The organism is Paraburkholderia sp. GW821-FHT02A12, from assembly GCF_059422005.1.
Genome location: NZ_JBWKWA010000001.1, coordinates 1 through 230,686 on the forward strand (window position 1 = coordinate 1; position 230,686 = coordinate 230,686).

213 protein-coding genes, 3 tRNA genes and 3 pseudogenes (1 of these 219 cut by a window edge) are annotated in these 230,686 nt (G+C 60.9%); 121 read left to right on the plus strand and 98 right to left on the minus strand.

Annotated features, from left to right (window positions below; genetic code table 11):
- From dnaA to AC07WT_RS00030, 6 genes are all read left to right on the plus strand, one after another.
- Positions 1–1,230 (plus strand): chromosomal replication initiator protein DnaA (dnaA, locus tag AC07WT_RS00005; protein ID WP_494945589.1); only part of this gene is annotated, 1,230 nt, incomplete at its 5' end.
- A 219-nt stretch (positions 1,231–1,449) separates the two neighbouring features.
- The gene (gene dnaN / locus AC07WT_RS00010) at positions 1,450–2,553 is read left to right on the plus strand and encodes a DNA polymerase III subunit beta (RefSeq protein ID WP_028197661.1); all 1,104 of its coding nucleotides are present in this window, start codon (positions 1,450–1,452) and stop codon (positions 2,551–2,553) included.
- A 114-nt stretch (positions 2,554–2,667) separates the two neighbouring features.
- Complete coding sequence (gyrB, locus tag AC07WT_RS00015; protein WP_494945590.1) at positions 2,668–5,139, plus strand: DNA topoisomerase (ATP-hydrolyzing) subunit B; 2,472 nt, start codon at positions 2,668–2,670, stop codon at positions 5,137–5,139.
- 1,423 nt (positions 5,140–6,562) lie between these two features.
- Positions 6,563–7,762 (plus strand): PfkB family carbohydrate kinase, encoded by a 1,200-nt coding sequence (locus AC07WT_RS00020; protein WP_494945591.1) that lies wholly within the window; start codon positions 6,563–6,565, stop codon positions 7,760–7,762.
- Entirely contained in the window at positions 7,759–8,355 is a 597-nt protein-coding gene (locus AC07WT_RS00025) for a 7-cyano-7-deazaguanine synthase (protein ID WP_494945592.1), read from the plus strand. Before AC07WT_RS00020 ends, AC07WT_RS00025 begins: the two co-directional genes overlap by 4 nt.
- Positions 8,342–8,998 (plus strand): nitroreductase family protein, encoded by a 657-nt coding sequence (locus AC07WT_RS00030; protein WP_494945593.1) that lies wholly within the window; start codon positions 8,342–8,344, stop codon positions 8,996–8,998. Before AC07WT_RS00025 ends, AC07WT_RS00030 begins: the two co-directional genes overlap by 14 nt.
- Before the next feature lie 24 nt (positions 8,999–9,022).
- Here AC07WT_RS00030 and AC07WT_RS00035 read toward each other — a convergent pair whose 3' ends face one another.
- Positions 9,023–9,805: an 8-oxoguanine DNA glycosylase gene (locus tag AC07WT_RS00035; RefSeq protein WP_494945594.1), complete on the minus strand. Its 783-nt coding sequence runs from the start codon at positions 9,803–9,805 to the stop codon at positions 9,023–9,025.
- A gap of 287 nt (positions 9,806–10,092) precedes the next feature.
- On the opposite strand from AC07WT_RS00035, the gene AC07WT_RS00040 reads away from it, so the two are divergent.
- Positions 10,093–10,989, plus strand: a complete 897-nt coding sequence (locus AC07WT_RS00040; RefSeq protein ID WP_494945595.1) for a DUF2971 domain-containing protein — start codon at positions 10,093–10,095, stop codon at positions 10,987–10,989.
- A gap of 534 nt (positions 10,990–11,523) precedes the next feature.
- Here AC07WT_RS00040 and AC07WT_RS00045 read toward each other — a convergent pair.
- On the minus strand, positions 11,524–12,081 hold the full coding sequence (locus tag AC07WT_RS00045) for a hypothetical protein (protein WP_494945596.1): 558 nt from the start codon (positions 12,079–12,081) through the stop codon (positions 11,524–11,526).
- Between the two features lie 104 nt (positions 12,082–12,185).
- Between AC07WT_RS00045 and AC07WT_RS00050 the strand changes: the two genes are divergently transcribed.
- Both AC07WT_RS00050 and AC07WT_RS00055 read left to right on the plus strand, forming a co-directional pair.
- The gene (locus tag AC07WT_RS00050; RefSeq protein ID WP_492596519.1) at positions 12,186–13,280 is read left to right on the plus strand and encodes an IS630 family transposase; all 1,095 of its coding nucleotides are present in this window, start codon (positions 12,186–12,188) and stop codon (positions 13,278–13,280) included.
- Positions 13,277–13,519 carry a DUF6429 family protein gene (locus tag AC07WT_RS00055; protein WP_429259590.1) on the plus strand — a complete coding sequence of 81 codons (243 nt, stop codon included), beginning with the start codon at positions 13,277–13,279 and terminating at the stop codon, positions 13,517–13,519. The genes AC07WT_RS00050 and AC07WT_RS00055 overlap by 4 nt, the downstream gene beginning before the upstream one ends.
- A 17-nt stretch (positions 13,520–13,536) precedes the next feature.
- On the opposite strand, the gene AC07WT_RS00060 is transcribed toward AC07WT_RS00055, so the two are convergent.
- From AC07WT_RS00060 to AC07WT_RS00080, 5 genes are all read right to left on the minus strand, one after another.
- Positions 13,537–16,110 (minus strand): DEAD/DEAH box helicase, encoded by a 2,574-nt coding sequence (locus AC07WT_RS00060; protein ID WP_494945597.1) that lies wholly within the window; start codon positions 16,108–16,110, stop codon positions 13,537–13,539.
- A gap of 16 nt (positions 16,111–16,126) precedes the next feature.
- Positions 16,127–16,918 carry a Hachiman antiphage defense system protein HamA gene (locus AC07WT_RS00065; protein ID WP_494945598.1) on the minus strand — a complete coding sequence of 264 codons (792 nt, stop codon included), beginning with the start codon at positions 16,916–16,918 and terminating at the stop codon, positions 16,127–16,129.
- Positions 16,919–17,143: 225 nt separating this feature from the next.
- Positions 17,144–19,204, minus strand: coding sequence for a hypothetical protein (locus tag AC07WT_RS00070; RefSeq protein ID WP_494945599.1), 2,061 nt, complete (start codon positions 19,202–19,204; stop codon positions 17,144–17,146).
- A gap of 1 nt (position 19,205) precedes the next feature.
- Positions 19,206–19,646, minus strand: coding sequence for a hypothetical protein (locus AC07WT_RS00075; RefSeq protein ID WP_494945600.1), 441 nt, complete (start codon positions 19,644–19,646; stop codon positions 19,206–19,208).
- Positions 19,643–20,578, minus strand: coding sequence for a hypothetical protein (locus AC07WT_RS00080; protein ID WP_494945601.1), 936 nt, complete (start codon positions 20,576–20,578; stop codon positions 19,643–19,645). Before AC07WT_RS00080 ends, AC07WT_RS00075 begins: the two co-directional genes overlap by 4 nt.
- 684 nt (positions 20,579–21,262) lie before the next feature.
- Here AC07WT_RS00080 and AC07WT_RS00085 point away from each other — a divergent pair.
- The gene (locus AC07WT_RS00085; protein WP_494945602.1) at positions 21,263–22,240 is read left to right on the plus strand and encodes a hypothetical protein; all 978 of its coding nucleotides are present in this window, start codon (positions 21,263–21,265) and stop codon (positions 22,238–22,240) included.
- Positions 22,241–22,409: 169 nt separating this feature from the next.
- Here the strand turns inward: AC07WT_RS00085 and AC07WT_RS00090 are convergent, their stop codons facing one another.
- From AC07WT_RS00090 to AC07WT_RS00110, 5 genes are all read right to left on the minus strand, one after another.
- The gene (locus AC07WT_RS00090) at positions 22,410–23,312 is read right to left on the minus strand and encodes an H-NS family nucleoid-associated regulatory protein (protein WP_494945603.1); all 903 of its coding nucleotides are present in this window, start codon (positions 23,310–23,312) and stop codon (positions 22,410–22,412) included.
- Between the two features lie 1,005 nt (positions 23,313–24,317).
- Complete coding sequence (locus AC07WT_RS00095; RefSeq protein WP_494945604.1) at positions 24,318–24,680, minus strand: hypothetical protein; 363 nt, start codon at positions 24,678–24,680, stop codon at positions 24,318–24,320.
- A 79-nt stretch (positions 24,681–24,759) separates the two neighbouring features.
- Positions 24,760–25,317, minus strand: a complete 558-nt coding sequence (locus tag AC07WT_RS00100) for an NMCC_0638 family (lipo)protein (RefSeq protein WP_494945605.1) — start codon at positions 25,315–25,317, stop codon at positions 24,760–24,762.
- 123 nt (positions 25,318–25,440) lie between these two features.
- Positions 25,441–25,905, minus strand: coding sequence for a hypothetical protein (locus tag AC07WT_RS00105; RefSeq protein ID WP_494945606.1), 465 nt, complete (start codon positions 25,903–25,905; stop codon positions 25,441–25,443).
- A 188-nt stretch (positions 25,906–26,093) separates the two neighbouring features.
- Entirely contained in the window at positions 26,094–26,729 is a 636-nt protein-coding gene (locus AC07WT_RS00110; protein WP_494945607.1) for a hypothetical protein, read from the minus strand.
- Between the two features lie 200 nt (positions 26,730–26,929).
- Between AC07WT_RS00110 and AC07WT_RS00115 the strand changes: the two genes are divergently transcribed.
- Positions 26,930–27,487 (plus strand): hypothetical protein, encoded by a 558-nt coding sequence (locus tag AC07WT_RS00115; protein WP_494945608.1) that lies wholly within the window; start codon positions 26,930–26,932, stop codon positions 27,485–27,487.
- A gap of 346 nt (positions 27,488–27,833) precedes the next feature.
- On the opposite strand, the gene AC07WT_RS00120 is transcribed toward AC07WT_RS00115, so the two are convergent.
- Both AC07WT_RS00120 and AC07WT_RS00125 read right to left on the minus strand, forming a co-directional pair.
- Positions 27,834–28,106, minus strand: coding sequence for a hypothetical protein (locus tag AC07WT_RS00120; RefSeq protein WP_494945609.1), 273 nt, complete (start codon positions 28,104–28,106; stop codon positions 27,834–27,836).
- Between the two features lie 335 nt (positions 28,107–28,441).
- Positions 28,442–29,200: an IclR family transcriptional regulator gene (locus AC07WT_RS00125; protein ID WP_494945610.1), complete on the minus strand. Its 759-nt coding sequence runs from the start codon at positions 29,198–29,200 to the stop codon at positions 28,442–28,444.
- Between the two features lie 145 nt (positions 29,201–29,345).
- Here AC07WT_RS00125 and AC07WT_RS00130 point away from each other — a divergent pair, with 145 nt between their 5' ends.
- The 5 genes from AC07WT_RS00130 (at position 29,346) to AC07WT_RS00150 (ending at position 34,960) form a co-directional block, all read left to right on the plus strand.
- The gene (locus tag AC07WT_RS00130; protein ID WP_494945611.1) at positions 29,346–30,617 is read left to right on the plus strand and encodes a Rieske 2Fe-2S domain-containing protein; all 1,272 of its coding nucleotides are present in this window, start codon (positions 29,346–29,348) and stop codon (positions 30,615–30,617) included.
- A 60-nt stretch (positions 30,618–30,677) separates the two neighbouring features.
- Complete coding sequence (locus AC07WT_RS00135; RefSeq protein WP_494945612.1) at positions 30,678–31,457, plus strand: SDR family NAD(P)-dependent oxidoreductase; 780 nt, start codon at positions 30,678–30,680, stop codon at positions 31,455–31,457.
- 11 nt (positions 31,458–31,468) lie between these two features.
- The gene (locus tag AC07WT_RS00140; RefSeq protein WP_494945613.1) at positions 31,469–32,434 is read left to right on the plus strand and encodes a PDR/VanB family oxidoreductase; all 966 of its coding nucleotides are present in this window, start codon (positions 31,469–31,471) and stop codon (positions 32,432–32,434) included.
- A gap of 100 nt (positions 32,435–32,534) precedes the next feature.
- Positions 32,535–33,785 carry an MFS transporter gene (locus AC07WT_RS00145; protein ID WP_494945614.1) on the plus strand — a complete coding sequence of 417 codons (1,251 nt, stop codon included), beginning with the start codon at positions 32,535–32,537 and terminating at the stop codon, positions 33,783–33,785.
- Positions 33,786–33,874: 89 nt separating this feature from the next.
- Complete coding sequence (locus AC07WT_RS00150) at positions 33,875–34,960, plus strand: porin (RefSeq protein ID WP_494945615.1); 1,086 nt, start codon at positions 33,875–33,877, stop codon at positions 34,958–34,960.
- Positions 34,961–35,250: 290 nt separating this feature from the next.
- Here AC07WT_RS00150 and AC07WT_RS00155 read toward each other — a convergent pair whose 3' ends face one another.
- From AC07WT_RS00155 to imuA, 4 genes are all read right to left on the minus strand, one after another.
- Entirely contained in the window at positions 35,251–36,210 is a 960-nt protein-coding gene (locus AC07WT_RS00155; protein ID WP_494945616.1) for an SOS response-associated peptidase family protein, read from the minus strand.
- Between the two features lie 182 nt (positions 36,211–36,392).
- Entirely contained in the window at positions 36,393–39,542 is a 3,150-nt protein-coding gene (locus AC07WT_RS00160) for an error-prone DNA polymerase (protein ID WP_494945617.1), read from the minus strand.
- A gap of 6 nt (positions 39,543–39,548) precedes the next feature.
- Positions 39,549–41,018, minus strand: a complete 1,470-nt coding sequence (locus AC07WT_RS00165) for a Y-family DNA polymerase (RefSeq protein WP_494945618.1) — start codon at positions 41,016–41,018, stop codon at positions 39,549–39,551.
- Positions 40,948–41,655 carry a translesion DNA synthesis-associated protein ImuA gene (gene imuA, locus AC07WT_RS00170; protein ID WP_494945619.1) on the minus strand — a complete coding sequence of 236 codons (708 nt, stop codon included), beginning with the start codon at positions 41,653–41,655 and terminating at the stop codon, positions 40,948–40,950. Before imuA ends, AC07WT_RS00165 begins: the two co-directional genes overlap by 71 nt.
- 87 nt (positions 41,656–41,742) lie before the next feature.
- Between imuA and AC07WT_RS00175 the strand changes: the two genes are divergently transcribed.
- From AC07WT_RS00175 to AC07WT_RS00195, 5 genes are all read left to right on the plus strand, one after another.
- Entirely contained in the window at positions 41,743–42,057 is a 315-nt protein-coding gene (locus AC07WT_RS00175; protein WP_494945620.1) for a hypothetical protein, read from the plus strand.
- Positions 42,058–42,077: 20 nt separating this feature from the next.
- Positions 42,078–42,404 carry a hypothetical protein gene (locus AC07WT_RS00180; RefSeq protein ID WP_494948354.1) on the plus strand — a complete coding sequence of 109 codons (327 nt, stop codon included), beginning with the start codon at positions 42,078–42,080 and terminating at the stop codon, positions 42,402–42,404.
- Positions 42,404–42,622: a hypothetical protein gene (locus AC07WT_RS00185; protein WP_494945621.1), complete on the plus strand. Its 219-nt coding sequence runs from the start codon at positions 42,404–42,406 to the stop codon at positions 42,620–42,622. Before AC07WT_RS00180 ends, AC07WT_RS00185 begins: the two co-directional genes overlap by 1 nt.
- A gap of 158 nt (positions 42,623–42,780) precedes the next feature.
- Entirely contained in the window at positions 42,781–43,389 is a 609-nt protein-coding gene (locus AC07WT_RS00190; RefSeq protein ID WP_494945622.1) for a Mov34/MPN/PAD-1 family protein, read from the plus strand.
- A 133-nt stretch (positions 43,390–43,522) separates the two neighbouring features.
- Positions 43,523–44,341, plus strand: coding sequence for a hypothetical protein (locus AC07WT_RS00195; RefSeq protein ID WP_494945623.1), 819 nt, complete (start codon positions 43,523–43,525; stop codon positions 44,339–44,341).
- A 361-nt stretch (positions 44,342–44,702) separates the two neighbouring features.
- Here the strand turns inward: AC07WT_RS00195 and AC07WT_RS00200 are convergent, their stop codons facing one another.
- Together AC07WT_RS00200 and AC07WT_RS00205 are read right to left on the minus strand one after the other, a co-directional pair.
- Entirely contained in the window at positions 44,703–46,352 is a 1,650-nt protein-coding gene (locus AC07WT_RS00200) for an alpha/beta hydrolase (protein ID WP_494945624.1), read from the minus strand.
- A 328-nt stretch (positions 46,353–46,680) separates the two neighbouring features.
- Positions 46,681–47,145, minus strand: a complete 465-nt coding sequence (locus tag AC07WT_RS00205; RefSeq protein ID WP_494945625.1) for a hypothetical protein — start codon at positions 47,143–47,145, stop codon at positions 46,681–46,683.
- A 632-nt stretch (positions 47,146–47,777) separates the two neighbouring features.
- Between AC07WT_RS00205 and AC07WT_RS00210 the strand changes: the two genes are divergently transcribed.
- Positions 47,778–48,539: a hypothetical protein gene (locus AC07WT_RS00210; protein ID WP_494945626.1), complete on the plus strand. Its 762-nt coding sequence runs from the start codon at positions 47,778–47,780 to the stop codon at positions 48,537–48,539.
- A gap of 830 nt (positions 48,540–49,369) precedes the next feature.
- Here AC07WT_RS00210 and AC07WT_RS00215 read toward each other — a convergent pair.
- On the minus strand, positions 49,370–49,660 hold the full coding sequence (locus AC07WT_RS00215) for a DUF6471 domain-containing protein (RefSeq protein WP_494945627.1): 291 nt from the start codon (positions 49,658–49,660) through the stop codon (positions 49,370–49,372).
- A gap of 247 nt (positions 49,661–49,907) precedes the next feature.
- On the opposite strand from AC07WT_RS00215, the gene AC07WT_RS00220 reads away from it, so the two are divergent.
- The 7 genes from AC07WT_RS00220 to AC07WT_RS00250 all read left to right on the plus strand — a co-directional run bounded on the left by AC07WT_RS00220 (position 49,908) and on the right by AC07WT_RS00250 (position 57,202).
- Positions 49,908–50,678, plus strand: a complete 771-nt coding sequence (locus tag AC07WT_RS00220; RefSeq protein WP_494945628.1) for a hypothetical protein — start codon at positions 49,908–49,910, stop codon at positions 50,676–50,678.
- Positions 50,675–52,708: a TnsB C-terminal domain-containing protein gene (locus tag AC07WT_RS00225; protein ID WP_494945629.1), complete on the plus strand. Its 2,034-nt coding sequence runs from the start codon at positions 50,675–50,677 to the stop codon at positions 52,706–52,708. The genes AC07WT_RS00220 and AC07WT_RS00225 overlap by 4 nt, the downstream gene beginning before the upstream one ends.
- On the plus strand, positions 52,705–53,691 hold the full coding sequence (locus AC07WT_RS00230) for a TniB family NTP-binding protein (protein WP_494945630.1): 987 nt from the start codon (positions 52,705–52,707) through the stop codon (positions 53,689–53,691). The genes AC07WT_RS00225 and AC07WT_RS00230 overlap by 4 nt, the downstream gene beginning before the upstream one ends.
- Positions 53,688–55,535, plus strand: a complete 1,848-nt coding sequence (locus AC07WT_RS00235; protein ID WP_494945631.1) for a TniQ family protein — start codon at positions 53,688–53,690, stop codon at positions 55,533–55,535. The genes AC07WT_RS00230 and AC07WT_RS00235 overlap by 4 nt, the downstream gene beginning before the upstream one ends.
- Positions 55,536–55,676: 141 nt before the next feature.
- The gene (locus AC07WT_RS00240; protein ID WP_494945632.1) at positions 55,677–56,012 is read left to right on the plus strand and encodes a hypothetical protein; all 336 of its coding nucleotides are present in this window, start codon (positions 55,677–55,679) and stop codon (positions 56,010–56,012) included.
- A 40-nt stretch (positions 56,013–56,052) separates the two neighbouring features.
- Positions 56,053–56,310, plus strand: coding sequence for a hypothetical protein (locus AC07WT_RS00245; protein WP_494948355.1), 258 nt, complete (start codon positions 56,053–56,055; stop codon positions 56,308–56,310).
- A 739-nt stretch (positions 56,311–57,049) separates the two neighbouring features.
- Entirely contained in the window at positions 57,050–57,202 is a 153-nt protein-coding gene (locus tag AC07WT_RS00250; RefSeq protein WP_494945633.1) for a hypothetical protein, read from the plus strand.
- Between the two features lie 593 nt (positions 57,203–57,795).
- Here the strand turns inward: AC07WT_RS00250 and AC07WT_RS00255 are convergent.
- The 7 genes from AC07WT_RS00255 to AC07WT_RS00285 all read right to left on the minus strand — a co-directional run bounded on the left by AC07WT_RS00255 (position 57,796) and on the right by AC07WT_RS00285 (position 64,478).
- Positions 57,796–58,011: an AbrB/MazE/SpoVT family DNA-binding domain-containing protein gene (locus tag AC07WT_RS00255; protein WP_494945634.1), complete on the minus strand. Its 216-nt coding sequence runs from the start codon at positions 58,009–58,011 to the stop codon at positions 57,796–57,798.
- A gap of 119 nt (positions 58,012–58,130) precedes the next feature.
- Positions 58,131–59,114 carry a plasmid replication initiator TrfA gene (trfA, locus tag AC07WT_RS00260; protein ID WP_494945635.1) on the minus strand — a complete coding sequence of 328 codons (984 nt, stop codon included), beginning with the start codon at positions 59,112–59,114 and terminating at the stop codon, positions 58,131–58,133.
- A 1,572-nt stretch (positions 59,115–60,686) separates the two neighbouring features.
- Positions 60,687–61,202 (minus strand): hypothetical protein, encoded by a 516-nt coding sequence (locus AC07WT_RS00265; protein ID WP_494945636.1) that lies wholly within the window; start codon positions 61,200–61,202, stop codon positions 60,687–60,689.
- Positions 61,203–61,545: 343 nt separating this feature from the next.
- Entirely contained in the window at positions 61,546–62,601 is a 1,056-nt protein-coding gene (locus tag AC07WT_RS00270; protein WP_494945637.1) for a hypothetical protein, read from the minus strand.
- Between the two features lie 134 nt (positions 62,602–62,735).
- Positions 62,736–63,563: an SIR2 family NAD-dependent protein deacylase gene (locus AC07WT_RS00275; protein ID WP_494945638.1), complete on the minus strand. Its 828-nt coding sequence runs from the start codon at positions 63,561–63,563 to the stop codon at positions 62,736–62,738.
- A gap of 57 nt (positions 63,564–63,620) precedes the next feature.
- Entirely contained in the window at positions 63,621–63,758 is a 138-nt protein-coding gene (locus AC07WT_RS00280) for a WCX domain-containing protein (protein WP_494945639.1), read from the minus strand.
- 207 nt (positions 63,759–63,965) lie between these two features.
- Positions 63,966–64,478, minus strand: a complete 513-nt coding sequence (locus tag AC07WT_RS00285) for a hypothetical protein (RefSeq protein WP_494945640.1) — start codon at positions 64,476–64,478, stop codon at positions 63,966–63,968.
- A gap of 535 nt (positions 64,479–65,013) precedes the next feature.
- On the opposite strand from AC07WT_RS00285, the gene AC07WT_RS00290 reads away from it, so the two are divergent.
- From AC07WT_RS00290 to AC07WT_RS00340, 11 genes are all read left to right on the plus strand, one after another.
- On the plus strand, positions 65,014–67,557 hold the full coding sequence (locus tag AC07WT_RS00290) for a type VI secretion system Vgr family protein (RefSeq protein ID WP_494945641.1): 2,544 nt from the start codon (positions 65,014–65,016) through the stop codon (positions 67,555–67,557).
- A gap of 8 nt (positions 67,558–67,565) precedes the next feature.
- On the plus strand, positions 67,566–68,369 hold the full coding sequence (locus AC07WT_RS00295) for a DUF4123 domain-containing protein (RefSeq protein ID WP_494945642.1): 804 nt from the start codon (positions 67,566–67,568) through the stop codon (positions 68,367–68,369).
- Positions 68,370–68,405: 36 nt separating this feature from the next.
- Positions 68,406–70,967, plus strand: a complete 2,562-nt coding sequence (locus AC07WT_RS00300; protein ID WP_494945643.1) for a T6SS effector BTH_I2691 family protein — start codon at positions 68,406–68,408, stop codon at positions 70,965–70,967.
- A gap of 10 nt (positions 70,968–70,977) precedes the next feature.
- Positions 70,978–71,946 (plus strand): DUF6708 domain-containing protein, encoded by a 969-nt coding sequence (locus AC07WT_RS00305; protein ID WP_494945644.1) that lies wholly within the window; start codon positions 70,978–70,980, stop codon positions 71,944–71,946.
- A 188-nt stretch (positions 71,947–72,134) separates the two neighbouring features.
- Positions 72,135–72,653 carry a hypothetical protein gene (locus tag AC07WT_RS00310; protein ID WP_494945645.1) on the plus strand — a complete coding sequence of 173 codons (519 nt, stop codon included), beginning with the start codon at positions 72,135–72,137 and terminating at the stop codon, positions 72,651–72,653.
- A gap of 214 nt (positions 72,654–72,867) precedes the next feature.
- Complete coding sequence (locus tag AC07WT_RS00315) at positions 72,868–73,152, plus strand: PAAR domain-containing protein (protein WP_494945646.1); 285 nt, start codon at positions 72,868–72,870, stop codon at positions 73,150–73,152.
- A gap of 180 nt (positions 73,153–73,332) precedes the next feature.
- Positions 73,333–74,286 carry a DUF6708 domain-containing protein gene (locus AC07WT_RS00320; RefSeq protein ID WP_494945647.1) on the plus strand — a complete coding sequence of 318 codons (954 nt, stop codon included), beginning with the start codon at positions 73,333–73,335 and terminating at the stop codon, positions 74,284–74,286.
- Between the two features lie 103 nt (positions 74,287–74,389).
- Entirely contained in the window at positions 74,390–75,358 is a 969-nt protein-coding gene (locus AC07WT_RS00325; RefSeq protein ID WP_494945648.1) for a DUF6708 domain-containing protein, read from the plus strand.
- Between the two features lie 294 nt (positions 75,359–75,652).
- Positions 75,653–76,171 carry a hypothetical protein gene (locus AC07WT_RS00330; protein WP_494945649.1) on the plus strand — a complete coding sequence of 173 codons (519 nt, stop codon included), beginning with the start codon at positions 75,653–75,655 and terminating at the stop codon, positions 76,169–76,171.
- Between the two features lie 40 nt (positions 76,172–76,211).
- Positions 76,212–76,373, plus strand: a complete 162-nt coding sequence (locus AC07WT_RS00335; RefSeq protein ID WP_494945650.1) for a hypothetical protein — start codon at positions 76,212–76,214, stop codon at positions 76,371–76,373.
- A 2-nt stretch (positions 76,374–76,375) separates the two neighbouring features.
- Complete coding sequence (locus AC07WT_RS00340; protein WP_494945651.1) at positions 76,376–77,323, plus strand: DUF6708 domain-containing protein; 948 nt, start codon at positions 76,376–76,378, stop codon at positions 77,321–77,323.
- 362 nt (positions 77,324–77,685) lie between these two features.
- Here AC07WT_RS00340 and AC07WT_RS00345 read toward each other — a convergent pair whose 3' ends face one another.
- The 4 genes from AC07WT_RS00345 to AC07WT_RS00360 all read right to left on the minus strand — a co-directional run bounded on the left by AC07WT_RS00345 (position 77,686) and on the right by AC07WT_RS00360 (position 81,662).
- Positions 77,686–78,588 carry a plasmid partitioning protein RepB C-terminal domain-containing protein gene (locus AC07WT_RS00345; RefSeq protein WP_494945652.1) on the minus strand — a complete coding sequence of 301 codons (903 nt, stop codon included), beginning with the start codon at positions 78,586–78,588 and terminating at the stop codon, positions 77,686–77,688.
- Positions 78,585–79,487 (minus strand): ParB/RepB/Spo0J family partition protein, encoded by a 903-nt coding sequence (locus tag AC07WT_RS00350; RefSeq protein WP_494945653.1) that lies wholly within the window; start codon positions 79,485–79,487, stop codon positions 78,585–78,587. Before AC07WT_RS00350 ends, AC07WT_RS00345 begins: the two co-directional genes overlap by 4 nt.
- On the minus strand, positions 79,484–81,049 hold the full coding sequence (locus AC07WT_RS00355; protein WP_494945654.1) for a recombinase family protein: 1,566 nt from the start codon (positions 81,047–81,049) through the stop codon (positions 79,484–79,486). The genes AC07WT_RS00350 and AC07WT_RS00355 overlap by 4 nt, the downstream gene beginning before the upstream one ends.
- A 169-nt stretch (positions 81,050–81,218) precedes the next feature.
- Positions 81,219–81,662 (minus strand): hypothetical protein, encoded by a 444-nt coding sequence (locus AC07WT_RS00360; protein WP_494945655.1) that lies wholly within the window; start codon positions 81,660–81,662, stop codon positions 81,219–81,221.
- Positions 81,663–82,848: 1,186 nt separating this feature from the next.
- Here AC07WT_RS00360 and AC07WT_RS00365 point away from each other — a divergent pair.
- The gene (locus AC07WT_RS00365) at positions 82,849–83,964 is read left to right on the plus strand and encodes a Fic family protein (protein ID WP_494945656.1); all 1,116 of its coding nucleotides are present in this window, start codon (positions 82,849–82,851) and stop codon (positions 83,962–83,964) included.
- A gap of 335 nt (positions 83,965–84,299) precedes the next feature.
- On the opposite strand, the gene AC07WT_RS00370 is transcribed toward AC07WT_RS00365, so the two are convergent.
- Entirely contained in the window at positions 84,300–84,710 is a 411-nt protein-coding gene (locus AC07WT_RS00370) for an AraC family transcriptional regulator (RefSeq protein WP_494945657.1), read from the minus strand.
- 249 nt (positions 84,711–84,959) lie between these two features.
- Between AC07WT_RS00370 and eat the strand changes: the two genes are divergently transcribed.
- From eat to eutC, 3 genes are read left to right on the plus strand one after another with little or no spacing between them, the layout of a single operon-like run.
- Entirely contained in the window at positions 84,960–86,363 is a 1,404-nt protein-coding gene (gene eat, locus AC07WT_RS00375; RefSeq protein ID WP_494945658.1) for an ethanolamine permease, read from the plus strand.
- 43 nt (positions 86,364–86,406) lie between these two features.
- On the plus strand, positions 86,407–87,801 hold the full coding sequence (locus AC07WT_RS00380) for an ethanolamine ammonia-lyase subunit EutB (RefSeq protein ID WP_494945659.1): 1,395 nt from the start codon (positions 86,407–86,409) through the stop codon (positions 87,799–87,801).
- Entirely contained in the window at positions 87,798–88,595 is a 798-nt protein-coding gene (eutC, locus tag AC07WT_RS00385; protein WP_492590703.1) for an ethanolamine ammonia-lyase subunit EutC, read from the plus strand. The genes AC07WT_RS00380 and eutC overlap by 4 nt, the downstream gene beginning before the upstream one ends.
- A gap of 4 nt (positions 88,596–88,599) precedes the next feature.
- Here eutC and AC07WT_RS00390 read toward each other — a convergent pair whose 3' ends face one another.
- On the minus strand, positions 88,600–88,995 hold the full coding sequence (locus AC07WT_RS00390) for a DUF779 domain-containing protein (RefSeq protein WP_494945660.1): 396 nt from the start codon (positions 88,993–88,995) through the stop codon (positions 88,600–88,602).
- Between the two features lie 65 nt (positions 88,996–89,060).
- Positions 89,061–90,581, minus strand: a complete 1,521-nt coding sequence (gene adh, locus AC07WT_RS00395; RefSeq protein ID WP_494945661.1) for an aldehyde dehydrogenase — start codon at positions 90,579–90,581, stop codon at positions 89,061–89,063.
- A 335-nt stretch (positions 90,582–90,916) separates the two neighbouring features.
- On the opposite strand from adh, the gene AC07WT_RS00400 reads away from it, so the two are divergent.
- The 5 genes from AC07WT_RS00400 (at position 90,917) to AC07WT_RS00420 (ending at position 94,733) form a co-directional block, all read left to right on the plus strand.
- Entirely contained in the window at positions 90,917–91,960 is a 1,044-nt protein-coding gene (locus tag AC07WT_RS00400; protein ID WP_494945662.1) for a helix-turn-helix domain-containing protein, read from the plus strand.
- A 399-nt stretch (positions 91,961–92,359) separates the two neighbouring features.
- On the plus strand, positions 92,360–93,313 hold the full coding sequence (locus AC07WT_RS00405; RefSeq protein WP_494945663.1) for a CsgG/HfaB family protein: 954 nt from the start codon (positions 92,360–92,362) through the stop codon (positions 93,311–93,313).
- Between the two features lie 3 nt (positions 93,314–93,316).
- A complete protein-coding gene (locus AC07WT_RS00410; protein WP_494945664.1) occupies positions 93,317–93,676 on the plus strand; it encodes a hypothetical protein in 360 nt (119 codons plus the stop codon).
- Complete coding sequence (locus AC07WT_RS00415) at positions 93,673–94,053, plus strand: DUF4810 domain-containing protein (protein WP_492590697.1); 381 nt, start codon at positions 93,673–93,675, stop codon at positions 94,051–94,053. Before AC07WT_RS00410 ends, AC07WT_RS00415 begins: the two co-directional genes overlap by 4 nt.
- Positions 94,053–94,733, plus strand: coding sequence for a DUF799 domain-containing protein (locus AC07WT_RS00420; RefSeq protein WP_494945665.1), 681 nt, complete (start codon positions 94,053–94,055; stop codon positions 94,731–94,733). The genes AC07WT_RS00415 and AC07WT_RS00420 overlap by 1 nt, the downstream gene beginning before the upstream one ends.
- An 82-nt stretch (positions 94,734–94,815) precedes the next feature.
- On the opposite strand, the gene AC07WT_RS00425 is transcribed toward AC07WT_RS00420, so the two are convergent.
- On the minus strand, positions 94,816–96,912 hold the full coding sequence (locus AC07WT_RS00425; RefSeq protein ID WP_494948356.1) for a heavy metal translocating P-type ATPase: 2,097 nt from the start codon (positions 96,910–96,912) through the stop codon (positions 94,816–94,818).
- A 108-nt stretch (positions 96,913–97,020) separates the two neighbouring features.
- Here AC07WT_RS00425 and AC07WT_RS00430 point away from each other — a divergent pair, with 108 nt between their 5' ends.
- The 7 genes from AC07WT_RS00430 to AC07WT_RS00460 all read left to right on the plus strand — a co-directional run bounded on the left by AC07WT_RS00430 (position 97,021) and on the right by AC07WT_RS00460 (position 102,932).
- Entirely contained in the window at positions 97,021–97,230 is a 210-nt protein-coding gene (locus AC07WT_RS00430; RefSeq protein ID WP_494948457.1) for a hypothetical protein, read from the plus strand.
- A 49-nt stretch (positions 97,231–97,279) separates the two neighbouring features.
- Positions 97,280–97,711, plus strand: coding sequence for a Cd(II)/Pb(II)-responsive transcriptional regulator (cadR, locus tag AC07WT_RS00435; protein ID WP_494945666.1), 432 nt, complete (start codon positions 97,280–97,282; stop codon positions 97,709–97,711).
- Between the two features lie 160 nt (positions 97,712–97,871).
- Complete coding sequence (locus AC07WT_RS00440; RefSeq protein WP_492590692.1) at positions 97,872–98,072, plus strand: hypothetical protein; 201 nt, start codon at positions 97,872–97,874, stop codon at positions 98,070–98,072.
- 43 nt (positions 98,073–98,115) lie between these two features.
- The gene (gene dbpA / locus AC07WT_RS00445; protein ID WP_494945667.1) at positions 98,116–99,516 is read left to right on the plus strand and encodes an ATP-dependent RNA helicase DbpA; all 1,401 of its coding nucleotides are present in this window, start codon (positions 98,116–98,118) and stop codon (positions 99,514–99,516) included.
- A gap of 303 nt (positions 99,517–99,819) precedes the next feature.
- Positions 99,820–100,974: a pyridoxal phosphate-dependent aminotransferase gene (locus tag AC07WT_RS00450; RefSeq protein ID WP_494945668.1), complete on the plus strand. Its 1,155-nt coding sequence runs from the start codon at positions 99,820–99,822 to the stop codon at positions 100,972–100,974.
- Positions 100,975–101,087: 113 nt separating this feature from the next.
- A complete protein-coding gene (locus tag AC07WT_RS00455; RefSeq protein WP_494945669.1) occupies positions 101,088–101,882 on the plus strand; it encodes an ABC transporter substrate-binding protein in 795 nt (264 codons plus the stop codon).
- 204 nt (positions 101,883–102,086) lie between these two features.
- Positions 102,087–102,932 (plus strand): AraC family transcriptional regulator, encoded by an 846-nt coding sequence (locus tag AC07WT_RS00460; protein ID WP_494945670.1) that lies wholly within the window; start codon positions 102,087–102,089, stop codon positions 102,930–102,932.
- 46 nt (positions 102,933–102,978) lie between these two features.
- Here the strand turns inward: AC07WT_RS00460 and AC07WT_RS00465 are convergent, their stop codons facing one another.
- The 3 genes from AC07WT_RS00465 to AC07WT_RS00475 all read right to left on the minus strand — a co-directional run bounded on the left by AC07WT_RS00465 (position 102,979) and on the right by AC07WT_RS00475 (position 105,310).
- Positions 102,979–103,566, minus strand: coding sequence for a LysE family translocator (locus AC07WT_RS00465; RefSeq protein ID WP_492590687.1), 588 nt, complete (start codon positions 103,564–103,566; stop codon positions 102,979–102,981).
- Positions 103,567–103,746: 180 nt separating this feature from the next.
- A complete protein-coding gene (locus AC07WT_RS00470) occupies positions 103,747–104,016 on the minus strand; it encodes a SemiSWEET transporter (RefSeq protein ID WP_494945671.1) in 270 nt (89 codons plus the stop codon).
- A gap of 91 nt (positions 104,017–104,107) precedes the next feature.
- On the minus strand, positions 104,108–105,310 hold the full coding sequence (locus tag AC07WT_RS00475; RefSeq protein ID WP_494945672.1) for a porin: 1,203 nt from the start codon (positions 105,308–105,310) through the stop codon (positions 104,108–104,110).
- 670 nt (positions 105,311–105,980) lie between these two features.
- Between AC07WT_RS00475 and AC07WT_RS00480 the strand changes: the two genes are divergently transcribed.
- Genes AC07WT_RS00480 through AC07WT_RS00510 form a run of 7 tightly spaced genes read left to right on the plus strand, consistent with a single transcriptional unit; the run spans position 105,981 to position 113,819 of the window.
- Positions 105,981–107,339 carry an ABC transporter substrate-binding protein gene (locus AC07WT_RS00480; protein WP_492590684.1) on the plus strand — a complete coding sequence of 453 codons (1,359 nt, stop codon included), beginning with the start codon at positions 105,981–105,983 and terminating at the stop codon, positions 107,337–107,339.
- Entirely contained in the window at positions 107,339–108,658 is a 1,320-nt protein-coding gene (locus AC07WT_RS00485; protein WP_494945673.1) for a carbohydrate ABC transporter permease, read from the plus strand. The genes AC07WT_RS00480 and AC07WT_RS00485 overlap by 1 nt, the downstream gene beginning before the upstream one ends.
- Positions 108,659–108,667: 9 nt before the next feature.
- Positions 108,668–109,501, plus strand: a complete 834-nt coding sequence (locus tag AC07WT_RS00490; protein ID WP_494945674.1) for a carbohydrate ABC transporter permease — start codon at positions 108,668–108,670, stop codon at positions 109,499–109,501.
- A complete protein-coding gene (locus AC07WT_RS00495; RefSeq protein ID WP_492590681.1) occupies positions 109,498–110,556 on the plus strand; it encodes an ABC transporter ATP-binding protein in 1,059 nt (352 codons plus the stop codon). Before AC07WT_RS00490 ends, AC07WT_RS00495 begins: the two co-directional genes overlap by 4 nt.
- A complete protein-coding gene (locus tag AC07WT_RS00500; protein ID WP_494945675.1) occupies positions 110,546–112,066 on the plus strand; it encodes a glycerophosphodiester phosphodiesterase family protein in 1,521 nt (506 codons plus the stop codon). The genes AC07WT_RS00495 and AC07WT_RS00500 overlap by 11 nt, the downstream gene beginning before the upstream one ends.
- Positions 112,059–113,045: a LacI family DNA-binding transcriptional regulator gene (locus AC07WT_RS00505; RefSeq protein WP_494945676.1), complete on the plus strand. Its 987-nt coding sequence runs from the start codon at positions 112,059–112,061 to the stop codon at positions 113,043–113,045. The genes AC07WT_RS00500 and AC07WT_RS00505 overlap by 8 nt, the downstream gene beginning before the upstream one ends.
- A gap of 21 nt (positions 113,046–113,066) precedes the next feature.
- Positions 113,067–113,819 (plus strand): inositol monophosphatase family protein, encoded by a 753-nt coding sequence (locus tag AC07WT_RS00510; protein ID WP_494945677.1) that lies wholly within the window; start codon positions 113,067–113,069, stop codon positions 113,817–113,819.
- A 350-nt stretch (positions 113,820–114,169) separates the two neighbouring features.
- Here AC07WT_RS00510 and AC07WT_RS00515 read toward each other — a convergent pair.
- Positions 114,170–114,245 (minus strand) — tRNA-Lys (locus AC07WT_RS00515).
- A gap of 203 nt (positions 114,246–114,448) precedes the next feature.
- Here AC07WT_RS00515 and AC07WT_RS00520 point away from each other — a divergent pair.
- Both AC07WT_RS00520 and AC07WT_RS00525 read left to right on the plus strand, forming a co-directional pair.
- Positions 114,449–114,853 carry a PaaI family thioesterase gene (locus tag AC07WT_RS00520; RefSeq protein WP_492590677.1) on the plus strand — a complete coding sequence of 135 codons (405 nt, stop codon included), beginning with the start codon at positions 114,449–114,451 and terminating at the stop codon, positions 114,851–114,853.
- 60 nt (positions 114,854–114,913) lie between these two features.
- Entirely contained in the window at positions 114,914–115,789 is an 876-nt protein-coding gene (locus AC07WT_RS00525; RefSeq protein WP_492590676.1) for a patatin-like phospholipase family protein, read from the plus strand.
- 74 nt (positions 115,790–115,863) lie between these two features.
- On the opposite strand, the gene AC07WT_RS00530 is transcribed toward AC07WT_RS00525, so the two are convergent.
- A complete protein-coding gene (locus AC07WT_RS00530) occupies positions 115,864–116,877 on the minus strand; it encodes a D-2-hydroxyacid dehydrogenase family protein (protein ID WP_492590675.1) in 1,014 nt (337 codons plus the stop codon).
- A gap of 375 nt (positions 116,878–117,252) precedes the next feature.
- Between AC07WT_RS00530 and AC07WT_RS00535 the strand changes: the two genes are divergently transcribed.
- A complete protein-coding gene (locus AC07WT_RS00535; protein ID WP_494945678.1) occupies positions 117,253–119,109 on the plus strand; it encodes a phosphoenolpyruvate carboxykinase (GTP) in 1,857 nt (618 codons plus the stop codon).
- Between the two features lie 341 nt (positions 119,110–119,450).
- On the plus strand, positions 119,451–120,551 hold the full coding sequence (locus AC07WT_RS00540) for a LysR family transcriptional regulator (protein WP_492590673.1): 1,101 nt from the start codon (positions 119,451–119,453) through the stop codon (positions 120,549–120,551).
- Positions 120,552–120,724: 173 nt separating this feature from the next.
- Here the strand turns inward: AC07WT_RS00540 and AC07WT_RS00545 are convergent, their stop codons facing one another.
- From AC07WT_RS00545 to dprA, 3 genes are all read right to left on the minus strand, one after another.
- A complete protein-coding gene (locus AC07WT_RS00545) occupies positions 120,725–123,388 on the minus strand; it encodes a DNA topoisomerase III (protein ID WP_494945679.1) in 2,664 nt (887 codons plus the stop codon).
- A gap of 252 nt (positions 123,389–123,640) precedes the next feature.
- Entirely contained in the window at positions 123,641–124,018 is a 378-nt protein-coding gene (locus AC07WT_RS00550) for a thioredoxin family protein (protein WP_492590671.1), read from the minus strand.
- A gap of 90 nt (positions 124,019–124,108) precedes the next feature.
- On the minus strand, positions 124,109–125,290 hold the full coding sequence (dprA, locus tag AC07WT_RS00555) for a DNA-processing protein DprA (RefSeq protein ID WP_494945680.1): 1,182 nt from the start codon (positions 125,288–125,290) through the stop codon (positions 124,109–124,111).
- A gap of 242 nt (positions 125,291–125,532) precedes the next feature.
- On the opposite strand from dprA, the gene def reads away from it, so the two are divergent.
- From def to AC07WT_RS00625, 14 genes are all read left to right on the plus strand, one after another.
- The gene (def, locus tag AC07WT_RS00560) at positions 125,533–126,036 is read left to right on the plus strand and encodes a peptide deformylase (protein WP_494945681.1); all 504 of its coding nucleotides are present in this window, start codon (positions 125,533–125,535) and stop codon (positions 126,034–126,036) included.
- Positions 126,037–126,067: 31 nt separating this feature from the next.
- The gene (gene fmt, locus AC07WT_RS00565) at positions 126,068–127,057 is read left to right on the plus strand and encodes a methionyl-tRNA formyltransferase (RefSeq protein WP_494945682.1); all 990 of its coding nucleotides are present in this window, start codon (positions 126,068–126,070) and stop codon (positions 127,055–127,057) included.
- A gap of 113 nt (positions 127,058–127,170) precedes the next feature.
- Complete coding sequence (locus AC07WT_RS00570; RefSeq protein WP_494945683.1) at positions 127,171–127,812, plus strand: LysE family translocator; 642 nt, start codon at positions 127,171–127,173, stop codon at positions 127,810–127,812.
- A gap of 103 nt (positions 127,813–127,915) precedes the next feature.
- Positions 127,916–128,773: a zinc metalloprotease HtpX gene (gene htpX, locus AC07WT_RS00575; protein WP_492590666.1), complete on the plus strand. Its 858-nt coding sequence runs from the start codon at positions 127,916–127,918 to the stop codon at positions 128,771–128,773.
- 297 nt (positions 128,774–129,070) lie between these two features.
- Positions 129,071–130,510: a 16S rRNA (cytosine(967)-C(5))-methyltransferase RsmB gene (rsmB, locus tag AC07WT_RS00580; protein ID WP_494945684.1), complete on the plus strand. Its 1,440-nt coding sequence runs from the start codon at positions 129,071–129,073 to the stop codon at positions 130,508–130,510.
- Positions 130,507–131,106, plus strand: coding sequence for a DUF4390 domain-containing protein (locus tag AC07WT_RS00585; protein WP_492590664.1), 600 nt, complete (start codon positions 130,507–130,509; stop codon positions 131,104–131,106). The genes rsmB and AC07WT_RS00585 overlap by 4 nt, the downstream gene beginning before the upstream one ends.
- A complete protein-coding gene (locus tag AC07WT_RS00590; protein WP_494945685.1) occupies positions 131,096–133,510 on the plus strand; it encodes a sensor histidine kinase in 2,415 nt (804 codons plus the stop codon). The genes AC07WT_RS00585 and AC07WT_RS00590 overlap by 11 nt, the downstream gene beginning before the upstream one ends.
- Complete coding sequence (gene esaR / locus AC07WT_RS00595) at positions 133,511–134,200, plus strand: response regulator transcription factor EsaR (RefSeq protein ID WP_492590662.1); 690 nt, start codon at positions 133,511–133,513, stop codon at positions 134,198–134,200.
- Between the two features lie 96 nt (positions 134,201–134,296).
- Positions 134,297–134,372 (plus strand) — tRNA-Phe (locus AC07WT_RS00600).
- Between the two features lie 453 nt (positions 134,373–134,825).
- Positions 134,826–135,557 carry a 7-cyano-7-deazaguanine synthase QueC gene (gene queC / locus AC07WT_RS00605; RefSeq protein WP_494945686.1) on the plus strand — a complete coding sequence of 244 codons (732 nt, stop codon included), beginning with the start codon at positions 134,826–134,828 and terminating at the stop codon, positions 135,555–135,557.
- Positions 135,558–135,624: 67 nt separating this feature from the next.
- Positions 135,625–136,257: a 7-carboxy-7-deazaguanine synthase gene (queE, locus tag AC07WT_RS00610; protein WP_492590660.1), complete on the plus strand. Its 633-nt coding sequence runs from the start codon at positions 135,625–135,627 to the stop codon at positions 136,255–136,257.
- A gap of 9 nt (positions 136,258–136,266) precedes the next feature.
- Positions 136,267–136,710 (plus strand): 6-carboxytetrahydropterin synthase QueD, encoded by a 444-nt coding sequence (queD, locus tag AC07WT_RS00615; RefSeq protein WP_492590818.1) that lies wholly within the window; start codon positions 136,267–136,269, stop codon positions 136,708–136,710.
- A gap of 277 nt (positions 136,711–136,987) precedes the next feature.
- Entirely contained in the window at positions 136,988–137,770 is a 783-nt protein-coding gene (locus AC07WT_RS00620) for an HpcH/HpaI aldolase family protein (protein WP_494945687.1), read from the plus strand.
- Entirely contained in the window at positions 137,767–138,468 is a 702-nt protein-coding gene (locus AC07WT_RS00625; RefSeq protein WP_492590658.1) for a tetratricopeptide repeat protein, read from the plus strand. Before AC07WT_RS00620 ends, AC07WT_RS00625 begins: the two co-directional genes overlap by 4 nt.
- A 159-nt stretch (positions 138,469–138,627) precedes the next feature.
- On the opposite strand, the gene rodA is transcribed toward AC07WT_RS00625, so the two are convergent.
- The 5 genes from rodA to AC07WT_RS00650 form a co-directional block, all read right to left on the minus strand.
- Complete coding sequence (gene rodA / locus AC07WT_RS00630; RefSeq protein ID WP_494945688.1) at positions 138,628–139,776, minus strand: rod shape-determining protein RodA; 1,149 nt, start codon at positions 139,774–139,776, stop codon at positions 138,628–138,630.
- Between the two features lie 10 nt (positions 139,777–139,786).
- Positions 139,787–142,162 carry a penicillin-binding protein 2 gene (gene mrdA / locus AC07WT_RS00635; RefSeq protein ID WP_494945689.1) on the minus strand — a complete coding sequence of 792 codons (2,376 nt, stop codon included), beginning with the start codon at positions 142,160–142,162 and terminating at the stop codon, positions 139,787–139,789.
- A 141-nt stretch (positions 142,163–142,303) separates the two neighbouring features.
- The gene (gene mreD / locus AC07WT_RS00640; protein WP_494945690.1) at positions 142,304–142,816 is read right to left on the minus strand and encodes a rod shape-determining protein MreD; all 513 of its coding nucleotides are present in this window, start codon (positions 142,814–142,816) and stop codon (positions 142,304–142,306) included.
- A complete protein-coding gene (gene mreC / locus AC07WT_RS00645) occupies positions 142,813–143,886 on the minus strand; it encodes a rod shape-determining protein MreC (protein WP_494945691.1) in 1,074 nt (357 codons plus the stop codon). Before mreC ends, mreD begins: the two co-directional genes overlap by 4 nt.
- Positions 143,887–144,039: 153 nt before the next feature.
- Positions 144,040–145,083 (minus strand): rod shape-determining protein, encoded by a 1,044-nt coding sequence (locus tag AC07WT_RS00650; RefSeq protein ID WP_004189550.1) that lies wholly within the window; start codon positions 145,081–145,083, stop codon positions 144,040–144,042.
- 379 nt (positions 145,084–145,462) lie between these two features.
- Between AC07WT_RS00650 and gatC the strand changes: the two genes are divergently transcribed.
- The 5 genes from gatC to AC07WT_RS00675 all read left to right on the plus strand — a co-directional run bounded on the left by gatC (position 145,463) and on the right by AC07WT_RS00675 (position 150,770).
- Complete coding sequence (gene gatC / locus AC07WT_RS00655; RefSeq protein ID WP_494945692.1) at positions 145,463–145,762, plus strand: Asp-tRNA(Asn)/Glu-tRNA(Gln) amidotransferase subunit GatC; 300 nt, start codon at positions 145,463–145,465, stop codon at positions 145,760–145,762.
- Between the two features lie 213 nt (positions 145,763–145,975).
- Entirely contained in the window at positions 145,976–147,463 is a 1,488-nt protein-coding gene (gatA, locus tag AC07WT_RS00660; protein WP_494945693.1) for an Asp-tRNA(Asn)/Glu-tRNA(Gln) amidotransferase subunit GatA, read from the plus strand.
- 5 nt (positions 147,464–147,468) lie between these two features.
- Positions 147,469–148,944: an Asp-tRNA(Asn)/Glu-tRNA(Gln) amidotransferase subunit GatB gene (gene gatB, locus AC07WT_RS00665; RefSeq protein ID WP_494945694.1), complete on the plus strand. Its 1,476-nt coding sequence runs from the start codon at positions 147,469–147,471 to the stop codon at positions 148,942–148,944.
- Between the two features lie 144 nt (positions 148,945–149,088).
- Positions 149,089–149,928 (plus strand): PPK2 family polyphosphate kinase, encoded by an 840-nt coding sequence (locus AC07WT_RS00670; protein WP_494945695.1) that lies wholly within the window; start codon positions 149,089–149,091, stop codon positions 149,926–149,928.
- 62 nt (positions 149,929–149,990) lie between these two features.
- Positions 149,991–150,770 carry an exodeoxyribonuclease III gene (locus tag AC07WT_RS00675; protein ID WP_492590649.1) on the plus strand — a complete coding sequence of 260 codons (780 nt, stop codon included), beginning with the start codon at positions 149,991–149,993 and terminating at the stop codon, positions 150,768–150,770.
- Between the two features lie 121 nt (positions 150,771–150,891).
- On the opposite strand, the gene AC07WT_RS00680 is transcribed toward AC07WT_RS00675, so the two are convergent.
- The 7 genes from AC07WT_RS00680 to argB form a co-directional block, all read right to left on the minus strand.
- Positions 150,892–152,136, minus strand: a complete 1,245-nt coding sequence (locus AC07WT_RS00680; RefSeq protein ID WP_494948357.1) for a M48 family metallopeptidase — start codon at positions 152,134–152,136, stop codon at positions 150,892–150,894.
- 23 nt (positions 152,137–152,159) lie between these two features.
- Positions 152,160–153,554 carry an AmpG family muropeptide MFS transporter gene (locus tag AC07WT_RS00685; protein WP_492590646.1) on the minus strand — a complete coding sequence of 465 codons (1,395 nt, stop codon included), beginning with the start codon at positions 153,552–153,554 and terminating at the stop codon, positions 152,160–152,162.
- A gap of 14 nt (positions 153,555–153,568) precedes the next feature.
- Positions 153,569–154,177 (minus strand): methionine biosynthesis protein MetW, encoded by a 609-nt coding sequence (gene metW / locus AC07WT_RS00690; protein WP_492590645.1) that lies wholly within the window; start codon positions 154,175–154,177, stop codon positions 153,569–153,571.
- The gene (metX, locus tag AC07WT_RS00695) at positions 154,174–155,319 is read right to left on the minus strand and encodes a homoserine O-succinyltransferase MetX (protein ID WP_115099355.1); all 1,146 of its coding nucleotides are present in this window, start codon (positions 155,317–155,319) and stop codon (positions 154,174–154,176) included. The genes metW and metX overlap by 4 nt, the downstream gene beginning before the upstream one ends.
- 295 nt (positions 155,320–155,614) lie before the next feature.
- A complete protein-coding gene (gene slmA, locus AC07WT_RS00700; protein WP_494945696.1) occupies positions 155,615–156,307 on the minus strand; it encodes a nucleoid occlusion factor SlmA in 693 nt (230 codons plus the stop codon).
- A complete protein-coding gene (locus tag AC07WT_RS00705; protein WP_494945697.1) occupies positions 156,274–157,065 on the minus strand; it encodes a pyrimidine 5'-nucleotidase in 792 nt (263 codons plus the stop codon). Before AC07WT_RS00705 ends, slmA begins: the two co-directional genes overlap by 34 nt.
- 203 nt (positions 157,066–157,268) lie before the next feature.
- Positions 157,269–158,168 (minus strand): acetylglutamate kinase, encoded by a 900-nt coding sequence (gene argB, locus AC07WT_RS00710; RefSeq protein WP_007179687.1) that lies wholly within the window; start codon positions 158,166–158,168, stop codon positions 157,269–157,271.
- 265 nt (positions 158,169–158,433) lie between these two features.
- Between argB and AC07WT_RS00715 the strand changes: the two genes are divergently transcribed.
- Positions 158,434–158,658 carry a cysteine-rich CWC family protein gene (locus AC07WT_RS00715; protein WP_492590641.1) on the plus strand — a complete coding sequence of 75 codons (225 nt, stop codon included), beginning with the start codon at positions 158,434–158,436 and terminating at the stop codon, positions 158,656–158,658.
- Positions 158,659–158,678: 20 nt separating this feature from the next.
- Here the strand turns inward: AC07WT_RS00715 and AC07WT_RS00720 are convergent, their stop codons facing one another.
- Positions 158,679–160,319, minus strand: a complete 1,641-nt coding sequence (locus tag AC07WT_RS00720; RefSeq protein ID WP_494945698.1) for a tetratricopeptide repeat protein — start codon at positions 160,317–160,319, stop codon at positions 158,679–158,681.
- 128 nt (positions 160,320–160,447) lie between these two features.
- On the opposite strand from AC07WT_RS00720, the gene AC07WT_RS00725 reads away from it, so the two are divergent.
- Positions 160,448–161,758: an ATP-binding protein gene (locus AC07WT_RS00725; protein WP_494945699.1), complete on the plus strand. Its 1,311-nt coding sequence runs from the start codon at positions 160,448–160,450 to the stop codon at positions 161,756–161,758.
- The gene (locus tag AC07WT_RS00730; RefSeq protein WP_492595319.1) at positions 161,755–162,297 is read left to right on the plus strand and encodes a response regulator transcription factor; all 543 of its coding nucleotides are present in this window, start codon (positions 161,755–161,757) and stop codon (positions 162,295–162,297) included. Before AC07WT_RS00725 ends, AC07WT_RS00730 begins: the two co-directional genes overlap by 4 nt.
- Positions 162,298–162,419: 122 nt before the next feature.
- On the opposite strand, the gene hslU is transcribed toward AC07WT_RS00730, so the two are convergent.
- The 9 genes from hslU to AC07WT_RS00775 form a co-directional block, all read right to left on the minus strand.
- Positions 162,420–163,766 (minus strand): ATP-dependent protease ATPase subunit HslU, encoded by a 1,347-nt coding sequence (hslU, locus tag AC07WT_RS00735; protein ID WP_492595320.1) that lies wholly within the window; start codon positions 163,764–163,766, stop codon positions 162,420–162,422.
- A gap of 9 nt (positions 163,767–163,775) precedes the next feature.
- The gene (hslV, locus tag AC07WT_RS00740) at positions 163,776–164,312 is read right to left on the minus strand and encodes an ATP-dependent protease subunit HslV (protein ID WP_492595321.1); all 537 of its coding nucleotides are present in this window, start codon (positions 164,310–164,312) and stop codon (positions 163,776–163,778) included.
- Positions 164,313–164,704: 392 nt separating this feature from the next.
- Positions 164,705–165,124, minus strand: coding sequence for an RNA polymerase-binding protein DksA (gene dksA, locus AC07WT_RS00745; protein ID WP_006050516.1), 420 nt, complete (start codon positions 165,122–165,124; stop codon positions 164,705–164,707).
- A 649-nt stretch (positions 165,125–165,773) separates the two neighbouring features.
- Entirely contained in the window at positions 165,774–166,862 is a 1,089-nt protein-coding gene (locus AC07WT_RS00750) for a CobW family GTP-binding protein (protein ID WP_494945700.1), read from the minus strand.
- Between the two features lie 222 nt (positions 166,863–167,084).
- Positions 167,085–168,287: a class I SAM-dependent rRNA methyltransferase gene (locus AC07WT_RS00755; RefSeq protein WP_494945701.1), complete on the minus strand. Its 1,203-nt coding sequence runs from the start codon at positions 168,285–168,287 to the stop codon at positions 167,085–167,087.
- Between the two features lie 85 nt (positions 168,288–168,372).
- Positions 168,373–169,296, minus strand: a complete 924-nt coding sequence (gene xerC, locus AC07WT_RS00760; protein ID WP_494945702.1) for a tyrosine recombinase XerC — start codon at positions 169,294–169,296, stop codon at positions 168,373–168,375.
- Positions 169,297–169,350: 54 nt separating this feature from the next.
- Entirely contained in the window at positions 169,351–170,076 is a 726-nt protein-coding gene (locus AC07WT_RS00765; protein ID WP_494945703.1) for a DUF484 family protein, read from the minus strand.
- A gap of 84 nt (positions 170,077–170,160) precedes the next feature.
- Positions 170,161–171,024, minus strand: coding sequence for a diaminopimelate epimerase (dapF, locus tag AC07WT_RS00770; RefSeq protein WP_494945704.1), 864 nt, complete (start codon positions 171,022–171,024; stop codon positions 170,161–170,163).
- Between the two features lie 83 nt (positions 171,025–171,107).
- Positions 171,108–171,992, minus strand: a complete 885-nt coding sequence (locus tag AC07WT_RS00775) for a lipid A biosynthesis lauroyl acyltransferase (RefSeq protein ID WP_494945705.1) — start codon at positions 171,990–171,992, stop codon at positions 171,108–171,110.
- A gap of 279 nt (positions 171,993–172,271) precedes the next feature.
- Between AC07WT_RS00775 and metK the strand changes: the two genes are divergently transcribed.
- Positions 172,272–173,462, plus strand: a complete 1,191-nt coding sequence (metK, locus tag AC07WT_RS00780) for a methionine adenosyltransferase (protein WP_494945706.1) — start codon at positions 172,272–172,274, stop codon at positions 173,460–173,462.
- 208 nt (positions 173,463–173,670) lie between these two features.
- Here metK and AC07WT_RS00785 read toward each other — a convergent pair whose 3' ends face one another.
- Positions 173,671–174,042, minus strand: a complete 372-nt coding sequence (locus tag AC07WT_RS00785; protein WP_492595328.1) for a hypothetical protein — start codon at positions 174,040–174,042, stop codon at positions 173,671–173,673.
- 461 nt (positions 174,043–174,503) lie between these two features.
- On the opposite strand from AC07WT_RS00785, the gene AC07WT_RS00790 reads away from it, so the two are divergent.
- The gene (locus AC07WT_RS00790; RefSeq protein ID WP_492595366.1) at positions 174,504–175,265 is read left to right on the plus strand and encodes a phytanoyl-CoA dioxygenase family protein; all 762 of its coding nucleotides are present in this window, start codon (positions 174,504–174,506) and stop codon (positions 175,263–175,265) included.
- Positions 175,266–175,394: 129 nt separating this feature from the next.
- Here the strand turns inward: AC07WT_RS00790 and AC07WT_RS00795 are convergent, their stop codons facing one another.
- Positions 175,395–175,601, minus strand: coding sequence for a DUF3185 family protein (locus AC07WT_RS00795; protein ID WP_492595329.1), 207 nt, complete (start codon positions 175,599–175,601; stop codon positions 175,395–175,397).
- A 206-nt stretch (positions 175,602–175,807) separates the two neighbouring features.
- Here AC07WT_RS00795 and mgrA point away from each other — a divergent pair, with 206 nt between their 5' ends.
- Entirely contained in the window at positions 175,808–176,851 is a 1,044-nt protein-coding gene (gene mgrA, locus AC07WT_RS00800; protein WP_492595330.1) for an L-glyceraldehyde 3-phosphate reductase, read from the plus strand.
- A 185-nt stretch (positions 176,852–177,036) separates the two neighbouring features.
- Here mgrA and AC07WT_RS00805 read toward each other — a convergent pair whose 3' ends face one another.
- Positions 177,037–177,222: a hypothetical protein gene (locus AC07WT_RS00805; RefSeq protein ID WP_120297341.1), complete on the minus strand. Its 186-nt coding sequence runs from the start codon at positions 177,220–177,222 to the stop codon at positions 177,037–177,039.
- Positions 177,223–177,870: 648 nt separating this feature from the next.
- Between AC07WT_RS00805 and AC07WT_RS00810 the strand changes: the two genes are divergently transcribed.
- The 3 genes from AC07WT_RS00810 to AC07WT_RS00820 all read left to right on the plus strand — a co-directional run bounded on the left by AC07WT_RS00810 (position 177,871) and on the right by AC07WT_RS00820 (position 180,219).
- Positions 177,871–178,083: a hypothetical protein gene (locus AC07WT_RS00810; RefSeq protein WP_006050502.1), complete on the plus strand. Its 213-nt coding sequence runs from the start codon at positions 177,871–177,873 to the stop codon at positions 178,081–178,083.
- Between the two features lie 100 nt (positions 178,084–178,183).
- On the plus strand, positions 178,184–179,209 hold the full coding sequence (locus tag AC07WT_RS00815) for a serine/threonine protein kinase (RefSeq protein WP_492595331.1): 1,026 nt from the start codon (positions 178,184–178,186) through the stop codon (positions 179,207–179,209).
- A 266-nt stretch (positions 179,210–179,475) separates the two neighbouring features.
- Complete coding sequence (locus AC07WT_RS00820; protein WP_494945707.1) at positions 179,476–180,219, plus strand: PepSY-associated TM helix domain-containing protein; 744 nt, start codon at positions 179,476–179,478, stop codon at positions 180,217–180,219.
- Positions 180,220–180,292: 73 nt separating this feature from the next.
- On the opposite strand, the gene AC07WT_RS00825 is transcribed toward AC07WT_RS00820, so the two are convergent.
- The 13 genes from AC07WT_RS00825 to AC07WT_RS00885 form a co-directional block, all read right to left on the minus strand.
- On the minus strand, positions 180,293–181,315 hold the full coding sequence (locus AC07WT_RS00825) for an XdhC family protein (protein ID WP_494945708.1): 1,023 nt from the start codon (positions 181,313–181,315) through the stop codon (positions 180,293–180,295).
- Positions 181,288–181,893: an SRPBCC family protein gene (locus tag AC07WT_RS00830; RefSeq protein ID WP_494945709.1), complete on the minus strand. Its 606-nt coding sequence runs from the start codon at positions 181,891–181,893 to the stop codon at positions 181,288–181,290. The genes AC07WT_RS00825 and AC07WT_RS00830 overlap by 28 nt, the downstream gene beginning before the upstream one ends.
- The gene (locus AC07WT_RS00835; protein ID WP_494945710.1) at positions 181,884–183,215 is read right to left on the minus strand and encodes a vWA domain-containing protein; all 1,332 of its coding nucleotides are present in this window, start codon (positions 183,213–183,215) and stop codon (positions 181,884–181,886) included. Before AC07WT_RS00835 ends, AC07WT_RS00830 begins: the two co-directional genes overlap by 10 nt.
- Positions 183,216–183,220: 5 nt before the next feature.
- Positions 183,221–184,108: an AAA family ATPase gene (locus AC07WT_RS00840; RefSeq protein ID WP_494945711.1), complete on the minus strand. Its 888-nt coding sequence runs from the start codon at positions 184,106–184,108 to the stop codon at positions 183,221–183,223.
- 120 nt (positions 184,109–184,228) lie between these two features.
- A complete protein-coding gene (locus AC07WT_RS00845; RefSeq protein ID WP_494945712.1) occupies positions 184,229–185,026 on the minus strand; it encodes an FAD binding domain-containing protein in 798 nt (265 codons plus the stop codon).
- A gap of 23 nt (positions 185,027–185,049) precedes the next feature.
- On the minus strand, positions 185,050–187,434 hold the full coding sequence (locus AC07WT_RS00850; protein WP_494945713.1) for a xanthine dehydrogenase family protein molybdopterin-binding subunit: 2,385 nt from the start codon (positions 187,432–187,434) through the stop codon (positions 185,050–185,052).
- Between the two features lie 10 nt (positions 187,435–187,444).
- Positions 187,445–187,963 carry a (2Fe-2S)-binding protein gene (locus AC07WT_RS00855; RefSeq protein ID WP_492595339.1) on the minus strand — a complete coding sequence of 173 codons (519 nt, stop codon included), beginning with the start codon at positions 187,961–187,963 and terminating at the stop codon, positions 187,445–187,447.
- Positions 187,964–188,180: 217 nt separating this feature from the next.
- Positions 188,181–189,578, minus strand: a complete 1,398-nt coding sequence (gene bcaP, locus AC07WT_RS00860; RefSeq protein ID WP_494945714.1) for a branched-chain amino acid transporter BcaP — start codon at positions 189,576–189,578, stop codon at positions 188,181–188,183.
- A gap of 136 nt (positions 189,579–189,714) precedes the next feature.
- A complete protein-coding gene (rqpR, locus tag AC07WT_RS00865; protein ID WP_494945715.1) occupies positions 189,715–190,371 on the minus strand; it encodes a response regulator transcription factor RqpR in 657 nt (218 codons plus the stop codon).
- Between the two features lie 10 nt (positions 190,372–190,381).
- A complete protein-coding gene (locus tag AC07WT_RS00870; protein ID WP_492595342.1) occupies positions 190,382–191,335 on the minus strand; it encodes a sensor histidine kinase in 954 nt (317 codons plus the stop codon).
- A 599-nt stretch (positions 191,336–191,934) separates the two neighbouring features.
- Complete coding sequence (locus AC07WT_RS00875; protein ID WP_494945716.1) at positions 191,935–192,705, minus strand: ferredoxin--NADP reductase; 771 nt, start codon at positions 192,703–192,705, stop codon at positions 191,935–191,937.
- A 443-nt stretch (positions 192,706–193,148) separates the two neighbouring features.
- Positions 193,149–193,949 carry an endonuclease/exonuclease/phosphatase family protein gene (locus AC07WT_RS00880; RefSeq protein ID WP_492595344.1) on the minus strand — a complete coding sequence of 267 codons (801 nt, stop codon included), beginning with the start codon at positions 193,947–193,949 and terminating at the stop codon, positions 193,149–193,151.
- Between the two features lie 58 nt (positions 193,950–194,007).
- A complete protein-coding gene (locus AC07WT_RS00885; RefSeq protein ID WP_494945717.1) occupies positions 194,008–194,502 on the minus strand; it encodes a hypothetical protein in 495 nt (164 codons plus the stop codon).
- Between the two features lie 308 nt (positions 194,503–194,810).
- On the opposite strand from AC07WT_RS00885, the gene AC07WT_RS00890 reads away from it, so the two are divergent.
- The 5 genes from AC07WT_RS00890 (at position 194,811) to AC07WT_RS00910 (ending at position 199,512) form a co-directional block, all read left to right on the plus strand.
- Positions 194,811–195,788, plus strand: coding sequence for an AAA family ATPase (locus AC07WT_RS00890; protein ID WP_492595346.1), 978 nt, complete (start codon positions 194,811–194,813; stop codon positions 195,786–195,788).
- A gap of 104 nt (positions 195,789–195,892) precedes the next feature.
- Positions 195,893–196,063, plus strand: coding sequence for a hypothetical protein (locus AC07WT_RS00895; RefSeq protein WP_492595347.1), 171 nt, complete (start codon positions 195,893–195,895; stop codon positions 196,061–196,063).
- Positions 196,064–196,280: 217 nt separating this feature from the next.
- A complete protein-coding gene (locus tag AC07WT_RS00900) occupies positions 196,281–197,387 on the plus strand; it encodes an NAD(P)/FAD-dependent oxidoreductase (protein ID WP_494945718.1) in 1,107 nt (368 codons plus the stop codon).
- A gap of 264 nt (positions 197,388–197,651) precedes the next feature.
- Complete coding sequence (locus AC07WT_RS00905) at positions 197,652–197,963, plus strand: high-potential iron-sulfur protein (protein ID WP_494945719.1); 312 nt, start codon at positions 197,652–197,654, stop codon at positions 197,961–197,963.
- Positions 197,964–198,219: 256 nt separating this feature from the next.
- Positions 198,220–199,512, plus strand: coding sequence for an MFS transporter (locus AC07WT_RS00910; RefSeq protein ID WP_494945720.1), 1,293 nt, complete (start codon positions 198,220–198,222; stop codon positions 199,510–199,512).
- 38 nt (positions 199,513–199,550) lie between these two features.
- Here the strand turns inward: AC07WT_RS00910 and AC07WT_RS00915 are convergent, their stop codons facing one another.
- Together AC07WT_RS00915 and AC07WT_RS00920 are read right to left on the minus strand one after the other, a co-directional pair.
- Entirely contained in the window at positions 199,551–201,080 is a 1,530-nt protein-coding gene (locus AC07WT_RS00915) for an amidase (RefSeq protein WP_494945721.1), read from the minus strand.
- 198 nt (positions 201,081–201,278) lie between these two features.
- Entirely contained in the window at positions 201,279–201,977 is a 699-nt protein-coding gene (locus tag AC07WT_RS00920; RefSeq protein ID WP_492595352.1) for a dienelactone hydrolase family protein, read from the minus strand.
- A gap of 278 nt (positions 201,978–202,255) precedes the next feature.
- Here AC07WT_RS00920 and AC07WT_RS00925 point away from each other — a divergent pair, with 278 nt between their 5' ends.
- The 3 genes from AC07WT_RS00925 (at position 202,256) to AC07WT_RS00935 (ending at position 206,161) form a co-directional block, all read left to right on the plus strand.
- On the plus strand, positions 202,256–203,359 hold the full coding sequence (locus tag AC07WT_RS00925; protein WP_494945722.1) for an NAD(P)H-dependent flavin oxidoreductase: 1,104 nt from the start codon (positions 202,256–202,258) through the stop codon (positions 203,357–203,359).
- Positions 203,360–203,825: 466 nt separating this feature from the next.
- Complete coding sequence (locus AC07WT_RS00930) at positions 203,826–204,971, plus strand: branched-chain amino acid ABC transporter substrate-binding protein (RefSeq protein WP_492595354.1); 1,146 nt, start codon at positions 203,826–203,828, stop codon at positions 204,969–204,971.
- A gap of 143 nt (positions 204,972–205,114) precedes the next feature.
- A complete protein-coding gene (locus AC07WT_RS00935) occupies positions 205,115–206,161 on the plus strand; it encodes a cupin-like domain-containing protein (protein ID WP_494945723.1) in 1,047 nt (348 codons plus the stop codon).
- Positions 206,162–206,307: 146 nt separating this feature from the next.
- Here AC07WT_RS00935 and AC07WT_RS00940 read toward each other — a convergent pair whose 3' ends face one another.
- Positions 206,308–207,519, minus strand: a complete 1,212-nt coding sequence (locus tag AC07WT_RS00940; protein WP_494945724.1) for an MFS transporter — start codon at positions 207,517–207,519, stop codon at positions 206,308–206,310.
- 198 nt (positions 207,520–207,717) lie between these two features.
- Here AC07WT_RS00940 and AC07WT_RS00945 point away from each other — a divergent pair, with 198 nt between their 5' ends.
- The 3 genes from AC07WT_RS00945 (at position 207,718) to AC07WT_RS00955 (ending at position 210,584) form a co-directional block, all read left to right on the plus strand.
- Positions 207,718–208,386 (plus strand): HugZ family pyridoxamine 5'-phosphate oxidase, encoded by a 669-nt coding sequence (locus tag AC07WT_RS00945; protein WP_494945725.1) that lies wholly within the window; start codon positions 207,718–207,720, stop codon positions 208,384–208,386.
- Between the two features lie 397 nt (positions 208,387–208,783).
- Positions 208,784–209,089, plus strand: coding sequence for an H-NS histone family protein (locus tag AC07WT_RS00950; RefSeq protein ID WP_494945726.1), 306 nt, complete (start codon positions 208,784–208,786; stop codon positions 209,087–209,089).
- 250 nt (positions 209,090–209,339) lie between these two features.
- Positions 209,340–210,584, plus strand: coding sequence for a cation diffusion facilitator family transporter (locus AC07WT_RS00955; RefSeq protein ID WP_494948358.1), 1,245 nt, complete (start codon positions 209,340–209,342; stop codon positions 210,582–210,584).
- A gap of 56 nt (positions 210,585–210,640) precedes the next feature.
- Here the strand turns inward: AC07WT_RS00955 and AC07WT_RS00960 are convergent, their stop codons facing one another.
- The 3 genes from AC07WT_RS00960 to AC07WT_RS00970 all read right to left on the minus strand — a co-directional run bounded on the left by AC07WT_RS00960 (position 210,641) and on the right by AC07WT_RS00970 (position 212,457).
- On the minus strand, positions 210,641–211,099 hold the full coding sequence (locus AC07WT_RS00960) for an Lrp/AsnC family transcriptional regulator (protein ID WP_085228732.1): 459 nt from the start codon (positions 211,097–211,099) through the stop codon (positions 210,641–210,643).
- A 90-nt stretch (positions 211,100–211,189) separates the two neighbouring features.
- Positions 211,190–211,816, minus strand: coding sequence for a 3'-5' exonuclease family protein (locus tag AC07WT_RS00965; protein WP_494945727.1), 627 nt, complete (start codon positions 211,814–211,816; stop codon positions 211,190–211,192).
- On the minus strand, positions 211,813–212,457 hold the full coding sequence (locus AC07WT_RS00970; RefSeq protein WP_494945728.1) for an MBL fold metallo-hydrolase: 645 nt from the start codon (positions 212,455–212,457) through the stop codon (positions 211,813–211,815). The genes AC07WT_RS00965 and AC07WT_RS00970 overlap by 4 nt, the downstream gene beginning before the upstream one ends.
- 640 nt (positions 212,458–213,097) lie before the next feature.
- On the opposite strand from AC07WT_RS00970, the gene AC07WT_RS00975 reads away from it, so the two are divergent.
- On the plus strand, positions 213,098–213,700 hold the full coding sequence (locus tag AC07WT_RS00975; RefSeq protein ID WP_494945729.1) for a septal ring lytic transglycosylase RlpA family protein: 603 nt from the start codon (positions 213,098–213,100) through the stop codon (positions 213,698–213,700).
- A gap of 117 nt (positions 213,701–213,817) precedes the next feature.
- Here AC07WT_RS00975 and rsmI read toward each other — a convergent pair whose 3' ends face one another.
- A complete protein-coding gene (gene rsmI / locus AC07WT_RS00980) occupies positions 213,818–214,693 on the minus strand; it encodes a 16S rRNA (cytidine(1402)-2'-O)-methyltransferase (protein ID WP_494945730.1) in 876 nt (291 codons plus the stop codon).
- A gap of 334 nt (positions 214,694–215,027) precedes the next feature.
- On the opposite strand from rsmI, the gene AC07WT_RS00985 reads away from it, so the two are divergent.
- The 6 genes from AC07WT_RS00985 (at position 215,028) to AC07WT_RS01010 (ending at position 219,144) form a co-directional block, all read left to right on the plus strand.
- Positions 215,028–215,468: a YraN family protein gene (locus tag AC07WT_RS00985; RefSeq protein WP_494948359.1), complete on the plus strand. Its 441-nt coding sequence runs from the start codon at positions 215,028–215,030 to the stop codon at positions 215,466–215,468.
- 268 nt (positions 215,469–215,736) lie between these two features.
- Entirely contained in the window at positions 215,737–216,324 is a 588-nt protein-coding gene (locus AC07WT_RS00990) for a phosphoheptose isomerase (protein ID WP_494945731.1), read from the plus strand.
- Between the two features lie 26 nt (positions 216,325–216,350).
- Positions 216,351–217,142: a BON domain-containing protein gene (locus tag AC07WT_RS00995; RefSeq protein WP_492595364.1), complete on the plus strand. Its 792-nt coding sequence runs from the start codon at positions 216,351–216,353 to the stop codon at positions 217,140–217,142.
- Positions 217,139–217,489 (plus strand): c-type cytochrome, encoded by a 351-nt coding sequence (locus AC07WT_RS01000; protein ID WP_494945732.1) that lies wholly within the window; start codon positions 217,139–217,141, stop codon positions 217,487–217,489. Before AC07WT_RS00995 ends, AC07WT_RS01000 begins: the two co-directional genes overlap by 4 nt.
- A 64-nt stretch (positions 217,490–217,553) precedes the next feature.
- Positions 217,554–217,629 (plus strand) — tRNA-Ala (locus AC07WT_RS01005).
- Between the two features lie 738 nt (positions 217,630–218,367).
- Positions 218,368–219,144 (plus strand): plasmid-related transcriptional repressor protein, encoded by a 777-nt coding sequence (locus tag AC07WT_RS01010; RefSeq protein ID WP_494945733.1) that lies wholly within the window; start codon positions 218,368–218,370, stop codon positions 219,142–219,144.
- A gap of 210 nt (positions 219,145–219,354) precedes the next feature.
- Here AC07WT_RS01010 and AC07WT_RS01015 read toward each other — a convergent pair whose 3' ends face one another.
- Together AC07WT_RS01015 and AC07WT_RS01020 are read right to left on the minus strand one after the other, a co-directional pair.
- Positions 219,355–220,215, minus strand: coding sequence for a hypothetical protein (locus AC07WT_RS01015; RefSeq protein WP_494945734.1), 861 nt, complete (start codon positions 220,213–220,215; stop codon positions 219,355–219,357).
- Between the two features lie 81 nt (positions 220,216–220,296).
- On the minus strand, positions 220,297–220,428 hold the full coding sequence (locus tag AC07WT_RS01020; protein WP_494945735.1) for a hypothetical protein: 132 nt from the start codon (positions 220,426–220,428) through the stop codon (positions 220,297–220,299).
- Positions 220,429–220,740: 312 nt separating this feature from the next.
- Here AC07WT_RS01020 and AC07WT_RS01025 point away from each other — a divergent pair, with 312 nt between their 5' ends.
- The 5 genes from AC07WT_RS01025 to AC07WT_RS01045 all read left to right on the plus strand — a co-directional run bounded on the left by AC07WT_RS01025 (position 220,741) and on the right by AC07WT_RS01045 (position 222,526).
- Complete coding sequence (locus tag AC07WT_RS01025) at positions 220,741–221,034, plus strand: HigA family addiction module antitoxin (RefSeq protein ID WP_494945736.1); 294 nt, start codon at positions 220,741–220,743, stop codon at positions 221,032–221,034.
- Positions 221,027–221,329 carry a hypothetical protein gene (locus tag AC07WT_RS01030; protein WP_494945737.1) on the plus strand — a complete coding sequence of 101 codons (303 nt, stop codon included), beginning with the start codon at positions 221,027–221,029 and terminating at the stop codon, positions 221,327–221,329. The genes AC07WT_RS01025 and AC07WT_RS01030 overlap by 8 nt, the downstream gene beginning before the upstream one ends.
- A gap of 367 nt (positions 221,330–221,696) precedes the next feature.
- Positions 221,697–221,960, plus strand: coding sequence for a plasmid mobilization protein (locus AC07WT_RS01035; RefSeq protein WP_494945738.1), 264 nt, complete (start codon positions 221,697–221,699; stop codon positions 221,958–221,960).
- Between the two features lie 38 nt (positions 221,961–221,998).
- Positions 221,999–222,205 (plus strand): LPD7 domain-containing protein, encoded by a 207-nt coding sequence (locus AC07WT_RS01040; protein ID WP_494945739.1) that lies wholly within the window; start codon positions 221,999–222,001, stop codon positions 222,203–222,205.
- 54 nt (positions 222,206–222,259) lie between these two features.
- A complete protein-coding gene (locus tag AC07WT_RS01045) occupies positions 222,260–222,526 on the plus strand; it encodes a KfrB domain-containing protein (RefSeq protein ID WP_494945740.1) in 267 nt (88 codons plus the stop codon).
- A 219-nt stretch (positions 222,527–222,745) separates the two neighbouring features.
- Here the strand turns inward: AC07WT_RS01045 and AC07WT_RS01050 are convergent, their stop codons facing one another.
- The 3 genes from AC07WT_RS01050 to AC07WT_RS01060 all read right to left on the minus strand — a co-directional run bounded on the left by AC07WT_RS01050 (position 222,746) and on the right by AC07WT_RS01060 (position 225,264).
- Complete coding sequence (locus AC07WT_RS01050; RefSeq protein ID WP_494945741.1) at positions 222,746–223,240, minus strand: 3'-5' exonuclease family protein; 495 nt, start codon at positions 223,238–223,240, stop codon at positions 222,746–222,748.
- 54 nt (positions 223,241–223,294) lie between these two features.
- Positions 223,295–223,825, minus strand: a complete 531-nt coding sequence (locus AC07WT_RS01055) for a hypothetical protein (protein WP_494945742.1) — start codon at positions 223,823–223,825, stop codon at positions 223,295–223,297.
- A gap of 137 nt (positions 223,826–223,962) precedes the next feature.
- Positions 223,963–225,264: a hypothetical protein gene (locus AC07WT_RS01060; protein ID WP_494945743.1), complete on the minus strand. Its 1,302-nt coding sequence runs from the start codon at positions 225,262–225,264 to the stop codon at positions 223,963–223,965.
- A 175-nt stretch (positions 225,265–225,439) separates the two neighbouring features.
- On the opposite strand from AC07WT_RS01060, the gene AC07WT_RS01065 reads away from it, so the two are divergent.
- The gene (locus tag AC07WT_RS01065; RefSeq protein ID WP_494945744.1) at positions 225,440–226,156 is read left to right on the plus strand and encodes a TIGR02391 family protein; all 717 of its coding nucleotides are present in this window, start codon (positions 225,440–225,442) and stop codon (positions 226,154–226,156) included.
- Positions 226,153–227,109 (plus strand): tyrosine-type recombinase/integrase, encoded by a 957-nt coding sequence (locus tag AC07WT_RS01070; RefSeq protein WP_494945745.1) that lies wholly within the window; start codon positions 226,153–226,155, stop codon positions 227,107–227,109. Before AC07WT_RS01065 ends, AC07WT_RS01070 begins: the two co-directional genes overlap by 4 nt.
- Positions 227,110–227,154: 45 nt before the next feature.
- Here the strand turns inward: AC07WT_RS01070 and AC07WT_RS01075 are convergent, their stop codons facing one another.
- Positions 227,155–227,340: a hypothetical protein gene (locus tag AC07WT_RS01075; protein ID WP_494945746.1), complete on the minus strand. Its 186-nt coding sequence runs from the start codon at positions 227,338–227,340 to the stop codon at positions 227,155–227,157.
- 593 nt (positions 227,341–227,933) lie between these two features.
- On the opposite strand from AC07WT_RS01075, the pseudogene AC07WT_RS01080 reads away from it, so the two are divergent.
- Positions 227,934–228,158 (plus strand): annotated as a pseudogene (locus tag AC07WT_RS01080) (site-specific integrase); the annotation flags it as partial.
- A gap of 114 nt (positions 228,159–228,272) precedes the next feature.
- On the opposite strand, the pseudogene AC07WT_RS01085 reads toward AC07WT_RS01080, so the two are convergent.
- From AC07WT_RS01085 to AC07WT_RS01095, 3 genes and pseudogenes are all read right to left on the minus strand, one after another.
- Positions 228,273–228,497: pseudogene (locus AC07WT_RS01085) on the minus strand (tyrosine-type recombinase/integrase); the annotation flags it as partial.
- A gap of 12 nt (positions 228,498–228,509) precedes the next feature.
- Positions 228,510–228,704, minus strand: a pseudogene (locus AC07WT_RS01090) (IS66 family transposase); the annotation flags it as partial.
- A gap of 168 nt (positions 228,705–228,872) precedes the next feature.
- Positions 228,873–230,686 carry the 3' portion of a DUF6242 domain-containing protein gene (locus AC07WT_RS01095; RefSeq protein ID WP_494945747.1) on the minus strand. Its footprint extends 1,762 nt past the window's final position, so only the last 1,814 of its 3,576 coding nucleotides appear in the window; its start codon lies beyond the right edge, outside the window; its stop codon occupies positions 228,873–228,875.

The following is a 230,686-nucleotide window of genomic DNA, read 5'->3' on the forward strand; positions in this document are numbered from 1 at the left end:
GTGCAAGCGGCGCAGGCCGCGCGCGCCGGCGGCGTCAACGCGGCTGCGCAGCAGAATGCGAACGCCCGCGCATCGGCGGCTGCAGCCGAAGATTCCGCCGACCTCGACCTCCCCAGCCTCGACGCCAACGAAGCCGCTGCCGCCCGCCGCACGTGGCGTCCGGGCCAGAGCGTGAGCGCCAACAGCGGCGAAAACGACTCGATGTACGAGCGCTCGAAGCTGAACCCCGTGCTCACCTTCGACAACTTCGTGACCGGTAAGGCCAACCAGCTGGCGCGCGCCGCGGCGATCCAGGTCGCGGACAATCCGGGCATCTCGTACAACCCGCTGTTCCTGTACGGAGGCGTGGGTCTCGGCAAGACCCACCTGATCCACGCGATCGGCAACCAGCTCCTGATGGACAAGGCCGGCGCGCGGATTCGCTACATCCACGCGGAACAGTACGTGTCCGACGTGGTGAAGGCGTACCAGCGCAAGGCGTTCGACGACTTCAAGCGCTACTACCACTCGCTCGACCTGCTGCTGATCGACGATATTCAATTTTTCTCAGGCAAGTCGCGCACGCAGGAAGAATTCTTCTACGCGTTCGAGGCGCTGGTCGCGAACAAGGCGCAGGTGATCATCACCAGTGATACGTACCCGAAGGAAATTTCGGGCATCGACGACCGCCTGATCTCGCGCTTCGACTCCGGCCTGACGGTGGCGATCGAGCCGCCCGAGCTGGAAATGCGCGTCGCGATTCTGATGCGCAAGGCGCAATCGGAGTTCGTGAGCCTGAACGAAGACGTCGCGTTCTTCGTCGCGAAACATTTGCGCTCGAACGTGCGTGAGCTCGAAGGCGCGCTGCGCAAGATTCTCGCGTACTCGAAGTTCCACGGCCGCGAAATCACCATCGAACTGACGAAAGAAGCGCTGAAAGACCTGCTGACGGTGCAAAACCGGCAGATTTCCGTGGAAAACATCCAGAAGACGGTGGCCGACTTCTACAGCATCAAAGTGGCCGACATGTATTCGAAGAAGCGTCCGGCGAACATCGCGCGGCCGCGGCAGATCGCGATGTATCTGGCGAAGGAGCTGACGCAGAAAAGTTTGCCCGAAATCGGCGAATTGTTCGGTGGGCGCGACCACACCACGGTGCTGCACGCGGTGCGCAAGATTGCCGACGAGCGCAGCAAGGACGCGCAACTGAACCACGAACTGCACGTGCTGGAGCAGACCCTGAAGGGCTAAGCGGCCCGGACGGAAAAATCGACCTGTTTATTTCCAAACTCGCCCCCATTTTAGTGAGGCGGTTCCGTTTTCAGGCACAATACAGGTTTAACCGCCCGGCGGCCGCGGGCGGATTTCACGCCGTGACAGGCGCTGCGTGGCGCCGGCGGGGAGCCACGGCTGCGTGCTGGAAAGCTGCCTGGCAAGGCGCGCAGGCCGTCATATCAACGAAGGAACTCTATGCAACTGGTCAAGACCGAACGCGATAACCTCCTCAGGCCGCTGCAAACCGTGAGCGGCATCGTCGAACGCCGCCATACGTTGCCGATCCTCGCCAATTTGCTGATTACCAAGAACGGCCCGGACGTGTCGTTCCTGTCGACCGACCTCGAGTTGCAGATCACTACGCGCGCGGATTTCGGCGTGGGCGGCGATTCGGTCGCCACCACCGTGGCAGCGAGAAAGCTCCTCGACATTCTGCGCGCCATGCCCGACGGGCAGGTCACGCTCACGCTGAACGACAAGCGTTTGACCGTGCAATCCGGCAAGAGCCGCTTTGCGCTGCAAACCCTGGCGGCCGACGAGTTCCCGACCGTCGCTCAGGCTAAAGACTACGGCGCGAACCTCGTGGTTCCCCAAAAGACGTTCCGCCAGTTGCTCGGCATGGTCCACTTCTCGATGGCCCAGCAAGACATCCGCTACTACCTGAACGGCATGCTGCTGGTGGTGGACGGCGACCAGCTGATGGCGGTCGCGACCGACGGCCACCGTCTGGCGTTCTCGTCGATGAAGATCGAAGGCTCGTTCGCGCGCCAGGAAGTGATCATTCCGCGCAAGACGATTCTGGAACTGCAGCGCCTGCTGGAAGACATCGACGACACGCTGAAGATCGACATCGCGCCCACGCAGGTGAAGTTCACCTTCGGCCAGGTGGAACTGGTGTCGAAGCTGGTGGAAGGCAAATTCCCCGACTTCCAGCGCGTGATTCCGAAGTCGCACAAGAATCAGTTCGTGATCGGCCGTGAAGAACTGCAGCGTTCGCTGCAACGCGCCGCGATTCTGACCTCGGACAAATTCAAGGGCGTGCGCTGCATCATCGAGCCGGGCCAGTTGAAGATCATGTCGACCAACGCCGATCAGGAAGAGGCGCAGGAAGAACTGGAAATCGCATACGACGGCGACAGCGTCGATATCGGGTTCAACGTCACGTATCTGCTCGACGTGCTCGCGAACCTGAAGGTCGACATGTTGCAAGTGAGCCTGGGCGACGCCAGCTCCAGCGCGTTGATCACGATTCCCGAGAACGACGAATTCAAATACGTCGTGATGCCGATGCGCATCTAACGCGTCCAAAAACCAAGAACACACCAAGGGGCGCAGCGCCCCTTTGGCGTTTTTATGGTGTTTTGAAAAGTCCCGAGCAGCAACCTTGCAGTAACGCAGAACCGGAAAAAATCCATGACTGAACTGAACAATTCGCAACCCGATAACAGCTACGGCGCCTCGTCGATTCAGATCCTCGAGGGTCTGGAGGCGGTGCGCAAGCGTCCCGGGATGTACATCGGGGATACATCGGACGGCACCGGTCTGCATCACCTCGTATTCGAAGTGCTGGACAACTCGATCGACGAAGCGTTGGCCGGGCACTGCAACGATATCCAGGTGATCATCCACGCGGACAACTCGATTTCCATTACCGACAACGGCCGCGGTGTGCCGACCGGTCTCAAGATGGACGACAAGCACGATCCGAAGCGCAGCGCCGCTGAAATCGTGATGACCGAGCTGCACGCCGGCGGCAAGTTCGACCAGAACAGCTACAAGGTGTCCGGCGGCCTGCACGGCGTGGGCGTGTCGTGCGTGAACGCGCTCTCCGCGTGGCTGCGCCTCACGGTGCGCCGCGACGGCAAGAAGCACTTCATGGAATTCCACCGTGGCGTGCCGCAGAACCGCGTGATCGAAGAGATCGACGGCGTGGCTGTGTCGCCGATTCAGGTGATCGGCGACACCGAGAACCGCGGCACCGAAGTGCACTTCCTGGCTGACGACACGATCTTCGGCAATGTCGAATATCACTACGACATTCTGGCCAAGCGGATTCGCGAACTGTCGTTCCTGAATAACGGCGTGCGGATTCGCCTGACCGACCAACGCAGCGGCAAGGAAGAAGATTTCGCGTTTGTGGGCGGCGTGAAGGGTTTTGTTGAGTACATCAACAAGAACAAGAGCGTGCTGCACCCGACCATTTTCCACGTGAGCGGCGAGAAGGACGGCGTGGGCGTGGAAGTGGCGATGCAGTGGAACGACAGCTACAACGAAAACGTGCTGTGCTTCACGAACAACATTCCGCAGCGCGACGGCGGCACGCACCTGACCGGGTTGCGGGCGGCGATGACGCGCGTGTTGAACAAGTACATCAACGATCACGAAGTCGCGAAGAAAGCGAAGGTCGAGACGTCCGGCGACGATATGCGCGAAGGGCTCTCGTGCGTGCTGTCGGTGAAGGTGCCGGAGCCGAAGTTCAGCGCGCAGACCAAGGACAAGCTGGTGTCGTCGGAAGTGCGCGCGCCGGTGGAGGATGTGGTCGCGAAGGCGCTCGAAGAATTCCTGCTGGAAACGCCGAACGACGCGAAGATCATTTGCGGCAAGATTGTTGATGCCGCGCGGGCGCGGGATGCGGCGCGCAAGGCGCGTGAGATGACGCGGCGTAAGGGCGTTCTGGATGGCGTTGGTTTGCCTGGGAAGCTGGCGGATTGTCAGGAGAAGGACCCGGCGAAGTCAGAGATTTATATCGTCGAGGGTGATTCGGCAGGCGGGTCGGCGAAGCAGGGGCGCGATCGGAAGTTTCAGGCGATTTTGCCGCTGCGCGGCAAGGTGCTTAACGTTGAGAAGGCGCGGTATGACAAGCTGCTTTCTTCGGAGCAGATTGTGACTTTGATTACCGCGCTGGGTTGTGGGATTGGCAAGGAAGACTACAACCTGGACAAGCTGCGTTATCACCGCATCATCATCATGACCGATGCTGACGTGGACGGCGCGCACATCCGGACGCTGCTGCTGACGTTCTTCTATCGGCAGATGCCGGACATGATCGAGCGTGGGTATATCTATATTGCGCAGCCGCCGCTGTTCAAGATCAAGGCGGGTAAGGATGAGCGGTATTTGAAGGATGAGGCTGAGGTTAATGCTCACATCCTGAAGCTGGCGTTGCAGGGGTCGGAGCTTTTGGCTTCTGAAAACGCTACGCCGATTACGGGGGATGCATTGGGTGAGTTGGCTCGGGCTTATTTGCTTGCGCAAGCTGTCGTGAATCGTCTGAGCCGGTTGTATGACGCTGGGGCGCTCGAGGCTGTGATGGATGGGGTTGGGATTGACCTGTCTAGTGAGGAAGCGGCTGAGGGTTCGGCTAAGGCTTTGGAAGCGAAGCTGCGGGATGATGCGTTGAAGCCTGAGGTTAAGGTCACGACGATGTATGACCCGGTGCGGGAGTTGCGCTCGCTGCGCGTCGCTCGGACGCATCATGGGAATCAGAAGATTTCTGTGCTGGATCAGGATTTTCAGCTGACTGCGGATTACCAACAGCTGATCAATACCGCTAATACGTTTAAGGGGTTGATTGGCACGGGTGCGGTGATCAAGCGTGGTGAGCGGAGTATGGCTGTTACCGACTTCAAGAGCGCTATGAAGTGGTTGCTGGCTGATGCTGAACGGAATATTTCCAAGCAGCGCTATAAGGGCCTCGGTGAGATGAACCCTGGGCAGCTTTGGGAGACTACGATGGATCCGACGGTGCGTCGCTTGCTTCGTGTGCAGATTGAGGATGCTATCGCGGCCGATGGCATCTTTACGACGCTCATGGGGGATGATGTGGAGCCGCGGCGGGCTTTCATCGAGTCGAATGCGTTGAGGGCGGGGAATATTGATGTTTGAGGACTCTGTAGCGGGAGCCATAACCTGAGATTTTGGGAAGCATCCATTGAGACATTTATCGATGGATGCGCTCCGATAGCTCACATGACGGCACCCAACTGGCGTCACAGCCGAAGGAACGACGGTCACAGCGTTTGAGACGGCCGTCGTTTTCTCGGTCCGGGCAACAATCATAGGGGGGCTTTTCAGCCCGACTTCTGCTGCCTTCGCTGGTCGGCGCTTCTCGCCTGTGCTCCGGACCAAAGTAATGAAAGCGATTCCGCCTGCGACAGCATCGCCCAGCTCACGCACAGGCTTCGTTGGTCGCCAGAACATCGTAGTCGTGGTGACCCGGTTTGCTGCTCTAGCGAATGCGCTTGTTTGTAGATAGACGCACGGCGCCCATCGCCTCTGAAGGATTCCGGGCGGCGACGGCCGTTGATGCACTCCTATCTGACGCCGGCAAAAACGTGGAATCTGGCGAAGTCGGTGACGGTGGAGTGAGTGAGGCGATTGGGGGCGGCGTATTTGCGCAACATGCTGAGATGCATTAGTTTTGGTTACCAGACCTCGATTCAGTTTTGGTTACGGGGGCTCCTACCTGCCGCTGAGCCTTACCTGACAAGGCGTAACCAGAATTAATGTCAAAGGGGCGCTGGAGCATCTTCCAGCGCCCCTTTTTTGCGACTCCCTCCAGATTTCCTGGTTTCACGCAGGCTGTGTCGTCGCCGCGATGTCGCACCGCACAAAATAACAAACCGTCCTCGGGGCTTCTTCGAAAGACTCGGAGACTTCGAAGCCCGTTGCAAAGGCTGTTTGCCCGACCCATGTTTCAGGGAGAGAGGCGCTGCGTGTCGCGCCTGTCAGATAATTGGGCGACGCATCTTTGTCCTTCATCAGATTCACAGAAAAACTTTCATTTGACTACGTCGTATTAATAATTAGAATCACCGTCAAAGCTTTCACCTGACGAACACGAAACTAACGCCCTGATTCAAATGATTCAGCAAGGCGTGGAGTCGTTTTGTGCCTGCTGTTTAGTGGGCCGCTCTAAATAATCAAAAGGGGTCGTTATGTCTGGAGGTGGTGGTGGTGGCGGGAACTGGCGGCCTGAACCAAAGGCACCGGTAGCGCCGAATCCGGTCGGAGCCGGCGGCGGAGTTGGTGGGGTCGTCGACCCCTGCGTCATTGAAGAAGTCACGAGCCTCAATTCCGTAAACCCCGCCGCGCTTCGAAGCGCTCGTACGGGCTACCTCCTGACTGTTGCGTTCATTCCTGGACCACCTCCTCGCCTGGTTGCGCAGGACCTCGGCGGAAACACGGTCGGCTCCATCACGTCGCGCTCCATGCTGCAATTCATTCAGTGCATCCAGAGCGGTAGACAGTATGTTGCCGAGGTCTTGAGTGTTCAGGGCGGAACGTGCAGTGTCAAAGTGAGGTTGAAATGACGTCGAATGCGATAACCGTAGTCGGCGGCGTTTATCACGAACAGTGCCTCTGGCCGGCGTGGGACCAAATCTATGGCTCCGGTGGGCGAGCCGCGACGGCAATTGTCGGTCACGTCGGAAAGGTGACGTTACGCACGTATGCCTGCAAGGAACTAGAGGATGAGTTTCGTACGGCAGCGGAGGTCTTCAAGTTCGACCTAGTCACGACACCAGCAGAGACCGGGATTTCGTTCGAATATGTGCATTGCATGTCGACGCCGGTGCTGCGGCCAGCGCTGTCCTCCATCCCAAAGCACGCGCCAATCGAAGTGCAAGACGAAGCGGTGCTGCGGTTCGGCATGTTGGAGGGGGCGGCAAAAGTTGACGCCGCGTGGTGTGTGTACGACCCGCAATCGGCATTTGACCCAGAGTCATTCTGGGATAACGGCAGTAAAACCGAGCATCTCGCCATCGTGGGGAACCGCAGCGAAATCATTGCAATGGCGGGCGAGCCCGACCCAGTGAAAGCCGCTGCCAAGCTGATTCAGCTCGGCGCTGAGGTCGTGGTTGTCAAATCGGGCCCGGTAGGCGCATATGTCCATACTGCGGCTGCGAACCCAACGCTGATTCCGGCGTACCGCAGCGACCTCGTGTGGACCATCGGCTCCGGAGACGTCTTCGCAGCTGTGTTTGCAGCACGATGGGCCGTACACCGCGAAAGCCCCGAGGCTGCGGCAGAATTGGCTTCGCGCGCTGTTTCAGAGTATGCGGAGACAATGGCGTTGCCCTCCGCACCAGCTACTGAGCTTTCAAAGGCGCAGCGCGTGCCCGCGTCAACCGTACCGGGGAAGGTCTATCTCGCAAGCCCCTTCTTCAACCTGGGGCAGCGTTGGCTTGTCGACGAAGCACGACGCTACCTGACCGAGTTAGGGCTGACGGTGTTTTCTCCAGTGCACGACGTCGGTGCTGGCCCTGCAGAAGTAGTTGGACCTGCGGACCTGGCTGCGCTCGATACGTGTGACCGGGTCTTTGCGATATTGGATGGCCTCGATGCGGGCACTGTCTTCGAGGCTGGATATGCCAGAGCGAAGAATCTCCCCGTATACGTTCTTGCCCAGTCGGTAACCGAGGAAGACCTGAAGATGGTCACCGGCTCCATCTGCAAAGTCTTCTTCGACTTTGTCACCGCGTTGCATCACACGGCATGGAAAGCATGAGAACGGCCCTGCTGTTATCTGGTGGGATGGATTCGATAGCCATCGCGTATTGGAAGAAGCCCGAGGTCGCAATCACGGTCGCGTATGGTCAATGTGCCGCACAAGCCGAGCTGCGCGCAGCCGGCGCGGTATGCGAAGCGTTGGGTATTGAACACCATGTCATCGAAGCTGACCTTCGAGCACTCGGCAGTGGTGACATGGCCGGTCGAGCAGCGTCTGAGCTTGCGCCGGTTTCAGAATGGTGGCCGTTCCGTAATCAGATGTTAGTCACGTTGGCCGCAATGAAAGCGGTCGCGCTAAACGTGAACACTCTGTTAATCGGAACCCTTCGTACCGATGGAATGCATGCCGATGGCAAACCGGAATTCCTGGCGGCGATGAACGCTGTCCTCGCCTGCCAGGAGGGCTCTATAGCGCTCGCCGCACCGGCAATCGAGCTAAGTGGCGCAGAGCTTATCAAGGCTTCAGGCGTTCCCGCTGATGTTCTCGCGTGGGCACACTCTTGCCATGTTGCCAATGAGGCTTGCGGAATGTGTCGAGGGTGTGCGAAGCACTATGAGGTCCTGGAGGAACTCGGCGTTGACCCATACTGAAGACCCTCTGCCTCTGGGGGATGGTCCGTTTCAGGACTATCCCTGGCCGATTTTGCGGACTGTACCTTTTGGACAGCACCGCGCGCCGGCCGAGAGGTCTTTCCTGGATGTCTTCGAAAGTCGACGCTCGGCTCGAGAAATGACATCAGCACCGCTCGAAGAACTCGTCGATGTGCTGCGTCTCGCCCTGGTGCCGAGGTTTTGGAAGGACGGCGACCCGCTCCTGCGAAGTCGCCGCCCCGCGCTTTCCGCGGGGGCACTACATCCAATCTCAGTTTTGTTGATTGCGGGTGTCGCCGTCTATCGAGTGAACGCGGACGAGTCTGTTCTTGAAGAACTGCACATCCCGTCCGTGCTGCGCACAAGCTGGGTGAGCAAATGCCAACGCGTGCTTCCGGCAGCTGATGGAGCGTTCATTGTGCTCATCGCCGACATGGCGAGGCCAATGGTTGCATACGAGAACAGCGAATCGCTGGTGTGGCGTGATTCGGGAGCGTTGCTCCAGACACTCGCGCTCGCTTCCGAATCGTACGGGCTAGGATTCTGCCCGCTGGGAATTCTTGGCAGCGAGGTCGTTGGCGGTTTGCCCGGGGCCGACCAGCTACTTGCTGTCGGTGCGGCTGCTATCGGACGGTCGGCCTGACTTGCTTAGGCGCAGCAACGTCGGTCAGTGGGCGTTCCCGAACAGGTCGAGTTGCTCGGCAGCTTGTCCTTGTGCCTTCCTCATAATGACTGAGAGCTGGCGCATGTGGTCCCACATCAGTCCGTCAAGGGTCGCGGCCGAGACATCAATCGCGCGTGCAAAGGCAATGAAGCGTGCCTCCAGTTTCCGGTAGTGAGTCTCAGGTTGCCATTCTTCCGGGAAGAGACCGAGATGTTGGCCTACGCGCAGGATGTGAATATCCAGAATCGCGACTTCACTCTGCGGACGCAGATTGCGAACAATCCACGAAGCTGTTTTCAGCCCGATACCGGGAAGCTCATTCAACTGGTCCCGGAAGAGGATGTCGTCCTCGGGTGGAGTGAAAGAGTGCAACCGCTGAAGACAGCCGCTCAAATACTTGGCTTTCTGTCGTATGAATCGGTATTTACGGGCTCGACCATGGAAGGTGAACGGTTCGCTCAGAACCTCTTCAAGCTCTTGCGCCGTTGTGCCCGCGCGCAGCATGTCTTTCTCGCGAACGCGCGAGTAGGCGGCCAGCGCCAACTCTGCTGGCATGCCCCAGCCACCGAGCAGGCAGGCCGCAACCTCTTCCTGCAAGGTACGACCGAGGCGGAAATCGCAGAACATCCCAGACTCAGTGTGTTGCCACGCCTGACCGCGCCAATATGCTGGCGTCATCAGTTCGTCGAATGCCCCCCACGGAAGCCCGGGAAGCACCTCTTCGTGCACCGGCGGCAGTGTCAGCTCGCGGACTTCGCCCGCGATATGAGCGTACATGGTTTGCATGGGCCGAAGCTGATTAGGTAATATTTACGCGACGATAGGCGCGCGAAATTTGCGAAGCGCCGAATAATACAACAGTCCTACGGACACGATAGGCGACATGCTCAGTCGAGTATAGGAAGAGAAACTTCGATGTACCGCTTTTTTTCTCCGTGCGCGCCTGCTGATTTGCTTCGCTCTTGCGCAGCTGCGCGATTGCTTCGTTCGCGCAAACTGCGCATGACCTCGAACACAAGGACTATGGCCCGCAGATACTCAATGTACGTTCGACACTTAGATACGAGGTAGTGATGGTCAAGCATCGGCTGCACAAGTACGTCGGCATCGACACGTTAAAGAGGATACTCGGAGGGTCCATTCGCATGACCCAGCCGGGCGCGTTCAACGACCCATTCGAACTGTTGCCAGAGATAATCGTCCCGGCTGACCAGGCGGGAAAACCAATCAGCTTTTCATTCGACATCCACGCGCCCCGGCGCGAGACCCCGCTGGTCGCGGTCGTTCAGCTCACTGACCGACAGGTGGCCAGCGATATCACGTCACGACACATACTCGATGAACTCAATCATCAGATAGGCATTCTTTGTCTGTCGAAGGCTCCCAATTCAATCTTGATGTGGTCGCATTACGCTGACCAGTACCAAGGTGCGGTCATCGCCTTCGACGCCGACCATGAGTTCTTCGCCGGTCGAATCGAGGTCGAGTACGTTGAAGAGCGTCCGAAGAAACACATCGACTCGTATAAGTCCGAGCCTGTTCCTTTGGCCGAGCTTTGCGCGAAGTCTATCGAGTGGAAATACGAACAAGAAGTGCGGATTGTGCGCCCCCTTCGGGACTGCAAGAAGATGGAAAAGCCCGACATGAGAGGGTTCCCGGTCTTCACTGCGGATATTCCTCAAGAAGCCATCGTGTCGGTCGCGCTCGGCGAGCGGACACCTGTCCCGCAGCAGCAGGAGATTTACCAGCTCGTAAAAGACACAAAAATTGGGCTAACGCTGTCAGCTGTCGACAATGTGGGTTACGGGTTTCGCCAAGAGGTCATTCTTTATCCCGGCGACCTCCGGAATCCCACCATGTCGGCGCGGACCGCTCACATATTCCTCGGCACCAGCGGCTTCCATGCCGAATTGGCTCGCTCGATGATTGACCATCACCCCATGAGTCCAATCGTGAACAAGACAGCCTAGGTACGTTGACAGCAGTTTGCTGTACATGGCAACGCCGGGGACAACAATCACAGTATGCAAACCAGTCGACGCCGGAATCGAGAATCGCCTTGCTGGAACGCGCAGGATTTTGCATCCTGTCCTCTTCAGCTCTGGTGAGGTATGCGACATGGAACCAGCGATGGCTCCCGCATGGGCGCGATTGCTTCAGATGATGCCCCTGGGCCAATGCCCGCCCTGGCCATTCTCGCGCGTACGCTTGCGAGAATAGACGGACAAGTTCCCGCTGACGTTTGGGAGGATATCGCCACGGCCGGGGCGGCACTCTGGAGTTCGGCCATGGGCTCATACGATGCCGAGCGGGTCGCAACAGGCGCCATCCTGCCGAACAGCTAAGCAGCGTGCAACGAAGAGGTGAACACAGAGATGCGGAGCACACGGTGGGAGAGGACCTGAGACGACTAAACCCGTCGGCCAACTGGCAGTCAGCCGACGGGCAGCTGGGTGCAACACGAACGCGAGAAGCCGTGACGCTCGCGTCTATGTACACATTCGTCAAGCGCCGAGCTGAGCCGCAAACACGCCCTCGAAATAGGACGGAAATCGCGTTAGAATCCGCCGGATTGGCGCTTCGTTGTTGTGCATATATGCGGCAACAGCTGCTCTCGAAGGAAAGACGCCCTCCAGCTGCGGCCGAAGCGCTTGTGCGAGCATACGGTCTGAAAGCCCTGACTCCAGAATAGCGACCGAGAGTGCGTCAGGAAGGCCATACTTCAGCCCGCTCTGAAGCATCTTCAGCAAATCAATCGTCGCGGCTGCCTCACCTTCGTTGTTGTGTTCAAAATAGGTAATGAGAGCGGTCAGGTACAGAGAGAATTCATATCCAAAGCAATTATCACAAATGTCTACGACGTCCTCGGGCGTGAATCGACGCGCGCCTTCTCCATGGCGCTTTGCAATCCCTGCTTGTTGGATAAACTGACCAATCTCATAGTACGGTCGACCGGATAACCAGAGTTGCGCCACGTCTAACAACTGATTCTTCCCGATGCAACGAGCGAAGAGGTCGTCCTCTGCGACGACCTGCAAAATCGGCCAGATTGACGCCAGCAACTCGCTCTGATTGCGCGCAGCTAGTGTCCTGAGTTAGAAATTCATTGAAAGATGTCAATCCCGTACTAAAGTGTCTTGTGTGGCACTTGATACGGGAGGTAACGATGAGCGGACGGCCCAAAGGAGAACTCGTGCTGAGCGAATCGGAACGCGAACAACTGCAAGCGCTGACGATGCGACGCAAGACGGCACAGGCCCTGGCATTGCGGGCGCGCATCGTACTGGCTTGTGCCGATGGTATGGATAACAAGACAGTTGCGGCGAAACAGCGGGTCACTCAGCAAACGGTTTCGAAGTGGCGGGCGCGGTTCGTGATCCACCGTCTGGACGGACTGCTTGATGCGCCTCGGCCCGGCGCGCCGAGAACGATCGATGACGCGCGCGTCGATGCTGTCATTGCGAAGACGCTCGAGTCCGTTCCTGTCGGAGCTACTCACTGGAGCACGCGCACGATGGCTCATGAGATGAAATTGTCGCAGACCGCAGTCACGCGAATCTGGCGTGCTTTTGGTTTGCAACCGCATCGGCAGGAAACGTTCAAGCTCTCCAGCGATCCGATGTTCGTCGACAAGGTGCGAGATATCGTCGGGCTTTATCTGGATCCGCCGCTCAAGGCCATGGTGCTGTGCGTGGACGAGAAGAGCCAGATTCAGGCGCTGGACCGCACGCAACCCATATTGCCACTGGCACCCGGCATCGCTGAGCGACGCACGCATGATTACATGCGCCACGGCACGACCACGCTGTTCGCTGCGCTGGACATTGCTACTGGTGAAGTGATCGGGGAGGTACATCGGCGCCATCGCAGCAGCGAATTCCTGCGCTTTCTGCGTACCATCGAAGCCAGCGTGCCATCCGGTCTGGATGTGCATCTGGTGATGGACAACTATGGGACGCACAAAACACCCTCGATCAAAGCCTGGTTCGCTCGCCATCCTCGCTTCCATGTTCACTTCACGCCCACTTCGGCGTCCTGGCTTAATCAGGTCGAACGCTGGTTCGCCACGCTCACTGAAAAATACCTTCGACGCGGCACGCATCGATCGACACGTCAGCTCGAAGACGCGATTCGTCATTACCTGGACACCTATAACGCTAATCCCCAGCCGTTTGCCTGGAGCAAGTCGGCTGACGAGATCCTGGCCAGCCTCGAACGGTTTTGTGTGCGGGTTCGTAAGGCCGCGGGAGTAGCACCATGAAAATCAATACCGATGCAATTGATGAAGTCGCCCTGGCACTCCTCTACCTGACCCTGCATGATCGATACCGCGCATGGAAGGGTTTCGACTGGGATGTGCTAAATCGGCTCTACGAACGCGGCTTCATTGATGATCCGGTCAACAAGACGAAATCCGTGATCTTTACCGAAGAAGGGTTGCGCGAGTCCGAGCGGCTTTTTAATCAGCATTTCGTCATTTCGGATAGAGCGGAAGATTGATTCAACGAACTTCTAACTCAGGACACTAGCACTTCGTTGCCGTGGTCCTGACACCAGCGGTCAATCTTGTTCAGAGCATTCAAACCGAGCAGAGTCCGCGAATTGCGACTCTGCGCGTCCCTATCGGGGACACGCCGCTCAACAGCGCGGGCAATTTCTACAAAGCTATCAGTTAGTGTTTCCCTCTGTGCATCAGTAGCAAGCGAGTAAGCAAGAGTGCTAGCGGATAGGCGGCGGGCGACCTCAACATACTGCTCGAACTCCATATTGCCTCTGCTCGACTGCAGAAAGCTTGCAACGGCATTCACCAGCCGCGCTTTCTTCCGCACTTGCGTTGCGACTTCCTTCGGTGATGCGTCGATGGATTCCAGATAGTCCAAATCATCGCTCAGTTGTGCAAGCGCGTTGTCCTCATCTGCCACTAAAGCAACAATCGCATCAAAAGCGTTTTGCACCACCTGTGACTTATCGTCGTTCCATATCGGGTCAATCAGACTAAGCAACGAGCTTGTAATCGGTTCAACCCGTGCGGAGTCAAGCAATCCGTTGACATTGCGCCAACGCCAACGCTCACTGCGCATCAAACGACCGTCGTATACACGAGTGTCCGCAAAAATCACTGAACCTTCGATATGCATCCCCGCTCGCCCCGCTCGTCCCATGAGGTTCTGGAATGCCCTCGTGGTCAACGGCTCGTCCCCCTGAATCAGCGTCGAAACGATGAGGTATCGCAGCGGAAGGTTCACGCCTTGAGCGAGGGTCGACGTGCATATCACCAACGGCGCGAGCCCCTCTTTTACAGCGTGCTCAATTGACAACCGCAGCCCCTGTGGGGTGTTGCCATGGTGAGCGAGAAGACCAAGCCGTGCTCCTTTCGTCGCGGTCGCGTCCACCCCAAAGTGCAGTTCGTGGAGGTAGACGAGCTTTGATAACTCGACTCCGTCAGCCACATCTGCAGGCGGCAGATACGGAAGTCCTCGCTCGAAATAGCCGACAGCATCGCGAATCATCCCCGCCACACTCGCTTTCTGCCCACAAAATATCGCCGAGCTGCCTTGCGCTGCGAGCTTAAGACCCAAATACAGGGCAATTTCTGACGAGTCTTCGCGCTTGGGGAACGTTCTCACCGTCCGTTCTCTTCCGCGGAGAGAAAACTCGAACGACTCGATTACCCGTGGCACAAAGTAGGACTCTTCGCCGTCACCGACTGGCACGAACTCAAGCCTCCCGCTACCGCCGCGGTGTTGCCAACTGGCGAAGGCGACCGCGCGTTGCGTCGGCATTAAATCCTTGCCGTCGACGACCTTTGCGTGCTCGCCAATCAGCCACTTGCCGACCTGTTCGCCATTTGAAATAACCGCGGACACGAGCACAATCTGCGCCTGCCAAGACAGTAGCTCCTTCAATGTCGTCAAAAGCAGCTCATAAGTGACGCCGCGACTTCCCGTGTCAAACTGATGACCCTCGTCGTAGACGACCAAGCCGATTTCCGCTGCAATCCTCGGCTCCTGTCGAAGAACGTAGAGGAGCTTTTCTGGTGTCAATACGATAATCTGTGGGCGTTGCTGAATAACTTCCCCAAGGAGCTCGCGAAGCGACTCAAGGAAGTCCATTTGCAGAACGTCGGAGAGCTCATCGATAGATACGCGCTCTCCGGCAAATGCGTCACGAAGGGAATTTGATATCTCGCTCACGAGTGCCCGAAACGGCGCGACGATGACCGTTGTACGGGCACGATTGGCCAGAACAGAACTTCGAATCAGTAGCTCAACAGCGCGCGTTTTCCCGGCACTTGTCGGCATTTGAATCACAGCTGACGTGCCCGAAAAGAGACCTGCCTTCCCGAGAAGACGCTGCGCAGGCCACAGTTCAGTCACGAATCCCGGCTTCCCAAGCACCTCCGACCATGCCTCTTCGTCAAGGCGTGAGTATCGCGGCAAACTGAGACGGCTCGAGTTGGCGACCTTTCTCAGAATCACTGCAATACACAGGTCAACAAATGCAATTTCACGCGCCGTCCCCATCCGGTAGACTTGCGCTCGCAACTCGGCACAGCTTCTCAAGAGGATTCGCTGGTCCTGTCCTTCGATGGCCAATAGCTCCGCGCCAGAGCGGACCATCCGCTGAATCCATCGACCAAAGCGCCCCTCTTGAATCTCGTCAGCATCATGCCAGTCGTTCAGAAGAACATGGCGCAGCACGGTCACCAGCGAATCGTCTGGCGCCAAAGGGCGTTCAGCTAGGTACTTGCTTATGACCACGCTGCTTCCAGGTGTTTCGGCCAGATAAAACGTGGCGGCAGCGAGGGTCAGCAACTCTTCATCGAGGTCTGAATCGAGCTTAGACTCCACGTAAGCGTAGAAGAACGACGCACAGAATCTGAGGTTGGGACCGTCAGCCGCCACGAACTCCCCGAGCAGCGTACCGCGCTCGATGTATTCATCGCAGAGCTCGCCTGCTGCATCGCCGACAATGCCGATAGCCAAGGCAAACAGGTCTTCCGGATGAGTCGCTGCAGGGATGTCAATGTGGTCCACTTCGGGAACCGAATACTCATACATCCGGGCTTTGGCCTGGGTAATGCCATACAACCGTCTCGAATTGAACTCAGGCCTCATTTGCAGCCCTCTCATAGAGACTATGCGCCAACGTCATCATTTCCTGCCCCCGAATCACCAACAGTAGTAGCACCGCGTCATCGGGATGGTTCGCAGTTGATGTTGCGACTATTTGCGCCTCATCGTATGCGACATTGTTCAACACTGTGGCCGCCCCCGTTTGCTCAATGAAGGGCCGGTCTGGCTTACTCTGAAATCGCTCAACCAACTGCACCTTGTCAACATCGCCAAGGGCGTGCGCCTTCTTCTTCATTGCCAGCAACGTGTACGCCTGCCGAACCTTATCCTTCGCTGCATCGTCAACGGCGACTTGCAGTCGACTCGCTGGGCGGCTGGCGCTAAGCTGTGCCTTGACCTCGAACGTCGTCAACTTATCCTCGTTGGAATTCCCGTTGTCAGAGCGCTTCAGGCCAATGATGTCGGTCCCTTTCACAGACTCGTTCGGCGAATCCTTTCCCAGGAAGCGCCATCTTGGCACCCAGTGTCCCAAGCTATATTCGAGAAAGTCGGAGACCAAAATCTCGGCAAAATCGCCACTGCGCACAGAGGGCCCCGGTGGCACGTTAGTGCTAGGGAAAACCAACTGTCTCAGAAAGTCGGTTCGAGATAAATCGGTTCCTGACCGTAGTATGTCGATGTCGTCATCGAGACAATAGTGTTCGCGAAAGTGCTTCGCCCATACCGACAGCACGTTCGCGTCTGGTTGATGCACGAATTCAACGATAGTTACGACCTTACCTTCCTCAGTCGTGACGTCCGGATGAACGTGAAACCAATTCATGTGGTCAGGCGGCGGCAAGCTTTCCCCCGTCCAACTTTCTCTCAGATTTCATTTGAAGCTGATATTGCGTTTGATGCGAGGCGCATTTCGTCATACGGCGATTCGGCCACAATGAAGTCGTAGTGTATCGGCGACGCTAGTGCTAACAAGCGGTGGTTGCACAGCCTTCGTCCTCTCTCTTTTCAGATGCACTTTGACGAGGAATCAAGCACGAACCCCGACGAGCTACATTACTCCGTTGTGGTCGAGCGGACCGACGATTTTCTCGGGTAACTCGACGAGGTGGAACTTGCTGCCCTCAGTCACCTCTTCGAACAACTGCGCGCTCTCATCGAATGATGCTGCCAGAACACTTTGGAGTTGGCGTGAGCCGCTAAGCATGTTCACCAAGGCTTTCTGACTGTGCTCGCTCATGGAATGCTGTCCAGGCTCGTCAAAAAGAAGCACGCCGGGATGATTCCCCGGGAAGTCGCGCGACGACGATGTCTGATAGATTGCCAGCAAGAACGCCCAAATGAGTCGAACAAAGTCGCTCGCAGAAGATTCCGATTTGACGTTCTTCTGCAGAACCGCGCGCAAGGTGATGTCGCCCAAGGCTGGCAGGAGCGTGCCGGTGTTGATTCGGACTTCGTCAATCTCCGCGCTGGTATAGCCGAAGGACTGGGCGTTAGCGCGGAAGTTTTTCTCGAAGAGTGATATCTTGATGTGGTCGGCTTTGGTGTACAAGTCACTCGGAAACTTCTTCTGGGTGGCATGCGCGTCCGTGAGCTGCGTCAACAGCTCACCCGCTCGTTCCAAGAACTTGACGAGGCGAGACTGCGCGGCCTGAAGTACCCTAATATCGTTTTCCAGCGATATCTGCTTTCTGATGTCCGCCTCCAGAGTTGCGTCTGACTGCGAGACATTCTTTCGCAGATTAAGAACGTAGCTGCGCTGCTCGCTCGCCTCCTTGGCGAGCGTAAAGAGCGAACCGGCGCTCTCGCTCAGCGAGCTCTCCAGCCCCAATATTTGTCGCTTGAGCATCCGTATTTGGGCCTCCAGATAGTCGATGTTCGACTGAAGGTCCATCGGCGCGACGCCATCCGTGTGCGGCACAAGGGTATTTTCGACCTCGGAGCCGCACGTCGGACAGTGCCCCTCCGCAGTCGCGAGTTGCATGGACGCACCCAACTCCTGCAACTTACGAGTCGTTTTGTTCTTCCGTAAGTCAGACTCAGCTTCCAGCAGGAGCTCTCGAAACTCAGTCAAGCTACGGGTACGCAATCTGGACTCACTCGACAACGCTTCATACCTCGCCATGAGCGTGTCAAGCTTTGTTGTTTCGATATCAATGAGCTCGATGACGTCCGGAGAAGCGGAAACAGGCCCTTGCTTCCTGCGGTCCTCAATCACGTGCCACTGGGTGGTCTTGGTCGACACGGCGCTAGGCACCGGAACATCCTCGCCCTCGACCTTGACCCATAGCGACGCGTGTTGAGGTTCGAACGAAAGATGAAGTGCCTTCGGCACGCCACGCATCGTAGCGCCAGCCGTGCGAACAGTTGCATGAAGGTCAGCTACGTTGTCGGTCCAGCTGGTTTGAAGTCGGTTGATTAACTGCTCGTTGAGCGCCTTCTCCTCCTCGAGCTTAAAGTTGTCCAAGCCCAGCAGGTATTGAACCACTCGCGTTGGCGCGCCAAGAATCTGGTAAAACGGGATGTTCGCGATGTAGTCGGTCCATCCGCGCTTCTGTTCAATGAAGAGAGCTGCTGCGACGACTTGGGGATACAACCTTGTTAGACCACCCGTCGACGATTGAACGCGAGGAAGCTTCATCCCTAGAAACGTCTCGAAATATCGCAGAAACCCCTGTTCGTACAACGCGGAGCCGGCGTCATGGACGAAGAGCGGCTTTGCCTCGATTTCGGCCGCCGGCTGTTGCGTAATGAGGGGACACTCAAATGCCTCTACCAGCTTCGTCGCCTTGGCCGGATTGCGGATTGGACGCTTAAACGTCACGATTTGTCCGGCTGCGTTTTGCAGTTCGACCAACACAGCTGACTCGTCGATGCGTCGCGTAGTGCCGTCGTATTGAAAACTATCTCGGACGGCGGAGGTCAGGACGCGTTCACCCTTTGCGCCAACCAGTTCCTCCAGCCCCATTCCGTATAAAAGCGTATTGACCAGCGTGCTCTTTCCGGAGGAATTCCGTCCCTTGATGATGTTGAGTCCCCGCTCAAGCCGACACCTAAACCCGAACGATTCCCCGTTGCTATTAATTCGAATCTCAATTGCACGGATGAACATGTTAAGCCCACCTGTTCACGATAGCGTCCACCATCGTCTCTGTAATAGACGTCCCAAGATTACGCAGGTAGGCGGCGTCCTCTTCGTACAAATGCTCTTGCAGCACACGCTCGCAGAATTCCCGCCCCGACTTGGTGAGCTCGACCACCTTGGCAGTTGTCGCGACAAGAGCATCGGCTTTCGCTAATGCTAGAGCGGTATCCAGAGTCGGGTCGAGCCCCCATGCCGGAAACTCAATCTCTTTATTCACCGACGCCAGCGCCAGCTTGTTGCGCCGTGCCTCGTCTTTGAGTGCCCAGTTAAAGAGCTGTAGCCTGACGAAACTTGACTTCTTCCCGCGAGACGCCAGCAATAGAATCAGCAGGACCTGCGTGATTTTGTACAACGGTCGGTGGTCTGGAAGTACGGCGGACGGACGCACCTTGAATGCAAGGGAAGTCATGATTGATGGGACTCCGCGAAATCCAGTTGGCACACCGCGAGCCATCGCGATACGACGAGGTCGGAAATTTTTTTGGCGTCGCTGAACGTCACTCTGCCGACAAGCTCACTTTCAATGCGCTGGCAAAGCTGGGCCTTGACTTCATCAACGAGTTCGTTTGGCTCGCCCGCCCAGGTGTATTTCAGCTCCTCCAACTCATCAGCATAGTGGCCAATGATGCGGATGATTTGATAGTAGGCTTGCGGTGAAGCTCGCTCGATTGTGGCGAGATGATGGTCACACCGAAGAAACTTGTCTTCAGTAATTTGGTTCAGCTTGACGAGCGCTTGTTCGAACGCCGGGCTACCCTGCTTACTCTTAAGACGTACGCGATTCTTGCGGTCAATGAGCTGGTCATACGCTTCTGGTGCTTGCGTTAGCACTTCTGCAGGCGATAGTGCGGGCCCAAGTTGCAACGAAGCCCCCTCGTTGCGCTTGCATTGCTCGAACTCGGTCGCATAGAAGCCCGCGTCCTGAATGTAGATGCCGAAGTCATGCGTGAGGATGGATACCTCCCACGCCCGAGCCTCCTTTTCCTTCTTACGAGCATGCTTGTGAAGCTTGTTGTGCTCAACGATTGGCGTGACGAGAAGCCATTTCTGAATTTTTGTAGAGCCGATACGCTCCGCGATTTCAGTCTCATAGAGCTTAAGCTTCCCCACGTCTTCCGTGATTTTGTCGCGGATGGCTTCGTATAGCTCGTTCTGCGTATAGTGCTTTTCTGGACAGTAGCACTGAAACCCAAGTCCGTCGGTTGTCCAACCTTCAATGCCGAAGTCCCCTGGCGACGCCGGCATGTGCTGGTACGCCGTTCCGTACTTGAGCTTGAAAGCTAACTGGCACAGTTGCTCCCAGCTTGTGCCATCAAACGACCCGTAATCTGTCTGAATCACGATGCCCCCGTCTGCGCATCGACGACCGGAGACTGTTGTATCGGCTCTGGCGGCGATGCTCCGGTCCATCCAAAATAATCTCAGCTGACCGGGACGGTCAGCAGCGCTATTTTTTACATGTCTTGCAGGAGAAAACCGTCACAGGATGTAAGGTTTGCCGCGTCATTATCTACCGTGGGTCTTCAAAAGACCAGAAGACCAGCCCGCCAGCGTCGCGGGCCAGAAGCAAGGAGCGATGCGGAAGCAGATGGGGCGAATCTTGATTCGAAACGCATAACGCTTCGGTGTCGGGTGTAAAGAGTCACCCACGACACGCGGCTTCTGCGCTCTAGCTGCGTCCAGAACACAGGTGCCGGCCGCGCGATGCCTATGGCATAGCGCGGCATGCGCATATCCGGCTCGTCACAACCAATATTGACCGCCTAACCGCGAGCGCGGCGTAGCTGATAGACAGGTGCAGCAAGCGGAAGTAGAAAGCACCCGCAAAAATCGACGCATTCGCCGACGCAGCAATGAAACTTATAGGCTGCGCAATCCGGGTCTGTTTGCGGTCTGACGTAGTTAAGATGCCTCACGCGGAAGCTTGTTAGCATGTGAGACCTCCGCTGCTAATTCTCTCGGCCCAAGATGCGAAACAACGCGCTTTACTTTCCCTATATCTCGGTTCCCAACGAGCGCTGGACAATGAAGACCCTGCTCTATTGGGACAAGTTGTCGTCTATCGTACCAATGGAGTACATCGACCGCCCCGAGTCGCTCGACGACTTCATGCGCAGCTTAGTGCAGGCGGGGATGGTCGAGCAGCTATTTCCGGCACAGTATCTGCGATACATGGACGAGTTTGAGAAGCTGTTTGTGGAACTCGTGGACCGGCAGATGCGGGGAAAGCATGTGTTACCTAGGAAACACGACGTACGACGCATGCGCATACATGTCGAAAAGCTCGGAAATATTCCGGAGTATCTGGTCGACCGGGGTCTGGCCACGCGGGTGAACTATTCGTGGTACGACGTCGATGAACCGGTTGCCAATATTTTCATGGCATACCTCGCATCGTGTCTCGGCAGCATCCCGGAAATTGATGCTGCGCCCGTGACAAACAAATTGGCGTTTGCGAATTTGTTTGGCGTGCGCAATCACCCACGAACCGAGAAACGCATTCTGCACCGGCAGAAGGCTCGGGAGGTCGTACTGACTGCGCTCCTACCATTTCCCGATGAGCCAGTCACCTTGGACCAGTTGGTCGCGTTTAAGCAGCATTACGGTCACTTGCTCCCCACACTGCGCCAGCTCGTGGAGGCGCGGTGTGCATTCATTGCCGAATTGGACGATGTAGAGCATCGACTCATCGCGACTCAGCAGCTAATCGATGAGTCACGACACCAAGTAGACGAGCTAGTCGATGCCATGAGGCCGAACTGGACCAAGATAGCATTTGGGTCGCTAATGCCATTGCTTGCAACTGGTCTAGCAATAAAATCGGGAGATGTCGGGACCGCCTCAGTGGCCACTGCTGCTGGCCTGCAATATGCAGCGACGGCGTACCAGTCACTGACCGCCGTCCGCGGGTTGACCGGCAGCCAGCAACTACTGCCTTTGGCCTATATCGCACACGCTCGGGCGGAACTGCATCTACCATCGGGGCGACTGAGCACTAAGTAAGCTCGCTCGTTCCTGCCTCTTTCCGATAGCACCATCGCGAGGTGGGATGCGGCAACGCGAAATGCGCCGCCCGTCTCGACGCATTGCAGGTGCGCTCGAGGTAAGTCACGCCATTCGCGCGTGCTGGCGCAACGAAAAACGAGCTCTGTGAACCCGCTTACACGCTCAACTAAGCAGCCGCATCTTCCGGCGCGGCCGCGACATTCGTCGTCGCGCTGACCTTCTTAGCGACAACCGATTTCTGCGCCATGGCCTTCTTCGCTACCGCCGTGTTTGTCGCGGGCTTCTTCGCGACGGCTTTCGGCTTGCTCGCAACGCTAGAATCCGCAGGTCCGCTAACGGCATCAATCAAAAACTTCGTCCGGTCTTTCGCACCGGCTAGCCATGTCGGAGCTGGACCGCGTCCGCTCCAGGTCGCGCCGGACTTCGGGTCGCGATACTTAGGCGGCTGCGGACCTTTCGGCTGACCCTTGGAAGAAGTCGCGCCAACTGCCTTCGACGCCTTCTTCACCGCAGCCTTCGTCTTGCTCACAACAGCTGCGTTCGTCGCAACAGTTGCTTCAACACCACCTGCAATCAGGAACTTACTCCTGTCTTTGGCTTCGGCAATCCACGCCGGCGCGCGGCCGCGTCCACTCCACGTCGCGCCCGACTTTGGGTCCTGGTACATCGCCGGCTGCGGCCCACGGACATAGTTGCCAGCAGCCTTCGCTTTGCTAACGGAAGCCGGTTTCGTTGTCCCCGTACTTCCATCAACCAGGAATTTGTCTCGGTTCTTCGCGGCGGCAATCCAACTTGGTGCCCGGCCGTGTCCGGTCCAAGTTGCACCACTCTTCGGGTCGCGATACTTGACCGCAGCAACACTGCCATTGTTCATGGTCTTAACAACTGCCTTCGCGGCGCGCCGCTTGCGGTCAGAGTGCGCGTCAATGTCGGCAGTGGTCAGGCCGTGCTTCGCCATCAACTCGCGAATCTTTTCGATGACGCCCGACGATTGTTTTGCAATCAGCGCATCCGCTTGGGCCTGCAGTTTTTTAATCTTCGCCTGGATTGCTTCCAAAGCCGTTGCCATCAGGTGACCTCCTTATGAACGTGGCCGCAATATGCCATGGGCGCACAGGAAAATGCTAGTGCATGGACGGGAGCGGCGTATCACCGAAAATCACACGACTGCGTCGCCGCGCTCCGTGCACTTCAACGCGGTCCGCTCAAGGCTTGTCCTTGCCGCGAGCATTACTGGGTGGTTCCCCGGTACTTCCACCGCTCCTCCTGCGTCGGAAGAGAGCGCCGAATCCAACAGCGACAAGCAATGCCGCCATCAAGCCGGCGCTCATGCCGGTCGCGCTGCGGGATTCACTTGCGCTAGAAGGAGCAGAAGCGACCGTAGGTGAAGAGGCTTGAGTCTCCACGGGTTTCGGAAGCGCCACGCCGGCGGCACTCCCTTGACGAACGAGAGATGCTTCCGATGTCGGCAATGCTTGGGAAGTGGGGAGGACAATTGCTTCCGACGTAGGTCCGACAGGGGCCATGGCAGTAGCAGAGGCCATAACCGGAGCCACTGCAGCGCGGGAATTGGTTTCGACAGCCTTGGCCATCGCCGCCCACCGAGCAAATACCCTGTCGATGCAATGGACGTCAGTGCAAGCGTCGCGCGATTGCCTCCACTGGGCGAGTTGTTCGGGCGAGAGCTTCCCACTGGTCAGCAGAGCCCGCTGCTGCGCGAAGATACCGTCGTATTCATTGTTCAGGATGGCGTGGTCGCATATCACGCGCTCAGCCGGTTGCCGCGTGCTTGCACATTGAATATCGCTCGCCCATGCTCCGGTTGAACCCAAAGCTATCAGTGACAGCAGCAATGCCAAATGTCGTCTTAGATACACTGGTCCTCCGTTGAGCCCGATGGGCGTGCAGCGGTGGCACGACATCGCCACCCGCAGAGGGCGGCCAATGGGCCACGGCTCTTGGACCGTACGACCCCGACCAAGTTGCCACGACGACGATTCGACGTGCCCGCACGACGTCGTGTCACCTGCGACTCGCCAACGCGGCCGTTCACCCTGCAAGCGATGCCCCGCGGCTAATCTGCGGAAAAGACGACTGCCGCCATGTCGCCGACCTGCGTGAAGCTGCGGACAAAGCGATAGGCCTGACCACCGACATGCATCTGATTCGCGCCCGAAGAGGTCAATTCAAGCATTTCGTTTGCAAGCGAAGTTGCAATCGTGCCAATCTGCTTCAGGTTTTCACGCAGACCCGTAGGGTCGCCCAAATACACGATACAGACACCGCTGGTGGGGCGCATCATCACGATGCTCGCGGCGCTATCGAGAGCCCGCTCTAAATATTCGGCGAGCGTTCGCAGCGGTTCCGGTACGTGCTCGGGGCTGCCAGCTAACCCATTGTCATCAGTCACTTTGACCTCCTGTGGCAGATGGGCCATGTAACCGCCTTTTGAGTTTCCACTCTTGTCATCATGACACAGCGGCCCTGTTAGAGTCCGGGAACCCACCGATGCTACCTTACTCGGCTTTTGCTGGCATGAGCCTCAAGCGGACCTGCACCTCTGCAGTCGGTGACGCTGACGCTATAGCGCTCGCATACAGCCCGCTTTGCCGGCCGTCCTTTGACAAGAGGTAGGACAGATAGTGATAGGTGCCGCCCTGTCCTTCAATATCCCTGTCCTCAAGAACTTTCACCAGGAGCCCAGGTCGCTGCGTTCCGAGGACAATGCGTTTGAACTGGTCGATTGATACAGCCGCATCGGCTCTCCTCGCCCAAACGGAACATGAATTGTCAGGCTGCGAAATCACCACATATTGACCAACGGAACTCGAAGCAGACCATACTTCGCCGGGTTTCCCACGAAGCACCTTTTGCGAGAACGAAACGTCGGTATGGCGTAGATGGTAATGGTTTGCCAGCTCGCGGAGCTTTGCAGTGTCCCCAGCGGATGGAATGCACAGGTCCATGAACAACCGGGTAGCTGCATTCGCTTGCGCGATGGGACCAGACGGTGATTCCTGGGCGTGAGCGCAAAAGAAATTCATCAGAGCCACTGCCAGTAAAATTCTCTTCATGGCATTCCTTTCTCTAGGCTGCGGAGCACGTCAACGTGTTGCAAGATATTCCGGCACACCACCGGCACATCACTCGCCGACGGACGCGTTGCCGCACGGTGAGTGACAAACCCGTGGGGGGCGTCAGTTCGCTGCTGCTTTCGTTCGGACGGCCGATGGCTCGCCGGTTTGCTTGAACATCTCGTCCATCAGGTCCTGCACTACGCCGTCAGCATTGGGAAACTGGTGCAACACGGAATTTTTCCAATGTCCTGACGCGATAAGGCCGCCATTGGGTGCCTTGTAAAAGCGAATGTCCATCGAACGCAGGTACATGACGATGTCCCAAAACCAGCTGTCGGTGTAGGTGACATTCATGTCCGCCTTGTCGCATGCCGGCACAAGCGATACCGACACACCATGATTTTCCAGGTTGCGTTGGATTGCCGCGTCCATGTCAGCAGACTTGCCACCGTGCGCGGTAAAGCACGCTGTTGTCATCGGCGAGCCTTTCGCTTGCGGACCAGTGGTGACGTTTTGAGTCGTTGAACATCCAGAAAGAATAGCGAGCGCCAACACAGCGGCGATACCGGAGACCAGAGTGCGCATTTTATTTTTCCTATTTGAATGCAAAGACGGCACTCTGAATATCGGCAGCTACGTCGCGAACTTGAACGAGCGGTTGGCCTCACTTTGCCCTCGATGCCTGTTCGACCTCGCTACAAAGAAAGGCCCACCGAAGCAGCCGCGTCAAAAGCGCGGCCATCTATGGGACGCGAGTTGCCCGCTGCGCCAAGTCAACCGCCCTTGCTCTTGAACAAGCGCTCGTGCATCCACCCTTCATTGGTCGCAACCAAAACTGCCTTGTAGGGTGCCGGTTCGTCAAGGCCGGCTTTGGCATTCGGATACTGGGACTGAATGGCTGATTGCTTGAGCCAGTTCGGCGCGTCGTCCACGACGTAGGTGTAGTTCACCTGCGATATCTTGGTGCCAAACATATCTGCCGGCTGCGTGAAGTTCTCCACTTCCTTTACTTTGTATTTTCCGCCACAAAACGCGTCCCAGTTACCGAGATTGCCGGCAGCGCCTTTGACTAGATACTTCTTGCCTTCATCGGTCAGCGAATATTGGACGCCGGCAACCATTTGGTTGCCGAAGGCGGCTTTCACCTCAGTGTCTTTCGCTGAGAGCAAACCGGCGCGCACCAAGGCTGCAGCCTTCTCCGGTTCGTTAATGAAATTCATACCGCCAGTCTTCTGAAGGGTAAAAGGCACGTCCTTTGCCGGCAGCATAACGCAAACGCCCTTCGTGGTATCGAGGTAGTCCTGGATAGCGGATTGAAAGTTGCTTTTGTTCGCGTCTTGCTTGCTGCCACAGCCAGACAAGACGAACAGGCAAGAGGAAACAACGGCGACAACACTAAGTTTCAACATTCATGCACCCCTATGCATCTTGGATATTTATTTAGTCTCTTTTCGAACGAAACGATGAGGATTATCCCCGCCTTGCGCTCTTCTTCCAAGGTAATCCCTCGCCTCCATTTTCGATTGCAACACATTCATTGAAGAACCTAAAGATTCAGGTCGAGCTAGCCGATAACCAGAGGTCGAAACTCATAGAAAAGGACCAACGCGTGAAGTCGCATTTTGCTCTGGCCGCTGTTGCGGTCGCATGCGCAGGTTGCGCCGAGACGGGCGCAGCTCTGCAAAGTCTGAACAACGGACTCAGCCAAGTTAATCAGGCAATCGCTCCGAACGGTAACGGCACGCCTGCGATGTTCGGACCATCGCTGTCGGTCGAACAACAAGGACAGATGCGCGACGCCATTAGCGCATCGCTATCTTCAAGGGATGCTGGGCTGCGCAGCATGGTTGGTTCGGCGCAGCCTGTGCTAGTGGCTGTGATGTCGAAATCAGCCTGCTATCACGAGTGGAACGCTTCTCGGGTCCTTAGCATGTATACGTCTGCGCAACTTGGAAATGGCTATATCCCGGCGCCGTACAGCAGCATGAGGTATGCCCCAAAGAACCGCTGTTTGAGCGTATTGCGAACGGATTCGTGGACGCAGAAGTCCCTGAATGCATTCACGTTTAGGGCCGTCTACTACAGCCAAGAGAGCGGCGAGAGCCAAGGTCTCACATACGAATTCATCAAGTCAGATGGCTCTTGGCTTCTGAATGCCGTACTTTGAGCAATCGCCGAAGTCCCCGTGCGCCGTCATTGATAGCAAAGGCATTGTCGGCGCCGCCCGCAATCGGTAACTAGCTCCAATCTTTACCATTCGCAATCAAAGCCCGTACGCGGCCGGCCCGGGTACCGTACAAGTCAGCGCACTGCGCGCTGGGTTGAATCCAAAGGTCCATTCGTCAGTTGTCGGCAATTTCGAGCGACATGCGGCAAGTCGGTGCTCGTAGAAAGCATAGGTTTCAAAGCGAGGAATATCTGCGACGGGGCGTCGCAGGGTAGACCAGTTGAGTTAAGCGCACCATTAGTGCCCACGCCATCAAAAACGAACAACGAATCGATGTCTTTCGCGGTTAGTCCCCAAACGGGTTACCGGTGTCTTTCACTTCGGTATTGAGGTTGTATTCCGCACGCACGGCCTTGAGCACGCCCGCGATGTCGCGCTCGAAGCCGACCGCGTTGCCGAAGTGAGTCATGTTCCAGTTGCAGCCTGTCTTGTCAGGCTCTTGCAACTGCGGCCGCGGCACACGAATCTTCACGCCATCCTCGACGATTTCCTGCAGTCGATGGATTCGCCGGTTGACCTCCTGCTGTAGCTGCGAAGCATTGAGCGTCTTGCGTATCATCCAGGTCTCCTTCCGGTTGCTCAAGCCAGTCTAGCGCAAGTGAGGCGTTCCGCGACCTGGCGCTGAAATACAAAGTGCCTGAGCGAGCAGGCGCCTTGCTTCGTCGGGGTGCGTCAGTAAGTCAGTACGCGACAATCACGACGACGCTGCCGCCAATGCCACGACCACCGATGTGCGCACCGTCCCCGCCACCACCGATGTTCGCCCGGCCAATCACTATGCCGCGAGCCGATGCTCATAGTACGGCCGGACTCTGTCATCAAGTATCGCGTACATTGCCTTCAGGTTTGAACTGTGCAATGAGGCTGTCCATGTTGGGCCATGGTCCCAAATTCTCAGGACACTTGCTGGCCGAGAAGCCGAGATAGAGCGACGGTTGCACGCTTGAGCAACTCTGCGAACTGTTCGACCCGCTGCTCGGTGACCCGGACGCTCGGACCAAAGATGCATAGCGAGCCTGCGACTTGATTGGCCCCGTTGAAGAAAGGTGCCGCCACAGCGACGGCGCCATCAATCAATTCGTGGTGACTCGTACCAAACCCTTTTAAACGGATTTGTTCGATGTCTTGAATCAACCCCGACACATCCTGGGTAGGGTCGACGAGATAACGCGTTAGTTCGTCTGGTGTGAGTCGCATCTGCGCAAGAATGGTGCGGCCGCTGGCGCCGCGCACGAGCTTTTCGCGGTATCCGACACCGCGCCGAAAACTAAGCGGCTGATGACTCTCGAGTTCCGCCACGCAAAGTCGATACGTGTCGTCTGGAACAAACAGAGCCACGGTCTCGGATGTCGCTTCCCAGAGGTTGCGCAGCACCGGCTGCGCCAGCTCGGCGATTCTGTGTTCGCTTAGCCAGACGTGGGCTAATTGAGCCACCGAGCTTCCCAGGTGGAACCGCTGCGGTTCACCTGACGATGCAAGGAACCCGGCCTGCTCCAATGTGTTTAGCAGCCGATACAACGTCGGACGGCTAAGGTTCACTCGCCCGAGCAATTCAGCGACGGTTAGAGATTCATCTCCCGGCCTGAACGCCAAAAGTATTTCTAAAGCTCGCTCAACCGCACGAACGCTCTCGTGCCCCTTTTTTTCTTCCATGTTCCGCTGTCCCCTTGGGCAATGCCGTCTGCGCCATTGTAGAGAAACTACCTAGTCGGCGATGCTTGACTTCAAATCTCGTGTCCGTAGAATGAGAACACAATCTCATCAGACGGACAACCCACATACGATTTGGAGTTTGAGCATGGACAAGAACATGTCGGAAACGCTTGTGCGCACTGGTCCCGGCACAGCAATGGGTAACCTGATGCGGCGCTACTGGGTGCCGATTCTGCTGGTAAGCGAAATTGCGGAGCCAGACTGCCCGCCGGTGCGCGTGCAAATCCTTGGAGAAAAGTTGCTGGCGTTTCGGGATTCCGACGGCAATGCGGCGCTGATTGACGAGTTCTGTTCGCATCGCGGTGTGTCCCTCTATTTCGGGCGCAACGAGGAGAACGGCATCCGCTGCTCGTATCACGGCCTCAAATTCGACCGAAATGGAAACTGCGTCGAGGTGCCGTCCGCGCCGCAAGCGTGCAAGCACATGAGCATCACGGCATACCCGTGTATCGAGCGCGCCGGCATTGTCTGGGCTTACATGGGCCCTAAAGACAAGCAACCGGCACCGCCGGACCTCGAATGGTGCAACCTGCCGGCGGACCACGTATTCGTTTCCAAACGTCTGCAGGAGTCCAACTATCTGCAAGCTATGGAAGGCGGCATCGACACGAGCCACGTCTCGTACGTGCACCGCTACGAAGTCGACGAAGACCCGATGCACCAAGGCACCAAAGCGCTCGAGTACATCAAGGCGGATGGGAACGTCATCTTCGAAATCGAGAAACAGCCGTTCGGCCTCAGGCTCTTCGGGCGTCGCAATGGCGAGCCCGATTCTTACTACTGGCGAATCACGCAGTACCTCTTCCCGTGGTACACGCTCATTCCGCCGTTTGGCGACCACTCGCTAGCAGGTCACGTCTGGGTGCCGATTGACGACCACACCTGCTGGGCGTGGAGTATCAACTTCCGTCCGGACCGTCCGTTGTCCGAGGAAGAGATGAGCGACCTGAACGCAGGTAAGGGCATTCACTGCGAATACGAGCCGGGCACGTTCCGTCCGAGGGCGAACAAGAACAACGACTATCTGATTGACCGTCAGGCCCAAAAGGACAAGCGCGCATATTCAGGCGTCTTCGGCTTCGCGATGCAGGACGCGTCGCTGCAGGAAAGCATGGGCCCCATTCAGGACCACAGCAAGGAGAAGCTGTTGCCGACGGACCGCGCCATCGTAATGGCTCGACGCATGCTCTATGAAGCGGCTACCGCGTTGCAGGTTGACACCGACCCGCCCGCAATCGATGCAGACCAGCAGCGCGTGCGCGCGGCCGGCGCCTTGCTCCCGCGCGACCAGAAACCGCAAGAGTGGGCTGTCATCCATCTTTCGGATGGCAAGGGCCAGCCGATTTACTCCATCTAAGCGAGCTCATTGCTCATTATTCAACTCTGCATAAGGAGGCCGGCACCGCGCCGGCGTGAGATGCAAGGTTCAAGACTAAGAGACAGAGTCGCGCTGATTACGGGCGGCGGAGGCGGCATTGGTGCTTCCACCGCACGTGTGTTCTGTGACGAAGGCGCTGCGGTCGTCCTCATCGACGCAAATCCACAAGCGCTCGCGAACGTCGCAGACGACCTGCTCAGCCGGGACGCCGCAGCAAGGATTGAAACGTATGTCGCTGACGTGGCGAGCGCCGACCAGGCTGTTGCGGCCGTCGAGCTTGCCGAACGTGTATTCGGCCGGCTTGACGTGCTCGTCAACAATGCCGCGATGCGTAACTACAGCGCGCTCGCCGACGCGACGCCGGAGGAATGGCAAAGCATGGTGTCAGTGAATCTGGTGGGCACCTCGAACTACTGCAGGGCTGCTTTGCCGTTGATGCGTGCGGCGGGTTCGGCGAGCATTGTCAACGTATCGTCCTGTTACGCGGTCACCGGCCGCAAGGGCATGGGCCTCTACGATGCAACGAAGGCTGGCATGCTCGCCATGACTCGCACGCTTGCCTTCGAGGAGGCTGCACACGGTGTCCGTGCCAACGCAATATGCCCGGGCTCGACGCTAACTGATTTTCACGTCAATCGGGCGCAGGCTGCTGGAAAGAGTGTAGAGGTGCTCAAAACACAAAGGCAAGACACGTCGTTGTTGGGACGTTGGGCGTCTCCTGAGGAAGTCGCATGGCCGATTCTGTGGCTTGCGAGCGATGAGGCATCGTTTATCACCGGCACCACGCTGATGGTCGACGGCGGCTTGTCGATTATGTGACGGTGGTGGCCATGAAGAATTCCACAATAATGGTGCGAGTTGCGCGGCGCAATATCGAGGCTGACGGCATCGTCAGTTTTGAATTCGCAAGTTTGGACGGTCGCGATTTGCCGGCGTTCGATGCTGGCTCACACATCGATGTCCATTTGCCAACGGGGCATGTGCGGCAGTATTCGCTTTGCAGCGCGCCCCACGAACGCTCGCGTTATCTAATTGCCGTGTTACGCGAAGAGCAGTCGCGAGGTGGTTCGGCAGGTATGCACGACGCAGTTAGCGAAGGGGACGAACTGAGCGTCAGTATGCCTCGCAATCACTTCGCGCTCGCGTCCGTTCCTGCGGAGCACCTGATGCTGGCCGGGGGCATCGGGCTCACTCCGTTGCTTTGCATGGCACAGCACCTCGACCGTACCGGTAAAGATTTCGAACTGCACTACTGTGCACGCTCGCGCTCGCGTGCGGCTTTCCTCCAGCGGCTCGCGGACGCGTCCTGGGCTGAGCGCGTTCACTATCACTTCGACGACGAGGATGAGCACCAACGCCTTCGTCTTGATGCGCTACTCAAAGACGCAACCCCGGACACGCATCTCTATGTCTGCGGGCCGCAAGGCTTCATGAACGCGGTGCTTGATGCGGCGCGTGCGAGCGGGTGGCCAGAGAGTCGAATGCATTACGAGTTCTTCTCGGCTCCCACCGTCGACACGTCGGCCGATGGCAGCTTTGAAGTATGCCTTGCAAGCACTGGAAAGACGGTGACCATCCCCGCAGACCGCACGGTGACGCAGGCGCTCGCGGACGCTGGAGTTGACGTACCCGTTTCGTGCGAGCAGGGCATTTGTGGAACCTGCCTTACCCGCGTTCTCGACGGCGAGCCGGAACATCGAGACCTGTTTCTATCTCCGGAAGAGCAGTCGCGAAACGACCAGTTTCTACCGTGCTGCTCGCGCTCGAAGTCCAGGAGACTTGTGCTGGACCTGTAACGCTGCAACCCCGCAACACACGCCCGGCGCGCCTTAGTTGCCGGATGTCAAAACGGAATAAGAAAACGGGCGGCGTACGCACGCCGTGCATGGAGGAGTCGTGGGAAAAAACCTGACGTCATCGACTAACGCATCGGGCGCGGACTGGGCCGCGTCAAGCGTCCGTGAAACGGCGGCGAGCCCCTACCGCTGGGTTGCTCTGTTCATCGTGTGGGCAGCATTTCTTCTCAGCTACGTCGACCGCGTCGCATGGAGCACGGTCGCAGCGCCTGTTGGCGCATCGCTCGGTATCAAGGTGTCGCTACTTGGTGCCTTTGTTACGGCGTTCTATGCCGGATACGTGGTTGCAAACATCATCGGAGGCATGCTGACCGATTTTCTCGGCGGTCGGGCCATGATGACGCTCGCCTTGCTTCCGCTGGGTGTCTTCACGTTCTTCTTTGGCGAGACGACCTCGTTGACGGTGGGCATTCTGATTCAACTGGCAATGGGCTTTGCAGCCGGAGCTGACTATTCGGCCGGGATGAAGGTGATTCCTGCGTGGTTCACGCGAGACCGCGGTCGAGCAATGGGCATTTACACCACGGCAACATCGCTCGCCGTGGTCCTCGCCAATGCAATCGTGCCCACTATTTCCGCACAGTACGGCTGGGCCAGCGCGTTTCGCATGCTCGGCATTGCCACGTTCGCCTGGGGCATCGTCTCGCTTCTGTTTCTCAAGAATCGCCCGGTTGGCGAGCGAGCTCCGGCTCGCAACAGTCCGAAAGAGATGCTTGGCCTCTTGCGCAATCGCAATCTGATTTTTCTTTCCATTGCTGGTTGCGGCGGTCTCTGGGCGACTGTTGGCTTCGGCGCATGGGGAAATGCACTGATGACGCGGCAATACGGTATTTCTCCTGTCGTGGCTGGGTCGATTATCGCGTCTTTCGGCATCGGCGCGGTCATTGCGAAACCCACGCTCGGTTGGATTTCCGACCTGCCTGGAATCTCGCGTCGGCTCATGTCCATTCTGGTTCTGGTCGCGTTTGCCATCACTCTTGTGGTGTTCGGCATGTGCTCGACTGTCACGCAGTTTTATATCGTCGCTCCGGTTCTTGGCGCGTTTTCATATGGTTACCTACCGGTGCTCATGGCACAGGTGAGCGACGCATCCGGAAAACGTCTGGCTGGAGCGAGCGCTGGATGGACTAACGCCATTTGGCAAATGGGTAGCGCTGTGTCTCCTCTGGCTGTCGGACACGTCTATGGCGGCACACATTCAATTGTGCTTGCAGTTGTTACGCTCGCCATCGGGCCGGTCATCGGTCTTGTAGCGATGCTGTTCGTGAGCAAACGCATCGCACAGGTCTAATTCGGCCCGCGCGGTCGGATGCAAATAGCAAAATCGGCGTGTTGTCAGAATATTTCATTAGTACCACTACTTACAGTAAGGAGACTAGGTTGAAATCGAATCACGGTACGCGACTGTTGAGGACAGTTCTCGCTGCTACGATATGCTCGTCGGCAACTATTGCAGCTCACGCTCAGTCCTCGGTAACGCTCTACGGCATTCTTGACTCTGGCGTCGAGTACGTCACCCATGCAGCCAAGCAAGGCTCCGGTAATCTGTTTCGTGTTGACACCGGCAATCGCATGAATTCTCGTTGGGGTTTCACTGGCAAGGAAGACCTTGGGGCAGGTCTGCGCTCGATATTCACGCTCGAATCGGGCTTCGCAACGAATAACGGTACTTTGCAGCAGGGAGGACGGTTGTTCGGCCGCCAGGCGTTCGTTGGCCTGGAGAGCGATAAGTTCGGTGCGGTGATGGCTGGCCGGCAGATGACGCCTATGTACCGCTTCTTCCTGGCGCTCGACCCTCTCAACTACTCCAGCTATGGCTTATCGGCCCAGGATGCGCAGTTTGTTGGACGGGCCGATAACGCGCTCGAGTATCTGGGGCACGCCGGTCCGTTCGAGCTGAACGCGCTCTACAGTTTTGGCTACGATTCGACGATTGCGAATGGTGCCCAGGTGCCGGGAGAGTTCCGCGTTGGCAAGCAATTTGATATTGGTGGCCGGTATCGCCAGGGTCCATTTAACCTGACCTTCGTTTATGAGCAACGCCAAGGGACGAGTGTTGCCTCGTCCGGCGACAGCGAGCGGCGCTATCTCGCGGGCGGTTCGTGGACTATCGGCAATGCGACCCTGTACGCTGGTTACGAACTCCTTCTGAACGACATTGCCGCTACGTTCGCGGCGTCACCGCCGCAGACCATGGCATTTGGAGGCCTTCGCTATAAGATAACGCCGGCGTTTCAAGTTTCGGCGGGGTCGTACTATCATGCATTTCGGACGGTTTCGGCGCATGCCATCAGTTCAGGCGTCAACGCAGACTACCTGTTATCCAAGCGCACCACACTGTACGCGGATGCCACGTACGTCATCAACAGCGCGAAGTCTGCCTTGAGTGCGACAGGGTCGACCACCCCAGTCGCGACCGGCGCCAACCAACTCGCGGTGGTAGTCGGAATCGCGCATGCTTTCTGAGTTGTGTGGGGCCAGCAGGACTACGCGGGCTGCGCATGAGGGCCGGTGTCGCTGGCGCGTGTCCGCAGCCTACGGGCAAGGTGGCGCTCACGTAGCCTTGGTGGGCGGTGCGACCGCCGCGGCGCTCCGCGTGGTTGTCGGCACTGTTCGCATCGTCAAGACGCAAGGAGCGCATTAGACGCGTTGCTGCTGACAGCTCGTGATGGAACACCTTAAGGTGCGTCGCTGCAGGAAAGACGTTCGACGAAGATTCCCTGTCACTCAATAGGGCCCGGAGCCGCATCTTTGCGTTAAGCAGCCAGCCGGTGCTCGTAGTACGGCCGGTCCCTGTCGTCAAGTATCGCGTACAGTGCCGCCAAGTCCGACGCATCCGGACTCAGCCACGCATCGACGTTCTCTGGCTTTATTGGAATGATGCATCGGTTATGCCCCGCCGCCGCAACTTCCGGAGGCGGCTCATCTGTAATGGCAGCAAAGGACAACAAGTCAGGTTCACCCGGCGCGGACCAACGGGACCACAGGCATGCGATGAGCATGTCGTGCGCAGGAATAGGGTGAAACTCCAAAATGACATTTTCATCTTTCTCGCCTTCAGCAAGCTCACGCCCCTCCATCTTGGCGCGGCCGACGTTTTCATAAAAGGCGCTGGCTACAAGGATGCCGTGCGAGTAACCGAACAGAGGCTTCCAAAAACCTTCCAGGTTATCTATTCGGGCGTTATAGGTGCCGGGGAATTTGACGTCATACGACGCCGGTTTGCCAGCAATGCGGCATTGATAGCGCATCGGTTTGATGACGCGTTGGCCATCTTCCATCACCATGACGGGCGCATAGTGGCCGGGAAATATCCGCGAGTCACGGGCCTTTGGTTCGGTTCGTTGAATGTCATCAAGCTTACCGAGGGTCCACGCAATTTTGTCGGTGGCAATCCGCTCACTCTCGGCGGCTGCCTTGGTCACTTTTGTCCGGAGTGAACGTTCCGCGTCCGCTAGCCGCTTACGTTGCTTGAACAGGTCCTGTTCAAGTTTGGTCGCCTGCTCCGCATTAAACCGGTCGATAAGAGCCTTCACCTCGCGCTCGGCATCAGACTGAGGCTCCGAAAACGCGTCTTCCATAGCTTTCGGTATTTTCGCTTTGCTGCCCTCCGCTCGCTCGAAAAACAGGCGCGCGAATTCCTTGATGCTCATCGTCGCACCAAACATCCGCACGAACTTGCGGTAGTCAGCCAGAATCTGAGCCGAATAGCACATGTGAACCTCCGGTTTGCGTCTCCATGATAATCCCACCTCGCGGGCAGTCAGCTCAACAACGAGTGACTGCCATAGCGCGTCGTCTTTGAGTCGATGAACTAGGGATGTATTCGTGTGTTGAAACGAATCGATTGAAACAACAACGCGTGCCTGGCGGCAGTCTCATGCCCAGGATTGAGCAATCAATGGAAATTACGGCTCATGGATGGCAGTTCGCCGAGCAGATACGACATGTCGATGAGGCGTTGAGCCACGAGATGTCGTACCTCACCTTCGCACTGCCATACGCCAAGCACTCCGAGTAACGATGCGCCAAGGACTTCCTTGCGCTGCTTCTCAAGCACTTTGGGCCAGACGATGACATTGACGTTGCCCGTCTCGTCTTCAATGGTGATAAAAATAACGCCCTTTGCAGTCTCTGGCCGTTGACGCACGGTGACGATGCCGCAGCCGCGAGCGAGCCGGCCGTTCCGATAGGTCTGCAACGTTGAGGCTGGCATCAGTTTGTTGGCAAGCAACTGAGGCCGCAGTAGTGCAAGAGGATGTCGTCCCAGTGTTAGCCCCATCGACCGGTAGTCGCCGACGATATCTTCCGCTTCGGAGGGCGCACCCAGCTCTGGTGTTTCGTCTTCAACCTTCGCAACCGAGAGCATGTCTTTGTCAGGCACCGAGGCAACCGACTGCCACAGCGCTTCGCGCCGATTTCCGGCAAGAGATGACAGTGCGTTCGCCGCCGCAAGCACCTGCAGGTCGTGACGGTCCAGTTGCGCGCGGCGCGCGAGGTCGGACACGGTCGTAAACTGCCGCACGGCTCGCGCATTCTCTATCCGCTCCGCGGCACCGTCTTGCATGCCTCGGAGCAACGACAAGCCAAGCCTGACGGCTGGTTTCGCAGCTCCATCTACGTGCTCAAGCGACGAGCCCCAGCCACTTATCGTGACATCCACCGGCAGTACCTGGACTCCATGGCGCTTCGCATCCTGAACGAGTTGCGACGGCGAGTAAAAGCCCATTGGTTGGGAGTTCAGCATCGCTGCGAGGAACGCTTCCGGCTCGTGACGCTTTAGCCAGCTGCTCGCGTACACCAGCAGCGCGAAGCTGGCCGCATGGCTCTCCGGAAAACCGTACTCGCCGAAGCCGAGAATCTGCTGAAAGATGCCATCCGCGAAGGTCTTGTCGTACCCGCGCTCGAGCATGCCGTTGACGATGCGGTCGTAGTATTTATCCAGACCACCTTTGCGCTTCCAGGCGGCCATCGCCCTTCGCAACTGGTCTGCTTCTCCGGCAGTGAATCCGGCCGCCAGGATGGCCACTTGCATCACCTGTTCCTGAAAAATAGGAACGCCCAGCGTGCGGCCCAATGCAGTCTCAAGCGCCGCACTGGGATAAATCACCGGCTCGAATCCCTGGCGACGCTGCAGATACGGATGAACGGCGCCACCCTGAATCGGACCAGGGCGGACGATGGCAACCTCGATAACCAGGTCATAGAACGTACGTGGTTTCAATCGTGGCAGCATCGACATCTGCGCGCGCGACTCGATTTGAAATACGCCAACGGTGTCCGCGCGGGAAATCATCTCATAGGTCTGTGGGTCCTCTGCTGGAATATCCTGCATCTCAAAACGCTCGCCACGCTGCTCCGAGACAAGGTCAAGTGTGCGGCGGATAGCCGACAACATGCCGAGCGCCAGCACATCAATCTTGAGGAGGCCCAGTGACTCGAGGTCGTCCTTATCCCACTGGATAACACTGCGGTCGGCCATGGCAGCATTTTCTACGGGCACGAGGCGCGTGAGCTTTCCCCTACTGATGACAAAACCACCAGAGTGCTGCGACAGGTGCCGGGGGAAGCCATACAGTTGCGCCGCCAGTGATGCCCACGCCCGAATGATAGGCGTCTCCGGATTCAGCCCGAACTCTTCAAAGCGCTTGAGCAGGTCTGCACGGTTATCAAACCACTGATGCGACTTCGCCACCGCGTCCACTATCTGCATGTCGACACCGAGCGCCTTGCCTGTTTCCCGCAACACGCCGCGCGCACGGTATGTCGATACGGCCGCAGCAATTGCGGCACGGTCCCGACCGTACTTGCGATAGATGTACTGGATAACCTCCTCGCGCCTTTGATGTTCGAAGTCAACGTCGATATCTGGCGGCTCGCCGCGCTCCTTCGAAATGAAACGTTCGAAAAGCATATTGCCGCGCGCCGGGTCGACTTCGGTCACGCCCAGGCAGTAACAAACAGCCGAATTGGCGGCCGAGCCACGCCCCTGACACAGGATGTGCTGGCTGCGCGCGAACCGCACGATGTCATATACCGTGAGGAAATAAGGCTCATATTGCAGGTCCGAAATCAGCTCAAGTTCGTGTTCAATCTGTTCCTGAACGTTGTGAGGAATGCCTGAAGGGAAACGTCGCTGTGCGCCGACGTATGTCTCCTGGCGCAGATAGGCCGCAGGCGTAAATCCGGGTGGTACCAGTTCGTCGGGATACTCGTACCGAAGCTCGTCGAGCGAGAAACTGCAATGCGCGAGGATGTTGGTCGTCTCGCTGAGCGCGTACTCCGGATAGAGGTTTGCGAGTCGCAGCCGGGACCGCAGATGCTGCTCTGCGTTCGGAGCCAGGTCGTATCCACACTCGTGCACCGGTCTGCCGACACGGATGGCCGTCAACGTGTCCTGCAACGGTTTGCGCGAGCGCACGTGCATCACCACGTGGCCGAGCGCGACGACGGGTATGCCGTGCCTGTCGGCAACGTACTCAACGGCGCCGCGGTGAATGTCATCCATCGCGCGTTGATGCAGCACCAGCCCGCACCAGGCGCGCCCCGGAAACGTCTGGTCGAGCCACTCAAGCTGCGCATCGAGCACATCCTCTTTCGCGGGAAAGTTGGGAACCAGTATCACAAGGCAGTTGGGCATACCGCGCTGGTGGCTGTTTTCCCGGTCCGGTCGCGACAGGTCCTGTGGCGTCAGCCGATATTGGCCTTTGGGCGCACGCGTACGTGCGAGCGTAATCAGCTCGGACAGATTCCCGTATCCCTCACGATTCTGGGCGAGGAGGATGAGACCGAACGCCGGTGAGCCGTCGGCATTGACGAGCCGGAAGTACGAGCCGATGACGAGCGGAAGCTTCGCTTCCTTGGCCGCGACGTGCGCCCGCACGATACCCGCGAGCGAGCATTCGTCAGTTATCGCCAGACCCGAGTAGCCGAGTTGAGCCGCGCGCTCGGCCAGTTCTTCTGCGTGAGAAGCGCCGTGCAGGAACGTGAAATTTGAAAAGCAGAAAAGCTCGGCGTACGCCGGCAGAACGTTGAAGGTTGTGTCCATGGCGCGTCATCCAAACAGTCCATGGAGGAACCAGCGCTGCTCTTCTTCTGCGTCGCGGCTGCTTTTGCGCTCACGATATATCCAGAAACAGCTCTGGTCTTCGCCCTGAGCGACGAAATAATCACGCGTCATGAGTTCGCCGTCGAACCACCCGCTCTCGATGCGTTCTCCCGGTGACACAAGGCGCAGCGGTGAGCCATAGAAGGGCCGGTGCTTCCGCATCAGCAGGCGCACGGGTTTTTCCAGCAGCCAGGTTGGCCGTGGGAGCCCCTCTGGAAGCGCGGTGCTTTTCGACGCGCTGCCGACCGGCACCCATCGGTTCGCGATTTCCGGTCGGTAGTCTGCCGTTGGCGCTGGCCTGAGTACGTTGTCTTCGCCAAGCCTTGCGACCAGCAATTCGACGAGACGGGCATGGTCCTCTGCGGAGCCACCGGGCTCCGGAAACAGAGTGTCCGATGCTGGTACCGCCGGTTGCACGTTCGATGCATCGAGTCGCAGCGCGATGACAGGTGCAGTCAGTTCAATCCGGCCAAGGCGTTCCTTGATGAGCCGTACAAGATGGTCCTCGCGCCATGTTGGCTCTCCCAGTGCAATTTCGATTGGCGTAGGGTCTATCGCCTGCCTGCCGCGCTCGTGTTCAAGCAGAAGCGTCGCGCCTGTGAGTGCCAGATGCTTCGCGCAAAGCCAGCCACAAAGCTGCACAACAAGGCGATGGGCACCGAAAAGCGCCGCTTCCGCATGCTCGATGCGGTCCGGCATTTCGATGCGTGCAGAAAACGTCGGGGGCAGTTCCAGCCAGTCAAACAGCTCCGGCGCCGTGCCGAAAGCGCGGTCCAGCGAATCGAGCAGGTGTTCGCCGCAACGGCGCTGCAGGCCCGCGCGCGGCAGCCGCCGGACATCCGCTATGGTCTCGCAGCCAAGCCCTGTAAACCAGTCGGCGAACGGTCGAACTTCCGGTACTGATAGCAGTGGCAAAGCGGAAAGTTGCCGTTCAAGTGAGTCAATCTTGAGTACGCGCCGGCTCCGGTGCTTTGCCAGCAGCCATGCGCCTTGCCCTGTGGGCGCGGCACTTATCCGTGCGGTCAGTCCAATGGCTTCAAGTATTGCTTTCGCCTGCCGGCAGACAGCGAGCAATCCTCCAAACAGACGCAGGCTTGCGCCGATGTCGACTACGACAACAGCCTCTTCGAGCACAGCGACATCGGGTGAGAACCGCATGAGCGCCACTGCCACTTCGCGTTGCGCGGCATGTTCACGGCCGGGGTCGCGCTCGTACATCTCTACCTCCGGCGCGAGCGTCAACACACCGCCGCGCTTCATGCCAACCCGCACGCCCGCAGACCTGGCTACCCCGTCTGCAATGAGTACCGTGTCCCTGTCCAGGACCACGCAGCCGTGTGCGGGCTCAGGCAGCCACTTGGGTCGGAAGACCTCGAGTTGCAACCGGGGCAGGTGAACGGCGAGAAATACGCGCATGGTGCGAAAACAGGACAGGTGTTGGTTGAAGTGGGATGGACAGAGGTTCTGCGCGTGCTGGACCTCGTCGCTTCGTAATGTCGACGGTCAGACCGTCGCGTTCCGGCCGGAGCGCCAGTCTTAAAACCGCTGGAGAAGCATCCTGTGCTGCCGCCAGTGGGCGGACCATGAAGAACAACGTTTCCGAAGACTGTGCTGCGAGATGCAGCCGACGCAGCGAAGAGGTCTGAACATATTGCGCCCAGAACAGCAATGCGCCGCAACTGCCGGCGCGCAGAATCTGCTCTGCTGCCCACAATGCGTCCGCTGTCTTCGAGGCCCGAATCTGCATCAGTTGCTCTGGCGACAGCCCGATGTACTCGAGGCCAAGCCCGTTGGGAATGTGCGGCGGCTGCACCATCGCAACTGGTCGCTTGCCCAGTTCGCTAAGCGCAGGACGCAGCAGCCGCATTTCACCCACACCGGCCTGTTGGACCAGCAGGTCGATGAGCGCGCCAATGGGCCATCCACCGCCAGGCAGTTCGGCCGACAGCGCCGCATATCCGGTCTCGACCGTACGGCCGCGGCCACGCGCAAGCTGAGACGCCCGCCATAGCGACGGGTGAATAGCTTCCGGAATGGGGGACGGGACAGTCATTGGATTGCGAAAATACCTGTATGGATGTACAGTATCCTACACGGATTTCCGTAGCGGCGAACAGACACTTTTTTGGGGTGAAACTTCATGGATAGGCGCGTTCGCAAGCCGGCCAGCCATCCAATGCCCGAGATTGCAGCGTTTGTCGCCAGCATGAAATCTGCGTTTGGCGAGCAGGAAATCGATGAAGCCATTCGTCACGGCCGAGCCGGGGAACCGACGTTCTTTGCGTGCGAAAATGGCCGCTCGGTGGGTACCGCTAATCCGGTGGAAACGGATGTCTGGCGGGTTGACGGCGCCGTGCGCGACCGCCACTACTGTGACGGTTGCGACGGGTCGTGCGTCGGAGGGGATGTATCCTGCAGCGACAGACTGAAGCGCGTCACCAAGGAGAAACGATAGTGAAACTGGTTGGATGCGGGTTGCTTTTACTGGCGTGTACTTCGTCCGCGTTTGCAGGTGAGCGCTACATAGAAATCTGGAATCCGCCCGAAGCTCGGGGTGGATTGCTTCAGGGAGCAGGCGCGCCGAAGTCGCTTCCGCATAAGCGGCGTGTGCCCCATTTGTTAAAAACACGGGCGCATCGCACGCCGGCCACCGCCACGAAGCTGGCCGTGAAGCAGGGAGCTGCCGGTGCAGGTACGCGACGCGTTACTCCTGACGTGTCGGAAATTCCCCGTCTGATAACGCCCGAGGGGAATGTGCTGCGCGTTGATGCTCACGGCTCGCATGTTGAGGTCGTGCGCTGATGGAATCGGGAAGCTACAAGGGATACCGCATCTTCGGTCACGCCATACTTCAGCAAGAGGACATCCTTTCGCCTGAACGATACGCAGGCAGCGGGACCATCACCCGCGACACAAAGATGGTTGAAGCCTCCGGGGTAGTCGGTGTTTTCGATACGGAAGAAGAGGCTCAGCTCGCGGGACTAGGCTGGGCACGCGCCTGGGTCGACACCCACGGATAGTGCCTCGCGGCCGTCAATCCATGGCAATTCATGCGAGTCGCACGTTCCCGCGCTAACACATTGACGAGACCTCTTTCTAGCTTCCGGTCACCTTCGGCACCGCAGCCCTTTCACTGGGCTATACGTTGGTCTAACGACACCGACCACATTCAACGAACATGATTGACTTTACGGACGAACAGATAGCTGCCAGAGAGCTCCGCAACGCCGCCTACCACGAAGCGGGTCACAAAATGCTTTATGAGCGCTTCGGCGGAGCTGGCGACGCGGTCGAGTGGAAAAACGAGAGTGGGAATCCAGAGGAGACGGCGTGGCTCGGCCAGTTCCGTCCCCGCATCTGCCCTGAGGTGATGCGCAAGACGGCGTTGAACCATGGGTTTACCGCTCCCGAGCTACCCGCGAACTGGAAGATACTCGTCGGCATGGCTGGCCTGTTGGCCGAGGACACTCGCACATCGTTTGTCCGAGAAAGCTTCGGACATCAGGAACAGGCGATTGAGCTGTGGAAGGCGTCGCGTAGGGAGGCAGGATATCTGGGCGAGTGGCATTCGCATCCTGAGACATGCCCGTCGCCTTCGAGCGTCGATGTCCGCCAATGGCAGCAGTTTTCGCTGGAAACATCCGATGAGCTGCCTTTGCTCGCAGTCATCATTGGAATCGAGCAGTTTTTTGTTGCGATGTTGAGGCGTCGAAGGGCGCCCGTTCGCTTGAGCGCTTTGGAGCAGGACGACGCCCTGGACACAGAGTATGTCCGCACACGCTTATAGTTATCACAGCCGCCAGCAGGGTTGGTGGTAGGCGAATATTCGACCGTATCGCATCCTGTTCCCCACGACGCAGTCGCACCGAACTCGCGGCCCGGCGACGGAACCGATACTAGTCACTTAATTGGAAAGCGGCATGAGCCTGAACTACAGTTCCCGCGTCATTGCGGACGCGCGCATCACCAACATCAACGGCATGCAGGGGTTGGGGGTAAGTGTTCTGCGAATAAACGTTGAATTCAACAGGACACCTTGGGCAAGCGCGGAAGTTCAAATTGTTGCAAATGTAGTGTGGGGAGTTCTGAGCCTGAGGGCTGACTCCGGGAGTGCCGGCCAATTAGGCCGCGCTCATCCGGACCATCCGGTCCAGTTAGCTCCCAGTTCCCATGGCGGTGTCGTCCATCAGACTTTTTCCATTGCCCTGAGTGATGCTCAGTTGTTCGCTATCGAGGAGGCACGGAAAGGCGGAAACGTCGAACTGAACCTTAGCCTTGTTGCCACCGGCTATTCCTCTCAATATGGACAGCAAGTCATCACTGACGATATCGTCTGCAGGCTGAGCCTGAGTGACTGGTCGCGAGTCCTAGGTGAACTTGGTCATGGCGACGTGATTGTGCTGGGAGTTCATCTTCCTAGCGCCAAGGAATCTTCCCCGGTACGTTCTGCAATCGAGCTGTTACACAGCGCCAATCGGCATTTGTTAAATGGCGAGTATGACGGGGTCGTTGCTCGTTGCCGTCAGGCCGTCGAGAGCGTACAAGCTATTCTGGGCGAAGAGGACGCCACGAAGGCGGCAATGTCGTTATTCCCGAAGCAGAAGGCAAGCATGTCCACACTTCAGCGCGAGCAGATGATTCGAGAGGTTGTTAGGAATTACGCGCATCCGGCACATCACGTCGATAAGAATGGGGACACTGAATGTTACAGCCGGTCCGACGCGACTTTCCAGCAGTAGTCACGAGAGCGACAGCTAGAGCGTCGATTGGACAACAGGGCAGTAACGAACCGTTACCGTGAATGAACTACTGGGCAGCGCCGCACGCCGCCCGGCAAGTCGTTCAGCGGAACAGGATGCACGACTGATGGGGGCGACGGGTCCGGGATGCGGAGTTTCGTCGGACCTGTCGGATTCACCTTGCCAGTCGGTGCGTATAAGGCACTGGCCATTCTCAGCAGAAGTGGTGTTATCTTTTATGTCCCGAAAGGGGCCGTCGATGCAGTGTTAGGTGCAATAGTTGAGCACGTCGTCAATCCTGAAAAATCAACCGAAAAGTGGCGCTTATTGATTGCGGAGCTCATATGCCCATCTGAAAAGGCTAACGTTTGAATTTCCAATACGGTCCGAGCGTTCCCAAGATTTTCTTGAGGCCATGCCTTACATCGGCTCGCATTCCTTTCTCAATCAGATAGTATAAATCTGACGTTAAGCGGACCGCATCGCCAATGTACGAATGACCAAGGCTAAACAGACTAGTGTCGACATTGCTAGCGTCGATTGTCTCAATTCCATTCAAAACAAGAATTCCGTCGCCTGAATCACCGGCACGAGGGTAACCGTTCATCACCTTTGACGCCTTCAGCGCCTTATCCTTCGATGATGCGTAGAGCGTCGTCGATATGGCCAACTTCTGCAGAAGCGGAGCAATTTGAGTTCTGAAGACATCTGCATCGATGTCAGGCGCAGCCAATACCAATTCCGTCAATCGTTTCAAGTCTTCGTTCGACGCTTTATTCTGCAACAGATTTATCGCACGAGCCAATACTCTGTTCCCCATGCTGTGGGCAATGATGATGACTTCGTCAAACCCTCCCTTCTGCAAGATGTTAAGAATAAATTCGTAGAAGTATGAAGCTGATTGCGCCGCATCACTCCCATCACTAACGTATCCCACTGTCGCTGCTGCAGATGGCCAGCTATAGACCAACGGCACGCCCGAAAATTCTACATCGTAAGCGATTTGCGCAGCTCGACGCGCCGCATCCTCGAAGCTACAATTGAATCCGTGGACGAAAACTAGCGCCCGTCGCTTTTCACTCAAATGTGGAGCATGAGATATTGCTGAAATGAAAACATCCTCGGTGTACTCTGCAAGTCGCATTAGGACGACATGTTTCCGAGGGTCTTGAAAGAATTGCTTTAAGAAGTAAGGGGATTCCAATTTTCCTGCTTTATGTTTGCGAGGAATACTCACCTCACAAAAGCCATAAGTTACGCTGTGGCCGCGGGCATCCCCAAAATGTTCGCGTGGGGATTTTGGATTCGGACTAGCTTGCCTGTCTGTCCCGTAGAATACCTTTACCAGTTCATATTGCTGCTTCTTACCTACAGCGGTCACGGGCGGAGTCGTCTCAGATTTGGCCACGGAAGTCGCATCCAAGCCAGTCAGGTCCGGATGCTGCCGAGTCAATTCCGAGCTCTGACTGCCGCCGCCTTTTCGCCCGGAAAAGCCTGCTATCGAAGATGCGGCGTGAAGAGAAAGAACTCCAAGCACACCAACCTGTACATTATTCCCGGCAATAAGCGACCGCCTGGTTTCTTCGACTACTCCGTCAAGCGCGCGCTTTGCCTCGTCCCACGTGACGCCCGCGTCATCCGCGACTGCAGCCACAAGTTGAAATTTCGGCGTATTAACAATGCCGCTCGAGGGCCGAATCGCAGCCACCGAACGTCGAGGCCGCATAAATCGCTCACCTTCGACCCATAGTGTGGTCGACCCTCTAAAGTACACTCCCTCATTTGCAACAACAAAGGTATTCGGGCGCCCTCTATTCCTTTTCGCTGGAAATGGCGTTGACGAGAAGGTGCCGACACCCACAAGCGATACGGTTTGACTTCCACGCATTCCGGAGCGCACGGCGCTTCCGAGGGTCTTCAATGCAGCACCGGCAGCCCTAACTGACACGCTTGCCGTGTTGCTAATTCGTCGAATCAGCTCCCGTTCATCGATGGTCTTTTCTTTAGGCATCTTTCTACTATTTTTTAGTGGCTGTCAGCGCTAACAATGAGAGCGAAGAACGCGAAGGGCGTTCCGTTCACGGTCAAGCTCGTCTCATGCGGTTCGCATTCTGGACCTTGCCTAACGTTATCGAGGATGAGGTTTTTGCTAATCTGGTCGACTCTCAATCCACCCGCATAAAGAATACGCAATCGTTGCCTTCTCACTTCGACTATATTAGCGCAACCTTTCTGTCTAAAGACGGCGTCCTGTACGTTTCACTACCCAAACGCCTCCATACCATTCACCGTCAATGGTAATGATGCGCGGATTACATTCGAGTAGCATACTTGCGCCTCTAGTTCGAAGCCGCCTTAGTCCTGACTGCACCAGGTTCGCCAGTCTGCTTGAACATGTCGTCCATCAAGTCCTGGACGACGCCGTCGGCATTTGGAAACTGATGCAACACGGAGTTTTTCCAGTGCCCCGACGCGATAAGGCCGCCGCTTGGCGCCTTGTAAAAGCGAATGTCCATCGAACGCAGGTACATGACGATGTCCCAGAACCAGCTGTCGGTGTAGGTGACGTTCATGTCGGCTTTGTCGCACGCGGGGGCAACCGACACCGACACGCCGTGGTTTTCCAGGTTGCGTTGGATTGCAGCGTCCATATCAGCCGACTTGCCTCCGTGCGCGGTAAAGCACGCTGTTGTCAACGGGGAGTCTTTCAGTTGAGGACCTGCGGTGACACTTTGAGTTGTGGAGCATCCAGGCAGGATGACCAGCGCCGAGACGGCGGCGACCAGGGAAATCAGAGTGCGCATTTTATTTTCCTGTTTGAATGCATAGACGGCACTCTGAATATCGGCAACTACGTTGCGAACTTGAGCGAGCGGGAGGAAGAGCCCGCTCGCTGTTCGACCGCTGCCCAGTCGATTACCAGTCGTTACGACGGAGGTAGGCACGGCTTGTTATTACGATGCTGCTGTCGCGATGACTGGGTCGACTTACCAGCTGAGCAGCTGGGCCGGCATCAATGCTCTCATGTACGGAGTGTTCAAGACGCATGACACCGAGGAGCCGTTTTCGTTCGGCTTGCGACCCGAACGGATGGCTGTGTATCTGAAGCTCCTCACGCAGGCACATAAGGAACGGGGGGCCACGAAGAATATCCCGATGAAAGCAGTCTTGCTGAGCGACAAAGGCTTTATCTGGCCGTGCGCGAACATGGAAGCTCTCGAAGACATCTTGTCCCTGCTCGAAGTTGAGTCGGCAATCCAAGTATCGGCCGAGATTCTGTACAAAGGAACGAATGATATTCTCAAAGTGGCGACTCGACCGGTCCCCCCATCTACATCGCCAGCCCCCTAAGCCTCTTATCCTGGCGTTCCACCCGTCGAGCGTGTCGCCAGCTGCGGCTGTGGTCCAAATCAAACGCCTAACATGGAAGTAGCAAGTGAAAAGAAACGGTAAACGAAAGAATTCCCCTACCGGTACTTATCAACGTCAGACGCAAGCCACATCCGCCGCGGTGCCGTCTGCAAGCCGGCTTCCCCAGTCGGCTAACTGGTCGCGGCGCGCATTCAACATACTGCGTAGCCTTTCGATGCGGGCGTGGATTCTAATCAATCTCGGCATCGTAGGAACCGTGCTCGGTGGAATCACTCACTTCCTGAATGGCCAGGTTATCGTTTCGTTTTCCAAGCCACTGACATCCGGTTTCGAATTCACTGCAGAAAACGACAGCACCGTCTCACAGACTATTGAGAACCTGCGCGTGACGCCAAGACCGGGGTCCGCAGCTGTCTTCAAGACGACGGAGAGCACTTACCTCCACGCGACGCGAGCCGGTGCAAGTCTTCCTTACGGTAATGTTTCGCAAGTGCCTGCCGCTGCCTATTCGGACTTGGACGGACAGGTTCTTCGACCACAACAGCGGGTAACCTTTCGCATTCCGCCGTTGGCCGACTGGTCCATACTTCAACCAGAGGTTAGTCTTGTTGACGTGCAGTACCGGGCAGTTCCAACCACTACTATTCTCAGATGGACTGCTGACTTGCTGGAAGGATTGAGCTTCATGAAGCTGCGCTTCACGCAAACCTACCTCGTAGTTAACGGCTACTGGACACCCACTCACACTAACAACCTTAAGGCCGCCCTATCTAGCGCATGTGCAGAAGATGTTGTTTTGCGTCAGACTGAAGTTTGCGGTCGTTAGCAGCGGCTGTTCGGCGGCCGCAGAGATACTTTTCTCTATGAGCTATCCGTATCCGACAGCAGCCTAATCCACCGGTTTGACGGAGAGCGTGAGGCTCCTCTACAACAGTAGGCTGCCTCGCGGTACACAGGAAAGCGCATTAGCCTGCGAAAATTTCCAGACATTCCCGTCGGCAGCGCCAACCGAACTACTGGCCCGTTGTGTGCGCAAACTTGCCGCCCTAGGTCCTAAGGGCGTTACCGCATCTGTGGCTGTCACATCGAGGCCGCTCATCGCAGGCTCATCTGACTCACGGGCGTCACTACGTAAGTGACCTTCGATAGTGCTAGTCTCGTTCCCACGTTCGCTCTCGATGCGCCCAGACGTCCGCCGCCTTCGGCAATACCAGTGGCGTTGAGGTGCAATCGTACTGCTCTGCCGACAACTTCATCTCTCGCAACCGCATAACCTGCTCTGCGCGGGAACAAGGCTGTCCCAGCAATCGATACTTCCTGTTTGTCGTGCAGGACACGTGCATCGGCCGCAGCCTTCGGTGCCTTTTTGACTGCAGCCTTGGTCTTGAACACATGCGCGGCCACGCGGCGGCCTGACGGGAAACGTTAATCTCGCTGCCGGCGGAATTTAAGCGAGCTTGAAAATTCCAGCAGCATTGCCTACGTTGGTAAACCCAAGCCGGTGCAATGCCGGCACGCAGTACCAGGAATGAGCCTTCATTCGTCGCGTTGACCGCCCGCCAGGTCAGGCCCCCATTTTATGAGAGGGTACGGCGGGAGCAGGCGATGAAACCGGTCTGGCTGCGGACGAATTCGGCGACGTGGGTAACCAGTCAACTACCCCTCTTTGTTCTGTCCCGGTGTGAACTGATGGAGCGCGATGGTCTCCGCGCCCATGGCACGCAGGCAGGCAATGAGGAAGGCCGCCGAGAACCGCTTGCGATTGATTTTGCGGTTGAGCTGGTCCGGCGACTCGTAGATGCCCAGCTTCTCGAGCATTCGCGAAAGCTGTTTGTAGCGAATGTCGCGCCGCATCATCTCTTCCTCTATCAGCCCCTTCGCTTCTTCTTCCCACTGCCCGTACGGCTCAGCCGGCAGCCGACCACGCTTGTGCGGCAGTCCTTCCATCGTTCCCCCCCAAACTTTTTAGAGCCTCTGCTTTTCTGGTGCCGGGATTCTCTCACGGGTATTTTCGGTCGCATACGACCGATTCCAAGGTGGGCGCCCTACACGTCCTTAGCAAGACATTTTTCTGCGAGGACAGAATGCTGACAATAACTTTACAAGCCGGTTCGCCGGCCCAACGGGCCGCAACTGCACCTGGGACTTCCAGGCAGACGCGCAGCCGTCTGCGGACTACGGTCGGAGGTGCGAAATGAGAAGCGCACCGTCCTATGGCGTCCGTAGTCGCCGGAGTGCTGAGAGCGCCGGCGTCCGGCTCACGGCCCGGACGTATGGCAAGGCCCGCATCGGCACCTACGCCGATAAGGCCGCCGGCCACATCACCGTCGACTCCGACGCTGAACGCCTGGTCGCGCACATGCTGTGCGTTGACCCGCGCGTGCGCTCTTTCAGGCAGCAACCGTTCACCGTCGACCTGGTCGGTGAACGGCTGCTGTTCACGCGTGAGGAATTGTCCGAAGCGCGCAGGGCGCGTGGTAGTCGCTCCGGGGAGGCGGAGTACACGCCAGACTTTGCCACCGTTCAGGCAGACGGCCTGCAGCGCGCATACGAGGTGAAGCTCGAAGGCTTCGAGGGCGATGGCCGGTACTGGGCGAAGGTCGAGCGGGCCCGGGAAATCATGGAGGCGTACTGCTATCCGCTATCCACGGTAGTCGTGCCTGCGGATGAGCGGCACCCGGTCGTCGTCAACGCACAACTGTTGAAACCGGCGATGGCGCGTGCCCGCGAATACCTGACGCCCGACATCATCGACCGGGTCGAAAACTACTGCAAATCGGGCCCGGTGCTGCAGCGCGCGCTGTGCGCCGACCTCGAGATTCCATCGGGCCTGATTCCTCCACTGCTCGCCAGGGGTGTTCTGCAGGCCGACCTCGCGCATCAGCATATTTGCGCCACATTGGAACTGTCGGCCGCGTATGGCGACCTGAGCCATCTCTGTCTGATTGAGGAGCTGCGGCCATGATGTCCGACCTCCGCATTGGCGACAAGCTGGCGCTGCCCGGCAAGCCGGAGAGCTACGTCGAGGTAGTGGACGGTCGGCTGCATGCTGGCTTCATCCATCTCTTCGACGCCGGGAAATGTGAGGCCCGGTACGACAAATACGACGACATTCGCGCCCGGATTTCGGAAGGCAGTCTGGTCCTGCATCGAAAGGGGATGCCGCGCGTCAGCATTGCCGCCCAGTACGACAATCCGGAATTGCACACAAGGGTCAAACTGCTGAACGACACACTGCGGCGCATAGATGCCATCGGGGACCAACGGGGCCTGTCGTTTAACGCAGCGATTCCACTGGCCCGTGAAGCCTATCTCATGGAAAACGAAGACAAGCCACTTGTCTGCCCGTTTCCGTCGCGCGCAACCCTGTACCGGGCTCACACGAACCAGCTGCTCGGCCTTCCGGTTCTAAAGGGTGACAAAAATAAAGGCAATGCAAAGGCCAGGTATTCAAAAGACCTTGTCGAATTCGTCAAAGAGGTCATCCAGGACCTGTTCCTGGTAACCGGGTCCAAGTGGACGGTCCTCGACCTCACGAAATACATTAACCATGAGGCCGTTAGCCTTGGCCTGCTTGTTGCCGGGCACAACATCAGCCGCAAGTTCGTGTGCGCCAGGATTGATGACCTGACCGCCGATTCAGAATACGACCGGATGGACCCGCTCGATAGGGTCGCCGGTAAATCGTTCGTGAAGAAGCGTATCCGCGCGGCGTTTCCTTTCGCCCGAATTGAACAGGACGCTGTGCACCTGCCATTCGTTGTAGCAACACCCGATGGAATCGCCCGCACCATCTATCTGGTCCTCGCAATTGATGTCTGCACTGGATATCCCGTGGGATGGCATCTCGTCATCGGTTCACCGCGAGAGATGGATTCGCTGTTGTGCCTCGAGATGTATCTGACGCCGGCCAAGGAGGCCCGATTCAAAGAGCTGGGCATCGACCATGCGCTGAATATATATGGCACGCCTGCACAGGTCATTTTCGACAATGGCCCCGAGACAAAAGGCGAACGAATCGTCCGCCTCGAGCGGCTAGGAATGGATGTCAAGCACTGCAAGGCAAAGGAAGCTCAAGGCAAGCCATTCATCGAGCGCCTGAACAGGTCGCTCAAGGAAGCGCTGCAGCGTCTCGGGGGATGCACGCGCTTCGAAGGGAAGGATGGCGTGCGTGACCCAGAGGCACTCGGCGACGAGTTGATGACCGCCAAGGTGCTCGAGAAGTGGATTGTGAGATGGCTCTATGAGGACTGGGCCAACAGCCCGCTCGACCGGCTGCGCTGGGATGAACTGCTGGTCGATTCGGTCAAGGGAAAGACGCCGCTTGAGCGCCTGACCCACCAGACCGAAGAATTGGGACAGCCCATCTCCTTGCCGCCACCGCGCCAGGAATGGATGGCTGCACTCTTCGAGCACAAGATGTGCACGTTGAGCGCCAAGACGGGCATTACGGTCGAGCGTGGATTCAGATACACCGGCGAAGCCATGTCGTATCTGCTGGCCAAGTACGGTGACCATGAGCAACTTCATGTGGTTTACAACCCCGACGATTTCCGTCAGGCGTACGTGTACGACGGAGATGACCTTCCGCTTGTCAAATTGACGCACCACCACGTTCGTCCGGATACGCCGGCGTGGACCTTTGCTGAAGCCAAAGCCAGGTTCGATTCAGGCATGGCTAACTGGACGGTCCCGGACGAAAAGCTCCAATTCCAGCGAGACATGGACGAGGCGGTTACCGGAAGCGGGAAAGCCAGTAAGCGCAAGACTCGCGGCAAGCGCGAGGAAAACAAGGAAACCGTGCGCCGCGCCAAAAACAGTTCGGCCGTCCAGCGGGCCGCCAACCAGCCACTTTCAGCGGCAGCGCCGTTTGGGCCGGAGCCTTCGACCAATCCGTCGTTGCCGGCGGAAGACCTTCAGCCCGACGTCATCTCATACGACGACGCGCCTTTAATGAATATCGTAAACAGAAACACTGGAGAAAAACTGCTGTGACGCCAGCTCAACAACTGCGTAAGGACATTGAGGAATGCGAACTCGCACATCCCATGTTTATGGAGTACCTCACTGTACTCAAACGGCGCATCGACGACGCCCTCACTGGCTTTGCGCCCAAGGTCATTCGCGTCCCTGGTCCGAGCGGTGTGGGTAAATCCTCGCTCATCGCCAACCTGTCGCGTGACTACCCTGAATCCCGCATTGAGGGACGGCGCCATGTCCCCGTACTGGTTGTCGAGGTGCCCCACTCGGCAACTGCCAAACTGCTTCCCAAGAGTGTGCTGCGTGCGTTGGGCATTCAGGTTCCCGGCAGCATGACGGCGGGCGCGATGTTCGACCTGATGTTGACGCAGCTTCGCCTGGCCCGCACACGTGTGGTGATTTTCGACGAGATATCGCACCTCGTTGATGAAGGCTCGCGGGTGCCTCCGCGCGCGGCCAGCGACTGGCTCAAAACGCTGGCGGACGCGCTCCGCATGACGCTGATTCTCTTTGGCATTCCGCGACTTGAGCGGCTTTTTTCGGCAAATGAGCAACTGCGTCGCCGCGCATGTCCTGCGCTCAATTTCCTGCCGTACGACGCAACAATTGTTGACGAGATGGTGGCCTACAACTCGTGCGTCGTGAATTATGCGCGCCTTTTCTCAGCGGCTGGCTACCCCATTGACGTGCCCGCACGGGTGCTGACACAGCAAAGCTATCTGCTCACCGGCGGCCTGATAGGGGTGCTTGCGGACTTCGTACGCGAGCTGGCGAGTCTGATGGCGAACGAAGGGCCACGCGCCATTACATACGCGGACTGCCAGCGGGCCACTGAACACGTCAGCCACGCGGGGTCACCGCACAGACAGGCTTTCCAGGATTCTGGCATCGACGGCGCTGGTGTGGAGCCGGCGGCGCTGAAGCAGGCATACGTTCATGTGCTAACCAGCAACGCGGCGTCCGTACCAGTTCGTAAAAAATCAGGAGATAAACAATGAGCCTCGTTCTCACCTACGCGCCCAGGGACGACGAGTCCGGGATGGGCTATTACCGACGCCTTGCCGCAGGCAACGCGTTTTTCAGTTGGCGCGACCTGGCAAGTACGGCGGGTGTCGAGCGGAATCGCCGTGCCTTGCTTACACGCACGGACGACGTAGCCCGTAACCTCGGCCTGGAACCGGCATGGACCGAATTTACCCGACAGCGGGAAAACCTCTGCCGGGGTTTGGGACGTCTGCACCGCGCGCACTCTGACGCCGTGTGTCCGGCGTGTCTGGCTGAATCGCCTTACCTGCGACACCACTGGGAACACGCCTATGTCACGGCATGTCCGCAACATCGAATCCTGCTGGTCGACCAGTGCAACGCCTGCGGGAAGCACCTCTCGCCGGAGCGGCTGTACATTGGATTGTGCGCGTGCGGTCATGACCTGAGTAGCCTGCCGCGCGTGCCCGCGACAAGGGCACAGCAGTGTCTGTCGACGCTGATTGCGAGCAACGGGCAGCAGTCTGGCAGCATGAAGCCGGCGCTGCGCGACGTGGACATCAATGTGCTGATGAAGGTCATCCGCACGCTCTGCCAATATGCGGACCCGACGCGCCCCGGGTTGCCGCGCAGCGCAGCATTGCCGAAATTCGTCACCGAAGCAGTCGAATTTCTCTCGCCGCTCGAAGCTTTGCTGGCCGACTGGCCAACGGGTTTTCGGACTCACGTCGAGCAGCGCATTGCCGCCGGTCGCAAGGACGCCCGCACGCTGAACACGTTGCTCGGGGACTGGTACGTCAGTCTGCGCAAGCTTTGCCAGGGCACCACGCTCGAGCCTCTGCTCCAAATCATCATCGACGTCGCTGCCCGGAAGTCCGATTGTGTCCTGGGCCTCGATTCGGCCAAAGAAATGGCCGAGGATGCGACCGGATACATGCGCTCGCCAGATGCTGCAAAGGCTATCGGCGTCAGCGTCTCGCGTCTGCGCGACTCGATTGACGCTGGCGAGTGCAAGCACCGTGCGCGACGCACTGGCACCCGTGGCCAGTTGTTCGAAATTCCGTGCGCTGAGGTTGAGCGCATACAGGGGCAACGCGCGGGGTGGATTTCCGACGTTGACGCCTGCGAACTGGCGGGCGTTCCACCCATCGTGCTCCAACGCATGAAAGCAGCCGGCGTAATCCGCTCAGACGACCTCTGGCGCGAAGACCTCATGAAGGGCGGTCCGGTCGAGCGCCAGTCCATTCCGGATTTGTATGAGCGTGTGGAACGTTGGGTCCAACCTGATGCGATGGCCGACGATTCGACGCTCACATGGGCGCAACTGACAAGCCGGCGGATGGGTGACCGAGGGGCCATCGAGTCGCTGATGCAGGCCATTGCAAACGGCAATGTGAAAGCGGTCGCGCGAGGTCGGACACTGGGTGAAATGTCCTTCCTGAGGGCGGACGTGTCGCCGTATTTCGGCACGCCGCTGCTCGAAGCCGGCATGTCGATTCAGCAGCTCGCCAAAGCGACCGGATGGAAGTGGGAGTCTATCCAGAACTGGGTGGACGAAGGGTTGCTGGCGTCGGAACAGATTCAACGACGTGGCCAGCCTTGTCGCGTCGTGCTGCCGCACCAGTTGCTGGAGTTCCGGCAGGCCTATGTTCCGCTGGCCGACCTCGCCCGTGCCATGGATACGAGGTCGTCGGCGCTGTCCCGCTTGTTGCACGGCGTCGAAGTGGTCGGCGCGAAACAACTTCCTGATGGCGCCACGCGGGGCGCGCTGATTCGTATCGCCGACCTCGGCCGGCTGGCGGTTATCGGTGCTAAAGCCGGACACGACCTATTTGTGCCCGCATCGTTGACGTCATGAGCGGGTCAGCGACACGTCCAACCACCCCCGTGCGCTGGCCGGCATGTATGCGCCGGTCGGGACATGGGGGGCTCGCATGCGGTGCCGCCAGGCTCACGACAGCAACCGGAACGTATGACCTTCCACCACCAGGAGACTGTGATGCCTATCTGGAAACCGCGCCCCGCTTCCGAATTGCCGAGGATTCCGTTGTCGCGATGGCGCATATTCGAAACGGAGGATGGGAGCCGGCATTTTGTTGGCGTAGACATGTTTGACTGGTCGGGGCGCGTCAGTTCCCCGATAGTGACGTTCGACCCGGTCGCCATGCAGGGTACGACTCAGACGGGCCGTATTTATGAGCTAATCGGCAGGAAAGGCTCGTCACTGAATGTTGAGTACGTCTGGGTGCGGTGGTGCGAACTGTACGAGGTGACATCGTTCACCGACGTCACCGAACGACTACTTGAGGGAGCTGATGATGACGACCCCACATGAACGCACGAAAGCCGTTACTGATACGCGAGAGCTGTTGAAGATGCTCGCGTCTGCCGACGAGATAACCATTGCGGGCCTTGTCCAGACGGTGGCACTAGGCCTGCTCAGGCACTACCCGCTCGACATCGACCTCGATGTGTCGGCTGCTGCGTTACCCGGCGTCTGGGCTGCGCCGAAACACCGACAGACTGGGTCAACAGCAGCCCAAGGTCGCCAGAGAGGTGCCACTGGCCGAGGCAATGCCGACGACATTCGCAGTCAGGGAGACGATGATGACCAGACGGCATGCGGTTCCTGACGATTTCCCGAGAGAGCAGGCGCCTGGAGCTGTGCCCGGTGTTCAGCACAAGCTTCTCGTTCGCAAGACGGACGGGCGGTATCACACTGGTCCCACAGACCAAGAGTTGTGGACACGTTATGACGGGTGCGAGGACCTTGCCGGTCAGCTCGCACAGTACGCGTCGCGAAAGATGTCTGCGTCTGGTCTGTCGCTGGACGACGCGCTGGGGCGGGTCGAGGAAGGTCTGAAAGGGAAGGTTGGCGCCGGCCAGTGGGATTTTTCTCCTGCTGAGATAGCGTGGGTAATGAAGCGCACGCGTGAGCTACTGTTGGCTGCGGTGAATGGCGGAGGAGGCGGGAATGCGAGCCGTTGACACCAAGGATGTCAGATATCTTCGCTCTGGTGGGCAGGGTGGTACCCGCATCCGCTACCGCCGTATGGACGCTGGGCGACCGGCGAAGGGGCTCAGCGCCAGAATGTCCCGGAAGATGGCCCACGTCGCATACATCATTTGCATGCGAGCACCGGATGAAGCCGACAGCATGCTTGAGCTGCCGTCGCGACGCGTCGGGCGTATGTTCAAGGCAGCGCTGCGTCGCGCGCAAAAGACTGTGCTCAAGCGACGCTGCTTCATGCGTCGCCCGACAAGCTGTGTTCTTCGCGAGTAGGCTCAACCATTCATAACCATGCAATCTTTCGGAACGTGCCGTTCGTGCGAGCGAAGCTCGGTTGATTCTGGAATCAGAGGAGGTAAGACGTGAAGCGGCTCAATCGCTTTTCTGAATGGCTACTCCAATTCGCTTCATCACAGAAGAACATCGACCGCGTCGCAATGTGGCTCGGTGGGACGGTCTCCATTCTTGCATTGGCGCTCGCCGTCACAGTCATTGTCATGCTGCTGCGCAGATGAGCTATGCCGGGAACGACATGGGCATCGACGGCTTCCCGAAATGTCTTTGCGACTGGGCGGTCGACCACCGACGCCCGGCCGTCTCAATGCGCGACCATCGCACGTCACTACAGAGGAGGGACATATGCTTTCGGAAACTAATCTGGACCTTGAGATTGCGCTTCGGAAGATTCACGAACTGTCTTTGGAGGACGGCGATTTAGGGTATGCATACTGGCACGAAGTTGGTCAGCTTCTACGGAGAGCAGCTGGTATGCATGCCGAAATAAATTTGCTCACAAAGGAGTTGGAACGATGTCGCACAAGGCTTGCTCACAAAACTGGGTGAAAGTCGCGTCATGGTCCCTTGCTTCATCATGTCGCATCGAGGATGCCTGGCGGTTTGTATGTGGTTCAGTGGAGGCGTCTCGGTTCTGGCAGTTGCATGGACCGTCGCAGTCATTGTCATGCTGCTGCTCAGATGAGCTTGCCGGGAACGACAACTTCCTCTGTATCCGGCGGGGTTGCAGTGGATAGCTCGGACTCCATCTCGTGGTCTGACGAGGCAGCGCCGTGTTCCATCATAGCCGGACTGGCCGTCGATGGCGTTGCTTTCAATCGCGCCACGGGTTCATCTGCTCGATATCGACTGTGGCGCCCGATTTCAGGACTCCGGCCAGTTCGAGAATAGACCTAGATTTCGCGCGCACCAGGACACATCCGTCTGGCGTGAGCACCCAGGTCAGTCGTGTGCCGGGCTTTGCACCGAGTGCCTTTCTGACTGCAGCCGGCACAGTGGTCTGGCCCCTTGCGTTAATTCTCGACTCCACTGCAAACCTCCCCAGTATCCGGCCTCATAGTCAGACACGACATGATGACTTTGACGTACTACGTGCGTCGCCGGCGGGTCCTGGCCCGAGCAATAATCCTTACGTCGCCAATCAGTGAATCATGCCACCCATGCGGAACGGACGACGTAAATCCTGGTACCGTCTTTGGAGAAATGATGGCTCGATACGCGGCTACACGCAGGTGTGTTTGGGTCCTTGAGCTTTTCCAGCGCACCAACGAGACTAGCCCTGAAATTGCTCTTATTGGATACGTATCCGGAGAGCTGATGCAACAGCTCAACGGACAGCGGTTTCGGATGAGCATGTCCCGCGTAGAAGTTTGCGAGCCAGCCTTTAAGTCCGTCGTATCTCGCAGCTTCATTGTCGACAGCTGTCCACGCGCCCGGACCGAACAATTCCGCCACAGAGGTGGTGACTCGAAGCAACAGCACGTCGCTGCCTCTGGAATTCTCAGAGGACTCGTCGTCCTCGAACTTCACCGACAGCAGCTTCGGCACCTCAATGTTCATGCGCTCGTGGCGGACGCGTACCTGCGCAAAGCTCAGCCGAAGCAGACTCGCCCGAATGGCCCGGTGCGCCTTTACGCTGTATTTGTTTCCCATGCGGCGTGCGAACTCGTAAAAAGTAGTTCGCGCATACAGGAGACTCTCTTCGGGGCAAAGAGGTACCTCGCGGTAGTAATCGAGGCAGGTAGAGTAGACCAGCCTGTCGAACTGACAAAGGCCATACCCGCTGAACGTCACGGTCATGTTCTGGAACGTGGCAATTTTCTTCTCTGCCACCAGATATGTCGAGCCGCCCGCGAGCAGGTTTGCGTTGTCGGTCTGCACGCGTCGCCCCGCCGAAAACAGGGCTGAACGGAGAAATGCGTTTGGCAGCGCCCGCGCCGTTGCTGACCAGCCCGGCAGAAGCACATCCGTGCCCACGCGGGTAGCCTGTCGCCGCCGCGAATGGTGAATCTCGTTCGCCGTGGCATTCGCGGGAAGTTCGGCGACCGCCGGTTGGTCGAGCGCTTTCTTTTCCCGACGTTCGAGTCCGTCGGCGATGTCCTGAAGCTGCTTCGCGGCACCGAGTACAGTCATCTGCTGCTCGGGAGCAGCAGTAAGTGCCGCGTCGGCCGTGAGATTCGCGAGAGCGCGCAGTTGCGCGACTTTGCCTCCTGGATGTCGTGTCGCTCGCAACCTAGTCATGTTGCTGCTCCGCGAGCTCGACGGTAACTTTCGTCGTTGTGCACGGCGCCGCGGCGTCAGCGATGCGGGCTTCGTGTAATCCGGAAGGCACGCTCCGCGAAGCGCGCAGGCGGCTCGCAGGACAAGCCAGGTGAGGCTGGCGGCGTGAATCTGGTCTGGTCATGGCGAACACATGCAGGTTGTTGATACCTGTGTATATGCGCGCAGGACGGCACGAAATCACAAAAATGAGCCTCGCAGCACTACTTTCTAAAATGTCCCAGGAAAACAGGGTAGTTATTCGCTCAGGCTGCAGATTGCGCGACTTGTACTCTGCATCGGCGTCGCTTGTACCGTACATCGCCGGCACTTGTACTCCGCATCTCCCCAGCTTGTACTCTGCATCGCATCCCGCGAAGTCGACGCGAAAAACAACCCGGGGATTCACGGAATTATTGCGGGCTGCCGCATTGCCTAATATATATAGACTCAGTAATCGAAATAGCCGGGCGAGTGCGGGCCGAAGTGGGCGAACTTCTGTACCGCGTGGTTTTCGGTGCCCCGTGAACGCATGGGCACGAACTACTGGCTTGCAACTGTGTTGATGTGGCGCCAGTCTGGCTGAAAAACATCGCGAAGTCTTGAGTTACCGTAGGAAGCAGACGGCGGCCGCCGACCCTGGTCAGCTTGGCGTGTCTCACCCGCGACTCCTCTCGCCCCGTCGTGCGACGGCAACCGGGCAGCCATCGCAAACGCAATCCGCTATCGGCCCGGGGTTGAATCTGAAGTCGACATCTGGCTGACCAGGGCGGGCGGTACTGCACCGGACGTCTTGAGTCCCGCTAACGCCTGATTGGCGTATCGCGCCACAGTCCTGATTCGCCCTTCACAAGAGTCCGCCCTTATCGGGGTGCCGAAGCGGACTACGCAGCTCCCGACTTGCGATGTATGTCCGAATGCGCGTTGGCCAGACAGTCCGTGGCGCGCCGCTGAGCATCGATGTGAATCAGCGGTCGTATCAGCAATGTCGACGGGCTGACGGATGCTTAGCTCGGCGGGCCAGCTACGGTCGAGACTTTCGAGTCGAAGAGCCACGTACATTAGCCCGCTTCCACGAGGTACCGCGCATCGGTGACCGGCTCCAGCCACTCAACGTTCTCCAGCGTGCAACAACCGGTTCTCGGCATCGCGGACAGATGCAGCGCACTGCCGCAGCGCGCTCATCCTCGGTCAGGTCATTGACATGGAGGCGGCCATCACGCACACCATATGACATGGTCACATCCCGCATGGCTGAAAGGCGGTATCAGAGCGACGAGGATAACGTATGAGAGAGATATTCTGAGATGTTCGTCCAACACTACACAATCCGTGTCGGCGCGGTTTCGCTTGTCGCCCGCGATGTCCGACGGCCGTGCTCCTTCGGTACTGGCGGGGGGCACTGGTCGCCCTCGAATGCCTCTCACCGCTCCGTAGCGAGCCAAGTTAGCCGGCGGCCGACTTTATCAAATATTCGGCCCTTTGCTGCACGACCGGCCATCCTTCGCGCAGGAGCCGCACGGCTTCCTCGACCACCTCATGGCTCAGTCCGCAGTTATCGATGTCCGTGACGCTCATTTGCGCGAGGTCGGAGGCCGAGGCGTCTCCACTGGAAATTCTGAAGAACAGGGTATCAGCCATAGCGCCGGCATCATCCGTCCCGCCGCTCAGGATATCCTCGGCCAACAGGCCAGCCATGCCGACGAGTATCTTCCAGTTCGCGGGTAGCTCGGGAGTGGCAAACCCATGGTCCAACGCCGTCTTGCGCATCACCTCAGGGCAGGTGCGGGGACGGAACTGGCCGCGCCACGCCGTCTCCTCTGGATTCCCACTTTCGTTTTTCCACACGACCGCGTCGCCAGCGCCGCCGAAGCGCTCATAAAGCATCTTGTGACCTGCTTCGTGGTAGGCCGCGTTGCGGAGCTCTCTGGCAGCTATCTGTTCGTCCGTAAAATCAATCATGTGTTGAATATGGTCGGTGTCGTTAGACCAAGGTATAGCTCAGTAAAGGGCTGCGGTGCCGAAGGTAACCGGAGGGTACAAAGAACTCTCGTCAATGTGTCGGCGCGGGAAGGAACCTATCATCAAAATCCGCCGAACCATGCAGTGATTTTTATAAATCTTTCAATTCGCGATATATCGTTCAAAAAACGGTTCGCATTTAATGCGACCTTTTCATGCGTTGCAACACAGCTACACGCTGCATTGGCTCGAGCAGAATCAACGCAATGTGGATGGACACCGAAGGGAGTCAGCCGCAGTTGGAACAGAGTGCGGCCACACTGGCGAAACCGTTATCAAGGCGTTAGGGGCAAGACCGGCTTTGGTTGTCGCACCGGCGTCTGACATCATAACCAATCATGAACAGTGCCTTTTCGGCCAGCAGAAACTCGGACTTGCCGACGACACGCTCAATGCAGTGAGCGCCCAGGCGCGCAAATCGTGCTCGCTCGATATTGCTTAATGTGTGCAAGTTCGGGAACGTGATATGAGCACAGGATGGGTCGCGCCGGCGTTGCGATTCTCTGCTCGATGGGAAGCGGAAGGCTTCCGGCAGTGTGTGAGAAACGCGTCGTGCGATGAGTCCAAGAGCCCCCGTTGCGCGACCGTCGAAAATAAGCACGTCCTGTGTGGGCGCTGACCAGCCAGCGGAAAAATCCAATGCTGCAGCCGCGAAAATTTTCGTCGTTCCGGATGTCATTGGGATGCCGTTCTCCGCGAATAGGGCATCGAGGTTGGACGTTGAAGATGCACGCAGAGCACGTGTCGCGGCGTGAATGCTTGAGATTAGGTTTCCTCGTTGCGTTTGGTCGTCGAGCCAGTCAAGGCGTGCGGCGTGCGGACGGTTGCGGACACCGCCCCAATCCAGAATCTTGCGGCACACCACATTCGTTGTCACTTCGTTTCGGATGCGCATGGCGCATTGGAGTGCGGCTCCCAATTGTTCGAATGTCCCCGCGGCATGGTTCGACCATGAGTAGCGAAGTCCGGCTTCCCGTAAGCTTGAACACCACCAGATGGTCGAGCCTTCGCTCTGCCGACGCCAGTCTGAAAAGACGAGTGCCCCCTTCCCACGAGTGCTGGTTTGGTAACAGTGGAGATGACCCGCGTTTCCACAGTCGATGCGGTTACCATTCGTATGCTCAGCAAAATCGGCGCCGTGCCACAATTTTCTGACGACATCAATGCATGCAGTAGAGAGCTCCGGTTGCGTTTCCTCTTGAGTCAGGTCCGGGCCATCCACAACCGCAGTCCACTTGTCTCTGTACGGTGTCAACCCGTCAATGGGCTCCCAGCTCTGAGCCGATTCATTCGCGCCTTTAGGGCCATTCCATTTCAATTCGAGCGCTTCCAGATTCACATACTCTCCCGGCAAATTATTAAGGCGCGATTTCGATATTCCTGAATGTTAGCGAGAGGGTCGCGTCAAAGTACCTCTTACCACGAAGGTCCTGCATCTTCGGTTCGAATGGAGGGCAACAAGACATGCCCGATTCACATGCTTCCGCCGAGTACGTCATCGAGTAGTTGCAGCGTCTCCAATGCACCACCCGCGACTCCCACCCCTATGACAGGTGAAATCGAGTAATCGCGCGGATTGATGCGGATGACACGGAGGCCGTTCCGTTCGCTGAATCGCCGCACGGTGGGCACTGCCCGGCCAGCACCTATTTCGATGACGATGGGGCGCCCAACGGACTCAAGCCAGGTTGCAAGTCGTCTCTCCTGCCTGTCCGCGTAGTTCGCTATCCATTGCCAGTCCCCAAACATCAGAATGTTCGGCCGCGCGAGGCTATTGCAATGCGGGCACCTCGGCATGTCGTTTTCGAGCAGACATGTTGTGTCATTGACGATGGGCGTGAAGTCGTCACTTGGCCAGGTCTCATCGGTACAAGCCTCGATGCATTGAAGCCGATGGATGGTTCCATGACATTCCGCAATGCGTTCTGCATCAAAACCCGCTTTCTGGAACTGACCATCGACGTTACTCGTGAACACGAAGGCGCCGTGCATCATCGTCGATGCCCACCTGAGCAGAATGTCGAAGCCCGCATGGGGTTCGGTTGCGCGATAGAGGGCGAGCCGGTGCCCGTAAAACCCCCAGCTCAAGCGCGGATTGCTCGCGAAGCCGGCGGGATTGGCTATGTCCTCGAAGGCAAACCCATGATGGCGCAGCGCTGGGTAAGCGCGCCAGAATCCTTCCGTTCCCCGGAAATCAGGCAGCCCGGAATCCACGCCCATGCCAGCGCCCGCAGTGATGAGCAGCCCGTCCGCGGCGCGAATCCAGGCAGCCGCCTGTCTGATTGCATCGTCGTTAATCACCTGCTACTCCGATTGCGTTGTTTGACCTGTGCCGGGCAAGAACATCACTTCTGCGATTCAGGTTGCCGTGTCGTAGCACCTCGCTAACGCGGCAGCGTCGCGCGCAAACTCGTCCCGAAGCGTGGATGGTGCCAGGATTTGCACCGCAGCGCCGAGCGACCGAAGCCACCATCGCAGCTTGACGCTGGGTGCCACTGTTCCAATGAACTTCGTGCGCCAGTCGGGTATCCTGACCCTCGGTCAGGGGAAACAATTCGCCTACGTCGGCGGCAGAATGGTCGGAGTCTACAATCCTTTACTGGACCAGACATTCGACTCCCATCTCGACGCATTCGGAAAAGGCAAACAGCTCGTGCCTCTCATCCGTCGCGCAGATGAGCGCCACGCGCCTGTCTGCCCTGGTCACAGGCCCGCGTCCTGCCACGGTGTTTTCCGGTCACTCGTTGCGAATCGCAATAGCCGCCTTTGTGCCCCGAGCATGACGCCGACAGGCGTATTTGCCAGTTGCTCGTCATGAAGTGCCAGCAGCCGTTCCAGAATCGCCGCTTCGTCCGGACTGACCTGCCAGACATCGTCTGCTGTCGCCCGCGCCGCGCTGCTCTCGAGCGCCTCGGCGGCTTCAGGAAAAAATGCGTGGTGAACGGTTCCGAAGCCTGCTTCACGAAGATACCAGGCTAGGTACAGCGCTCGTATGAGGTCGCTTAGCAGGTGCCCGTTTCCACGGCCCGCTCGTAATGCGGCGAGCGCAAGGTGATTGCGCAGTGAACGCGAGCGAACAGATTCTAGCGTCGGTGGTAGAAGCGTGGCCTTTGCGGATGTCTTAGTGGATACATAACGACCTCCGCTTCTCTTTCTATTCATTTGGCATAAAAAATCGCAAATCGATTGATTCTGGTGCTGGCCCGTGAAATCCATGCACGTTGTACTCGTTTTCAATCTTGTGGAGTCTTGTCGCCAATGACCTGCCGAAAACCGAGGCACTATGAATCCAAAACGAAAATCGCGGCCGTGGATTGCAATATTTAACAATCTGAACGTGATGGTTAGGTGAACATCATGTGTCATCCATCGGTAGTTACCCCGGAAAACTGTTTTTCCATAAAATGCGGGATGGGGCAACGAATTTTGGCTGAGAACGTAAAGGGCGCGTCAGTCGGAGCGCGGCGCGTACGCGGTATGGGCGATATTTGTGTTTGTCCACGATTCGGACGCTTCGATATTTCAATTTTTGCGGGAGATTGCTGCGACAATCAACGCGGCCTACTCCTAGCTTAGCGAAACTATCTCCCGCCGTGCAGATAAACGCCAGAGCGGAAAAAACTACCTTTCATGTTCGTGCCTGCAAATAATTCCGAATCGCAAGCTGATTGCACGCGTCCGTTGACAATAATTGTCCGGTAAAGATTTTCATCATATTATTCCGGGTGGCAATCCGCAGGGGAGTCTAAAAATGACGGTAAATGACTGGGCAGCCGTGCTGGGCGCGGGGTTGGACCAATCTCGACGCTTGTTGAAGCTGGATACAGCTCTGGGCGGAAATGTGCTGGTGCCAGTCCGTGTGGTCGGCACTTCGCGTATCGGGCGCAACTATGACTTCACAGTTGATGTCGCTTCCCTGAAGGATTCAATTGAGCTCAAATCCCTCATTGCGAAACCGGTGACGCTCTGGACTCAACAGACTGACTCGTCGTATGTGCCGCGTCACGGCTATGTCCACACTGCGCGATTTCTGGGTTCGGACGGTAGCGTCCAGCTTTACCAGCTTAGTTTTTCGTCCTGGTTGCATTTCCTTAAATTTCGCAGTGACGCGCGGATATTCCAGGACAAGACGGCAGAGGACATTATCGCGGCGGTATTCGACGAGCATCCCCAATCACGCGGCGCCTATCGCTTTGAGCTCCGTCGCCAGTTACCTCTGCGGTCGTTCTGCGTCCAGTATGAAGACGACTGGAACTTTGTGCACCGGATTATGGAGGCCGAAGGGCTCTTCGGCTATTTTGAACAGGCGGAAGACGGCAAAGCGCACACGCTGGTCATCACCGACGACCTGTACACCGTTAAGGCCCTTGCTCCGCAAGATGTGTCGTTTTATCGAGCGGGCGCAGGAAGTGAAACGGATGCGATAGTTCAGTGGGGTGGAGCGCGCACATTGCAGAGCGTGAGCTATACCACGCGCACATTCGACTATAAGAATCCGACTTTTAACAAAGAGCTGTCCACGCCGACAGTCGACAAGCAAGGCGACCTGCCCGACCAGGCCGAGGTCTACGAGTACACGGGCGCTTATACCTACGGCGACAGCGCTCGTGGCGACACTTTGTCCAAGACCCGGATGGAAGAATGGGAGTCGCGCGCGAAGCGTTTTTTTGCGACGGGCAGCGTGCGGCGAGCCGATGTGGGACGCTGGTTCCAGCTCGAAGGCGCAACCGCTCTCGCATCTGACAGCGCAGAAAACCGCCAGTTTGCGATTCTGGCAGTGACCTGGTACATCGAGAACAATCTGCCCGTTTCGACCGGAACACAGTTCCGTCATAGCCTCCAGTCACAACTTGCTGAAGCTCGCACATATCACGCGGGTTCGTCGGACGTTTTCAATGTAAAGGACGCGTTGGGCGGTGAGGGATTCTTTCTGGTCGAAATGGAAACGCAGCGACGCACCGTTCCTTTTCGCAGTCCCTTTGAACACCGCAAGCCTGTCATGCATACGCAGACCGCGACGGTGGTCGGTCCGAATCAGGAGGAAGTGTTCACGGACAGCCTCAACCGGGTCAAGGTGCTGATGCACTGGGACCGGGAGAACGGCGGCGATGAAAAGGCTTCGTGCTGGCTGCGTGTCATGTCACCAAACGCTGGTGGAACGCTCGGTGGCGTATTTGTCCCGCGCGTGGGACACGAAGTGGGAATCGTCTATCTGGACGGCGATTGCGACCGTCCGGTAGTGAGCGGAAGCCTGTTCAACGGACAGCAGACGCCGCAATGGCACTCCAACGGCTTGCTGTCGGGTTACAAGTCCAAGGAATTCCAGGGCACAGGCTACAACCAGCTTGTCATGGACGATTCGACGGGCCAGAACCGGGCGCAGCTTTTCAGCAGCACGTCACAGAGCTACTTGCATCTCGGTTACCTCATTGACCAGCAAGGCAATACGCGCGGCAACTATCTCGGGACTGGTTTCGACCTGAAGACCGATTCGTACGGCGCTGTGCGTGCTTCGCAGGGTATGTATCTGTCGACGTACGCGCGGGTCGGCACGTCGACCCAACCGCTCGATGTCAAGGAGGCACATCAGCACCTCGTCGACTCGGGCGGTGTCGTTGAGCGGCGCTCCGAAGTCGCAACAGGCAGTCAGGCCGAAGGCTTGCAGGACGCTCAGGACACCATTAACGACTTCGCAGCCGCGACGCAGAGCGCGCGGCAGGCAAACTCGGCTGGCGGCAACACGGCCGGTGGCGGAACTGGCGAGGCGAACGGATTCGCTCAGCCCGTGATGTTGCTCGCCAGCCCCTCCGGTATCGGCCTTTCGACGCAGAAATCCATCCAGGCCGCGGCGACGGAGCACGTCAACATCGTGAGTGGCGCCAGCACGCACCTTGCGGCGTCCAAGTCACTCATCGCAAGCGTGGGCGAAAAACTCAGTCTCTTCGTGCAGAACTCGGGCATGAAGCTATTCGCAGGCAAAGGAAAGGTAGAGCTGCAGGCCCAGTCCGATAACGTCGAGATTACGGCCGACAGGACTGTCAAGGTTGTGTCGACTTCTGATGCCGTCAATGTGATGGCAGACAAGGAAATCAAACTGATGGCGGGTGGTGCAACGATTCGCCTGGCTGGGGGCAACATCTATGTGCATGCGCCCGGCCTGGTCGAAATCAAAGGTACGCAGCATTCGTTCCAAGGCCCGGCGAGTGAGAACGCCGCAACACAACTGCCCGTGACTGAGGCGTGTGCGCAGAAATTTGCTTCTGCCTCGCAGGCCGGTGCGGCCATTGTCGACTAGGCGTACCCATGGACCAGTACCTGATTGTGGAGCCCGACAACGGCCTCGTTGACCTTGGCACGGCGCCACGGATGTACGAAGTCGGCGAGATTGTTCCGGCTGCGATGCCGGAGCTCAAAGGTGTAATGCCGATGCTTTACTCGGTCGAGCACCCCGAACAGCAACTTCCAGCTATCGAGGCCATTGCGGCTCGGGACCTGCAGGAGGGTCTTGCACCGCGCGTCTGTGCGCTGATTGAGACTGATGCAAGCACTGAGACATTAATGCGGCACATCAGTGACACGATTGCTCTGCCGCGCGAACCTGAGGGCCACTCGGTATTCCGGTTCTACGACCCTCGGGTGGCTCGCAACCTCGGATGGGTTCTTCGACCGGAGCAGCTATCGCTGATGTTCAGACCGGTGCAGCGCTGGCGCTATTTCTCAGATAGTGGGTGGCTGACGGTGGAGCGCCCGGCAGTCGCTCCCGCTGAACACCTGTCGCCATCGACTGACCAGTGGGCAACGCTGCGCCGACTGCATCTCATCGAGCAGGCGCTGAAGTCCATACGCGACGCTGGGGAGCCCGTTGATGAGCGGACCCCTCGCCAGCTCGACGCCTTGTTCACGAAGGGAGCCCGATATCGCCTCGCGGGAGAGGACCTGGCGGTGTTTGCCGTACAGGGCTTGCTGGTCTCACCGAATTTCGACCGACATCCGAAGGTCGCCGCGGCGCTTCAGCCGGGGCAGACGTCGTCGTACTCGGAAATCACCGCTTTGTGGACCGATGAAAACTGGGCGCAGATTGCGCAGGAAGCGGCGCTGTACGCGTAACGCAACAACACATAACGCAAGGCAGAGAGAGTAACTATGGGTACCATTCCGAAGGTCCAGGCCGCATCGGCAAACGCCAAAGCCAATGCAGCGTGCCAGAAGTCCTGCAACATGTGTGAAAAGACGGGTCTTCTGATTCTGCCGGTACGGTATTCGGCAGCTGCCGCGACCAATGCGCACAATCTCGGCGCGGCCACGGCGCTTGCGTTACCGAAGGGACCGTTTGGTGACGGCGTCACAGGCGTAGGTGCCAAGAAGGCGACCTACTTCTTGCGCTCGGTGCGCAAAGGGTTCATCCACGTCTTCTACCCATCCCAAAGCAAGTGGCAAATCTATGGCGTGACGTCCGAAGGCTATGTCTTCAACTACCCGCTCGACGTCGACCTGCCCGAAACGCAGGAGAAAGGATTCAACTGTCAGCAGACCGGGCACAAGGAACTCGCGCAGTGCATCAGCATCGACCATCCGCAGAAGGCAGGCAAGGTCTATCTGGCTTTCAGCGACGTACGCTGGACGGCCCCTGTGCGCAAGCGCTATGAAGCCAACGAAAATGGTTGCCGAGACCACCGGATGCAGCTCTTCGATGCAGCGGGATGGGCGAGCGGTAATCATTCACAGAAGCATGCCCAGACCATTTCACACGTCACCGACTATGTGCTCGAGTACAAGGGCGGCGTGGACGTGGCAGCATCTTGCTCGCCGTTTGCTTTCAAGGACCGTGCAAGTGAAGCGAGCGGGCTCAAGCAATTTGCGGACGCACACGACAAGGGCAATGGCGTTTTCTTCGCACTTTGGGACCCAGCTGGCATCACGCAGGAGCTCAATGCCGAGCAGTTTGTAGCGATGGGTGCGGCCATGAAGCCATATCAGAGAAAGATGTGGACGGCGAGCGCGATTGACGGAATGAAGTCCTCCATCGAAGAAAGTGCAGAGGAGGACGAGAACTCGGCCGCCGAGCAGCTCAAGGGCCAGACGGCTGAGACGTACGCCCTTTACTCCCTGTTTGATGGCGGGAAGGCCTACGAAAAGGAGGTCAAGTCCATCGACGAGCAGAAGGAACGGGAAATGGATTCGGTGAAGGCAGGGGCCTGGAAGCCGTACACCGAATCCTACAGCGAGAATGCGGTGACGCAATTCCGCAATGACATGAAGACGCAGATGCAACAGGTAGAAGACACGCTGCTCAACCCGCTCGCAGACGACTATGTCGCCTGGCTAAAGGGTACGCAGCTCAGGACGGTGTTTGCGTGGGACTACCATGAGCTCGATGTAGCAAAGGGCGTCGAATACGCCGAACTCTTCTACGCGTGTATATATGGGTCGGCTGACCGCAGAGTGGTCTATGACCTGGTCCTCGAATGGGCCAAGGGCGACCTGAAGGACCGCCACAATCCGCTTCTGCGTTCGATGATTCTGAACCACGACCCCTCAGCTGAAAAACTGAAGGAAGCAGCAGGATTCCCTCTGCTTGAACTGCGGGAGCCCAGTGCGAAGCTCATTGAGTTGAACCACTCTGCCAACGAGATTCTCGAGAAGGAAGATAAGGGCCTGATTCTGCGGGCCGACAAGGCAGTGGCTGGAATGCTGCACGAGCTGGGTGGCCCGATTGCCGGCTTTATCGCCAAGACTGGTGATACAGCGAGTGTCCGGGTTTTCACGGCGTGCATGAGTCTGCGTTCACGCACCACCATCATCTATAAGCCCGTCGAAGGAACCGTCAACCAGTGGATTTCCTATATGGCGCGCCAGATGTACGAACAGATGCCCGCGAATAAACGTCCAAGTCTGGGTTCGTTGAACGCGAATCTCCGCAAAACTTTCCAGAGCTCGTCTCCCAAGGATGGTCCTATCAAGGTTCCGCAGTTTATTGTCTTCAACGCCGAGGAGGCTGTCCAGGCATCAGCGAGCGCTAATTCCCTCAGTGGCAGGGGGGCGGCAATCTTTGCACCGGGAGTGCGCGCGGTACTTACGGAAGAAAACATCAATGCAAGCTTTCTTCCAAAATTTCGGGCTGCGACACAGGGTGAAGCCGGATACGGCATCATCGGGGTTATCTTCAATGCGGTGAACTGGATGTTGGCGAGCAAGGAATTGGCAAAGTCCAGTGCATTGAACCGCAAGGAGAACCATGACAAGTTCGTTGCGGCTATCGTCTCAACGTGTGCGGCGACCTTCCAGACGGTTGGTCATGGCATGCAGGCGTTTGGCAAGCTGGGGGGACGCTATTCACAGCTTTTGCTGAAATGGGGCACCGTTGTCGAATTTGCCTTCCGTGTCGTGGGCGCCGTAGCGGGACTGGTTGGGGCCTGGTATGACTTCCAGCAATTCAAATCTGAGCGACAGTCCGGACATGCAGGCCTGGCCTACCTGTATGGTGCGTCTGCCATTACGAACGTCCTGCTTTGCCTGGCGGTAATTGCCGGTGCGACCATCCTGGTTTTTGCGCTAATGGTCGTGCTGGTTGTCATAGGCATTTTGATAGCATGGAAAAAGCACCGGGAAATCGAGGAATGGCTCAGCAAGTGCATCTTCGGTACGGCCGCGGAGAAGTTCTCAGAACTCGACGAACGCAAGCAGTTTGAAGCGCTGACATCATAAGCGAGACACCATGGCGTACGATTACCTGACAAAGATTCGAATCAACCGTCCACTAACCGAAAAAGAGGTCGGGCGGCGGATTGATGTTCACAAGCCAGTCGCTGATGAAGCCGCCGATGCGTACACCGTGTTCGGGATGAATGATGTCTATCTTGAGGTCTGCGATAGTTCCTACCCGCAGGTTGGCTGGGGTCTTCTTGGTTTTCTGCTTTGTTTCCCGGCATTTGCTTTTCTTACCTTTGAATTTTTTCAAAGCGCAGTCGTCGATACGCCGGCCATGGTCAGGAACGGGGAACAGGAGTCGTTCAGTGCCGTGATGTGGATTTTCGTCGCGATTACGGTGTTGTGCTGCGTACTCACCGTCGTTGTACTGCTCCGCGATTGCTTCAACTACAGGCACAAGGCGGTGCGCTTCAATCGCCAGACGCGCATGGTGTACGCCTTCCGGCACAACGGGCCCGGCGGTGTAATCGCGGTGCCTTGGGACAAGGCGTTTTTCTACCCGCACCGGCTGCCGTCCAACGGGCTGGCCGGGGGAGCGCCAACCCTGATGCGCTGCTTCGTGCTAGACGACGCTGGAAAGAAAATCGTGAACACGTTCAGCTTCGGTGCTCGCACGGTCAACGGTGCAGACGAGTCCACTCCAATTGGCAAACAGGTCCTCTATCAGATTCAGGCCAACTTCGAGTTCATCCGGCGGTACATGGAACAGGGCCCGGGCGCGCTACCGAAGGTCGAGCGGTATCTGCCGCGGGGCCCCTCGCTGCGCGCCTCAATAAGCGTCTGGTTCTACGGCATCGGAGCTGTCGGCAGCGCCAACGGTGCCATGCGCGTTCTTACCATACTGCTTTCGGGGCCAATGTTCCTGCTGTCGATTCTGCACTACATTGCCCAACTGACGAGCCGGGAGCCAGTTTGGCCGACCGATGTAGAGGCCGCCTGCGGCAACTCAGCGTCAACGGCAATGGTTCAAGCCTAAGGTTGCGGGCTTCCGTTGCTGTCTGAACGTGCTGCTGCTGCCTTGCCCCGAATCGCTTGGGTGAACGGCAAGGGTCCGCGTCGTGGTCGCGGTCAGCGCGTCAACCCGTGTCGTAACGTCACGCCTTTCCGGGCTCAAATTCACACGCGCGCAAGCACGTCCACATTCAACTTGTCGGCATATACCCGATGCAAAAGAATTGCGGTTTTCTGGTCTGCACCACAACGCTGATTTTCCTCACAGCCTGCCACAGCGCATCAGACAGCCCACTCGCTCGCGCAGCCGCCACGCTCGCGAAGACGGAGGCCCCACATGACGCCCAGTGGGTCCAACTCGAAAGCAGTGACGCGGCCGTGCAGGAGTGTGCCATCAAGTTCCCGGACGCTGACCACCCCTGGACCGCGCGTATCGGACTTAAGCCGGGGCAGTACGCTATTCATGCCCGCATCCAACAGGATGGGACAAGTGGTTCCTGGTCGTCAGGCGAGGTATGGTCGGACGCGAAGACCGATGATGGCAAAGACACGCTGGATGAGAGCACGCTCAAGGCGAGGTTGCATGACTGCGCCACGCATGTAATGTCCGTCGGTTTGCTTGAGAGCAATCTTGGCCCCGACAACGCCGTCGTAACGGGACTACGTGCGCTGGAAAAGAAGGATATCGAGAATGCGAAGGCGCTTCGCAAATCGGGGCAGAGCGGCAGCTAGGCCTGGTGCGCCGTCGAACGGCTAATTCGTGGTCGCAGCATCGCGACATCACCGAAGCGGCGTTGAGGTCATCTGATATTCGCCGTCAGCGCCGACGTTAAACCCGAAGCCGCGTTTGATGCGATTCCCGAGAGTCCTGACCGCAAGGGTCTCGGTGCAGAAACGCGCTACGTCATTCACCGGCATGTATCGAGCGAAAGGAGGATGTCTTACCATGACCCGCAGATTCATCCTGAAAGACGACACGACTACCCACAACGGTGTGGTGCTCGACGGCATCGCCGGTTCGTCGTTCGACGGCCGGCCGTTGGCCTATCTTGGGGCTCATGTGTTGTGCCACACGTGCAACACCGAGGGCATCATCGTCAGCGATGGCTCGCCTCATACGATGAGCGTGATGGGCAAGCAGGTCGCGCTTGAGAATGATTTATGCCAGTGCAAATGCGAGCCTCTTCCGAAGCTGGTGGCGTCGCAGACCATGGGCTCACTAACATCCTGATTGGCGCCAGCTCATTGCGGTCTAGCGTCGACTTAACAGTTTTCATTCAAAGAGAGTCGGCGGTCGATAAGACGTGGACAAAGTGCCGCGACTAGGGTGAACTGCTGGTGCCCGCCGAGTCGTTTCGCGAGCGGCCTCGGAACTTAAGAGGAATCGCTATGGCATCGTAAGCGAGAAGATATGGCGTATGACTACATGACCAGGGGGGGGTTGAATCGCCCAGTTGACGAGAGTGAAGCGGCGCGGCGCATAGATGTCCGCAAACCGGTCGCCGACGAGGCTGCTGACGCTTATACCGTGTTCGGCATGAACGATGTGTACCTGGAGGTTTGTGACGGCTCATATTCGCAGGTTGGATGGTGTCTGCTTGCCTTCCTGATTGGGTTCCCTGCGTTCGTATTTTTCACGGTCACTGCGATACAGGGCGCTGTGGAGATAACTCCGGCGGTGGTCAGGAACGGTGAGCAGGGAGCCTTCAGCGCCGGGATGTGGGTTTTTGCGGTGGTGGGAGTGCTTAGCTGCGCGTTCACGGTGTTGCTTCTCCTGCGCGACTGCTTCAACTCCCGGCACAAATCTGTGCGGTTCAACCGCAAGACTCGCACGGTGTATGCGTTTCGGCACAACGGCCCGGGCGGTGTCATCGCCGTTCCATGGGATAAGGCATTCTTCTTTGTACACCGGCTGCCCTCCAATGCCACGTTTGGCGGAGCCCCCACTCTGATGCGCTGTTTCGTTCTTGACGACTCCGGCAAGAAAATCGTTGACACCTTCAGCTTTGGGCTTCGGACAGTCAACGGAGCGAAAGAGTCCACGCGCTACGGCAAACAGGTGCTTTATCAGGTCCAGGCCAACTTCGAGTTCATTCGCCGTTACATGGAAAGCGGTCCGGAATCGCTGCCACCTGTGAAAAGGTATTTGCCGCGCGGACCTTCTCTTCGCGCCTCCATGAGCCTATGGTTCTACGGACTGCGCGACATTGGCGGCGTTAGCGCGGGACTCCGCATTTTTTCCCTCGTACTCAGTGTCCCGGTTTTTTTGCTGTCCGTGCTTCACTACATTGCACAGCTAACCTGTCGTGAACCGATATGGTCGGAGGACGTCGAGGCAGCATGCGACAACCTCCGGCCGTCATAAGTGACCTTCTCGGCCGTAGCTGTTTCGGAACCAACAAGAAAGACGCTCGGCATACTTCGTTCGATGAAGAACATAAGGCATACAACGAACCTGGAGCGTAACTATGGCTTGGGATGGCACCGTTTGGATTAAGCTGAAGCGCCCACTGACCGACGAAGAACAGGCTCACCAGCTAAAAGTGGACGTGGTCGCCAGCGAAACGCCGAAGGACGACTTCAACGTGTTCTCGATGAACGACATCTTTCTTGAGAGCACCGACGCGGCATTCAAGCAGCGAGGGCTGCTCACGTACGGCTGCCTCGCGATTGTCGCGGCGGCAGGGTTTCTCGCATGGGTTGCACTCTGGTGCTTGCAGAATCCACCGGGCGACGGGAGCGTGCAGGGGCCAGAGTTGGCAGTGGCCTACACGAGCGCGACCTTCTTTCTGATAGTCTCACTGGCAATAGTCTCCGTTGGTCTGTGGGGACTGCATCAGGAGAACTTCACCTGGACGCGCTTTCCAGTGCGATTTAACCGCCACACGCGAATGGTCCATGCGTTTCGGGGTGCTGGCTCAAAGGGCGTGATATCGGTTCCATGGGAAAGGGCTTTTTTCTTTGTTGAACCGCGTCCGCGAGACCCGATTTCGCACGCGTATGTATTCAACATCCGGTGTCACGTCCTCGATGAACGGGGGCTTGTCGCCCAATCGTTCTCGGTCGGTAGTCGGGTGGTCACCGTCTCCGATGAAAACACGGAAAATGGTCGGTCTATCGTCAAACGCCTTAGCAGTCAGTTCGAATATATCCGGCGCTTCATGGAGCAGGGACCGGGCGCCCTGTCTTATCCCGACCTGGTGCCGACTCAGGTTTCCCTCGCCAACTCGATGCGTATCTGGGGGCGAACCGACAAGGCGATTCTGGCTGAGCGCAATTTTTTTACGACGTTATTCGTCCTGGTGTTGAGCCCCTTCACCTACTTTACGGCCGTGCTTCATTACATCGGACAACGGACCAGCTGGCAGCCCGTGTGGCCCCCGGAGGTGGAAAGCGAATGCGAGCGGGCCCCACATGCCGAACCCGGTCGGGCTTAAAAGTAGTGCGCAGTGCGCATCTATGGCCACGTGACCAGGGTAGCCTTGAATCGCCAGGTTGAGGCGGATGAAGCCGCCTGCGGCAACTCAGGGTCGACCGTAATGGCTCAAGCTTGGGATTGCAGTCTTCCCTGCTGTCCGAACGGGCTGGCCGGGGCTCCGAATCGCCTGAACTGCAGGAGCCTGCGTCGTGGCCGCGGTCAGCGCGTCAACCCGTGCCGTAACGTTACGCCCTTCCGGGCTCTAATTCGCGCGCGCAAGCACGTCCACATTTAACTTTTTGCCATACATCCGATGCAAAAGAATTGCGGTCTTCTCATCTCCACCACAACGCTGATTCTCCTCACAGCCTGCCACAGCGCATCAGACAGCCCACTCGCTCGCGCAGCCGCCACGCTTGCAAAGACGGAGGCCCCGCATGATGCCCAGTGGGTTCAGCTCGATAACAGTGACGCGGCCGTGCAGGAGTGTGCCATCAAGTTCCCGGACGACGACCGCTCTTGGACCGCGCGCATCGGGCTCAAGCCGGGGCAGTATGCTATTCACGCCCGCATCCAACAGGATGGGGCAAGTGGTTCCTGGTCGTCAGGCGAGGTATGGTCAGACGCGAAGACCGATGATGGCAAAGACGCGCTGGATGAGAGCACGCTCAAGGCGAGGCTGCATGACTGCGCCACGCACGTGATGTCTATCGGTTTGCTTGAGAGCCATCTTGGCCCGGACAACGCCGTCGTAACGGGACTGCGCGCGCTGGAAAAGCAGGATATCGAGAATGCGAAGGCGCTTCGCAAATTGGGGCAGAGCGGCAGCTAGGCCTGGTGCGCCGTCAAATGGCCACTCTTGGATACTGCCGTTGACCATCCTGCTTATCGTCATCGGGCTCGTCGTCATGTGGTTCAAGGAGCGCGAGGTAAAGGAGTTTTTGGGGCGGAGCTATTTTGGGACCAACAAGAAGGACGACAAGTATCATACGCTGCAGGAAGAACAGAAAGCGTATAGCGAATTGGGAGCCTAGCCATGGCATGGGATGGCATTGTATGGGTGAAGCTGCGCCGGCAGCTCAACGATGAAGAGAAGGCGCGACAGCTCAAGGTCAATGCTGCGGTCAGCACAAAGGCGCAGGACGACTTTTCGGTGTTCGAGATGAGCGACGGATATCTCGAGACCACCAACGCTGCCTACGCACAGCGCGGAACGCTGACTTACGGCTGTATTTTTATCTTCGCAATTGGGGTTCTGTTCGTTTGCGGGATGATATGGGCCATGTTGAATCCGCCGCCCAACACGAGCGGCGCGGAACTGGTACTTGCCATGGCCTTCGTCGTGTGCTTCATGTTATTCGGTTTGGGCATCATTTTCGTGTCGCTCTGGGGGTTCCACCAGGAAAATTTCACCTGGACGAGAATCCCGGTGCGCTTCAATCGCAAGACGCGCATGGTGCACGCCTTTCGTGGTGCCGGTTCGAAAGGTGTTATCTCGGTTCCTTGGGACAAAGCCTTCTTCTTCATCGAACAGCGTCCGAAAGACCCGATTTCGCGTGGAACCCCATACGGATTGCGCTGCCATGTGCTCGACGATGAAGGCCGTGTGATGCAGTCGTTCTCGGTTGGCCGACGCGTGTACACGATTGACGACGAGACAACAGAAAATGGGCGCTCCATCGTGCATGGGTTAAACGACCAGTTCGAGTTTATTCGCCGTTACATGGAGGGTGGCCCCTCTGCTGTGCCCGCCCCGGAGTTGGTTCCAACTGAAGTCTCCCTCCGGAATAGCGGCGACCTATACTTCCGCACCGACAAGAAACTGCTCGCTGAAGGCAATGCTGTTCCCACGCTGCTGGTCTGGCTGCTCAAGCCATTTATCGCTCTTACGGTGGTGTTGCACTACATCGGCATGCGAACGAGCCGCGAGCCGGTCTGGCCCACAGACATCGATGGCAGCCCGATGTCGCTTGCAAGGACCTAACCGACGGAATCAGGATGAAGACGCGCTTTTACAGTGGCCTCGCTCTGGCGGTGTTGCTTGCACTTGGCGCCTACCACAGCGCATCAGACAGCCCACTCGCTCGCGCAGCGGTGGTAGCGGAAGTGTGACTGGCGAAGCATGCCGCCCGATGGAATGGCCTTAGAAGGCGCGACCCGTTTGGCCCGCGGACGTCGAGGTTGCCTGCTTCTAAACGATGTTGTCGAGGTAAAACGGCGTCGCAGTTGAGCAAAAACCAGAAAAAGGCGCAGCATCGCCATTGTGTGGCGCAGACGTCAAAGCGATGGTGCTCATCTCGCAGTGCGTCGCACGCGGCGTGTTACAGCCACGATGTCAGGGTTCGGCTAGAGGACTGTGCCGAATTGCTGCTGGTCGAGAGAGATGGTTGCAATGATGGACTCGAACTCCGCCATCAAATCCGGATGGTGTTGGGCAACGTATTGCCGTGCAGAATCGTTTTCGAGGAGCTTGGCGAGATATCCTTTCGCAAGCACTAAATTCAACACGTCTTGACCGTAAGTCTGTTCCACGAGCTTGTACTGCCCCTGCAGATTGCTCATTTCCCGCTCCATTTTCGCCATCTGCTCCGGGCTAACGCCGGTCAGTTTGCGTGGCTTCTTGCCCTCGACAAGGCGCGCTGCAGGCGTTGCTACCAACAATGCCTCGGCGTAGGAGACTGACACATTGTTAGCGGCCACCATCAGCTCAACGCATTCGACCTGCCGCGTGGGCTTCATTTTGCGAATAGCGCGAACAAGCTCCGGCGAGAACTGCCGGTCGACGAGAAGTTTAGCCGCTTCCGGGCAAACGCCGTCGAGCAGCGACGCCTTCTTTAGAATCTGCGATACATCAACGGAAAGAGATTTCGCCAATCGTTCGGGCGATACACCTCTGTCAATTACACGCCGAATCATATAGTGCTCCTGGATTGTCGAGAGGCGATTGACCCGGTTGTTATAGGTGTAGCTCTCGTCATCGGTCGCGACAAGGCATGCAACCCGCTCGTGCCCCAAGTCCTGGACGGCAAGTAAGCGTAGATGCCCATCCAGCAGAACATGTTGTCCGGAAGACTGGTCCGCAGGCGTTACGGAAAGCGGTTCGATGAGGCCTACCTCTTCAATGGAGGTTCTTATCTGCTTGAATTTACGCGATTCGACCACGGGCGCCGGTATTCTGCGCGATGGCAAGATGCAGGAGACCGGTACCGACAACGGCTCGGGGATGAATCCGAGAGTTACGCCAGTCATGTGGCACTCCCGATTGGCCAAACGCGTTCGGCAAGATACTTCGGCAGGCTGGCCAGTCCCTCCGCGCGCAGCAGGTTGATGAAGTTCTCATCGGCAAACAGTTGCCTCAATGCGCCGACCACAAATAGCAACCGCTGTTGCGTGAACTCGGCTTTTCTCACCATGGACTTCTGACGTTCTACCTCGTGCTCATACGTCCGCACGAGACTCGATGTGGTGACAGCCGCGGATTTGCTCGTCATATTGTGCGCTGTGCTTCGCCCGAGTGCTTTTCTGCGCTCGATGATGCGACGAGCGCTCATCAGTTGCTTGCCCCGCAATTTTCCCGACTCATAGGCCTCCTGGAGTGCTGCCTGTATTTCAGCGTCATCGTCGCCGGCGCCAACAATCATGAGGGCCGCATTCAGGGGGACGACGCCTTTCTCCACCGCAACGACAAGTCTCTCTTCTCCCTGGCGCAGCAGCGCGAGGATGCCTTGAACGTAAGCCGGCGTAAGACCTGTCTTTTCGGCAATGACCTTCGGCGCATATCCCTGCTCCTGCAATTGCCGAATGCCGGCGAGCCGTTCGAGTGGACGACACTGTCTGCGCGCGATGTTTTCCGTCAGACTCATGACGAACGCGTCCTCGTCGCTCACGCTTACAACGAGTGCAGGAATAGTCGCTTCCCCGAGCGAGCGGAACGCCTTCAACCGTCCCTCGCCGCACACGAGCAGGTATTTTTCTATGCCGCCGGTCGTGGCTCGCGGCGTGACCACAATTGGTTTCTTGAGACCAATGGTCTTGATGTTGTCGACGATTTCCTTGAAAACCCGACCGTTGCGTTCTCGCGGATTGATGACTTCAATCTGGGAGATGGGGACCATCCGGATTTCTCCGGGCTGTTGCCGCGCGTTCACGCTACTCTCCTGAGACGGGCACGCTCGGCCATGCCATAGAGGTAGTCCAGCGTATCAAAGCGATAACTCTCAAACTCGATTGGATTCTGGTCGGCGAGGTGAATACGCGGTTGTCCAAAATCCAGACGTGGCAAAAGATAGTAGTCCAGCGCCGAAGCATTCGTCTGGTCAAGCCGCACCGCGACTGTTATATCCGGCAGGAGGCTCGTATCGAAGCGCACCTTCCAGTGATTTCGGCCATTGTCATGCGCCTGGCAGCGCGCGAGCACAATGCAGGCCGTGAACTCGTCGTTGACGGTCAGCAGGTCGGTTGCCGGGTCGCGTATCACCGTGCCGCCCAAATCCGCGATTTTCCTCTCCGTTTGCGCAACGATTTCCGGGTGCAGTTGTCGCAGGAAGCGGTTGGTCTCAATGTATCGATAATCTCGGCCGGGGGTAAAACCGACTGTCTGATAGGCACGAATTAGACTGCCGAATCGGTACACATAGACCGACGTAGAAGGCATGCCATCTGTTTCATCAATCACTACGCCGGACAGAAAACCGCGACTGCGGAACAGGTTGCGTAGTCGCTCGATTAGCTCCTCATTCGAGTAGTGCCGCGCCCTCGCTCTCATGATGCCCTGAGCCGTGTAGAACGTTTCGCTTGGCACAATTGCCTGAAATGCCCCCTCCTTTCGAATCCACATGTCCGGTGTGTTGGTCACCCGCAGCTTCTTCAGCTTGAACGACACCCGGTTGTATACGTTGTTGCCGATGTATTTCTCGTTGGTCAATACCTCCCGTACCGTGGCCCGTGTCCACTCCCGGTCAAGGTCGGTCCGCACGTGCATGCCGTTCAGGCGAGCTGCGATTTCGTATTCGTCGAGCGACTCGTCGATAAACCAGTTATAGATTAGATTGACAGTTCGCACCTCGCTTTCCGGCCCCGGCATGAGGATTACCCGGTCCGTCTGCAGGCTTTTATGTTCGCCGCGGCAAAGCTCCGCCTTCATTAGTCCGTGCTCATCGACCAATACCCGGCGAAGCCCATAACCCGCTGGGCCTCCTTGTCGAAAGCCCATTTCAATTAAACGGCACTGGCCCGCGAAAACCTTCGCAGACAACTCGCGGCTGTACTCACCAGCCATTGCCCGCTTTACCCCTTTCACGATGGTCGAGACAGGTGAGCCGTCGTTTTCGAACTGCTCGGCGCAGTACGCAACCTGGATGCCGGCACGGCGGCAGATGTACTCGTAATACGCGCTCTCGTCGGCATCCTGGAATCGCCCCCAGCGACTCACGTCATAGACGAGGATTACGCCGAAATCGGCTTTGCCATTGACTACATCGGAGATGAGATTCTGGAGTGCCCGGCGACCGTCGATTCGAAGACCGCTTTTACCCTCATCGGCATATGTGCGGACGATTTCGAATCCGCGGCGGGTCGCGTAGTCCCGAATTCGGTCGCGCTGGTTCTCGGTCGAATACTGCTGGTGCTCGGTCGACATGCGGACGTACTCAGCCGCCCGTCCTGCCAGGGAACCGGCTACGACAGCTCCACCCGCGTTATTGAATGACATGCTCCGCTCCGCAACTCAGACACAGACACGCGGCAGGCACCGGGCGCAAGGGGAGCCCCAAAATGCGAACGCCGCGGCTTCACATCAGGCGGTGGGGTTTGAAAGCGAACGGTGACAAGGCAAAGGTAGCAGGCCAGACGCCAATGTGTATCACGTCATCTCTTTGCAATCACATGGGCGGTGCTGGCGGCGCAGACAGCACGGCGATGTGGACGGTCCACGCGTCCATTTTTGCAGCGCTGGCATCATCCGCATGACACAGCACGTAGAAGCCAGAGCCCAGCGGCCGGGGGAGTTCGATGACATCCATCTTTGCAATCGGCTTGAAACTCCGTCGTGCATTGCGCATCCGCTGCATGCTGCTGTTGCGCTCCCGATACGCTGGATGTGCAGCTCGATATTCGCGCCAATAGTCGGAGTGGCCTGCGCGCCATCTCGCCTGAGCACGGGCCTGGTTGTCGCGATAGTCGCTGTCGATACGGAGCCGGTGGTTCTGCCAGTCGCGTCGACGGGCGCGCTGGCAAGCTTCCGACGAGCAGTAACGCTGACGAGGAACATGCAGCAGCGGCACGAACGCGTTGCCACAGGCGAGACAGAGGCGGGGGGATTTCATGAGTGCCCTCGAGGTCGGGTTGCGACGGGCAGACGCCGACGCCTCGACCAGTCACCGAAACGGCTGGCCTGAGGCGAAATAGAGAGGGGTTTAACTCGGTAGTTGCTTCGTTAAACAGCCATCGCTGTCTGCTTGGCGCGTGAGTAGGCCAGTCTCAGAAACTTGGACATTTCTTGACCGCCGGCGTGCATCGAGATGGGTCGCTCACGACGGCCCTATGGGCGATGGCGATGGGAGAGCTTCGCCAGGAAGGTACCCCGTTGTCATGCCGGTTCAGCTGCGTGCAAAAAAATCTCACGCGATGCTTCCCCAAATCTCATCCGATGCGTCCCACAGTCCGCAGGGCCTTGTCTGACGGGCCCAAAAATCTCACGTTTTGAGTCTCGCTACAGACTCCGTCTGTTTGTGATGTAGCAACCTAAAAATTCTATACACCGTGGAGCGCAGGTCACATTCCTCGTGACCTGTTCCGTGGTAAATTACGCCCTGAAGCTGCTCCCACACGCCAACAATCGGGGCTTGTTGGGCATTCGCAAAATTGCAGAACAAAGCGACAAAAACCGATACTGCGATCCTTCTCATAATTTTCCTTGATTAATGACCCGTGTCAGACCAATGCATATTTTCGTGAGGATAATAGGTCACCCCATAACCATCGCCAACGTGCTTCAGGTCAGCGAATGACCTAAGCTCGACGTCATGGCCTGTCGCATCCTTGACTCGCTTGCCCACGTACCCGGTGATATTCATGTCGACTGCCGCGCCGTAATTATGGCGAGACCGCCCAGGCCTCCCGACGGCTTGCATCGCCGAATTGACATTGACGCCATAGCCTCGGCACATCTCCTTTGCGGCCTTACGGCCCCACGATCGCACAGACGTTATCCGATAAGTACGACAACGAATTCTGATTTGACGTTGCCACAGCTATTACGTGTTTTGCAGCGCCGCCTCAACCCACCCGAAGTTGATCTTCTCCTGCTCCAGTCGCTGATTTCTTGCGCAAACGGTTATCGCGCAGATCGTCGGCTTTAGATGTCCCAGCATTTCATCCCGCCTAATCCGTTCGAAAAATCAGTCTCACGCGAGGAGCCGACGGCCCCGAGCGGCGAATAGCATCATTATTCTCCGCTGATTTTGCGGAGAATAATTTGTATCTGCGGGGAAAATAGATCATAATCTCCGCATGAATCGCGGAGATTGGTTATACATCTGGGAATTTCCCGAGTGGCCGGCATGGCGCTATGACTTGTCACGCCTTGCGGCTCCGCTCGCGGAAGTGTCCCGAGCCCAAGGGCTATTGTTCGGGCGTCTTGCCGATGTGGGTCTGACGCTACGCGGCGAGGCCAGTCTTGTCGCGCTTACCGAAGACGTCGTCAAAACCAGCGAGATAGAGGGCGAACAGCTCAATGTCGCATCGGTGCGTTCGTCGATAGCACGCAAGCTCGGCGTCGATATTGGCGCGCTCGCGCCAGTCGACCGCCATGTCGAAGGCGTCGTGGAAATGGTGCTCGACGCCACCCTGAATTGCTCGGCCGAGGTGTCGAGAGAGCGCTTGTTTGGATGGCACGCCGCGCTTTTTCCAACAGGGTTCAGCGGCATGTCCCGCATCAGCGTCGCCAACTGGCGCGACGATTCCAAAGGTCCGATGCAGGTTGTTTCCGGTCCGATAGGTCGTCAGAAGGTCCACTTCGAGGCGCCGCCCGCCGGACGTCTCGATCTGGAAGCAGACCGCTTTCTCACCTGGCTGAATAACGATTCACCCGATCCGCCGGTACTCAAGGCTGGGCTCGCCCACCTCTGGTTCGTCACACTGCATCCGTTCGACGACGGCAACGGCCGCCTTGCACGGGCCATTGGCGATCTGCTTTTGACGCGTGCCGACTGCAGCCCCGAGCGCTTCTACAGTTTGTCGGCACAGATCCAGCGTGAGCGGAACGATTATTACGACATTCTCGAGCGCACTCAAAAAGGCTCACTCGATGTCACCGAGTGGCTCGCCTGGTTCCTCGGTGCTTTGCATCGCGCAGTCGATCACGCCCAACTCACGCTGAACTTCGTGCTGTCGAAGGCGCGCTTCTGGCAGCGCTGGGCAGGCGCGCCTTTAAACGAGCGGCAGGTCAAACTGATGAGTCGCCTGCTCGACGGTTTCGACGGAAAGCTAACCAGTAGCAAATGGGCTGCAATTGCAAAGTGTTCACCGGATACCGCATTGCGTGACATCAGCGAACTCCTCGCATTAGGGGTGTTGAAAAAATCAGCAGCAGGGGGCCGCAGCACGTCGTACGAGTTAGCGGATTGAGCGCGACATAAGCAACCCCACTTATCCACAGCCCCCTCTGGACAACTTTTGTAAAAGCCACCTGACACACTGTGGGCGAAACGTTGATAAAAGCGCGGCTTCGCAACGCCGAACAAAAGTTTTCCCTGGCTCCGTGCTCCTGTCCGCTCATGCTCCGCAGGGTTATCGATTCCGCAGACCTTTGATCCGTAAGCGAAGATTCAAGTTATCCACAGCCTGGCGCGCTGCTTGTTAACTATTACTACGTATACATATACAAAGACTATAAAAACCAGAGAGGCAGCAGCGAACCACGCTGCGCAAGCGAGCACAAGACAAGCAGTGCGGGCAAAGCATCAAACCAGCGGCAAACAAATCTTCGTCAACAGATCCGCAGGCGCTGTCTCCTTCGGGCTATTCAGATATTCCTCGAACATCGGCGCATCCGCAGCTTCACGTCCCGACTGCACCAGCCACGTTCCATACAGCCACTCATACGCCGCACGCATATCGCTATACGGCCCTTTGTGCCGCAGCACCGCATATTGACCGCCTTTCACGTGCGCCACGGAAACCGGCGGACTGACCGTCACCGAAGCCTGAACCGGATGCGGCAACAGCACGCCGGCCTTCGAACGCAAATCGCTTTCCGCCACCACACCTGGATCGTCGTAGTAGATCCCGATCATTCGCATCTGCGCCGCCAGCAGATTGTGTTTCGCTAGCCAACCGAACAGCGTGTCGAATGCCTTGCCCGATTCGTTCATGAGCTGGTCAAAGGAAGTTTGCTAAACGGATACGGACAAAAGTACCACGTCCCCATTTACCAAATCCTGCGGATTTCGCGTACTGCGGGTCGATGCATTTAAGCGCACGCTGACACACCTGCGGTCTGAAAATTGCCGAATTTCGATAACACTTCGATTTATGGCTCACTACCATCGGCTGAAGCCTGTCCGCCCATGCACCGCAAAACCTTGCGGCATCAAGCAAGCGGCAACATCAGGGAGTGCCCGATGAAATCAGAATCCAGGAACCAACACGTCGGTAAGGTCGCGCATCACGAGTTGAAACAGACGGTCGGTACGTGGCAACTGTGGGGGATCGCGGTCGGTCTCGTCATTTCGGGCGAGTACTTCGGCTGGAGTTACGGCTGGGCGAGCGCCGGCACGCTCGGCTTCGTCATCACCGCGGTTTTTATCGCGGCGATGTACACCACCTTCATCTTCAGTTTCACCGAACTCACCACGTCGATTCCGCATGCGGGCGGCCCGTTCGCCTATGCGCGCCACGCGTTCGGTCCGACCGGCGGTTATCTGGCTGGCGCGGCAACGCTGGTCGAATTCGTATTTGCGCCGCCCGCGATTGCACTCGCGATCGGCGCGTATCTGCACGTGCAGTTTCCCGGCCTCGAACCGAAGCACGCGGCGATGGGTGCGTATCTCGTCTTCATGGCGCTGAATATCGTCGGCGTGCAGATCGCCGCGGCCTTCGAGTTGTGCGTGACGTTGCTCGCGATCTTCGAACTGCTGGTGTTTATGGGCGTCGTCTCACCGGGTTTCCAGTGGGCCAACTTCACGAAAGGCGGCTGGTCCGGTGCGGATACCTTCAGCATGGGTTCGTTCCACGGCATGTTCGCGGCGATCCCGTTTGCGATCTGGTTCTTTCTCGCGATTGAAGGCGTCGCGATGGCGGCCGAGGAAGCGAAGAACCCGAAGCGCTCGATTCCGATCGCCTACGTGACCGGCATTCTGACGCTGGTGGTGCTCGCTATCGGCGTGATGGTATTTGCCGGCGCGGCGGGCGACTGGACCAAGCTGTCGAACATCAACGACCCGCTGCCGCAAGCGATGAAATTCATCGTCGGCGAACATAGCGGCTGGATGCACATGCTGGTGTGGCTCGGCCTGTTTGGGCTCGTCGCGTCGTTTCACGGCATCATCCTCGGCTACTCGCGCCAGATCTTCGCGCTGGCTCGCGCGGGTTTCCTGCCGGAGTGGCTCGCGAAGGTGCATCCGCGCTTCAAGACGCCGCATCGCGCGATTCTCGCGGGCGGCGTGGTCGGCATCGCCGCGATTTACAGCGACGAGCTGATCCAGTTCGGCGGCCAGACGCTGACGGCGAACATCGTGACGATGTCCGTATTTGGCGCTATCGTGATGTATATCATCAGCATGTTGGCGCTGTTCAAGCTGCGCCGCTCGGACCCGAACATGGAGCGTCCGTTCCGCGCGCCGCTGTTTCCGTTCTTTCCGGCGTTCGCGCTGGTGGCCGCGGTGATTTGTCTGGCGACGATGGTCTACTTCAATTTCCTGGTGGCCATCGTGTTCGCGATTTTCCTCGCGCTTGGCTACGTCTACTTCCTGCTGACGCGCCATCAACGCGAAACGGCGCTGGCGGACGCTTTGCTCGAAGAGTGACGGATCGAGCCGCTGCGTATGCAGCGGCGATGGAGTCGTAAAGATGAGCTACACCGAGACAATCGGCAGCCGCACCTATCGTTTCGCCGACCTGAAAACGCTGCTGGCGAAGGCCAGTCCGCAGCGTTCGGGCGACCAGTTGGCGGGCGTCGCGGCGGCCAGCGAAGAGGAGCGCGTCGCGGCCAAGATGGCGCTCGCGCAAGTGCCGCTGCGCACGTTTCTCAACGAAGCGCTGATCCCGTACGAAAGCGACGAGGTCACGCGCCTCGTGATCGACGATCACTCGCCGCAAGCGTTCGCCGAGATCGCGCATCTGACCGTGGGCGATTTCCGCAACTGGCTGCTCAGCAGCACGACCGACGCCGGCGCGCTCACGCGTATCAGCGCGGGCCTCACACCGGAGATGGTCGCGGCGGTGTCGAAGCTGATGCGCAATCAGGACCTGATCGCGGCGGCGCGCAAGCGTCCGGTGATCACGCGCTTTCGCAACACGGTTGGCTTGCCGGGTCACATGTCGGTGCGTCTGCAACCCAATCATCCGACCGACGACGTCAAAGGCATCGCCGCTTCGATGCTCGACGGCCTGATGTACGGCTGCGGTGACGCCATGATCGGCATCAACCCGGCGAGCGACAATCTCGCCGCGATCACCACGCTGCTCGTGATGATCGACGACTTCCGCCAGCGCTATCAGGTGCCGACGCAATCGTGCGTGCTGACTCACCTCACCAACACGATCGCCGCGATCGAAAAAGGCGCGCCAGTCGATCTGGTGTTTCAGTCGATTGCCGGCACGGAGAAAGCGAACTCGGGTTTCGGCATTTCGCTCGCGCTGTTGCAGGAAGCGTATGAAGCGGGCTTGTCGCTCAAACGCGGCACGGTCGGCAACAACCTGATGTATTTCGAAACCGGCCAGGGCAGCGCGCTGTCGGCCGATGCCCATCACGGCGTCGATCAACAGACGTGCGAAGTGCGCGCCTATGCGGTCGCCCGCAAGTTCAATCCGTTTCTGGTCAACACGGTGGTCGGCTTCATCGGACCCGAGTATCTGTACGACGGCAAGCAGATCACCCGCGCGGGTCTCGAAGACCACTTCTGCGGCAAGCTGCTCGGCGTGCCGATGGGTTGCGATATCTGCTACACGAATCACGCCGAAGCGGATCAGGACGATATGGACAACCTGCTCACGCTGCTGGGCGTGGCGGGCATCAACTTCATCATGGGCATTCCGGGTGCGGACGACGTGATGCTCAACTATCAAAGCACCTCATTTCACGACGCGCTGTATGTGCGCGAAGTGCTCGGCCTGCGCCGCGCACCTGAATTCGAAGAGTGGCTCGAGTCGATGCAGATCGCCGACGCGCGCGGCGCACTGCTCAGCGCATCGACCCAACAACCGCTGCTGGAAGGCGCGCGCGACTGGATGGGCATCGCATGAGCGACTTCCTCGAAAAGAATCCATGGAATGCGCTGCGCCAGTTCACCAATGCACGCATCGCGTTGGGCCGCGCGGGTAACAGCTTGCCGACCGCGCCGTTGCTGGCCTTCAACCTGTCGCATGCCCAGGCGCGCGACGCGGTGCATCATCCGCTCGATACCGACGTGCTGCACGAACAGTTGCGGGCGCAGAAATTCCGCACGCTCGACGTGCATAGCGCCGCACCCGATCGCGAGCATTACTTGCGGCGTCCCGATCTCGGCAGGCGTTTGTCGGAAGAGAGCCGCGCAGCGCTCGCTCAGGTTCCGGCCGAATCACCCGATGTGGTGTTCGTGATCGGCGATGGCCTGTCGGCGTTCGCTGCTTCAAAGCAATCGATTCCTTTGCTGCAAGCCGTCTGTCCGAAACTCACGGATTGGAAGATCGGCCCGGTGGTGGTCGCGAGGCAGGCGCGCGTCGCGCTAGGCGACGAAATCGGCGAGTTGTTGGGCGCGAAGCTGGTGGTGATGCTGATCGGCGAGCGGCCCGGTTTGAGTTCGCCCGATAGCCTCGGCATCTATCTGACGTACGCGCCGAAAGTAGGCTGTAGCGACGCGCAGCGCAATTGCATTTCGAACGTGCGGCCGGAAGGTCTGAACTACGCGTTAGCCGCGCACAAATTGCACTACCTGCTGACGCATGCAAGGAGATTGGGACTTACCGGCGTTGGTCTGAAAGACGATAGCGACGCGGCGCTCGCGCACACGCCCTCGGCACCCGCAGTCGGCGACGATTCGAGTTCAGACGCGTCATAGAAACTCACGCATCCGCCCGTTCGACCGGATGCGTTTCCAGCCACGCGTTCTCGTCGTCCTCAAAGAGTCGCGAGCGCGTCAGGAATCGCAATCCGCTGGGTCTTTCGAGAGAAAACATGCCGCCGTTGCCCGGCACGACGTCGATGATCAGTTGCGTGTGCTGCCAATACTCGAACTGCGATTCGCTCATGTAGAACGGCACGCCGGCGATTGTCCCGAGCTTCACGTCGGATGAGCCGACCATGAACTCGGCTTGCGGAAACATCATCGGCGCGCTGCCGTCGCAGCATCCGCCGGATTGGTGAAAGATCACTGCGCCATGCTCGGCACGCAGCGCGTCGATCAACGCCACCGCGGCAGGCGTTGCGATCACGCGTGCGACTTCCTTTTCATCAGCCATCACATTCCCTCGCTGAAAAAAGAGCGAGCCGCGCAATGCGGCCCGCTCGAACAGGATCGTTACGCTTAGAAGAAGCCGAGCGGCTTCTCGCTATAGCTGACGAGCAGGTTCTTGGTCTGCTGATAGTGATCGAGCATCATCTTGTGATTCTCGCGACCAATGCCGGATTGCTTGTAGCCGCCGAACGCCGCATGCGCCGGATACGCGTGATAGCAGTTGGTCCACACGCGGCCCGCCTGGATCTGCCGGCCGAAGCGATAGGCACGCGTGCCGTCGCGCGTCCACACGCCGGCGCCGAGACCGTAGAGCGTATCGTTGGCGATCTCCAGCGCTTCTTCTTCGGTTTTGAACGTGGTCACCGACACCACCGGCCCGAAGATCTCTTCCTGGAAGATGCGCATCTTGTTATGGCCGCGGAACACGGTCGGCTTCACGTAGTAGCCCTTGCTCAGCTCGCCGCCCAGCGTGTTGCGTTCGCCGCCGATCAGGCATTCGGCGCCTTCCTGCTTGCCGAGATCGACATACGAGAGGATTTTTTCGAGCTGTTCCTGCGAGGCCTGCGCACCGATCATCGTTTTCGTATCGAGCGGGTGACCCTGCGTGATCGCGGCGACGCGCTTCAACGCGCGTTCCATGAAGCGGTCGTAAATCTTTTCATCGACCAGTACGCGCGACGGGCACGTACACACCTCGCCCTGATTCAGCGCGAACATCGCGAACCCTTCGAGCGCCTTGTCGAAGTAACCATCGTCGTGGTCGATCACATCTGCGAAGAAGATGTTCGGGCTCTTGCCGCCGAGTTCGAGCGTTACCGGAATGATGTTCTGGCTCGCGTACTGCATGATCAGGCGGCCCGTGGTCGTCTCGCCGGTGAAGGCGATCTTCGCGATGCGTTTGCTCGATGCGAGCGGCTTGCCCGCTTCGAGGCCGAAACCGTTGACCACATTCAGCACGCCCGGCGGCAGCAGGTCCTGGATCAGTTCGACCAGTACGAGAATCGACGCGGGCGTTTGCTCGGCCGGCTTGAGCACGATGCAGTTTCCCGCAGCCAGCGCCGGCGCTACCTTCCACACCGCCATCAGGATCGGGAAATTCCACGGAATGATCTGGCCGACCACGCCGAGCGGTTCGTGAAAGTGATAGGCGACGGTGTCGTCGTCGATCTCGGAGATGGAGCCTTCCTGAGCGCGCACGGCGCCGGCGAAATAGCGGAAGTGGTCGATCGCAAGCGGAATGTCGGCGGCCATGGTTTCGCGCAGCGGCTTGCCGTTGTCGATCGTTTCAGCGACGGCGAGACGTTGCAGATTCGCTTCCATCCGATCGGCGATGCGGTTCAGGATGTTGGCGCGATCGGTGGTCGAAGTCTTGCCCCACGCAGCTTTCGCGCGATGGGCAGCGTCGAGCGCGAGTTCGATATCGGCCTCGCGTGAGCGTGGGATCGACGTGAACGGCTCGCCGGTGATCGGCGATATATTGTCGAAGTACTCGCCTCCGACAGGCTTGACCCATTCACCGCCGATAAAATTCGCATACTGCTTTTTATACGGGAATTCGGTGGTCAGAAATTGCATCTCTGCGTGATTCATCTGTGTGCTCCTCACATGTTGAATGGGCTGTATTCGGCGCGATATTTCGCTTGGCCGCGAGAGACTAGAGCCAGAAGTGTGCCAATGCACCGCGCTGGTGAGTCCCGCACGTGCAACGGGCACTGTTGCGACGCGTCGCACGATGCGCTGTTCAATCTGCCAAGGATGAACGTCCCGCTTCTGTCCCGCTTCTGTCCCGTTTCTGATCAATGTGAAAAGCGTTGTTCATCAATTGAACAGGGCGTTGGCACTTGTCGATGCTGCACGCTGCGAATGCGTTCGGCATGGGAATTGCCTTCTTTTTGCCTTCGATATTCAGTTCTCATAGATCCGGTATGACGATTGAACGCCAAAGCGACAGCTTCACTGACCGGCCCCCAGCGCCGCAGCCGAGCTTTTGCGTGCAGACTTGCGTCGCCCACGATGCCGACGAACAGGCGCGCAACCTCCACGGCTGGAGCCAGACCTACGACCAGTTGACCGCGGGCCGCTTTGTGGGCGGGTTGACGGAGTTGCGTCTCGACCACATGCAGGTGTTCGTCGAAACGACCAGTCACACGCTGCGGCAAACCTGCGAAGTGCAGAAAGACGCCTACTGGTTTGGCATTCCCACGTGCCCGGAAGGCTCCGGGCGGATCGACGCGCAGGTGATCGCGGGCGACGCGCTCGCATTTCGTCCGGGCGGGATCGAGTTCGAACTGCTGACCTCGGCGGGTTACGAGATTTTCGGCGTGGTGGTGAAGGGCGAAGTGCTGCGCCGTTACGCGGCCGAAGTGGAGCGCGTCGGCTTGGCGGACCATTTGCCGAATACGGAAGTCGTGCCGATCGGCATGGCGAGGAAGGAGCGGCTGTGCGCTTCGCTGCGCCAGCTTCTCGACGACGGCGCGGCGAGCGCCGCGCCGCTGTCTTCGTTCGCGCGCAACAATTTGCAGGCGTCCGTGCTGGCGTCGCTGTTCGACGTGGGCGCGTTGCCGGGCTCGGAGCAGGTTGCGATGCCTGCGCGTCCGCGGCGTCAGTCGATCGTGTCGGAGGCGCGTGAATATGTGCTGGCCAATCGCGATCGCGCGGTCAATGTGCCGGAGTTGTGCGAACGGCTGCATGTGAGCCGGCGCACTTTGCAGTACTGCTTTCAGGACGTGCTCGGCATGGCGCCCGCCGCCTATCTGCGCACGATCCGGCTAAACGGCGCGCGCCGTGATTTATGCAGCGCGTGGCGCGAGTCGCGTTCGGTGCAGGATGTGGCCGCGGCGTGGGGCTTCTGGCATCTGAGCCAGTTCGCCACTGATTATCGGAAGTTGTTCGGAATGCGGCCTTCGGATACGTTGAAGGCGGCGATCAATGGCCGCACCCAAACCGACAGCTGTTCGTTCGCTCATTAGTGCATAAGCGCATTCGCGTGTGACGGCAGCGTTGCTGCGAAGTGCCGTAACAGGCGGTACGCGTCACGTGCTTTTCAAATTGATGCAATCAGTGCACATCGAAGCCCATTTTTGCTTATCCACTGTTCGTCTATCAAGCATGGGGTTTCTGGACGTTCGATTAGCAAAGCCTAAAGATTCGGATTTGCGTGCCGATATTAACGGTGTGCGAAGCGATATCGAGCGGTTTTCGAATCACATAAAAAAACGAAAAAGTCTTTGATCGAAAAGGACAATTCGTCTTTTGACGGGATTCGATTAATCCGCCACGCATAAAGACGAGCAGACTCGATGGCGGCAATCAAACGCCGCGTATATCGAAGTCCGCCGGGGCCAACATAACAATGCAAATCGGGGAAAATGAAGAATCGTACCTTAAGCGCCGTGACGCTCGTCATGGCGATGACCGGTTGCGCGACGGTTTCCGATCAACCGGCCAAGGTTGAAGCGCCGCAACCGCGTGTCCAGCAGGCCGCTGCGCAACAGGCGCAAGCCGCGCCGGCGGTGAAGGCCTTCAAACGCAAGATCGCGATTGGCCGCTTCTCGAACGAGACGCGCTATGGCCGTACCTTCGTCACCGATGCAAGTCTCGATCCGCTTGGCAAGCAGGCCAGCGATATCCTCGCCGCGCGTCTGGTCGAATCGAAGCAGTTCATGGTGTTCGAGCGTCCGGACCTGAGCAAGATCGCCGCGGAGCAGGGGCTGAACAAGGACGGCAAGATGGTCGGCGTCGACACGCTGATCCTCGGCTCGGTGACGGAATTCGGCCGCGGCACGACCGGCAAGTCGGGTTTCCTCAGCTCGACGAAAGTGCAGACGGCGCACGCGAAAGTCGAACTGCGTCTCGTCGACGTGAAGACCGGCTACGTGTTCTTCTCCGCGCAGGGCAGCGGCGAAGCGAGCACCGAGTCGGGTGAGATCGCCGGCTTCGGCAGCCGCGCCGACTACGACGGCACGCTGAACGACAAGGCCATCTCCGCCGCGATCTCCGACGTGATCGGCGCGATGATGACCAAACTCAACGAGCGTCAATGGCGCACCGATATTTTGAAAGTGGACGGCAGCACGGTGTTCATCACCGGTGGACCTCGTCAGGGCATTCAGCCCGGCGCAGCGCTGCGCGTGTACAAGCCGGGTGAATCGGTGCAAAGCGGCCAGACCGGCTTCCAGATCGCATTGCCGGCCACGCCGGTCGCGACCTTGCACGTGGTCAGCTCGTTCGGCGACAACGAAACCAATGAAGGGTCGGTCGCGCAGGTCACGAGCGGCACGCTTGCCGCGAAGAGCGCGGCCACCTACTACGTCGCGGAGTAACGCATGCTCACAAGCCAAATGAAGCGCTGTTTCGGCGCGCTGGGGATGTCGTGCGCGATCGCCGCGCTGCTGCTGAGCGGCTGCGCAATGCCGGCATCGAAAGTGGAAACCGGCGGCACGCGGCCGACGCTCGCGCTGATTGGCGCACCCGCCGATGCGATGCTCGTACTCGACGGCGCTGTGATCGGCCAGGCGTCGCTGTATGACGGCGTGCGGCGCGTGCTGACGGTCGAAGAAGGCGCGCACACGATCGAAGTGAAGCGCAATGAAGGGATCGTGCTCAGCAAGAAGGTCTTCGCGGCCTCGGGAGAGACGATCAAGATCGACGTAGCAAATGGTGTGAACGGGGAAAGACAACCATGATGAGAGTCGGTATAAAGGGCGGCTGCGCCGTCGCATGGGTGGCGTTGGTTGCATTGACCAGCGGCTGCGTGCAACAGCCGGTCGCGAAGTACAACTGGGGCGACTACGAGTCGGCGATGTACAGCTACTACCAGTCGCCGGCCGACAGCCACGCGTTCGCGGCGAAGCTGCTGGCCGCGATTCAGGCGTCGGAATCGGCGAACAAGAAGGTGCCGCCGGGCATGTATGCCGAGTACGGTGAGCTGCTTTTCGAAGCCGGCGACAACGCTAATGCGACCCAATACTTCGAGAAAGAGAAGGCTACGTGGCCAGAGTCGTCGGTGTTGATGACGAACATGATTCGCCTCGCGTCCACTAACCCGACCAAAAAGCCATGATGTCCATTCGATCCATACTTCGTGCGGCGTTTGCCGCTGCGGCCGTGGCCGCGCTGGCAGCTTGCGCGCCGGTCAAAACCGCGCAGAAACACGCCGACTACACCGCGTTTCGAGCTCAGGCGCCGCATTCGATCCTGGTGGTGCCGGTGGTCAACGAGAGTGTCGACGTCGGCGCACCGGACTTCTTCCTGTCGACCATCTCGCGGCCGATCGCTGAACGCGGTTACTACGTGTTTCCGGTCAATCTGACCAAGAAGGTTATGGCCGACGACGGCCTGTCCGACGCGAACATGGTTCACTCGAGCGATCCGGCCGCGCTCGGCAAGATGTTCGGTGCCGATGCGATTATGTACATCCGGATCAAGCATTGGGAGTCGAAATATGTCGTGCTGAAAACCACCACGACCGTCGAACTCGACTATTCGCTGAAGAGCGGCACGACCGGCGAAGAGCTGTGGAAGAACCATGAAGTGCTGAATTATTCGCCGCAGGTGAATACAAGCGGCGGCGTGCTCGGCGTGTTGATTTCGGCGGCGGTCGCGGCGGCGATCGAGAAAGCGAAGCCGGACTATATTCCGCTCGCACGTCAGGCGAATTTCCGGGCGGTGGGCGTGCTCGGCACGGGCTTGCCGGCGGGGCCGTACGACAAGGCATATGGCGCGGATACCGCCGCGTTCTGATCCTCTGAACGCGATGCGCTGAAAAAAGGGCGGCCTTTGGTCCGCCCTTTTTTGCACCAGTCGACGCCGCGTGAAAGCGCGCTCACTTGCGCAACAGCCGCAACCCGTTCGCCACCACCAGCAAACTCGCGCCCACATCGGCGAACACTGCCATCCACATCGTGCCCAGGCCCATGACCGTCAGCACGAGGAAAACGGCCTTGATGCCCAGCGCCAAGGTAATGTTCTGAACCAGCACGGCACGCGTCGCCTTCGAGAGCCGTACGAACAGCGGAATCTTGCGCAGGTCGTCGTCCATCAGCGCGACGTCGGCGGTTTCGATCGCGGTGTCGGTGCCCATTGCGCCCATCGCGAAGCCGATATCCGCGCGTGCGAGCGCCGGCGCGTCGTTGATGCCGTCGCCGACCATCCCGACCACAGCGCCGTCCTTCGACCAGCTCGCCACCGCGTTCTGCTTGTCTGCCGGCAACTGATCGCCGCGTGCTTCGTCGATGCCGACCTGCTGCGCGATCGCCTCCGCCGTGTGCGGGTTGTCGCCGGAGAGCATCGCGGTTCGTACGCCGAGGCGATGTAAATCGGCGATGGCGGCGCGGCTCGTGTCCTTCACCGTATCGGCGACGGCGAAGAGCGCCAGCACACGTTCGGCATCCACCAGCATCACGACCGTTTTGCCTTGCCGTTCGAGCGCATCGAGGCGCGCTTCGAGCGGCGCTGAACAGCGGCCGAGTTCTTCGACCAACCGATGATTGCCGAGCCAATACGGCAAACCGTCGATATCGCCGCGCACGCCACGTCCCGTCAGCGCTTCGAACGCATCGACCGTCGCGCTCCTGACGCCTTCGGCTTTGGCCGCTGCCGCGATCGCCAGCGACACCGGATGATCCGAGCGGCTCGCGAGACTCGCCGCGAGCGACCGGCAACCGGCGGCACCGACACCGGCCAGCGCTTCGAACTCCGTTTGCACCGGTTTGCCGTGCGTGATCGTGCCGGTTTTGTCGAGCGCGAGCCAGCTCAGCTTGCGGCCCTGTTCGAGGTAGGCGCCGCCTTTGATCAAAATGCCGTGACGTGCCGCTGCGGCGAGGCCGCTGACGATGGTCACCGGCGTCGAGATCACCAGCGCGCACGGGCAGGCGATCACCAGCATCACCAGCGCTTTATAGATCCACGCCTGCCACAGGCCGCCGAGCAGCAGCGGCGGCAGCACCGCGACCGCAAGCGCGGCCGCGAACACGATCGGCGTATAGACGCGCGCGAACTGGTCGACGAAACGTTGCGTCGGCGCTTTGGCGCCTTGCGCTTCTTCGACCGCGTGAATGATGCGCGCGAGCGTCGTGTTGCTGGCCGCCGCCGTCACGCGATAGTCGAACGAACCGGCCTGGTTGATCGTGCCGGCGAACACTGCGTCACCAATGGTTTTGTCGACGGGCAAACTTTCGCCGGTGATCGGCGCCTGATTCACGCTCGAACGGCCCGCGACGATTTCGCCGTCGAGCGCGACGCGTTCACCCGGCTTCACGCGAACCACGGCGCCGAGCGCGATCGCCTTGAGCCCCAGCGAACGCCAGCTGCCGTCGGCCTGCTGCACGCTCGCCTGTTCGGGCGTCAACTGCATCAGGCCCTTGATCGCGTTGCGGGCGCGGTCGAGCGATTTCGCCTCGATCAATTCGGCGATCGTGAAGAGGACCATCACCATCGCGGCTTCCGGCCACTGGCGCAGGATCAGCGCGCCGGTCACCGCAATGCTCATCAGCGCGTTGATGTTGAGGTTGCCGTTGCGGATCGCGAGCCAGCCCTTCCTGTAAGTGGTGAGGCCGCAGGAGGCGACGGCGAGGATCGCCAGACCCGCGGCCAGCCAGACGGGCGCGCCGAGCCAGCCGGCGGCCTCCGAGCCCACGGCGGCGAGGCCTGCCAGCGCCAGCGGCCACCACGGCCTGGACGGCGTGTGAGGCGCGACCGCGGACGCCGGGTTTGCGTTTGAATCTGCGTTTGGCCTGGCGTCGGCGAGTTCAGGTGTGAAGTCGAGCGAGCGCAGCGCGGCGAGGATGGTGCCGAGCGCATCGGGCGCGTGCACGACCGTCAGCACCCGTTGCATCAGGTTGAAATCCATGCTGCGCACGGCCGGCATGCGGCTGAACCTGGTGCGGATCAGCGCTTCTTCGGTCGGACAGTCCATCTGCATGATGCGGATGGCGGTGCGTACATCGCTGCCGATGCTTTCGGCTCGTGGGAGCCCGCCCGGTAATGGCAACGCGCCCCCGTCTCCGCCCCCGCAACAGGCGGCGTCGGCGTGGCTATGCGCGTGTCCGTGCTCCTGAACGTGCGTTTCGCGGCCGTGATCGCAGGTTTCGCCACGGCTGTGACCGTGATCGTGCCCGTGATCGTGCTCATGAGCATGCGCTTTATGTCCGTGGGCACAGGCTTCGCCGTGTTCGTGGCGTTCGGCTTCGGCATGGCTGGCGTGTGGCATGGTGGCTTCCTGGTTCGATTTGTGGTCTAGTAAACACCTTGAAGCCACTACAAGGTCAAGGCCGCAATCCGGAGGCGCCATGAAAATCGGCGAACTGGCGAAAATCGCCCATTGCACGACCGAAACGATCCGTTTCTACGAGAAAGAGGGCCTGTTGCCCGAAACGGAGCGCACCGAGGCGAATTACCGCAGCTATACGGCGAAGCACGTCGAGCGGCTGCGTTTCATCCGCAATTGCCGTGCGCTCGACATGACCCACGACGAAATCCGTGCGTTACTGCGTCTGACCGACGCCCCGGGGGACGGCTGCGGCGCCATCGATGCATTAATCGACGAGCACATCGCGCATGTCGACACGCGCATCGACGAACTGAAGCAACTGAAAGTGCAACTGGCCACACTGCGCGAGCAATGCCCCGGCGAACAGGCGGTCGAAGACTGCGGCATCGTTCAGGGCCTCACCGATATGGACGTGAGCGCGGCGCGTGCCCGGCATACGCATCTGGGTTAAAGCGCTTCGTCCTTAGCCACCGCAGTTGTGATGGCATCGTTGACCGCTGCAGTGACCACCGTAGTGAGCACCGCAGTGACCACATTAGTGACCGCAATTCACGGCTGGGCCGCTCGTACGGCCCAGCCAACAAACCATCGAATCCAGTTGGAGAATCATCGTGTTTACCTGTAGAAACCAGTCCTGCGGCGCGCAGTGGGAGCAGTCGGACGTCGTCATCAAGAACGAGGGGCAGGGGCTCCTGTTCCGTTGTCCGATGTGCGGCGCGCGCAATTATGTCGAGCGCTTCGACGGGGACGACGGTTCGGTGCTTTACGAGCAGATCGAAGGTCGTCCTTCTCCTGGCCCCATGGCCGTTTAGACCCTGACCTTCAGCCCTTAGCCGACAGCGAGCCATTATCGATATGAACAGTCCCACCACCGCCGGCGCGCCGTTCAGCGAGCTGCCCTTGCCGCCCGCGACGCTCGCCAATCTGACGCAGCTCGGCTACGTCGAGATGACGCCGATCCAGGCCGCCGGTTTGCCGATCGCGCTGGCCGGCCACGATCTGATTGCCCAGGCGAAAACCGGCAGCGGCAAGACCGCGGCGTTTTCGCTTGCGCTGCTCGCGCGCCTCGACGCACGCAACTTCGCCGTGCAGGCGATGGTGCTGTGCCCTACGCGCGAACTCGCCGACCAGGTCACGCAGGAAATCCGCCGCCTCGCGCGCGCTGAAGAAAACATCAAAGTGCTCACGCTGTGCGGCGGCACGCCGATGCGTCCGCAGACGGCCAGCCTCGAGCACGGTGCGCACATCGTGGTCGGCACGCCGGGCCGGATCATGGATCACCTCGAGCGCGGCAGCCTGCCGTTGCAGGCGCTGAACACGCTGGTGCTCGACGAAGCCGACCGCATGCTCGACATGGGTTTCTTCGACGATATCGCCACAGTCGTGAAGCAATGTCCGAAAGAACGGCAAACGCTGCTGTTCTCCGCGACGTACCCCGAAGGCATCGTCAAACTCAGCCAGCAATTCCTGCGTAATCCGAAGGAAGTAAAGCTCGCCGAGCGTCACGACAACACCAAGATCCGTCAGCGCTTCTATGAAGTAACCGAGGATGAGCGTCTGCATGCGGTCGGTATGTTGCTGAATCACTATCGCCCGGTAAGCACGCTGGCGTTTTGCAATACCAAGCAGCAGTGCCGCGATCTGCTCGATGTGCTGCGCGCGCAAGGTTTTCATGCGCTGGCGCTGCATGGCGAACTCGATCAGCGTGAACGCGATCAGGTGCTGATCCAGTTCGCGAACCGTAGCTGCTCGGTGCTGGTCGCCACCGACGTCGCCGCGCGCGGCCTGGACATCGCGCAACTCGAAGCGGTGATCAACGTCGACGTGACGCCGGACCCGGAAGTGCACGTGCACCGCATCGGCCGCACGGGCCGGGCTGATCAGGAAGGCTGGGCGCTGAGCCTTGCGAGCATGAACGAGATGGGCCGCGTGGGCAGTCTCGAACAGGCGCAAAAGCGCGACGTCGAGTGGCACAAGCTTGCGGATCTGAAACCCGCCAGCAACGAGCCGCTGCTGCCGCCGATGGAAACGCTGCAGATTCTCGGCGGCCGCAAGGAGAAGATCCGTCCCGGCGACGTGCTCGGCGCGCTGACCGGCGAAGCGGGTTTCGCCGGTTCGCAGATCGGCAAGATCAACGTGACGGAAATGTCGACCTATGTGGCGGTGGAGCGCAGCATCGCGCGCGACGCGGTGCGCAAGCTCAGCGCCGGCAAGGTGAAGGGCAAGAAGGTCAAAGTCCGCATGATGGACGAGTAAATCCGCCTGGAACGGCTGCGCTCACCCGGTCGCAGCCGTTCGGGTTCATCACATTACGTCATACCTCTGCCGTTTTCCGCATTCTTCCCGCGGCCTCATTTCTTCCCTCAAAGTCCCGATTTCATTGGCTTCACCTGCTCCGGCGCGGCATTGCGGCAGTCATGACGTAAACGCATGCCGCGCATGACAAAGTTTCGATTGTGACGGTTCTTTGGCTGGTGCCTAATCATCGAACCGGATGGGACCGCCGCGCAGTTGGCCGTCCGCCAATTCGCTGCCGGATGGAGAAAGGGAGAACGCCTTATGCAGAGCGCCTTGCAAGCCCGCTCGAAACTGCCTGATGTAGGCACGACGATTTTTACCGTGATCGGTCAATTGGCCGCGCAATACGAAGCATTGAACCTGTCGCAAGGCGCGCCGAATTTCGCGCCGGATGCGAAGCTGGTCGACGGTGTCGCGCAAGCGATGCGCGCCGGCCATAACCAGTATGCCCCGATGGCCGGCATCGGCGCGCTGCGCGAAGCGCTCGCCGACAAGGTCGAGACGTTATACGGCGTACGTTACGACCCGGCCAGCGAAGTGACCGTGATCGCCAGCGCCAGCGAAGGCCTGTACGCGACGATCAGCGCGCTGGTGCATCCCGGCGACGAAGTGATCTACTTCGAGCCCTCGTTCGACAGCTACGGACCGATCGTGCGCCTGCAAGGCGCCAGGCCGATCGCGATCAAGCTGTCGCTCGACGATTTCCGCGTGGACTGGGACGAGGTCGCCGCCGCGATCACGCCGAAGACGCGCATGATCATCATCAACACGCCGCACAATCCGACCGCGACCGTATTCAGCGAGACCGACGTCGCCCGGCTGAAGGCCATCACGCGCAACACCGATATCGTGATTCTCGCCGACGAAGTCTACGAACATGTGGTGTTCGACGGCGCCAGACATCAAAGCATGGCTTGCGACGCCGAACTGGCGGAACGCAGCGTGGTCGTGTCGTCGTTCGGCAAGTCGTATCACGTGACCGGTTGGCGTGTCGGCTATTGCCTCGCGCCCGCCGCGCTGATGGACGAGATCCGCAAGGTCCATCAATTCATGGTGTTTTCCGCCGATACGCCGATGCAATACGCGTTCGTCGACGCTTTGGCCAATCGCGAGAGCTACCTCGGCCTGTCCGCGTTCTATCAGAAGAAGCGCGATCTGCTCGCGCATGCGCTGCGCGAGTCGCGCTTCGAGTTGCTGCCGAGTGAGGGCAGCTTCTTCATGCTCGCGCGTTTTCGCGGCTTTTCCGCTGAAAGCGACAGCGACTTCGTGCTGCGCCTGATTCGCGACGCGCGTGTCGCTACGATTCCGTTGTCGGCGTTTTATACCGACGGCACGGATTCCGGTTTGATCCGCCTGAGCTTCTCGAAGGACGACGCGACGCTGATCGAAGGCGCGCGGCGTTTGTGCGCAATCTGATGAACGCGGCACGAGCCAGCGGCTTTATTGGCCGCAGTATGATCGTCGCGCCTTGGCGTAGTAGCGCGATGCATGCTCGCGCCACAACACAATCGAAGGGAAAGGGACCTGCTATGAAGTTGCTCAAACCTCTACTCGCGCTGGCTTGTGCATTTGCCTCGGTGGCGTCGTCGTCGGCCGCCGTCGCTGCCGATACGTCGACGCTGCGTTTCGGACTCGAAGCGCAGTATCCGCCGTTCGAATCGAAAGGGCCGAACGGTGAGCTGCAAGGCCTCGACATCGATGTCGGCAAGGCCGTCTGCGCCGCTGCGCATATGACATGCAAATGGGTCGAAACGTCGTTCGACGGTTTGATTCCCGCGTTGCAGGGCCGCAAGTTCGACGCCATCAATTCGGCGATGAACGCGACCGAGCAGCGCCGTCAGGCGATCGATTTCACCACCGTCGTGTATCGCGTGCCGACGCAACTGATCGCGAAGCGCGACAGTGGGCTGCTGCCGACCCCTGAAGCGTTGAAGGGCAAGCGTGTCGGCGTGTTGCAGGCGTCGATTCAGGAAACCTTCGCGAAGGCGCATTGGGAAGCAGCGGGCGTCTCTGTTGTGCCGTATCAGGACCAGAACCAGGTCTATACGGATCTCGTCGCGGGCCGTCTCGATGCGACGCTCGTTCTGGCGCCGGCGGGGCAGGCGGGTTTTCTGTCGCAGCCTAACGGCAAGGACTTCGCGTTTGTCGGCCAGCCGGTGCGTGACGACAGGATTCTCGGCAGCGGCATCGCGTATGGCATTCGCAAAGGCGACACCGCACTGCGCGATCAGCTGAACGCGGCGATCGCGAAGGTACAGGCCGACGGCACGGTGAAGACGCTGGCGGCGAAGTATCTGGGGAATATTGATGTGACGCCGAAGTAATGTAATGGGGCGTGGTTCCGCGAACCACGCCCCATTACGTCGCGCGTCTCGCCGAACTCGCCGGATATCCACAGCCGTTCTTTTCGGCAGGCGACGAAGGAGATTCCCGGCTATTCTCTCGTGACAAGGCTGCGGCAGTGGCTAGTCAATGCATGCGGCGCAGCGGCCGAGGTCAGGGTCACGTGAATAATCGGGAGACGCGCAATGAGTGATGCAAAGCAGCAAGCGGTTTTCGCGCGAAGCGGCGCGCAGCCTCAGTTCTGGCGCGACGAGGCGTTGCCGTTTCTCGAAGCCCGCTCGATCGAAGATGGCCGCGAGCTTTGCTACGCCAAACACTCGCACGAAACGTTTTCGATCGGCGCCGTGACCGGTGGGCGCAGCGTGTACGTGAACCGCAGCGCGAGCGAGTGGGTTGGGGCCGGCGCCGTCGTCTTGATGAACCCGGACGACGTGCATGCATGTAATCCGGTTGCCGACGAACGCTGGTCGTATCGGATGCTGCATGTCGATGTTGCGTGGCTAACTGGTCTGCAACACGACTTGGGTTTCAGCGACAACCACGCGTTCCGCGCTTTCTCGCAAACGATGTCGGCGGCGCCAGCTTTGTTTGACGGGTTGAACCGTTTGTACGCGATTCTCGTCGACGGCAATGCCGATTCCATGCGCAAGGAAAGCGCTGCGGTCACGTTCTTTTCTGAAGTACAGCAGAGCCTCAATCCGGCACCCTTGCCGGATCACGACGCCAGCCGCCAACTGACGCGTGCCGCTGAATTCATCGCCGAAAACTGCACTCGTCCACTGAAGCTCGCGGACGTCTGCAAGGCGGCGGATCTTTCCTCATCGCATCTGATCCGCGCGTTCAAGCAGCGCTACGGCATGACGCCGCACGCGTATCTGATCAATCGGCGCATTCAGTACAGCCGCGCGCAGCTCAGACGAGGTCGTCTGATCGCCGACGTCGCGCTCGATGCCGGTTTCGCCGACCAGGCGCATTTGCAGCGGACCTTCAAGCGGCTGGTTGCGGCGACGCCGGGGCAGTATCGCAGTTGAAGTAAGCGTCACGGATGGCGACGCACGTGCCGTGGTGACGCGTGTGTCACGCGATGACGAGGTACAGGGCGCTAGCGGCCAGCAAACCCGCCATCACGCGATTAAATAGACGCACGCGTTTCGGTTCCTGCAAATATCGGCGCAGAAACGTGCCGGCATACGCCCAACTCGCAATCGACAGATAGCAAATCACGAAGTACACGACGGTGAATTGCCAGACGAGCCTGCCGTCGCCGTCGGCTGCGTAGGCGCCCATGCCGGCGAGAGACGCGAGCCATGCCTTCGGATTCAGCCATTGCATGGCGGCGCCGTAGGCAAAGGATGGGCCTCGGGCGGGCTTGTCGGCGCCGAGCTGGCCGTTATCGATGGCGAGTTTGTAGGCCATGTAAAGCAGAAACCCGACCCCGGCCCACTGGACGACGGTGATCAGATTGGGGAAGTGGGCGAGCAACTCGTGCAGGCCGAGGCCGATGAGCAGAAGCAGCAGCGTGAAGCCGACGGTTGCGCCGGTGACGTGCCGCATGCTCGCGGCGAGTCCGTGCTGCGCGCCGGCGCTGAGCGCGACGACATTCACGGGGCCGGGAGAAATCGACGAGGCCAACGCAAAGGCGGCCATGGAAAGTAAGACGGTCATCTGATGCCTCGATACGTGGGTGCGCAGGATTTGCGACGGCCAACGGTATCGGGCTGCGGGGTGGGGTGTATTGAAGGAAATTGCTTTGGAGGGGCGACGCTACCGGGCGCTGGGGGACATTGCGTTGATGGTTACAGTGGGCCGAGCTCGCAAAAGCATCCGCGTAACGGCCGCGTGGCTTCAGTCATAGCGCAGCTTCATCGCGAGAATGCATGCCGCGAGCGCAAGCGTGACGGCGTTGGCCACGATCACCGGCCAGTTGCCGGTCAGCGTGCCATAGGTGAGCCAGAGCGCGATGCCGGTGACGAACACCGCATACATACCGAACGACACGCCTTCGGCGGACTTGGTGCGCCAGGTCAGTATCACCTGCGGCACGAACGAGGCCGTGGTGCAGGTCGCGGCGATATAGCCGATTGGCTGGGTCAGAAGTTTGAAAAGCAGGGCCATGTTGCACGAATGAGAGCGGCGCGGGCGCGCGAGTGCGCGGCCGCGCCGGATTGCCTGATGGTCCGGTCGCGGGAACCGGCTTCCGTTTTGCTTAGAACGAGTGACGCATGCCGACACGAACGACGGTCTGCGTCGGCGTGGCCGATGGCGTGCTGCTCGTGAAGTCGCCGATCGTCGCTGTCGCATCGACCAGATTGCCGTAGCGGTCGAGCGTCTTGCCGGCGGCGTGCGTGTAGCCGCCGATCAGGTAGAACTGGGTCGCCTTCGACATCGAGTAGAACGCGCCCGCGCCGACAGTGTGGTACGCCGGTGCCGATGCGCCGTCGATCCTGGTGCCGCGTGCGTAGTTGTAGCCCAATGCGACGCGCGTGAAAGGCGTGACGTTGTATTCGGCATTCACGCCCACTGCATTGAACGTCTCCTTGTGCTTGAACAGGGAACCACCGTCCGGCGTGTATTGCGTGTTGCCGTAGTTCACACCGAAGCGTGCATTGCCGACCTTGTACGTAGCCGCGGTAGCGATGATCTGCAAGTCCCTGGTGCTGGCGAAACCCTCGGTCACCGACGAACCGAACGAGCCGTCATACGAACTGTCCCATGTGCCGGTATTCGGCAGGGTGTTGTTGTTGGTCGCATTGAGGTAGGCCACGCCGACGGCGAACGGGCCGTACTCGTAGTTACCGCCCACGCTCCACATGTTGCGGGCCTTCACGCTGCCCGGCTGATTGCCGAAGCCGTACATAGCACCGAACTGCATGCCGTTCCAGGTCGGGGTGCGATACAGAATCGTGTTGTTGACACGCGACTGGTTGTCTTCGTTGTCGAGATCGCCCGGGTGAGCGGTCACGCCGGTCGTGAACGAACCCGGACCGATCGAGGCCACGTACATCACGATCGGGTCGTACTGGCGGCCGAGCGTGAGGGTACCGTACTGCTTGCTCGACAGGCCCATGTAGGCCTGGCGGCCGAATAGACGGTCGCCCGACCAGCTCTGACCGTTGCCGATGTTGAAACCGCTTTCGATCTGGAAGATCGCCGACAGACCGCTGCCGAGATCCTCGCTGCCCTTCAGGCCCCAGCGAGGACCGGACCACGTACCGCTTGCGAAGCCGTAGAACGGCTTGTTCTGATAGCTGGTCGGGCGACCGGCCTTGCCGGGCGCGACGACGACGCGTTGGCCGCTCGTGTAGCCGAGTCCGGCGTCAACCACACCGTACAGCGTGACGCTGCTCTGAGCATATGCGGCGGCGCCGAACGTACCGAGCGCGAGCAGTGCGAAGCATGACTTTTTCATTGTTCCATTAACTCCAAATTCCCTCTGTCGTTCATGAAGGAAAATCCGTGGAGTGCAGCCGTTGATGCGGCCGCGCCCCAGTGGCTCGTTCCCCGTATGTGCGTGATGTGCACACGTGTGCAGTCTCGGGCCGGAAAAAATGGCAAAAAGAACGATTGTTCCTCATCCTTTCGGGCCTTCTTCAATCAAAACTGAACACGTGTGCACAACAACTCGAAAAATTGGGGGCCGTTTGCCCCCTTTCTGCGACCTGTCGACACGGTGCCTTCAGGCGATCCAGATTCGAAACGGTTCGCAGTCTTACGTCAATCGATGAAGCGTGTGTGACAGTGGCGCAGAAATCTCGGATGAGTCGCATTCCTCATGACATTGAATCTTCGGGAAATAGCGCGAAAACTAGGGAATTTCTGAGCATTCACCGGAAGCGATGTGAAGGATTTTCCTAATTCGGGAACACGCTGTTGCGACAGTCGCGTGATCGCTCGTCAACAGTCATACCTGCCGGGACGTCGCCCAGGTGCTTCGGAGCTGACGGAAAAAACCTGACCGCCCATCACAAATCTTTCACGGAACGCCAGAATAATGCCGGGCATGCACACGTGTGCACATCGGTCCGGGGCGATGCCGAATGTGCCGGGGTGATCTCGAACATGGTTGAAGGGGCAGGGAAATGAGCAAATCGACGAAGCGGATTTTCAGGTGCAGCCTGATGGTTGCCGCGCTGGCTTTCGCAGGCCACGCACTGGCTGCGGACTACACGATCTCGGTGGTGGCCGGCGGCTCGGGCCCGAACGACAGCTATCGTACCGACGCGATCGAAATGGCCGCCGACGTGCTGATGAAGCAGGCCGTCGCGAAGGGCGAGCATCTGAAGATCACGGTGGAAAAGCGCAGCTATTCCGACTGGGACAGCTTCAAGCAGGCAGTCACGCTGTCGGCCGAATCGGGCAACGCACCGAACATTGTGGTGACTGGCCATGAAGACATCGCACCGTGGTCACAGTCGGGCATCATCGTGCCGATCGAGGATTACCTGGAGACCTCGGCCCCGTCGATCAAGGGCATCTACCCGAACCTGATGAAGGTTGCCTCGTACAACGGCAAGCTGTATGGCGTGCCGCAGGACGCGGAAGCCCGCACGATGTTCATGTGGAGGAGCAGCCTGCGCGCGATCGGCTATAGCGACAAGCAGATCGATGCGCTGCCGGGCAAGATCAAGTCAGGCGAATACACGCTCTACGACATGCTCGCCGATGCGAAGAAGGCGCAGGACAAGGGCCTCGTTGCGCCGGGCTACGGTTTCTATCCGCGTCCGTCGGCCGGCCCTGACTACTGGCAGTACTACGTGAGCTTCGGCGGCCAGATGCAGAATCCGAAGACCGGCAAGCTCGTGTTCGACAAGCAGGCGATCCGCAAGACCTATCAGTTCTTTGCTGACGCAGTGAAGATGGGCGTAACTCGCAAGAACATGATCGGCACGCCGTGGGACCAGTGGTATCACGAAGTGGCGGCCGGCAAGGCGGTGTTCTGGCAGGGCGGCACCTGGCATTATGTGCGCTACACGGGCAAGGAGGGCCTGAAGGATTTCTTCGGTAACGTCGACTACTCGATGATCCCGGCAGGCGACAAGACCGGCAAGGCGAATACCCTCACGCACCCGCTCGTGTATCTGATCACGAAACAGGGCAGCGACAAGCAGAAGGCGATCGAAGCCAAGCTGATCGAAATCGCTTCCGAGCCGCGCATCAATGCGCTGCATGCGCTCAAGTCGGCGCACCTCGGCATCAGCCCGGCGGAGAATAACGTCGAAGCCTACCGCGCCGACCGCTGGTCCGCCGAAGCCACGGAGCGACTGTTGCCGTATGCGTATGCGATGCCGAACGACAGTGACCTCGGCAATCTGTGGAACATCTACTGGAAGGGTCTCGAGGCCGCATGGACGGGCACGAAGTCGCCGGAAGAAGCCGCTGCCGACGCCGAGAAGGAAGTGCGCGCCAGCAGCTTCGCCAGCAAGGTCGAAGTCCGGTAATGAGCGTGCTAAATCGGTCGCGCACCCTGGGGCCGGCGATGCTCGCGCCGGCCCTGGTTCTCTTGTCGCTCTTCTTCCTGCTGCCGGTCGTGATGACAGCCGTGTTCTCTATGACGGACATGAGCACGGCCACCGGGATTGGCCGCGGGACGTACCAGTTGACCCCCGTGGCCCTGTCCCGCCTATCGAATGAGTTCAACCAACCTGACCTGGCCACCCGTCTTGGGCAGGCCGGATACAGGGTCGATGCGCACGGCATCGATAGACTCAACGCCAATGGTGCGCCCAGTGCTTTTGTCGAGGCGATTGCCGCACAACTCATGGGCCGCAGCTACGGGCAGCGTGACGATCTCGTGTCCGCGTTGCGCGTGCTTCCGGGGCGGCCGGATGAGGTGTTCGTGCTCAAGCGCGATGCTGACGCGTTCCTGCAGTCAGCGGGCAACGGCAAGTACGACAGTGCTGGCGGCCTGCTCGCTGCGGTGTCCGCCGCTGGGCGATCCCTGACGCCCGAACAGCAGCAGGCTGTGGTCAAGGCCAGCTATACGGGCTGGACCGTGACGGTCGGCAACTATGCGCGGATGGTGTCTTCGCCCGGCACCTGGAAAGTGCTCGGCAACACGCTGTTCTACGTGTTCGGTACGCTCAGCCTGTTCAATATCGGCTTTGCGCTCGTGCTCGCGCTTGCAACGCACTACATGCCGGCCCGGCTGTCGGGCGGTCTGCGCGCGATCTGGCTGTTGCCGCGCATCACGCCTTCTGTGCTGTATGTGCTGCTGTGGAAGTGGCTGGCCTGGGACACCGGTTTCATCTCGATGGTGATGTCGGCTTTCGGCGTACCCGCGCGCAACTGGATGCTCGATTCCGCCACGAATGCCTGGATATTCGTGTTCCTGATCAATGGTGTGGTGGGTGCCTCGATGGGCATGCTGATCTTTTCATCGGCACTGGCCGCCATTCCCAAGAGCCATTTCTGGGCGAGCGACGTGGACGGTGCGAGCCGCTGGCAGCAGATCCGCTATATCGTGTTGCCGCAATTGCGCTGGCCGCTGCTGTTTGTCACGTGCTACCAGACGTTGTCGCTGCTGACCTCGTTTGAATATATTCTGCTCGCGACCGACGGCGGTCCCGGCGGCTCGACCGAAGTCTGGGCGCTGAGCGCCTTCCACGTCGCGCTGCACAACTATGCGGGCAACCTGCAGTACGGCTATGGCGCAGCACTCGCGATGGTGCTGGTCGGCATCGGCCTGGTGCTGTCCTGCCTCTATCTGAAGTTGTTCGGCTTCACGAAGCTCGTGGTTCGGCCACGCATTGAAATCTAGGAGCCGACGATGAGCAATAAACCATCGAACGTGCTGCTGCCTGTGGTCACCATTCTGCTTGGTTTGGCGAGTGTGCCGCTCGTGCTGATGTACGTGTACCTGCTGGTCGATACGTTCACCGACACGCGTGCGGGCGAGTGGCTGCCGCACGCGTTCACGCTCGCGCACTGGCATTTCCTGTGGCAGGACCTGCCGGGCCGTCCAAACATCTGGACGGTCACGCTGAACACGTTGCTGTTTGCGAGCACAACCACCTTGCTGGTGGTCGTTATCTCGTCGGCGGCAGCCTACACGCTGTCGCGCATGGATATCCCGTTGCGTGGCTTCTTCCTTGGCGGCGTGATGGTGCTGCATGCGTTTCCGACCGTCACGCTGTTGATCGCGACGTTTCTGATCCTGCAGTACATCGGCCTCTATGACACGCTGCCGGGCGTGATTCTCTGCAAGGCTTCGCTCGAACTGCCGTTCGGCATCTGGATCCTCAAGGGTTTCTACGACAACGTACCCTGGGAAATCGAAATGGCCGCCATCCAGGATGGGGCAAGCCGTTTCCGCGTCTGGCGTGAGATCGTACTGCCGCTGGTGCGGCCGGCGCTGCTGCCGCTCGCGATATTCTCGTTCCTGGCAGGTTGGAGCGAGTATCTGCTGCCGCAGGTGCTGGCGCCGGGCAATCATGTCCAGGTGCTGTCCGTCTATCTCGCCGGCCTGATCGCTGACGACAACAACTACGACATGGCCACCTTCAAGGCAGTGGGACTGTTCTATGCTGCGCCGGTCATGATTCTCTTCATCGTATTCCAGAAGCAACTGATGAACATGTATAGCGGGGGGAACAAGGGATGAGCGGAATCCGGATTCTCAATCTCACCAAGCGCTTTGGCGAAACCCTCGTCATCGACAATCTCAACGTCGATATCGCGCAGGGCGAGATGATCGCGCTGCTCGGCCCGTCGGGTTGCGGCAAGTCCACCACGCTGTTCGCGGTCAGCGGCATCCATCGCGCCGACGAGGGGCAGATCCTGATCGGCGGACGCGATGTGACGCAGGAACCACCGCAGACACGCAATGTGGGCGTGACCTTCCAGTCCTATGCGCTGTATCCGCACATGACTGTCGAGCAGAACGTCGGCTTTCCGCTAAAGGTGCGCGGCGAACCGCCCCGCGAGATCAAACGCAAGGTGGCCGAGATCGCTGCACTCGTGCGGATCGACTCGCTGCTGCACCGCAAGCCCGCCGAACTGTCGGGCGGCCAGCAGCAGCGCGTGTCGCTCGCGCGGGCGATTATCCGCCGTCCGGATGTGCTGCTGATGGACGAACCACTCGCCAACCTCGACGCGAGCCTGCGCATGGCCATGCGCGCGGAGATCCGCCGCATCCAGCGGGAATCGGGCATCACTGCGATTCTCGTTACGCACGACCAGGTCGAGGCGATGAGCATGTGCGATCGCATCGCAATCATGCAGCATGGCCGGATCGTGCAGGTCGATACGCCGGTACACATGTATCGCAATCCGCGCACCGAATTCGTGGCCGGCTTTCTCGGCAATCCGCCGATCTCGTTTATCGGCGGCAGTGTGGATGCGCAGCAGTTCGTGAGCGGCGGCGCGCGGATCGCGCTTGGCGGAACGCGCGCGGTGGCGCAGGGTCCCGCGCGTGCCGGGTTGCGTCCCGAGCACGTGACGCTCGTATCCGAGGGCGGGAATCCCGCGACCGTGAGTTTTGTCGAGCATCAGGGGCGCGAGATCCTGTACGACCTGCAACTGGCCAATGGCGACATCATTCGCACGCTGCAATCCGGCGGGCCGGTGCTGAAGGCGGGTGAAGCAGTGCAGTGGCATATCGAAGCGAACGACATCCTGTTTTTCGATGCACTCGGAGACCGTCTGCATGTCGCGTGAACACGTCCGCCCGGCCATCGCCGCGCTGGCTCGCCCAGAGCCGCTCTGTGTCGCCCATCGTGGCGCAAGTGGCCACCGACTCGAGAATACGCTCGAAGCCTTCGCGCTCGCCGCGCACCTGAACGCCGACATGTGGGAGATCGATGTCCATCTCACTGCCGATGGCATCTGCGTGGTGAGTCATGACGCCAATCTGCTCAAGCATGCGGGCGTTGATGTCGAAATCGCGCAATTCACATTCGACGAACTGCGCAAATACAAGCTGAATAACGGCGAGCCCGTACCGAGCGTGCGCGAAGTGATCGAGCTTGCGCAGCGTACCGGTTGCGGCCTGTATGTCGAACTGAAGGCGAAGGGCAGCGGGCCCAAGGTCGTCGCACTGCTCGAGGCCATGCGGTTCGACCGTGCCGTGCTCGGCTCATTCGATATCGCGCAGGTGGCCGAGCTGGCCGAGGCGGCATGCCCGTATCCGCTGTCGGTGCTGGTGCCGGTCGGGGCGGATCCGTTTGCGCTGGCGGAAGCCGCAGGGGCCGATATGATCCACCTGTGCTGGGAGCGCGCGTCGGATGCGCCGCACGAACTGCTGACGGACGAACTGATGGCCGAGGCGGGCAGGCGCGACCTGCCGATCGTCGCCTGGCACGAAGAGCGTGAGCGCGAGATTGCCGCGCTCCGCAAATTGCCGATCCTGGCGATCTGCAGCGATCTGCCGGAAATGATCAGTGGGTACCGCCCGAGCAAGGACAATCCGATCGAGATCGTCTGCCATCGCGGCGCAAATACCGTTGCGCCCGAGAACACGCTCGCCGGTGCGGCACTCGCGTACCGGATGGGCGCGCAGCGGGTTGAGCTCGATGTGCGCACGAGTTCGGACGGGAAGCTGGTCGTGATCCATGACGACACGCTCGCACGCACGACGAACCTTGACGGCCCGGTGGCCAACCGCACGCAGGAAGAACTGGCGCACTGCGACGCGGGTTCGTGGTTCCATGCACGTTATGCGGGCGAGGTCGTGAGCACGCTCGGCGATTACCTCTCCCTTGCGAAGCACCGTGGCGGACTCTTCGTCGAAATCAAGGCGGCGGATGTGCGCCGGGTCATGGAAGAAGTGGCGGCGCACGATGCATGGACGTACTGCTTTTTCTGGTGCGAAGACAGCGCCGTGATCGACCGGATCCAGGCGGGTTATCCGCAGGCGCGCACGATGCGCCGCCGCCAGGATTTCACGAGTCTCGACGCGCTGCTGGCAGCCGGAAAGCCGTATGTCATCGAATACGATTACCGTATCGACGATCTGTCGGAATTCGCACGTGCGCGTGCGGCGGGCGCACGGATCATGGTGCGCTTCTTCTCGGAAGTCCCCGACGATGCCTGGACGCTGATTGCGCTGAAGCCCGATATGGTGAATATTGACGATCCGTTCGTGTTCAGCCGCGCCTATGCAGCCTGGCTGCAGAGCGAAGCGGGCCGGACCGCAGACACGAATACGGGTACGAATACGGATGCTTAAACAGGTAACAGCCCAGGAAGTGGCGGAAGCGGCGGGGGTTTCCCGTTCCGCGGTGTCGCGGACCTTTTCCAATAGCGGCTACGTGTCGGAGGAAACGCGGCGGAAGGTGCTCAAGGCGGCGGATAGGCTCGGCTATCACGTGAATCATCTCGCGCGTGGCCTGAACATGCAGCGGTCCGATCTGGTTGGCCTGGTGGTGGCCGATATCGACAACCCGTTTCGCGCCCAGCAACTGAAGGACCTCAGCGAGGCACTGCTCGAGCAGCAGTTCCGCCCGTTGCTGATCCCGACCGCGGAAGGCCGCGACAGTGCGCAGGTGATCGACATGCTGATGCGCTATGCAGTATCGGGCGTCATCATCACGTCCGACACACCGCCCGCCGAGATCTACCGGAGGTGCATTCGCCACGAGATGCCGGTGGTTCTGATCAACAAGGCGGATCAGCCTCCCATGGTCGACCGCGTGTTGTGCGACAACGCGAAGGGTATCTCGCTGCTCGCGGATTTCTTCCGTCAGGCCGACTGCCGGCATGTTGCGGTTGTTGCCGCGGAAGATGGTTCCTACAGCATCCAGACGCGTGAGCGGCTGTTCGTGAAGCAGGCCGCGGCGCTGGGCATGCGGACCTCGCGGGTCCACGTGCCTCGGCATCACTACCAGGGCGGCGGCATGGCGGCACGCGAACTGCTCGAGGCCGAGGCTCTGCCGGATGGCGTGTTCTGTACCAACGATTACCTTGCGCTCGGACTGATCGACCATCTCCGGCAGAAGCTGAGCGCCGCGCGGTTCCGGAAACTGCACATCGCGGGCTTCGACGACATTCCCCAGGCCAGCTGGCTCGGCTACCAGCTCACCACGGTCCGGCAATCGACGCGCGAGCTGGCGGATGCCGCCGTCGGTCTGCTGAAGCGGCGTATCGATCACCCGGAGCGCGATGCGCAGACCGAGACGATCGACGTGCAACTGATCGTGCGCCACTGACCCACTCTCCGGACGTTATCCATGGATTCATTGCATCAGCGCCTGGCGGTGGCCAGGCAGCTTGCGCGGGACGCCGGTGCGCTCGCGCTGTCGTTTCAGGAACGACTGAAGCGCGACGATCTCGTCATCGTCGAGAAGGGGCCGCAGGACTTCGTCAGCGAGGCTGACCGGGCAACCGAGCGGCTGATCCGCGACGTGCTGACTACGCAGTTTCCGGAAGACGGGTTTCTTGGCGAGGAAACCGGACGTACCGAAGGCCAGGCCGGCATGTGGATCGTCGATCCGATCGACGGGACCAGCAACTATCTGCGCCAGCACCGGCACTGGTGCGTGTCGATTGCCTACGTTGTCGCCGGCGAGCCGGTGCTCGGTGTGATTTTCGATCCGGTCAACGACGAGCTGTTTCATGCCTGCAAGGGCGAGGGGGCTTACCTGAACGGGGCGCGTCTGCAAGGCCGCAAGCTGCAGACCGGGGCAGGGCTTGTGAATATCGGCTATTCGGCGCGTACCGCGTTGTCGACGTACCTGAGTACCATCGAACAGCTTTACCTGAAGGGCATCGAGCATCGTCGTCTCGGGTCGGCTGCGCTCGGTCTTGCGTATGTCGCGGCAGGCCGGTTCGATGGCTACGTCGAGGCGCATATCAACGCCTGGGATGTGATGGCCGGCGTGGTGATCGTGCGCGAGGCCGGGCTGCGGGTGGACCTGACGCCGGTCAATAACGGCTACGCGATTCGCGCAGGGCTGCCGGGGCTGATGGATTTGCTGGCGTAAATTCTTTCGAGTGACCACGCGCGCGCTTGCGTCAGCACGCTCGACGGCGGTCCTGAAGCCTTTGAACTTGCCTCAGCGTAAGGCTGGAATCTGTCTACCGTTCCGAGGGAAGTCCAACCATAGGCCGAAGTGCCTACCGGACCCGGGGCTGCGCCAGGAGTGTTTGAACGCTAACAGGTTCTTGTCGTTGGCCGAATATCTCGGCGCGCTGCGCGCGGCTACATTTGCCCAGCACGTCGACATGGATCGACATTGATTGATACAGACCCAAAATACCTACACGGTGCCTACACGGAATCCAGAAAGCAAAAAGCCCAGTCACGAGGACTGAGCTAAGTGCTTGAATTTCTTGGTGGGGCGTGAGTGACTCGAACACTCGACCTACGGATTAAGAGTCCGCTGCTCTACCAACTGAGCTAACGCCCCCAACAGAAGCGAAATTATGCAGCAACTTTCCGGGATTGCCAAGGCCCTTTAGCAGATTTCTTAAAAAAATCTGCTAAAGGGCGCTCGAACATCTGCCTGGCAGACGCGCTGTCACTGACAACGCGCTGCGCTCAGCGTCCCGGTATCATGTCGCGGACACCATGCCGCGCGAAGCGTCGTGCGGCTCTCGACCGGGGACAAACATGAATGATAAAGAGATTCTCGAGTTGCTTGACCGCGTCCTCGCGCCGTGGGTGCGCACGCTCACGCTCACACCGGTCAAGGTCGGCGAAGAGGGCGCGACGCTGCGCCTGCCGTTTTCCGGCGAACTGCGTCACTCGGGCGGCGTGATCTGCGGTCAGGTCTTCATGGCGGCCGCCGATACGGCGATGATCGTCGCGATTGCGGCCGCGCTCGGCGGCTTCAAGCCGATGACCACGGTCTCGCTCAACATCAGTTTCATGCGCGCGGTCCGTAAGGGCGACGTGCTGATTACCGCGCGCGTATTGCGCATGGGCCGCAATCTGGTGTTCGGTGAAGTCGAGTTGCTTGATGAAACCGGCAACATGGCCGTCCACGCCACGACCACCTACGCGCTGCTCGACTAAAACGACTCAATTCGACTTAAAACAACGCGCCCGCACGCCGTATTAGGGGAAAAAGCCAAGATGTTCGATCAGGTCGTATTCGCCGGTGGCGGCAATCGTTGCTGGTGGCAGGCGGGATTCTGGGACGTCGTGCAGCCGGAGCTGCGTATCCGTCCGCGCGTCATCACCGGTATTTCGGCCGGCGCCGCCACCGCATGCATGCTTTACACGCGCGATTCAGACTGGGTGATGCGCTATTACGAAGAGGCGCTGCGCCACAACACCCGCAACGCCTACTGGGGCAACCTGCTGCGCGGCGAATCGGTGTTTCCGCATTACCGCATCTACCGGCAGGCTCTGCTCGACATCTATGGCGACAAGTTTTCGACGCTCGCACAGGCGCCGGAAATCCGCATCGGCGTGTCGCATCTGCCGCGTTGGCTCGGCGCACGCAGCGCGGTCGCCGCGGGGCTGATCGCGTACAACATCGAAAAGTACGTGCGCAAGACGCTGCATCCGACGCTTGGTCAGACGCTCGGTTTCCGTCCGGAATTCGTGCGCGCGCAGGATTGCGCGACGGTCGAGGACCTCGCGGATCTGATCCTGCAATCGTCGAGTACGCCGCCGTTCACGCCGGTTCTGCGGCGCCACGGCAGGCCGGTGCTGGATGGCGGGATGGTCGACAACGTGCCGGTCGGCGCGCTCGATGCCGACGCGCCGGGCAACGTGCTGGTGATGGTCACGCGTCTTTATCCGCGTCCGCAGATGTTCGTCGTGCCGCATGGCGTGCAGCAACGGCTCTACGTGCAGCCCTCGCGCAAGGTGCCGATTTCGAGCTGGGATTACACGAGCCCCTCGCAGATGGTCCACGCGTACAACCTCGGCCGCACCGACGGCGAGACTTTCCTTGAACGCATGCCCGATCTGCGCGAAGCCGCCGCGCACGAAGCGCGCTGAGCGGCGGCGCGGTTTCGTTTCGCCGTTTCTTTTCGTTGAGCGCCGCCAGGCCCGAGCCCGCGGCCGCGCTTCGCTTAACGCCGCCGGCCGCCCTGCAACGCTTCCGGATTCGCTACGCTTGCCGTATCGCCGGCGTCGAAAGCCAGAATGTTCTTGAACGCCGCGGTGAAATACAACTCGTAGCTCTCGCGCTCGACATAGCCGATGTGCGGCGTGCAAATCACGTTTTCCATCCGCAGCAGACTGTAGCCCTGCAGAATCGGCTCGCTTTCGTAGACATCGATTGCGACCATCCCCGGACGGTTGTGCGACAGCGCATTGACCAGCGCATTTTCGTCGAGCAGTTCGGCCCGGCTCGTATTCACGAGCAACGCGGTCGGCTTCATCCGCATCAGGTCTTCCTGCTTGACGATGCCGCGCGTGTCGTCATGCAAACGCAGGTGCAGCGACAGCACATCGCTCTGCTCGAACAGCGCTTCGCGGCTTTCTGCGACGCCGAAGCCGTCGGCGCGAGCCGCTTCGCGCGAATGCTCGCGGCCCCAGATCAGCACATTCATGCCGAACGCCTTGCCGTATCCGGCAACCAGCCGCCCGATCTTGCCGTAACCCCAAATCCCCAGCGTCTGGCCGCGCAACACCTGGCCCAAACCGAAGTTCGGCGGTAATGCCGACGTCTTCAACCCCGACTGTTGCCAGGCCCCTTGCTTAAGGTTTGCCACGTATTGCGGAATCCGCCGTTGAGCGGCCATGATGAGTGCCCACGTCAGTTCGGCCGGCGCGATCGGCGAGCCGCTGCCTTCCAGCACGGCGATGCCGCGCTCGGTACACGCCTGCAGATCGATGTGGCTCGACACCTTGCCGGTTTGGCTGATCATGCGCAAACGAGGCAACTTATCGAGTAGTTGCGAGTTGATGCGGGTACGTTCGCGAATCAGGACGAGTGCGTCGACTTCGGAAAGACGGCTCGCCAGTTGGCCCAAGCCACGGACAGTGTTGTTGAAAACCTTGACCTCATGGTCGGCCAGCAATTGAAAGCAATCGAGCTTGCGAACGGCGTCCTGGTAATCGTCGAGGATGGCAATCTTCATGGTATGTGTCTTGCGGCGCACCATGACGGTGCGAAACGGAGTGTTATGCTGACTGTCCTACCATGTGACCCAGGTCACATGGTGGTCTGGATGGATGCCGTACCGTAGTAGCTTCCGCGAAGAACGGCAGCACCACGGCAAGGCGGATTGACATCGTTTTTAACAGTTTGTTGCGTGTTGATGCAAGCCGCTTTACAGACGGTTTCAGAAGGCTGTCGGCAAAAGCTTCCGCGCAACGGGCTGTGTGTGGCCCACGATAACCTGAACAATTGCGCGCGTTGTAAGAACGTCGGTGTGATGAATTGACCGCCTCTCGCGCGTAGCGTCGCTGGGCTTGTACTGTTTTTCTATTGCTTTCAAAACGGAGACAGGTCGATGAATCATTCCTCATTCGAAGGACAGCCCATCATCGAAGCGCCCGCCTGGGTCAAACACCGGAAATTGATCGATTGGGTCCAGCGTGTAGCAGCGTTGACCAAACCCGATCAGGTGGTCTGGTGCGATGGCTCGCAGGAGGAGTACGACCGCTTATGCGCGCAGATGGTCGAAGCCGGCACCCTCAAGAAGCTCAATCCCGCCAAACGTCCCAATTCCTATCTCGCGTGGTCCGATCCGTCCGATGTGGCGCGCGTCGAGGACCGCACCTTCATCTGCTCGCAGCGCCGTGAAGACGCCGGCCCGACCAACAACTGGATCGCCCCGGCCGAAATGCGCTCGACGCTCGACGGCCTGTTCGACGGCACCATGCGCGGCCGCACGATGTACGTGGTGCCGTTCTCGATGGGGCCGCTCGGTTCGCCGATCGCGCACGTCGGCATCGAGTTGAGCGACAGCCCGTATGTGGTGGCCAACATGCGCATCATGACGCGCATGGGCCGCAAGGTGTATGACGTGCTGGGCGAAGACGGCGAGTTCGTGCCGTGCGTGCATTCGGTCGGCGCGCCGCTCGCTGCGGGCGCTAAAGACGTGCCGTGGCCGTGCAACAGCACCAAATACATCGTCCATTTCCCCGAGTCGCGGGAAATCTGGAGTTATGGCTCGGGTTACGGCGGCAATGCACTGCTCGGCAAGAAGTGTTTCGCGCTGCGCATCGCGTCGACCATGGGCCGCGACGAAGGCTGGCTCGCCGAACACATGCTGATTCTCGGCGTGACCTCGCCGGAAGGGCGCAAGCATCACGTCGCCGCCGCGTTTCCGTCGGCTTGCGGCAAGACCAACTTCGCGATGCTGATTCCGCCGGAAGGCCTGAACGGCTGGAAAATCTCGACAATCGGCGACGATATCGCGTGGATCAAGCCGGGCAAGGACGGCCGCCTGTACGCGATCAATCCGGAAACGGGCTATTTCGGCGTCGCGCCGGGCACCAGCGAGAAGACCAACTTCAACGCCATGGCCACACTGAAGGAAAACGTCATCTTCACGAACGTTGCGCTGACCGACGACGGCGACGTCTGGTGGGAAGGCATGACCAACGAACCGCCCGCGCACCTGATCGACTGGCAGCGCAAGGACTGGACGCCGGCGATCGCGAAGGAAAGCGGCCGCAAAGCGGCGCACCCGAACGCGCGCTTCACGGCGCCGGCCTCGCAATGTCCGTCGATCGATGCTGACTGGGAGAACCCGGCGGGCGTCGCGATCGACGCGTTCATCTTCGGTGGCCGCCGTTCGACCACCGTGCCGCTCGTTACCGAGGCGCGCAACTGGGTCGAAGGCGTCTACATGGCAGCGACCATGGGCTCCGAAACGACCGCGGCCGCCGCGGGTCAGCAGGGCGTCGTACGCCGCGACCCGTTCGCGATGCTGCCGTTCTGCGGCTACAACATGAGCGACTACTTCGGTCACTGGCTCAAAACCGGTGAACGCCTGGAGAAATTGAACGCGAAGCTGCCGAAGATCTTCTGCGTGAACTGGTTCCGCAAGGGCGCGGACGGCAAGTTCGTCTGGCCGGGCTTTGGCGAGAACATGCGGGTGTTGAGCTGGATGGTCGGACGCATTGAAGGCTCGGCGTCAGGCGAGGAACACGCTTTTGGCATTTCGCCGCACTATGAAGACATCGACTGGAGCGGGCTCGATTTCAGCCGCGGGCAATTCCAGCAGGTGATCTCGGTCGACGCCGCCGCCTGGCGCGATGAACTCGTTCTGCATGCCGAGTTGTTTGACACACTGCAGCAAGGGTTGCCACCGGCTTTGACTCAGACTAAAGCAGCCTTGGAGCGAAAAATCGTGGCCTGATCACGTGAGTGTTCACTTCGTATCAAAAGCCGCCTTCGGGCGGTTTTTGTTTTTTAATTCGACCCCCAAGGCATTTTTTCTGATTCAGCAACACTCGAGCGACCGTTGCGTCTGCTCGAACAAAAAAGACAGTGCAAGCTGCAGTGCAGCAGATTGTTGCCTTTCTGGGAACAATGAGCGTCCATGCCCCGCGCTAGGGAACACAGTGGCACAAATATCGACAAAATTTCCGCTTTGACGGGCAACTTCTGCACGATTTTGCGAGTCGTAGGAGAATTCCAAGTTCGCTTCACTGGTTTTCACTAATTGTCAGGACGCTGTAACACGGCAGGAGTTGTCCTATGGATCATTTGCAGTCGATGCGAGTTTTCGTCAAAGTGGCGGATCTCGGCAGTTTTGCCCGCGCTGCAAGCGCGATGGATATTTCCAACGCAGTCGCGACCCGCCACGTTGCCGATCTCGAAGGCCGTCTTGGTACGCGGCTGCTCAATCGCACAACCCGCAGCTTGTCGCTGACGGAATCAGGTCAAGTTTATCTGGAGCGTGCGCGTCAGATTCTCGACGAACTGGAAGACGTCGAGCAGATGGTGGTCGCGCGAAATCATGAACCCGTGGGCACCTTGCGAATAGTTGCGCCGGTCGTGTTCGGGTTGCATAACCTGGCGCCGGTGCTCCAGACATATGCGGAGCGCTATCCGAAAGTCATTCCCGATGTCACGCTGGTGGACCGCCAGGTCGATCTGGTCGAAGAAGGCTTCGACGTCGGTGTGGTGATCGCGCGGCAGATGCGCAGCGCGAGCATCGTCACGCGGCGTTTGACCACCGGTTGCATGACGGTGTGCGCGACTCCCGCATACCTGGAAAAGCACGGCACGCCCACCCGTCCTGAGCATCTGCTCGAGCATCCGTGCCTGAGCTTGCCGTCCGAGTACTGGGGCGACGAGCGCGTGTTCACGGGGCCGGACGGCGAGGTGCGGGTGCGTCCGTCGAACGTGATCGTGGCGAACAACACGGAAATGCTGCGGCAGTTTGCGCTGCTCGGCATGGGCATCGCGATTCTGCCGAGCTATCTGATTGGCCGCGACATGACGCGCGGCAGGCTCGTGCGCCTGCTCGGCGATTACCGTTTGCCGCAGGTGGAGATCAACATTGCGTATCCGAGCCGCCGTCACTTGCCGGCGAAGGTGCGCACGTTCATCGATCACCTGGTCGATCATTTCAGCCAGACGCCGAACAGTCTGCTCGGCGAGCAGTGGATCAAAGACGGCCTGGTGCGTCCTGCCACGGCGGCCGCGGTGGATTCCACGGAGATGATGCCGCCGGAAGCCTTCGACGGCGCCGAGCCGCTATCACGGCTCCTCGACAGCGAATTGTCGCCAGTGCCGAAGACCTTGGCGAAGACGTCGAATCGCCCGCGACCGACGGCTTTGTCGCCGTTGTGAGTTCGTCCTGGACGGGAAGCGCGGCGACAAACGCAGTCTGGCGGTAAATAAAAGGCGCAGTCACTTCAAGTGACTGCGCCTTTTTTATAGCGAGCGCGAAGCTGGCTGGACACGAACTGAATGCCTGCCACAGATTCCTGCCGCAGATTCTTGCCGGATTCCCCCAGCTTCAATTACGAGCCGGTCTTGCGCGCCGCCGCTTTCTTGGCGGGCGCCTTCTTGGCCGCGGCGGTCCTGGCAGCGGGCGCTTTCTTCGCAGCTGTTTTTTTTGCCGCGGGCGCCGCCTTCACTGCAACTGCCGCCTCGTCCTCATCCGCTTCCGGCGCCGCCTTGGCAGCTGATTTCGCCGCCGCAGTCTTCGCGGCGGTTTTCGCCGACGGTTCCTTCTTCTCGAACTCGAAGCCGATCTTGCCGTCGTTCTGCTTGACGAGGAACGCCTTGAAGTTGCGGCCGGTACGCGACGACTTGAAGTTCGTCAGCAGATCGGTGCGTCCTTCTTCCAGCAGTTTCGCCATTTGCTCGCGGGCGATTTCCTGCTGCAAGATCACTTTGCCCGAGCGGAAGTCGCACGTCTTCGGGTTCGCAACCGAGTTCTCGCAGACATAACTCATGCCGTGCTCGAACACGCGTCCTTTGCACTTCGGGCATGCGCCGACCGGCTGCTGGTCGGAGAAATCAGGCGGTTCGCCGTCTTCGCCGCCCGAATCCTGGCCGAAGTCGAATTCGAGCTTGTAGTTCTTGATCTCGTCGTCCAGCGAAAGCTTCAGGATTGCCGAGAACGGCCGGCCCATCTTGCTGCGGAAACCCGACAGCGGTCCGATCGTCTTGTTCTTCAACAACTCCTCGACTTCCTCGATTTCGAACTGGCGTCCGCCCGGAATCTTCGAAATGGAGAACTCGCACTTGGAGCACGCAAAGCGCCGGTAGTTTTCCTTCACCTGACCGCCGCAATTCGGACACGGCGTCTGCAACGTCGCGTAATCGCCCGGGATCGTGTCGGAATCGTATTCCTTCGCGCGCTTGACGATGGTTTGCGTCATGCGGGCGATTTCCTGCATGAACGCGTCGCGCGGCAGGTTGCCACGCTCCATTTGCGAGAGCTTGTATTCCCACTCGCCGGTCAGTTCCGGCGCGGTCAATTCCTTGACGCCGAGGCCGCGCAGCAGCGTCATCAGCTGGAATGCCTTGGCGGTCGGAATCAGATCGCGGCCTTCGCGGATCAGATACTTTTCGCCGAGCAAGCCTTCGATGATCGCAGCACGCGTGGCCGGCGTGCCGAGACCCTTGGCCGCCATCGCTTCGCGCAGTTCGTCGTCTTCGACCAGCTTGCCCGCGCCTTCCATTGCCGACAGCAAGGTCGCTTCGTTGTAGCGTGCGGGCGGTTTGGTCACCAGTTGCTGTGCGGCGATCTTGTCGGTCTTGACCTTCTCGTTTTTCTGCACTGGCACGAGGTTCGCGTCTTCGCCACTGATTTCACGGCCGTAGACCTGCAACCAGCCCGGTTCGACCAGCACCTTGCCTTCGGTCTTGAAGTGATGGCCGACCACTTCCGTGATCCGCGTCGTCACCCGGTACTCGGCGGCCGGGAAGAACACCGACAGGAAGCGCTTCACGACCAGGTCGTACAGCTTCTGTTCCGGTTCGGACAGACTCTTCGGCGCTTGCAGCGTCGGGATGATTGCGAAGTGGTCGCTGATCTTCGAGTTATCGAAGATGCGCTTGTTCGGCTTTACCCAGCCCTTGTCGAGCACCTGCTTGGCGAACGGCAGATAGTTGTTGCTCTCCTTGAGCATGCCGAGTGTCTGCTTGACCGTCTCCATATAGTCTTCCGGCAGCGCGCGCGCGTCGGTCCGGGGATAGGTCAAGACTTTGTGCTTTTCGTACAGCGCCTGAGCCAGACCGAGCGTGTTCTTCGCCGAGAAGCCGAAGCGGCCATTGGCCTCGCGCTGCAAGCTGGTCAGATCGAAGAGCGCCGGCGACAGTTGCGTGGACGGCTTCGACTCTTCCGTCACCGTGCCGATCTGGCCGCGGCAGGCGGCGACGATTGTCTCGGCGGCGGGCAGCGCCCACAGACGCGAGTCGCGCTTTTCCGGATCGAACTCGTCACGCTTGAACTTGGGATCGAACCAGCGGCCTTCATAGAAGCCGGCTGCGCAGACGAACTCCGCCTTCACTTCCCAGTAGTCGCGCGGCACGAAGCGGCGAATTTTCTCTTCGCGCTCCACGACGATCGATAGCGTCGGCGTCTGCACCCGCCCAACCGTGGTCAGGAAGAAGCCGCCACCCTTGCTGTTGAACGCGGTCATGGCCCGCGTGCCGTTGATGCCGACCAGCCAGTCCGCTTCCGAACGGCAGCGTGCCGCGTCGGCGAGCGGCTGCATTTCTTCGTCGCTGCGCAGGCGGGCAAATCCTTCGCGGATCGCGGCCTGCGTCATGGATTGCAGCCACAGGCGTTGCACCGGCTGCCTGGCTTTCGCGTGCTGCGCGATCAGGCGGAAAATCAGCTCGCCTTCGCGCCCCGCGTCACATGCGTTGATCAGGCGTTCGACGTCTTTACGCTTGAGCAGCTTGGTCAGCACCTTCAGGCGCGACTCGCTTTTTGCGATCGGGTTAAGGTCGAAATGCGGCGGAATGACGGGTAGATTGGCGAAACTCCACTTGCCGCGCTTGACTTCATAATCTTCGGGCGCGGCGATTTCCAGCAGATGGCCGACTGCCGAAGAAAGGACGTAGTCGTCGCTTTCGTAGTATTCGTCATGCTTGGTAAAACCGCCCAAAGCGCGCGCGATGTCGTTCGCGACGGAAGGCTTTTCGGCGATGATCAGTGCTTTGGACATGACTCGATGTGAGGTTGGTAGATCCGGGTTGATGGCCTTGAGTGCGCGAAATTAGCGCGCGACCCTCGTTTGCGACCTTTGCGACCCAATAACGACCGCTTTATAGCACACGGCGCGAGAGCGGCGTGTCAAGTGCCATAAAAATGCGTGCCATCATAATTTCGTGCCCAGCGGTTGAGCAAGCCGTGGCGTGCGCGTTCGGGACAGCCTGCAGCGGCTGTGCCGCAAGGCTGTGCGGCCGGTTGCTGCGCGTCAGGCGACTGCCAGTGCGGGCCGCAATTTGGGCGCTCCGCTGATGCCGGGCACGGCCGTCAGGTCGACCAGCATCCGCTCGACAATCGCCGCCTGTGGCAAAACCGTGCCAAAAAAACGTGTCGTGACCGAGTCTTCAATCAGGATGGTCGGGAAATTCTCGACGTCCAGGTCATCGAAACGGTCGGCATGGGTTTCGATGTCGATCCATGCGAAGCAGATGTCCGGGCGCTTGTCCGCCAGTTGGTCGAAGACTTCCCGATAGTCACGGCAGGTTCCGCACCACTCCGCGCACAGGCAGGCAACGAACAGCGTGTCGGGTTCGTTGACGCGCTCGGCGATCCGGTCTTGGTCGGTGTCGAGATTCAGCGCGGGCATGATGGTTCCTTGCGTACTTTTGTCAGGTGCTTTGGCGCGAATGTAGCATGGCCGGTCGCGAGCCGCGGTCAATCCATGGTCGATGCAGGGTCAGCCGTAGCTTGCCCGCATGAAGCGACCGCCAGGCAGGACGGTCAGTTGGCCGGCGAGTTCGAGTTGCAGCAATGTGTTTTGCAATACTGCGCCCTCCATCTCGGTGCGGGTGGCAAGAATTTCAAGTGTGCTTGGCGCATGACCGAGCGCGGCGAGCAATCGCTGACCTTCTGCGGTAATTGCTGGCCGGACGGCAGCTGACGCCGCTGCCGGTGGCGAATCCGCCTGAACCTCGCTATCCCGCTGCACAGACGGCGTGCAAACAGGCTTTGCCGTCGACGCTTTGGCGAAGCCGAGTTCCTCGAGCACCTCATCGGGCGTTTCGACCAGCTTGGCGCCTTGCTTGATCATTCGATGACAGCCGCGCGATAGCGGCGCGTGGATCGAGCCAGGCAGCGCAAAAATATCGCGCCCCATTTCGTTGGCGAGCCGCGCGGTGATCAGCGAGCCTGAGCGCATCGCTGCCTCCACGATCAACACGCCGCTGACGAGGCCGGCGATCAACCGGTTGCGCTGCGGAAAATTGGCGGCGCGCGCGGGCGTGCCGAGCGGCCATTCTGAGACGATCGCGCCTCGCACCGCGATCTGCCGGGCCAGCGCGTGATGCGCCGACGGGTACACGAGGTCCGCCCCGGTGCCGATGACCGCCACCGTGCCGCCGGGGCCTTCCAGACCGCCGCGATGCGCGGCGCCGTCGATGCCGAGCGCCAGCCCCGACACAACTGTCACTCCCGCCACTGAAAGCTCACGCGCAAAACGCTCCGCGTCCTCCACACCTTGCGGCGTCGCGCTGCGGCTGCCCACCACGGCAATTGCCCGCGTATGCAGCAGATCGAGCCGGCCCTTTATATATAGCAACGGCGGTGGATCGGGCATGGTCAGCAGCGTGGGCGGGTAGGCAGGATCGTCGAGCGTTACCAGCTGATTGCTGGGCTGCTCGCGCCACGCAACCACTGCGGCAAGCTGTGCCTCGAAGTCGGGACTGGCCGGGGCCAGCACGGCGCGCGCGGCAGCCTCGCCGACGATGCTGGCGAGCGCCTCTGGCGATTGATCAAAGATCGCTTCGGGAAGTCCAAAAGCGCTCAGAAGCAAACGTAGCGCGGCCGGTTTCAGCCCCGGCGCGAGCGATAGCCGCAGCCAGGCGGCGAGTTCAATATGGGTTGCGGGCAACGTGTGCATTGCGGTCGATCCTCCTACAGGGCCAGCGGGCAGGCGGGCGCCATGCTAAAATTTTCATCATCCGAAATAACCGCAGCGCCGCGCCCACCCGCGCGGGCTCGTCGTCTAGCGCAAGTGGCGCGTTGAATCGAACCGGTTCGACACCATCTATCCTGTGCGTAACGCGATGGGCTCACAACCTGGCCGAATGGCCAACGCGAACCTTCCACCGGCCAGCGGCGCCTGAAATCAACTTCAAGATCATGGCTTTACTGAACATCCTCAATTACCCGGACAAACGGCTGCACAAGATCGCGAAGCCGGTCGAAGCGGTCAACGACCGCATCCGCCGCCTCGTCGCCGACATGGCCGAAACGATGTACGCCGCGCCCGGCGTCGGCCTTGCCGCGACTCAGGTGGACGTGCATGAGCGCGTGGTCGTGATCGACGTGTCGGACGCGCACGACGAACTGCTCGTCTTCATTAACCCGGAAATCATCTGGTCGAGCGATGAGCGGAAGCTTTCGGAAGAAGGCTGCTTGTCGGTGCCGGGCATTTACGACAACGTGGAGCGCGCCGAGAAAGTGCGAGTGCGGGCGCTGAACGAGAAGGGCGAGACCTTCGAGATGGGCTGCGAAGGGCTGCTCGCGGTCTGCATCCAGCACGAAATGGATCACCTGATAGGCCGCGTGTTCGTCGAGTACCTGTCGTCGCTGAAGCAGACGCGTATCAAGAGCAAGATGAAGAAGCTCGCCCACGCGATGTAATTCGCGTCCATTTCGCCTACTGCCCCCGTTCATGAGTCATTCGTTGCGCGTCATCTTTGCCGGTACGCCGGAGTTCGCCGCGGCCGCACTGGCCGCGATCCACAGCGCCGGTTTTCCGGTACCGCTCGTGCTGACCCAACCCGACCGGCCCGCCGGACGCGGAATGAAATTGCAGGCGAGCCCGGTAAAGCGCCATGCGCAGGAGCATGGCCTTGCCGTCGCGCAGCCGCCGTCGCTGCGCCGTGCCGGCAAGTACCCGGCCGAAGCCGCAGCCGCGATCGACCTGCTGCGCGCCACGCCGCACGACGTGATGGTGGTGGCCGCCTACGGCCTGATCCTGCCGCAGGAAGTGCTGGATATCCCGTCGCATGGCTGCATCAATATTCACGCATCGCTGTTGCCGCGCTGGCGCGGCGCCGCGCCGATCCATCGGGCAATTGAAGCGGGCGACACGCAAACCGGCATCACGCTGATGCAGATGGAAGTCGGCCTCGACACCGGCGCGATGATTTCCGAAGCGCGCACGCTGATTTCCGACGACGACACCACCGCCACCTTGCATGACCGGCTTGCGCAGGACGGTGCGAAGCTGATCGTCGACGCGCTGAGCGAACTCGAGCGCAACGGCAAGCTGCCGGCGACGCCACAACCCGCGGACGGCGCGACTTACGCGGAAAAGATCGGCAAGCACGAAGCCGCGCTCGACTGGCGACGGCCGGCCGCCGTTCTTGCGCGCCAGGTCCGTGCATTCGACCCGTTCCCCGGCGGCGTGGCCACGCTGGAAGACGGCACGTCGATCAAGATCTGGGCGGCCGTGCCGGCACAAACGCAAGGCAATGGCGGCATTCCCGGCACGATTACCGATGTGTCGCCCGAAGGCGTTGTAGTGGCCTGCGGGGAAGGCGCGCTGCGTGTCACGCAATTGCAGAAACCCGGCGGCAAGCGCTTGCCGGTACGCGAATTTCTGGCCGGCGCGACGCTGGCCGCGGGGCAGCGTTTCCAGCTTCCCGAAGCACAATAACAGCGGTGCGCGCGTCCTGAACATCGTCCGTTCGGCCGATGTTCGGCGCCCCCGCCGCACGCCTGCGGCGCGTTAGAATCCTCCATGCAACGGCCCAGTTTTCGAGGATTTCCATGTTCGGCATCACCCATTTCGAGTTTTTCGTCGTCGCCGTTTTTTTGTTGAACGTGACACCCGGGCCAGATACGGCCTATATCGTCGGGCGCAGTGTCGCGCAGGGACGCGGGGCGGGTCTGATGTCGGCGCTCGGTATCTCCGCCGGATGCTGCGTCCATTCGCTTGCCTGCGCGTTCGGCTTGACGGCGCTGCTGGCCGCGTCGGCCACCGCTTTCACCGTGATCAAGTTTGTCGGCGCGATTTATCTGATTTATCTGGGCGTGCGGCTGATTTTCGCGAAGCCCGCGGCAGACGAGGCGGCGTGCGAAGCGCGTGCGGCGGGCGCGCCGAAGTCGCTGCGTCAGCTGTTCCTGCAAGGCTTCTGGACCAACGTGCTGAACCCGAAGGTGGTGCTGTTCTTCGTCTCTTTCTTCCCGCAGTTCGTGACGACCGGCAGCGACCACAAAGCGCTCGCGTTCCTCACGCTCGGCGTTGTGTTCGTCGTGATGAGCATGATCTGGAACAGTTTCGTCGCGTGGATCGCCGGAAGCGTGACGCGGCGTTTCTCCGGCAAACCGTCAGTGAAGAAGTGGCTGGATCGCGGCGTTGGCAGCGCATTCGTCGGCTTGGGCGTCAAGCTCGCCACCGCATCAAGATGATTGAATTTTCCTCGCGCGCACATATCTAACAGTTCGCTTACAATCAGGCGCCGCGATGACGCGGCGCAGATATGAACCCGCGTTAGGGCAAGGAGTTGCAGACATGTTCAATTGGGTCAAAACCGCGATGTTGATGGCCGCGATCACGGCCCTTTTCATCGTGATCGGCGGGATGATCGGCGGGTCGCGCGGCATGACGATCGCGCTCGTGATCGCCCTCGGAATGAATTTCTTTTCGTACTGGTTCTCGGACAAGATGGTCCTGCGCATGTATAACGCGCAGGAAGTGGACGAGACGAGCGCGCCGCAGTTTTACCGGATGGTGCGCGATCTCGCCACCCGCGCTGGCTTGCCGATGCCGCGCGTCTATCTGATCAACGAAGACGCGCCGAACGCGTTCGCCACGGGCCGCAATCCGGAGCACGCGGCGGTCGCGGCCACCACGGGTATCCTGCGCGTGCTGTCCGAGCGCGAGATGCGCGGCGTGATGGCGCACGAACTGGCGCACGTGAAGCACCGCGACATCCTGATCTCGACCATCTCCGCGACGATGGCGGGCGCCATTTCCGCGTTGGCGAACTTCGCGATGTTCTTCGGTGGCCGCGACGAAAACGGCCGTCCGACGAATCCGATCGCGAGCATTGCAGTCGCGTTGCTCGCGCCGATCGCCGGCGCGCTGATCCAGATGGCGATTTCGCGCGCACGTGAATTCGAAGCGGACCGTGGCGGCGCGCAGATTTCCGGCGACCCGCAAGCGCTGGCTTCGGCGCTCGACAAGATCCATCGTTACGCGAGCGGCATTCCGTTCCCCGCAGCCGAACAGCATCCTGCCACCGCGCAGATGATGATCATGAATCCGCTGTCGGGCGGCGGTATCGCGAATCTGTTCTCGACGCACCCGGCCACGGAGGAACGCATCGCGCGGTTGATGGAAATGGCGCGCACCGGGCGCTTCGAATAACGGATAACGGCGCGCGGCGCCGATGGCGAGGCGCGAACGGCGAGGCGCGCACGCCGTGTGATGAAAGGCGAGTCCGCGGGCTCGCCTTTTTTATGAAGCGGAGAAAATTGCGCGCGAGAGCGGCGGCGCCGCCGGATACAAGCGATGTGAAGGCCTGTCACGCCGGCAGCAGGTTCTCGGGCCATACGCGCTGGTTGCCGCGGCCCGGCCGTCCTGCCGCAGAGGCCCCCGCGCTGCACCACGCTACAATGTGCTGTTTGCGTCGCGCGCTCCGCGCGGCCTGCCTTTGCCTCTTTCATGATCCCAAAGCCTTCTTCGCGTTCTGCTTCCCAATCGGCGCGCCCGCGCGAATCACGTCTGTCGGTGATGCATCTCGCGCCCGAATCGCTCGGTTTTGCGCTCGACTGCGCAGGCCAGACCGTCGGCGCCGTGCGCCTCGGCGCGGCGTTGCCGGCCGCCCTGCAATCCGTGTTCGTGTCCGCGCCTGAAGGCAACGCCGCCGCGGCGCGCGGCGCGGTGCAGGACATCGCGTATCGCACGATGCGACGTCTGGCCACTGTCGAATGGCTGATCGCGAAGCTGGTAAAGAAGGCGCCGCCTCCACACGTCGGCCACGTGCTCGCCTGTGCGCTCGCCTTGCTCGTCGACGATGAAGCGAGCGCTGCTTACGCGCCGTTCACCGTCGTCGATCAGGCTGTCAGCGCAATCGCTGCGCGTCGTGAATGCGCGTTTGCGAAAGGACTCGTCAACGCCGTGCTGCGTAATTTCTTACGCGAGCGTGAGACGCTGCTCAGCGCATTGCAGGCCGACGAAGTGGCGCGCTGGAATTACCCCGCGTGGTGGATCGACGCAGTCAAGCGCGCATGGCCCGACGCGTGGCAAGCGGTGCTCGCCTCCGGCAACACGCAAGGTCCGCTGACGTTGCGCGTGAACGCGCGCCGCTCGACAGTCGATGCCTATCTGCAAGTGCTGCAGGCTCATCACATCGCCGCGAGCCGAGCCGGCGACTACGCGGTCAAGCTGGCCACGCCGATGCCGGTCGACCGTATCCCCGGCTTCAACGACGGCGTCGTGTCCGTACAGGATGCCGGTGCGCAACTCGCGGCGCAACTGCTCGGCGTGCGCGACGGCATGCGCGTGCTCGATGCGTGCGCGGCGCCTGGCGGCAAGACTGGTCATTTGCTGGAACTGGCCAACCTCCAGCTCATCGCGCTCGAAAGCGACGCGTCGCGCGCGCGCCGCATCGGTGAAAATTTGCAGCGGCTCAAGCTGGACGCGGAAGTACGCATCGGCGACGCGGGCCAGCCGTCAAAATGGCATGACGACATCGACCAGCCGTTCGACCGCATTCTCGCCGATGTGCCGTGCTCGGCGTCGGGCATCGTGCGGCGTCATCCGGATATTCGCTGGCTGCGCCGCGCGTCGGATATTCCCGCGCTGGTCGCCGAACAGCGCCGCATTCTCGACGCGCTGTGGCCGCTCGTGAAGCCAGGCGGCGAGTTGCTCTACGTTACGTGCTCGATCTTCCCCGAAGAAGGCGAGTTGCAGGCGCAGTGGTTTGGAGACAAATACCAGGATGCGGTACGATTGGACGCGCCGGGGCAACTTTTACCCGCAGTTGCCCGCGCGCCCGCCGACACATCGGCCGGTTCCCATGCCGGACACGCCGCTGAAGATGGCGCCGGCTCGAACTCAGACCACGACGGATTTTTCTACGCGCGCTTTCAGAAACGGTGACCATCAAACGCTTCTTCCCGCTTCGGCTCGCAGCCGTGCTCTGGATCGCGCTGGCCGTATGGCTTGCCGCACCGGGCGCGGCGCACGCTGACCCGATCGCGGTGCAGCGTGCGTCGCTGCAGGCCGACAATACCGGCTGGAGCCTGGACGCGCGCTTCGACTTCGATCTGAACAGCAACCTCGAAGACGCGGTCAATAAAGGCATTCCGCTTTATTTCACGACCGATTTCGAGCTGAGCCGGCCGCGTTGGTACTGGTTCGACGAGCAACCGGTGAGCGTGTCGCAGAGCATTCGGCTGTCGTTCCAGCCGCTCACGCGTGAGTACCGCGTGTCGAGCGTGTCGTCGGGCGGTTTGCAGCTCGGCTTCACGACGCTCAAGGACGCGCTCGCGGTGATCAAGCACGTCACCTCGTGGCATGTGATCGACCGCAATCAGGTGCATGCCGGCGAGACTTACAATGCCTCCGTGCGTATGCAACTCGACATCGCGCTGATGCCCAAGCCGTTCCAGATCGACGCGGTGAACAACCGCGACTGGAATCTCTCTTCGGAGTGGAAGCGCTTTACCTTCACGGTGACCGAACGTGCTAAATAGAGTGCGCCGAGCCACCAGTGTCAGCAGCATCGTCGTGCGCGTGCTGGTGTCGACGGTCGCCGTGACGGCCGTGTTGCTGCTCGTCCTGCTGGCGGCGGCGAGCGCGAATACCGAATTCTTCGACCGCTATTACCAGTGGCTGTATGCGGCCAACCTCGCGGTCGCGATGATCTTCCTGCTGGTGGTGGCCACGCTCGTCATCATCATCATCGCGCGGCTACGGAAGGGTAAGTTCGGCACCAGGCTGTTAGCGAAGCTCGCGTTCTTCATGGCGCTGGTCGGCGTGGTGCCGGGCGGGATCATTTACGTCGTGTCGTATCAGTTCGTGTCGCGCAGTATCGAGTCGTGGTTCGACGTGAACGTCGAAACCGCGCTGACCTCGGGCCTGAATCTCGGCCGCGGCATGCTCGACGCCTCGCTGTCCGATCTGCAGACCAAGGGCCGTTTGATGTCCGAACAGTTGGCGAGCGCGGACGCGGCCGGCACGACGCTCACGCTCTTGCGCTTGCGCGATCAGTTCGGCGTGCAGGAAGCGACGATCGTCGAACCCACCCGCAGCATGTCGGGCGCGACGCCGGACATGCACGTGGTCGCACAGGCGTCCGGCAATTACGCGACGCTCGTGCCGAACGACTTGCCCACGCCGTTGATGATCGATCAGGCGCGCGGCCGCGGTTTCGCCGCGATCGAAGGTGAGGTGGACGGCGATCCGCACGCGCACGGCAGCAAGGGCGCGTTGCGGCTGCGCGTCGTGCAGCGTATTCCTGATTCGAACGCGGCGCTGCTGCAACCCACCGAACGGTTCCTGCAACTCACGCAGCCGGTGTCGCCCTCGCTCGCACGCAATGCCGATGCAGTACAGCGCGCGTATCGCGAGTATCAGGAGAAGGCGCTGGGCCGCACCGGCTTGCGCAAGATGTACATTGGCACGCTGACGCTCGCGCTGTTCCTTGCCACCTTCATCGCGATGATGCTGGCGCTCGCGCTCGGCAATCAGCTTGCGCGGCCGTTGTTCCTGCTCGCGCAGGGCACCAAGGAAGTGACCGAAGGCGACTACACGCCGAAGCGCGAAATCAAGTCGCGCGACGAACTGGGCTTCCTCACGCAGTCGTTCAACGCGATGACGCGGCAGTTGTCCGAAGCGCGCGCGGCGGTCGAGAACAACCGTATCGCGCTCGAGCATTCGAAGGCCTATCTGGAAAGCATTCTCGCGAACCTGACGGCGGGCGTGTTCGTGTTCGACCGGCAGTTCCGCCTCACCACCGCGAACCGCGGCGCCGAGCGGATCTTCCGCCAGCAGTTCCAGGAGGTGTTGGGTTCGGCGCTCGAGCAGATCGGCGTGTTGAGCGAATTCGGCGGCATGGTGCGCAAGGCCTTTGCCGATCGCGAGGCCGCGAGCGGCGACGGTCACGACGACCGCGGCCACTGGCAGCAGCAGTTCTCGGTGCAGGTGCCGGGCGAAACGGAACCGCTCACCTTGCTCGTGCGGGGCGCGCGCCTTGTGTCCGCCACCGAACGCGACGCCGAAGACATGCAGACCTCGGGCTACGTCGTCGTGTTCGACGACATCTCCGACGTGATCTCCGCACAGCGTTCGATCGCGTGGGGTGAGGTCGCGCGGCGCCTCGCGCATGAGATCAAGAATCCGCTCACGCCGATCCAGCTTTCGGCCGAGCGCTTGCAGATGAAGCTCGCCGACAAGCTCTCGCCGTCGGATGCCGATGTGCTCAAGCGCGGCGCGACCACGATCGTCAACCAGGTCGCGGCAATGAAGCAGATGGTCGACAATTTCCGCGACTATGCGCGTACGCCGCCGGCGGTGCTTGCGCATCTGCAGCTGAACGATCTGGTCAGCGAAGTGCTCACGCTGTACGGTATCGAGGAAGGCAAGAGCTCGATTCAGGTGGAGCTCGCGGAGTTGCCGGTGATCCGCGGCGACGCGACGCAATTGCGTCAGGTGATTCACAACCTGCTGCAGAACGCGCAGGATGCAGTGGCCGACGTCGAGCAACCACGTGTCTTGCTCGAGACGAGGACAGTAGAATACGGAGACCCCGACGCGGAAGGCAAGGTGCGCGTCGCGGTGCGTCTGACAGTGTCGGATAACGGGCCGGGCTTCCCCGCGCGTATCCTCACACGTGCATTCGAGCCTTACGTGACGACCAAGGCCAAAGGTACGGGCATCGGTCTCGCGATGGTCAAGAAGATCGTCGACGAACACGGCGCGCGGATCGATATTCGCAACCGCATGAAAGCGGGCGATGTGATCGAAGGCGCGCAGATTTCGATCCTCTTCCTTCAACTGGCAGACGATGCCGCGGCGCCTGAAGCGGGGCCGCGGGCGGCGCACGGCGGTGCGTCGCAGGGAACGACAAAAGCAACAGTGCAGACAAGGGCAGCGTAAATGGCAACCATCCTGGTGGTAGATGATGAAATGGGCATCCGGGAATTGCTCTCGGAGATCCTGAGCGACGAGGGGCATGTCGTAGAGGCCGCGGAAAACGCGCAGGAAGCGCGCGACTTCCGTTTGCGCCAGGCGCCCGATCTGGTATTGCTCGACATCTGGATGCCCGATACCGACGGCGTGACGTTGCTCAAGGAGTGGGCCGCGCAAGGGCAACTGACAATGCCGGTGATCATGATGTCCGGCCACGCGACTATCGATACAGCGGTCGAAGCGACCAAGATCGGCGCGCTCAATTTTCTCGAGAAGCCGATTGCGTTGCAGAAGCTGTTGAAGGCCGTCGAGCAAGGGCTGGCGCGTGGCAATGCGGCGAGCGCGCCAGGCGGCGCGGCAGTCAAGCCGGCCTTGCCGACGAACGCGTCGGCAGTGGCGTCGGCGGCGGCGTTGCCGATGCTGTCGGCCGACGGCATGAGCAGCGGCGCATTGGCGGCGCAAACAGCATCGATCTCGTTCGATATCCCGCTGCGCGACGCACGCGACGCGTTCGAGCGCGCGTACTTCGAATATCACCTCGCGCGCGAGAACGGCAGCATGACGCGCGTGGCGGAGAAGACCGGTCTGGAGCGCACGCACCTGTATCGCAAGCTCAAGCAACTCGGTGTGGATCTCGGCAAGAATAAAGGGGAGTGAAGGGCCGCGCACTGCGCGCTGATTTCGCCCCGGCAGATTTTTTCGGGAAGGGGCTTGCCGTGCTGCTGACCCTTTGATATGATTTCGTTCTTCGTTGGCCCGGTAGCTCAGTTGGTAGAGCAGCGGATTGAAAATCCGCGTGTCGATGGTTCGATTCCGTCCCAGGCCACCAGGATTCAGCCCCAGGAAATCGCAAGATTCCTGGGGCTTTTCCTTTTCTGACGGGCTTTCATTGCTTCCGGCTTGTGCGCATGACGCGGGCGCGGTGCGCCCGGCGACGTTCGGCGTCGCGTGATAAAATCGCGACAGTTCAAGGACTTGCACGTGAGCGTGTCGCCTGAATGCCGGCCGGGTGCCAACCGGGTGCCGCCGCGTCAGGCAAGTCCTTTCGCTTTTCTGGAGCGGGCCTTCCGAGGCTTCCCAGTCGCAAAAGCCAGGGCTCGCAACAGACGCCGAACCCATCGCCCGACGATTAACGGTATAAGCGCCCAGCGACTCTGCATGCGGAAGGCGCGGCCTATACTGGTTTGGGCCGGCAGCAGTGCCGGCACGCGTCGCGCCGCGTTGCTTGCATGGCGCACCTCGCGCAGCGCGACGTGGCACTCATCATTCACGGAGTTTCACGGTGATCCGCAAAGACGCTAAACGTAGCGCTCTGGTGCTGTTTTCCGGCGGCCAGGATTCCGCCACGTGCCTCGCCTGGGCGCTCGAACGTTATGAAACGGTCGAAACGCTCGGCTTCGATTATGGTCAGCGGCACCGGGTCGAACTCGAATGCCGCGAAGGTTTTCGTAACGCCGTGGTGCGCGCTTTTCCGGCGTGGGCCGACCGTCTCGGCGACGATCACATGATCGATCTGTCGGTGCTCGGTTCGATCAGCGAAACCGCGATGACGCGCGAGATCGAGATCGAAGCCACGGCGAACGGGTTGCCGAATACGTTCGTGCCGGGCCGCAATCTGATGTTCATGACGATCGCCGCAGCCATCGCGTATCGGCGTGGTTTGCAGGTGCTGGTCGGCGGGATGTGCGAGACGGATTTCTCGGGCTATCCCGATTGCCGCGACGATACGATGAAGGCACTGCAGGTCACGCTGAACCTCGGCATGGACAAGCGCTTCCTGCTCGAAACGCCGTTGATGTGGCTCGACAAGGCCGACACGTGGCGTCTCGCGCACGAGCTGGGCGGCGACGAACTGGTCGAACTGGTGCGCGTCGAAACGCATACGTGCTACCTCGGCGAACGTGCCGAATTGCATGCCTGGGGCTTCGGCTGCGGCGAGTGCCCGGCGTGCCGCTTGCGCAAGCGTGGGTACGAAGCGTATCTGTCAGGCGAAAAGATCACGGAGCCGGTTTGAAGCAGCAGTGCCGTCCGGACGCGCGCGGCACACGCAATCACATTCAGGAACACAGGCAGAAAGCAGCATGACGTACGCGGTCAAGGAAATCTTCTACACATTGCAGGGCGAGGGCGCGAATGCCGGACGTCCGGCCGTGTTTTGCCGGTTCGCCGGTTGCAATCTGTGGTCGGGCCGCGAAGAAGATCGTGCCGAAGCCGTGTGCCGCTTCTGTGATACGGACTTCGTCGGCACTGACGGCGAGAACGGCGGCAAGTACCGCACCGCCGAAGAACTGGTGCAGATGATCGCGTCGCTGTGGCCGGAAGGCGAGGGCGAACGCTTCGTGGTGTGCACGGGCGGCGAACCGATGCTGCAGATCGATCAGCCGTTCGTCGACGCGCTGCATGCCGCCCATTTCGAAATCGCCATCGAAACCAACGGCTCGCTGCCGGTGCTCGAGACGATCGACTGGATCTGCGTGAGCCCGAAGGCTGACGCGCCGCTCGTCGTCACCAAAGGCAACGAACTGAAGGTCGTGATTCCGCAGGACAACCAGCGCCTGTCCGAGTATGCGAAGCTCGACTTCGAGTATTTCCTCGTCCAGCCGATGGACGGCCCGTCGCGCGACATCAACACCAGGCTCGCGATCGACTGGTGCAAACGCCATCCGCAATGGCGCCTGTCGATGCAGACCCACAAGTATCTGAACATTCCCTGATTTGCCGTGCTGACGATTACACGAAAACTTGAATTCGACGCGGGTCACCGCATCCCTGACCACCGCAGCCAGTGCCGTAACCTGCACGGGCATCGCTATGTGCTCGAAATCACGCTGCAAGGCGACCTGGTCGACACCGAGGGCGCGCCGGACCGCGGCATGGTGATGGACTTCGCAGACGTGAAGTCGCTCGCCGTCGAGCATCTGGTCGACAAGTGGGACCATGCGTTCCTCGTCTACGAAGGCGATACGCAGGTGCGCGGCTTTCTGGAAACCATGGCGGGGCATAAGACCGTCGTGCTCGACCGCATTCCGACGGTCGAAAACCTGGCCGCCGTTGCGTTCGACATCCTCGCGAACGTCTATGACGCGCATTACGGCGTCAATCTGCGCCTGCACAAGGTGCGTCTGTACGAGACGCCGAACTGCTGGGTCGACGTGGTCCGCGACTGAAGCTGCGGTCGGCAGCACGACCCGCAGTACGACCCGCAGCACGACCCGCGGTACGACCCACGGTACGACCCACGGTACGGCCCGCGGTACGACCCACCCCCGCGTTATTGTCACGGTATGATCGCTCCGATAACCACACGGAGCGAGACATGCCGGTCACCGCATTGCGTCGCAACAGGCACGTCGGCCGCCACGGCCTTGGCGGCCATCAGGTTCGCCACACCAGCGTCCTTTCCCGCGTTTCAGGCGATGTGTTCCATCGCCCGGGAGCGCGGCGATGAGCACCTTCACCAATCCCCTCAAGCAGCGTCTGGCGGAAACCGATCCGCTGTTCGGCCTGTGGCTGTCGCTCGGTAGCGAATCGGCTGCCGAGGCGCTCGCGCACGCCGGTTTCGACTGGCTGCTGATCGACATGGAGCATTCCCCTAACGATAGCGCCGACGTCACATCGCAATTGCGCGCGATCGCCGCCGCGCATCTGCCGAGCGAGCCCGTCGTGCGGCTGCCCGCGAGCGAGGCGTGGCTCGTCAAGCGCGTGCTGGACGCCGGCGCGCGCACGCTGATGTTCCCGAATATCGAATCCGCCGAGGCGGCGGCTCGCGCTGTGCGTCTCACGCAATATCCGACCACCGAGGCGCCCGACGGTTTGCGCGGCGTGGCGGGCGCGGTGCGTGCTGCGTCGTACGGCATGCGGCGCGATTACGTGCAGACGGCCAACGCGCAGATCGCGACCATCGTGCAGATCGAGTCGGCGCGCGGCTTGCAGGAAGTGGACAAGATCGCCGCGACGCCGGGCGTCGATTGCCTGTTCGTCGGGCCGGCCGATCTGGCCGCGAGCCTCGGTCATCTCGGCGATTCGAAGCATGCCGACGTGCAGGCGGCGACCGCGCGCATTGTCAGCGCTGCCGACAAGGCCGGCATCGCAGCCGGAATTTTTGCCATGGATGTCGCGAGCGCGAAGCAGTATCGCGACGCCGGTTTCCGTTTTATCGCGCTGGCCGCGGACGTCATGTGGATGTTGCGCGCGACTCGCCAGGCGTTGCAGGAGGTGAGGTCATGATGGGGATGGTGCAGTGCGTCGTCGTGCGTCTGGCGGTGGCAGCAGCGTTGATGGCGAGCGTGACGGCGCATGCGCAGGACAAGATCGCGAAGTCGAACGATCCTGAGACGCAAACCGCGGTCGCCGACTACAACGCGGGTAATCTGAAGGCCGCGCTTGCCGAGTTTCGTCAAGCAGCGGAGCACGGCAGCCGGCTCGCTGAGTTCAACTACGCGATGATGCTGCTCAACGGCGAAGGCACCACCGCGAATGTCGACGAAGGCAGGAAGTGGCTGCGCAAGGCCGCCGACGCGAACATGTCTCACGCGCAGTATGTGTACGGCAAGATGTACGACGATGGCGAGTTCGTCGGGCGCGATCCGGTCGAGGCGCATCGGTGGTTTTTGAAGGCCGCGCAGCAGGGGCACGTGCAGGCGGAACTGGCGCTTGCCAACCAGTTCCTCGACGGCCGCGGCACCGGGCGCGACAACAAGCAGGCCTTCGTCTGGTACAAGAAGGCGGCGCAAGGCGGCGACATGACCGCGCAATACGTGACCGGCTCGTTCTACGAGCGCGGCGGCGACGGTGTGGACAAGAATCTGAATGTGGCGCGCGCGTACTACGCGGCAGCGGCGGCGCAGGGCGATCCGGCGGCGCGTCTGAAGTATCAGCAACTGAGCGCGCAATTGCGGGATCAGAAGGAAGTGAAACCGCAGTAAATGAAAAAGGGGCGCTCCCTGCGGTGCGCGCCTCTTGTTTCTGAGCCGTTCATGGCCGGCTTTAACCCTGTCGCTTCAGCTCTGCTGCTTCAACTCAGCCGCTTTAACCCTGCCGCTTTAACTCTGCTGCTTCAACTCTGCCGCTTTAACTCAGCCGCTTTAACTCTGCATCAACCGCTTCTGCCGCGCGACGTTCATGATCAGGCCGATCGCGACCCCCAGCGTAGTCAGCGCCGTGCCGCCATAACTCATGAACGGCAACGGCACGCCGACCACCGGCAAGATTCCGCTCACCATCCCGATGTTGACGAACGCGTAGGTGAAGAACGCCATCGTCAGCGAACCGGCCAGCAGGCGTCCAAACAGCGTCGCGCCATTGGCCGCGATATACAGGCCGCGTGCGATCAGCAGCATATAGAGCGTCAGCAGCACGAGGCCGCCCGCCAGCCCGAACTCCTCGGAAAACACCGCAAAGATGAAGTCGGTGTGCTTCTCGGGGATGAACTCCAGATGTGCCTGCGTGCCCTTGAGCCAGCCTTTGCCGAGCGGGCCGCCCGAGCCGATCGCAATCACCGCCTGGATCGTGTGGAAGCCCTTGCCGAGCGGGTCGGAGGTCGGATCGAGCAGCGTGCAGATGCGGTGCTTCTGATAGTCGTGCATCAACGGCCACTGCACTTCAGGCTGGCAGATCTTGTCCTGGAACGCGGCGATCGAACCGACCGCGATCACGCCGGCAATCAGCACCGGCACGATCAGCTTGAAACTCAGCCCCGCGAAGTAGATCACGAAGAAACCGGCGGCGAACACCAGCACGGCGGTGCCCAGGTCGGGCTGCTTGGCAATCAGACCGACCGGCACGGCGAGGATAAGCAGGCCGACCAGATAGTCGTACCAGCGCATCACGCCTTCGCGGCGCTGATAGTACCAGGCGAGCATCAACGGCGTGGCGATCTTCAGAATCTCGGACGGCTGGATCACGACGCCGACGTTGATCCAGCGCTTGGCGCCCTTGCGCGTCAAGCCGAACAGCGCCACCGCGACCAGTAACGCGATACCGAACGTATAGAGCGGCACCGCGAAGCGCATCAGCGTGGTGGGCGGCACATTGGCGAGCGCCCACATCAGCACGAACGTCAGCATGATGTTGCGCAACTGGTCTTCCACGCGGCCAGGGACGTCCAGGCTCGCGCTGTACAACGTGACGATGCCGACGCACAACAGCAGAAACACGATCAGCGCGAGCGGGCGATCGAAGCCCGCGAACATTCGCTTGATGCGGTCGAGCCAGGCGCGCTTGTCGAATTGCATGCCGTTCTCCTTACTCGTCGATGCCGCCGGAAACCGGCTGGCGTAGCGACGTGGACTGAATGCCGTCATCCCGCGACGGTTCCCCAAGGGGACTTCCTCCGGGGCGTGCGGCGGCGCTCGGCGCCGCTTCGCTGCTCGGGCGGGGCTTACGCGGGCCGCCGGACTTGCGCGGCGGCGGATTCTTTGCGGCGCTGGACGCAGACGCGGCAACGGTCGTTGATACACCGGAGGCCGATGCACCGGGGGCCGATGCACCAGAAGATGCCGCAACCGAGGCAGCAGGCGCCGACGTCGCGGCTGGAGCCGACGCGGCAGCCGCAGCCGAGGCCGCCGCGGCCGCCGAAGCGGCGCCGGGCATCGGCAGCGCGGTGAAGCCCGCCGCGATCTTGACCGGCTGCGCCGCTTCTTGCGGCGTCGGTGCGTCACCCACTTCGGGCGCGGATGCATCCTGTGTCGCCGAGGCTGCCGCCTCTACGGCCGCCGCTTGGGCGCCCGGCTTCATCCGGCCGACCAGGTAATAGTCGAGCACGCGCCGTGCGACCGGACCGGCCGCCTCCGCGCCCCAGCCGCCGTTCTCGACGACCAGCGCGAGCGCGATCTTCGGCTGCTCGGCGGGCGCGAATGCGATGAACAGCGCGTGGTCGCGCAGATGTTCGGCGATCGCGTGGCCCTTGTAGTTCGCGCCTTGCAGCGAATACACCTGCGCGGTGCCGGTTTTGCCGGCCGCCAGATACGGCGCGCCGATGAACAGTTTCGACGCTGTGCCGTTCGTCACGACGCCTTGCATCGCCTGCTTGATGACGTCGATGTCCGACTGCTTCACGGCGATCTTGTCGCTCGGATCGCGCACGACCGCGCGGGTGTCCTTCGTGATCGGGTTTTCGATATCGCGCACGAGGTGCGGCTTCATCACGACGCCGTTGTTCGCGAGCGTCGCCGTGGCGTGAGCGAGCTGGAGAATGGTGAACGAGTTGTAGCCCTGGCCGATGCCCAGGCTGATCGTTTCGCCCTCGTACCAGCGCTGCTGCTCGGGCTTGCGATACGCCTTGCGCTTCCATTCTGTCGACGGCAGGATGCCGCGCGCTTCGCCCGAAATATCGATGCCGGTGATCTGGCCAAAGCCCCACGGTTTCATGAAGTTGGCAATCGCGTTGACGCCGAGATCGTGTGCGAGCATGTAGAAATACGTGTCGTTCGACACGACGATCGCGCGGTTCATGTCGACCCAGCCCTGGCCCGAGCGGATGTCGTTGCGGAACGTGTGGCCGCCGAACGTGTACGAGCCCGGATCCTGGAAGCCCCAGCCCGGCGTGCGCTTGTGCAGCGTCAGCGCGGCGAGCGCCATGAACGGCTTGTAGGTCGAGCCCGGCGGATAGGTGCCGTGCAGCGGCCGGTTCAGCAGCGGGTGGTCCGGCGAGTTGTTCAGTTCGTCCCAGGTCTGCTGATCGATGCCGTCGACGAACGAATTCGGATCGAAGCTCGGCGCCGACACAAATGCGAGGACGTCGCCCGACGACGGCTCGATCGCGACCAGCGCGCCGCGGCGCCCCGCGAAGGCTTGTTCAGCGACCTGCTGCAAGCCGATATCGAGCGACAGCTCGAGGTTGTTGCCGGGCGTCGCCTGGGTGCGCGACAGCGTGCGCACCGGACGGCCGCCGGCGGTCACTTCGACTTCCTCGAAGCCGGTCTGGCCATGCAGTTCCGTTTCGTAGCTCTGCTCGACGCCGATCTTGCCGATGTAGTCGGTGCCCTTGTAGTTGTTCGCGTCCAGACGCGGATCGTAGTGCTCCGGATCTCTGTCGTTCTGATCGCTGGCGTCGTCGATGCGCTCCTGGTCGCGCTGCGAAATCCGCCCGATGTAGCCGATCACGTGCGCCGCGGTCGGCCCGAGCGGATATTGACGGAACAGGCGCGCGCGCACTTCGACGCCCGGAAAGCGGAACCGCTGCGCGGTGAAGCGCGCGACTTCGTCGTCGGTGAGGCGGGTGCGGATCGGCAGGCTCTCGAAGTTCTTCGAGTCTTCCTGCAGCTTCTTGAAGCGGCGGCGGTCGCGTGCGTCGATCGAAATCACAGTCGACAGATTGTCGATCACGTTTTCGAGCGAATCGTTCAGCTTGGACGGCGTGATTTCGACCGTGTACGCCGAGTAGTTCTTGGCCAGCACCACGCCGTTGCGGTCGGTGATGATGCCGCGGTTCGGCACGATCGGCGCGACCGAGATGCGGTTTTCGTCCGCTTGCAGCGAGTACTTGCTGTAGTGCCAGACCTGCAGGAACAGGAAGCGGAAGCCGATCAGCCCGAAGCACACGAACACGAACAGGCCCGCCGCTGCGACGCGCAGGCGGAACTTCGAGAGCTGTTGCTGAGTGTCCTTGAATTCGGTCATGCGATTCTGCAAAAGGCCGCGTGACGGCCATCATGAGTGTGCGCCCAATCCGGCCGGGACCGGAAGGCATGAACAGCGATGCGCGTCGAGCGGGCCGGGAGTGCAGGTTCCATCAGAACGGCCGGTTCGCTCGATGCGTGGTCAAATCGGCCGTGTATCGTCCGGATCGGCCGGGCGGCGCTGCGGCATCAGCAGCAGCATGCTGGCGATCGGCCACAACGCAGCCTCGACGAAGCCGTCGATCAGGTAACTCCAGCCCGGAAACGCCGCGCCCATCAGCAGACGGATCACGAACGGCACCAGTTGCGCGATCACCAGCAGCGGCATCACCGCGAAGGCCTGCACGCCGAGCGACATCCACAGCACGCGGCGATGGATCGTAATCGCCCCATACGACAGCAGCGTATAAGCCAGCGCATGTTCGCCGAGCAGGCTGGCGTTGTGCACGTCCATCAGCAAACCGAGGAAAAACGCGATGCCCATGCCGACCTTGCGCGGCTGGTGCACGTTCCAGAACAGCAGCACCAGCGCCACGAAATCGGGCACGCCGGCGAAGCGTCCCCACGGCATCAGGTTCAGCAAAAACGCTGCGGCGAGGCTGAAGGCGATGAAGTACGGATTGACCGGCTGCAGGATGTATTGCGGACGGTTCATGGCTTCGCCCCCGGCGTGGCTTGCGGCTTGGCGCTCATGTCGGCGGCCGGTTTCTTGTCCGCGGCGGCGGGTTTGGCGGGCGGGGTTTTGTCAGCGCCCCTGGCGGTCGGCTTGTCAGCGGGCTTCGCGGCGTTCTTGTCCGCGGCGGCCTTGCTGTCCGCGGCCTTCGCGCCTTTCTTCTTCGCGTCTTTCGCGGCGGCGGCCGCATCGGGCTCTTCCGCCGGACGCGGCGGCACATTGTTCAGGTAGTGCAGCACCAGCACCTGGCGCGCGCCGCGCACCGGCGCGACCGGCAGGCAGATCACGCGCGCAAACGCCGTGTCGGCCTGTTTATCGACGCGTACCACCTTCGCCACCGGCAAACCTGGCGGATACACGCCGTCGAGCCCACTGGTGACGAGCTCGTCGCCGGCTTGCACGTCGGCGCTGATCGGCACGAAGCGCAGATCGAGCGTATCGCCCTTCGGCGTGCCGTAAATCACGCTGCGCAAACCGGTGCGCACGATCTGCACGGGCACCGCCTGATCCTTGTCGGTCAGCAGCGTGACTTCGGCCTGCAGCGGGAACACGCGCGTCACCTGGCCGATCACGCCGTCTTCGTTGACGACCGGCGAGCCGTTCTGGATGCCTTGTTGCGCGCCGCGGCCGATCACCACCTTCTGCGTGAACGGATCGCGCGTGTCGTACTGGATTTCGGCGGGCAGCGATTGCGTGGTCGCGCGCTGCGACAGCTGCAGCAGCGCGCGCAAATGAGTGTTTTCGGCGGCCAGTTCGGCAGCCGTATTGGCTTGTTGCGACAGCTGGAGATCTTTGGTGCGCAGCTTTTCGTTTTCGTGGCGCAATGTGGCGCTGGTCACGGCCAGGTCGGCCGCGCCCATGAAGACGTCGCGCGGCACGAGGGCGGCGCGTTGCAACGGATAAAGACCCGCGCCGAGCACGCCGCGAACGATTTCGAGCGTTTTGAAGCGTGCGTCGGAGATCAGCAGGGCGAGCGCCAGCACGACAAAAAACACCAGCCGTGCGAGCGCGGACGGGCCTTGCTTGAACAGGGGCGGCGGACTGTATTCCATGGTCGGCGCCGGGGGCGTGAGCGGTTGGGTGAGACGGCGGCGCGCGGGGGACGCGCGTTCAGTGCGCGGCGGCTGGTAGGCCCAGCCAACGGCAAACCGGCCCACAAGGGGCCGTTTGCCTGATCCGCGCTACTGGCATGGAGACGGGCTCGCTTACTCGTACGAGAAGATGCTGCCCAGCTTGTCCATGCGTTCGAGCGCCATGCCCGAGCCGCGCACAACGCACGTCAGCGGGTCTTCGGCGACGAGCACCGGCAGGCCGGTTTCTTCCGCGAGCAGGCGGTCCAGATCGCGCAGCAGTGCGCCACCGCCCGTGAGCATCATGCCGCGCTCGGCGATGTCCGCGCCGAGTTCCGGCGGCGTTTGTTCGAGCGCGATCTTCACCGACGACACGATCTGGTTCAGCGGATCGGTGAGGGCTTCGAGGATTTCGTTGCTGGAGATCGTGAAGCTGCGCGGGATGCCTTCCGACAGATTGCGGCCCTTCACTTCCATTTCCTTGACTTCGGAACCCGGGAACGCGGAGCCGATTTCCTTCTTGATGGCTTCAGCGGTTTGTTCGCCGATCAGCATGCCGTAGTTGCGGCGGATGTAGTTGACGATGGCTTCGTCGAACTTGTCGCCGCCTACGCGCACCGAGCCCTTGTACACGATGCCGCCGAGCGAGATCACGCCCACTTCGGTCGTGCCGCCGCCGATATCGACGACCATCGAGCCGGTGGCTTCCGACACCGGCAGGCCGGCGCCGATGGCGGCGGCCATGGGTTCTTCGATCAGATAGACCTGCGATGCGCCGGCGCCGTGCGCCGCTTCTTTAATCGCACGACGCTCGACCTGGGTCGAACCGCACGGCACGCAGATGATGATGCGCGGCGACGGCGAGAACATGCGCGATTCGTGAGCAGTTTTGATGAACTGCTTGATCATCTGCTCGGTGACGGTGAAGTCGGCGATCACGCCGTCTTTCATCGGGCGGATCGCCTCGATGTTGCCCGGCACCTTGCCGAGCATCTGCTTGGCTTCCTTACCGACTGCCTGAATGGTTTTCTTGCCGTTGGGGCCGCCTTCCTGGCGGATCGAGACCACCGACGGTTCATCGAGAACGATACCCTTGCCACGCATGTAGATGAGCGTGTTGGCAGTGCCAAGGTCAATCGCCAGATCGTTGGAGAAGTAGCTGCGCAAAAAACCGAACATTCAAAATCCTGTCTCGCTTGGCGCCGGGCCTCGCAACGTATGCGCAGGGCGGCAGCGGAAAAAATAACAGCTTCAACCGGGCGGAAGCGGCGCCACAGGAACTTGAAGCTGCGGGGGAGTCTACCGGAGGCCGGAGCAAAGCCATGTCGGCGAAATCCGAACTATCCGTGGGAATTGTTCAGAAAGGCCTGGGTAAGTCGGTCCGGGTTTGGGTCGAACGCGTAATGATACCTTATAATTTTGGTTGTTTTGAAGGAAACGGACGGCACTTTTTGCCGCCGCTGGCCCCTTTTTCGAGGCGTTCCTCCAGTGTCGTAACCCGCTGTCGCAGCATTGTTTTTCCGCGCTGCGGCGGTCCACCACATTTTCCGGTGACTGCATGGCTCTGACCCTGACCGATGTTAAACGCATCGCGCATCTTGCGCGGCTCGAACTGGCCGACGCCGACGCTGAGCACACGCTTGCCCAGCTCAATGATTTCTTCGGCCTCGTCGAGCAGATGCAGGCAGTCGATACCACCGGCATCGCGCCGCTTGCCCATCCGATCGAACAGATCGAAGACGTCGCGCTGCGTCTGCGTGAAGACGCCGTAACCGAAACCGTTCAACGCGAAGCTTTCCAGCACCCGGCGCCGGCTGTCCAGGACGGCCTGTACCTCGTGCCGAAGGTGATCGAATAAAGCCCGGTGCGGTGTGCGAGCGGACTGCCGCCCAGCGGACTGCCGCCCGGCGGATCGCCGCCCAGCGGATCGCCGCCCAGCGGATCGCCGCCTGACCGATTCGCGCTCGCACGTCCACTGAATCCGGCCTCCTCGGCTTGGCTTGCCGGCGGGCAGCCGAATGCCTCCACGGCAGCGTTGCCCACGCTGCCGCGCTCTTCAGGATGAAACGCAATGCATGAAAAAAGCTTGACCGAACTGCGTGCCGCACTCGCTGCCAAGGAATGCTCCGCAGTCGAACTGGCACAGTTGTATCTGAAGCGGATCGACGCGGCCAACAGCCTGAACGCGTTCATTCAGGTCGACGCCGATTTGACGCTCGCGCAGGCGAAAGCCGCCGACGCGCTGCTCCACACCGGCCACGCCGGCCCGCTGGTCGGCCTGCCGATCGCCCACAAGGACGTGTTCGTGACGAAGGGCTGGCGCTCCACCGCCGGCTCGAAGATGCTCGCGAACTACGAAAGCCCGTTCGATGCGACGGTGGTCGCGCGCTTGCAGAATGCCGGCATGGTGTGTGTGGGCAAGACCAATATGGACGAGTTCGCGATGGGCTCGTCCAACGAGAATTCGTACTTTGGCCCGGTGCAGAATCCGTGGGATCGTCAGGCCGTGCCGGGCGGTTCGTCCGGCGGTTCGGCGGCGGCCGTGGCGGCGCGTCTCGCGCCCGCGGCAACCGGCACGGATACCGGCGGCTCGATTCGTCAGCCGGCCTCGTTTTCCGGTATCACCGGCATCAAGCCGACCTACGGCCGCGTGTCGCGTTACGGGATGATCGCGTTCGCGTCGTCGCTGGACCAGGGCGGCCCGATGGCGCAAACCGCCGCGGATTGCGCGACGCTGCTCAACGCCATGGCCGGTTTCGACGAACGCGATTCGACGAGCCTCACGCGCGATGACGAAGACTTCACGCGCTACCTCGGTAAGACGTGGCGAGAAGATGGCGCGGACAAGCCGCTCGCCGGCCTGCGCATCGGCCTGCCGAAAGAGTATTTCGGCGCAGGTCTCGCCGACGACGTGCGCGCCTCGATCGACGCCGCGCTGAAACAATACGAAGCGCTCGGCGCAACGCTGGTCGAAGTCTCGCTGCCGAAAACCGAACTGTCGATCCCGGTGTACTACGTGATCGCGCCGGCGGAAGCTTCGTCGAATCTGTCGCGTTTCGACGGCGTGCGCTTCGGCCATCGCGCCGCGCAATATCGCGATCTGCTCGACATGTACAAGAAGTCGCGTGCCGAAGGTTTCGGCCCGGAAGTGAAGCGCCGCATTCTGGTCGGCGCCTATGTGCTATCGCACGGTTATTACGACGCGTACTACCTGCAGGCGCAGAAGATCCGCCGCATCATCGCGCAGGATTTCCAGGAAGCGTTCAAGCAGTGCGACGTGATCATGGGACCGGTGGCGCCTTCAGTGGCGTGGGACATCGGCGCGAAGGGCGACGATCCGGTGCAGATGTATCTCGCTGACATCTACACGCTGTCGGTGAGTCTCGCCGGTTTGCCGGGCATGAGCGTGCCGTGCGGTTTCGGCGCGGGCGCGAATGCGCAGCGTCCGGTGGGTCTGCAGATCATCGGCAACTATTTCAATGAAGCCCGGATGCTGCAGGTGGCCGACGCGTTCCAGCGCGCGACCGACTGGCACCGCAAAGCACCGGCAGGAGTGTGAACACCATGACCAAGCAATGGGAAGTCGTGATCGGTCTGGAGACCCACGCGCAACTGTCGACGAAATCGAAGATTTTCTCGGGCGCCGCCACGCAATTCGGCGCCGCGCCCAACACGCAGGCGTGTCCCGTCGATCTCGCTTTGCCGGGCACGCTGCCGGTGATGAACCGCGGCGCGGTGGAGCGTGCGATTCAGTTCGGCCTTGCGATCGGCGCGACGGTGGCGCCGCGCAGCATCTTCGCGCGCAAGAATTATTTCTACCCTGATCTGCCGAAGGGCTATCAGATCAGCCAGTACGAAATTCCTGTCGTGCAGGGCGGCCAGGTGACGATTCAAGTGCCGGCCAACGAAAAAGCGGGCAAGGAAGCGTACGAGAAGGTCGTCAACCTGACTCGCGCCCACCTCGAAGAAGACGCGGGCAAGTCGCTGCACGAAGACTTCGCGGGCATGACCGGCATCGATTTGAATCGCGCCGGCACGCCCTTGCTCGAGATCGTCACCGAGCCGGAAATGCGCAGCGCGGCTGAAGCGGTGGCGTATGCGAAGACGCTGCACACGCTCGTCACCTGGCTCGGCATCTGCGACGGCAACATGCAGGAAGGCTCGTTCCGTTGCGACGCGAACGTGTCGGTGCGGCCGGTCGGCCAGGCGGAATTCGGCACGCGCGCCGAGATCAAGAACCTGAACTCGTTCCGCTTCCTCGAAGAAGCCATTCAGTACGAAGTGCGCCGCCAGATCGAGCTGATCGAAGACGGCGGCACGGTGGTGCAGGAAACGCGTCTTTACGATCCGGACAAGCGCGAAACGCGCTCGATGCGCAGCAAGGAAGACGCGCACGATTACCGCTATTTCCCCGATCCCGATCTGATGCCGCTGGTGATCGATCCGGCGTGGGTCGAGCGCGTGAAGAGCGAGATGCCGGAACTGCCGGTGGCGATCCAGCAGCGCTTCGTGTCGCAATACGGCCTGACGCCGTACGACGCCAACGTGCTGACGTCGAGCAAGGCGATGGCGGCTTACTACGAAGCGGTAGTGCAGAAGGTCGGCCAGGCGCAGGCCAAGGTCGCGGCAAACTGGCTGATGGGCGAAGTGTCGTCGCAACTGAATCGCGAGGACCTGGATATCGCCGGGAGCCCGGTTTCGGCGGCGCAACTCGCATTGCTGCTGCAACGTATCGCCGACGGCACGATCTCGAACAAGATCGCCAGGGAAATTTTCCTCGTGATCTGGGAAGAGAAGGCCACCGACGAAGCCGCTGCCGATCGCATCATCGAAGCGAAGGGTTTGAAGCAGATTTCGGACACGGGCGCGCTGGAAGCGATCATCGACGAAGTGCTCGCCGCGAACCAGAAATCGGTCGAGGAATTCCGCGCCGGCAAGGAAAAGGCGTTCAACGCGCTGATCGGCCAGGCGATGAAAGCGACCAAGGGCAAGGCCAATCCGGCGCAGGTGAACGAACTGCTGAAGAAGAAGCTGTCCTGAGTTGAAGCTGAGGGGAAGCTCAGTTGAAGAAACGCGGCTGAAGCGCACGCTTTAGCCGCCACGGGCTGTTGCCGGAAACGAAAGTGGGGCAACGGCCCGTTTCATTTTGCGCGCACGTTTAAACGCAGATCACGGAGTGTGTGAATGGCGAAGCAACCCGAACTCGACGATTTCCGCGTACCGTATTTCGACGACGGCAAGAAGAAGAGCAAATTCTCACTCGACGATTTCGATCCGGCCGCGAAGCCGTTTTCGAGCGGTTCAAAAGAGGGCGACCGCGCGCGTTTGTCGGAGATCGGTGCGAAGCTCGACACGTTGCAGGAGCGCCTGCACGCACAGCAGAAGCGTCGCATGTTGCTGGTGCTGCAAGGCATGGACACGAGCGGCAAGGACGGCACGATCCGCGCGGTGTTTCATGAAGTCGATCCGCTCGGTTTGCGCATCGTGCCGTTCAAGGCGCCGACGCCCGTCGAAATGGCGCACGATTTCCTGTGGCGCGTGCATGCACAAGTGCCGGCGGCCGGCGAGCTGACCATCTTCAACCGCAGCCACTATGAAGATCTGCTGGTGCCCACTGTGCTCGGCGACCTGAGCGCCGAAGCATTCGAGCAACGCTGCTGCCACGTTCGCCAGTTCGAGGAGATGCTGGCATACAGCGGGACGACCATCATCAAGTGCATGCTGCACATTTCGAAAGACGAGCAGCGTGCGCGTCTGCAAGCGCGGATCGACGATCCGAGCAAGCACTGGAAATTCGATGTGTCCGATCTCGACGCGCGCAAGCAGTGGGACAAGTATCAGGCGGCGTACCTCGACGCATTGGCCGCCACGTCGATGGATTACGCGCCGTGGTATGTGATTCCGGCCGATTCGAAGACGCATCGCAACGTGATGATCGCCGAGTTGCTGTTGCGCACGTTCGAAGGGTTGAAACTCGAATATCCGCCGCCCAAAGAGTCGCTGAAGGGCGTCAGGGTCGAGTGACCTGTCCTTCGGCCTGGCCGTGAATTGAACGAACTGAACGAATTGAACATAAGAGGAACGACATGTTGCGTGTGATTACCGCGAACCTGAACGGCATCCGCTCAGCGGCGAAGAAGGGCTTTTTCGACTGGTTCGGCGAACAGAAAGCCGACGTGCTGTGCGTGCAGGAAATCAAATGCTCGCAGGACGACATGACGCCCGAATTCATGGCGCCGCACGATTTCACCGGCTATTTTCAACATGCGGTGAAGAAGGGTTATAGCGGCGCGGGCGTGTACACGCGTCATGAGCCGGACGAAGTCGTGATCGGTTTCGGCAGCGAGGAATTCGACGCCGAAGGGCGCTATGTCGAACTGCGTTTCGGCAAGCTGTCGATCGTGTCGGTGTATGTGCCGTCGGGTTCGAGCGGCGATGAGCGCCAGCAGGCCAAGTACCGCTTCATGGACGAGTTCATGCCGCATCTCGCGGAACTGACCACAGAGCGTGAAGTGATCGTGTGCGGCGACGTGAACATCGTCCACAAAGAGATCGACATCAAGAACTGGAAGAGCAACCAGAAGAACTCAGGCTGCTTGCCGGAAGAGCGCGCGTGGCTGACCAGACTGTTCGACGAAGTCGGTTACGTGGACGTGTTCCGCACGCTCGATCAGCGGCCGGAACAGTACACGTGGTGGAGCAATCGCGGCCAGGCGTATGCGAAGAACGTCGGGTGGCGGATCGACTATCAGATCGCGACACCGGGCATTGCCGGCAAGGCGAAGCGCACCGACGTGTTCCGCGATATCAAGTTCAGCGACCACGCGCCGCTGACCGTCGATTACGACCACAAGCTCAAGAAGTAATCACAGAATGAGCGCCGCTTGAGCCGCTTGAGCCGCTTGAGCCGCTTGAGCCGCTTGAGCCGCTTGAGCCGCAAGCACGGCAAGCACGACGAGCGAGCCGCGAACGCGCGGCTCGCCAAACTCAATCGCGGACCAACTTGCGGCGCGGACGACCCATACCGGCATAGTCCGGCAGCGCGTCCACGCTTTTGCCGGCTGCCTTGGCATAGAGCGGCAGCATGTCCGGCAAGCGCTTGACGATATCCTGGCGGCGCGCCTGCGTGTACGGATGCACATAGATGAAACCTTGCTCGCGATTGCTGCGCGTTGCCGTCGCCAGCTTGTCCCACAGCGTGACCGCCGCGCGCGGATCGAAGCCGGCGCGCGACGCGATATCGCTGCCGATCACGTCGGCTTCGGTTTCGTCGGTGCTCTCGTACTTCATTTCCAGCAACTGCGAGCCGATGCCGAGCGGCGCCGCGCCGAGATCGGCGAGCCCGAACAGCTGCGGAATCGCGCCCGACGAACCCAGTTGTCCCGCCTGTTGCTCGCCGAGCCGCTCGCGCGCATGCTCGCGCAACGCGTGCGCGATCTCGTGGCCGATCAGCATGCCGAGTTCGTTGTCGTTCAGCCGCACGCGGTCGAGCAGTCCGCTATACACGACGATCTTGCCGCCCGGCAGACAGTACATGCGGATATCGGACGAGCGCACCACCGCCACATCCCACTTCCAGCCCTTCGCCCGCTCGTTCCATTTCAGCGAGTAAGGGATCAGCTTGTCGGTGATCGAACGCACGCGCGTGACGTGCGCGTTGGTGTCGCCGTACAGACGGTTCGCGTGGTCGGCGCCACGCGCGATCTGGTCGAACTCTTCGGCGGCTTGCGCCTCGAGCATCGGCGACGGAATCAGGTTGCGGAACACCACATAGCCGCCGTAGCGCAATTGCGAGTTCGGACCGTACGACGAGGCCCCAGGCGAGGTTGAAGCGCCGGGCGCCGATGTGGCGGCGGGCGCTTTTGCGGCGGTGGGCGGCAGTGCGGTAGGCGCGGGCGTCTTGGCCGTTACCGGCGCAGGCTGCGGCGCGGGCGGCGGTGAAGCCGGCGGTGTGGCGGCGGGTGCGCTGCCGGCGGTTGCAGCGTTATTCGCGCCGGGCGCCGCCGGTGCCGGGTTCTCGGGGCCGGCCGCGCTCAGCGCCGATTTTGCCGCCGGCACGGTGGCCGGCGTCGGCGCACTGGTGGCGGCCGCGGGCGTTGCCGTCGCCGTCGCCGTCGCGTGTGCGCTCAACGGAGTGGCGAGCGTGACGCCGGCATAGCCGAACGCCATTGCAGCATGCAACACGGCGCGGCTGGCCTTGCGGGAGGCGGCCGAAGAGGCATCCGCGCGCATCACGCGCTTTGGCAGACGCACCGTCACGACTGGTTTCTCCAAGGGGCGATCCGCAGCAGAAGCAGCATGCCGGGCAGCGCCAGCGCGGTACACACGATGAAGTAGTCGAACCAGCCAATCTTCGCGACCACGTAGCCGCTTGCCGCTGAAGCCAGCGTGCGCGGCACCGAAGCCAGGCTCGTGAACAGCGCGAACTGGGTGGCCGTGTAGCGAGGATCGGTGGTGCTGGCGATGTAGGCGGTGAAGGCCGCCATGGTCAGACCGGTCGAGAAGGTTTCGAAGCCGTACACGAGTGCGAGCGCGACCGAGCGCGGTTCGAGCTGCACGGCCCAGTCGACGCCCACCACGGCCAGGAGCCTGGTCGCGCCTTGGCTTACCCAGACGGCGATGTCGTAAATCGCAGTCAGACCGGGCGAGGCCGGCCCGAGATGCGCGAGCCAGGCAAAACCGAGCGTCGACACCATCTGCAGGATGCCGAAGATCCACAGGCCGCGGCCGATACCGATCTTCATCAGCCAGATTCCGCCGACAATCCCGCCCGCGAGACTCGCGCCAAACGCGGTGGTCTTCGCGATCACGCCGATCTGCGTACGTGAAAAGCCGATGTCGAGGAAAAACGACGTGGACAGCGTGGTCGCCATCGTATCGCCGAGCTTGTACAGGAAGATGAAGCCGAGCACGAACAGCGCGCCGCGCCAGCCGTCGCGTTGAATGAATTCGCTGAACGGCTGCACGATCGCTTCGCGCAGATTCTTGGGCGGCGTGCCGTGTACCTCGGGTTCGCGCACTACCAGCGTCATGATCATGCCGGGCAGCATGAACGCACCGGTGACGATGAAAACGGTGGTCCACGGCAAATGATCGGACAGAATCAGCGCCAGCGAACCCGGCACCAGCGCGGCGATTTTGTAAGCGTTCACATGCACCGCATTGCCGAGACCCTGCTGCGTGTCGCTCAGCAGCTCGCGCCGGTAGGCGTCGATCGCAATGTCCTGGCTCGCACCGAAGAGCGCGACCAACGCTGTCAAGGCCGCGACGGTCCAGATCGCGTCTTTGGGTGAGACGAAGCCGAGTGTGGCGATCGCACCGGCGACCAGAATCTGCGTGACCAGCATCCAGCCGCGCCGTCTGCCCGGCCGCCAGCCCGGAAAACGCGGCACGTAGCGGTCCATCAGCGGCGCCCAGACGAATTTCCAGGTGTACGGGAACTGAATCAGCGCAAACAGGCCGATTTCCTTCAGATTGACGCCTTCTGAGCGTAACCACGCCTGCACCAGATAGACGAGCGTGAACAGCGGCAGTCCGGACGTAAAGCCGAGAAAGACGCAAATCAGCATGCGCGTATTCAGGAACGCGCGCCAGCCGGGATGTTCTTCGTGAGCGGTAAGTGCAGGCGCCTCGTGCGGCGGGTTCGACATGTGGATAACTTGCGTTAGCTTTTCTTGACGCGATAGACCGCAAGACTACCACGCCAGTTCACGCCCCACCGCACCGCCTGGCCGTCGTGCAGCACCACGCGGTCGAGAATTTCGATGCCCACCTCCGGCGCCAGCGCCTCGAAATCCTTGATGGTCAGCACCCGCACGTTCGGCGTGTTGTGCCACTGAAAAGGCAGCGACTTCGACACCGGCATGCGGCCCCGCAACACCGAGAGCCGGTGCGCCCAGTAGCCGAAATTCGGAAACGAGACGATGCATTCCTTGCCCACCCGCACCGTCTCGCGCAGGATCGCGGCCGTCTGATGAATGGTTTGCAGCGTCTGCGAGAGGATCGCGAAGTCGAAGCTGGCGTCCTCGAAGAGACGCAGGCCGTCTTCCAGGTTCTGCTGGATCACATTGACGCCGTTTTGCGTCGACGCCAGCACGCCGGCGTCGTTGATTTCGATGCCGTAGCCCTGCACGTCCAGTTCTTCAGTCAGCAGCGACAGCAGCGAGCCGTCGCCGCAGCCCAGGTCGAGCACGGTGGCACGGGGTTCGACCCAGCGGGCGATCGCGCGGAAGTCCGGGCGCAGCGCCAGATAATCGAGAGCTCGCTGGTTCATGCGTTCACCTCGTTCGCAATGCGTTCGTAATAGGCGCGCATCAGGTTGTGATAGCGCGCGTCGTCGAGCAGGAAGGCGTCGTGGCCGTGCGGCGCGTCGATCTCCGCGTAGGTCACCGTGCGCTTGTGGTCGAGCAGCGCTTTCACCAGTTCACGCGAGCGGGCCGGCGCGAACCGCCAGTCGGTCGAGAAGCTGGCGATCAGGTATTTCGCGGTGGTGTGCGCGACGGCGGCGGTCAGATCGCCGTCGAAGGCCTTGGCCGGATCGAAATAGTCGAGCGCGCGGGTGATCAGCAGATAGGTGTTCGCGTCGAAGTAATCGGCGAATTTGTCGCCCTGGTAGCGCAGATACGACTCCACCTCGAATTCGACGTCGAAGTTGAAGTTGTACTCGTCCACCGCGCCTTCCGCGCGGCGCAGCGCCCGGCCGAATTTCTCGGCCATGTCGTCGTCCGACAGATAGGTGATGTGGCCGATCATCCGCGCGACGCGCAGGCCGCGTTTCGGCTTCACATTGTGCGCGTAGTAGTTGCCGCCGTGGAAGTCGGGGTCGGACAGGATCGCCGAGCGCGCCACTTCGTTGAAGGCGATGTTCTGCGCGGAGAGCTTCGGCGTGGAGGCGACCACGATGCAATGGCCGACGCGCTCCGGATACATCATGCTCCACGCGAGCGCCTGCATGCCGCCGAGGCTGCCGCCCATCACCGCGGCAAAGCGCGTGATGCCGAATTCATCGGCGACGCGCGCCTGGGCATTGACCCAGTCTTCGACCGTCACGACGGGAAACGTCGCGCCGTACGGCTTGCCGGTGGCCGGATCGATGCTCATCGGGCCGGTCGAGCCGAAGCACGAGCCCAGGTTGTTCACGCCGATCACGAAGAACTGGTTGGTGTCGAGCGGCTTGCCCGGACCGACCATGTTGTCCCACCAGCCGATGTCCTTCGGATTATCGGCATACACGCCCGCCACGTGGTGCGAAGCGTTGAGCGCGTGACACACCAGCACGGCATTGCTGCGCGCGGCGTTGAGCGTGCCGTAGGTCTCGACCATCAGGTCGTAACCGGCGAGCGAACTGCCGTTCTGCAAGCGCAGCGGCTCGCTGAAATGCATTTTTTGGGGAGCGACGATACCGATCGATTCCATTCATTCCGCCATTTAACAAAAGAGGGCGGCTAGACGGCGTCGGCAAAGCACGGAGGAGGCGACTGTGTGCGGGGCTGACGACCTCTTTAGCCGCATTTGTAATGAACCCCGGGATGGTTCCCGGCAGTTCGCGCGCCCGCAATCGAGTCAGCAAATCGGCGCGTGAGATGTTCAGAGTGTTCTGGATTGCGGCCTCAAGCGCATCGAGGGGCCGCAGTCAGGCGCAAAGTATAGCGGAAATTCTCGCGTGGCAGCGTCGTCGGCGCTCGTATGAGACCGCGCACGCCCGCGCGGACTACTGAAGAATCAGCAGCAACTGGGCGTCGGCGTGTTCGGCGGGCGGGCGCGCAAAGCCGCTGCGCACGTAGCGGTGCCAGCGGCCGATGATATAGCTCAGCAACAGGCTCGCGCGAATCGCCGGATCGTAGCCGGCGGGCAGCGGGACGCCATGGTTCACGCTCCCGGCGCTCGCGTCGGCGGTTGCGCCGGCCTCCATTTGAGCGAGCCGCAGACACTGCTTCAACGACGCCTCGACCCGCTCCAGCATCTGATTGACGCGTTCGGTCAGCCGCTCATGCTCGCCGACCAGCGCCTCGCATGTCAGCACGCGCGTCATGCCGGGATTCTTCGCGGGGAAATTGAGCAGCATCAGCGCGATCGAACGCGCTTGCAGTACGCCGTTGCTTTCCTTGTCGGCGATCTGGTTGATCAGGCCGAAGATGGTTCGTTCGATGAACTCGATCAACCCTTCGAACATTTGCGCCTTGCTGGCGAAATGCCGGTACAGCGCGGCTTCCGAGACGCCCAGGCGGGCGGCGAGCGCCGCCGTGGTGATCTTTTCGTTCTTCGGCGCCTCCAGCATCGCGGCGAGCGTCTGGAGGATGTGCACGCGGCGCTCGCCCGGCTTCAGGCGCGGCGCACGCGGGTTTGCCGCGGGTTCGGGCTCGTGTTCGGCTACGGCTTCGTCAGGCTTGTCGATCGGCTGCATGTCTGTCGTCCCTTCAGTCGCACCGAGCGGGTGCCCAGTCGTAACGATTTTAACGAACGAATGCATCGGTCGACATAGTGCGGCCGGCCGGTGCCCGGCAGACGCGTCGGCACGCCGTCCGCATGCGGCTTGCGCGGCAGATGGCCAGTGATCCACACGGTGCGGATGCCGAGCCGCCGATAGCTCTTCAGATGCGAGCGCGTGTCTTCGACGAGGATCGTGTCTTTGAGCGACACGTGCGCATCGCGCATCGCTTTGCGCAGCATCGCGTGGTCGGGTTTGGCGCGCCAGCCGCGACGGTCGCGCATGTGCTCGATCGCGATCACCTGCTCGAACAGGCGCTCGATGCGCAGTTCGGCCAGCACGGCGCGCGCATAGGCTTCCGGCGCATTGGTCAGCACGATCTTGCGGCCGGGCAGCGCCGCGACGAGGCGCGCGATCCCGCGCTCATGGCGGATCATCGAACCCAGATCGGGAAACGTGTGCACGACCTTCAGGAAATCGTTCGGATCGAGCGGATGGTGCCGCGCGAGCCCAAGCAAGGTCGCGCCGTAGCGCTGCGTGTAGCCGGTGCGGAGGCGGTCGGCTTCGTCGATTTCGACTTGCAGCGCGTCGATGATGTACTGCGTCATCGCGTGGTTGATTGCCGGAAAGATCGCGTGCGACGCGTGGTGCAGCGTGTTGTCGAGATCGAACAGCCAGACCGGACGGCCGCCTGCGATGTGCGGACGACGGCGCCGGGAAGTGGGAGTGCGCATGATAAGAGGAGCCGGCTAGCGGCGTGCTGCCGCGCCGTGCGACGAACGCGAGCGGTTCGCGTTGCGGGCGGCGGGAGGACAGAGGTGTTTATTTTCGCGCGATTGGGCGGCGCGTGGTGTACCGATCGACGTCGCGAGCGTGCGTGGGGACATGCATGGCGCGCAGGTTGGACGCGCCGTGCATGCCGTGCTCGAAGCGGGGATCAATGCGAACGGATCATCGTGCCGAACGGTTGTTCGGTGAGAATTTCCAGCAGCACCGAATGCTCGATCCGGCCGTCGATGATGTGCACCGAACGCACGCCGCTCTTCGCTGCATCCAGTGCCGACGAGATTTTCGGCAGCATGCCGCCGGAGATCGTGCCGTCGGCGAACAGGCCGTCGATTTCACGCGCCGACAGATCGGTGAGCAGATTGCCTTCCTTGTCCATCACGCCGGGGATGTTGGTCATCATCACAAGCTTTTCGGCGTTCAGCACGACTGCCAGCTTGCCTGCGACCAGATCCGCGTTGATGTTGTAGGACAAGCCGTCTTCACCGAAGCCGATCGGCGAGATCACCGGAATGAACGCGTCGTCCTGCAGCGCCTTCACGACCGCCGGATTGATCGCCTCGACTTCGCCGACCTGGCCGATATCGACATACTGGCCGGGATTGTCGCGATCCGGCATCAGCATCTTGCGCGCGTGGATCAGGCCGCCGTCTTTGCCGGTCAAGCCGACCGCGTGGCCGCCGAAATGATTGATCAGCGTGACGATATCCTGCTGCACTTCGCCGCCGAGCACCCATTCGACGACTTCCATCGTCTCTTCGTCAGTGACGCGCATGCCTTGGATGAACGTGCCCTGTTTGCCGATTTTCTTCAGCGCCTGGTCGATTTGCGGACCGCCGCCGTGAACGATCACCGGATTGATACCGACCAGTTTCAGCAGAATCACGTCGCGCGCGAAGCCTTGCTTCAGGCGCTCTTCGGTCATGGCGTTGCCGCCGTATTTGATGACCACGGTCTTGCCGTGATACTGGCGAATGTAGGGTAGCGCCTCGGCCAGGATTTCAGCCTTCAGGGTGGGCGCAATCTGCGAAAGGTCGGGAAGCTCGGACATGGCGGCAGGCTCGGGCACGGAACAGTTGAAACAGGGCGAATTGTACAGGACTGGCGCGCTGCAACAGGGTTTTCGATAGCGCTGCTGGCGGCGGGCGGCGCGTGCTTTGCGCACTGCGCAATCGGCGGCTCTGGCAGGCTGGCGAAGGTGAAGCGTACAGCGATCCGAACCCACCCGTGAATAGGCCGAACGGACGACTGACGAAGCCTCGCCAGTCGTGGCATCATTTCCTGACCGATGCCTCAGCGAGACCATCCGGCCCGTCATGAAACCGTCTGCCTCCCGTCACCAAAGCAGCGCGCGTTGCCCGCGCTGCGGCAACGCGTTCGATTGCGCTATGCACGAACAGCCGTTCGACTGCTGGTGCCGCGCCTTGCCGGCATTGCCGGCCGACAGGCTGGATCCAAGTGGCCGCTGCTTGTGCCCTGAATGTCTCGCGGCAGAGATCGCACGAGTCGCGCAAGCCGGGTCTGGCGCGGACCCGGCTTGAAACCGGTGCGCTATGGCGATTTACGCCGCGCGCAGACTGGTCGCGAGCGCGCTCAGATCGCGCGCGACGGCTTCGAGCGCCGGGTCCCATTGGCCGAACTGTGGCTGCCGGCATAGCGTCGCGCTCGGATACCATGGGCTGTCGCGGCGATCGAGCAGCCAGACCCAGTGTGGATTGACGTCGAGCAGCACCCAGGTGCGCTGCCCGAGGGCGCCGCTCAGATGCGCCACGGACGTACAAACCGTGATGACGAGGTCGAGCGCGCTGACAAACGCGGCGGTGTCGTCGAAGTTGGTGAACTCGGCGGTGAAGTCGGTCATCGGCAAGCCGGCTGCTTGTGCCGCCGCAACGTCCGCCGCCGCGCCCGGTTGCAGCGAATAAAAGGCGACGTCTTTCATGCCGCCGAAATACGCCGCATAGCGTTCCCAACCCACCCGCCGAAACGGGTTGCGCTGGTGGCCGGCGCTGCCGGTCCATGCCAGTCCCACCGTGGGCCTGGTTTCGCCGGCAAGGCGCGTGCGCCATGACTTGCCGGCGGCAGCGTCGGCGCGCAAATACGGCATTGCAGCGGGGATCGTCTCTTCCCGCGTGTCGAATATGAATGGCAGGCTGAGTAGCGGAATCTCGCAGTCGAACGGCGGCAGGAATTCGACGCCGCCGCCCGCCGTGTAGCCGTCCACATGCTCGCCGAGGCTGCGTACCAGCAGCGCGCCCATCTGCGGAAACGAATTCCAGATCAGACGGCCGCCTTCGCGATGAACGCGCGCGGCCAGCAGCGGGATATAGCGGCTGAACTGCAACACGTCGCCCACGCCCTGCTCGCCCCACACTAACAGCGTTTTGCCGGCGAGCGGCTCGCCTTGCCAGGTCGGCGCCGGCATCTTCGGACGGTTGCCGCCCAGTTCCAAAGAACCTTCCCAGCGCGCTTCGTGCGCTGGCCAGCCGTACGCGTAGTCACCGCGCATCAGTTGCAACATGCTGAGATTGGAGCGCATCGTCGCGTTGTTGGGCGCAAGTGCGCAGGCGGTTCTTCCGGCCCGCTCCGCGTCGTCCCAGCGTTGCGCTTCACGCAGCGCCAGCGCATAGTTGTTGTGCGCCAGCGGGCTGTGCGGCGCGCATTGCACGGCTCGTGCGCCGGCTTCGAGCGCGCGCGGCAGATTCATACTGACGCGGCTTGCCTGCGTAAGATTGGTCCATGCGTCGCCTTCGTCAGGCTCGTCTTGCACTGCGCTTCCCAGTAGTGCGAGTTGTTCGTTCACGTCGCCGCCGGTGAGCGCCAGCGCGCCGGCGAGATTGTTGCGCAATGTTGGCAGCTTCGGATCGATTGCGAGTGAGCGACGATACGGTGCAATTGCTTCGCCATGCCGGCTTGCCATTTGCAGCACGTAGCCAAGGCGAAAGTGCGTAACAGCGCGGTTGGGATCGAGTTGGGCAATAATGGCGGCTAGCGCGATGGCGTCGTCGTGACGGTGGCGCCCGAGCAAAGCCGTGGTCATCGATTCGAGCGATGCGTCGTCGAGTGGATGCAGTTGCGCGGCAGCGTCGAGCCAGCTGGCCTGTGCTTGCGCGGTGCCGTTTCGTTGATCTGCGACAGCATGGCGCAGAAAATTCAGGAAAGCTGACGAGATGTCCCGCTCGGAATCGGAGGATGTAGACGGCATGAGTGTGTTCGGACAGCAGGAGAGCCGATGGTTGGCGATGGCGCGTGCGGTGCTATCGCAAGAATTCCATATTACCGGCGCGGCGTCTCGCGGTGAGTCAGACAAGTCCGAACAGGTAAACTGACGTCATGCATCGAATAACCAACACCGGCCGGGTCAATCTCGGTCATCTGTTCTGGCTGCGCAGCCTCGCCATCATCGGCCAACTGGTGACGATCGCGTTCGTGCAGACCTTCATCGGCGTGCACCTGCCGTTGCCCGCGATGTTGCTCGTGATCTCGCTCGAAGTAATCTTCAACGGACTCACCTGGTGGCGCGTCTCGCAGCAACGGCCCGAGTCCAACCTCGAATTGTTCGGCCAGATCTGGGTCGATCTGGGCGCGTTGTCGGCGTTGCTGTTTCTGTCCGGCGGCACGACCAATCCGTTTGTGTCGCTGTATCTGCCGTCTCTCGCGATTGCCGCGGCCGTGTTGCCCTGGCAGCTGATGGCGTGGCTCGCGGCGTTCGCGGTGGCCTGCTATGCAGTGCTTGGTTTCGATTCGGTCCCGCTCAATCTCGATAACCCCGCCAACCTGTTCGATTACTATCGCGCGGGCATGTGGGTGAACTTCATGGTCAGCGTCGGCTTGATTGCATGGTTCGTGGCGCGTATGTCGCGAGCGCTGCGGCTACGTGACGCAGCGCTCGGCGACGCCCAGCAGCGCTTGCTGCACGACGAGCGCGCCGTCGCGCTCGGCGTGCAGGCCGCCACCGTCGCGCACGAAATCGGCACGCCGCTGTCTACCATTGCGATGCTGTCCGAAGAATTGCGCGACGCCGCGCGCACGGATCAGGGCCTCGCGCCCTATGCCGCCGATCTCGAACTGCTCGAACAGCAAATGGCGTTGTGTACCTCGGCGCTCGCGCGGCTGCGCAGCCGCGCATCGACGTCGAGCACTCGGCAACGGGTCGCCGAGTGGCTCGAGTCGTTCGGTGAACAATGGCGCTTGCGCCATCCGCATGTGAAATTCGAACGGCTCGGCGTGCCGCCTGCGGAGGTCAGCCTTGACGACACGGTTGCCGTCAGTCAGATTCTCACGATTTTGCTGGACAACGCAGCGCGTGCGAGCCGCGATCACGTGACGCTGGCATGCTGGCTTGCGAAGCAGGGCGACCTGATCGAATTCGAAGTATGCGACGCGGGCCCCGGCATTCCGCCGACGCTGCGCGGTTCGCTCGGCGTGATGCCGGTCGACAGTACGCAGGGCGGACACGGCGTGGGTCTTTACCTGGCGTTTTCTGCGGCAGCGCGTCTGGGCGGTTCGATCGAACTGACCGACGTCAGTGAGATCAAGCCGCGTGGTACGCGCGCAGTGCTGCGGCTGCCGCTCGCGGCACGCAAATTATCCGGCACGGGCCGTCGCGGCGCCGCGCCATCCAACACGGAGAAACAGGCATGAGCGATATGAATTTTCTGGTGATCGACGACGACGAGGTGTTCTCCGGCATCCTCGCCCGCGGTCTGACGCGGCGCGGCTACACGGTGGCCGAAGCACACAACGCGGACGAGGCGATCAAGCTCGCGAACCAGCAGAAGTTCGGCCAGATTACGGTGGACCTGCACCTCGGCAACGACTCGGGCCTCACGCTCGTCGCGCCGTTGCGCGACTTGCAGCCGGACGCGCGGATGCTGGTGCTGACCGGCTATGCGAGCATCGCCACTGCGGTGCAAGCGGTGAAGGACGGCGCGGATAACTATCTGGCGAAACCCGCCAACGTCGAAACGATTTTGTCAGCGCTGCAAAGCGAAGCGAGCGCATTGCAAGCTGAAGAGGCGATCGAGCATCCCACGCCGTTGTCGGTCGCGCGTCTCGAGTGGGAGCATATTCAACGCGTGCTCGCTGAGCACGGCGGCAACATTTCGGCGACCGCGCGCGCGTTGAACATGCATCGTCGAACGTTGCAGCGCAAGTTGGCCAAGCGGCCGGTCAAGCAGTAAGCGCTGGGTCGTTCGTCAGCAAGCCAGCAAGCAAAACGGGCTGCCTTTCGCAAGGCAGCCCGTTTTTTTACGCCTCACACAAGATGCGATGAGGCGCAGGTTTTAATGCGACATAAGCGACATCACAGCACGTAGCGCGAGAGGTCTTCGTCCTCCGCAACTTCATTCAGCGCGCGATCGACATATGCCGCGTCGATCTTGACTGTCGTGCCCGAATGATTGCCGGCCGAGAATGAGACTTCTTCGAGCAGCTTTTCGATCACCGTGTACAAGCGGCGTGCGCCGATATTCTCGGTTTTCTCGTTCACCGAAAATGCGATCTCCGCGAGACGGCGGATGCTGTCGTCGGCGAATTCGAGATGCACGTCTTCGGTTTCGAGCAGCGCCTGGTATTGCTTGACGAGGCTTGCATCGGTGGCGACCAGGATCGATTCGAAATCACCGACCGACAACGAATCCAGTTCGACCCGAATCGGGAAACGGCCTTGCAGCTCCGGAATCAGATCGCTCGGCTTCGCCAGATGAAACGCGCCGCTTGCGATGAACAGGATGTGATCGGTCTTCACCATGCCGTACTTGGTGCTGATCGTGGTGCCTTCGACGAGCGGCAACAGATCGCGCTGCACGCCCTGGCGCGACACCTCGCCGCCGCCCGCTTCGTTACGCGACGCGATCTTGTCGATCTCATCCAGAAACACGATGCCGTTCTGCTCGGCGTTCTGCACCGCCCTGGTTTTCACCTCTTCGTCGTTGAGCATCTTGCCGGCTTCTTCGTCGGTGAGGACTTTCAGCGCTTCCTTCACCTTCATCTTGCGGCGCGTTTTCTTGCCACCGCCGATGTTGGCGAACATCGAGCGGATCTGCTCGGTCATGTCTTCCATGCCCGGCGGCCCCATGATGTCCATGCCGACTTGCGGCTGTTCGACGTCGAGTTCGATTTCCTTGTCGTCGAGCAAGCCTTCGCGCAGGCGCTTGCGGAAGGTCTGACGCGTGGGGCTGCTTTCATCCACGGTGTCCGCGACGCTCGAGCTCGCGCCGAAACCGACCGGGCGCGCGGTGGGCAGCAGAATGTCGAGAATGCGGTCTTCGGCCTGATCTTCAGCCTTGCTTCGCACCTTGCGCATTTCCGTTTCGCGCGTCTGCTTGATCGAAATCTCCATCAGATCGCGCACGATGCTGTCGACGTCGCGGCCTACATAGCCGACTTCGGTGAACTTGGTGGCCTCGATCTTGATGAACGGCGCGTCGGCCAGTTTCGCCAGACGTCGCGCGATTTCGGTTTTGCCGACGCCGGTCGGTCCGATCATCAGAATGTTCTTCGGCGTGATTTCCTGACGCAGCGGTTCCTCGACTTGCTGACGGCGCCAGCGGTTGCGCAATGCCACCGCCACTGCTTTCTTCGCGCGGCCTTGGCCGATGATGTGCTTGTCGAGTTCCGAGACGATCTCGGCAGGGGTCATGGTGCTCATCGTGGGTCCTTACTCGATCGTCTCGATGACGCGGTTATGGTTCGTATAGATGCACATGTCGCCGGCAATCTCCAGCGACTTTTCCACGATTTCGCGCGGCGACAACTCGGTGTTGTCCATGAGCGCCTTCGCGGCGGCTTGCGCATAAGCGCCACCCGAACCGATTGCGCAGATGCCGCCTTCCGGGTCGAGCACGTCGCCGTTACCGGTGATGACGAGGGTGGTGGCGGCGTCGGCGGCGATCAGCATGGCTTCGAGTCGGCGCAGCATGCGGTCGGTGCGCCAGTCTTTCGCGAGTTCGACGGCCGCGCGCGTCAGATTGCCCTGATGTTTTTCCAGCTTCGCTTCGAAGCGGTCGAGCAGCGAGAAGGCGTCGGCCGTGCCGCCGGCGAAGCCGACCATCACCTTGCCGTTATAGATGCGCCGGACTTTTTTCGCGCCACCCTTCATGACAATGTTGCCCAGCGTCACCTGGCCGTCGCCGCCGAGCGCGACCTTGTCGCCGCGGCGCACGGAGACGATCGTCGTGCCGTGAAATTGCTCCATATGCGTTCCTCTTTGCAAAACGGGTAGGACGCGGCAGCGCAACGCTACCGCATGAATCCGGAAAGCGGACGGCGCGCGACGCGGAAAACCCAACCGGCCGGCGCGCGCTCGTACAACGCATGTCCGATTTATTTTAGGGCGTGCGCGGTCATATCAAGAGCCGGCAAACGGCATAAGACAAAAAACACGCGACCAGGACGGCGCACGGCAGAGGGGGAAGAGACGGAGGCAGCGCCGGCACGGCGTGGAACCACCGCTCGGCAAAGGATTGGCGCCGTGTTTCCAGCGAACGCTACAAAGCGTCGCGCAAAAGAAAAAGGCGCACAGCTCACCGTGCGCCTCTCGACGAAGCAGCGGAACAGGGCGCGGAGCCGAGGCCGCGCCGCAGGCGTTCAATCGCCGAACAGCTTCTGGCGCAGTTCGCGGCGTTCCTGCGCTTCGAGCGACAGGGTGGCCGTGGGCCGTGCGAGCAGACGCGGGATGCCGATCGGTTCGCCGGTTTCTTCGCACCAGCCGTAGTCGCCCGAATCGATGCGCGCGAGCGATTGCTGCACCTTCTTCAGCAGCTTGCGCTCGCGGTCGCGCGTGCGCAGTTCCAGCGCATGCTCTTCCTCGATCGTTGCGCGATCGGCCGGGTCCGGCACGATTACCGTTTCGCGCAGGTTCTCGGTCGTCTGGCCGGCATTGCGGAGAATCTCCGCCTGCAGCTGTTCGAGCTTGTTCTTGAAGAAAGCGAGCTGATCCTCATTCATGTAATCCTTGTCGCTCATCTTCAGGATTTCGGCTTCGGTCAAGAGTCGTTTCGTCGTCATCTGGCTTGCTTCTTCAATGTGAGGCAAAACTCTTACATAGTGCCCGCACTTTCGTGTTGCCCGCAGAGGCGCTTCGAAGACGCTCAATGAGCGCAGGGCGAACACGGACGGTGGACTGTCGTGACACCGAAGCGCCGGGCGTCGATACGCCGAGCGCCTACGCGCTGGGCGCCGCTCGCCAATGCGGGGCCGAACTCCTCTGGAAACCGATTCTCAAGTGCTCCTGAGGCAGTGCTTACCGGCAGCGCACCCGTTCAGGCTGTGCCAGCCGGCATTGTCGGCGTGTTTCCGGACAAGATTTTCCGGCGCCATTTCGGGCCCGGCGCGGGATACGCGCTGACCGGGCAATTCGTTGTCATTCTCCAGTGGGCACGTATTGTAACTGAATCACAATCCTGCACCGCAACTGGTGGAAATCCCGCTGCAGCGCGCTGATATCCCGAAAATATAACGCGCGGACGACCAAAAAGCGATGGTCGTGCACGCTTTAATACAGCAGGGTTTTCACGCGCTTTTCATACGCAGGACTTTTCAGCAGCCTTTCGGCCGTGTCCAGCGCATTCGGCAGACGATTGACGTGGCGCCCATGTCGTCGAAAGCCCCCGCGGCTGAACGGAGCGGCACGGCACGTGCCGCCGCCGCTCGCGCCTTACGCCAGACAGGCGTTCAGACCGTCGGTGATCAGGTCTTGCGGCAGTTCGATGCCGATGAACACCATCTTGTTGGTCTTTTTCTCGATCGGCTGCCATTTCGCGGCCAGATCGCTGCCCATCATCTGATGCACGCCCTGGAAGACGACCTTGCGATCGACGCCCTTCATGTACAGCACGCCCTTGTAGCGCAACAGACGCTCGCCATAGATCTGCAGAATGCCGCCGAGGAAGTCTTCGAGCTTGTTCGGGTCGAACGCGCGGTCGCTGCGGTAGACGAACGATTTGATCTTGTCGTCGTGGTGGGCGTGGCGATGATTCGCGTGATCGTGGCCTTCGTGATCGCAATGGCCGTGGTCGTGATTGCAGTTTTCGTGATCGTCGTGGGTATGGCCATGCTCGTCATGCGCGTGAGCATGGCTGTGCGCGTGTTCGTCTTCGGCGAGGAAGTCCGGATCGATCTCGAGCTTCGAATTCAGGTTGAAGCCGCGCAGGTCGAAGATTTCCTTGATGTCCGCCTCGCCGAAATTGACGACCTTGATCGCCGCCTTCGGATTCATGTGCAGGAGGCGATGGCGCAGATCGGCCACGTGCTGTTCGTCGACCAGATCGGCCTTCGTGACGAACAGGCGGTCGGCGAAACCGACCTGGCGCTGCACCACTTCGTGCTCGTCCAACTGCTGATTCGCGTGCTTCGCGTCGACCAGCGTGATGATCGCGTCGAGCAGGAATTCGTCGGCGATCTGGTTATCCATGAAGAACGTCTGCGCGACCGGGCCCGGATTCGCGAGACCGGTGGTTTCGATCACGACGCGGTCGAAATCCAGCTTGCCGGACTGTTTCTGCTCCGCCAGATCGCCCAGCACGCGCGCGAGGTCGCCGCGGATCGTGCAGCAGATGCAGCCGTTGCTCATCTGGATGATCTGCTCGCTCGTGTCATGCACGAGGATTTCGTTGTCGATGTTTTCTTCGCCGAACTCGTTTTCGATCACGGCGATCTTCATGCCGTGCTTTTCATTCAGGATGCGCTTGAGCAGGGTGGTTTTGCCGCTGCCGAGAAAGCCGGTCAGGATAGTGACGGGAATCATATGGGTCGCCTGTATGTACGTGAATCTGTGCGTAATCGGGTGCGTATCGGGTGCGTAATCGGGGGCTCAAGCGGGTGCGTACACCGGGCGGCGGCCTCGTGGCGCGCGGCCCGGTCTAGCCGGCTATTGAAACATATCTGTTAAGCCGGCGCTGGCGGTGAGGTTCGAACCCGCGTTTGCCCACGCCGCCAGCGCGGGAAATAACTCTGAAACTATGGGCGATCAGGCGATTTGCAACAATAGGCCTTTCAGGTATTCGCCTTCCGGGAATGCGGTGAGCAACGGATGGTCGACCCCCGCGCCGAGCCGCTTGAGAATCCGCGCATCCACGCGCGCGTCGGCGGCGGCGCTCGAGACGATCTTCTGGAACAGTTCGGAGTCGATCGCGCCGGAGCACGAATAGGTGAACAGCAGGCCGCGCGGGCGCAGCAGCTTCAGGCCGGTCAGGTTGATGTCCTTGTAGGCGCGCGATGCACGGTCCACATGTTCACGCGACGGCGCGAATTTCGGCGGATCGAGCACGATCAGGTCGAAGCGTTCGCCGTCGTCGTAAAGACGGCGCAAGGTCTTGAACGCGTCGGCGTCGAGCCACGTGGCGCGCTCGGCATCGAAACCGTTGGCCGCGACGTTCTGCTGCGCGAGCGCCAAAGCCTCGCCCGACGAATCGATCGACACCACGCGTTTGGCGCCGCCCTTGAGCGCTGCCAGCGAGAAGCCGCCGGTGTAGCAGAAGCAGTTCAGCACGTCGCGATCCTGCGCGAGCTGCTGCACCAGCAGGCGATTGTCGCGCTGATCGACGTAGAAGCCGGTCTTGTGGCCGTTGCGCACGTCGACGTGATAACGCACGCCGTTTTCGCTCGAAATCAGCTTTTCCGACGGCGCTTCGCCCGCCAGCACGCCGGTGATCTGTTCGAGCCCTTCCTTCTGGCGGATCGACACGTCCGAGCGTTCGTAGACGTTCGGGCAGCCCGTCGCGCCGGTCAGCGCCGCGACGATCGCTTCCTTCCACGCCTCGACGCCTGCCGCCATGAACTGGCAGACGAGCTGGCTGCGCTGGCCTTCGTCTTCGGCGACGTAGTGGTCGACGATCAGGCCGGGCAGGCCGTCGGCTTCGCCGAAAATCAGCCGCACGGCGCCGGTGTCGTGCACCATCGTCTGACGATGTGCGAGCGCGCGTTGCACGCGGCGCTTGAAGAACGCGTGATCGATCGGCTCGGTTTCGTCGAAGCTCCACACGCGGGCGCGGATCTGCGAATGCGGGCTGTAGGCGGCGCGCGCGAGGAAACGCCCGTCGTGCGCGCGCACCAGCACGGTGGCGCCGGCCGCGGGATTGCCGTCGACGCGATCGATCGCATTGGCATAAACCCACGGATGGCGGCGCAGCAGCGACTTTTCTTTCGACGGTTTGAGCGTAACGGTATTCATCAGGGTGTCAGCAGAGCAAAGGGCCGCGTGCGTGGTGCACACGGCGGTGAAGCGAAGGTGAAGACCGCAACCGCTAAAAGCGGAATCAGCCGCGTTTTTTGGCGCGCGGATGCGCCTGATCGTAGACGTGCGCGAGGTGCTGGAAATCGAGCGCGGTGTAGGCCTGAGTGGCGGTGATGCTGGCGTGGCCGAGCAGTTCCTGCACCGCACGCAGGTCGCCGCTCGATTGCAGCACATGCGTGGCGAACGAATGCCGCAACACGTGCGGATGCACGTTGGCGGGAATGCCGGCGACCAGCGCCGCGCGCTTCACCCGGTCACGCACCACGTTCGGCGACAGACGATTGCCGCGTGCCGACAGGAACAGCGGATGCGGATCGTGCTTCACCATCTGGTCGCGCACCTCGAGCCATGCGCTCAACGCCTCGAGCGCCTTGCTGCCGACCGGCACGATGCGGCGCCGGTTGCCTTTGCCGAGCACTTCGACTTCTGCGGAATCGAGCTTGAGCCAGCCCGCGGAGCGGTAGCCGTCGGCATCGGCGAAACGGGCGTCGAGGCCGACCAGTTCGGACAGGCGCAGGCCCGACGAGTAGAACAGCTCCAGCATCGCGTGATCGCGCAAACCCTCGAGCGTGGCGGCGGGCGGGCTTTCCATCAGACGCGTTGCGTCGTCGACGGAAAGCGCTTTGGGCAATGTCCTGGCCTGTTTCGGCGCGCGTACTGTGGCGACCGGGTTGGCCGGCAAGTCGACGCGGCCCGCGAACCAGCGATAAAACGCGCGCCACACCGAGAGCCGATGGCTGATCGAGCGCGCCGTCAGCCCACCCGCGTGCGCGCGGGAAACGGCGCCGCGAATATCCACGGCGGTGAGGCTTTCGAGCGGCCGGCCTCTCGCCAGCAGCTTCAGTTCCGCGAGTTCGTGGGTGTAGCCGCGCAGCGTATGTGCCGATAGCCGCCGCTCGTGTTCGAGATTCGACAGATAGGCGGCGATCGGGTCGGCTTCGGTCACGATGGGCGGCGTTTGGGCGGATCGGCGTGGAATCGGCCTGGAATCGGCGCGCGATCAGCGCGGCAGCAGACGGCTCAGCGCCGCGCTTGCCAAGGCGGCGATCTGCGTCAGGAAATCGGTGGCCATGCCGTCATGGAAGCGGCGCGGATCGGCTGAGCCCATCACCAGCAGGCCGAAGGTGGGCGCTTCTTCCTTGCCTTCGGGGTCGCGCAGCGCGAGCAGCGCGATCGACTCGGTGACGTGTACGGATCCGCTTGCGTTATCGGCCGCCGGCGATGCGTCGTCCGCGACCGCCGACACTGCCGGCGCCAGCCAATGTGCCGCTTCGAAGCCGGTGTTCGCGCCGCAATACGGCGTGGTGAGACTGTTCGCGAAGATTCGCACTTCCTCGCCGACGTGGCGCGCGAAGTCGGCCTGAGTGTACGGTTCGGCAATGTCCCACACACGCAGCGTGGCTTGAGGCACATCGAAAATCTCGCGCAAGCCGTTGGCGATCGTGCGCGGCAGCGCATACGGATCGCGCTCGGCCATCACGCGGATGGTCCAGCGATTGAATTTCGACGCGATGCTGTCGTTCTCGTGGCCATAGCGCAGCAGCTCGGCGAGACGCCGTTCGAGCAGTTTGTTCTTGTCGCGCAGCATTTCCATTTGCCGCTCCTGCAGCGACACCGCGGCTTTGCCGTGCGGGTTCGCAAGCCGGATGGTCGCGATCATTTCCGCGTGTTCGGCGAAGAATTCGGGATTGGCGAGCAGATATTCGGCGACTTCGCGATCGTTCATGGTTTCGGCTAAAGGACTACGGGACGACGCCTTCGGGCGACGCATCGGTCAATGGGTTGAGTGGGCCGTGGGCTGGTTAGCCGGTTAATCGGCCAGTTCGATTTCGCCTTCGAAAACGGTTGCCGCAGGGCCGGCCATCAGGAGCGGCGCGCCTTCCTGCGTGCTGTCCCACGAAATCGTCAGCTTGCCGCCGTGCGTGTGCACGAGGACCGGCGCATCGAGCAGCCCGCGGCGGATGCCGGCGGCCACCGCCGCGCAAGCGCCCGTGCCGCACGCCAGCGTTTCGCCTGCGCCGCGCTCGTAGACGCGCAGTTTGATTTCGCTACGGCCGACAATTTGCATGAAGCCCGCGTTCACTCGCTGCGGGAAACGTGCATGCCGCTCGATCACCGGGCCGTCGGTCAGCACCGGGAAATCTTCGACGTCGTCCACCACCTGCACTGCGTGCGGATTGCCCATCGACACTGCCGAGATCCAGCGTGTCGCGCCGTTCACCTCGAGCGGCCAAAGCGTATCGGCGCCTTCGCCTCGGCCTTCGAGACCCTTGGTGGCGAACGGCACACGCTCCGAGTCGAACACCGGCGTGCCCATGTCGACCAGCACCTCGCCGTTCTCCTGCATGGTCAGCGTGATGGTGCCGTTCTGAACCTGCACGCGCACGCTGCGCTTGTCGGTCAAGCCGGTATCGCGCACGAACTTGACGAAGCAGCGCGCGCCATTGCCGCAATGCTCGACCTCGCCGCCGTCGCAATTGAAGATGCGATAGCGGAAGTCGGCGCCTTCGAGCGTGGGCTTTTCGACCAGCAGCAACTGGTCGGCGCCGACGCCGAAATGCCGGTCCGCGAGCGCGCGCACCTGTTCCGGCCTCAGGTTGACCGGTTGGGTGTAGCCGTCGAGCACGACGAAGTCATTGCCCGCGCCGTGCATTTTGGTGAATTTCAGTTTCATCACGCTATTGTAAGTGACGCGCCGGCAGGTGAGCCGAACGCCGCGCTATTTCAGCGTTTCGGCGCTTTTTCGACGCGATGTGTTCAGTACACGCTCGGCTGACCCGGCGGCCGGGTCTTGAAGCGCTTGTGAACCCAGTAATACTGCTCGGGGATGTGGGGAATCTGTTCTTCGAGGAAGGCGTTCATGCGACGCGCATCGATATCGTCGTCGCCGGAGGGGTAGTTGTCCCACGGCTTGAATACCTTCAACCGGTAGCCTTTGTAGTTCGGCAGCACTTCGCCGATGAATGGCACCACTTGCGCTTGTCCGACCTTGGCGAGCCGTCCGACGGCCGTCAGCGTGCATGCCTGTACGCCAAAGAACGGCACGAACGTCGAGTTGCGCATGCCGTAGTCCATGTCGGCGCCGAGCATGACGGGCTTGTGATCGCGTAGCCAGCGAAGCACGATGCGCGCGCTGTCAGCGCGGCTTGCCATATCCGCGCCGAAGCGGCCGCGCGCGGCTATCGCTACGTCGTCGAGCACCTTGTTGGACATCGGCTGATAGAGCGCGCCGCACTGCCGGCGCAGTGCGTGATTAATGAACACGGAGCCTGCCTCGATACCGACGAAATGCGCGCCAAGCAACAAGGTGGGCGGCATGTCGGGATCCAGCAGGTCGATCTCGCTATCCACCTGTACGAGCTTTTCGAGCTTCTTCGCAGAGCCGAACCACTGCACACTGCGCTCCACATAACTGCGGATTGCATGGCGGAAGTGTTTTTGCGCGATCTCTGCGCGGTGCTCCTCGCTCCATTCCGGGAAACACAAGGTCAGATTGATGTGAACGATGCGCTTACGGTTGCTGGGGATCTGATAGAGCAGCCAGCCAAGCCCGTCGCCCATTCTTGCAACGAGGCCGTACGGCAGCAGCGCTAAAAATTTCAGCAGCCCAATGGCTAGGTGGGCACCAATACGACTCAGCATGCCGCCCCTCCGTGTGGGGCGTCGAGCGACGCTTTGCTCAAGAAACCTGGAAACGGGTTGAAATACGGCACGGGTGAACACTCTGTGGCAATCAACGGAAGTCGCTATAATAAGGGCTTCGCCGAGTTAATAGACAACTTGCGGGGCGAAGCTGCCAGGCGCGCGATCCATGTGGGGCGCGTCTGACAGTCATGTAATCCGCTAAAGCGTCGCCGCTTCAAGGCTCCCGAAGCTGGCTACGTGAAACTCAACCGTAACCACAAAACAGGAGTCTGCAACGTGGCAAACGACTATCTCTTTACTTCCGAATCCGTCTCCGAAGGCCATCCCGACAAAGTCGCGGATCAGATTTCGGACGCAATCCTCGACGCAATCCTGACGCAGGACAAATATTCGCGTGTTGCAGCCGAAACGTTGTGCAACACGGGTCTGGTCGTGCTGGCCGGTGAAATCACCACCACCGCGAACGTCGATTACATCCAGGTCGCGCGCAACACGATCAAGCGCATCGGCTACGACAACACCGATTACGGCATCGACTACCGCGGTTGCGCGGTGCTCGTCGCGTACGACAAACAATCGCCGGACATCGCCCAGGGCGTGGACCGCGCGCACGACAACAACCTCGATCAAGGCGCCGGCGACCAGGGCCTGATGTTCGGCTACGCGTGCGAAGAGACGCCGGAACTGATGCCGCTGCCGATTCACCTGTCGCACCGTCTGGTCGAGCGTCAGGCTAATCTGCGCCGCGACGGCCGTCTGCCCTGGCTGCGTCCGGATGCGAAGTCGCAAGTCACCGTGCGTTATGTCGACGGCAAGCCGTATTCGATCGACACCGTCGTGCTGTCCACGCAACATTCACCAGACATCGATCTGGCTACGCTGCGCGAAGCCGTGATCGAAGAAGTCATCAAGCCGACGTTGCCTGCCGAGCTCATCAAAGGCGACATCAAGTTCCTGGTGAACCCGACCGGCCGGTTCGTGATCGGCGGTCCGCAAGGCGATTGCGGTTTGACCGGCCGCAAGATCATCGTCGATACGTACGGCGGCGCGGCGCCCCACGGCGGCGGCGCGTTCTCGGGCAAGGATCCGTCGAAGGTCGACCGTTCGGCGGCGTATGCCGGCCGTTATGTGGCGAAGAACATCGTTGCCGCTGGTTTGGCGTCGCGCTGCCTGATTCAGGTGTCGTACGCGATCGGCGTGGCGCAGCCGACTTCGGTGATGGTCAATACGTTCGGCACGGGCCGCGTGTCGGACGCGACGATCACGAAGCTCGTGCAGGAGCATTTCGATCTGCGTCCGAAGGGCATTATCCAGATGCTCGACCTGCTGCGCCCGATCTACGAGAAGAGCGCGGCCTACGGCCATTTCGGCCGCGAAGAGCCGGAATTCACGTGGGAAGCCACGGACAAGGCTCTGGCGCTCGCCGAAGCCGCCGGCACGGAACCGGTCGCCGCGCTCGCAGAATAAGCGCGCGCAGTTCGCCGCGGTTCGCCGCGCTTCGCTCTAACGGAAAACCCCGCCGGCGCCAGCCAGGCGGGGTTTTTTTATTGGCTTTGCATACTCTGGCTTGCCGTCGGGCGGACGGTCCTGACGCCGCACAGCGAGCCGGCTTGCGGGCCGCGCCATGTGCTCGCCGCAAACAAGCTGCGGGCTGACGGCGCGGCTGGCGGTTGGCTTAGCGGCTAGCGAACGCGAACGCAAACCAGCCCGTGCTGCCGCTCGTCGACATCCGGCGCGGCCGGCGGCTCGTGCTCTGAAGCGTGGCGACCGGTGCAAGGCGTGTGGCAGTCAACGCACGCATTGGCGTCGGTTTGCGCAGCAGCGTGCGCAGCGAAAAGCGGCGCGAGCCGCTTTGTATGCGCAGCGCGGAAAAGAAGGTGTGGAACCAGGTGCGAATGCCGTCGACCGCTTTGGCGTCGCGCCATTGTTCACCGAGTGCGCGAGTGCGGGCGGAGTGGTGACGCAGCGCGCGTACCACATGGCGGCGCGCGGGGCGCGCCGCTTTCAACGCGGCGCGGGTAAGGCGGGTGCTCAGGAGAGTATGCATGGCTTCACAAGTGGGCAACGTGTCGCGCGACGGAAGGTGCATCAGAAGGAGCACCAAATGTGCCAACGACGGTGTCGCGATGGACGGCGCGTAAGCCTGGGAATCGACTGGAAAGGGCACGGAGAACGGCGGAATCGGCCATGGCGGCCTGTGCACGCCGCCGAAGTGCGGGAGTAGCGATCGACATGCATGCAGGCTACACGCGATTCGTGACGTCAGAAAGTCCGTTTTTACCCTGCGAATACGGGTTTTTACGGGCTTGGAATAGCCTGCATGCCTGTGGGGTCGCGCCCTTTGCGCCCGTCTATCGTGCGCGCTTGCCCTTACAAAGTGCGGTGCAATTCTGTCGCGCATGGAAGTCGTGCGTCAGGCTGCGGCTTGGTGGTGGGCGAAACTGCGCGCAGCCCGATCGCGCCCGTTTTACAATCCAGCATCAGCCAGTCGAAAGTAACGGAACACCCATGTCAGTTCACTCGAAAAAAGAACAGATTCAAACGTTGCGGGAGCAGGGCTTTGTCGTTGTGCCGGGACTGGTGTCGCCCGAGCGTTGCGGCGAACTGAAGCAGATTGCGGAGCGGCAATTGCAGGAAGCGGCGGCGCCGATCGAGTTCGAAGCGGATCTGCGCTATCCGGGTGCGCCGGAGTCGAAATATGCGCCGGGCGGGCATACGGTGCGGCGGTTGCTCGATGCGTATGGGCGTCATCCGAGTTTTGCGCGCTGGGCGACGGCGCCGGAAATTCGCGGCTGGATGGAGTTGTATTTCGGTGAGGAGCCGCGGTTATCGCGGGCGCATCACAACTGCATGATGACCAAGCACCCCGCCTATGGCAGTTTGACGGGCTGGCATCGCGACGTGAGGTATTGGTCGTTCGAGCGTGACGATCTGGTTTCCGTGTGGCTCGCTGTCGGAGACGAAACTATCGATAACGGCGCGTTGTGGTTTGTGCCGAAGTCACATAGTGCTGCTTTCACTTCTGACCGGTTTGATGAAGCCAAGTTTTTTCGCTCCGATCTGGAGGAGAATCAGGCGCTGATTCGGACCGCTGTTTCGCCAGAACTCAAGGCCGGGGACGTGGTGTTTTTTCATTGCAATACACTGCATTCGGCCGGGAAGAATCTTAGCGATCGGGTTAAGTTTTCGCTGGTGTTCACCTATCACGGGGTGAGTAATGTCCCGTTGCCGGGGTCGAGGTCGGCTGCCAAACCCGAAATTGCTTTTTAGGTTTCTTGCCTTTGGCGGCGGCATTTGTTTGTGCGCCTACGGCGTTGCCTCGAGAACACAATAAGAAAACAAGGAAAAAGGCAACGCCGTGGGCGCACAGACATACAGCGCCGCGCTGGCAAAAGGACCTTACTTCCTCCGTCCCGAAACAGCCACCCCGGTCAATCCGGCAACAGTGGCGATAGCGCCACCCACAATCAGCATGATCGCCTTATTGGTCGGAGACCCAGTCAATACGCGCGAAACATCGCTGCTAACAGAATTGAACGCCTGGCCGCCGAAATACAACAACACAATCCCGCCGACAATCAACGCGATTGAAATCGCCTTCGTCATGATCCCTCCGATAAATCCGATCGGGCAAGTGTAGGGGACCAACGAGCAACCGTCCATCCTGCATACTGGGCTTCTGCATGTAAAGCGCCGATTGGCTACCATAACAAAACTGCTTCACTCGAACATCGGATCAAAGCGTCGCCTCGCGGCACGCGATCTCCCCGCGCCTGCACCTGTCGGGCGGCTCACCATCAAGGACTCCAGCAATGGCTTACGAAGCAGCTTCAGCACGCTATTCAGACATGCAATACCGCGTTTGCGGCAAGTCGGGTCTTAAACTGCCGGCGCTGTCGTTGGGCCTGTGGCACAACTTCGGCGACACGACGCCGATCTCCACGCAGCGCGACATTCTGCGCACCGCCTTCGATCTGGGCATCACGCACTTCGACCTCGCCAACAACTACGGCCCCCCGTATGGCAGCGCCGAAACGAATTTCGGCCGGCTCTTCAGAGACGATTTCAAACCGTATCGCGACGAACTGCTGATCTCGTCGAAGGCCGGTTGGGATATGTGGCCGGGGCCGTACGGTCAGGGCGGCGGCTCGCGTAAGTACATTCTCGCGAGCCTCGATCAGAGCCTGCAACGCATGGGTCTCGACTACGTCGACATCTTCTATTCGCATCGTTTCGACGCCGACACGCCGCTCGAAGAAACCGCGGGCGCATTGGCAAGCGCCGTCCAGCAGGGCAAGGCGCTGTACATCGGTATTTCGTCGTACTCGGCAACCAAGACGCTCGAAATGGCGAAGCTGCTCGCCGAATACAAGGTGCCGCTGCTGATCCATCAGCCGGCGTACAACATGCTCAACCGCTGGATCGAGCGGGAACTGCTGGATACGCTCGACCAGGTCGGCGCGGGCAGCATTGCGTTCACGCCGCTCGCGCAGGGCTTGCTCACCAGCAAATATCTCAACGGCGTGCCGGAAGACGCGCGTGTCAACAAGCCGGGTGGCGGTTCGCTGAAGCAGGAGCACCTGAGCCCGCAGAACATCGAACACGTGCGCAAGCTCAATGACATCGCACAGCGTCGCGGACAAAGTCTCGCGCAAATGGCGCTGGCCTGGGCGTTGCGCGATCAGCGCGTCACGTCGGTGCTGATTGGCGCGAGCCGTGCCGAGCAGGTGCGCGAAAACGTCGGTGCGCTGAAAAACCTCGCGTTCTCGAAAGACGAACTGGCGGAAATCGACCGCTATGCGACCGAAGGCGGCATCAACCTGTGGGAAAAGCCGTCGACCGATCAGGCGATCTGAGCCTGACGGCTTTCTCATCGCGGGAATGGACATGGAAAAGCCGCCGTGCTGAACTGCGGCGGCTTTCTTCATAGCCGCGCCAACGGCGCGCAACTTCAACGCAGCGACCGCAGCCACGGCGTTCAGTCCACCGAACCATCTGCGATGGCAATCAGAGACAATCAGAGCGTCTTCGCTGGACCCCGCTACACCAGCGCAGGCAACCCTTCGACCAGCACGACCGCGAACACCACGCCGATGAGCGCGCCAAGCACGCGTAGCGCGTTGTGCCGCAATTCCGTCTTGCAGGGGAGCGCACCGACAAACAAAGCGCCAGCCAGCGCCATCGGAATGACCAGGATGAAATCGCCGATCGTGAAGTAGGTCGTCATACCCGTCTCCTTATGTGGTATCAGCGGCGACAGCGGCTCTATTTCTGGAGTCATGCGCTGCCAACGCCCGGTTCGAGTATAGGCGACCGTTAGCTCGGCATAACGGCGCTTTGCGCCGCTGCAACGCCTATTCGCAGACCGCTGAAGCCAGTCCGGCAAGGCGCTCAGCGATTCTTGCGACGCAGCAAACAGGCCTCGATCTGTGAAGCGTTTGCTTACGCTGGCCTTACTTTTCAAGCCTCTTCAATGCGCGGCAGATCGCCGGTCATGCCACGACGCGTTCACATTCGCGCAATCGAATCGCCGCCACGATGCCGGTACATGCTGCGCTAAACGCGTTGGCGAGGCGAGTGCGCGATTTTGGTACCCCGCCGCCTCAGGGTTTATGATGGTCCCGTTACGACGCGTTGTGCCCGGATCAACGGCTTGGCGCGCCGTAACGGAACAGGGCGAACCGACGGGTGAACTGCCTTTTGTTCGCGCTTTCCATGGCCCCGCAAAACGGGAACAATGACACGAACCTCTCACGCGCATCACGCGAAGCAGATTGGGTGCGTACGCAACGTTACAGGCGAAGCGGCGCTTTTATCATCACCTTGACCGGCAGGGAATCCATAAAGCCGGCTATGGGAGAAACGGGGAAACATCATGCAAATCGGTTCCATTGTCCGATCGGTGCATATCGCCGTGCCGCAAGGCGCGCGCGGGATCGTCATGCGCATTCTCGGCGACATGGCCATGGTGGCGTGGTATGCCGGCGAGCCCGGCGCTTCGCCGCAACTGAACACTGAACCCTTTTTCCTTGAAGACCTGATCGATACGGGCGAGCTTGTGCGCCCGTCGAGCGCGCAGATGCATTGAAGGCAGTTTGAGCATGATTCGTGGTGGCTGCAGGTGGCTGTAACCCGCAAGCTGGGCCGCCGCCCTCGTCTTTGACGGCGGCGCGGCGCACAATGCGGGCATGAACGATATTCTCGACTCACAGGACGGCGCCGACAGCGCCGTTCCTTTCGCCCGGCTCAAGCCGGAAATTGTGCTCGACGCGCTCGACAGCGTGCTCAGCACGGTCGGCGTGCGCACCGACGGGCGCATGCTGCCGCTCAACAGTTACGAGAACCGCGTGTATCAGGTGGGCGTCGAAGACGGCCCGCCGGTGGTCGCGAAGTTCTATCGTCCCGAGCGCTGGAGCGACGAAGCCATTCTCGAAGAACACAACTTTGTCGCCGATCTCGCCGCGCGTGAGATTCCGGCGGTGCCCGCACGCGTCTTCGAAGGCCGTACGCTGCATGCGTTCGACGGTTTTCGCTTCTCGATCTTCGAGCGCCGCGGCGGCCGCGCGCCGGATCTGGACCGGCGCGACACACTCGAATGGCTGGGCCGCTTTATCGGCCGCATCCATGCGGTTGGGCAGACGCAAAACTACACCGAGCGCCCGACGCTCGACATCCACACGTTCGGCTACGAGCCGCGCGACTTCCTGCTCGCGCAGCGCTTTGTCCCGGACGATGTGCGCACCGCGTGGGAAACCGTGGTGAACCTCGCGCTCGAAGGCGTCGAGCGCGCCTTCGAGCGGGCCGGCGAGATTCGCATGCTGCGAATGCACGGCGATTGTCATCCGAGCAATGTGCTGTGGACCGACGCAGGCCCGCATTTCGTCGACTTCGACGATAGCCGGATGGGGCCGGCGATACAGGATTTGTGGCTGCTGCTGCCGGGCGAGCGCGCGGAAGCATCGCGTGCGCTGACGGATCTGCTCGCCGGCTACGAAGACTTCTGCGACTTCGAGCCGCGCGAACTGTATCTGGTCGAGGCGCTGCGCACGCTGCGGCTGATTCACTATCAGGCGTGGCTTGCGCGCCGCTGGGACGATCCGGCGTTTCCGGCGGCGTTTCCGTGGTTCAACACGCAACGCTATTGGGAAGACCGCATCCTCGAACTGCGCGAGCAGCTTGGCGCGATGCAGGAAGGGCCGCTCTGGCCGGTTTGAGCGTCTGCTGCATTGATGTAACGCGTTGCGATTGAGGAAACGCGTCAATTGTGTAATGATATCCATTCTCAATTGAAAGGTATCGCCAGCTTCTGTCACATTTCTCCTCCTCTGTGACTGCCAGCCAGCCTCTCAGCCGGGCGGCCTGGACCGTAAGCCGGGTTGTCCGGCCCTTTCCTTCGACACTTCAATGACCGCTGGTGTGAGCGTGCGCTTGGCCGTTGCGCACCGGCGATGGTTTAAACCGCTGCGCCTGGAGCCTTGATTTGAACGCGCCTGAATCGACCGATCTGAAACCTGCTGCGGCTGCTGGCAGCACGCATTACGCCGCGCATGCGCCGGAGCGCGGCCGTCACCTGATGGACGATGCCGAGCAGGCCGCGCGGCGCCAGCGTTCACGGCGGGCGAACTTCATCAAGTGGCTGCGCAAGGTGCATGGCTGGGTTGGGTTGTGGGGCGCGGTGCTTGGCTTGATGTTCGGCGCGACGGGGTTTTTGCTGAACCACCGGGGCGGCCCGTTGAAGGTGTCGTCGGGGGAACCTCAGGTTGAGGAGATGCAGATTCCATTGCCGCAGAAGAAGTTGACCTCGCCAATGGAGATGGCGAAGTGGCTCAAAGGCGAGTTGAAATTTGACGGCAAGCCGGGGAGAGTGAAGCGCGAGCCCGCGCATCCTGTCGCCTGGGGCGATCGCAGTACGATGCAGCCGGAATTCTGGCAAGTCGGGATTAATGGGCCTGCTGAGAGTGTGCAGGCCGAGTATTGGGTTGGGAATGGGTTTGTCGCGGTGAAACGCACGCAGAACTCGTTTCTTACCACGATGAATAATCTGCATCGCGGTGTCGGATTGAGCGTCGGGTGGGTTTTGCTGATCGATACGATCGCTGGTGGAATGATTTTGCTTTCGTTGACCGGCGTTTTGTTGTGGACGGAACTCAATAAGCGTCGCTTGATTGGGGTGGTTTTGATTGGCGGTTCTGTGGCGGCCGCTGTTGTTTGCGGATTAATGTGATTGGGTTTTTGCCTGCGCGGCATTTTTCTCTGCGCCGTGGGCGAACAGAAAAATGCCGCCGCCAAGGGCAACATCAAACGCTACAAGCCGCACCTCCGGAAGCGGCAATCTCCCGCGCGGCCTTAGCGCCTTCTACCTGAAGCAAGGTCGGCAAAGAAACCCCGTTTTTAGCCGCCGTCACCTCGGCGAGAATAGAAACAGCGATCTCCGGCGGCGTGCGGCTACCGATATAAATCCCAACCGGCCCATGCAGCCGGGCCAATTCAGCCTCGTTCAGATCGAACTCCTTCAGCCGCTCGCGCCGCGCCGCATTATTGCGCCGCGAGCCCAGCGCACCAACATAAAACGCCGGCGTCTTCAACGCTTCCATCAAAGCGAGATCATCCAGCTTCGGGTCATGCGTTAGCGCAATCACTGCGCACCGCTCATCGAGCTTCATCTCGATCACCGTATCGTCCGGCATCGTGCGGACAATCTTCGTGCCGGGAATATCCCACTCCTCGGTGTACTCCTCGCGCGGATCGCACACGGTCACCTGATAATCGAGCCCCACCGCGATATGGCACAGATAACGCGACAACTGTCCCGCGCCGATCACCAGCATCCGGTAGCGCGGGCCGTGAATCGTCAGCAGGCGCTCGCCGTCGAAATGCACGCCGTCAGTCGCCTGCGCCGCATCGAGCCGGACAGCGCCCGTCGCCATGTCGACTTCGCGCGCCACCAGCCGGCCGTCCTCCACCGCGCGGCATAGCGCCGCAATGCCGCTTTGCGGCGTCAGCGGCTCCAGCACCAGCTGGATCGTCCCGCCGCAAGGCAAGCCAAAGCGATGAGCTTCTTCCGCGGAGATGCCGTACTTGACCGCCTCCGGATGTGTCTGCTCGATACCCCTTTGCCGCACGCGGTCGATCAGGTCGTCTTCAATGCAGCCGCCCGATACCGACCCGACCACCAGACCATCGTCGCGCACCGCCAGCATCGCGCCTTCGGGACGCGGCGACGAGCCCCACGTCTTCACCACCGTCACCAGTAGCGCGCGATGCCCTTCTTCGAGCCAGCGCGCGCTGGACTTCAGGACCTCGAGATCCACGCTGTCCATGATCTCTTCCTTTTCGTTTCCTTGCCGCCGGACCCAGAGTCCGCCGCCTCAGTCGATTCCGTATTCTGCGGCGCCGTTTCCGCCGCCGCACTTTGCCCGTCATCCGCGGCAATCGAGGCAGTCGCGCCGTCACGTTCGCCGCCTACCTGCGCGCTGAAGCGCTTGAAAAACTCGCCGGCGATCTTACGCGCGGCGCCGTCGACGAGCCGCGACCCGATCTGCGCCAGCTTGCCGCCGACCTGGGCGCTCGCCGTGTACATCAGCTTCGTCGCGGCTTCGCCTTCAGGTTCGAGCGTGACGCGCGCATTGCCCTTGCCGAAACCCGCCGCGCCGCCCTGGCCTTCGAAGACGACGGTGTACGCGTTCGGCGCGTCGATATCGGTCAGCAGCATACGCCCTTTGAAGCGCGCCTTCACTGGACCCACCGACGCGCTCATCACCACCGTGTACGCATTTTCGCCATCCGCCTCGATGCTCTCGCAACCGGGAATCGACGCGTGCAGGATCCCGGTGTCGTTCAGCGCCTCCCATGCGCGCTGCTGCGAAATCGGCAGCGTATAGGTTTCGGTCAGTTCCATGGCATTGCTCCTGCGATTGTCGTGGCGGATACGGCGAGACGAGGCGCGCGCGTGAGTTGCGCGAGGTCGCGGCCGAACGCCGCCAGACTGTCTAGATTATGAGCCGGACGATGCGCATCGACATACGGCAGGATCGCCTGCACGCCGCGCGCCTTCGGTGAAAAGCCGCTAAAACGCAGCAGCGGATTGAGCCAGATAATGCGATGCGCGAAGCGGCGCAGGCGCGCCATTTCGGTGTCGAGCACGTCGATCGCTTCGTGATCGAGGCCGTCGGTCACGAGCAGAACGGTGGCCCGGCCGCTCAGCACGCGGCGAGCCCAGCGTCGGTTGAATTCGGCGAGCGCGGCGCCGATCCGTGTGCCGCCCGACCAGTCGACCACCTGATCGGTGAGCGCGGCGATCGCGACGTCGGGATCGCGCTCGCGCAGCGCCCGCGTCGCATTGGTGAGCCGCGTGCCGAACAGGAACACCTGCAAGCGCTCGCGCGATTGCAAAAGCGCGTGGCAAAAGTACAGCACCGCGCGCGAATAATTGCTCATCGAGCCGGAGATGTCGAGCAGCAGCACCAGCGGCGGTTTGCGTTCGACCACCGCGCGATACTTCCACACCGTCCAGTCGCCGCCCGCGCGCACCGCGTGCCGGGCGCTCGCGCGCAAGTCCGCATGCGTGCCGCGCGAGGCGGCCTTCAGACGGCGCGTCGGCTCGGTGGCGAGCGGCAGGCGCTGGCTGCGGATCAGATGGCGCAGCGTGCGCCATTCGTCGGCGGAAAGGGTGTCGAAATCGCGATGACGCAGCCGCTCTTCCGCGCTGAAGGTGACGTGCGCGTGGAGTTCATGCTGCTCGGTTTCCGGCGGCGGCTTGCCGTGCGGCGACGGCGGCGCGCGTACCGCGAGCGCGTCGGCGAGACGGTTGTTGCGCCTGGGCGGCGGCAAGCCGTCGCGGACTTTCGGCAACAGCAGCGCACGCAGCTTGCCTTCCCAGTCCGGGTCGCGCCAGAACAACTCGAAGGCGGCGTTGAACAGGTCGCGCTGATCCGGCGCGGAGACCAATAACGCGGCGAGGGCGGCGCGCACATCGTCGCGCCGGCCGAGGCCGATCCAGTGCAACGCGGCGAGCGCATCGGCGGCTTGCGCGGGCGACATCGGCAAGCCCGCGCCGCGCAGCACGCGCACAAAATGCACGACGTTGCGAGCCAGGATAGGAGCGCCGGCTGCATCGCCGGCTTTCTCGCCGGCTTTTTCGGTTCGATGCGTGCCGGCTGCCGAAGCGCCGCTGCCCGTGTGCTTCGCTTGGGTCACCGCCTGGGTGATGGGCTGAATCATCGCCGCTACTCCGGCATCGCGAGACATTGCGCGATCTGCGCGGCATCGACGCGCGCCAGATCGTCCTGATACTTGAGCAGCACGCCCAAGGTGTTCTGCACCGACTGCGGATCGAGTTCGGTCACCGACAGCGCCTCCAGCGCGCGGCACCAGTCGATCGTTTCGGCGATGCCGGGCGCCTTGAACAGATCCATGCCGCGCAGCCGATGCACGAAATCGACGGCGCGCCGTTGCAGTTCCGCGGACGTTTGCGGCGCTCGCGCGGCGACGATCTCCAGTTCGCGATCGCGCTCCGGATAGCCGATCCATTGATACAGACACCGGCGCTTCAACGCGTCGTGCACTTCGCGCGTCCGGTTCGACGTCATCACGACGAGCGGCGGCTGCGCCGCGCGCACCGTGCCGTACTCGGGAATCGATACCTGGAAGTCCGACAGCAGTTCAAGCAGGAACGCTTCGAACGGCTCGTCGGCGCGGTCGATTTCGTCGATCAGCAATACGCGCCGCGCGTCCGGATGATGTTCGTCGGGCAGCAGCGCCTGCAACAGCGGACGCTTCAGCAGGAATTCGCCGCGATACAGCGTGTCGTTGCCCGGCCGCTCGCCGGCGGCTTCGGCCAGACGCAGCGCCATGATCTGCCGCGGATAGTCCCACTCGTAGAGCGCGCTGGCGGTGTCGAGCCCTTCATAGCATTGCAGCCGCAGCATCGAAGTGCCGAGCATGCCTGCCGTGGCCTTCGCGAGCTCGGTCTTGCCGACGCCCGGCTCGCCTTCGACGAACAAGGGCCGCTCCATGCGCAACGCGAGATACAACGCGGTGGCCAGCTCGCGGCTGGCGAAGTAGTTCTGGGCGGCGAGTTGCGCGAGGGTGTCGTCGATTGAAGCAGGCTGCATGGCGTTCCTGAATTCGCACGGTGAGAAGCAAAACTGCGCGCGGCCGTATCGCGTGAGCGAGCGAACGCGGCTGTCGCGTCGTGCGAGGCACGCCGCGTCAGCCGCCAACGGCGCGAACGGCTAGCCGTTCGCCTTCACGACCGCTCGCGCTGCCAGCACCGGAATCAGATGCGCGCGATAGTCGGCGCTCGCGTGCATGTCGGTGTTCAGATCGGCTGCCGGCACGGTGACCGCGCGCGCGGCCTCGGGCGTGAAATTCGCCGTCAGCGCGCTTTCCAGCTCCGGCACACGAAATATCGAAGCCGCCGCGCCTGTCACCGCGACGCGCACGCCGCTTGCGAACTTCGCGACGAACACGCCGACCAGCGCGAAGTGCGAAGCCGGGTTGTCGAATTTTTCGTACGCCGCCCGTTCAGGCACCGGAAACTCGACGGCGGTGATCAGCTCGTCGGGCGCCAACGCGGTCTCGTACATGCCGACGAAGAAATCGCCCGATGAAATCCGCCGCCGGTCCGTGACGATGGTGGCGTCCAGACCCATCGCCGCCGCCGGATAGCATGCCGCCGGATCGTTGTTCGCGAGCGAGCCGCCGATCGTGCCGAGCGCGCGCACCTGGCGATCGCCGATGTGCGCGGCGAGATTCGCGAGCGCGGGCAACACGCGCCGAAGCTCGGCGTGCTCCGCCACGTCCGCATGACAGACGGCGGCGCCGATCGTCACCGTTTTTGCGTCGACGGTGATCGCCTTGAGCGCCGGAATCCGCGTCACGTCGATCAGTTGCGAGGGCTGCGCGAGCCGCAGGCGCATGGTCGGCAACAGGCTTTGTCCGCCGGCGATGAACTTCGCTTCGCTGTCGGCTGCGATGGCCGCGGCGGCCCCTTTAGGATCCGCGGCGCGTTGATACTCGAATGCATACATGTCGAATGCTCCCGCTCAGAATCTCAGTTGGGTTGCTGCGCGGCGCGAATCGCGGACCACACGCGATGCGGCGTCGCCGGCATTTGCAGGTCGGTCACGCCGAGCGGCGCGAGCGCGTCGATGATCGCGTTGATCACCGCCGGCGGCGAGCCGATCGCCCCCGCCTCGCCACAACCTTTCACGCCGAGCGGGTTGTGCGTGCACGGCGTGCCCTTCGCGGTTTCGACGGTGAAGTCCGGCAGATCGGACGCATGCGGCATCGCGTAGTCCATGTACGAGCCGGACAGCAGCTGGCCGCTCTCGTTGTCGTACACGCAGCGCTCCAGCATCGCCTGGCCGATGCCCTGTGCCAGTCCGCCATGCACCTGGCCTTCGACGATCATCGGGTTGATCACGTTGCCGAAATCGTCGACCGCGGTGAACTGCTGGATCTGGCTGACGCCCGTCTCAGGATCGACCTCGATCTCGCAGATATACGCACCTGCCGGATACGTGAAGTTGCTCGGATCGTAGAACGCGCTTTCCTCGAGGCCCGGTTCGAGCACGTCGAGCGGGTAGTTGTGCGGCACATAAGCGGCGAGCGAGATGTCGGCGAACGCCTTGGTGCGATCGGTGCCCGCGACGCGGAATACGCCGTCCTTGAACTCGATGTCTTCCACCGCGGCTTCGAGCAGATGCGCGGCGATTTTCTTCGCCTTGGCTTCGACCTTGTCGAGCGCCTTCATGATCGCCGAGCCGCCGACCGCGATCGAGCGCGAACCATACGTGCCCATGCCGAACGGAATGCGGCCGGTGTCGCCGTGGACGATCTCGACGCTTTCCAGCGCAATGCCGAGCCGGTCCGCCACCACTTGCGCGAAGGTCGTCTCGTGCCCTTGACCGTGACTATGCGAACCGGTGAACACGGTGACCGTGCCGGTCGGATGCACGCGAATCTGGCCGACTTCGAACAGCCCCGCGCGTGCGCCCAATGCACCCGCGATGTTCGACGGCGCCAGTCCGCAGGCTTCGATGTAGCACGAGTAGCCGAGGCCGCGGCGCTTGCCGTTCCTTGCGGATTCCTGCTTGCGGGCTTCGAAGCCTTTTACGTCCGCGAGTTCGAGCGCGCGCGCGAGGATCGTGTCGTAGTCGCCGGTATCGTAGGTGAGGCCGACCGGCGTCGCATACGGAAAGGTGCGGATGAAATTGCGGCGGCGGATTTCGGCCGGATCGAGCTTCATCTCGCGCGCGGCGGTTTCGACCAGACGCTCGACCACATACGTCGCTTCGGGACGGCCCGCGCCGCGATACGCATCGACGGGAACGGTGTTGGTGAAGACCGCTTTCACCTCGGCATAGATGGCGGGCGTCGTGTACTGTCCGGCGAGCAGCGTCGCGTACAGGATGGTCGGCACGCTCGACGCGAACGTCGACAGATACGCACCCATGTTGGCGATCGTATGGATGCGCATGGCGAGGAACTTGCCGTCGGCATCCAAGGCCAGTTCGGCTTTGGTCACGTGATCGCGGCCGTGCGCATCCGACACGAACGCTTCCGAGCGCTCGGCGGTCCATTTGACAGGATGGCGAATCTTCTTCGAGGCCCACGTGAGCGCGACGTCTTCGGCGTACAGGAAGATCTTCGACCCAAAGCCGCCGCCGACGTCCGGCGCGATGACGCGCAGTTTCGATTCCGGCAGCGACAGCACGAACGCTGCCATCAGCAAGCGCTCCACGTGCGGATTCTGATTCGCGACGTAGACCGTGTAGCTGTCGTCTTGCGGCGAATAGCTCGCGTTGACCGCGCGCGGTTCGATCGCGTTCGGAATCAGGCGGTTGTTGACGATGTCGAGCGTGGTGACGTGCGCGGCTTTGGCGAACGCGGCGTCGGTCGCGGCTTTGTCGCCGTGGCCCCAGTTGTAGCAGACGTTGCCAGGTACTTCGTCGTGGACCGCCGGTTGGCCGGGGTCCGCTGCATGCGCGGTGTCGACGACGGCGGGCAGCACGTCGTAGTCGACCTCGATCAGTTCGGCGGCGTCTTTCGCGGCCTTGAGCGAATCGGCGATCACGAGCGCGACCTGGTCGCCGACGTGGCGCACTTTCGTATGCGCGATCACCGGATGAGGCGGCTCGTTCATCGGCTTGCCGTCGATGCTGTGGATCAGCCAGCCGCACGGCAGGCCGCCGACGTTGTCGGCGGCCATGTCCGCGCCGGTGAAGATCGCGATCACGCCGGGCGACTGTTTGGCAGCGGTGGTGTCGATGCTGTTGATTTTCGCGTGTGCGTGCGGCGAGCGCAGGAACACGGCGTAGGTTTGCCGGGGCAGGACGACGTCGTCGGTATATTGGCCGTTGCCGGTCAGGAACCGATAGTCTTCCTTACGTTCTACGGATGCGCCGATCAGGCGATGCGTTTCGGGTGCGTTCATCGTCGGCTCCTCAGGCGGTGGCTTGGGCGGTGGCCGACGCGCCGGCGTGGGCCGTGCCGGAGGACTTCATACCAGCCGCGCCTTCGAGCACGGCTTTGACGATGTTGTGATATCCCGTACAGCGGCACAGATTGCCGTCGAGCTCGGCGCGCACCTCGTCGCCGGTGAGGTCGGGCTGGCGTTGCACGAGCGGGATGGCGCTCATCACCATGCCCGGCGTGCAGAAGCCGCACTGCAAGCCATGACAGTGTTTGAAAGCCGCTTGCATCGGATGCAGGGCGCCGTCTTTCGCGAGCCCTTCGATGGTGGTGACTTCTGCGCCCTCGGCCTGGACCGCGAGGATATTGCAGGATTTGATCGCGCGGCCGTTCAGGTGGACCGTGCATGCGCCGCACTGGGCCGTATCGCAACCGATGTGCGTGCCCGTCAGGCGGAGTTGATCGCGAAGGAACTGGACAAGCAGGGTGTTAGGTTCGATTGATGCGCTGATGGGCGCGCCGTTCACCGTCAGACTGATGCTGATCGCCATGGAGTGTCTCCTGATGGGGTGAGATCGGACCTTTTTGTTTCTTGCCTTCGGCTGCCAGTTCGTGGGGTCCGATGCGGGGTTTTTCTCTTTTTTATGGGTCTGGCGAAAAGTAAAGCACAAATCGCGCGGTGGCGCTATGAGGGGAAGTGTGTTGGTTTTTTTGCACGGGCCGCAGGCACATAGACCAGTGCGGCCGCCAGGGGAGAAAACCCGAACCTCAGCACGCCTGCGCTAATTTCGAATTCCGGCGTGAATAACCAAAATAAATAACCATGCCAATGAGAAGCCAAACCACAAACGCCGCCCAGGTCACCGCCTGAAGATTGACCATCAGAAACAGACAGGACGCCACGGCCAGCACCGGCACAACCGGCACGCCGGGGCAGCGAAACGCGCGAGGCAACTCGGGATGCGTCTTCCGCAAGACGAGAACTGCAATCGACACCATCGAAAACGCGGCCAACGTGCCGATGTTGATCAGCTCAGCCAACACGTTCAACGGCACCAGCGCGCCAATCAAGCCAAAGAAAATCCCCACCATCCACGTAGTAAAGAACGGCGTAGCAAACTTCGGATGCACGCGCGAAAGCCGCGCAGGCAACAACCCGTCCCGCGACATCGCGAAGATCACCCGCGTCTGGCCATAAGCCATCACCAGAATCACCGTCAGCATGCCCAGCACGGCGCCAAGGTCGATAAAACCGGCCACCCACTTCTGCCCCGCCACCTGTAACGCGTAAGACACCGGGTGCGAAATATTGGCGAACTGCGCTGACGGCACGATCCCCGTGACCACGGCCGCCACGGCCACATACAACACCGCGCACACGCCCAGCGACGCAATGATCCCGATCGGCAGATCGCGCCTGGGATTCTTCACTTCCTCCGCGGCGGAAGAAACCGAATCGAAGCCGATGAACGCGAAGAACATCACCGCCGCGGCGCCGAATACGCCGTTCCAGCCGTTCGGCATGAACGGATGCCAGTTGGCCGGCGTCACGTGAAATACGCCGACGGCAATCACCAGCAACACCACGACAACCTTGATCGCCACCATGATGTTGTTGATCCGCGCGGATTCGCGCACGCCGACTGACAACAGCGCAGTGATCGCTATCATCACGAGGAACGCGGGCAGATTGAAGAGCGTCTCGTGGCCGGGTAAAGCGCCTGGCGCCGCCGACAGCGCCACCGGCAGCGTTACGCCAAAGCCCGACAGCAACGATTGCAGGTAGCCCGACCAGCCGACTGACACGGCCGAGGTCGCCAGCCCATACTCGAGCATCAAGTCCCAGCCTATGATCCACGCGGCCAGCTCGCCGAGCGTCGCGTACGAGTACGTGTAGATGGAGCCCGCAACCGGAATCGTCGACGCGAATTCGGCGTAGGCGAGCGCTGCAAAGCCGCACGCGAGCGCCGCGATCAGGAACGAGATCATCAGTGCCGGGCCGGCCTGGACCGCGCCCGTGCCGGTCAGCACGAAAATGCCGGTGCCGATGATGGCGCCCACCCCGAGGAAGGTCAGATCGAGTGCGCCGAGCGCTTTCTTGAGGCCGGCGCTCTGAGCGCTCGCCGCGAGCATGTGCTCGACGCTCTTCTTGCGAAACAGGGACATTGGCGGTGGTCTCCAGTAGTGCACGCATCTTGCGCGCCGAATGTCGGGAAACCCGCGATTTTAACGGATGCGCGCCGCTGCACCGTTTTGGGACAGTGCTTTCAGACGCCGTGCGGTAGGTGGAAGGCGGCCGGCCTCAGCCCGTCATCGCCGGATTCAGGTCGACGAGACGGTTGCTCATCACATAGAAGGTCAGCTCCGCGTTGTTGCGCAGCTTCATCTTTTCGAGCAGCCGGGTCCGATACACGCTGACCGTCTTCACCGACAACGACAGCGCCGTGGCGATGTCGGTCAGCCGTTTGCCCGACGCCAGCATGCAGAGCGTCTGATATTCGCGATCGGAGAGCTTTTCGTGCGGCAATTGCTCGCCGTCGAATGAGACGTAATCGGCCAGCGCTTCGGCCATCGCCGGGCTGACGTATTTGCGGCCCGCCGCGACCTGCTGGATCGCCCCGATCATCTGCGCGGCGTCGACGGTTTTCGACAGGTAGCCGGCGGCGCCCGCCTTCAAGGCGCGCACGGCGTACTGGTCCTCGCGGTACATCGAGAACATCAGTACGGCCACGCGCGGCGCCTTGCGCTTCAGACGCTTGAGCACTTCGACGCCGTTAATGTCGGGCAGCGAAATGTCGAGCAACACCACGTCGTAGCTGTGTTTGGCGACTTCGTCGAGCGCTTCGGCGCCGCTTTGCGCCTCGGTGACTTCGCGCGCCACGCCGCGGTCGAGCAGCAACTGGCGGACGCCTTGGCGGACCACCGCGTGGTCGTCGGCGAGCAGGATGCGCAGGCTCATGACGGCGTACTCACGATTGAAGCGCGCGGCGGTCGGCGTCCGGCGCGCTCGCCAGCATCGCGTCCCACGCAAAGCGTGCGTACACGGCAGTGCCGCGCATCTCCTTGCCGCTCTCGCCACGGCGGCCGCCGCTGCGCCGGGCGCTGCCGATGCGCAACGTGCCGTCGAAGGCGGCGCAGCGCGCCCGCATGCCGCTCAGGCCGAAATGGCCGCGGCGGGCGCGGGCGTTGCGCGTCAAGCCGATGCCGTCGTCGCTGACGATCAGCGTCAGATGACGGCGGCTGGTTTCGAGCCGCACGTCGGCGGCCTCGGCGCGCGCGTGCCTGGCGATATTGTTCAGCGCTTCCTGGGCGACCCGGAACACGGCGAGCGTCGCGTCGGCGGGCAGGCGTGTGAGCCGCACGTCGGCGGCGCAGACCAAACTCGTGCGCAACTGGGTGCGCGTGGCGAAGTCGCCGGTCCATTGCGCCAGCGCGCCGACGATGCCGGCATCCAGCGACGGCGCATGCAGCTCCGCCACGGCCTGGCGGCTCGCGATGCAGACAGCGTCGAGCGAACGGTTCGCGACTTCGAGCGCGGCGGCGCATTGCGGCGGCGCGTCGGCGGGCAGCCAGGTCTCGACGCTGGCGAGCGCAAAGCGCGTGGCGGTCAGCTCGGCGCCCACGCTGTCATGCAGTTCGCGCGCCACGTGGCGGCAGGCCGCTTCCTGTGCCTGCACGAGTTCGGCCGACAGTTCGCGCACGCGAGCGTGCAGCCGCGCCAGTTCGCGCTCGGCGGCGGATGGCGGCGCGGATTGCTGCGCGGCGCGACGGTGAAGCGACGCGGACGTCGAAACTGGGGCTGAAGCGGCGTGCCGGGCCGTGACGTCGGCCGCGAAAGAGCCCGCCGCGGCCGCAACGACTCCATCACGACCCAGAGAGGGCGGAATGTGCGCACTGAACGGGACGACAGTCGACGTATCCATGACTTTCCCTCTCAGGAAGCGGTGCGAACGGCGAAGCGAGTGTGCGTCGGCGGCGCGAAGACGAAAGAACGCATGCGAGTCTCTGGCCTCCAGATATGCCCGCGATGCCAATGGCACGGCGGGCAAATTGCTACAGCGCGGCGTAACGGAATTTACATTCGGTAACAAACGGGTCGTACGACGACAAGCATGTCAAAGTGACCGATCGTGCGCCGCGATGATATCTCAAAAAAAAGAAAAAATGCAGGTACACCAAGGTTTAGCGCCTAAATCTCACGCAATGGGTGATGTATGGCAAGGTCGTGCTTGTAGGAATAATTCCGACGAAAAATGTCAAAACATACAACGGCATTTGTAACGGCAGAACGTATGTGGCTCGGGCCGCCATTCGGCGGGCGCGCGGCGCAGGGTCGGCACATCGGTGCGCCACTCTTTAACGACGACGGAGATGGCGAGGCCTTCGGCGTCGGCGAGAGTTCACACGCGTTTCCCTCGTGCGTGGTTGTTGGCCATTCTGACTTCTGACGCAATAAAAAAAGGAGCCCGAAGGCTCCTTTCTGCTGAGTACGCGGCGGCGGCCGCGGATCGGGATGTCCGGCTCAGCCCACAAACGCCTTTTCGACCACGTAGTGGCCCGGCGAGTTGTTGCTGCCTTCCTGGAAGCCCAGCTTGTCCAGCAGTTCGCGCGTGTCGCGCAGCATGTGCGGGCTACCGCACAGCATCACGCGGTCGTTTTCGAGCGAGAAGCCCGGCACGCCGAGGTCGGCGAACAGCTTTTCGGTTTCGATCAGTTCGGTGATGCGGCCGCGGTTCTGGAACGCTTCGCGCGTGACGGTCGGGTAGTACAGCAGCTTTTCCTGCACCAGTTCGCCCAGATGTTCGTGAGCCGGCAGGTGATCCGTGATGTATTCCTTGTACGCCAGCTCGTCGACGAAACGGCAGGTGTGCGTCAGGATCACGCGCTCGTAGCGGTCATAAATGTCCGGATCCTTGATGATCGACATGAACGGCGCGAGACCCGTGCCGGTGGACAACAGCCATAGCGTCTTGCCCGGCAGCAGGTTGTCGGCCATCAGCGTGCCGACCGGCTTCTTGCCGATCAGGACTTCGTCGCCGACCTTCAGATGCTGCAAACGCGACGTGAGCGGGCCGTCCTGCACCTTGATGCTCAGGAATTCGAGGTGCTCCTCATAGTTCGCGCTCGCGAGGCTGTAGGCGCGGATCAGCGGCTTGCCTTCGACTTCGAGGCCCACCATCGTGAACTGGCCGTTTTCGAAACGGAACGACGAATCGCGCGTGCAGGTGAAGCTGAAAAGCGTATCGGTCCAGTGATGGACGCTCAGGACGGTTTGTGGATTCAGGTTGCTCATGGCTTCTTGGATAGTGCGAAAACAAAGGCGGCCAGTCGTTTTAGCCGGCCGGCACGGCAAGGGCAATGCTGCGCTAACCCGTGGTCGGGAATCACGCGTAATCGGCTATTTTACCGCGCCTGCTGCCTGAGGGCTGCGGCGTGGCGGTTGAGCGCGATAACTGTGGTCAAACGGGCTACCGGACCTCGAAGCGTCGGCGCCGGCTGTCGATACAATCGGGCGCCGCGAAGTACGTTGGCGTGGATGCAGCCGCGCTTCAGCAAGGGTACGGCGATGGGCGAAAGCCGCGCAGGGCGGCTGCCATCGGCTGCCCTGCATGCGCCGGATAGGCGCGCCGCGCGGGCAACATTTTCAGAATGATACCGAAACCCGCCGTGCGGCGCAGCATTGACCCTGCTGATGAAACTGGCAAACCCATGTGAAATCGCTGCCGCCCTCGCAACTCATTCGACCCGCAAGCGCGCCATATACGGCAGGTGATCCGACAGCCACGCCGTTTCCTGGGTCGGCTGGATCCATTCGATCGGCTGCATGCCGCGCACGAACATCTTGTCGAGCGCGAGGGCCGGCGAGAAGGCCGGGAACGTGCGGCCCGATTCGCCGAGCAACGTCGCTACTTCGTGCAAGCCATGCTCGCGGAAGAGCGGCACCGAGTCATTGCGCCAGTCGTTGAAGTCGCCGGCGAGCACCAGCGGACCCTCCGGCGCTTCCTTCGCAATCCAGTGGGCGATCCAGTTCATCTGCCGCAAACGCGCCGAGCGCGTGAGCGCCAGGTGCGCGCACAGCAGCGTGACCGAATGGCCGCCAAAGGTTGCTCGTGCCACCAGCAAACCGCGCTTCTCGAAGCGATGCGCGGAGATATCCCAGCGTCCGCCGAGATCGAGCGGATGCGGCGACAGGATCGCATTGCCGTGCCGCCACGACGGCTTGAATACATTCGGCCCGAGCGCGATTTCCAGCTCCAGCGCGCGCGCAATCTCGGTGGCCTGGCAGTGCCAGACGTCGCTCAAAGGATCGGCCGTGAGCGGTGCGCCGAATCCGGATGACAGCACCGGTGACGGCATGCGCCGCGCCATCGCTTCCTGTAGAAAGTACGCGTCCGCATGGGTCGACTGAACCCAGCGCTGCATCGCCTTCCAGGCTTGAAAACCAAGCGGGGTGCGGCCTTTATGCAGGTTCCAGCTCACCGCAATGAAATCCTTGGGCGCTATGCTCTCGCGGATCAATTCTTCGGGGTTTCGCATGCCGCGTTATCCACGTGTTCTGTTTGAGGGCTTCAGTTATCCGCTGCAGTGATTCGCTTCAATTTGCGCTATTCGCGAGGCTCGCACGCACGCGGTAGACCAGATTCGGGTTCTTGTCGACGATCGTCCAACTGGTCCACTGGCTGGCCGGCACCTTCAGACCCGGATGGCTCGCGCTCACCTGACGCGGTTGCGGCGGCAGCTTGCAGCCGGTGTCGGTTTGCTGCGGGGTGTTTTCCTCGAAGGTTTCCTGCGCTTCGATCGACAGCGTGACCTCGTTCGCATCCGCTTGCAGCGGCGAAACCGTCAGCGTGCGCGCCAGATCGATGTTGCCGGCGGGCTGATCCTTGCAACCAACATTGTGCTGCACGATCTTGTGATGGGTATCGGTGCGCGCCTGGCCGACGGTCGTGGTGCCGTCGAATGCGTCGATCTGCTGGCCGTCGCGCATCACCTGCAACTGCCATTGCACGATCTGCTGCGCCGGCCGTTGTTGCGCATGTGCAAGCAACGAAGTGCCGAGCAGCACGGCCACGATACTGGTTTTCCACATAGAAGATTCTCCGGGGCACTGCGTCCGGGATGGCGTCCGCCCGAGTAGTCAGACGGCCATCTTACGCCTGATAGACAGAACGCTTTTCTGACACTTCAATGGGGGCCGGGTTCGGCAACAATGAATTTCACGTGGGGCTGCGAATCCCCCAAGGGGACCTCCTCCGGGGCGTCGCGGAAAACAGCCCGTTGTTAGCAGCAGAGCCGCACGACTGCTGGCTTGCACGTGGATATGGCCTCGTTACACTGGACTTGAAACGGCGCCCGGCAGGGTGCCGCTGCAGCAGGGCCAGCCAGACGGGGTGAGCTATGACAACAGCAGTGGTCAAACAGGAAATCGCCGTGGCGTCTTTCAGCCAGGTGTACGACCTCGATCGGGTCGAAGCCGCGCTGAACGATCTCGGCGAAGGCGCGAACGAGGCGCTGCGCGCCACGTACGAAAAGATGCTGAAGACCGGCAACCTGCGCTTTTGCGTCAAGCCGAACCGGATGCCCTCGATCGACGATCTGATCGACGCGCTGCCCAACTTCTCCGAGCCGCTCGACGATATCCGCAAGCAGGTCGCCTTGTGCCTCGAGACCGAAGACCGGCTCGAACTGATGCCGATCCTGCTGCTCGGCGACCCCGGCATCGGCAAGACGCATTTTGCGAAGCAGTTGGCGCGCCTGCTGGGCACCGCCTATCAATACGTGGCGATGAGTTCGTTGACGGCGGGGTGGATTCTGTCGGGCGCCTCGTCGCAGTGGAAGAACGCGAAGCCGGGCAAGGTGTTCGAGGCGCTGGTGAACGGCAGCTACGCGAACCCCGTGATCGCCGTCGACGAAATCGACAAGGCCACGGGCGATTCGCAATACGATCCGCTCGGCGCGCTCTATGCGCTGCTCGAACACGATACGGCGCAGGCCTTCATCGATGAATTCGCCGAGATTCCGATCAATGCGGGCCACGTGATCTGGATCGCGACGGCGAATGACGAGCGTTCGATTCCCGAGCCGATCCTGAACCGGATGAACGTGTACGAGATTCCGCCGCCCGACCAGGACGGGGCGCGCCGCATCGCGCAGTCGATCTACGACGAAATCCGCTCGGCGCACGCCTGGGGCTTGCGCTTTCCCGCCGAGCTGGGCGACGCCGCGCTCGATGCGCTGAAGCGGGCATCACCGCGCGAAATGCGGCGCGCGATTCTCAATGGCTTCGGCGCGGCGCGCATCGGCGGACGCGATCGGATTGAAGCCGGCGACATTCGACTGGACCACGGAAATCGCCGAAAACCGATCGGTTTTTGATGTTTTTTGATGTTTTTTGGCCTGTTTCAAGCATCCGGGCTGCCATCGGGCGGCCTTTTATTGCCTCAATTCACGGAATACATACTCAAAACAGGGTGAATGTCGTGGCAATTGTTTCCAATTGCGCGTTGATGCCGAAGCGCGCAAACGGGCAGGCCGACGTGGCGGGCGCGTCGCGTCAAGGCGTCAGCACGCGGAGCGAGGCGCGAGCGGCGCGGCGCGCCCATCGCGAGCATGAAGAATCGAGCGCGGCGACTGTGGACGGCGTACACTGATTCTGTCCGGCCCACATGCTCAAGACCCGCTCAAGACCGAATGCCCGCAGCCGTTTTCGACTGCGGGCATTTGTGTCTGTGCAGCGTCGTACAATTTTGAGGTGTGGGCAGGTGCATTCGACAGCGAGCGGTGTGCGGCACTCGGTAGCCGCATCCTGTCTTCATCTTTATCGGGTGAACGAGGCAGTGCGCGGTGGAGTCGGCCGCGTCAAGGGATATGGATCAAATCGAATGTGTAGTGATCGGCGCGGGTGTGGTCGGCCTCGCCGTGGCGCGCGCCCTGGCGGCGCGCGGGCGCGAAGTGATCGTGCTGGAAGCGGCCGAAGCGATCGGCGTGGGCACCAGCTCGCGCAATAGCGAAGTGATTCACGCGGGAATCTACTATCCGCGTGGCTCGCTGAAAGCGGCGTTGTGCGTGCGCGGCCGCGAGATGCTGTACGACTATTGCGCCGAGCACAACGTGCCGCATTCCCGCTGCGGCAAGCTGCTGGTCGCGACTTCGCGCAATCAGATTCCGCAGCTTGAAAGCATCATGGCGAAGGGCCGCGAGAACGGTGTGCTCGACCTGATGCGGATCACCGGCGACCAGGCGCAGGCGCTCGAGCCGGCGCTCGAATGTGTCGAGGCGGTGTTTTCGCCGCAGACCGGCATTGTGGACAGTCATCAGCTGATGCTGGCGATTCAGGGCGACGCGGAACGCAACGGCGCGGTGTGCGCCTTCCACGCGCCGGTCGAAGCGATCGAGGCGAGCAACGGCCGCTTCGTCATCAAGGTGGGCGGCGGTGCGCCGACCACCATCAGCGCTGCCTGCGTCGTCAACAGCGCCGGTTTGCACGCGAACGCGCTGGCCCGCAAGATTCGCGGGCTCGATGCGCGCCATGTGCCGCCGCTCTATCTCGCGCGCGGTAATTACTTCAGCATTTCGGGCCGCGCACCGTTCAGCCGTCTGATCTACCCCATGCCGAACGAAGCCGGCCTGGGCGTGCATCTGACGATCGACCTCGGCGGGCAGACGCGTTTCGGTCCCGACGTCGAATGGGTCGATGCGATCAATTACGATGTCGATCCGCACCGCGCGGAGTCGTTCTATGCGGCGATCCGCGCGTACTGGCCCGCGCTGCCGGACGGCGCGTTGCAACCGGCCTATGCGGGAATCCGTCCGAAGCTGTCCGGCCCGGGCGAGCCGGCCGCGGACTTCGTGATCCAGGGTCCGGCCGCGCATGGCGTACGCGGGCTCGTCAACCTGTTCGGCATCGAGTCGCCAGGGTTGACGGCGTCGTTGGCGATTGCGCAGCGCGTCTGCGAACTGAGCGGCCGCGCGTGATAGCTGGCCACCCGAGCCTGGCCACCTGAGCAGGCCTCCCGAGCTTGCCACGCGAGTTTCCACCCGAGTCTCCACCCCGGGTTTTCATCAGGCATTGGCATCCGCGCGCCTATCCGGCACGCCGCGCCCGATAGGCGGGCGCGCGCAGTACTAATTCGGTTATCTCTATCATTTGAGTCGTCACGCGCGGCGGCTTCATTGCTATCCTTGGGAACCGCTGTCATCAGAACGGCGATCAGTTCAATATAAATGGAGAGAGTCCCCATGAAATCATCCCGTCGTACGTTTTTGATCACCAGCATCGGTGTTGCATCCAGCTTTGTACTGTCGCGCCAGGCTTTTGCCGACGCGCCGAAGGTCGCCGAATCCGATCCGACCGCGCAAGCGCTCGGCTACAAGGAAGACGCCAGCAAAGTCGACAAGGCCAAGTTCGCGAAGTACGCGCCAGGCCAGGACTGCGGCAATTGCAGCTTCTATCAAGGCAAGCCCACCGACGCCTACGCCGGCTGTCCGATGTTCCCCGGCAAGCAGGTCGCGGTCAAGGGTTGGTGCAGCGCATATAACAAGAAGGCCTGATAGCGTCCGGGCCGCGTATACGTTAAGTGTCGCGGTAAGTGCGCCGCAACATGCCGGCGCGCGATTGAAGTTCGGATTGCAGTTCGATCATCGAGGCGTCTGCCGCAACCCGCGACAGACGCCTTTTTGTTGCTTGAAAACAGCTTGCGCGCTCTTTACACTCCAATGCGATTGCGTGGGCGAGCACAGTTTTTCTCTCATACGCTCACGCACACGCGACGCACCGCGGGACACCTTTCGCAGGCTGGAGATTCGAATGGCACTAGCGTCAAGGAGCCTCAATACACGGGCAGTCGCGGCGGCCGTGATCGGCAATGCGCTCGAGTGGTACGACTTCACCGTGTTCGGTTTCATGACGGTGGTGATTGCCCAGTTGTTCTTCCCGGTGGGCAACGATTATTCATCGTTGCTGCTCACCACCGCGACCTTCGGCGTCGCGTTCTTCATGCGGCCGCTCGGCGGCATCGTACTCGGACTCTATGCGGATCGCGCGGGACGCAAAGCGGCGTTGTCGCTCGTTATCGCGCTGATGACGCTCGGCATTCTGCTGCTGGCGATCGCGCCGCCATACTCGGCCATCGGCATTGGCGCGCCTTTGATGATCGTGCTCGGGCGTCTGCTGCAAGGCTTTTCCGCCGGCGGCGAATTCGGCAGTTCGACGGCGTTGCTGATCGAAGCCGCGCCGTTCTCGAAACGCGGCTTTTACGGCAGCTGGCAGATGGCGAGCCAGGCTGCGGCACTGCTGCTCGGCGCGGTGGCGGGCGCGTTGATCACACGCGGCTTGCCGCCCGAAACGCTGAAATCGTGGGGCTGGCGTGTACCGTTCATTTTCGGCTTGATCATTGGGCCGATCGGCTTCTACATCCGCCGGAATCTCGCCGATTCGGAAGCGTTTCTGCATGCGCAAAAAACCGCGCGCCGCGCGACGCTGCGCGAAGTGTTCAGCAGCCATAGCCGCGAGATTCTGTGTGGACTCGGCGCGGTGATCGCGCTCACCGTGACGATCTATGTGCTGATCAGCTATCTGCCGACTTTCGCGGTCAAGCAACTGAAGCTGCCCTACGCGCAGTCTTTTTACGCGGTGATCGTCGGCAACCTGCTGTTGACCGTGCTCTCGCCGCTGACCGGCGCATGGTCCGACAGGATCGGGCGCAAGGGGCTTTCGCTGTGGTCGCTGGTGCTGACGCTCGTGATCATTTACCCGCTGTTCGCGTGGCTCGCGGCGGAGCCGACCGTGTCGAAACTGATTCTCGTGCAGGCGCTTCTGTCGATCACGCTGTCCGGCTACTACGGTCCGTTCGGCGCGTTGATCGCCGAACTGTTTCCAGCGAACGTGCGCTCGATTGGCTTATCGCTCGCGTACAACATCGCGGTGATGCTGTTCGGCGGCTTTGGGCCTTTCATTGTGACGTGGCTCATCAACACGACCGGTTCGCCGCTCGCACCGACTTACTACGTGATGGGCGGACTGGCGCTGTCGATCGTCGCAGTGGCCTGCATCCCCGGCAAGCGCCACGCGGATCTCGACGCGCGGCGCAAGCCTGCCTGAAGGGAGCTTTTAGCGGCGGCTTTTCGACGGCGCCCTCTCTAGCTGCGCGCCTGCATCAACGGCGGCCGCTTGTCGAACCACGGCCGCGCCGCTTCGAGTTGCGCGGCAAGGCGCAGCAGGGTTGCTTCGCCGCCGTCACGCGCGGCGAACTGCACGCCGACCGGCAGTCCGCGCGCATTCCAGTAAAGCGGCATCGACATCGCCGGCTGGCCGCTGAGATTGAACACTTCCGTGCAGCCGGCCCACGCGAACGCTTTGTTCGACGCTTCGGTGAGCATCTTCTTCATCAGCGGTTCGAGCGGCATCGCGGTGATGGCGCGCATCTGCATGCGCTCCACGGAGGTGGGCTGCATTTCGCCGATCTTGATCGGCGCGGCGGCGAGCGTCGCGCACAGAATCACGTCGTAGCGGCTCAGCAGACCGGTGAGCCGTTCGGTGATGCGGCGCTGTTCTTCCAGCGCGGCGGGCAGTCCGCGTTCACCCAGCTTGCGGCCGACGTGCGCCATCGCCCACGTCGAAATTTCGAACTCCGTGCGCAGCGGTTTGCGGCCGGTGATGCGATTGGCGTTCAGCACCAGGTCTTCGGCGGTTACCGACCAGATCGTCAGGAACGCATGCCGGACTGCCGCGAAATCGATGCCGAGCGAGACCGGCTCGATGTTATGACCCAGCGAACTCGCGAGTTGCGCGGCGTCCTCGAGTGCGGCGCGCGCGTCGGCGGATAACGACGGCGCGAGCATCGGTTCGGTGACGTACGCGATGTTCAGCGGCTTGCATGGCTCGCGCGCGGCGCCCAGGAAGGTGCCCGGCGCGCCGGCCGGCCGGTCCGCGTTGCCGCCGAGCAAATCGAGCAGCAATGCGCTGTCGCGCACGCTGCGCGATACCGCGTGGTCGATGCCGAGTTCGCCAACGGCGGCGGTCGGCGTCGCGCGCGGCACCCGTCCGCGCGACGGCTTGAGGCCGAACAGTCCGCAGCACGAAGCGGGAATACGGATCGAACCGCCGCCGTCGGACGCATGCGCGAGCGGCACGATGCCCGCGGCGACCGCCGCCGCCGCGCCGCCGCTGGAGCCGCCTGGCGTGTGGTCGAGATTCCACGGATTGCGGCACGCGCCGAACAGTTCGGGCTCCGTATAAGGCATCTGACCGAGTTCAGACGTGCTGGTCTTGGCGAAGATGTTGAGCCCGGCCGCTTTGGCGAGCACGACGACCGGCGCGTCCTCGGTGGGAATGAAGTGGCGATAGTGACGGCTGCCCATCGCCATGCGCAGCCCGGCGACCGATGCGCCCAGATCCTTGATCAGAAAGGGCACGCCTGCGAGCGCGCCTTGCCCGATTCCGTCGGCCCTGCGATCCGCGCTATGCGCGCCATTCGCCCTGTTCGCGTCGTCGCGCGATGCGCGTTGACGCGCCGCGTCGTAGTCCTTCAGGACAATCGCATTGATCGCGGGATTGACGGCCTCGGTGCGTGAGATCGCGATATCCAGCAATTCACGCGCGCTTGCTTCGCGGGTGCGAACCAGTTCGGCGAGGCCGATGGCGTCATAGGCGAGATAGTCTGAATGCACGACGGATGAGCCCTCGCTATCGAGTGTTGGAACCGTGCCGATTGCATGGCGGCGTGATGAACTGCTGCGCCGGATGTGCCGTCGTTCCCGATTCATGCCAGCGTACTGGGGAAGACGGCGCACCGGATGCGCGCCGTCTTTCGAGAGAGTAACCGGGTTATAGCCCGCGGGTTATAGCCCGCGAGTTAAATCCGCGAGTTACAGACGTTCGCCGAGGAAGGTCAGCGTGCGGCCGTGCGCCAGCGCTGCCGCATGCTGGTTGTACGACGCGCGGTCCGAGCAGTTGAAGCCGTGATCGGCGTTCGGATAGATGTTGAATTCCGCATCCGTGCGACCCGCGAAGCGCTCCTGGATCTGGCCCACCGCCGACAGCGGAATATGCGCGTCGAGTTCGCCGTAGTGGAATTGCATCGGCACTTTGATCTTCGCGGCCTGGTCGAGCTTGTTCTGGATGCCGCCGCCGTAATAGGCGACCGCACCGTCGAGCGAGCCTTGCGCTGCCGCCAGATAGGCGAGCTGGCCGCCGAAGCAGAAACCGATCGCGGCGATCTTGCCGGTCACTTCCGGCATCGCGCGCAGCGCCGCGGCGGCCGCGCCGATATCCGCGACCGCCAGGTCGACGTTGGTCTTCTGCAGCAACTCGATGCCCTTATTGCGGTCGGCGCCCTCATAGGTCAGTTCGACGCGCGGCTGCGTGCGCCAGAAGATGTCCGGCGCGAGTGCGATGTAGCCGTCTTGCGCATACTGATCCGCGACCGAGCGGATGTGGCTGTTCACGCCGAAGATCTCCTGGATGATGATGACGGCCGGTCCCTTGCCGCCCTTGGGCAGCGCCAGATAGCCGCCGAAGCTGTCGTTGCCGGCGGGGATATCGATCCATCGGGAAGTCGTGCTCATGTTGCTCTCCATTGACCTGCGCACCGCTCGCTGTGCGAGGCCGGTCTGATTGAATGCCAAAGGCTCGAGTGCCTGAAGCGGGCGCTCAGTTTGCCATCAAAAGAAACGCCGTGCAGCGAGGCTCCGCGGGGCCTGACAGCGAGCCACGCAGCGCGGCAATCTCGTAAGACGATTGAAACATTCTCGATAATTCATTTTTCCGTTGCAGCGCGGCTGGGTACAGTCAGGCGTATCTGCTCGCCTGTGCTGCGAGGGTCTTGTGGGAAAAGGAATCGATCATGAGTGAAGGCAGTTTTGTGACGCCGTTTGCTGAACGTTTCAGGATGCGGGTGCCGGTTGTGCAGGCGCCGATGGTCGGCGGCGCGACCACGCCGGCGATGGTGGCGGCGGTGTCGAATGCGGGCGCGCTCGGATTTCTGGCCGGTGCGGCGTTGCAGCCCGAGAAGATCGCAAGCGAAGTGGCGGCGATTCGCGCGCTGACGGATCGTCCGTTCGGCGTCAATCTGTTCGTGCTGGAGACCGCTACGCCCGACGAGGCGACCGTGCGCCGCGCGCTCGAGGCGATCGATCCGTTACGGGCGGAGCTCGGTTTGGCGCCGGGCCGCCCACTCGAACGCTACGCGCCCGACTTCCGCGCGCAACTCGATACGCTGATCGAATTGCGCGTGCCGGTGGCCAGCTTCACGTTCGGGCTGCTCTCCAAAGACGATGTCGCGCGTTTGCACGCGGCGGGTCTATATGTAATAGGCACCGCGACGCATGTCGCCGAAGGGCAGGCATGGCGCGACGCAGGGGCCGACGCGATCGTCGCGCAAGGCGCGGAAGCCGGCGGGCATCGCGGCACCTTCATCGGCGCGTTCGAAGACGCGCTGATCGGCACCATGGCGCTCGTGCCGCAGCTTGCCGATGCGACCGGCCTGCCGGTGCTGGCGGCGGGCGGCATCATGGACGGACGCGGCGTGGCCGCCGCGCTGGCGCTGGGCGCTCAGGCGGCGATGATGGGCAGTGCGTTCATCACATGTGCGGAGAGTGCGATCTCGCCGGCATGGAAAGACCGTTTGCGCTCGATGCCCGACACCGCGACCAGCGTCACGCGCGCCATCACCGGCCGCCATGCGCGCGGCATACGCAATCCGCTGATGCAGCGCTTGACCGAATCAGCGCAAAAGATCGCGCCGTATCCGGTGCAAAACGCTTTGACACAGGAACTGCGTCAAACCGCGAGCCGTGCGGAAAACGCAGACTATCTGTCGCTCTGGTCGGGCCAGGGTACACCGCTTGGCCGCAAGCGCCGCGAAGGTCTGGGCGCCGCCGAACTGGTCGAGCAACTCGACCAGGAGTGGCTTGCGGCGGCGGCGCGGATCGCGGCGCTCAAACGCTGATTCAGCGCGGTTCAGGCGCGGTTCGAACGCAGGTCGTACGCGGTTCGTACGCCTCTTGCGCCTGCCCGCAATGCGCCTGCTTTTTACGCACAAAGCCTATTTGAAACATTAACGGTTTAACACGCTAAAACCTTTAGGCCGTGCCGTCAGACGAACCCATCATATAGCGGAAACCCGCATGGGCTGGTGCTTTCCAGCCTGTCTGCCCGGTCGGAACGGGCGCCTGTTGGATAAACGCTATTAGTGTTCATCCCACTTTCTCAAAAAAGTCCCACAAATTAATTTGATGGCCTACACTTGCGCGCAAGTACGGTTTGCCGCCTGCCACAAACAGGTTGGCGGACGTGCTGGCCAAGTGCATGAACGATGCAACCGGCGTGGTCGTCCACGGGACTGAGCGACACGTGTAGGGACGCGGGGGCACAGGGCGATTACGTTGTTTTTGGGACCGAAACTGGAGACTTACATGAACATCAAGATTCAAAAGCTGTTGCCGATCAGCGCTGCGGCGATGCTGTTCGCGACGTTGGCAACAACGGCCGCGGCCGACACTGTCGTCAAGATCGGTCACGTGGCACCGCTGACTGGTGGTATCGCTCACCTGGGGAAAGACAACGAAAACGGTGCGCGCCTGGCGGTTGAGGAAATCAACGCCAAGGGCCTGACGATCGGTGGCCAGAAAATCACGCTGCAACTCGACGCACAAGACGATGCGGCTGACCCGCGTACGGCAACTCAAGTCGCCCAGAAACTGGTCGACGATAAGGTCGTTGCAGTGGTCGGTCACTTGAACTCGGGCACGTCGATTCCGGCTTCGAAGATCTACAGCGATGCAGGCATCGTGCAGATCTCGCCGTCGGCGACTAACCCGGCTTACACGCAACAGGGCTTCAAGACGACGTACCGCGTTGTGGCGACCGATGCGCAACAGGGCCCGGCACTGGCTAACTACGCATCCAAGTCCATGAAAGTGAAGAGCGTCGCGATCGTCGACGACTCGACCGCTTACGGCCAGGGTCTGGCGAACGAATTCGAAAAGACCGCGAAGTCGTTGGGCCTGAACGTGATGTCGCATGACGCGACCAACGACAAGGCTGTCGACTTCCGCGCGATTCTGACGAAGATCAAGGGTGAAAACCCGGACGCGATCATGTACGGCGGCATGGACGCCACCGGCGGCCCGTTCGCCAAGCAAGCCAAGCAGCTCGGCCTGCGCGCGAAGGTGCTGGCAGGCGACGGCGTGTGTACCGACAAGCTGTCGGACCTGGCCGGCGACGCAACCGACAACATCGTCTGCTCGGAAGCCGGTATGGCGCTCGAGAAGATGGCTGGCGGCGCGGCGTTCCTCGCCAAGTATCAGAAGCGTTTCGGTCAGCCGATCCAGATCTACGCTCCGTTCACGTATGACGCCGTGTACATCGTCGTCGACGCAATGAAGCGTTCGAGCTCGACCGATCCGGCGAAGATCCTGGCAGCCATGCCGACGACCGACTACAAGGGTGTGATCGGTGAAACCACGTTCGACTCGAAGGGCGACCTTCAGCACGGCGTGATCTCGCTGTACAACTACAAGTCGGGCAAGAAGACGCTGCTTGACGTTGTGAAGATGTAAAACTGCGTGTTCGGCGACAGCTTTGCGTGTCGCCGGTCAAGTGGTTCGAAGGCACGCGCGCCGCATGGCTCGCGTGCCTTTTCTTTTGGCCGGACGCATGAGACGCTGACGGTTTGACGCATGAGACGCTGACGGTCTGACGAATGCCGCTGTATGCCGCCTGGGAGAATGACGTGAGCTCTGAGATCCGCTCGATCGATGACGGCTGGCGCCGCTGGATTGCCGAGAATCTGCTGCTCGATGCACCGCCGTCGGCGCTCCATGGCGTGCTGATTGAACATGGTTTCGACGCGGCCGAAGCCGCGCGCGAAATCGAGGCCGCACTCGCGAGTCCCTATTTGCAGGGCGCCACGCGCTTGCGCAATCGTTTGCGCAAGCGCGACTGGATGTTGTCCGTGTACAGCACGCTGAGCCGTTTGCGCGCTCACAGCGATACGGTCGAACGGCGCGAGCGTCTATCGCGCGATGAATTCTTTGAGCAGTACTACTTTCAGAACCGGCCGGTCATCATCACCGGCGCCTTCGATTTCTGGCCGGCTCGCACCCAATGGAATTTCGATTACTTTCGCTCGTGTTGCGGCGATTGCGAAGTCGAGGTGCAGTTCGGCCGCGAGTCGGATGCGAACTATGAAATCAATCAGCCGAAGCTCAAGCGGATGATGCGCTTTGCCGATTATGTCGATCTCGTCGAGCGCAGCGGCTCGACCAACGATTTCTATATGACGGCCAATAACACGTCGCACAATCGCGCGGCGCTGGCCGCGTTATGGTCAGATGTGCCGACCATTCGCGAATATCTCGATGCCGGGTCGCCCGATACCGGATTCTTCTGGTTTGGACCGGCGGGCACCAGAACGCCGTTTCACCATGATCTGACCAATAACTTCATGGCGCAGGTGATCGGCCGCAAACATATCAAACTGGTTCCGCTGTCCGATACGCCGCATATGGCCAATTATCTGCACTGTTATTCGCAAGCGGACGGCAGTGCGATCGATTACGCGCGTTTCCCGTCGATGCGCAATGCGCAGCTGATCGAATGCACGCTGGCGCCGGGCGAATTGCTGTTTTTGCCGATCGGCTGGTGGCATTACGTCGAAGGACTCGACGCGTCGGTGACGATGACTTTCACCAACTTTCTGCAGCGGAACGATTTCTCGCGCAATTACGATACGTATCACGATCTGTGAGGGATTCGCGCGGCGCGTCGGCGGCTTTGTCGCGGCGTTAAAAAAACGGCGAGCCGGTTGCCCGGCTCGCCGCCCCCCTTCGACGCTGGTGAATGGGTTTTCGTGTGCCGTTACGTCCGCCGATGCAGCGACAGCGCGATCCCGCATCAGATTTTCAAACGACGCAGCAGTTTCGGACCGGCAACCGCGATCAGCGCCGAGCACACCGCGACCACCGACAACCCGATCGACAAACTGGTCATCTGCGTCACCGCGCCGATGATCACCGGGCCGAGCAGGAGGCCGAAGTACGCCAGCCCCGCGACGTGCGCGAGTCCTTCGGCGGCATGAATTCCTTTGACGCTTGCCGCCGCCGCGAACAGCACCGGCATCATGTTGGCGAGCCCGAGGCCCATCAGCGTGAAGCCGATCAGCGCGGCTGCCGCGTTCGGCAGCAGCAGCGCGCCGACCATCCCCGCAAACGCGAGCGACGCGCTCGCCATCACCAGTTGCGGCGCGCCGAAGCGGGCGCGCACCGCGTCCCCGGCGAAACGCGCCGCCGCCATGCCGCCCGAGAACGCCGCGTAGGCCGCGCTGGCGAGCGCCGGCGTCGCCAGCACGACGTCGCGCATGTAGACGGTCGCCCAGTCGTACATGGCGCCTTCGGCGATCAGCGCAACCAGCGCCATCGCGCCGAGCGCCCACAACGCGGGCGAGCGCCAGCGGTTGGCGCGCGGCGTGGCGGCATCCGGATGATCGGCGTGCGGCACATGCGGCAGCACGGAAGGACAAGCCGCGATCAGCACCAGCGCGCTGACCGCCGCGGCCAGTGCAAGGTGCACCGCCGGCGCCATACCGCGCGACAGCAACGCGCCGCCGACCGCCGCGCCAAACATCCCGCCGACGCTGAACATGCCGTGCAGCGACGACATGATCGGCTTGCCGAGCGCCTTCTCGACGGCGCTGGCTTCCGCATTCATCGCGACGTCGAGTGTGGCCATGCCCGCGCCGAAGATGGCCAGCACGATCAGCAACAGCCAGTAAGCGGGCACGACCAGAATCAGCGCCGCGCACACCGTCATGACGAGGCCGCCCGTAAGACAGGCGCGGCGCGTGCCGACGCGCGCGATCCACGAAGCGTTCGCCGCCATCGCGCCGATCGAGCCGCCCGCCACAGCCAGCAGCGCGAACGACAGCAGCGCCGCGTTCAGATGGAAGCGGTCGCGCACGGTGGGCACATGTACCCCCCACGATGCGTACATCATCCCGGCAATGAAAAACACCGCCATGGTGGCAAAACGGGCGCGCTGGCGCGCGGTGCCGGAAAGGTCGCGGTGAGCGGCGGGGAGGGTGGCGAATTCGGAAGAGCGGTCGGGCACTGAAATCTCGTCGAGGGAGAGAACGCCGGAAGAAAGCGCGTTGAAAGCGAATTTCCGATTCTATCGAAGCGTGCCGTCTCCTGCCCGGAGCGCGGTGATCTAGTATTTACGATTATTCGGGGCGGCGTGAAATGAGAGACGTGCGCCCCCAACCCGTGTGCCGGTTATCTTGCCGGTCATCCATTGAGGGACGCGCACTTGAACATTCCCGCCCACGCTCCGCTGCATCTGCTGCATACCGCTGCTGTCGGCACGCTTGCGACCCATGCGCGCCAGCCGCAAGGCTTTCCCTACCCGTCGGTGCTGCCATTCGCGCCGGATTCGCGGCACCGTCCGACGATTCTCGTGAGCCGGCTCGCCGAGCATACGCACAATCTGCACGCCGACCCGCGCGCCGGTTTTCTGGCCGTCGACGCGCCCGATGGCGACGTGCTGAGCAGCCAGCGCGTTACCTTGCTCGGCACCTTCGAACCGGTCGACTCGACGCCCGAGGTCGTGGACCGCTATCTGCGCTATCACCCGGACGCCGAACGCTACCTGGTTCTCGGCGACTTCACGTTCTGGGCGATGAAGATCGAGCGGCTGCGCTATATCGGCGGCTTCGGCTCGATGGGATGGCTCGACGGCGCCGAACTCGATCCGCTTGCGCCGCTCGGCTTCGATGAAGAGCGCGCGTTGATCGAGTACTTCACCCGGCATTCGGCGCATGCCGCCGAACTCCAGTTGCTTGGCGTCGATCGATACGGCGTCGATCTGAAACACGACGGCGTTCGCACCCGTTTCATTTTCGACGACGCCATACGCGATACTGAAACCTTGCACGCCGCGCTCGAAGTTTGCATCCAGCGCCACGCGAATCAAGCTTGATTGCTTTGATTGCCGCTCGGGGAAAACACGTATATCGCAATAACGACGGAGACATCTACCGCAATATGTGACACGGCTTCATGTTAAAGCTTTCATGCCGTGAAATGTTGGTACGAAATATCCATCTTAATTTTCATTTTTTGATAATTAATCTCATAATTACTGATGCCTCGCTACGGTTTTTCAGCAAAACACGAAACCAGCCATTTGAAAGACTGTGCGTAACGCGGCGGTCGATGGAAATTTTTTGAAACGAAATAGGATTAATTTTACGAAGCGACTTTTGCAGTCTTTCTATTTTGTGTTAATCTCGCCATCAAATTCCGAGGCATGATCACTTTCAAAGGGCAAGCTGGCTTAAGACTGGCAGTCATTTATCCAAACCATAAGGGAACCTATGTCTTCCTACAAGGAACTACTCGCCCAGCGCGAGAAGCTCGAAAAGCAGATCGAAGAAGCGAAGTCGCGTGAATACGCGGAAGTGTTGAATGAGATCAAGCAGAAAATGGCCGACTACGGCATTACGCTGAGCGAGCTCGGCGGCGGCCGCGCTGCCAAGGGCGCTAAAGCCGCCGGTCGTCCGCGCGCGGGCGTTGCGCCGAAATATCGCGACCCGGACAGCGGCAGCACGTGGTCCGGCCGTGGCAAGCCGCCGCGCTGGATCGCAGGCCTCGATCGTGAGAAGTTTTTGATCCAGAAGTAATGCAGTACACCAGTGGCGCCATTACAGCACCGCTGCTGACAAGAAAACCGCGCACCGTCCAGGGCGCGGTTTTTTTTATTGCGCCGGCGAATTGACATGCATTTGTCACACGTGCTCCATCCGATTGGAACGCGAATGCTTTTCGTTTAGATAAGCATCTGATTTAAAAGGGAAATTTAATGTCTGGATGGAACTATTTCGAGATGATCCGGGTAGAATGCAGCCATTGAACCTTTTCTCGCTGCTTCAGATGCCTTCCGCTACCGCCGTCCAGTCCGCCGAGAAACATCGCGTTGCGCGCAAAAGCACCTTTGTCAGTATTGCGCTGAATACGATGTTGATGGCGCTGCAAATCGTCATCGGCGTGTTTGCGCATTCTCAGGCGCTGGTCGCCGACGGTGTCCATTCGCTTGCCGATCTGATTTCCGATTTTGTCGTACTGGTCGCCAATCGGCACAGCGGCGCGAAGCCGGATGCCGGTCACAATTACGGACACAGCCGCTATGAAACCGTCGCTTCATTATTTTTGGGCGGACTGCTGATTGCGGTAGGCGTCGGCATGTTATGGCGCGCCGGTACGCGTCTTGCCGATTTGCAGAGCATTCCCGCCGTGCATATGAGCGCGCTCGCAGTCGCCGTTCTCGTGTTGATTTCCAAAGAAAGTCTGTTTCGCTACATGTTGCGCGAAGCGCAGCGCGTGCGTTCGGCAATGCTGATTGCGAACGCATGGCATGCGCGTTCGGATGCGGCGTCGTCGCTGGTGGTGGCGATCGGCATTATGGGTAGCCTCGCGGGCGTGCGCCTGCTCGATCCGATCGCCGCGGCGATTGTCGGCTTCATGGTGGCGCGCATGGGGTGGACGTTCGGCTGGGACGCGCTGCAGGATCTGTCGGACCGCGCGCTCGACGAAGCCGCGGCCGCCGACATGCGCAAGCTGTTGCTATCCACCCCCGGCGTGCGCGATGTGCACGAACTGCGTACGCGCAAGATGGGCGATTTCGCGCTCGTCGACGCGCACATTCTGGTCGATCCGCTGATTTCGGTTTCGGAAGGGCATTACATCGCGGAGTCGGCGCGCTTGCACGTGTTGACCGACAACCGCGTGCTCGACGCGCTCATCCATGTCGACCCCGAAAACGATGCGCTCGCACGGCCACCGGTCAACCTGCCGACGCGTGAGCGGGTAGTCGCCGAAGTCGATGCGGCGCTGGCCGAGGGCGGTATAAAGGCTGCGGCGGTCAATATCCACTATCTGAGTACGGGGCTGGATGTCGAAGTGACCTTGCCGGCCGCCGGTTCGCGCGCCGTCGAGAGCGACGCGCAGAATCTCACGCGCGTCGACCTGGCTGCGCTCAAGCGCCGCTTGGGCGCACGCAAGCTCGATGTGGTGCGGGCATTGGATACGGCGCCGGCTGAAACAGGCTCCGCGAAGGAAGCCGGGGCGGGCGAGGCGAAGGTACGCGGCGGGCTCGCCGAGCCGCACCACGCCCCCTGAACGCGCCGCCATGATGTGGGGCGCGAAAAGCTCGCGCCAGCTTCGGCGTCACGGTGTCACAGCGGCAATTGCGTATCGAATTTGATCTCGCGGAGCACGACGCTCGTACGCACCTGCGCAACAGCCGGAATCTTGAAGATGCGTTCGTGCAGAAAGCTGTCGTACGCCTTGATGTCCGGCGCCACGATCTTGAGGATGTAATCGGCTTCGCCGGTCGTGCTGTAGCACTCGGTGACTTCCGGGCAGGTGGCGATTTCCCGCTCGAACTGTTCGACGCCGCCTTCGGTGTGCCGTGTCAGATGAATATGTGCGAGCGCGCAGACGTGCAGCCCGAGCTTTTCGCGATCGAGCAGCGCCGTGTAGCGCTGGATCACTCCCGATTGCTCCATGTCCTTGATACGCCGCCAGCATGGCGTGCTCGACAGGCCGACCTGGTCGGAAATCTCTTGCACGGAGCGGCGTGCGTCGAGTTGCAGCAGGCGCAGGATTTTTTGAGAGAACGTATCGAGTGTCAACTGCGCCTCCGTTTGCGTCGCCGTATCAACGCATGGTAGAGGGCTCGAAAACGAAACGCAATGCAAAACGGCTTCGGCGAGGGAGATTACCTAATTTACCGGTTCCTCAGCGGTGTTTTGCCCTGAGTCGTCCCCATCTTTACCGGCTGCGACACTCGCCTGAGTGGCTCGCAACTCCTTGAGCATGTTGCAGAAGAGTGCGCCCTGTTCGATCGCGTCGTCGAGCGCGACGTGCGTGTGCGGATGATCGTCGAACCAGTGTTTCGGAAAGCGCGGTTTGATGCTCTTGCGATACGGCAAGCCGGTCATCGCGAAGGCCAGCGTCTTGATGTCGAGCGCCGACCAGGAAAACGGGCAACGGCCGGCAAAGCGCATCATGTACCAGAACATATAGGTGAAGTCGAAACCCGCCGGCATCGCCACGAACACCGGTTTGCCCGGCAACGCTTCAACCCATTCGACGTAGGCGTTCAGTGCGGCTTCCGGCTGCTGCAAATCCTTGCGGCAGGCTTCCCACGCATCGGGCTGCGTCTTCCACCACGCGGCTTGCACCGGATGCGGCGCGGCGCCTTCGAGCAATTCGAGATTCGCCGAGAAAGTGGCGATCAGCTGCTTGTCTTCGGTATAGGCAGCGGAGGCGAAACTGAGCATCGAATGCGGGCCGGGAATCGGGCCGTCCGCTTCGACGTCGGTGCTCACATAGATTTCGCTGCTCATGCTTCTACTCCGTCCGCGACGTATGGATTGGAGCGGCGCTCGGCGCCGAACGTCGAGGTGGGGCCGTGACCCGGCACGAAGGTGACGTCGTCGCCGAGCGGCCAGAGTTTCTCGCGGATCGAGCGCACCAGATCGGCGTGATTGCCGCGCGGAAAATCCGTGCGGCCGATCGACCCGGCGAACAGCACGTCGCCCACCAGCGCGAGCCGATGTTTGCGGCTGAAGAACACCACGTGTCCCGGCGTATGGCCGGGGCAGTGATAGGCCTCGAGGGTTTCGTCGCCGAATTGCACGGTGTCGCCATCTTGCAGCCAACGGTCCGGCTCAAACGCCTCTGCGGCTGGAAAGCCGAAGCGCGTACTTTGATCCGGCAGCTTGTCGAGCCAGAAGCGCTCGTCGGGATGCGGACCTTCGATCGGCACGCCGTAGTGCGCGGCAAGCGTCTTCGCGCCCGCGCAGTGATCGATATGCCCATGCGTCAGGAAAACTTTTTCGACCGTCACGTTCTGGCGCGCTACTTCGCCCTGAATGACATCGAGGTCGCCGCCCGGATCGACGACGGCCGCGCGTCCGGTCGCCTCGCAAACGAGCAGCGAACTGTTCTGCTGGAACGGCGTGACGGGGATCAAGGTGACTTTCATGGATGACGGCGCCGCTGGAAAAACGTTGATTGTACCGGCGTCTCGCCTACCCTCGCCGGGGGCGCCGAGACCTTGTTGCAGCGGGCCGTCGCTTGCCCATTTTTGCAACGATAGTGAAAAATCATCAAGGTTTTCAGTCGCTTGCCATCTCAGAAATTTCTTTTTGGTATAATGCCCTCCAGTGCACGGGTCACCGTGCCGCCACAAGGTGATGCGTCCCCATCAAAAATGGGCACGAGAATTGCCACTCAAGTATGTGCCGTCGCGCTTTACCGACGGCAATCCAGTATCGATGCATTCGATGCACACGTCTTACCCAGCCAGGCGCCGCGCGCCTGCAACGGACCTAACCTCCGTGACGCTGGGTGGGGCCTACGCCGCCGTTCCTGCACGCTGAGTTCCGCGCGCAAGAACGTGTTTGCCACGTTCGATGGCGGCATGTGGGGTCTGGTCAGGCTGCCGGGGACAGGTTGCGCCAGACGTGAAAATTAACCGTGCGGTAGCGGCTGTGTGAGCCGCATCCGGGCTTCTGCGTACTGCGCTCGTCTGCGCGGCGCGCTGTCGTCCCTTGCCGCCGGAGTCGCAGGCAACACGCTCAATTTTTCGCGTGATGCGGCTCGACAATGTGATTGCACGTCTTATGAAAACTCGGTTAACCCGCGGTCTCGGGAGTCTGTTCGCCTTTTTTGTGCTGGTCGGCTGCGCGACGCCTCCGGGCGCCAGCAGCACGTCCGCAAGCGGCATGCCGCTCGGCACGAAGAATGCGCAGGCGGGCTCGTTTGGGCCGCAAGCCTTCGGTGGCGCTCCGGCATCCAATGACGCCGCCAAAGGCTTATCGTTAGCCGACGCGCAGCCGCTGACGGACGACGGTCCCAGCATTTCGGACTTCCATCAGACCGGCCGCGCTTCCTGGTACGGCCGCGGCTTTCATGGCCGCCGCACCGCCAACGGCGAACGTTACGACATGCACGCGCTGACCGCGGCGCATCGTACGCTGCCGCTCGGCTCGTTTGTGCGTGTGACCAATCCGGCCACCTCGCGCTCGGTCGTCGTGCGTATCAACGACCGTGGTCCGTACGCGCGCGGCCGGGTGATCGACCTGTCGATGGCCGCCGCGAACGTGCTCGACATGCGCCATGCCGGCACCGCGCGGGTCAAGATCGAAGGGTTGACGCGGCAGGAAGCAAGGGCTGCACGTAACGAAATACTGGCGTCGAACTCGGGTTCGAGCGCCGAGAAATAAGCTGATGGCGGCAGGCGTGTTTCAGGCGCAGCCGTAACGCCGGCGAGCAAGCGGCACCGCCCGCTTGCCGTGCTGCAAGATTCAGTCAAAGGGCCGCCTCGCGCGGCCCTTTGTTTTTTACTCGTCCTTCTTCAGCGCCAACGCGCGCGTGTACAGCGTGTTGCGCGACGCCCCGGTGATGGCCGCAGCGACTTTCGCCGCGCTGCTCACCGTCAGCTCTTCCAGCAGGATGCCCAGCAACGCGTCGTGATCCTGCTCGCCGGCGGCTTCCGCCTGCGCGCCTTCCACCACCAGCACAAATTCACCGCGTTGCCGGTTCGGATCGGCGGCGAGCCACGCTGGCCCTTCGGCCAGGGTGCCGCGATGCAGCGCTTCATGTAACTTCGTCAATTCCCGCGCGATCAACAGCTTGCGCTCGCCGCCGAACGAGTCGGCCAGTGCCTGCACCGTCTCGACGATCCGGTGCGGCGCTTCGTAGAACACCATGGCGTGCGGATGCGTCGCGAGCGTTTGCAGCGTTGTCGCGCGTTGTTTTGCTTTCGGCGGCAGGAAGCCGAGGAACGAGAACGTCGCGACCCAGTCGCCGGCCGCGCTCAACGCGGTGGCGAGCGCGCTTGCGCCGGGTAGCGGAATCACCGGGAAGCCCGCTTCGCGAACCGCGTCGACCAGTTTTGCTCCGGGGTCGGAGATGCCCGGCGTGCCCGCATCGGACACGTATGCCACGCGTTCGCCCGCTCGCAGATGTTCGATCAGGCGCAGCGCCGCGGCCCGCTCGTTGTGCTGATGAACCGCGACGAGCGGCTTCGAGATGCCGTAGCGCGCGAGCAGCTGGCCGGTGTTGCGGGTGTCTTCGGCGGCGATGCGGTCCGCGAGTCCGAGCACATGCAACGCGCGCAGGGTGATGTCGGCGATATTGCCGATCGGCGTGGCCACCACATACAGCGCGGCAGTGGGGTACTGTTGCCCTTGCGCGAGTTCGAAGAGAGGAGTCATGAGACAGAAGACGCAGACAGACAGAACGAGGCCGCCATTGTGCCACGCAGCGGCGCGCGAGCCGGGCGGCGCGCGGACGGCGCGACATGCCGCCGGCGCCACGGCGGTGAGCGTGCCGAAGGGCGTAACGATGAACCGGACAGAGAGCACACCAAAGGGCACACCAAAGGGCACATTAAAGGGCACACCAAAGGGCACATCAAAGGGCACATCAAAGGGCACACCAAAGGGCACACCAAAGAGCACACCAAAGAGCACACCAATGAGCACGCCAATGAGCACACCAATGAGCACGCCGACGGGCAGAGCGGTGACCGCACCGAACGGCACGCCAATGAACGTATTGAAGAGCGCCGCGGCGCGCGCGCCGGCGAGCTTGCCCGTCAGCGCGCACAACTTTTTGGGACCTGCCCGGTCCAAACTCGTCGGCGCCGCTTTCGAGGCGCGTGCGCTGGAGTTTCTGCAGCGGCAGCGTCTGCGGTTCGTCGCGCGCAATGTGATGTGCCGCGGCGGCGAGATCGATCTCGTGATGCGCGAACGTGACGGCGCATTGGTGTTCGTCGAGGTTCGCGCGCGTGCGCAGCGGCACTATGGCGGCGCGGCGGCGAGCATCGGGTGGCAGAAGAAGCAGCGTATTGTGCGCGCCGCACGGCATTATCTGGCGACCCGCGGCCGGTATTCGCGCGACGAACCCGCGTGCCGTTTCGATGTGATTGCGTTCGAGGCCGGCCGGCTCGTGTGGCTGCGCGATGCGTTTCGCGCCGACGAAGTCTGACGCGGTGCGCGGAGAACGCGTGTGAGTGCGATAAACTTGCGCTCGCGTGCGGGTGCGCGAGCGACGCGCGCCAGCAGAAAAGCAGCGCGTTTTGCGACGTATTCGCGAACGTGCGGGGTTGCCGGCATCACGCGTCAGCACAAAGCGAGTATCGCGCGGAAGCGAAATGAGCGCCGCGCGGGCAGTGCGGAGCACCACCTGAAAGCACCCCAGTCTTCACAACACGGCCGCATGGCGCGGCTCATTCGCGGTACAAAATAGAGACTCGATGTCAGTCGAACGCATTCAACAACACTTCCGCGACAGCGCGGCAGTCAAACTCGAAGCCCTCGAAACCCTGTCGATGCCGATCGCCGCTGCGGTCGACACGATGTTCACCGCGCTTGCCAACGGCAATCGCATTCTTGCGTGCGGCAACGGCGGCTCGGCAGCCGACGCGCAGCATTTCGCCGCTGAACTGATCGGCCGATTCGAACGTGAGCGTCCGGGTTTGCCGGCGATCGCGTTGACCACGGACACGTCCGTGCTGACCGCGATTGCCAACGACTATTCATTCGAGCAGATTTTCTCGAAGCAGGTCTGGGCGCTCGGCCAGTCGGGCGACGTGCTGCTGGCGATCACCACGTCCGGCAATTCAGCCAATGTGCTGGCCGCGATCGAAGCCGCGCACGAGCGGGAAATGATCGTGGTCGCGCTGACCGGCAAGGGCGGCGGGCGCATGCAGGAAGTCTTGAGCGACACCGATATCCATGTGTGCGTGCCGTCCGATCGCACCGCGCGTATCCAGGAAGTGCATTTGCTGACCATCCATTGTCTGTGCGACGGCATCGATGCCATGTTGCTGGGCGAAGATTGAGACTGATTCCGAAGGAGAGCTAGTTGATGAGCGTATTCCGCGTCAAGAAGACACTGGTGAGAACCGTGCTGGTGGTCGGGTTCGCGGCGGGACTGTCCGCGACGTTGCAGGGTTGTTTCCTCGCCCTCGCTGGCGCAGCGGGTGGCGGCGCGCTGGTGGCGACCGACCGGCGCACGCTCGGCGCGCAGACCGAGGATCGCGAGTTGCAGGTGAAGGCGCTCGCGCAGATCAGCCAGAATTTGCCGGACTCGGCGCACGTGAACGTGACGGTGTTCAACCGGCGCGTGCTGCTGACCGGTGAAGTGGCGGGCGAGGTGTCGAAGCAGCGGGCCGAGACGATCGTACGTGGCTTGAACAACGTGAACACGATCGTCAACGAACTCGCGATCATGCCGGCCAGCTCGTTCTCGTCGCGCACCAATGACACGTACCTTGAAACGCGCGTGAAGACCGCACTGATCGCCGAGAAGAATATTTCGGCGAACAACTTCAAGGTGGTGGCCGAGCGTGGCTCGCTGTATCTGATGGGTCTCGTCACGATGGACGAAGGCAATCGCGGCGCGGATGTGGCGAGCCGCGTGCCGGGCGTGACGCAGGTCGTGAAGGTGTTCCAGTACATCCAGCCGCAGGAAGCGGCGGCGGCTGCCGCGGCTGCGGCAACTGCGCCGGTGGCTGCATCGCAACCGGACGCCAGCGCGCCGACGGTCGGCACGATTCCGGATTCGTCGGTGAGCGCTCGTCCGCTCGAGCAGCAGGCGCCGGCGCCGGTCAGCAATTCGAGCTCGGTGCATCCGGGCAATCCGAAGACGACGCCATGAAGTGGGGCGTTGCTTTCGCAGGCGCTGTATTGACGGTTGGCGTGTTGGGCGGTGCTTTTGCATCGACGGCGCAGGCAGCTGATACGCCGCGCGGCCAGATGGTGGCAAACGCGAATGCGTGTATGGGATGTCACGCGGTGGACCGCAAGCTGGTCGGGCCATCGTTCCAGCAGATCGCGACGAAGTACAAGGGCGATGCGCAAGCGCCGGCAAAGCTGTCGCGCAAAGTGAAGGACGGGGGGGCTGGCGTATGGGGCATGATTCCGATGCCGGCGCATCAGTCGATGAGCGATGCGGACATCCGCACGGTGGTCGATTGGGTGCTGGCGGGCGCGCCATCGAAGTGATGTTTTGGCGCGCGGCGGCGCTTGGCAAAACGGAAAATGCCTGTGCTAGAATAATTTGTACATTGGGGGGGTAGCTCAGCTGGGAGAGCGTCGCGTTCGCAATGCGAAGGTCGGGAGTTCGATCCTCCTCCTCTCCACCAAGTTTTTGTTTAGAAACAACGCACTACGTCTTGCGATGTAGTGCGTTGTTTTGCATTCTGGCGCAGGTTTTTGCACACTCGGTGTGGCAAATTTGTGGCGCCACACTGTCTTCCACATCAAGCGCGGCACATTGGTAGAAAACGCTTCGCAACTCTACCGAGATCTGACCGGCCGTAAAACGCAATCTTGCATGCATCAGCTAACCAACGCCGCTGTGTGCACGAATGTGACATGGCGCAAAAGGGCCATTGTCCATGCAAGCATTACTCACGGTCGATCAACTGGCGCAATGCCTCCGCAAATCGGTTGCGAGCATTCGTAGCGACGCAACTCGAAACCCTCAGTCCTTACCTCCCGTCTGTCGCCTGCCGGGGACGAAGCGTCTTCTATGGCGGGTCGAAGACGTCGAGAATTGGCTCGGCGCACACGTGAGCTTGGTGGTCGTGGAAGCCGAGCCTGAGGAGAAAATTGCCGCTCGGAGGCGTGGGCGTCCGACGAAGACAGATCAGGTCGCGCGGCAACGCCGCGAGGAAATGTTATCCGGCAGCAAGCCGACGAGTCAGTCGGCTCGTTGATTCATGACGCTCACAATGGTGCGGGCGAGGCAGCCCGGTGCCGCGGATGCTGCCCTTGCACGCTTGACAGAGAATCGACGCACTGCAGCGACAACGGACGTTCCGGCTGCCAAGGTACGCCAAGAACTTTTTCTCCCGGGTCTTGGCGAGCTTAGACGCGCAATGCCGAACCATATCGCTCGTTCAAGCTTGTTCTGTCCAGTCGCTAGAGGGCCGAAGACGTTGCATCGAGATAGTCTTCTAATCACCCGTAAAGACGCGGTCATCAAGTTTTGGGGGGAGCAACTCGATGAAGCGCAGGCCGATGTTTGGATGCAGGTGATGTACGAGGCAACAACGCGTCCGTTGGGCGAACCAATTCCCATCTGCCGAGCTCAATTTTTGCGCGCCATTGGGCGCCATACTGGCAAGTATGAGTATGCTTGGCTGCATCGCACGATGAAAGCGCTGTCCTTCGCCATGCTCGTGATCGAGGCAACGAACGATGGCAAACCGAAGCTGCACGTCGGCACTTCCGGCGCCCTGCACTTGGTTGACGGTTTTGACTACGACGATGTTCGCAAAGAGTACTCAGTTCGGGTCGATCCGAGGTGGCGCTACCTATACGAAAATCGCGAATTCGCCTTCATTGATTGGGCAAAACGCCTGCAAATACGGCAGGGCCAAGAAATGGCGAAAACTCTTCAGCGCCTTGTGGCAACCTCAGACGACATCATTCAACGATTTCGTCTCGTGTGGTTGAAGGAAAAGATGCAGTACCGCAGTCCAATGCGAAAGTTCAAAAGCTCGCTGACTGCTGCCATGAAAGAACTGGAGCGGCTTGAGATCATAGCCGCGGGGCGCATTGAACTTAGCACCAAAGGGATTGAACAGGCTGTGTGGATACGGATCGACGGTGAAGCCAACCATCGGGGTAGCGTTCCTCTTGCATCGGGGTAGCGTTCCGCTCTATCGGGGTTGCATTCCGCTTCATCGGGGTAGCGTTCCTGGTGCGTTGCCAAGATGCTCGCTGGCAAAGGCTTTGAGGGACGCTGTTTGCCCTCTACCTTCTTTCTACCTTTCTCTTACTGGGCAAGAATGTGGACAACTTTACGACTTTGAATGGTCAGAAGGCTTGCGATTTGCACGTGCGGGACCTGTGTCAACTTCCTACTTCGGTTCGCTCGAGTCGCTGACCTGCGGCACTTCGGTTGGGTCCCAGCCCAGATTCAAACTGTTCAATCGTGTGTCATTGTCGATCCACGAAAGCGGGTCCGTTGCGTACGGCATCGTTTGATGTTTCTGAATGCCGACGGATTCAAAATAAGATTGCTCCGTGGATAGGCGGCAAACCTCCATCTTAACGAGCTCGTCGCATACGATATCGTATCCATCAAAACTATTTAACTGGGATCTTATTTCGACATCGCTTAAACAGAGTTGAACGCATCGGTATGCACCAACCCCGTCAACATCCGAAATTGCTAGACAATTGATCGCTTGGTGTAGCCGATATAACGCAATCGCTTCTGTCAAATGATTTAGTGTTAGGGGTAGCTTACACGCCACCGCAGCGATTAACATTCCTTCAAACGCGCGAATGGTTTCGCGAAATGTTCTTTCGTTCCAAAATTCCGCTTCGATTTCGTAAGTGATATCGTCTACCAAAGGGGCGTTATCGAAAAAACGGGTACGGCAGAGCGGCCAGAGGGCGTTTGGATCACGCGCGTCCCCCCAAAGCGCTCGCCACAAATTCGCGGGGCCATCGTGATAGAGCTTATCGGCATGAGGAAATAGCTGACTTAGCTTGCGCAACGCATCAGCAGGAGGCTTTTTTAATTTTCCATCAATGAGGTGGTACCACTTCTTGGACGATTGTGTGTCCGGCCAGCCCAATCTTTCAGACTCTTTGTTAATCCAAGCGCCAAATTGGTTGGGATTGGCACACCCTACAGCTTGCATAAGAATCTTTATTAATGCTCTGGTGCGGAGTTTGGCAACTTCAATGTCTTTGGAGGTTTGACGTGCCATAAAGTGATAGTGATATAAAAAATAAAGGAAATTCGCCTGTCAATGCTATAGTTCAACACGATAATGCGGCGCGGGCAGCTTTCAAACGAGCGCCGCGAATGCATAGTGATCGGCGAGATTAGCCGGTAGCGGTGTGTCGAGCAGATTGAGCAGGAAGTGCCAGTCGGCTACCGATCGCGATTGCCGTTCCGTTACGCCCGAACGAGCTTTCATCGAGTGGGGCGGGGCCTTCGCGGAGGGCATCGGGCACTGCCTCGGCGTCCGTGTGCTGGATCGGTTTCGGGAGTGCGGCGTCACGTAGCCCAAACCGACGTAATAATTTGCCACGACCATCCGCGATTCGGCGGAGCCGGCCTGCAATCAGTTCGATGGCGGTCATTGTCTAGTTCCAAGTTGCCGGCGTTCCACTTGGCCGGCTTTTTCTGACGTTGGAAAAACAGCTTGATTGGAAACGCCCGATCACTATACCGCTTGACGGCCGTTTTGTAACGTGTCACGTTACGATAATCAATAGGAGAGCAACACGTGACATCGGACTACCGGCATCCTGGCGAGCAGTTGCGCCCTAGGCTCACAAAGGCTCGGCTGTCGGTGACCGCCGCCGCCCAAGCCCTTGGTGTGACCCGCAAGTGCCTCTCTGAGCTGCTGAACGGCCGATTTGGGATAAGTCCCGAAATGGCACTAAGGCTTGCCGCTGGATTTCCCGACACGACGCCGGAGTTCTGGCTCGGTCTGCAGACGCGCTGGGAGTTACAGGTCGCCCGAGAGAAGCTGGGCCCGCTCGACATCAAACCGCTCACGGGGAAAAGTCATGATTGAAGGTAGCCCGCCACCGCTGGCAATCGCGTCAAAGATCCTCGCGCCAGAGACGCTGTCTGCGCTCCGTCGTCGCCCCTATCACCTGGTCGCGTGGCGCATCGCCGACCGCTGGGCATTTGACCAGCCCGAGCGTCTGCATGCGCTCGAGACAGAAGGCGAAATTCTGGTGCTGATCCGGCTGCTGGAACAGCAGCAGCTTGAACATGACGCGTTGCTCGACTCGGTGGAAGAACTGCGGACGGGAATGTCACCCACAGAAATTCTCCTGCAGCGTGGTATCGAGCTTCGCCTGTGACAACCCTCAGGGCCTGCTATCAGCCAGTTCACCTGAGCGTACACGTGAGCTTCGATCTTCGAGTCGCCGCCAGATTGAACGGCTAGGTCGCCGGAATATTCGACGGCGCAGGACCCGCGATGATCGACTTTTTCATCGACCTGATGGTCCCCAGGAAAATCGGCGCGAACATCCACTCCATGTTCCACTGCATGTTCCACTGTTTTGCGAGGTACCTTGAGGACAGGATAGGGAATGTATCCACACGACAAGTCGTGCGGCTACACCGGTACCCAGCACTCGGTTGCCTTCGGCACCCTGCGCGCTTGGTACCTTTCCCTTGAACTCAGGGCTTCGCCCCGAGACCCGGACACCAAGGAATAAAAAAGTGACAAGAAAGACCGATGATTCGATCAAAGCGGCGTCCATCCGCCTGCGCATGAGCGCGGCAGATAAGGCGGTGATTGAAGAGAGGGCGAACGACCGGAAGCTGACCGTGACCGAATACCTGACGCGGGCAGGTCTGGGTCGCGCGACTCGGCAGCGGCCCGAGGTCGACGCAATTAATACCCTTCGACTGTGCGTGGATGAGTTGAAAGGGATTCATGCGATGCTGCGCACGATTGCCGGCGGCCATAGGTTGAACGCCTGACGTTCGGGCGCGAAAGCGTCTCCGATGACGCACTGGCGTTGACACTGCGCTACAGCGCCGAGAAGTGGAAGGACGGCATCCGCATCAGTGGCGGCGACTTCGCATTCAAGGCGCGGGTGGTACGGATGGCTGTCGAGCAGGCCATCGTGGTCCAGAACAGCGAACTGCGTGAGCTTGAAAAGCAGATCCGCGACGAAATTGCCGCACGGCGCGAGCCTCGGCGCGCAAGCGGTGACACTGGTTGACGTGCGACCACACAGTCCACTGTTGCCGCAGCCGCCAGCGGGCAAGATGACGACATGGAAGCGCTCATCCGAGGCCTTGACCCACACGCTCGGGTGTCGCGGGCGATCACCCAGGATAAGACCTACACCGGGCCGATTGTGGCGCAAAACACTCGCTTTATTGCGCAGGAGGTCGGACGCCATGAGTTCGTTCTGCATGAGCAGCGCGCGTTTGAGCGCGCTCCCGAGCATGCGGAGCGCGCGACGATCCGCTATCACGCTGGCAACGCGAAGGTGCAGGTGCAGGCAGCGAAGGCCAGACCGGGCCGTGGGTCTCGATAACTCGCCTTCGGACGGGTCTGATGTCCTTCCCATCCATGAATCAATGTGCCCGTTGACGCTATGGCCCTGCGGCTACACCAGACATTGGCGTTGTACTTTTTCTGACGTCAGAAATTGGGCCACAGTCATAGGGTGGTCACCCAAGTTCGAAAGATGGCGCGCGTTGCATGGGACGCGAAGTGGCCCACACGCCTAAACCGACTGCGAACACGGCATTCCCTAGCCAGCGTTGGCTTTTCGGGCATCCATCCACGCGAGCCAGCCGCGCCGGTAGGCGTGCGCGTCGGCCAGCGCGTGATGCTCGCGGTTATCCGTCCGGTAGTACGCGGCCACGGTGCGATCGTAGATCGTCGTGTCGATCAATGGCCGCAGGTCGAAGTACCGATCGGCCAGATTTGCCGGCCACGGCGTACCCAGCAGATCGAGCAGGAAACGCCAGTCGGTTTCCGAGTCGCACGCGACCTGGACGGCGCGCGGTGCGTCCGCGATCCACGCGCGCAGCCCGGCACTGGCTTCGGCGCGCGGCACGCGCGGGCCGGCGAGCAGCGGCAGCACTTCACGCTGCACGAACGGCGTGCAGTCATCGGGCGTCCATGTGTCGGCCAGCTCGGAATAGAACTCGCGCCGGCCATCTTCGGCCACGAGCGCGAGGCTGATGAGCTTCGGCCGCGACTGGCCGAGGCCGGTGTATTCAGTGTCGAGAAACAGCAGCATAGCCAGGTCCTGCAGGATCTTGAACTGGTGCGCGCCGACCCAGTCGGTGGGGGATTATTTTTCGTTACGTTCACGGTCGATGTAACGGTTAAATGCAGCCTCGTCGTCGTAAAGTGACCTCGAAAGCGTGTGGTCGGCCCAGTCGATCAGGCGCTCGATCACCGCGCGCCTGGACAGGCTAAAGTGCGCGACGAGACGCTCCAGCGCGAAAACCCGGGTGCCGTTCATCGTCAGGGAGAGACGCCGCTCGCCAGAATCGGCGTCTTCCGGACGCGGAAGCCGTTCGAGGACCGCTGCCACGTCCGAAGGAGCTTGGGCAGACGGCATCGCCCGTGACACCGCCTCAAGCTCGCCCCCTGCCCGCGCCAGTTCGTCACGCGGCTGCTCGCACTCCCGCACCAGGGCGTCATGGGCCTCGGCAGGTGGGATAATTTTCGTTACGGTAACGGATTTTGTGCGAGCCCCATGCCGGGCCCGCCACGCGGCTTGGCGCTCGGCGTTCGACATCGCATCAGGCTTTCGTGGTCGGCCACGGCCACGTTTTTCCGCTGGGCCGGTTACCTTGTCGTTTGCCGGTGCAGGCATGATGCATCCTTGTGCAGTTGACCACACCTATTTTATGTTATTGGTAACGATAAATGCGATATTCCGTTACGTGTAACGTAAATATGCAGCAGGCACGGCACAAGCGAGCGATGTGCGAGATCAGGTTTTATGCAAAGCTACCCTTTTACGGGCACCGGTCCTTCAACATCGGCAGACTCCGTTCTTGCTTTCGTCTTGCCGGCGATGTCGATCACTTTCGCCCGAAGTTCGGGCACCAGCTCGACAGCTCTTTCGAATGCCTTGGAATGAATCAGCTCGTGCCATGGACTCCCATAGTTCTTTTCATCTGCTAGTAGACGCAATGGCGCTTCCTCTATCCGCGACAACGTTGATGCAAAAAGGCGATTTTCAAATGCAGGGTCGATTCTCACAGCTTCCTTCCGGTACCCCTCATACGCTTTGGACACCGACGCCTTAAATGCATAGTCCTCTGCCAACCGGAATCGTTGGCCGATTTGCTTTGTTGCCAGCCATGCGAACCAGAAAGGCGCACCGACGCTTACCAGCGAGACACCGAGATGCAGTGCAATAGCTCCCCAAGTCGGCGTGGCGTTTGAGAGAAGACCGTTCAGAGCGCGAACACGCTCATACCCGATGACAGCACCCATTGCCAAGGCGACCATCAGGCTGCCAGTCCACCAACGAATAGAGACGTTAAGCTTGTTCGCTCGATCGTCAAAGGCTCCAGCCAATCCCTTGGACGTCGCAATCCGGTATGCGTCTTCGCATTTTTCGACGACTGCCGCAGCCTCAGCCTGCTTCTGTCGCATAGAACTAGCCACCGCCAATATCTCAGCTAGGGTGTTGCTGGCTTCTTGTTGTGCCAGCCTTGCGTCAGCTTCGAATTGTTTGGTTCTCTCTCGCGCCTCGCGAAGGGAGGCAAGATCTACGTCCAGAGACTCAGCCGCTGCATGCGCAGCCAGAATCTGTTCTGCTTTCGTTTCGAGGTCACCCGTCTTTTCTTCGACCGAGCTCACCCGCGTTTCAGCCGCGTTGATTCGCCGCTTCAGTTGAGGAGGAATCGCATACAACTCGGGTTGCGTTGGCCACTGAAGTGCATCTGTAAGCAAGGAATCCAGCGTCGACAACATGAGCAGCAACGCTGGCACTGCATGGACAGCATTGCCGCTGAACAGTTGCGGTACAGTGTTTCCGGTTGCGAAATTGATGCCCTTGGTTATTCCTTGGATGCGCGTCGCGACGTCGTTAGATAGTTCGATGTCTGCTTGTTTTCGAATTCGGTTCGAAAGGGAGGTAACTAGGGCGACGATGTCGTCACGGCTGACGCCGGCTACATTCCAGCCAAATGCTTCGTTGAGTTGTCGCTGTTCAGGCGCGTTCTTTATTGACGCCACCATCGCATCGAGTGCACCGCAAAGCGCCAGTAGGTTTGGATCTACTGCTTTCCCGTCAGCCATTTTCTTTCCCCGGAATTTTGTTCTAGTTGCCTACACCCATCGAGGGTCAAGTCCTCGCGACTCACAAGTTTAAGTCACAATACTATTTGAGTCTCCATATATAAGGTAATGTCCTTTATCACATATAGAAGGAACGGCCATGCGAGAGCTTCTGACCGAGATTCCCGATGTCGACGTGCTGCTCGCAGTCGAGCCGGAAGAACTGGCGGCCAAGGTGCTATTTCTGTTGCGTAGGCGAGGGGCGGCTCAGGTTCACTTTGGAAACCTCCGGGGAGAGCTGGAGATGGCTGCTGCCCGCGAACCCGCCTTTCCGCGTCACAGACTGCCTGAAGTCGATCTCGCCGTAGCCGAGGCGTTCGCGTGGCTCGAAGCACAGGGGCTGGTTGTGCCTGCCGAAGGCATGAACGGGAACAATGGCTTCAAGCACCTGAGCCGTCGCGCGCAGCGCTTTGAAAATGAGCAGGAGTTCACTGACTACCGGAACGCGCGTTTGTTGCCGAAGGAACTGCTGCATCCAGGGATCGCCACTACCGTCTGGCTGTCATTCATGCGCGGCGCCTACGAGACGGCGGTATTCGAAGCGATGCGCGAAGTCGAAATTGCGGTGCGTTCCGCAGCCGGTTACAAGGCATCCGACCACGGCATGCCGATGATGAGAAATGCGTTCAACCCGGACAACGGGCCGCTGACCGACATGAGCGTCGATTCTGCGGAGCGGCAGGCCATGCGCGAGCTGTTTGTCGGGGCGATTGGTTTGTACAAGAATCCTCACTCGCATCGACGTGAACCGATTGACAGTCCGCGCCAGGCCATCGAGATCATTCTGCTGGCAAGCCACCTGCTGCATGTCATAGACGCGCGCGTCGAGGCGATCAGGGGGGCAAACGCGTGAATCAGCTCGTCACGCTCAACACTATCCCGACGCCCGCGCTCGTCACGGCCGCTGGCGAGCGCGCGGGCGTGCGCTTCCTCGAGTTCTTCGCGTCGGCGATCCGCAACCCGCACACGCGCCGCGCCTATGCGCGTGCAGCGGGCGACTTTCTCGCGTGGTGCGCCGGTGCCGGCGTGCCGTCGATTACCGCCGTGCAGCCGCTGCATGTCGCCGCCTGGATCGAACTGCAGACGCAGACCCGGTCCGCGCCGACCGTCAGGCAGCACCTGGCCGCGATCCGCCACCTGTTCGACTGGCTCGTCATTGGCCAGGTCGTGCCGCACAATCCGGCTGCGTCGGTGCGCGGGCCCAGCCATACCGCGAAAGCCGGCAAGACGCCGGTGCTCGACGCTGTTGAGGCGCGGCAGCTGCTCGACAGCATCGATGTCTCGACGCCCGCGGGGCTGCGGGACCGCGCGCTGATCGCATTAATGGTGTTTTCGTTCGCGCGGATCGGTGCGGCGCTCGCGATGCGGGTCGACGATGTGTATGTGCAGCACCGCCGCCTGTGGGTGCGGCTGCGCGAAAAAGGTGGCAAGCGCCACGAGATGCCCTGCCATCACACGCTCGACGCGTACCTGCACACGTATCTGGACGGCACCGGCATCGGTGACGATCCGAAGGGGCCGCTGTTCCGCACGATCGCGCGTGGCACCGGCCGATTGAGCACGAGGCCGCTGCCGCAGGCGAACGCGTACGCGATGGTCCGGCGCCGCGCACTGGCGGTCGGCATCGGCACGGCGATCGGCAACCACACGTTCCGTGCGACCGGCATCACCGCATACCTGAAGGCCGGCGGCACGCTCGAGAACGCGGCGGCGATGGCGAACCACGCGTCGACACGCACCACGCAGCTCTATGACCGGCGCCGCGACGAGATCAGTCTCGATGAGGTCGAGCGGATCCGCTTGTAGCGAACGCCTGTCGCTCCTCTCGCCGGTTGATGTAGCGCATCCAGGTCACGATGATTTCTCATCGCGCGAGGAGGTATCGGCGCCTCGTGGCCGCGCCAGGCGGAAGACCACCGCAACGAGCAGCAGCATGGAGAAGCAACAGACGAACATGCTGGCGCCGGCGGGATGGGCATCGAGCTGCGCTACAAGGTTACTGCACGCGTTGATGATGCCAACCGCTTCTTTTTCCATATCGGCTTCCCGGTTAAAAAATCCCGGGCGAAAAAAAAGCCCGTCGGTGGTGACCGAGTGGGCTTTGATAAAACATGGTGTGTTAACGCAAAAACCCGCAGGCTTTCGCGATGCGGGTTTTGTCCGGACGAGCGCTTCCACTAAGGTGTGTGAGCCGCTTTCCAGGGGGCTCTGGTAAATCTCTTTGCTACCGTACTCTGCCGATGCCCTGACTTCCCGGCGGGAACTAGGCGTACGCGCAAGGCGCGATCAGCATTTTGACCGTCTAATCGGGGCGCAATTCCCCCAACCAACAATGCTACCGGATAGCTGTTTCTTCGTGTCGCGACGACAGCTCTTCCTGGCGTGTCCCAGGACGTCCCAACTGTCGGGTGTTACACATGGTGAAAACTGTGCCAGGTAAGTGAAAAAGTACTGACACGGTACGTGAAAAAGTCCGGCGGCCGACTCTTCTTGCGAGGACTCGGCCGCCCGTGATTGTCGCTGATCGACCCATTGCCGACAGTTGAGTGGTCAAAGCCGCAAGGGCAGGTAATAGAGTCAAACGGTCACTCGGGGCGCGCGGTTCTATGTTGGCGAATGACGTATCATTTGGCCGCAAGGATCGCTACGCGATGCTCTCGCCCGTGCTGCTCGAACGCCTGCGCGTCTGGTGGCGCGTCGCGCGTGCCCAGGGGAAGATGCTCGATGGTGGCTGGCTGTTTCCGGGCATGGATCCCGTCAACCCACTGACCCCGAAGCTGCTCAACCGCGCAATACACGCCGCTGCCGTGACTGCGCAGATCGACAAGCGCGTGTCCATGCACACGCTGCGTCACTATCTGCCGTTCCGGACTATGTCGGGTATCGAGAACAGGTTTTTACGAACGCCAGACACTCACGCGTCGTGACGCAAGGAAGCCCATTCCATCCCCCGACATAGTTTGCCCGCCCTACAGGCTATTCAGGAAGCCGAGGAGTTGGTCTGTCTGCTGGTAGCGAACCGACTTGCCCTGTGGTGGAGATGTCTTCGCAAGGGCTTGCTCCTTCATCGCAAGGGTCGCTTCGAGATAGATCTGCGTGGTTTCCACCGATTCATGCCCGAGCCACAACGCGATTACTGAACGATCGACGCCAGCCTGCAGAAGGTCCATGGCCATCGTGTGCCTCAAGCGGTGGACGGTGACCCATTCGAGGAAGCGGCCGAGCGCCGTCCAGCGCCTGAGGCTGTAGTCCAGCGCGGCGGCGATGCCGCCCCCGTCGGGCACGCGTGTGCGCTCGAGCTTCATCCACGCGTGCAACTCATGCCACAGCGGCTGCGCCTTCAGCGCCGGGCTGTGGTTACGCCGCGTCCGCTTCTTCTCCGTACCCATCGCGTCCATCATGAAGAGTTGATCGTGGACACGATCGTTGCCGTCTCACCCGGCCGGTTCAAGATGGGATGGCTGGCCCCTTACGCTCGGCATGCACAACCACACCCAGCGGTGGTGTTCGCCTACGAGACCCCGGGAAGCTGAGTGCGCACGCAGCGCACCCAGCCCATAGAGTGTGTGTCAGCCCGCGCCCGGAGGCACCAAGTCGGTGATCGGCGCGTCGATCTCGGTGGCTGCGTCCTCAACGGGCTCGCGCACCTTGCGTGGATGCGGCGCCAGGATCTGCACGCTGTAGGTGCAGCCCCCCACCACCTTCCCGCTGTGGTGGTCGCGCTGCAGCACGCGGAACTGGAAGTTTTCGCCAACCTTGGCCTCTGCCGGCCGCTCGATGGCGATGAACGCGGTGCCCCCCGCGCCGGGCTTCAGCTCCACGCCGCGCAGCTCGGCGACCGAGCCGCGCTCGGCGAGCAACATCGGCTGCCCGGCCGTCTGCTCGAGACGCTCGAGCATCTGGCCCGCCTTGCGGAAGTCGTAGCGGCCGTGGGCCATGAAGCGGCGCAGGTCGACGCGATGGCGCTCTGCCCAGTCCTCGACCACGTCCTTGTCGCGCTCCGCGGTGAAGTTCACCAGCGACTTGTCGAGTCCGTTGGGCAGCACCAGCGTCTTCGGCAGCACCAGCCCGACACGGCCGCCGTAGCCCTGAGTGTCGACGACCAGATCCGTGAGACGTGCCTCCTTGAGGCCGCCGTGCAGGTGGATCTCACCCCACTGCCAGGGCGCCGGCGGTGGCGGCGTGCCCACGAAGGCGACGATGTGCAGGTTCTTCTGCGCTACCTTGCGGTCGGTGATGGTGAGCATGTCTACGTCGGTCTGCGTAGAGGCAAAGGCATCCTGCGACGAGTGCAGCAGCGCCACCAGGCAGTAGTGCGAGTCGCCAGGCAGGCTGGCCGGAGGCGGCAGCATCGTCGACGGCAGCGGGAACTCCACCACCTGGGGGAAGCCGGCGCGCAGGTTGCTGACGCTGCGCACTCCCACAAGGGTGAAGGCCCCACCCACCGCGGTGCCCGCCTGCACGTTGGCGGCGTAGCCCGACGGAAGCGCCGGCAGGTGCGGCGACGCGTCGCAAAGCAGCAGCATCACGTTGACGCTGGTCGCGCTGAAGAAGCCGTGGTTGTGCACCTCGACGTAGACACGATTGGTCACCGTGCCGGAGGCCGGGTCCATGGTGGCGACGCCGCCGCTGCCGTCGACGATGGTGTCGACGAACTGGTAGAAGTCGATCGCGGCGCTCGGCGTCTGGTATCCCGCCGGCGTGGGCACGTCGACCTTGATGTTGGGCGACTCCCAGTGCACCACCACCTGCCCTTGGTTCTCCGGGTCGGGCAGGTAGTCGGACGTGGTGGCACGGGCGAGGTCGAGGTCGGTGTCACGGACGTAAAGCACGACGTCAGCGGGCGCCGGCGCGTCGAGCTTGAGCTCGAAGAGACCGCGTCCGTGCAGCGAGGCACGGAGCATCCGCGAGGCCTGGTGAATCTGCAGGTCGAGCACCGCCGCGTCGGGAAGCCCGCTGGAGAGCACAGACCAGTTGGCCCCACTGTCGCTTGAGCTCCACACGCCGACGTCGCTGCCGACATACAGCGTCGTGGGTGTCGTCGGGTCGACGGCGATGGCGCCGTGTTCGACGTCGAGCAGCGCGGTGGCGGCGCCCGCCGCCGGGCCGCTGCGCTGCGCCCACGCGGTGCCGTCGAAGTGCCAGACGTGCCGGTAGTCGCCGCTGCCACCGAAGCTCAGGTAGACGGAGTTGCCGCTGGCGTCGGCGGTGTCGACGATGATGCTCTTGACGATGCTGGCCAGCGGCAGGGCGCCACCGGCGGCGTTGTCGATCTCCGTGCGCGTCCAGGTGGCCCCGCTCTTGTCGTAGCGGAACACCTTGCCCGACACGGTGCCGACGTACAGTTTGGTGGGCGAGGCGAAGGCCACGGCCGAGACCTTGC

Coding starts and splice junctions, on each gene's coding strand:
- AC07WT_RS00755 (WP_494945701.1), bottom strand. CDS start 168,287: ATGAATACCGTTACGCTCAAACCGTCGAAAGAAAAGTCGCTGCTGCGC.
- AC07WT_RS00400 (WP_494945662.1), top strand. CDS start 90,917: ATGACGATTGAACGCCAAAGCGACAGCTTCACTGACCGGCCCCCAGCG.
- AC07WT_RS00290 (WP_494945641.1), top strand. CDS start 65,014: ATGACGGTAAATGACTGGGCAGCCGTGCTGGGCGCGGGGTTGGACCAA.
- AC07WT_RS00935 (WP_494945723.1), top strand. CDS start 205,115: ATGCCGCTGTATGCCGCCTGGGAGAATGACGTGAGCTCTGAGATCCGC.
- AC07WT_RS00475 (WP_494945672.1), bottom strand. CDS start 105,310: ATGAAAAAGTCATGCTTCGCACTGCTCGCGCTCGGTACGTTCGGCGCC.
- AC07WT_RS00765 (WP_494945703.1), bottom strand. CDS start 170,076: ATGAACGATCGCGAAGTCGCCGAATATCTGCTCGCCAATCCCGAATTC.
- AC07WT_RS00985 (WP_494948359.1), top strand. CDS start 215,028: ATGAACGTATTGAAGAGCGCCGCGGCGCGCGCGCCGGCGAGCTTGCCC.
- mgrA (WP_492595330.1), top strand. CDS start 175,808: ATGGCTTACGAAGCAGCTTCAGCACGCTATTCAGACATGCAATACCGC.
- AC07WT_RS00465 (WP_492590687.1), bottom strand. CDS start 103,566: ATGACCGTCTTACTTTCCATGGCCGCCTTTGCGTTGGCCTCGTCGATT.
- dksA (WP_006050516.1), bottom strand. CDS start 165,124: ATGACGACGAAACGACTCTTGACCGAAGCCGAAATCCTGAAGATGAGC.
- AC07WT_RS00245 (WP_494948355.1), top strand. CDS start 56,053: ATGCTCGCGTCTGCCGACGAGATAACCATTGCGGGCCTTGTCCAGACG.
- metX (WP_115099355.1), bottom strand. CDS start 155,319: ATGGAATCGATCGGTATCGTCGCTCCCCAAAAAATGCATTTCAGCGAG.
- AC07WT_RS00490 (WP_494945674.1), top strand. CDS start 108,668: ATGAGCAATAAACCATCGAACGTGCTGCTGCCTGTGGTCACCATTCTG.
- AC07WT_RS00525 (WP_492590676.1), top strand. CDS start 114,914: ATGTTCGATCAGGTCGTATTCGCCGGTGGCGGCAATCGTTGCTGGTGG.
- AC07WT_RS00975 (WP_494945729.1), top strand. CDS start 213,098: ATGAAAACTCGGTTAACCCGCGGTCTCGGGAGTCTGTTCGCCTTTTTT.
- AC07WT_RS00165 (WP_494945618.1), bottom strand. CDS start 41,018: ATGCGCGTATTTCTCGCCGTTCACCTGCCCCGGTTGCAACTCGAGGTC.
- AC07WT_RS00285 (WP_494945640.1), bottom strand. CDS start 64,478: ATGGATTTCACGGGCCAGCACCAGAATCAATCGATTTGCGATTTTTTA.
- AC07WT_RS00670 (WP_494945695.1), top strand. CDS start 149,089: ATGGCGAAGCAACCCGAACTCGACGATTTCCGCGTACCGTATTTCGAC.
- AC07WT_RS00825 (WP_494945708.1), bottom strand. CDS start 181,315: ATGGACAGCGTGGATCTCGAGGTCCTGAAGTCCAGCGCGCGCTGGCTC.
- AC07WT_RS00725 (WP_494945699.1), top strand. CDS start 160,448: ATGCATCGAATAACCAACACCGGCCGGGTCAATCTCGGTCATCTGTTC.
- rsmI (WP_494945730.1), bottom strand. CDS start 214,693: ATGACTCCTCTCTTCGAACTCGCGCAAGGGCAACAGTACCCCACTGCC.
- AC07WT_RS00925 (WP_494945722.1), top strand. CDS start 202,256: ATGAGTGAAGGCAGTTTTGTGACGCCGTTTGCTGAACGTTTCAGGATG.
- AC07WT_RS00910 (WP_494945720.1), top strand. CDS start 198,220: ATGGCACTAGCGTCAAGGAGCCTCAATACACGGGCAGTCGCGGCGGCC.
- AC07WT_RS00360 (WP_494945655.1), bottom strand. CDS start 81,662: ATGAAATCCCCCCGCCTCTGTCTCGCCTGTGGCAACGCGTTCGTGCCG.
- AC07WT_RS00415 (WP_492590697.1), top strand. CDS start 93,673: ATGATGAGAGTCGGTATAAAGGGCGGCTGCGCCGTCGCATGGGTGGCG.
- AC07WT_RS00790 (WP_492595366.1), top strand. CDS start 174,504: ATGTCAGTTCACTCGAAAAAAGAACAGATTCAAACGTTGCGGGAGCAG.
- AC07WT_RS00300 (WP_494945643.1), top strand. CDS start 68,406: ATGGGTACCATTCCGAAGGTCCAGGCCGCATCGGCAAACGCCAAAGCC.
- AC07WT_RS00650 (WP_004189550.1), bottom strand. CDS start 145,083: ATGTTCGGTTTTTTGCGCAGCTACTTCTCCAACGATCTGGCGATTGAC.
- AC07WT_RS00405 (WP_494945663.1), top strand. CDS start 92,360: ATGAAGAATCGTACCTTAAGCGCCGTGACGCTCGTCATGGCGATGACC.
- AC07WT_RS00970 (WP_494945728.1), bottom strand. CDS start 212,457: ATGAAAGTCACCTTGATCCCCGTCACGCCGTTCCAGCAGAACAGTTCG.
- AC07WT_RS00425 (WP_494948356.1), bottom strand. CDS start 96,912: ATGCAGATGGACTGTCCGACCGAAGAAGCGCTGATCCGCACCAGGTTC.
- AC07WT_RS00355 (WP_494945654.1), bottom strand. CDS start 81,049: ATGTCATTCAATAACGCGGGTGGAGCTGTCGTAGCCGGTTCCCTGGCA.
- AC07WT_RS01075 (WP_494945746.1), bottom strand. CDS start 227,340: ATGGAAAAAGAAGCGGTTGGCATCATCAACGCGTGCAGTAACCTTGTA.
- AC07WT_RS00830 (WP_494945709.1), bottom strand. CDS start 181,893: ATGGAACTGACCGAAACCTATACGCTGCCGATTTCGCAGCAGCGCGCA.
- AC07WT_RS01050 (WP_494945741.1), bottom strand. CDS start 223,240: ATGCTGCTGTTTCTCGACACTGAATACACCGGCCTCGGCCAGTCGCGG.
- AC07WT_RS00100 (WP_494945605.1), bottom strand. CDS start 25,317: ATGAAGAGAATTTTACTGGCAGTGGCTCTGATGAATTTCTTTTGCGCT.
- AC07WT_RS01010 (WP_494945733.1), top strand. CDS start 218,368: ATGCCGAACCATATCGCTCGTTCAAGCTTGTTCTGTCCAGTCGCTAGA.
- def (WP_494945681.1), top strand. CDS start 125,533: ATGGCTTTACTGAACATCCTCAATTACCCGGACAAACGGCTGCACAAG.
- gatA (WP_494945693.1), top strand. CDS start 145,976: ATGCATGAAAAAAGCTTGACCGAACTGCGTGCCGCACTCGCTGCCAAG.
- AC07WT_RS00840 (WP_494945711.1), bottom strand. CDS start 184,108: ATGCAGCCTGCTTCAATCGACGACACCCTCGCGCAACTCGCCGCCCAG.
- AC07WT_RS00340 (WP_494945651.1), top strand. CDS start 76,376: ATGGCATGGGATGGCATTGTATGGGTGAAGCTGCGCCGGCAGCTCAAC.
- AC07WT_RS00835 (WP_494945710.1), bottom strand. CDS start 183,215: ATGATTCAGCCCATCACCCAGGCGGTGACCCAAGCGAAGCACACGGGC.
- AC07WT_RS00535 (WP_494945678.1), top strand. CDS start 117,253: ATGAATCATTCCTCATTCGAAGGACAGCCCATCATCGAAGCGCCCGCC.
- AC07WT_RS00295 (WP_494945642.1), top strand. CDS start 67,566: ATGGACCAGTACCTGATTGTGGAGCCCGACAACGGCCTCGTTGACCTT.
- AC07WT_RS00125 (WP_494945610.1), bottom strand. CDS start 29,200: ATGGAAGAAAAAAAGGGGCACGAGAGCGTTCGTGCGGTTGAGCGAGCT.
- AC07WT_RS00795 (WP_492595329.1), bottom strand. CDS start 175,601: ATGACGAAGGCGATTTCAATCGCGTTGATTGTCGGCGGGATTGTGTTG.
- dapF (WP_494945704.1), bottom strand. CDS start 171,024: ATGAAACTGAAATTCACCAAAATGCACGGCGCGGGCAATGACTTCGTC.
- mrdA (WP_494945689.1), bottom strand. CDS start 142,162: ATGACCGAATTCAAGGACACTCAGCAACAGCTCTCGAAGTTCCGCCTG.
- metW (WP_492590645.1), bottom strand. CDS start 154,177: ATGAACCAGCGAGCTCTCGATTATCTGGCGCTGCGCCCGGACTTCCGC.
- AC07WT_RS01060 (WP_494945743.1), bottom strand. CDS start 225,264: ATGGCTGACGGGAAAGCAGTAGATCCAAACCTACTGGCGCTTTGCGGT.
- adh (WP_494945661.1), bottom strand. CDS start 90,581: ATGAATCACGCAGAGATGCAATTTCTGACCACCGAATTCCCGTATAAA.
- AC07WT_RS00050 (WP_492596519.1), top strand. CDS start 12,186: ATGAGCGGACGGCCCAAAGGAGAACTCGTGCTGAGCGAATCGGAACGC.
- dbpA (WP_494945667.1), top strand. CDS start 98,116: ATGAACAGTCCCACCACCGCCGGCGCGCCGTTCAGCGAGCTGCCCTTG.
- AC07WT_RS00720 (WP_494945698.1), bottom strand. CDS start 160,319: ATGCCGTCTACATCCTCCGATTCCGAGCGGGACATCTCGTCAGCTTTC.
- cadR (WP_494945666.1), top strand. CDS start 97,280: ATGAAAATCGGCGAACTGGCGAAAATCGCCCATTGCACGACCGAAACG.
- AC07WT_RS00370 (WP_494945657.1), bottom strand. CDS start 84,710: ATGAACGAATCGGGCAAGGCATTCGACACGCTGTTCGGTTGGCTAGCG.
- dnaN (WP_028197661.1), top strand. CDS start 1,450: ATGCAACTGGTCAAGACCGAACGCGATAACCTCCTCAGGCCGCTGCAA.
- AC07WT_RS00205 (WP_494945625.1), bottom strand. CDS start 47,145: ATGCGCACTCTGATTTCCCTGGTCGCCGCCGTCTCGGCGCTGGTCATC.
- AC07WT_RS00855 (WP_492595339.1), bottom strand. CDS start 187,963: ATGGCGATCAGCATCAGTCTGACGGTGAACGGCGCGCCCATCAGCGCA.
- AC07WT_RS00315 (WP_494945646.1), top strand. CDS start 72,868: ATGACCCGCAGATTCATCCTGAAAGACGACACGACTACCCACAACGGT.
- AC07WT_RS00040 (WP_494945595.1), top strand. CDS start 10,093: ATGGTCAAGCATCGGCTGCACAAGTACGTCGGCATCGACACGTTAAAG.
- AC07WT_RS01030 (WP_494945737.1), top strand. CDS start 221,027: ATGATTGAAGGTAGCCCGCCACCGCTGGCAATCGCGTCAAAGATCCTC.
- AC07WT_RS00035 (WP_494945594.1), bottom strand. CDS start 9,805: ATGCAAACCATGTACGCTCATATCGCGGGCGAAGTCCGCGAGCTGACA.
- AC07WT_RS00090 (WP_494945603.1), bottom strand. CDS start 23,312: ATGGCAACGGCTTTGGAAGCAATCCAGGCGAAGATTAAAAAACTGCAG.
- AC07WT_RS00685 (WP_492590646.1), bottom strand. CDS start 153,554: ATGTCGAACCCGCCGCACGAGGCGCCTGCACTTACCGCTCACGAAGAA.
- gatC (WP_494945692.1), top strand. CDS start 145,463: ATGGCTCTGACCCTGACCGATGTTAAACGCATCGCGCATCTTGCGCGG.
- AC07WT_RS00730 (WP_492595319.1), top strand. CDS start 161,755: ATGAGCGATATGAATTTTCTGGTGATCGACGACGACGAGGTGTTCTCC.
- AC07WT_RS00190 (WP_494945622.1), top strand. CDS start 42,781: ATGATTGACTTTACGGACGAACAGATAGCTGCCAGAGAGCTCCGCAAC.
- AC07WT_RS00025 (WP_494945592.1), top strand. CDS start 7,759: ATGAGAACGGCCCTGCTGTTATCTGGTGGGATGGATTCGATAGCCATC.
- AC07WT_RS00065 (WP_494945598.1), bottom strand. CDS start 16,918: ATGAATTGGTTTCACGTTCATCCGGACGTCACGACTGAGGAAGGTAAG.
- AC07WT_RS00460 (WP_494945670.1), top strand. CDS start 102,087: ATGAGTGATGCAAAGCAGCAAGCGGTTTTCGCGCGAAGCGGCGCGCAG.
- AC07WT_RS00900 (WP_494945718.1), top strand. CDS start 196,281: ATGGATCAAATCGAATGTGTAGTGATCGGCGCGGGTGTGGTCGGCCTC.
- dprA (WP_494945680.1), bottom strand. CDS start 125,290: ATGCACACGTTGCCCGCAACCCATATTGAACTCGCCGCCTGGCTGCGG.
- AC07WT_RS00675 (WP_492590649.1), top strand. CDS start 149,991: ATGTTGCGTGTGATTACCGCGAACCTGAACGGCATCCGCTCAGCGGCG.
- trfA (WP_494945635.1), bottom strand. CDS start 59,114: ATGACTGTACTCGGTGCCGCGAAGCAGCTTCAGGACATCGCCGACGGA.
- AC07WT_RS00545 (WP_494945679.1), bottom strand. CDS start 123,388: ATGTCCAAAGCACTGATCATCGCCGAAAAGCCTTCCGTCGCGAACGAC.
- AC07WT_RS00875 (WP_494945716.1), bottom strand. CDS start 192,705: ATGAGCAACCTGAATCCACAAACCGTCCTGAGCGTCCATCACTGGACC.
- AC07WT_RS00510 (WP_494945677.1), top strand. CDS start 113,067: ATGGATTCATTGCATCAGCGCCTGGCGGTGGCCAGGCAGCTTGCGCGG.
- AC07WT_RS00310 (WP_494945645.1), top strand. CDS start 72,135: ATGCAAAAGAATTGCGGTTTTCTGGTCTGCACCACAACGCTGATTTTC.
- AC07WT_RS00155 (WP_494945616.1), bottom strand. CDS start 36,210: ATGTGCTATTCGGCTCAGATTCTGGCTGACTACCGCAAGTTCGTGCGG.
- AC07WT_RS00805 (WP_120297341.1), bottom strand. CDS start 177,222: ATGACGACCTACTTCACGATCGGCGATTTCATCCTGGTCATTCCGATG.
- AC07WT_RS00955 (WP_494948358.1), top strand. CDS start 209,340: ATGCCTTCCGCTACCGCCGTCCAGTCCGCCGAGAAACATCGCGTTGCG.
- AC07WT_RS00215 (WP_494945627.1), bottom strand. CDS start 49,660: ATGGAAGGACTGCCGCACAAGCGTGGTCGGCTGCCGGCTGAGCCGTAC.
- AC07WT_RS00620 (WP_494945687.1), top strand. CDS start 136,988: ATGAGCACCTTCACCAATCCCCTCAAGCAGCGTCTGGCGGAAACCGAT.
- AC07WT_RS00880 (WP_492595344.1), bottom strand. CDS start 193,949: ATGCGAAACCCCGAAGAATTGATCCGCGAGAGCATAGCGCCCAAGGAT.
- AC07WT_RS00485 (WP_494945673.1), top strand. CDS start 107,339: ATGAGCGTGCTAAATCGGTCGCGCACCCTGGGGCCGGCGATGCTCGCG.
- imuA (WP_494945619.1), bottom strand. CDS start 41,655: ATGACTGTCCCGTCCCCCATTCCGGAAGCTATTCACCCGTCGCTATGG.
- AC07WT_RS00450 (WP_494945668.1), top strand. CDS start 99,820: ATGCAGAGCGCCTTGCAAGCCCGCTCGAAACTGCCTGATGTAGGCACG.
- AC07WT_RS00530 (WP_492590675.1), bottom strand. CDS start 116,877: ATGAAGATTGCCATCCTCGACGATTACCAGGACGCCGTTCGCAAGCTC.
- AC07WT_RS00195 (WP_494945623.1), top strand. CDS start 43,523: ATGAGCCTGAACTACAGTTCCCGCGTCATTGCGGACGCGCGCATCACC.
- AC07WT_RS00850 (WP_494945713.1), bottom strand. CDS start 187,434: ATGAACGCACCCGAAACGCATCGCCTGATCGGCGCATCCGTAGAACGT.
- AC07WT_RS00325 (WP_494945648.1), top strand. CDS start 74,390: ATGGCTTGGGATGGCACCGTTTGGATTAAGCTGAAGCGCCCACTGACC.
- AC07WT_RS00105 (WP_494945606.1), bottom strand. CDS start 25,905: ATGCGCACTCTGGTCTCCGGTATCGCCGCTGTGTTGGCGCTCGCTATT.
- AC07WT_RS00085 (WP_494945602.1), top strand. CDS start 21,263: ATGAAGACCCTGCTCTATTGGGACAAGTTGTCGTCTATCGTACCAATG.
- htpX (WP_492590666.1), top strand. CDS start 127,916: ATGTTCAATTGGGTCAAAACCGCGATGTTGATGGCCGCGATCACGGCC.
- AC07WT_RS00870 (WP_492595342.1), bottom strand. CDS start 191,335: ATGGATACGTCGACTGTCGTCCCGTTCAGTGCGCACATTCCGCCCTCT.
- AC07WT_RS01015 (WP_494945734.1), bottom strand. CDS start 220,215: ATGGCACGTCAAACCTCCAAAGACATTGAAGTTGCCAAACTCCGCACC.
- AC07WT_RS00140 (WP_494945613.1), top strand. CDS start 31,469: ATGAAGAATTCCACAATAATGGTGCGAGTTGCGCGGCGCAATATCGAG.
- AC07WT_RS00330 (WP_494945649.1), top strand. CDS start 75,653: ATGCAAAAGAATTGCGGTCTTCTCATCTCCACCACAACGCTGATTCTC.
- esaR (WP_492590662.1), top strand. CDS start 133,511: ATGGCAACCATCCTGGTGGTAGATGATGAAATGGGCATCCGGGAATTG.
- AC07WT_RS00320 (WP_494945647.1), top strand. CDS start 73,333: ATGGCGTATGACTACATGACCAGGGGGGGGTTGAATCGCCCAGTTGAC.
- AC07WT_RS00160 (WP_494945617.1), bottom strand. CDS start 39,542: ATGGACACAACCTTCAACGTTCTGCCGGCGTACGCCGAGCTTTTCTGC.
- AC07WT_RS00550 (WP_492590671.1), bottom strand. CDS start 124,018: ATGCCCGCGCTGAATCTCGACACCGACCAAGACCGGATCGCCGAGCGC.
- eutC (WP_492590703.1), top strand. CDS start 87,798: ATGAGCGACTTCCTCGAAAAGAATCCATGGAATGCGCTGCGCCAGTTC.
- AC07WT_RS00175 (WP_494945620.1), top strand. CDS start 41,743: ATGGATAGGCGCGTTCGCAAGCCGGCCAGCCATCCAATGCCCGAGATT.
- AC07WT_RS00470 (WP_494945671.1), bottom strand. CDS start 104,016: ATGGCCCTGCTTTTCAAACTTCTGACCCAGCCAATCGGCTATATCGCC.
- argB (WP_007179687.1), bottom strand. CDS start 158,168: ATGTCCGAGCTTCCCGACCTTTCGCAGATTGCGCCCACCCTGAAGGCT.
- AC07WT_RS00240 (WP_494945632.1), top strand. CDS start 55,677: ATGCCTATCTGGAAACCGCGCCCCGCTTCCGAATTGCCGAGGATTCCG.
- AC07WT_RS00920 (WP_492595352.1), bottom strand. CDS start 201,977: ATGAGCACGACTTCCCGATGGATCGATATCCCCGCCGGCAACGACAGC.
- AC07WT_RS01000 (WP_494945732.1), top strand. CDS start 217,139: ATGAAGTGGGGCGTTGCTTTCGCAGGCGCTGTATTGACGGTTGGCGTG.
- AC07WT_RS01055 (WP_494945742.1), bottom strand. CDS start 223,825: ATGCCTGCACCGGCAAACGACAAGGTAACCGGCCCAGCGGAAAAACGT.
- fmt (WP_494945682.1), top strand. CDS start 126,068: ATGAGTCATTCGTTGCGCGTCATCTTTGCCGGTACGCCGGAGTTCGCC.
- slmA (WP_494945696.1), bottom strand. CDS start 156,307: ATGCAGCCGATCGACAAGCCTGACGAAGCCGTAGCCGAACACGAGCCC.
- AC07WT_RS00815 (WP_492595331.1), top strand. CDS start 178,184: ATGAACGATATTCTCGACTCACAGGACGGCGCCGACAGCGCCGTTCCT.
- rqpR (WP_494945715.1), bottom strand. CDS start 190,371: ATGAGCCTGCGCATCCTGCTCGCCGACGACCACGCGGTGGTCCGCCAA.
- AC07WT_RS00520 (WP_492590677.1), top strand. CDS start 114,449: ATGAATGATAAAGAGATTCTCGAGTTGCTTGACCGCGTCCTCGCGCCG.
- AC07WT_RS00095 (WP_494945604.1), bottom strand. CDS start 24,680: ATGGCCCATCTGCCACAGGAGGTCAAAGTGACTGATGACAATGGGTTA.
- AC07WT_RS00305 (WP_494945644.1), top strand. CDS start 70,978: ATGGCGTACGATTACCTGACAAAGATTCGAATCAACCGTCCACTAACC.
- rsmB (WP_494945684.1), top strand. CDS start 129,071: ATGATCCCAAAGCCTTCTTCGCGTTCTGCTTCCCAATCGGCGCGCCCG.
- AC07WT_RS00965 (WP_494945727.1), bottom strand. CDS start 211,816: ATGAGCAGCGAAATCTATGTGAGCACCGACGTCGAAGCGGACGGCCCG.
- rodA (WP_494945688.1), bottom strand. CDS start 139,776: ATGCAATTCGACAAGCGCGCCTGGCTCGACCGCATCAAGCGAATGTTC.
- AC07WT_RS00225 (WP_494945629.1), top strand. CDS start 50,675: ATGATGTCCGACCTCCGCATTGGCGACAAGCTGGCGCTGCCCGGCAAG.
- bcaP (WP_494945714.1), bottom strand. CDS start 189,578: ATGTCCCTGTTTCGCAAGAAGAGCGTCGAGCACATGCTCGCGGCGAGC.
- gatB (WP_494945694.1), top strand. CDS start 147,469: ATGACCAAGCAATGGGAAGTCGTGATCGGTCTGGAGACCCACGCGCAA.
- AC07WT_RS00235 (WP_494945631.1), top strand. CDS start 53,688: ATGAGCCTCGTTCTCACCTACGCGCCCAGGGACGACGAGTCCGGGATG.
- AC07WT_RS00995 (WP_492595364.1), top strand. CDS start 216,351: ATGAGCGTATTCCGCGTCAAGAAGACACTGGTGAGAACCGTGCTGGTG.
- AC07WT_RS00455 (WP_494945669.1), top strand. CDS start 101,088: ATGAAGTTGCTCAAACCTCTACTCGCGCTGGCTTGTGCATTTGCCTCG.
- eat (WP_494945658.1), top strand. CDS start 84,960: ATGAAATCAGAATCCAGGAACCAACACGTCGGTAAGGTCGCGCATCAC.
- AC07WT_RS00365 (WP_494945656.1), top strand. CDS start 82,849: ATGAATCGCGGAGATTGGTTATACATCTGGGAATTTCCCGAGTGGCCG.
- AC07WT_RS00130 (WP_494945611.1), top strand. CDS start 29,346: ATGGACAAGAACATGTCGGAAACGCTTGTGCGCACTGGTCCCGGCACA.
- AC07WT_RS00480 (WP_492590684.1), top strand. CDS start 105,981: ATGAGCAAATCGACGAAGCGGATTTTCAGGTGCAGCCTGATGGTTGCC.
- AC07WT_RS00570 (WP_494945683.1), top strand. CDS start 127,171: ATGTTCGGCATCACCCATTTCGAGTTTTTCGTCGTCGCCGTTTTTTTG.
- AC07WT_RS00055 (WP_429259590.1), top strand. CDS start 13,277: ATGAAAATCAATACCGATGCAATTGATGAAGTCGCCCTGGCACTCCTC.
- AC07WT_RS00775 (WP_494945705.1), bottom strand. CDS start 171,992: ATGCTGAGTCGTATTGGTGCCCACCTAGCCATTGGGCTGCTGAAATTT.
- AC07WT_RS00785 (WP_492595328.1), bottom strand. CDS start 174,042: ATGCATACTCTCCTGAGCACCCGCCTTACCCGCGCCGCGTTGAAAGCG.
- AC07WT_RS00495 (WP_492590681.1), top strand. CDS start 109,498: ATGAGCGGAATCCGGATTCTCAATCTCACCAAGCGCTTTGGCGAAACC.
- mreC (WP_494945691.1), bottom strand. CDS start 143,886: ATGGAATACAGTCCGCCGCCCCTGTTCAAGCAAGGCCCGTCCGCGCTC.
- AC07WT_RS00075 (WP_494945600.1), bottom strand. CDS start 19,646: ATGACTTCCCTTGCATTCAAGGTGCGTCCGTCCGCCGTACTTCCAGAC.
- AC07WT_RS00200 (WP_494945624.1), bottom strand. CDS start 46,352: ATGCCTAAAGAAAAGACCATCGATGAACGGGAGCTGATTCGACGAATT.
- hslU (WP_492595320.1), bottom strand. CDS start 163,766: ATGAGCACCATGACCCCTGCCGAGATCGTCTCGGAACTCGACAAGCAC.
- AC07WT_RS00715 (WP_492590641.1), top strand. CDS start 158,434: ATGAAACCGTCTGCCTCCCGTCACCAAAGCAGCGCGCGTTGCCCGCGC.
- AC07WT_RS00950 (WP_494945726.1), top strand. CDS start 208,784: ATGTCTTCCTACAAGGAACTACTCGCCCAGCGCGAGAAGCTCGAAAAG.
- AC07WT_RS00890 (WP_492595346.1), top strand. CDS start 194,811: ATGACAACAGCAGTGGTCAAACAGGAAATCGCCGTGGCGTCTTTCAGC.
- AC07WT_RS00345 (WP_494945652.1), bottom strand. CDS start 78,588: ATGACTGGCGTAACTCTCGGATTCATCCCCGAGCCGTTGTCGGTACCG.
- AC07WT_RS00500 (WP_494945675.1), top strand. CDS start 110,546: ATGTCGCGTGAACACGTCCGCCCGGCCATCGCCGCGCTGGCTCGCCCA.
- AC07WT_RS00810 (WP_006050502.1), top strand. CDS start 177,871: ATGCAAATCGGTTCCATTGTCCGATCGGTGCATATCGCCGTGCCGCAA.
- AC07WT_RS00135 (WP_494945612.1), top strand. CDS start 30,678: ATGCAAGGTTCAAGACTAAGAGACAGAGTCGCGCTGATTACGGGCGGC.
- AC07WT_RS01020 (WP_494945735.1), bottom strand. CDS start 220,428: ATGAAAGCTCGTTCGGGCGTAACGGAACGGCAATCGCGATCGGTAGCC.
- AC07WT_RS00265 (WP_494945636.1), bottom strand. CDS start 61,202: ATGATTGATTTTACGGACGAACAGATAGCTGCCAGAGAGCTCCGCAAC.
- mreD (WP_494945690.1), bottom strand. CDS start 142,816: ATGAACCGTCCGCAATACATCCTGCAGCCGGTCAATCCGTACTTCATC.
- AC07WT_RS01045 (WP_494945740.1), top strand. CDS start 222,260: ATGGAAGCGCTCATCCGAGGCCTTGACCCACACGCTCGGGTGTCGCGG.
- gyrB (WP_494945590.1), top strand. CDS start 2,668: ATGACTGAACTGAACAATTCGCAACCCGATAACAGCTACGGCGCCTCG.
- AC07WT_RS00390 (WP_494945660.1), bottom strand. CDS start 88,995: ATGGCTGATGAAAAGGAAGTCGCACGCGTGATCGCAACGCCTGCCGCG.
- AC07WT_RS00185 (WP_494945621.1), top strand. CDS start 42,404: ATGGAATCGGGAAGCTACAAGGGATACCGCATCTTCGGTCACGCCATA.
- AC07WT_RS00885 (WP_494945717.1), bottom strand. CDS start 194,502: ATGTGGAAAACCAGTATCGTGGCCGTGCTGCTCGGCACTTCGTTGCTT.
- AC07WT_RS00420 (WP_494945665.1), top strand. CDS start 94,053: ATGTCCATTCGATCCATACTTCGTGCGGCGTTTGCCGCTGCGGCCGTG.
- AC07WT_RS00110 (WP_494945607.1), bottom strand. CDS start 26,729: ATGTTGAAACTTAGTGTTGTCGCCGTTGTTTCCTCTTGCCTGTTCGTC.
- AC07WT_RS00705 (WP_494945697.1), bottom strand. CDS start 157,065: ATGCGCACTCCCACTTCCCGGCGCCGTCGTCCGCACATCGCAGGCGGC.
- AC07WT_RS00990 (WP_494945731.1), top strand. CDS start 215,737: ATGTCAGTCGAACGCATTCAACAACACTTCCGCGACAGCGCGGCAGTC.
- queE (WP_492590660.1), top strand. CDS start 135,625: ATGACGTACGCGGTCAAGGAAATCTTCTACACATTGCAGGGCGAGGGC.
- AC07WT_RS00845 (WP_494945712.1), bottom strand. CDS start 185,026: ATGTATGCATTCGAGTATCAACGCGCCGCGGATCCTAAAGGGGCCGCC.
- AC07WT_RS00070 (WP_494945599.1), bottom strand. CDS start 19,204: ATGTTCATCCGTGCAATTGAGATTCGAATTAATAGCAACGGGGAATCG.
- AC07WT_RS00020 (WP_494945591.1), top strand. CDS start 6,563: ATGACGTCGAATGCGATAACCGTAGTCGGCGGCGTTTATCACGAACAG.
- AC07WT_RS00505 (WP_494945676.1), top strand. CDS start 112,059: ATGCTTAAACAGGTAACAGCCCAGGAAGTGGCGGAAGCGGCGGGGGTT.
- AC07WT_RS00905 (WP_494945719.1), top strand. CDS start 197,652: ATGAAATCATCCCGTCGTACGTTTTTGATCACCAGCATCGGTGTTGCA.
- AC07WT_RS00120 (WP_494945609.1), bottom strand. CDS start 28,106: ATGATACGCAAGACGCTCAATGCTTCGCAGCTACAGCAGGAGGTCAAC.
- AC07WT_RS00380 (WP_494945659.1), top strand. CDS start 86,407: ATGAGCTACACCGAGACAATCGGCAGCCGCACCTATCGTTTCGCCGAC.
- hslV (WP_492595321.1), bottom strand. CDS start 164,312: ATGGAGCAATTTCACGGCACGACGATCGTCTCCGTGCGCCGCGGCGAC.
- AC07WT_RS00625 (WP_492590658.1), top strand. CDS start 137,767: ATGATGGGGATGGTGCAGTGCGTCGTCGTGCGTCTGGCGGTGGCAGCA.
- AC07WT_RS00930 (WP_492595354.1), top strand. CDS start 203,826: ATGAACATCAAGATTCAAAAGCTGTTGCCGATCAGCGCTGCGGCGATG.
- AC07WT_RS00220 (WP_494945628.1), top strand. CDS start 49,908: ATGAGAAGCGCACCGTCCTATGGCGTCCGTAGTCGCCGGAGTGCTGAG.
- AC07WT_RS00540 (WP_492590673.1), top strand. CDS start 119,451: ATGGATCATTTGCAGTCGATGCGAGTTTTCGTCAAAGTGGCGGATCTC.
- AC07WT_RS00680 (WP_494948357.1), bottom strand. CDS start 152,136: ATGCGCGCGGATGCCTCTTCGGCCGCCTCCCGCAAGGCCAGCCGCGCC.
- AC07WT_RS00410 (WP_494945664.1), top strand. CDS start 93,317: ATGCTCACAAGCCAAATGAAGCGCTGTTTCGGCGCGCTGGGGATGTCG.
- AC07WT_RS00750 (WP_494945700.1), bottom strand. CDS start 166,862: ATGATTCCCGTCACTATCCTGACCGGCTTTCTCGGCAGCGGCAAAACC.